At 41.7% G+C, this 230686-nt stretch carries 214 protein-coding genes and 7 pseudogenes (2 of these 221 only partly in view); 78 read left to right on the top strand and 143 right to left on the bottom strand.

Annotation, left to right across the window (positions count from 1 at the left end):
- From FSB73_RS14365 to FSB73_RS25120, 4 genes are all read right to left on the bottom strand, one after another.
- A protein-coding gene (locus FSB73_RS14365; protein ID WP_146783576.1) for a DUF4957 domain-containing protein crosses the window boundary here: on the bottom strand, positions 1–1242 show its 5' portion. Its footprint begins 369 nt before the window's first position; the window shows 1242 of its 1611 coding nt (coding positions 1–1242); the start codon lies at positions 1240–1242; the stop codon falls past the left edge of the window.
- Positions 1243–1344: 102 nt separating this feature from the next.
- Positions 1345–3375 (bottom strand): RagB/SusD family nutrient uptake outer membrane protein, encoded by a 2031-nt coding sequence (locus FSB73_RS14360; protein WP_146783573.1) that lies wholly within the window; start codon positions 3373–3375, stop codon positions 1345–1347.
- A 100-nt stretch (positions 3376–3475) separates the two neighbouring features.
- Positions 3476–5254: a SusC/RagA family TonB-linked outer membrane protein gene (locus tag FSB73_RS25125; protein WP_225974026.1), complete on the bottom strand. Its 1779-nt coding sequence runs from the start codon at positions 5252–5254 to the stop codon at positions 3476–3478.
- Positions 5188–6714: a TonB-dependent receptor plug domain-containing protein gene (locus FSB73_RS25120; RefSeq protein WP_225974025.1), complete on the bottom strand. Its 1527-nt coding sequence runs from the start codon at positions 6712–6714 to the stop codon at positions 5188–5190. Before FSB73_RS25120 ends, FSB73_RS25125 begins: the two co-directional genes overlap by 67 nt.
- A 1402-nt stretch (positions 6715–8116) precedes the next feature.
- Here FSB73_RS25120 and FSB73_RS14350 point away from each other — a divergent pair.
- Positions 8117–9328, top strand: a complete 1212-nt coding sequence (locus FSB73_RS14350) for an ISAzo13 family transposase (protein ID WP_146779650.1) — start codon at positions 8117–8119, stop codon at positions 9326–9328.
- On the opposite strand, the gene FSB73_RS14345 is transcribed toward FSB73_RS14350, so the two are convergent.
- The 3 genes from FSB73_RS14345 to FSB73_RS14340 all read right to left on the bottom strand — a co-directional run bounded on the left by FSB73_RS14345 (position 9273) and on the right by FSB73_RS14340 (position 12806).
- Positions 9273–10790, bottom strand: a complete 1518-nt coding sequence (locus FSB73_RS14345) for a glycoside hydrolase family 28 protein (protein ID WP_146783570.1) — start codon at positions 10788–10790, stop codon at positions 9273–9275. The genes FSB73_RS14350 and FSB73_RS14345 overlap by 56 nt on opposite strands.
- A gap of 424 nt (positions 10791–11214) precedes the next feature.
- Complete coding sequence (locus FSB73_RS25115) at positions 11215–11418, bottom strand: hypothetical protein (protein WP_225974024.1); 204 nt, start codon at positions 11416–11418, stop codon at positions 11215–11217.
- Entirely contained in the window at positions 11415–12806 is a 1392-nt protein-coding gene (locus FSB73_RS14340; RefSeq protein ID WP_225974023.1) for an arylsulfatase, read from the bottom strand. The genes FSB73_RS25115 and FSB73_RS14340 overlap by 4 nt, the downstream gene beginning before the upstream one ends.
- A 375-nt stretch (positions 12807–13181) precedes the next feature.
- Here FSB73_RS14340 and FSB73_RS27980 point away from each other — a divergent pair, with 375 nt between their 5' ends.
- Entirely contained in the window at positions 13182–13679 is a 498-nt protein-coding gene (locus tag FSB73_RS27980; protein ID WP_225974022.1) for a GTPase, read from the top strand.
- Positions 13680–13798: 119 nt separating this feature from the next.
- Positions 13799–14284: a DUF933 domain-containing protein gene (locus tag FSB73_RS27975; RefSeq protein WP_225974021.1), complete on the top strand. Its 486-nt coding sequence runs from the start codon at positions 13799–13801 to the stop codon at positions 14282–14284.
- Positions 14285–15508: 1224 nt separating this feature from the next.
- Here the strand turns inward: FSB73_RS27975 and FSB73_RS14330 are convergent.
- The 3 genes from FSB73_RS14330 to FSB73_RS14320 all read right to left on the bottom strand — a co-directional run bounded on the left by FSB73_RS14330 (position 15509) and on the right by FSB73_RS14320 (position 17542).
- A complete protein-coding gene (locus tag FSB73_RS14330) occupies positions 15509–15718 on the bottom strand; it encodes a Fic family protein (RefSeq protein ID WP_146783567.1) in 210 nt (69 codons plus the stop codon).
- 8 nt (positions 15719–15726) lie between these two features.
- The gene (locus FSB73_RS14325; protein WP_225974020.1) at positions 15727–16542 is read right to left on the bottom strand and encodes an ATP-binding protein; all 816 of its coding nucleotides are present in this window, start codon (positions 16540–16542) and stop codon (positions 15727–15729) included.
- Between the two features lie 367 nt (positions 16543–16909).
- Positions 16910–17542, bottom strand: coding sequence for a porin family protein (locus FSB73_RS14320; RefSeq protein WP_146783564.1), 633 nt, complete (start codon positions 17540–17542; stop codon positions 16910–16912).
- A 379-nt stretch (positions 17543–17921) separates the two neighbouring features.
- On the opposite strand from FSB73_RS14320, the gene gcvP reads away from it, so the two are divergent.
- Complete coding sequence (gene gcvP / locus FSB73_RS14315; protein WP_146783562.1) at positions 17922–20792, top strand: aminomethyl-transferring glycine dehydrogenase; 2871 nt, start codon at positions 17922–17924, stop codon at positions 20790–20792.
- Between the two features lie 79 nt (positions 20793–20871).
- The gene (gene cmk / locus FSB73_RS14310) at positions 20872–21579 is read left to right on the top strand and encodes a (d)CMP kinase (protein ID WP_146783559.1); all 708 of its coding nucleotides are present in this window, start codon (positions 20872–20874) and stop codon (positions 21577–21579) included.
- Between the two features lie 210 nt (positions 21580–21789).
- On the opposite strand, the gene FSB73_RS14305 is transcribed toward cmk, so the two are convergent.
- The 8 genes from FSB73_RS14305 to FSB73_RS14270 form a co-directional block, all read right to left on the bottom strand.
- Complete coding sequence (locus FSB73_RS14305) at positions 21790–22563, bottom strand: 3-keto-disaccharide hydrolase (protein ID WP_146783556.1); 774 nt, start codon at positions 22561–22563, stop codon at positions 21790–21792.
- Positions 22564–22838: 275 nt separating this feature from the next.
- Positions 22839–24494 carry a UxaA family hydrolase gene (locus tag FSB73_RS14300; RefSeq protein ID WP_146783553.1) on the bottom strand — a complete coding sequence of 552 codons (1656 nt, stop codon included), beginning with the start codon at positions 24492–24494 and terminating at the stop codon, positions 22839–22841.
- A 48-nt stretch (positions 24495–24542) separates the two neighbouring features.
- Complete coding sequence (locus tag FSB73_RS14295; protein ID WP_146783550.1) at positions 24543–25331, bottom strand: L-fucose dehydrogenase; 789 nt, start codon at positions 25329–25331, stop codon at positions 24543–24545.
- A 28-nt stretch (positions 25332–25359) separates the two neighbouring features.
- Positions 25360–26205: an amidohydrolase family protein gene (locus FSB73_RS14290; protein ID WP_146783547.1), complete on the bottom strand. Its 846-nt coding sequence runs from the start codon at positions 26203–26205 to the stop codon at positions 25360–25362.
- Positions 26192–27052 (bottom strand): fumarylacetoacetate hydrolase family protein, encoded by an 861-nt coding sequence (locus FSB73_RS14285; RefSeq protein WP_146783544.1) that lies wholly within the window; start codon positions 27050–27052, stop codon positions 26192–26194. Before FSB73_RS14285 ends, FSB73_RS14290 begins: the two co-directional genes overlap by 14 nt.
- A gap of 44 nt (positions 27053–27096) precedes the next feature.
- A complete protein-coding gene (locus tag FSB73_RS14280; RefSeq protein WP_146783541.1) occupies positions 27097–27864 on the bottom strand; it encodes an SDR family NAD(P)-dependent oxidoreductase in 768 nt (255 codons plus the stop codon).
- 51 nt (positions 27865–27915) lie between these two features.
- A complete protein-coding gene (locus tag FSB73_RS14275) occupies positions 27916–28251 on the bottom strand; it encodes an L-rhamnose mutarotase (RefSeq protein WP_146783538.1) in 336 nt (111 codons plus the stop codon).
- A 146-nt stretch (positions 28252–28397) separates the two neighbouring features.
- On the bottom strand, positions 28398–29639 hold the full coding sequence (locus FSB73_RS14270; RefSeq protein WP_146783535.1) for a sugar MFS transporter: 1242 nt from the start codon (positions 29637–29639) through the stop codon (positions 28398–28400).
- 252 nt (positions 29640–29891) lie between these two features.
- Here FSB73_RS14270 and FSB73_RS14265 point away from each other — a divergent pair, with 252 nt between their 5' ends.
- Complete coding sequence (locus tag FSB73_RS14265; RefSeq protein WP_146783532.1) at positions 29892–30491, top strand: bifunctional nuclease family protein; 600 nt, start codon at positions 29892–29894, stop codon at positions 30489–30491.
- A gap of 31 nt (positions 30492–30522) precedes the next feature.
- Positions 30523–31494: a 4-(cytidine 5'-diphospho)-2-C-methyl-D-erythritol kinase gene (gene ispE / locus FSB73_RS14260; RefSeq protein ID WP_146783529.1), complete on the top strand. Its 972-nt coding sequence runs from the start codon at positions 30523–30525 to the stop codon at positions 31492–31494.
- Positions 31495–31617: 123 nt separating this feature from the next.
- Here the strand turns inward: ispE and FSB73_RS14255 are convergent, their stop codons facing one another.
- Positions 31618–32103, bottom strand: coding sequence for a cytidine deaminase (locus FSB73_RS14255; protein ID WP_158639560.1), 486 nt, complete (start codon positions 32101–32103; stop codon positions 31618–31620).
- A 453-nt stretch (positions 32104–32556) separates the two neighbouring features.
- On the opposite strand from FSB73_RS14255, the gene FSB73_RS14250 reads away from it, so the two are divergent.
- Entirely contained in the window at positions 32557–33831 is a 1275-nt protein-coding gene (locus FSB73_RS14250; protein WP_225974019.1) for a type II toxin-antitoxin system HipA family toxin, read from the top strand.
- 17 nt (positions 33832–33848) lie between these two features.
- Here the strand turns inward: FSB73_RS14250 and FSB73_RS14245 are convergent, their stop codons facing one another.
- The 14 genes from FSB73_RS14245 to FSB73_RS14185 form a co-directional block, all read right to left on the bottom strand.
- Positions 33849–34418: an RNA-guided endonuclease InsQ/TnpB family protein gene (locus FSB73_RS14245; RefSeq protein ID WP_262712643.1), complete on the bottom strand. Its 570-nt coding sequence runs from the start codon at positions 34416–34418 to the stop codon at positions 33849–33851.
- Positions 34419–34722: 304 nt separating this feature from the next.
- The gene (locus FSB73_RS14240; RefSeq protein WP_146783521.1) at positions 34723–35346 is read right to left on the bottom strand and encodes a hypothetical protein; all 624 of its coding nucleotides are present in this window, start codon (positions 35344–35346) and stop codon (positions 34723–34725) included.
- 159 nt (positions 35347–35505) lie between these two features.
- Positions 35506–38184, bottom strand: a complete 2679-nt coding sequence (locus tag FSB73_RS14235; RefSeq protein ID WP_225974018.1) for a GH116 family glycosyl hydrolase — start codon at positions 38182–38184, stop codon at positions 35506–35508.
- 25 nt (positions 38185–38209) lie between these two features.
- Positions 38210–38863: a peroxiredoxin family protein gene (locus FSB73_RS14230; RefSeq protein ID WP_146783518.1), complete on the bottom strand. Its 654-nt coding sequence runs from the start codon at positions 38861–38863 to the stop codon at positions 38210–38212.
- A 110-nt stretch (positions 38864–38973) separates the two neighbouring features.
- A complete protein-coding gene (locus FSB73_RS14225) occupies positions 38974–40716 on the bottom strand; it encodes a RagB/SusD family nutrient uptake outer membrane protein (protein WP_158639558.1) in 1743 nt (580 codons plus the stop codon).
- A gap of 32 nt (positions 40717–40748) precedes the next feature.
- A complete protein-coding gene (locus tag FSB73_RS14220) occupies positions 40749–43988 on the bottom strand; it encodes a SusC/RagA family TonB-linked outer membrane protein (RefSeq protein ID WP_146783512.1) in 3240 nt (1079 codons plus the stop codon).
- A gap of 311 nt (positions 43989–44299) precedes the next feature.
- On the bottom strand, positions 44300–45985 hold the full coding sequence (locus FSB73_RS14215; RefSeq protein ID WP_146783509.1) for a ribulokinase: 1686 nt from the start codon (positions 45983–45985) through the stop codon (positions 44300–44302).
- Between the two features lie 45 nt (positions 45986–46030).
- Positions 46031–46477, bottom strand: a complete 447-nt coding sequence (locus FSB73_RS25100) for an MFS transporter (protein WP_225974017.1) — start codon at positions 46475–46477, stop codon at positions 46031–46033.
- A 17-nt stretch (positions 46478–46494) separates the two neighbouring features.
- The gene (locus FSB73_RS14210) at positions 46495–47391 is read right to left on the bottom strand and encodes an MFS transporter (protein WP_225974016.1); all 897 of its coding nucleotides are present in this window, start codon (positions 47389–47391) and stop codon (positions 46495–46497) included.
- A 9-nt stretch (positions 47392–47400) separates the two neighbouring features.
- Positions 47401–49200, bottom strand: coding sequence for an L-fucose isomerase (locus FSB73_RS14205; RefSeq protein ID WP_146783507.1), 1800 nt, complete (start codon positions 49198–49200; stop codon positions 47401–47403).
- A 209-nt stretch (positions 49201–49409) separates the two neighbouring features.
- Positions 49410–50639, bottom strand: coding sequence for a DUF6786 family protein (locus tag FSB73_RS14200; RefSeq protein WP_146783504.1), 1230 nt, complete (start codon positions 50637–50639; stop codon positions 49410–49412).
- A 196-nt stretch (positions 50640–50835) separates the two neighbouring features.
- Entirely contained in the window at positions 50836–51852 is a 1017-nt protein-coding gene (locus tag FSB73_RS14195; RefSeq protein WP_146783501.1) for a LacI family DNA-binding transcriptional regulator, read from the bottom strand.
- A gap of 50 nt (positions 51853–51902) precedes the next feature.
- Positions 51903–53072 (bottom strand): glycoside hydrolase family 172 protein, encoded by a 1170-nt coding sequence (locus FSB73_RS14190; protein ID WP_146783498.1) that lies wholly within the window; start codon positions 53070–53072, stop codon positions 51903–51905.
- A 251-nt stretch (positions 53073–53323) separates the two neighbouring features.
- On the bottom strand, positions 53324–53476 hold the full coding sequence (locus FSB73_RS14185) for an HNH endonuclease (RefSeq protein WP_146783495.1): 153 nt from the start codon (positions 53474–53476) through the stop codon (positions 53324–53326).
- A gap of 150 nt (positions 53477–53626) precedes the next feature.
- Between FSB73_RS14185 and FSB73_RS14180 the strand changes: the two genes are divergently transcribed.
- The 4 genes from FSB73_RS14180 (at position 53627) to FSB73_RS14165 (ending at position 57352) form a co-directional block, all read left to right on the top strand.
- Positions 53627–54088 (top strand): MarR family transcriptional regulator, encoded by a 462-nt coding sequence (locus tag FSB73_RS14180; RefSeq protein WP_146783492.1) that lies wholly within the window; start codon positions 53627–53629, stop codon positions 54086–54088.
- Positions 54089–54125: 37 nt separating this feature from the next.
- Positions 54126–54980 (top strand): universal stress protein, encoded by an 855-nt coding sequence (locus FSB73_RS14175; protein WP_146783489.1) that lies wholly within the window; start codon positions 54126–54128, stop codon positions 54978–54980.
- 115 nt (positions 54981–55095) lie between these two features.
- Positions 55096–56679, top strand: a complete 1584-nt coding sequence (locus FSB73_RS14170; RefSeq protein WP_146783486.1) for a DHA2 family efflux MFS transporter permease subunit — start codon at positions 55096–55098, stop codon at positions 56677–56679.
- A 286-nt stretch (positions 56680–56965) separates the two neighbouring features.
- Entirely contained in the window at positions 56966–57352 is a 387-nt protein-coding gene (locus FSB73_RS14165; RefSeq protein WP_146783483.1) for a VOC family protein, read from the top strand.
- Positions 57353–57562: 210 nt separating this feature from the next.
- Here FSB73_RS14165 and lepB read toward each other — a convergent pair whose 3' ends face one another.
- The 10 genes and pseudogenes from lepB to FSB73_RS14115 all read right to left on the bottom strand — a co-directional run bounded on the left by lepB (position 57563) and on the right by FSB73_RS14115 (position 65969).
- Positions 57563–59077 carry a signal peptidase I gene (gene lepB / locus FSB73_RS14160; RefSeq protein WP_146783480.1) on the bottom strand — a complete coding sequence of 505 codons (1515 nt, stop codon included), beginning with the start codon at positions 59075–59077 and terminating at the stop codon, positions 57563–57565.
- A gap of 149 nt (positions 59078–59226) precedes the next feature.
- Positions 59227–60180, bottom strand: coding sequence for a methionyl-tRNA formyltransferase (gene fmt / locus FSB73_RS14155; RefSeq protein WP_146783477.1), 954 nt, complete (start codon positions 60178–60180; stop codon positions 59227–59229).
- Between the two features lie 230 nt (positions 60181–60410).
- Positions 60411–60845 carry a hypothetical protein gene (locus FSB73_RS14150; RefSeq protein ID WP_146783474.1) on the bottom strand — a complete coding sequence of 145 codons (435 nt, stop codon included), beginning with the start codon at positions 60843–60845 and terminating at the stop codon, positions 60411–60413.
- Between the two features lie 297 nt (positions 60846–61142).
- On the bottom strand, positions 61143–61361 hold the full coding sequence (locus FSB73_RS14145) for a hypothetical protein (protein ID WP_146783471.1): 219 nt from the start codon (positions 61359–61361) through the stop codon (positions 61143–61145).
- 197 nt (positions 61362–61558) lie between these two features.
- Positions 61559–62017 (bottom strand): RNA-guided endonuclease TnpB family protein, encoded by a 459-nt coding sequence (locus FSB73_RS14140; RefSeq protein WP_146783468.1) that lies wholly within the window; start codon positions 62015–62017, stop codon positions 61559–61561.
- Complete coding sequence (locus FSB73_RS23325) at positions 62014–62151, bottom strand: hypothetical protein (RefSeq protein WP_158639557.1); 138 nt, start codon at positions 62149–62151, stop codon at positions 62014–62016. Before FSB73_RS23325 ends, FSB73_RS14140 begins: the two co-directional genes overlap by 4 nt.
- A 297-nt stretch (positions 62152–62448) precedes the next feature.
- On the bottom strand, positions 62449–63015 hold the full coding sequence (locus FSB73_RS14135; protein WP_146783465.1) for a hypothetical protein: 567 nt from the start codon (positions 63013–63015) through the stop codon (positions 62449–62451).
- A 225-nt stretch (positions 63016–63240) separates the two neighbouring features.
- Positions 63241–64101, bottom strand: a pseudogene (locus FSB73_RS25095) (Rpn family recombination-promoting nuclease/putative transposase).
- Positions 64102–64702: 601 nt separating this feature from the next.
- On the bottom strand, positions 64703–65356 hold the full coding sequence (locus tag FSB73_RS14120) for a heme exporter protein CcmB (RefSeq protein WP_146783455.1): 654 nt from the start codon (positions 65354–65356) through the stop codon (positions 64703–64705).
- Positions 65357–65363: 7 nt separating this feature from the next.
- Positions 65364–65969 carry a thymidine kinase gene (locus FSB73_RS14115; RefSeq protein WP_146783452.1) on the bottom strand — a complete coding sequence of 202 codons (606 nt, stop codon included), beginning with the start codon at positions 65967–65969 and terminating at the stop codon, positions 65364–65366.
- A 157-nt stretch (positions 65970–66126) separates the two neighbouring features.
- Here FSB73_RS14115 and FSB73_RS14110 point away from each other — a divergent pair, with 157 nt between their 5' ends.
- Positions 66127–67416 (top strand): hypothetical protein, encoded by a 1290-nt coding sequence (locus tag FSB73_RS14110; protein ID WP_146783449.1) that lies wholly within the window; start codon positions 66127–66129, stop codon positions 67414–67416.
- A gap of 289 nt (positions 67417–67705) precedes the next feature.
- Here the strand turns inward: FSB73_RS14110 and pyk are convergent, their stop codons facing one another.
- Both pyk and pfkA read right to left on the bottom strand, forming a co-directional pair.
- Positions 67706–69205, bottom strand: coding sequence for a pyruvate kinase (pyk, locus tag FSB73_RS14105; protein WP_146783446.1), 1500 nt, complete (start codon positions 69203–69205; stop codon positions 67706–67708).
- A 142-nt stretch (positions 69206–69347) separates the two neighbouring features.
- Positions 69348–70331, bottom strand: coding sequence for a 6-phosphofructokinase (pfkA, locus tag FSB73_RS14100; protein WP_146783443.1), 984 nt, complete (start codon positions 70329–70331; stop codon positions 69348–69350).
- A 471-nt stretch (positions 70332–70802) separates the two neighbouring features.
- On the opposite strand from pfkA, the gene FSB73_RS14095 reads away from it, so the two are divergent.
- The 3 genes from FSB73_RS14095 to FSB73_RS14085 all read left to right on the top strand — a co-directional run bounded on the left by FSB73_RS14095 (position 70803) and on the right by FSB73_RS14085 (position 73154).
- A complete protein-coding gene (locus FSB73_RS14095) occupies positions 70803–71117 on the top strand; it encodes a hypothetical protein (protein ID WP_146783440.1) in 315 nt (104 codons plus the stop codon).
- Positions 71118–71215: 98 nt separating this feature from the next.
- On the top strand, positions 71216–72448 hold the full coding sequence (locus FSB73_RS14090) for a nucleoside recognition domain-containing protein (RefSeq protein ID WP_146783435.1): 1233 nt from the start codon (positions 71216–71218) through the stop codon (positions 72446–72448).
- A gap of 187 nt (positions 72449–72635) precedes the next feature.
- On the top strand, positions 72636–73154 hold the full coding sequence (locus FSB73_RS14085) for a hypothetical protein (RefSeq protein ID WP_146783432.1): 519 nt from the start codon (positions 72636–72638) through the stop codon (positions 73152–73154).
- Positions 73155–73339: 185 nt separating this feature from the next.
- Here FSB73_RS14085 and FSB73_RS14080 read toward each other — a convergent pair whose 3' ends face one another.
- The 12 genes and pseudogenes from FSB73_RS14080 to FSB73_RS14025 form a co-directional block, all read right to left on the bottom strand.
- Positions 73340–73561 carry a hypothetical protein gene (locus FSB73_RS14080; protein WP_146783429.1) on the bottom strand — a complete coding sequence of 74 codons (222 nt, stop codon included), beginning with the start codon at positions 73559–73561 and terminating at the stop codon, positions 73340–73342.
- Positions 73562–73582: 21 nt separating this feature from the next.
- Positions 73583–75262, bottom strand: coding sequence for a sodium:solute symporter family protein (locus FSB73_RS14075; RefSeq protein ID WP_146783426.1), 1680 nt, complete (start codon positions 75260–75262; stop codon positions 73583–73585).
- Between the two features lie 149 nt (positions 75263–75411).
- Positions 75412–76596 carry a galactokinase gene (locus tag FSB73_RS14070; protein WP_146783424.1) on the bottom strand — a complete coding sequence of 395 codons (1185 nt, stop codon included), beginning with the start codon at positions 76594–76596 and terminating at the stop codon, positions 75412–75414.
- 9 nt (positions 76597–76605) lie between these two features.
- Positions 76606–77643, bottom strand: coding sequence for a LacI family DNA-binding transcriptional regulator (locus FSB73_RS14065; RefSeq protein ID WP_146783422.1), 1038 nt, complete (start codon positions 77641–77643; stop codon positions 76606–76608).
- 502 nt (positions 77644–78145) lie between these two features.
- Complete coding sequence (locus FSB73_RS14060) at positions 78146–78592, bottom strand: hypothetical protein (RefSeq protein WP_146783420.1); 447 nt, start codon at positions 78590–78592, stop codon at positions 78146–78148.
- A gap of 23 nt (positions 78593–78615) precedes the next feature.
- On the bottom strand, positions 78616–78930 hold the full coding sequence (locus FSB73_RS14055; RefSeq protein WP_146783418.1) for an iron-sulfur cluster assembly protein: 315 nt from the start codon (positions 78928–78930) through the stop codon (positions 78616–78618).
- 29 nt (positions 78931–78959) lie between these two features.
- Positions 78960–79406: a SufE family protein gene (locus FSB73_RS14050; RefSeq protein ID WP_146783417.1), complete on the bottom strand. Its 447-nt coding sequence runs from the start codon at positions 79404–79406 to the stop codon at positions 78960–78962.
- Between the two features lie 84 nt (positions 79407–79490).
- A pseudogene (locus FSB73_RS14045) lies at positions 79491–80725 on the bottom strand (aminotransferase class V-fold PLP-dependent enzyme).
- 142 nt (positions 80726–80867) lie between these two features.
- Positions 80868–82223: a Fe-S cluster assembly protein SufD gene (sufD, locus tag FSB73_RS14040; protein WP_146783416.1), complete on the bottom strand. Its 1356-nt coding sequence runs from the start codon at positions 82221–82223 to the stop codon at positions 80868–80870.
- Between the two features lie 164 nt (positions 82224–82387).
- Positions 82388–83137: a Fe-S cluster assembly ATPase SufC gene (sufC, locus tag FSB73_RS14035; protein ID WP_146783415.1), complete on the bottom strand. Its 750-nt coding sequence runs from the start codon at positions 83135–83137 to the stop codon at positions 82388–82390.
- Between the two features lie 112 nt (positions 83138–83249).
- Positions 83250–84734 (bottom strand): Fe-S cluster assembly protein SufB, encoded by a 1485-nt coding sequence (gene sufB / locus FSB73_RS14030; protein ID WP_146783412.1) that lies wholly within the window; start codon positions 84732–84734, stop codon positions 83250–83252.
- 68 nt (positions 84735–84802) lie between these two features.
- The gene (locus FSB73_RS14025) at positions 84803–85129 is read right to left on the bottom strand and encodes a HesB/IscA family protein (protein ID WP_146783407.1); all 327 of its coding nucleotides are present in this window, start codon (positions 85127–85129) and stop codon (positions 84803–84805) included.
- 358 nt (positions 85130–85487) lie between these two features.
- Here FSB73_RS14025 and FSB73_RS14020 point away from each other — a divergent pair, with 358 nt between their 5' ends.
- From FSB73_RS14020 to FSB73_RS14010, 3 genes are all read left to right on the top strand, one after another.
- Complete coding sequence (locus tag FSB73_RS14020; protein WP_146783402.1) at positions 85488–86183, top strand: hypothetical protein; 696 nt, start codon at positions 85488–85490, stop codon at positions 86181–86183.
- Between the two features lie 249 nt (positions 86184–86432).
- Complete coding sequence (locus FSB73_RS14015; protein ID WP_146783399.1) at positions 86433–87611, top strand: AIR synthase related protein; 1179 nt, start codon at positions 86433–86435, stop codon at positions 87609–87611.
- A gap of 73 nt (positions 87612–87684) precedes the next feature.
- Positions 87685–88248: a dihydrofolate reductase family protein gene (locus tag FSB73_RS14010; RefSeq protein ID WP_146783396.1), complete on the top strand. Its 564-nt coding sequence runs from the start codon at positions 87685–87687 to the stop codon at positions 88246–88248.
- A gap of 160 nt (positions 88249–88408) precedes the next feature.
- Here FSB73_RS14010 and FSB73_RS14005 read toward each other — a convergent pair whose 3' ends face one another.
- Positions 88409–90874, bottom strand: a complete 2466-nt coding sequence (locus FSB73_RS14005) for a BamA/TamA family outer membrane protein (RefSeq protein ID WP_146783393.1) — start codon at positions 90872–90874, stop codon at positions 88409–88411.
- On the opposite strand from FSB73_RS14005, the pseudogene FSB73_RS27655 reads away from it, so the two are divergent.
- Positions 90852–91043 (top strand): annotated as a pseudogene (locus tag FSB73_RS27655) (TrmH family RNA methyltransferase); the annotation flags it as partial. The gene FSB73_RS14005 and the pseudogene FSB73_RS27655 sit on opposite strands and share 23 nt — an antisense overlap.
- 137 nt (positions 91044–91180) lie before the next feature.
- A complete protein-coding gene (locus FSB73_RS14000; RefSeq protein ID WP_146783390.1) occupies positions 91181–91621 on the top strand; it encodes an RNA methyltransferase in 441 nt (146 codons plus the stop codon).
- Between the two features lie 331 nt (positions 91622–91952).
- Here the strand turns inward: FSB73_RS14000 and FSB73_RS13995 are convergent, their stop codons facing one another.
- The 29 genes from FSB73_RS13995 to FSB73_RS13885 form a co-directional block, all read right to left on the bottom strand.
- Complete coding sequence (locus FSB73_RS13995) at positions 91953–92756, bottom strand: helix-turn-helix domain-containing protein (RefSeq protein ID WP_146783387.1); 804 nt, start codon at positions 92754–92756, stop codon at positions 91953–91955.
- Position 92757: 1 nt separating this feature from the next.
- Positions 92758–93177, bottom strand: a complete 420-nt coding sequence (locus FSB73_RS13990; RefSeq protein ID WP_262712340.1) for a GlcG/HbpS family heme-binding protein — start codon at positions 93175–93177, stop codon at positions 92758–92760.
- A 315-nt stretch (positions 93178–93492) separates the two neighbouring features.
- A complete protein-coding gene (locus FSB73_RS13985; protein ID WP_146783384.1) occupies positions 93493–94284 on the bottom strand; it encodes an SDR family oxidoreductase in 792 nt (263 codons plus the stop codon).
- Positions 94285–95109: 825 nt separating this feature from the next.
- Positions 95110–96174 (bottom strand): phosphotransferase enzyme family protein, encoded by a 1065-nt coding sequence (locus FSB73_RS13980; RefSeq protein ID WP_146783381.1) that lies wholly within the window; start codon positions 96172–96174, stop codon positions 95110–95112.
- 97 nt (positions 96175–96271) lie between these two features.
- On the bottom strand, positions 96272–96556 hold the full coding sequence (locus FSB73_RS25090; RefSeq protein WP_225974015.1) for a hypothetical protein: 285 nt from the start codon (positions 96554–96556) through the stop codon (positions 96272–96274).
- A 43-nt stretch (positions 96557–96599) separates the two neighbouring features.
- Complete coding sequence (locus FSB73_RS25085; protein ID WP_225974014.1) at positions 96600–97262, bottom strand: Gfo/Idh/MocA family oxidoreductase; 663 nt, start codon at positions 97260–97262, stop codon at positions 96600–96602.
- Entirely contained in the window at positions 97259–97627 is a 369-nt protein-coding gene (locus tag FSB73_RS25080) for a twin-arginine translocation signal domain-containing protein (RefSeq protein ID WP_225974013.1), read from the bottom strand. Before FSB73_RS25080 ends, FSB73_RS25085 begins: the two co-directional genes overlap by 4 nt.
- 498 nt (positions 97628–98125) lie before the next feature.
- A complete protein-coding gene (locus tag FSB73_RS13970) occupies positions 98126–98431 on the bottom strand; it encodes a hypothetical protein (RefSeq protein ID WP_146783378.1) in 306 nt (101 codons plus the stop codon).
- A gap of 220 nt (positions 98432–98651) precedes the next feature.
- Entirely contained in the window at positions 98652–98957 is a 306-nt protein-coding gene (locus FSB73_RS13965) for a hypothetical protein (protein WP_146783375.1), read from the bottom strand.
- The gene (locus tag FSB73_RS13960) at positions 98954–99412 is read right to left on the bottom strand and encodes a hypothetical protein (protein WP_146783371.1); all 459 of its coding nucleotides are present in this window, start codon (positions 99410–99412) and stop codon (positions 98954–98956) included. Before FSB73_RS13960 ends, FSB73_RS13965 begins: the two co-directional genes overlap by 4 nt.
- Before the next feature lie 69 nt (positions 99413–99481).
- Entirely contained in the window at positions 99482–99634 is a 153-nt protein-coding gene (locus FSB73_RS25075; protein ID WP_262712339.1) for an RNA polymerase sigma factor, read from the bottom strand.
- Positions 99635–99674: 40 nt separating this feature from the next.
- Positions 99675–99884 carry a sigma factor gene (locus FSB73_RS25070; protein ID WP_262712338.1) on the bottom strand — a complete coding sequence of 70 codons (210 nt, stop codon included), beginning with the start codon at positions 99882–99884 and terminating at the stop codon, positions 99675–99677.
- 218 nt (positions 99885–100102) lie between these two features.
- On the bottom strand, positions 100103–101071 hold the full coding sequence (locus FSB73_RS13950; RefSeq protein ID WP_146783366.1) for a transketolase family protein: 969 nt from the start codon (positions 101069–101071) through the stop codon (positions 100103–100105).
- 68 nt (positions 101072–101139) lie between these two features.
- Positions 101140–101265, bottom strand: a complete 126-nt coding sequence (locus tag FSB73_RS26770; RefSeq protein ID WP_262712337.1) for a hypothetical protein — start codon at positions 101263–101265, stop codon at positions 101140–101142.
- A 106-nt stretch (positions 101266–101371) separates the two neighbouring features.
- Positions 101372–102199 (bottom strand): UDP-glucose 4-epimerase GalE, encoded by an 828-nt coding sequence (gene galE, locus FSB73_RS13945; RefSeq protein ID WP_225974012.1) that lies wholly within the window; start codon positions 102197–102199, stop codon positions 101372–101374.
- A 298-nt stretch (positions 102200–102497) separates the two neighbouring features.
- Complete coding sequence (locus FSB73_RS13940) at positions 102498–103832, bottom strand: Gfo/Idh/MocA family protein (protein ID WP_146783363.1); 1335 nt, start codon at positions 103830–103832, stop codon at positions 102498–102500.
- Positions 103833–103896: 64 nt separating this feature from the next.
- The gene (locus FSB73_RS13935; protein WP_146783360.1) at positions 103897–105237 is read right to left on the bottom strand and encodes a Gfo/Idh/MocA family protein; all 1341 of its coding nucleotides are present in this window, start codon (positions 105235–105237) and stop codon (positions 103897–103899) included.
- Positions 105238–105242: 5 nt separating this feature from the next.
- Positions 105243–106610, bottom strand: coding sequence for a 3-keto-disaccharide hydrolase (locus FSB73_RS13930; protein ID WP_146783357.1), 1368 nt, complete (start codon positions 106608–106610; stop codon positions 105243–105245).
- Between the two features lie 680 nt (positions 106611–107290).
- A complete protein-coding gene (locus FSB73_RS26765; RefSeq protein WP_262712336.1) occupies positions 107291–107428 on the bottom strand; it encodes a glycoside hydrolase family 30 beta sandwich domain-containing protein in 138 nt (45 codons plus the stop codon).
- On the bottom strand, positions 107425–109050 hold the full coding sequence (locus tag FSB73_RS13925; protein ID WP_225974011.1) for a glycoside hydrolase family 30 protein: 1626 nt from the start codon (positions 109048–109050) through the stop codon (positions 107425–107427). The genes FSB73_RS26765 and FSB73_RS13925 overlap by 4 nt, the downstream gene beginning before the upstream one ends.
- Positions 109051–109207: 157 nt before the next feature.
- Positions 109208–110287 carry a glycoside hydrolase family 16 protein gene (locus FSB73_RS13920; protein ID WP_146783354.1) on the bottom strand — a complete coding sequence of 360 codons (1080 nt, stop codon included), beginning with the start codon at positions 110285–110287 and terminating at the stop codon, positions 109208–109210.
- Positions 110288–110462: 175 nt separating this feature from the next.
- A complete protein-coding gene (locus tag FSB73_RS13915; RefSeq protein ID WP_146783351.1) occupies positions 110463–111521 on the bottom strand; it encodes a hypothetical protein in 1059 nt (352 codons plus the stop codon).
- A gap of 80 nt (positions 111522–111601) precedes the next feature.
- Entirely contained in the window at positions 111602–113107 is a 1506-nt protein-coding gene (locus FSB73_RS13910) for a RagB/SusD family nutrient uptake outer membrane protein (protein ID WP_225974010.1), read from the bottom strand.
- Between the two features lie 37 nt (positions 113108–113144).
- Positions 113145–116324, bottom strand: coding sequence for a SusC/RagA family TonB-linked outer membrane protein (locus FSB73_RS13905; RefSeq protein ID WP_146783348.1), 3180 nt, complete (start codon positions 116322–116324; stop codon positions 113145–113147).
- Positions 116325–117038: 714 nt separating this feature from the next.
- Complete coding sequence (gene bglX / locus FSB73_RS13900; RefSeq protein WP_262712335.1) at positions 117039–118721, bottom strand: beta-glucosidase BglX; 1683 nt, start codon at positions 118719–118721, stop codon at positions 117039–117041.
- Complete coding sequence (locus FSB73_RS26760) at positions 118649–119389, bottom strand: glycoside hydrolase family 3 N-terminal domain-containing protein (protein ID WP_262712334.1); 741 nt, start codon at positions 119387–119389, stop codon at positions 118649–118651. The genes bglX and FSB73_RS26760 overlap by 73 nt, the downstream gene beginning before the upstream one ends.
- Before the next feature lie 1313 nt (positions 119390–120702).
- Complete coding sequence (locus FSB73_RS13895; RefSeq protein WP_146783345.1) at positions 120703–121746, bottom strand: inorganic phosphate transporter; 1044 nt, start codon at positions 121744–121746, stop codon at positions 120703–120705.
- 37 nt (positions 121747–121783) lie between these two features.
- Complete coding sequence (locus FSB73_RS13890) at positions 121784–122401, bottom strand: DUF47 domain-containing protein (RefSeq protein ID WP_225974009.1); 618 nt, start codon at positions 122399–122401, stop codon at positions 121784–121786.
- A gap of 412 nt (positions 122402–122813) precedes the next feature.
- Positions 122814–123431 (bottom strand): L-threonylcarbamoyladenylate synthase, encoded by a 618-nt coding sequence (locus FSB73_RS13885; protein ID WP_146783338.1) that lies wholly within the window; start codon positions 123429–123431, stop codon positions 122814–122816.
- A 62-nt stretch (positions 123432–123493) separates the two neighbouring features.
- On the opposite strand from FSB73_RS13885, the gene FSB73_RS13880 reads away from it, so the two are divergent.
- The 3 genes from FSB73_RS13880 (at position 123494) to FSB73_RS13870 (ending at position 125464) form a co-directional block, all read left to right on the top strand.
- The gene (locus tag FSB73_RS13880) at positions 123494–124300 is read left to right on the top strand and encodes a 2,3,4,5-tetrahydropyridine-2,6-dicarboxylate N-succinyltransferase (protein ID WP_146783335.1); all 807 of its coding nucleotides are present in this window, start codon (positions 123494–123496) and stop codon (positions 124298–124300) included.
- A 10-nt stretch (positions 124301–124310) separates the two neighbouring features.
- The gene (panD, locus tag FSB73_RS13875; RefSeq protein WP_146783332.1) at positions 124311–124661 is read left to right on the top strand and encodes an aspartate 1-decarboxylase; all 351 of its coding nucleotides are present in this window, start codon (positions 124311–124313) and stop codon (positions 124659–124661) included.
- A gap of 305 nt (positions 124662–124966) precedes the next feature.
- Positions 124967–125464 carry an adenylyltransferase/cytidyltransferase family protein gene (locus FSB73_RS13870; RefSeq protein ID WP_146783329.1) on the top strand — a complete coding sequence of 166 codons (498 nt, stop codon included), beginning with the start codon at positions 124967–124969 and terminating at the stop codon, positions 125462–125464.
- 75 nt (positions 125465–125539) lie between these two features.
- Here FSB73_RS13870 and FSB73_RS13865 read toward each other — a convergent pair whose 3' ends face one another.
- Positions 125540–126010, bottom strand: coding sequence for an SMI1/KNR4 family protein (locus tag FSB73_RS13865; protein ID WP_146783326.1), 471 nt, complete (start codon positions 126008–126010; stop codon positions 125540–125542).
- A 377-nt stretch (positions 126011–126387) separates the two neighbouring features.
- Between FSB73_RS13865 and ppk1 the strand changes: the two genes are divergently transcribed.
- The 3 genes from ppk1 to FSB73_RS25060 all read left to right on the top strand — a co-directional run bounded on the left by ppk1 (position 126388) and on the right by FSB73_RS25060 (position 129769).
- Complete coding sequence (gene ppk1, locus FSB73_RS13860) at positions 126388–128769, top strand: polyphosphate kinase 1 (RefSeq protein ID WP_146783323.1); 2382 nt, start codon at positions 126388–126390, stop codon at positions 128767–128769.
- 122 nt (positions 128770–128891) lie between these two features.
- Positions 128892–129560 (top strand): Ppx/GppA phosphatase family protein, encoded by a 669-nt coding sequence (locus tag FSB73_RS13855; RefSeq protein ID WP_225974008.1) that lies wholly within the window; start codon positions 128892–128894, stop codon positions 129558–129560.
- Positions 129561–129586: 26 nt separating this feature from the next.
- Positions 129587–129769, top strand: coding sequence for a hypothetical protein (locus tag FSB73_RS25060; protein WP_225974007.1), 183 nt, complete (start codon positions 129587–129589; stop codon positions 129767–129769).
- Between the two features lie 78 nt (positions 129770–129847).
- Here FSB73_RS25060 and FSB73_RS13850 read toward each other — a convergent pair whose 3' ends face one another.
- The 3 genes from FSB73_RS13850 to serA all read right to left on the bottom strand — a co-directional run bounded on the left by FSB73_RS13850 (position 129848) and on the right by serA (position 132520).
- The gene (locus FSB73_RS13850; protein ID WP_146783320.1) at positions 129848–130933 is read right to left on the bottom strand and encodes an NAD(P)/FAD-dependent oxidoreductase; all 1086 of its coding nucleotides are present in this window, start codon (positions 130931–130933) and stop codon (positions 129848–129850) included.
- Positions 130934–131288: 355 nt separating this feature from the next.
- On the bottom strand, positions 131289–131540 hold the full coding sequence (locus FSB73_RS27970; protein WP_225974006.1) for a phosphoglycerate dehydrogenase: 252 nt from the start codon (positions 131538–131540) through the stop codon (positions 131289–131291).
- Positions 131541–131569: 29 nt separating this feature from the next.
- A complete protein-coding gene (gene serA / locus FSB73_RS13845; protein WP_225974005.1) occupies positions 131570–132520 on the bottom strand; it encodes a phosphoglycerate dehydrogenase in 951 nt (316 codons plus the stop codon).
- A gap of 492 nt (positions 132521–133012) precedes the next feature.
- On the opposite strand from serA, the gene pckA reads away from it, so the two are divergent.
- Both pckA and FSB73_RS27650 read left to right on the top strand, forming a co-directional pair.
- Positions 133013–134629, top strand: coding sequence for a phosphoenolpyruvate carboxykinase (ATP) (pckA, locus tag FSB73_RS13840; RefSeq protein ID WP_146783317.1), 1617 nt, complete (start codon positions 133013–133015; stop codon positions 134627–134629).
- Between the two features lie 747 nt (positions 134630–135376).
- Positions 135377–135999, top strand: a pseudogene (locus FSB73_RS27650) (CPBP family intramembrane glutamic endopeptidase).
- A gap of 359 nt (positions 136000–136358) precedes the next feature.
- Here FSB73_RS27650 and FSB73_RS13830 read toward each other — a convergent pair.
- From FSB73_RS13830 to FSB73_RS13820, 3 genes are all read right to left on the bottom strand, one after another.
- A complete protein-coding gene (locus FSB73_RS13830) occupies positions 136359–136667 on the bottom strand; it encodes a photosynthetic reaction center cytochrome c subunit family protein (protein WP_146783314.1) in 309 nt (102 codons plus the stop codon).
- A 29-nt stretch (positions 136668–136696) separates the two neighbouring features.
- The gene (locus tag FSB73_RS13825; RefSeq protein ID WP_146783311.1) at positions 136697–136882 is read right to left on the bottom strand and encodes a hypothetical protein; all 186 of its coding nucleotides are present in this window, start codon (positions 136880–136882) and stop codon (positions 136697–136699) included.
- A gap of 477 nt (positions 136883–137359) precedes the next feature.
- Positions 137360–137665 carry a YtxH domain-containing protein gene (locus FSB73_RS13820; RefSeq protein WP_146783308.1) on the bottom strand — a complete coding sequence of 102 codons (306 nt, stop codon included), beginning with the start codon at positions 137663–137665 and terminating at the stop codon, positions 137360–137362.
- A gap of 284 nt (positions 137666–137949) precedes the next feature.
- On the opposite strand from FSB73_RS13820, the gene FSB73_RS13815 reads away from it, so the two are divergent.
- The 5 genes from FSB73_RS13815 to FSB73_RS13800 all read left to right on the top strand — a co-directional run bounded on the left by FSB73_RS13815 (position 137950) and on the right by FSB73_RS13800 (position 142952).
- On the top strand, positions 137950–138879 hold the full coding sequence (locus tag FSB73_RS13815) for a sigma-54-dependent transcriptional regulator (RefSeq protein WP_225974004.1): 930 nt from the start codon (positions 137950–137952) through the stop codon (positions 138877–138879).
- On the top strand, positions 138876–139109 hold the full coding sequence (locus FSB73_RS25050; protein WP_225974003.1) for a hypothetical protein: 234 nt from the start codon (positions 138876–138878) through the stop codon (positions 139107–139109). Before FSB73_RS13815 ends, FSB73_RS25050 begins: the two co-directional genes overlap by 4 nt.
- Before the next feature lie 134 nt (positions 139110–139243).
- Positions 139244–140197 carry a tRNA (adenosine(37)-N6)-dimethylallyltransferase MiaA gene (miaA, locus tag FSB73_RS13810; RefSeq protein ID WP_146783305.1) on the top strand — a complete coding sequence of 318 codons (954 nt, stop codon included), beginning with the start codon at positions 139244–139246 and terminating at the stop codon, positions 140195–140197.
- Positions 140198–140201: 4 nt separating this feature from the next.
- Positions 140202–141455 (top strand): 3-deoxy-D-manno-octulosonic acid transferase, encoded by a 1254-nt coding sequence (locus FSB73_RS13805; protein ID WP_146783302.1) that lies wholly within the window; start codon positions 140202–140204, stop codon positions 141453–141455.
- Positions 141456–141470: 15 nt separating this feature from the next.
- Complete coding sequence (locus tag FSB73_RS13800) at positions 141471–142952, top strand: APC family permease (RefSeq protein WP_146783299.1); 1482 nt, start codon at positions 141471–141473, stop codon at positions 142950–142952.
- 172 nt (positions 142953–143124) lie between these two features.
- On the opposite strand, the gene FSB73_RS13795 is transcribed toward FSB73_RS13800, so the two are convergent.
- The 4 genes from FSB73_RS13795 to FSB73_RS13780 form a co-directional block, all read right to left on the bottom strand.
- On the bottom strand, positions 143125–143676 hold the full coding sequence (locus FSB73_RS13795) for an AAA family ATPase (protein WP_146783297.1): 552 nt from the start codon (positions 143674–143676) through the stop codon (positions 143125–143127).
- Positions 143677–143698: 22 nt separating this feature from the next.
- Positions 143699–144280 carry an NUDIX hydrolase gene (locus FSB73_RS13790; protein ID WP_146783295.1) on the bottom strand — a complete coding sequence of 194 codons (582 nt, stop codon included), beginning with the start codon at positions 144278–144280 and terminating at the stop codon, positions 143699–143701.
- A gap of 64 nt (positions 144281–144344) precedes the next feature.
- The gene (locus tag FSB73_RS13785) at positions 144345–144917 is read right to left on the bottom strand and encodes a YfiT family bacillithiol transferase (RefSeq protein WP_146783292.1); all 573 of its coding nucleotides are present in this window, start codon (positions 144915–144917) and stop codon (positions 144345–144347) included.
- 139 nt (positions 144918–145056) lie between these two features.
- Entirely contained in the window at positions 145057–145818 is a 762-nt protein-coding gene (locus tag FSB73_RS13780; RefSeq protein WP_146783289.1) for an ABC transporter ATP-binding protein, read from the bottom strand.
- 306 nt (positions 145819–146124) lie between these two features.
- On the opposite strand from FSB73_RS13780, the gene FSB73_RS13775 reads away from it, so the two are divergent.
- Positions 146125–147387 (top strand): aspartate kinase, encoded by a 1263-nt coding sequence (locus FSB73_RS13775; protein WP_146783286.1) that lies wholly within the window; start codon positions 146125–146127, stop codon positions 147385–147387.
- A gap of 113 nt (positions 147388–147500) precedes the next feature.
- Entirely contained in the window at positions 147501–147860 is a 360-nt protein-coding gene (locus tag FSB73_RS13770) for a DUF4870 domain-containing protein (protein WP_146783283.1), read from the top strand.
- Between the two features lie 143 nt (positions 147861–148003).
- Here the strand turns inward: FSB73_RS13770 and FSB73_RS13765 are convergent, their stop codons facing one another.
- Positions 148004–148795: a hypothetical protein gene (locus FSB73_RS13765; RefSeq protein WP_146783280.1), complete on the bottom strand. Its 792-nt coding sequence runs from the start codon at positions 148793–148795 to the stop codon at positions 148004–148006.
- 459 nt (positions 148796–149254) lie between these two features.
- Between FSB73_RS13765 and proS the strand changes: the two genes are divergently transcribed.
- From proS to FSB73_RS13735, 7 genes are all read left to right on the top strand, one after another.
- Positions 149255–150733 carry a proline--tRNA ligase gene (proS, locus tag FSB73_RS13760; RefSeq protein WP_146783277.1) on the top strand — a complete coding sequence of 493 codons (1479 nt, stop codon included), beginning with the start codon at positions 149255–149257 and terminating at the stop codon, positions 150731–150733.
- A gap of 210 nt (positions 150734–150943) precedes the next feature.
- Positions 150944–151786 carry a hypothetical protein gene (locus FSB73_RS13755; protein ID WP_225974002.1) on the top strand — a complete coding sequence of 281 codons (843 nt, stop codon included), beginning with the start codon at positions 150944–150946 and terminating at the stop codon, positions 151784–151786.
- Between the two features lie 257 nt (positions 151787–152043).
- Positions 152044–152727: an MFS transporter gene (locus FSB73_RS25045; protein ID WP_225974001.1), complete on the top strand. Its 684-nt coding sequence runs from the start codon at positions 152044–152046 to the stop codon at positions 152725–152727.
- On the top strand, positions 152676–153299 hold the full coding sequence (locus FSB73_RS25040; RefSeq protein ID WP_225974000.1) for an MFS transporter: 624 nt from the start codon (positions 152676–152678) through the stop codon (positions 153297–153299). The genes FSB73_RS25045 and FSB73_RS25040 overlap by 52 nt, the downstream gene beginning before the upstream one ends.
- Positions 153300–153450: 151 nt before the next feature.
- A complete protein-coding gene (locus FSB73_RS13745) occupies positions 153451–154719 on the top strand; it encodes a CinA family nicotinamide mononucleotide deamidase-related protein (RefSeq protein ID WP_146783274.1) in 1269 nt (422 codons plus the stop codon).
- 69 nt (positions 154720–154788) lie between these two features.
- A complete protein-coding gene (locus FSB73_RS13740; RefSeq protein ID WP_146783271.1) occupies positions 154789–156189 on the top strand; it encodes a dihydrolipoamide acetyltransferase family protein in 1401 nt (466 codons plus the stop codon).
- 107 nt (positions 156190–156296) lie between these two features.
- Positions 156297–156971, top strand: a complete 675-nt coding sequence (locus tag FSB73_RS13735; protein ID WP_146783268.1) for a DUF922 domain-containing protein — start codon at positions 156297–156299, stop codon at positions 156969–156971.
- Here FSB73_RS13735 and FSB73_RS13730 read toward each other — a convergent pair.
- From FSB73_RS13730 to pyrF, 5 genes are all read right to left on the bottom strand, one after another.
- Positions 156958–157722: a type 1 glutamine amidotransferase gene (locus tag FSB73_RS13730; protein WP_146783266.1), complete on the bottom strand. Its 765-nt coding sequence runs from the start codon at positions 157720–157722 to the stop codon at positions 156958–156960. The genes FSB73_RS13735 and FSB73_RS13730 overlap by 14 nt on opposite strands.
- 76 nt (positions 157723–157798) lie before the next feature.
- Positions 157799–158395, bottom strand: a complete 597-nt coding sequence (locus FSB73_RS13725) for a hypothetical protein (RefSeq protein WP_146783262.1) — start codon at positions 158393–158395, stop codon at positions 157799–157801.
- Between the two features lie 205 nt (positions 158396–158600).
- Complete coding sequence (locus tag FSB73_RS13720) at positions 158601–161201, bottom strand: S9 family peptidase (RefSeq protein WP_146783259.1); 2601 nt, start codon at positions 161199–161201, stop codon at positions 158601–158603.
- Between the two features lie 244 nt (positions 161202–161445).
- Positions 161446–161991, bottom strand: a complete 546-nt coding sequence (locus tag FSB73_RS13715; protein ID WP_146783256.1) for a hypothetical protein — start codon at positions 161989–161991, stop codon at positions 161446–161448.
- Positions 161992–162202: 211 nt separating this feature from the next.
- Positions 162203–163021, bottom strand: a complete 819-nt coding sequence (pyrF, locus tag FSB73_RS13710) for an orotidine-5'-phosphate decarboxylase (protein ID WP_146783252.1) — start codon at positions 163019–163021, stop codon at positions 162203–162205.
- A gap of 205 nt (positions 163022–163226) precedes the next feature.
- On the opposite strand from pyrF, the gene FSB73_RS13705 reads away from it, so the two are divergent.
- Both FSB73_RS13705 and FSB73_RS13700 read left to right on the top strand, forming a co-directional pair.
- Complete coding sequence (locus FSB73_RS13705) at positions 163227–164504, top strand: Lnb N-terminal periplasmic domain-containing protein (RefSeq protein WP_146783249.1); 1278 nt, start codon at positions 163227–163229, stop codon at positions 164502–164504.
- 135 nt (positions 164505–164639) lie between these two features.
- Positions 164640–165530, top strand: coding sequence for an alpha/beta fold hydrolase (locus FSB73_RS13700; RefSeq protein WP_146783246.1), 891 nt, complete (start codon positions 164640–164642; stop codon positions 165528–165530).
- Between the two features lie 151 nt (positions 165531–165681).
- On the opposite strand, the gene FSB73_RS27645 is transcribed toward FSB73_RS13700, so the two are convergent.
- The 8 genes and pseudogenes from FSB73_RS27645 to FSB73_RS13665 all read right to left on the bottom strand — a co-directional run bounded on the left by FSB73_RS27645 (position 165682) and on the right by FSB73_RS13665 (position 170643).
- The gene (locus tag FSB73_RS27645; protein WP_394344851.1) at positions 165682–166149 is read right to left on the bottom strand and encodes a PQQ-dependent sugar dehydrogenase; all 468 of its coding nucleotides are present in this window, start codon (positions 166147–166149) and stop codon (positions 165682–165684) included.
- Between the two features lie 116 nt (positions 166150–166265).
- A pseudogene (locus FSB73_RS27640) lies at positions 166266–166889 on the bottom strand (PQQ-dependent sugar dehydrogenase); the annotation flags it as partial.
- Positions 166890–167066: 177 nt separating this feature from the next.
- Positions 167067–167630 carry a DUF1572 family protein gene (locus FSB73_RS13690; RefSeq protein ID WP_146783242.1) on the bottom strand — a complete coding sequence of 188 codons (564 nt, stop codon included), beginning with the start codon at positions 167628–167630 and terminating at the stop codon, positions 167067–167069.
- A 281-nt stretch (positions 167631–167911) separates the two neighbouring features.
- Entirely contained in the window at positions 167912–168097 is a 186-nt protein-coding gene (locus FSB73_RS13685) for a hypothetical protein (RefSeq protein ID WP_146783239.1), read from the bottom strand.
- A 108-nt stretch (positions 168098–168205) separates the two neighbouring features.
- Positions 168206–168388 carry a hypothetical protein gene (locus tag FSB73_RS13680; RefSeq protein ID WP_146783236.1) on the bottom strand — a complete coding sequence of 61 codons (183 nt, stop codon included), beginning with the start codon at positions 168386–168388 and terminating at the stop codon, positions 168206–168208.
- Between the two features lie 160 nt (positions 168389–168548).
- Entirely contained in the window at positions 168549–168860 is a 312-nt protein-coding gene (locus FSB73_RS13675) for an EthD family reductase (protein ID WP_146783233.1), read from the bottom strand.
- A 121-nt stretch (positions 168861–168981) separates the two neighbouring features.
- Positions 168982–169686 (bottom strand): SDR family oxidoreductase, encoded by a 705-nt coding sequence (locus FSB73_RS13670; protein WP_146783230.1) that lies wholly within the window; start codon positions 169684–169686, stop codon positions 168982–168984.
- Between the two features lie 186 nt (positions 169687–169872).
- Positions 169873–170643, bottom strand: coding sequence for a class I SAM-dependent methyltransferase (locus FSB73_RS13665; RefSeq protein ID WP_158639555.1), 771 nt, complete (start codon positions 170641–170643; stop codon positions 169873–169875).
- Between the two features lie 62 nt (positions 170644–170705).
- Here FSB73_RS13665 and FSB73_RS13660 point away from each other — a divergent pair, with 62 nt between their 5' ends.
- The 4 genes from FSB73_RS13660 (at position 170706) to gmk (ending at position 174416) form a co-directional block, all read left to right on the top strand.
- Positions 170706–171500 carry an AraC family transcriptional regulator gene (locus FSB73_RS13660; protein ID WP_146783222.1) on the top strand — a complete coding sequence of 265 codons (795 nt, stop codon included), beginning with the start codon at positions 170706–170708 and terminating at the stop codon, positions 171498–171500.
- Between the two features lie 264 nt (positions 171501–171764).
- Entirely contained in the window at positions 171765–173081 is a 1317-nt protein-coding gene (gene murA, locus FSB73_RS13655) for a UDP-N-acetylglucosamine 1-carboxyvinyltransferase (RefSeq protein WP_146783219.1), read from the top strand.
- Between the two features lie 56 nt (positions 173082–173137).
- Positions 173138–173758, top strand: coding sequence for a nitroreductase family protein (locus FSB73_RS13650; protein ID WP_146783216.1), 621 nt, complete (start codon positions 173138–173140; stop codon positions 173756–173758).
- Between the two features lie 40 nt (positions 173759–173798).
- Complete coding sequence (gmk, locus tag FSB73_RS13645) at positions 173799–174416, top strand: guanylate kinase (protein WP_146783213.1); 618 nt, start codon at positions 173799–173801, stop codon at positions 174414–174416.
- A 238-nt stretch (positions 174417–174654) separates the two neighbouring features.
- Here gmk and FSB73_RS13640 read toward each other — a convergent pair whose 3' ends face one another.
- The 9 genes from FSB73_RS13640 to pth form a co-directional block, all read right to left on the bottom strand.
- On the bottom strand, positions 174655–174945 hold the full coding sequence (locus FSB73_RS13640; RefSeq protein WP_146783210.1) for a hypothetical protein: 291 nt from the start codon (positions 174943–174945) through the stop codon (positions 174655–174657).
- A gap of 164 nt (positions 174946–175109) precedes the next feature.
- Positions 175110–175262, bottom strand: coding sequence for a hypothetical protein (locus FSB73_RS23320; protein WP_158639554.1), 153 nt, complete (start codon positions 175260–175262; stop codon positions 175110–175112).
- Between the two features lie 109 nt (positions 175263–175371).
- Positions 175372–175602: a hypothetical protein gene (locus FSB73_RS13635; protein ID WP_146783207.1), complete on the bottom strand. Its 231-nt coding sequence runs from the start codon at positions 175600–175602 to the stop codon at positions 175372–175374.
- 109 nt (positions 175603–175711) lie between these two features.
- Entirely contained in the window at positions 175712–175930 is a 219-nt protein-coding gene (locus tag FSB73_RS13630; protein WP_146783204.1) for a hypothetical protein, read from the bottom strand.
- Between the two features lie 108 nt (positions 175931–176038).
- Positions 176039–176548 (bottom strand): PD-(D/E)XK nuclease family transposase, encoded by a 510-nt coding sequence (locus tag FSB73_RS26755; RefSeq protein ID WP_146783201.1) that lies wholly within the window; start codon positions 176546–176548, stop codon positions 176039–176041.
- 17 nt (positions 176549–176565) lie between these two features.
- Positions 176566–177039: a PD-(D/E)XK nuclease family transposase gene (locus FSB73_RS26750; RefSeq protein WP_146783197.1), complete on the bottom strand. Its 474-nt coding sequence runs from the start codon at positions 177037–177039 to the stop codon at positions 176566–176568.
- Between the two features lie 575 nt (positions 177040–177614).
- Positions 177615–179375 (bottom strand): FUSC family protein, encoded by a 1761-nt coding sequence (locus tag FSB73_RS25030; RefSeq protein WP_146783194.1) that lies wholly within the window; start codon positions 179373–179375, stop codon positions 177615–177617.
- 8 nt (positions 179376–179383) lie between these two features.
- Positions 179384–179881 (bottom strand): FUSC family membrane protein, encoded by a 498-nt coding sequence (locus FSB73_RS27635; protein ID WP_146783191.1) that lies wholly within the window; start codon positions 179879–179881, stop codon positions 179384–179386.
- Positions 179882–179893: 12 nt separating this feature from the next.
- Positions 179894–180481, bottom strand: coding sequence for an aminoacyl-tRNA hydrolase (pth, locus tag FSB73_RS13605; protein ID WP_146783188.1), 588 nt, complete (start codon positions 180479–180481; stop codon positions 179894–179896).
- A 549-nt stretch (positions 180482–181030) separates the two neighbouring features.
- On the opposite strand from pth, the gene FSB73_RS13600 reads away from it, so the two are divergent.
- The 4 genes from FSB73_RS13600 to FSB73_RS13585 all read left to right on the top strand — a co-directional run bounded on the left by FSB73_RS13600 (position 181031) and on the right by FSB73_RS13585 (position 183769).
- On the top strand, positions 181031–181312 hold the full coding sequence (locus tag FSB73_RS13600) for a metallophosphoesterase (protein WP_146783185.1): 282 nt from the start codon (positions 181031–181033) through the stop codon (positions 181310–181312).
- 23 nt (positions 181313–181335) lie between these two features.
- Entirely contained in the window at positions 181336–181824 is a 489-nt protein-coding gene (locus tag FSB73_RS13595; RefSeq protein ID WP_146783183.1) for a hypothetical protein, read from the top strand.
- A gap of 286 nt (positions 181825–182110) precedes the next feature.
- The gene (ypfJ, locus tag FSB73_RS13590) at positions 182111–182983 is read left to right on the top strand and encodes a KPN_02809 family neutral zinc metallopeptidase (protein WP_146783181.1); all 873 of its coding nucleotides are present in this window, start codon (positions 182111–182113) and stop codon (positions 182981–182983) included.
- Between the two features lie 60 nt (positions 182984–183043).
- Positions 183044–183769, top strand: a complete 726-nt coding sequence (locus FSB73_RS13585; protein ID WP_146783178.1) for a ThuA domain-containing protein — start codon at positions 183044–183046, stop codon at positions 183767–183769.
- A gap of 232 nt (positions 183770–184001) precedes the next feature.
- On the opposite strand, the gene FSB73_RS13580 is transcribed toward FSB73_RS13585, so the two are convergent.
- A complete protein-coding gene (locus FSB73_RS13580) occupies positions 184002–184769 on the bottom strand; it encodes an SDR family NAD(P)-dependent oxidoreductase (RefSeq protein WP_146783175.1) in 768 nt (255 codons plus the stop codon).
- Positions 184770–185030: 261 nt separating this feature from the next.
- Here FSB73_RS13580 and FSB73_RS26745 point away from each other — a divergent pair.
- The 6 genes and pseudogenes from FSB73_RS26745 to FSB73_RS13555 form a co-directional block, all read left to right on the top strand.
- Positions 185031–185848 (top strand): annotated as a pseudogene (locus FSB73_RS26745) (ABC transporter transmembrane domain-containing protein); the annotation flags it as partial.
- A 24-nt stretch (positions 185849–185872) separates the two neighbouring features.
- Positions 185873–186784 (top strand): ABC transporter ATP-binding protein, encoded by a 912-nt coding sequence (locus FSB73_RS25015; protein ID WP_394344850.1) that lies wholly within the window; start codon positions 185873–185875, stop codon positions 186782–186784.
- A 158-nt stretch (positions 186785–186942) separates the two neighbouring features.
- Positions 186943–187143: a hypothetical protein gene (locus FSB73_RS13570; RefSeq protein WP_146783172.1), complete on the top strand. Its 201-nt coding sequence runs from the start codon at positions 186943–186945 to the stop codon at positions 187141–187143.
- Positions 187137–187445, top strand: coding sequence for a peroxiredoxin family protein (locus tag FSB73_RS13565; protein ID WP_158639552.1), 309 nt, complete (start codon positions 187137–187139; stop codon positions 187443–187445). Before FSB73_RS13570 ends, FSB73_RS13565 begins: the two co-directional genes overlap by 7 nt.
- 209 nt (positions 187446–187654) lie before the next feature.
- The gene (locus FSB73_RS13560; protein ID WP_146783166.1) at positions 187655–188599 is read left to right on the top strand and encodes a gliding motility protein GldB-related protein; all 945 of its coding nucleotides are present in this window, start codon (positions 187655–187657) and stop codon (positions 188597–188599) included.
- Between the two features lie 146 nt (positions 188600–188745).
- A complete protein-coding gene (locus tag FSB73_RS13555; protein WP_146783164.1) occupies positions 188746–189054 on the top strand; it encodes a hypothetical protein in 309 nt (102 codons plus the stop codon).
- A 110-nt stretch (positions 189055–189164) separates the two neighbouring features.
- On the opposite strand, the gene FSB73_RS13550 is transcribed toward FSB73_RS13555, so the two are convergent.
- Entirely contained in the window at positions 189165–189509 is a 345-nt protein-coding gene (locus FSB73_RS13550; RefSeq protein ID WP_146783161.1) for a DMT family protein, read from the bottom strand.
- A gap of 51 nt (positions 189510–189560) precedes the next feature.
- Positions 189561–190340 (bottom strand): bifunctional demethylmenaquinone methyltransferase/2-methoxy-6-polyprenyl-1,4-benzoquinol methylase UbiE, encoded by a 780-nt coding sequence (gene ubiE / locus FSB73_RS13545; RefSeq protein WP_225973999.1) that lies wholly within the window; start codon positions 190338–190340, stop codon positions 189561–189563.
- 163 nt (positions 190341–190503) lie between these two features.
- On the opposite strand from ubiE, the gene FSB73_RS13540 reads away from it, so the two are divergent.
- The 5 genes from FSB73_RS13540 to FSB73_RS13520 all read left to right on the top strand — a co-directional run bounded on the left by FSB73_RS13540 (position 190504) and on the right by FSB73_RS13520 (position 194620).
- Complete coding sequence (locus tag FSB73_RS13540; protein WP_146783158.1) at positions 190504–191505, top strand: AAA family ATPase; 1002 nt, start codon at positions 190504–190506, stop codon at positions 191503–191505.
- Between the two features lie 147 nt (positions 191506–191652).
- Positions 191653–192597: a DUF58 domain-containing protein gene (locus FSB73_RS13535; protein ID WP_225973998.1), complete on the top strand. Its 945-nt coding sequence runs from the start codon at positions 191653–191655 to the stop codon at positions 192595–192597.
- 27 nt (positions 192598–192624) lie between these two features.
- Positions 192625–193434, top strand: a complete 810-nt coding sequence (locus tag FSB73_RS13530) for a hypothetical protein (RefSeq protein ID WP_146783155.1) — start codon at positions 192625–192627, stop codon at positions 193432–193434.
- Positions 193435–193454: 20 nt separating this feature from the next.
- Positions 193455–193625, top strand: a complete 171-nt coding sequence (locus FSB73_RS23315) for a hypothetical protein (RefSeq protein ID WP_158639551.1) — start codon at positions 193455–193457, stop codon at positions 193623–193625.
- Positions 193622–194620 (top strand): vWA domain-containing protein, encoded by a 999-nt coding sequence (locus tag FSB73_RS13520; protein WP_146783149.1) that lies wholly within the window; start codon positions 193622–193624, stop codon positions 194618–194620. The genes FSB73_RS23315 and FSB73_RS13520 overlap by 4 nt, the downstream gene beginning before the upstream one ends.
- A 360-nt stretch (positions 194621–194980) precedes the next feature.
- Here the strand turns inward: FSB73_RS13520 and nhaA are convergent, their stop codons facing one another.
- From nhaA to FSB73_RS13495, 5 genes are all read right to left on the bottom strand, one after another.
- Positions 194981–196258: a Na+/H+ antiporter NhaA gene (gene nhaA, locus FSB73_RS13515; RefSeq protein ID WP_146783146.1), complete on the bottom strand. Its 1278-nt coding sequence runs from the start codon at positions 196256–196258 to the stop codon at positions 194981–194983.
- A 175-nt stretch (positions 196259–196433) separates the two neighbouring features.
- Positions 196434–198731, bottom strand: coding sequence for an OstA-like protein (locus tag FSB73_RS13510; protein ID WP_146783143.1), 2298 nt, complete (start codon positions 198729–198731; stop codon positions 196434–196436).
- A 3-nt stretch (positions 198732–198734) separates the two neighbouring features.
- Entirely contained in the window at positions 198735–199754 is a 1020-nt protein-coding gene (locus FSB73_RS13505; protein WP_146783139.1) for an MlaD family protein, read from the bottom strand.
- A 399-nt stretch (positions 199755–200153) separates the two neighbouring features.
- On the bottom strand, positions 200154–200396 hold the full coding sequence (locus FSB73_RS13500; RefSeq protein ID WP_262712641.1) for an N-acetylmuramoyl-L-alanine amidase family protein: 243 nt from the start codon (positions 200394–200396) through the stop codon (positions 200154–200156).
- Complete coding sequence (locus tag FSB73_RS13495) at positions 200396–200980, bottom strand: N-acetylmuramoyl-L-alanine amidase family protein (protein WP_158639550.1); 585 nt, start codon at positions 200978–200980, stop codon at positions 200396–200398. The genes FSB73_RS13500 and FSB73_RS13495 overlap by 1 nt, the downstream gene beginning before the upstream one ends.
- A gap of 340 nt (positions 200981–201320) precedes the next feature.
- Between FSB73_RS13495 and FSB73_RS13490 the strand changes: the two genes are divergently transcribed.
- The 3 genes from FSB73_RS13490 to FSB73_RS13480 all read left to right on the top strand — a co-directional run bounded on the left by FSB73_RS13490 (position 201321) and on the right by FSB73_RS13480 (position 204790).
- Positions 201321–202214 (top strand): hypothetical protein, encoded by an 894-nt coding sequence (locus FSB73_RS13490; protein WP_146783130.1) that lies wholly within the window; start codon positions 201321–201323, stop codon positions 202212–202214.
- Positions 202139–204217, top strand: coding sequence for a putative LPS assembly protein LptD (locus FSB73_RS13485; protein WP_158639549.1), 2079 nt, complete (start codon positions 202139–202141; stop codon positions 204215–204217). Before FSB73_RS13490 ends, FSB73_RS13485 begins: the two co-directional genes overlap by 76 nt.
- Before the next feature lie 168 nt (positions 204218–204385).
- Positions 204386–204790: an RrF2 family transcriptional regulator gene (locus tag FSB73_RS13480; RefSeq protein WP_146783124.1), complete on the top strand. Its 405-nt coding sequence runs from the start codon at positions 204386–204388 to the stop codon at positions 204788–204790.
- A gap of 418 nt (positions 204791–205208) precedes the next feature.
- Here FSB73_RS13480 and infC read toward each other — a convergent pair whose 3' ends face one another.
- From infC to FSB73_RS13465, 3 genes are all read right to left on the bottom strand, one after another.
- Positions 205209–205874 carry a translation initiation factor IF-3 gene (gene infC, locus FSB73_RS13475; RefSeq protein WP_146783121.1) on the bottom strand — a complete coding sequence of 222 codons (666 nt, stop codon included), beginning with the start codon at positions 205872–205874 and terminating at the stop codon, positions 205209–205211.
- 186 nt (positions 205875–206060) lie between these two features.
- Positions 206061–207482, bottom strand: a complete 1422-nt coding sequence (gene dacB, locus FSB73_RS13470; RefSeq protein ID WP_146783117.1) for a D-alanyl-D-alanine carboxypeptidase/D-alanyl-D-alanine endopeptidase — start codon at positions 207480–207482, stop codon at positions 206061–206063.
- 267 nt (positions 207483–207749) lie between these two features.
- Positions 207750–208205, bottom strand: a complete 456-nt coding sequence (locus FSB73_RS13465) for a DoxX family membrane protein (protein WP_146783114.1) — start codon at positions 208203–208205, stop codon at positions 207750–207752.
- Between the two features lie 175 nt (positions 208206–208380).
- On the opposite strand from FSB73_RS13465, the gene FSB73_RS13460 reads away from it, so the two are divergent.
- The gene (locus FSB73_RS13460; protein WP_146783111.1) at positions 208381–208752 is read left to right on the top strand and encodes a hypothetical protein; all 372 of its coding nucleotides are present in this window, start codon (positions 208381–208383) and stop codon (positions 208750–208752) included.
- Between the two features lie 111 nt (positions 208753–208863).
- Positions 208864–209585 (top strand): annotated as a pseudogene (locus FSB73_RS27630) (MBL fold metallo-hydrolase).
- A gap of 39 nt (positions 209586–209624) precedes the next feature.
- Here the strand turns inward: FSB73_RS27630 and FSB73_RS13450 are convergent.
- Positions 209625–212786: a triple tyrosine motif-containing protein gene (locus FSB73_RS13450; protein ID WP_158639548.1), complete on the bottom strand. Its 3162-nt coding sequence runs from the start codon at positions 212784–212786 to the stop codon at positions 209625–209627.
- Positions 212787–213069: 283 nt separating this feature from the next.
- Between FSB73_RS13450 and FSB73_RS13445 the strand changes: the two genes are divergently transcribed.
- The 6 genes from FSB73_RS13445 to FSB73_RS13425 all read left to right on the top strand — a co-directional run bounded on the left by FSB73_RS13445 (position 213070) and on the right by FSB73_RS13425 (position 220438).
- Complete coding sequence (locus FSB73_RS13445; RefSeq protein ID WP_225973997.1) at positions 213070–214614, top strand: glycoside hydrolase family 30 protein; 1545 nt, start codon at positions 213070–213072, stop codon at positions 214612–214614.
- Between the two features lie 111 nt (positions 214615–214725).
- Positions 214726–215922 (top strand): glycoside hydrolase family 30 protein, encoded by a 1197-nt coding sequence (locus tag FSB73_RS13440; RefSeq protein ID WP_225973996.1) that lies wholly within the window; start codon positions 214726–214728, stop codon positions 215920–215922.
- A gap of 113 nt (positions 215923–216035) precedes the next feature.
- Positions 216036–216179 (top strand): glycoside hydrolase family 30 beta sandwich domain-containing protein, encoded by a 144-nt coding sequence (locus FSB73_RS25010; protein ID WP_262712329.1) that lies wholly within the window; start codon positions 216036–216038, stop codon positions 216177–216179.
- A 45-nt stretch (positions 216180–216224) separates the two neighbouring features.
- Positions 216225–217784: a glycerophosphodiester phosphodiesterase family protein gene (locus tag FSB73_RS13435; protein WP_146783106.1), complete on the top strand. Its 1560-nt coding sequence runs from the start codon at positions 216225–216227 to the stop codon at positions 217782–217784.
- A 75-nt stretch (positions 217785–217859) separates the two neighbouring features.
- A complete protein-coding gene (locus FSB73_RS13430; RefSeq protein WP_146783103.1) occupies positions 217860–219755 on the top strand; it encodes a cellulase family glycosylhydrolase in 1896 nt (631 codons plus the stop codon).
- A gap of 221 nt (positions 219756–219976) precedes the next feature.
- A complete protein-coding gene (locus FSB73_RS13425) occupies positions 219977–220438 on the top strand; it encodes a universal stress protein (protein ID WP_146783100.1) in 462 nt (153 codons plus the stop codon).
- Here FSB73_RS13425 and FSB73_RS13420 read toward each other — a convergent pair.
- The 10 genes from FSB73_RS13420 to dcd all read right to left on the bottom strand — a co-directional run bounded on the left by FSB73_RS13420 (position 220417) and on the right by dcd (position 228244).
- The gene (locus FSB73_RS13420) at positions 220417–220692 is read right to left on the bottom strand and encodes a hypothetical protein (RefSeq protein ID WP_146783098.1); all 276 of its coding nucleotides are present in this window, start codon (positions 220690–220692) and stop codon (positions 220417–220419) included. The two genes, FSB73_RS13425 and FSB73_RS13420, sit on opposite strands and share 22 nt — an antisense overlap.
- A gap of 400 nt (positions 220693–221092) precedes the next feature.
- Positions 221093–221578, bottom strand: coding sequence for an ankyrin repeat domain-containing protein (locus FSB73_RS13415; RefSeq protein ID WP_146783095.1), 486 nt, complete (start codon positions 221576–221578; stop codon positions 221093–221095).
- Positions 221559–221771: a GH-E family nuclease gene (locus FSB73_RS13410; protein WP_146783092.1), complete on the bottom strand. Its 213-nt coding sequence runs from the start codon at positions 221769–221771 to the stop codon at positions 221559–221561. Before FSB73_RS13410 ends, FSB73_RS13415 begins: the two co-directional genes overlap by 20 nt.
- A 47-nt stretch (positions 221772–221818) precedes the next feature.
- On the bottom strand, positions 221819–222244 hold the full coding sequence (locus tag FSB73_RS13405; protein ID WP_146783089.1) for a hypothetical protein: 426 nt from the start codon (positions 222242–222244) through the stop codon (positions 221819–221821).
- 7 nt (positions 222245–222251) lie between these two features.
- A complete protein-coding gene (locus tag FSB73_RS13400; RefSeq protein WP_146783086.1) occupies positions 222252–222722 on the bottom strand; it encodes a hypothetical protein in 471 nt (156 codons plus the stop codon).
- A 137-nt stretch (positions 222723–222859) separates the two neighbouring features.
- Positions 222860–223483: a hypothetical protein gene (locus FSB73_RS13395; protein ID WP_146783083.1), complete on the bottom strand. Its 624-nt coding sequence runs from the start codon at positions 223481–223483 to the stop codon at positions 222860–222862.
- Between the two features lie 71 nt (positions 223484–223554).
- Positions 223555–223749 carry a hypothetical protein gene (locus FSB73_RS13390; protein ID WP_146783080.1) on the bottom strand — a complete coding sequence of 65 codons (195 nt, stop codon included), beginning with the start codon at positions 223747–223749 and terminating at the stop codon, positions 223555–223557.
- Between the two features lie 211 nt (positions 223750–223960).
- Positions 223961–224194: a 4a-hydroxytetrahydrobiopterin dehydratase gene (locus FSB73_RS13385; RefSeq protein WP_146783077.1), complete on the bottom strand. Its 234-nt coding sequence runs from the start codon at positions 224192–224194 to the stop codon at positions 223961–223963.
- 413 nt (positions 224195–224607) lie between these two features.
- The gene (locus tag FSB73_RS13380) at positions 224608–227415 is read right to left on the bottom strand and encodes an outer membrane beta-barrel protein (protein ID WP_146783074.1); all 2808 of its coding nucleotides are present in this window, start codon (positions 227413–227415) and stop codon (positions 224608–224610) included.
- A gap of 292 nt (positions 227416–227707) precedes the next feature.
- A complete protein-coding gene (gene dcd, locus FSB73_RS13375; RefSeq protein ID WP_146783071.1) occupies positions 227708–228244 on the bottom strand; it encodes a dCTP deaminase in 537 nt (178 codons plus the stop codon).
- 75 nt (positions 228245–228319) lie between these two features.
- On the opposite strand from dcd, the gene FSB73_RS13370 reads away from it, so the two are divergent.
- The 3 genes from FSB73_RS13370 to FSB73_RS13360 all read left to right on the top strand — a co-directional run.
- On the top strand, positions 228320–228946 hold the full coding sequence (locus FSB73_RS13370; RefSeq protein WP_146783068.1) for a 4'-phosphopantetheinyl transferase family protein: 627 nt from the start codon (positions 228320–228322) through the stop codon (positions 228944–228946).
- A 381-nt stretch (positions 228947–229327) separates the two neighbouring features.
- Positions 229328–230284, top strand: a complete 957-nt coding sequence (locus FSB73_RS13365) for a UDP-3-O-(3-hydroxymyristoyl)glucosamine N-acyltransferase (RefSeq protein ID WP_146783065.1) — start codon at positions 229328–229330, stop codon at positions 230282–230284.
- A gap of 215 nt (positions 230285–230499) precedes the next feature.
- A protein-coding gene (locus FSB73_RS13360; protein WP_158639547.1) for a VanZ family protein crosses the window boundary here: on the top strand, positions 230500–230686 show its 5' portion. It continues 233 nt past the right edge of the window; only the first 187 of its 420 coding nucleotides appear in the window; the start codon lies at positions 230500–230502; its stop codon lies off the right edge, out of view.

Below are 230686 nucleotides of genomic sequence, written 5' to 3'. Positions count from 1 at the left end.
ACGTACATCCATCAGTTGGGCGCCCATATCAATTAAGGTATTATTTGTAACTTTAATAGAATCAAGTGTTACCTTGTTACCCCCTACATTGATCACGCCATAGCCTCCTGTATTTTGCACAAGACTGTTTTCCAGCGATATCTGCCCTAGTTTAATCACCTTATTTTGCACCCGGACAACACCCCTGTAATTTTCAATATCACAGTTAGAAAATCCGTACCGCTCAATCTGTGTATTATCATCTCCCTGATTAATCAGATAATCGCCTGTTCCACCAATAAGCCGCACCTTTTCAAATATCAAGTCCTCAAATACTTTACCTTCCAATGCCACTCCGCTCAAATTTAAGGTGGATGCCATGGCATTTGCACCAAAGACCTCCTTTTCACCGGTAAAACTCAGACTGGTAAGTCCGGTCGGCACTTTAACCGATCCAATATCATAGCTAAGTCCTCCTTTAAATAATAAGGTTACAATCGGATTGCCTTTAACCACTTGATCGGCCAAAAGTGCATTAATATCATCACCGGGGCTAACGGGCACTATAACTGCATCCTTTAAACCGGTCGTATGCAAATTTTCTGTCCCTCTAAGCACCTCATTATTAAAAATATCGATTTTATAAGCAGTGCCGGGGTTCAGGCCCGTGACAACAGCCGTTCCTTTGGTTTTGTCATCATCTGTTAGTGGCACCTTTTTAATCTCGGACAGCGTAATCGGATCACTGACAGTGATATGGGTCACTCTATCCGTAGGCGTCCAGAATAGTTGAATTTGATTGGTAGACTGTTCAGACCTGTCAAATAGTTGTTCGGCAGGCGTCATAAAATAAAGCATCGAATATTTAGATTCATTTCCCGCAGAATCCACACATTTCATTCTGACAGAATAGCCCGAAGTACCATCCAAATCCTCAAACAAAGTATGATAAGCTGTTCTTGTCGGTGTGGGTGAAACGGAAAACGGCGTTAAGGTATCCGATAATATTTCCACAGTACGCACAATATCCTTAAATTCAAGACTGTCTTTACTAAACTCAAAGACATACTTATCCGCACCAATAGACCTGGTATAATTAATGGTCACAGCGGTTGCTGCTGTTGACTGTACTTCAAAAACCAAGGGTTTAAATAAACGATCATGTGAAGGATCAACCGGCCAGCGGTTTACCTTTTTTTGGCAACTTGTTACAAAAGCTGCCACTATGATCAATGCCAATAACTTTAATAATATATTTTTCATTTGTAAATATTTATTTTGGGGAACCCATCAAAAATTAAAACGCTATTTTGGCCCGAAATCATTACTTGACTAATTCGGTTTGCCTGTATTTATTACAACCAATTAATAGCCATAGCTACTCTGAATCGCTCCTTTTGACTCATACATATCCTCGTAATAAACCGCATATGGATACCTGTAATAAATAGCACCATTCCCCATTTGATAAGTTGCTAATGAAGCCTGGATCTCAGAACCGTTTTTCAGGGTGCCGAGAAAGGCGGAATAATCATAGGAAGGATATAAACCTGTAGCTGCTGTAAGTACCCGGATCGGATCCATAATATAGCTATCGGTAGGCTTGGGATTTTTTTCTGGCTTCATGGTGGTCTGTGGGAACCATTTTACCGGATTCCAGGGCGCCCCTGGATCCGCAGGTAATTCCTTATAATAATTAGGCGACTCTGGATCAATGTACTGGCCATCTGGTTTAAATTTATAATAGACTGTTTTGGGAAAATCCGACGGCTGGTAAGTCTTATCAAAGATTTTAACAGCTTTAGTACCGTCAAACATCAAACAAAGCGCCTTTTTCATTTCCTCAATTTTATCATAAGCCAGGCCCCATCGGATCAAATCTTGCTTACGAATGGATTCACAACCAAATTCCCAGGCTCTTTCATTGACGATGGCTTTAAAAAAGTCGGGGTCATATTTTGTTATCTCAGGTGATCCTGCGCCAAATGCTCTTGCACGAACCATTTCAAGCGCCTGTCGGCCAGTCAAACCATCTGCATTTGCGTTGGCGACATCGGGGCCTTTTAGGGCATTCATTGCTTCAGCATACATGAGTAAAACATCAGAATACCGCATCAATATCCAATTAATCCCCGTAGCAATTCTTGAGTTCGCCGTCTTTTGCAGTGCCTGAAATCCAGGGGTTGTCCAGTAAATACGCCATTTGGCAAAGGGTAAGTTCAAAGGATCGGAGCCCATGGCCTCTTTATTATCCGTAGTGTAATTAAACCAGGAAAGCGTCGCATCTCTTCTGGTATCTGCCTTGTCGAAGGAATAAAAATAATAGGCAGTAGAAGTCACATAGGTCCCACCAAATCCTCTGGTTCCATATTTGGTATTGCCTGCTACAACATATCCCATCAAAGAGCCAATGTCGCCATTATCCCCCATACCAAATGCAACCTCAAATAAGTTTTCGTTGGTCGGGTTGGGAAGTTGACCACATACGCTTTTCCAGATATCAATATAGCTGGGATCTAGCTTGTGTGGGTTCTCAGGCGAGGCAATCATTTTCGCACAAATATCAGCCGCGATCTGGTAGTAATCTTTCCAATTGGTGGGTCGGCCTACATAAAAATTACCTTGTTCAGGAATATCTGCATTATGCTCCGCTTTTGATTCTGGAAATAAATTGCCATCTCGTAAAGACCATCCACCAGCAAATAAACTGACTTTGGCTAAAAGCCCCATAGCAAAGCCTTTTGTGACTCTTTCGGCAGAATTATAGTCCGCATTAGCACCTAGCCATGGCAATAGGTCAACCGCCTGTTGCAGATCTTTGACGATATAATGGTAAATCGTATCAATATTGGTACGGCCCAGATATACATTGGATAAATCTGACTTGGAGGCTTCCATTTTAAAAGGAACCGCACCCCAGTAACGCACCAGGTTAAAATAGGCTAATGCACGCATAACAAGTGCTTCACCCAATAAAGGTTTCATTTTGGCAGCCTGGGTTTCTAAAATCGGAGAATTTCTTATGCCGTCAACTGCCGCTGTGGAAATTTCTGCAAAGTCATAAAGTCCTGACCAGCGTGTTGTAGAATTATACTGACTACCATAGAAATTACCTGCTCCAGCATCCGAACTTGTGGAATTATACCCTGTCTCAGAAAATCCACGGTTACATTCAATATCAGAAACGCCCTGCCAGTTGACGGACAGTTTCTGGCCATATATATAAGTATCGGTCATCTTCCCATATAATCCCATTACAGCAGCCTTGGCCATGGAAGGAGAATTAAAAACCGTTTCCGGACTTAATGAAGAAGGCGATGAGGTTTCCAGGAACTTTTTACAGGAAAATAGCCCAAAAAACGAAAACGCAGCAATTATGAAAAATATCTGTTTCATCTTTATTAATTTTTCGATCATTAAATTATTAAACCTGATTCCTTTTAATTACAAGTAGAGGCTGGTAATAAATCAGGTAATCTATGAAGCTTTTGTTGTTTTAAAATTTAACATTCAGACCAAAAATGATCTTTCTTGATTTTGGATATGCCGAATAATCTACGCCTTGGGTTAAGGGGTTGTTTCTGGTGCTCACCTCAGGGTCCTGTCCGGTGTAATGTGTCCATACGAAAATATTATATCCGGCTACGTAAACTCTTAGATTTTCCATCAAAAACCTTTTAGAAATTCGTTGTGGCAACGTATACCCTAATGTAACATTGCTCAACCTGAGAAAAGATCCGTCTTCAATAGCCCAATCAGATATGATAGACGAATTGGTCATCATGGGACTCCAGATACGCGCATTTTTATTTAATTCTCTGAAAAGTTCCGGATTGGCGTCATTACCAAACATAATATTGGCGCCAGTAGTGGGGTCAATCGTCGTAAACCTGTTTTTAAGACTCATTAAACTACTGATATTCTGGTATCTTTTAGAAAGTGCATAGGTTGTGTAGTCAATGCGGTCTGCATTATAAATATCATTGCCATAAGACCAGTTAAACATGGCAGTCAAATCAAAGCTCTTGTAACTGGCATTAAAAGAAAACCCGCCTGTGTGTTTGGGCTGTGCATGACCGATGACTGTTCTGTCATCATCCGCATTGATAAAATTATCACCATCTGCAGAGGGGTGCAGCTTTTTAAATTTCATGTGACCCGGGCCAAAATAATTCCCTGAACGGTCTAATATCTTTGATGCGTCCGCAACACCCGGTTTAATTACCCACTTTTTTAAGGCCTCAGAATAATCAAAGTCATCAAAGGTGTAAAATCCGTCACTTACGTAGCCATACATCAAACCAACTGGCTGGCCGACAATAGCCCTGTAATCATCTGAACCGATATTTACGCCCCAGCCAGAGGAGACAATCATTTCATCTGCACCATTCAATTCAAGTACTTTGTTCCTGTTGAAGGCGATATTAAAAGCGGCGGACAAATTAAAATCTTTGGTATTTACCAAATTGCCATTCAAGCTAAGTTCCAACCCACGATTACGCGTGCTGCCTATATTTTGATATTGAGTCACATAACCAGAGCTGGAGGGCAGCGCTACATTTAAAATCAGATTTCTGGTGGTATTGTTATACAGGTCCATGGTGAAAGTCAATTTATTATCCAAAAAGGCAAGGTCCAGTCCCAAATTAGCAGAAGTCGTACTTTCCCATGTCAGGTTTTCATTTTTCAAGGTACTGGAAGTTCTAAGTGCGCTTTGCGCATTATCGTCAAAGTAAATTAATCGATTTGCCTGTGAGATAAAGCTATACTGCTGCCTCCAATAGGAACCCACTCTTGCATTACCCACATCTCCATAGCTCAAACGCACTTTTGCATCAGAGAGCCAATTTTTGGTTGCATGCATAAAACTTTCATCCGACAAACGCCATGCGCCGGCTACTCCAGGGAAAAAGCCCCACTGATGGCCGGGGGCAAACACATTTTTCCCATCCGCGCGGCCAATCAAAGTCAAAATATACTTGTCATTGTAGATATAATTTATACGGCTAAAAAAAGAGGACAATCTGGAAGGCTCTCCTATCGTCGTATAAGTTGGATCGGGCGTTCCATAATTCCACATGGCCAGTACATCATCTGCCGTAAAGTCAATGGGAAAGAATTTAGAGCTCAAAGCCGTCTCATTTGTTTGTTTGCTGCTTAATTCCTGACCAACAATGGCGGTGATTCTGTGTTTACCTCCATTTAGATTCAATTGATAATCGAGTACATTACTGACAGACCACATATATCCTTTTGAATCGTTTCTTCTAGCCACAGGTTGCCCACCATTGGCACTGGACTCTCCTGTTTATTTAAAAAGATATTGTCCGTATAGTCTTTCACAAAGGCATAGGAGCCTTTGGAAGTGAATTTTAGATTTTTGGCTATTTTCCAGGTGATTCCTGCATTAAATGTAGAATTAAAACGGTTTTGATAACGGTATTCATTAACGATATTATAAATTGGGTCATTTAAAGCGCTCAGGGCCTCGGCCGAAGTAGCATCTTCATCAGAGCCCAAACCACCAGTGCCGGGAGCGGTCAGACTTCTAACAGGTGCGTATTTAACGGCGTCACGTAACTTTTTGCCGCTGGAGACACTTGGTCCGGTAATCACCGTATTATACATTCTGGTATTAAAATCAAAGGTTAAACTGGGGCTGATAATTTTTCTGAGTTTACCACTAAAATAATCTCGTTTATAGGTGGAGTTCAGCATAATAAAATCTTCCTGATCATGCGTATAATTAAGGTTGTAAGTCAAAGACTTATCCCCTCCGCTTAAACCAACATTATAGCTTTGCTGAACACCCGTATGATCAAACAAACTATCTTGCCAGTTAATGCCCGGTTTAGATTTATAGATATCTATATCATCCCATTTCCCATAAGAGCCAAAGAAACCTGCATTTGGGCTCATGCTGGGATCGAGCTCTCTTTGATAGTAAACAAATTCATAGGGAGACAATACATCGGTCAAACGATATACATGACTCAGGGCTGTATAATTATTAAAAGTGATGTTCGATTTACCTGCGGAGCCTGATTTAGTCGTAATTAATATAACCCCGTTGGCTCCTTGTGCGCCGTAAATGGCTGTGGAGGCAGCATCTTTCAATACATCAATGGTCTTTATATCCTGAGGGGCAATATCATTAATATTCGGCACCTGGAAGCCGTCCACAATATACAAGGGAGAATTGTCCTGAGTAATAGAGCCTCCACCACGGACACGGACATTAATGGCAGCATCTGGAGAACCTTCTGTTACCGTCACATTCACCCCGGCAAGGCGCCCCTGGATTGCCTGTAACGCCGAAGTCGCGGGTAAATCTTTAAGTTCTTCCTCACTTATTGAAACAACAGAACCGGTAAGATCTTTTCGTTGAACCGTCCCATAACCTACCACAACAACGTCATTTAAGGAATTCTGATCCTCTTTTAAGGTTACGCGCATAGAATCTTGCCCATCTATAATTGGACGATTTTCAACGATATACCCCGTCATGGAAAAAGTAATCGTTTTAGGCTTTTGGGATTTGGAAAATTTAAGTACAAAACCACCCAGAGCATCTGTGGCGGCCCCGCTCAATTTAATGCCTTTCGCATCTTTAGCGATAACGGATACACCATGTAAAGGGATTCCCGTTTCGCTGGTAACCAATCCCGTGATCTTTTGCGAAAATAAGTGCACAGAGATCCAGCTGAAGGCTAATAATAAAAGCATTCTTTTCATACATGCAGATTTAAAAATTGTATATTTAAAAATAAACTACTGAACATTTGTAACAGAACTGATTTAGACATAAGGGGGCACCCCACAAAAAATCAAACTTTTTTGTAGCCAAATAAAGGCATTATGAATACCAATAGATATTTGAATCAATATGCTCGCATGAACCTTAATGAAAAGGAACAATGCCCATGATTACGCGCACTAAAATTGATAATCAATATAAGTTCTCTAAGCCCTCCTTTTAGTGCGTAACCTTGATTTACTACCCATAAAACAACAGGCAGCATTCAGGACTTTGGAATTAAAAAAATATTTATAATGGTAAATAATACGGTTCATCGCTTAGAAATATATTTAAGATATAAATAGATTGGGTCATTTTAGGGTATATTACCCTTTTGCTGACAAATTTTCTCCATGTAGTCTTCCTTTCCACTTTATTAATCAAAAGAAAAGAGCAATCCGGCTCCTGTAATTGCTGCATAGACACATTGTAAAACTGATTACTGTAATGCAGCCAGGGTATTGTTATTACAAAAAGCAAAGTATCTTTTTCCTTGTGATTCGTGTGTGGCACTATTTTCCCTGAGCCACATCCTAAAACCTTATGCAGATTCCCATTGCTTATTATATGATTCAAATGGAACAACTTCAAATTCACCATAGTTCTTACAAATGCCGGATTGTTCCGCCAATTTGCAAGTAGCCTAACACTAACACTTGCTTGTGCAATCGATAAACCAAAAAGGCAAAGAAAAAATAGAAGGCTATTTATATAATTCATTTTTGGAAAATTGATGTAAGTCAGATTAAATGTGCCAGTTAAATTTTTTGTATATTCTCTAACGAAGATATCATTCTTATGTTAAAAAAAAGCAATCATCCGCAAATAAAATTACGCAATCGATGCCAGTATCGATTGCTAAACATAAAAAATACAATATATCCCCCACGATGGGTTATTTAAAATAATTTCAATTTAGCTATTTAGCTAATTACCTGTTTACGAAGAATTTAAACACAATAAAACTCCAATTTATTGTTGAATAACAAAAAATAAAATCACTAATTAAAGCTTGTTTATCAGACAGAAACGGCTTCTATTCAATAACATAGTATGTAAAAGCTCCATTTATTTTTTGCCCCTATTGGATTTAACTTCTACTAAATTCAAGAGTAATTAAAATAAAAAAAGCCAAGCATTAAACGACCTAATCCATCCTGAAGGCGGCGATAAGTCGTAATAGCACTTGGCTAAACAAAAAATATTATACATTCATAGCAATGCTTAAACACAGCTATCATTAAAAAATTACAGTTGCACGCCATTTAGGACGTGTAAATAAATAAAGGTTACTTTTAATTAGAATAATTGTAGTATATTTGAATAAATTTCAAATATATGCTTAAGGACAAGATCTCGAAAATGCTCCCACATCTGAATGAGAAACAGAAACGGATCTATTTGGCTCTTGAAGCAGAAGATTTAGGTCATGGTGGTGTAAAGAAAGTTTCTGAAGCCTCTTCTGTTTCGAGAAAAACGATAATAAATGGCAAAAAAGAAATTGCAGAATCTGAGGCTAATATTGAAGATGAAGTTAATCAAGAGTCCGAAGTCGATATATTCCGGATTAGAAAACCAGGCGGTGGTCGCAAAAGTCTTAATGAAATCGATCCGGGACTATTTAGTGCACTTGAAACTATGTTAGAACCTGTAACAAGAGGTCATCCAGAAAGTGTTTTAAAGTGGACTTGCTTAAGTACTCGTAGTTTATCAGAAGCACTGAAAAAAAAGGGATACTCTGTTAGTCATACAAAGGTGGGAGAAATGCTAAAAGAAGCTGGATTTAGCCTTCAGGCAAACTCAAAGACACTTGAAGGTGGAAATCATCCAGATCGCAATGAACAATTTATGTACATAAATACAAAAACGGAGAAGTATATAAAAAGTGGATGCCCTGCAATATCAGTAGATACAAAGAAAAAGGAACTGGTAGGGGAATACAAGAATGGAGGCAAAGAGCTAAGGCCAAAAAAGAATCCTCGACCAGTCAAAGTACATGATTTCGGTAATACAAAGGCTGCCCCATATGGTATTTATGATATAGGTAATAACCAGGGATTTGTAAATGTTGGAACATCTTGTGACACGTCAGAATTCGCTGTATTTAGCATAGAACAGTGGTGGAAAAAGATGGGGAAAAAGCAGTTTCCAAACGCTACAAAAATCCTTATAACAGCAGATGGAGGTGGGTCAAATAGTCATAGGAACAAGCTTTGGAAAACTGAGCTTCAACGCCTAGCAAATAAAATAAAGCTGGAAATAACTGTTTGCCATTTCCCTCCTGGAACAAGCAAATGGAACAAAATCGAGCATAAATTATTTTGCCACATATCCATGAACTGGAAAGGAAGACCATTGGAGGATTATGAAACAGTAGTTCAGCTAATTAGTGCAGTCAAAACAAAAGGTGGATTAAAAGTCAAAGCAATTTTAGATCTTAATGAATATGAAAAGGGAATAACAATCTCAGATGAAGAGCTTAATAAAGTAAAAATTAAACGTCACCGTTTCCACCCTGAGTGGAACTATACCATTTCGCCAAATAAGTAACCTTTATTATTTTACAGCTCCTTATATTAACTTCATGGAAGCTAATATTTGCGGTATCCACCGCTTCATATAATTTATTCGCCTGTATATTTATGTGGTCAAAATAAATATGATTAACAGGCGATTCTGGCAGCCCGGTAATAGAAATACCCTGCTTTGCACTAGTGCAATAGACATGACTAATGTAAAAGTATTCAAACTTTGGTGTTGTTCTGGTAATAGGAGCCGCCACATGCGCCCCTTTATTTTGCTCATAGTAGCTATTAAATACGATAGCCGGCCCTTGGATATCATTCATAAATACACTGTCAATAAAGATATGATGCACCAGGCCCCCACGATCTCTGCCACTTTTAACCCGAATACCTGCATCAGTACCGATAAAACTGCAGTTTTTGACATAGATATTTTCCATACCGCCACCTTCATTACTGCCAATAACAAATCCACCATGGCCGCGGTATACTTTTGAGTCTGCTATAATGACATTTTTCAGGGTTGCTCCTTTGCCGCTGTCCTTCTTGGAGAAATTTGATTTCATACAAATACCGTCATCGCCGGCAGTGACTGTGCATTTATAGACAACGACCCTTTTACTATCCCCTATATCCATGCCATCACCATTCTGGGCATACCATTCATTATTGATTTTTACATCCCGAATAACCAAATCTGTGCATCTTTTAGGCACCAATGCAAATTTAGGCGCATTCATAAAAGTAGGTCCATCAATCAAGACACGCTGACAGTCACTCAGCAAGACCATATAAGGGCGCAGAAAATCTCTGGCAGGCAAATAATCGGCCTCAGTAGCGAGTTTTCCTTTATGCCTTATATCCTTTAAGTATTTCTCTCCATTTAAAGCTTCCTTACTAGGCCACCACATATTACCATCGTTACTGACAGCCCCACCTTTTTTTAATAATGCAGTCCATTGCGCGGCCGTTGTTTTTACCTTTTTTACAGGTCGCCAGCAATCACCATTACCATTGATAATACCTGTTCCGGTAATAGCAATATCGTGCAATTTCTGACCATAAACCGGAGACATAACCGTATAGCTTCCAGGTTTACCAATCAAGGGGAATTTACTATGATCTTTTGTGAATAACAAAATAGCCCCTTCCCTTAGATGTAGATTGATATTACTTTTGAGCTCAATAGGTGCGGTCAGCCATATGCCGGCAGGGATAATAACTGTTCCCCCACCTTTAGTAGCGCATAGATCAATTGTACTTTGAATCGCCATTGTATTTAAAAAAGAGCCATCGCCAATTGCTCCATGAGCCGTTATACTATCTTTAAAATCAGGTATCTTGGGCAGTTCAGGAACGCCCATTTTAAAGGGCGCTCCCTGTACATAGTTTTCAATTTCCTGCTGGATATGTTTTTGAGCACGCGCGCTCAAAAACATAATTGACAGTAGGATTATCCAGGTATATTTTGAAACAGATAAACGCATAACTAATGATTATTTAAAATTTATATTATCTCCAACGAGGGTCTCCAGCCGTCTTTCGGCCCGAAAATCCTTCATCCTTAATGGTGAAATCACCGGCCTCATTTGGGAGTGGAAAATCAAAAAGGCCATGGTGCGGTGTTGTAAATCGACATTGTTCTGCCTTGAATGCTGAATTTCCTTAAATGAGGCTTTGGTCTCATACTTATTGTGCATGAACAGTTATAAGATAGGAATATGTTGCCATTTCAACATATTATATTACTTCTAGCGAGGGTTGCTAATGATACTAAGGCTGCAATTGGAAAATATTCAATAACGCCCTTTACAGACTTTAATATGACCAAAGATATACATCCAGCAACCTGCCTACCAAATTTTCAAGCGGATTTGCGACCCCATGAATTATTGCCAACTCATTGCCCTGTCAATGCTTTTCACCGGCAAATGGAAATAACGCAGAAGGCGTATGCGCCTTGTCCATAATTATTTCCATCTGCTTTACAATAGCAGGATTTTTATCTGCCAGATCTATTGTCTCTGCCGGATCTTGTTTAATATTATAGAGCAAAAGCTTGCCATTGGGATTTTGATCCACATTTAGTCTAATAGCCTTCCAGTCTCCCTTCACGACAGCTTGTTTACCACCTTGTTCGTGCAACTCAAAATACAGGTAATCATGCTTTTTTGTTTTCCTTTCCCAAGCAGATCCGGCACAAAAGAGATTCCGTCAATATGATCTGGAATAGACTTCTTTTCCCCTGCAAGCGAGACAAAAGTGGGTAGTAAGTCCCAGAAGGCAAAGACACCATCTGATACGCTGCCTGGCTTAATCTTGCCCGGCCAGCTCACCGCAAAAGGTTCTCTGATACCTCCTTCGTATAAATCCCTTTTTACACCTCTAAATGGGCCATTGCTGTTAAAAAATGCAGGATCGGCGCCACCTTCAATATGCGGCCCATTGTCGCTGGTAAAAATGATAATGGTGTTTTTATCCAGGCCGCGGGCTTTAAGTCTTTGCATAATTTGTCCTAAATACAAATCCAGTCGGGTGACCATGGCAGCAAATGCTGCATGTGGATATTGTTGAGACGCATACCCATGATCTACCGCCTTTGGGCCATAATCACGCCCTTTGTACTGTGTTTCCGGAAATTTCCCTTTATAAGAGGCAAAAATGGAATCATCCGGAACAATTAATTCCGCATGAGGCAATATATAGGGTAAAAACATAAAAAAGGGAGTCTTATCAGATTGCTGATCTATATAATCCAGTGCTTTTTGTTGAATCAAATCTGGCGCATATACCGCTTGTCTGGTAAAATCTGCATTTTGGGTAAGCAGGACTTTTTGATCATCATCCCAGAGGTGATCCGGATAATATCTATGGGCAAGTGATTGGCTGTTATAACCATAAAAGTGGTCGAATCCCTGTTTCAGCGGGTCTCCGGTACTTCCTATATAACCCAGCCCCCATTTTCCAAAGGCGGCTGTATGATATCCTGCTGATTTCAAAAGCGCTGCGAGTCCTTTGCCAGTGATTGGTAAAGGCTCTTGCCCTTCAGGCGGCACCGATTTATTACCACGAATATAGGTATGGCCAGTGTGTTGCCCTGTAAGTAGTGTAGATCTGGAAGGTGCACAAATGCTGGTACCGGCATAGAAATGGGTATATACGCGACCTTCTGCAGCCAACCTATCCATATAGGGCGTTCTAATTTTGGTTTGTCCGTTAAAGCCAACATCCCCATAACCTAAATCATCTGCCAGCAAAAAAACAATGTTAGGGCGTCCTCCCGTTTGTTTGACGATGTCCTTATTGTCCTTTTTAATAGTGCCCATGGTATTTAAAGGCTGCGCTTGGATGCAAAGTGGTAACATGAATACAAGGGTGAGGTAAATGACCAAAACCTTAACGCCCCTACTACAACGACCTGCAAAAAAACTTTCCTGTAAACGCCTTATCAACTTGGTTGGGTCAGCACCATGAATCAATTGATCCCCTTTTTGCTTGCTCATTTTAAATCCATTATGTGATTTATAGTAATATATATGTCGGTTCTCTAATCCTCCATACAACAATTTAAAGGTAATTGATTCAAATTGCACCTCCCCTGAAACGTGCTTTTAGGATAACTGAGTATAATAATTTAGAAAAGATTCAAAAAATAAACCGAGCCATATTGGTGCTCAAAATAAACAAATGCTACTATCTGGTTAAATAAATGCAGTCTCCATGAAGTGCTAAAATTTCTGGGCATTAAAGCACTTTTTCATATTGTTTGTTAACTGTTTTCGGTAGATTGCCTTTGATATCACTTCCAAACCTCACTTTATTTTCAGTTTTTCCTCATCCAAAATTAACGTACTTTTGCACCCACAAAATAAAAGAACATGGCTTTACAGGCAGGAATTGTAGGACTTCCCAATGTTGGAAAATCCACCCTTTTTAATGCACTAAGCAGTGCCAAAGCACAGGCTGCAAATTTCCCATTTTGTACCATTGAGCCCAATGTAGGGGTCATTACCGTACCGGATACGCGCCTGACAACGCTTGAATCACTGGTGAAGCCCCAGCGCGTGGTTCCTACTACGGTAGAGATCGTAGATATTGCGGGATTGGTAAAGGGAGCCAGCAAGGGGGAAGGGCTGGGAAACCAGTTTCTGGGCAATATCCGGGCAACTGATGCCATTATTCATGTCGTACGCTGTTTTGACAATGACAATGTCATCCATGTGGATGGCAGTGTAAATCCGGTCAGGGATAAAGAAATTATTGATATTGAGCTCCAGTTCAAAGACCTGGAAACCATTGAAAAAAGATTAGCCGCTCAGAAAAACAGGCAAAATCTGGTGGAGATAAGGATGCCCAGCGTGGAGTTGAGATCTTAAAAGAACTCAAAGCCCACCTCGAATCCGGCCAAAATGCCCGCAGTTTTGATATTTCTAAGGAAGAAAAGACGAAGTTTTTAGATGAACTCTGCTTACTCACCATAAAACCTGTTTTATATGTGTGTAATGTCGACGAAGGATCCGTCATCTCTGGAAATGCACATACCGAGGCCTTATTAAACGCTGTTAAAGACGAAAAAGCCGAGGTAATTTTCATCAGTGCCGCCATCGAAAGCGATATTGCGGTGATGGAAAGCTATGAAGACCGTCAGATGTTTTTAGAAGATATGGGACTGACAGAAAGTGGCGTTGCTCGTCTGATCCAATCCACTTATAAATTACTGAATCTGGCTACTTATTTTACCGCCGGCGTTCAGGAAGTAAGAGCCTGGACCATCACCAAAGGGTTTATCGCACCACAGGCAGCCGGTGTGATCCATTCTGATTTTGAAAAAGGATTTATCCGAGCAGAAGTTATTAAATATGAGGATTTTGTAAAATATAAATCCGAGGCCGCTTGCAGGGAAAATGGCAAACTGTCCGTTCAGGGAAAAACCTATGTTGTGGAAGATGGCGATATCATGCATTTCCTCTTTAACGTATAGGTTATTTATTTTTGATTTGGCAGGGCACAAACCAATCCTGGCAATGCATACAAAAGCCTGAAGTTCAATTGCGGCACTTCGGGCTTTTGTATGCGTTGCCAATAAGTTATTAATACAATATCCTCATTTTCCAATACAGTATATTCAACTATAATGATTATCACTATATTACAATGAAACTGGTGTAAATTTATATCCATTTAACTTAGTACTGTCACTTACATAACTAGTCTCTGTTAGAAAAATCTGTGATACTGATTCCGCTTGAGTTTCAGTAAATTTATCAGCTCTGGTTAATCGCTGTGAACATGGGCCACCCCGTTTCAGTCATGTGGACCATTTTTTATCATCGTATATGGGCCAGTCTTTAGGTCTTTTTGAAAGCAAAAATTAGGCGCTTTTCGACCAGCTCTTCATTATTTTTGAAATCAATTTCCTTCATTATGGGCCAGTTTGTATTATTTCATTATGGGCCGGAAAATATTAAATTGATAAGAATAATGGGCCAAAATCACATTAATACACACTTACTGTGGGTCACTTTCTTATTGTCTCCAAACTAGATATAAGTCTATGCGGCGCGGCAAGTTAGCCGGAGCGTAGCGGATGAGCTTGCCGCGCCGCATAGACTCATAAAGGCATTTGTTCACATAGGGCTTTGTATTGAGATTTAGGTCAAATAAATAGAACATAGGAACGCTACATTCTTTTATAAATATGAATGGCGTCCTAAAAAAAAGAAAAAGCGCATCGTCTAAAAACAGATAGTTATGCCATTGAAAAGGATGTTGATTCCCAATGGACCTTGGCCTACTTTGTGACAGTTGTCGTAAGATATTTGATTTAGTAGAATCCCTTAAGGGAGAGGTTTCCAATTTAAAGGGCTGGCGTAAACTAAAGTCAAATTATAGAAAGTTGAAAGCGCAGTACCGGTCTACCATGTTCCAGGTTATATAAAGGCAGGATAGTTGAGAAGAAGAAAGCCTCTGTAGAGACACTACGTAGAGGACTACATTAAGATGGGAAATGAATTGATCGTAAAAACCAATGATATCCTTAAAAATAATACTTATTTAGCACACAAAACTAAATTTAATCACAAGTATTTGCGACCATATAGCCAATTATACTAGCAATAAGTTTCCCAATCTTGACATCAAGCTGCTCCATAAACAGCAATCAAGATTAATTCCAAATACTGACATTTTCTTCTGACATCATTTTTTAATGACTATTCTTAGATTTTACCTTTAAACCAATCGGACTTAATTTATATTTTGCGTTTTTGCTATATTTATTTTCATTTTTAACTAATACCACAAGACCAGCATCAATTGCGGGCATTAAGTATTTTTCACGAAAATGCTTCCTATCTGAAAGATCCAGTAAATCCTGTAGTTCCTGCCTATTGTGTTCTCCACTAAAAATAGCCAATAGCAGCTTTACTTGTGGGGTAACCTGGGGGTATCCTGGGGGGTATCCTGGGGGGTACCCGCCTCTGAAACAGGCAAGGATATTCTTGTAAAATTATCCATAAAATAAAAACACTTTTTACCGTAACTTTTAACAATTCTTGGAACGCCAGACCCAAGTTGCTCTACCAGTTCCAAATCCCTAAAAACGCGCATTAATTCTCGATTCCTTGGAATGGAAATTCCAGCAAAAAAATCTCTTTCAGATAAACTTTCCGGCAATGTTCCAGCAGATGTAATTTCAATTCGATCAGCAAAAATTTCAAATTTAGGTGGGACTTCAATAGTAAACAAATTATGAATTATGGAATTTATTATTGCTTCCCTCAGTGCTACCGGTTCCCAGAGACGCCTATCAATACGTTCCTTAGATGTAATTCGTGTAGTTGTTCGATTTTCTAATTCAATTTTATCCAAAACACTTTTAGTTGCCTTAACCAACGAGCAATAACCATATTCATTATTCTCAATTAAATCGACACGGTCTAATCCGCTATATTTTGCGACCTTAATGGAAATATTATTTTCATCTGAAAGTAAATAACCGGCATAATTGTATTCACCATCCTCAGTAATTAGGTCTAATGATCTCATGAACTGGCTATTCAATGATTTACCACGTGCATCATAGTATATTCGCAATTGTTCAAAGGTAAGATCTTGCCTGTGAGACCGCATTTTACCAATTGAATTTCGTGTCCGACTAGCAAATAGCTTTTCAATCATGGCTAAAGGCATCGGCTCTGCTGCAGTGCCTAAACGGATATAACAACTTTTATGCGTCATTCCATATTTCTTTTTATAATATGGCTTCTCACTTCCACTTGCAACCGTCAGTAATTCAGGAAGGCTATTACCTCTTTCTCAATGTCTACATCGGCATTAATTTCTCTTTTGTATTCTACACGACTTGTTTCGCTCATTATTAGATTATTTAGATAACGGAATCAAATAAACAAGTTATTTCTTAGGCGAAGATCAAAAAATAATTATAATTAATAGAATTCTTTGTAAATTGAGTAAACAGGCTAAGTAATCTCGTTAAATTTCATATAGATCACAAAGATAATAAAAACAAATATTGCCAACCAATTTAATGCATCAAAATTCTCATTTGCCAATACAGAATTTCTCATAATTTCCCTCAAGGTATTTAAAATTTATAGCCTACTCCTAGTTTAAGCGCACTTATTTTTAGATTTGCCCCATCCAGCCCATCAGCCGTTTTTGTCACTGATCCAAATAGCGGGTTGTATCGCAGGTCTACAAATAATCCTTTGTGAATATAATAGGTACCTCCGGCAGCCAGCCCCATCTGAAAAGTCTCAAAATCTGTCATATGCTTCTTTTCTGTCACGACGCCATTGGTCTCTAATGTTCCTTTGCCACTGAGATTAAAATTCAGGGTGGGTCCAAAATTTAAACTTAATCTTGGCACAACAAAAAACTTTGCGAGTAAGGGCACATTTATCTGATTTAAAGAAAGTTTTGCCATTGAAGTGGTATTTTCTGGGTCATTATACCTAAAATTAACCCGGCTATATAAAGCCTCCACCTGGATTTTAAACTGATTGGAAGGGTCACTTGGCGATATTTCCATTAAACCACCACCCCAAAAACCTATACGACTGTCCCCTGTAGTCGTTTCACTATTGTAATCGATTTTGGAATAATTCAGGCTTGCGCCTGCTTTAATCCCAAATCTGACACTCGTCTGTGCTTTCACAGCGGGCAACATAAAAAAGAGCCCACAAGCGATTAATCCTGCAATAAATAACTTCTTCATATATTAAAATTTAAAATGTTTAAATTAGCCTCCTTGCTGATAATCCTAAAAAATCTCCATTATATAGAAAACTTTCGATTCATTATTTTCAGACCAAAGCGCCGATTGACCATGAAGGCAAAATAAATGCATTTGCCGATTGGAAGGCGATGCCTTCGGTCAAATTACCGTTAAAAGCAGTGGTTATAAAACCTGTTTTAATACCATTTCATTTGCACACCATTAACAATTGACTGATTTGAATCCAAAAGAAAATGAAGTCGGGCTACCCCAAGATCTGCACAACTTATCAACCGTTTGCGAAAGTCCTCGTTCCCCGCTTTTTTTATTTGTAGACAATGTTATCTTTGCACATCTTTAAAAGTCATAATAACTAACAATGAATTTATTTGACCAACAGTCTACAGAATTTATCAGGCGCCATATCGGCCCGAGTGAAACAGAGACTCAACAAATGCTTGCGACAATCGGAGAAACTTCTACCCAGTCCCTGGTAGAGAAAACCATTCCAAAAAGCATCCACCTACAAGCAGAACTGGATTTACCAGCTAGCATTTCTGAGCAGGAGTACCTGCAGGATATCTGGATGACCGCCTCAAAAAATAAAGTCTACCGCACTTATATTGGCCAGGGCTATTATAATACAATCACGCCTTCTGTGATTCTTAGAAATGTATTTGAGAATCCAGGATGGTATACCTCCTACACACCTTATCAGGCAGAAATCTCACAGGGAAGACTGGAAAGTCTACTGAATTTCCAGACAGTGGTCAGTGACCTGACCGGCCTGGAACTGGCCGGAGCTTCTTTACTGGATGAAGCGACGGCCGCCGCAGAGGCCATGGCCATGTTATTCCATCACGCCAATCCTCGCAGGGCAGAAAAACCTAAGTTTTTTGTGGATAATGCTATTTTCAGGCAAACCAAAGATGTGCTGGAAACCAGGGCGCTTCCCATCGGAATAGAAATCATATTTGGGGATTATAATAATGCCCTTATAGATGAGACCTATTTTGGTGCACTGGTTCAATACCCTAACAGTTATGGCACCATTGAGGATTATAAAGATTTTATCCAGCAAGTACATAGCCAGGGTGGCTATATTGTCATGGCAACTGATCTGCTGGCCTTAACACTACTTACTTCGCCCGGAGAGCTCGGCGCAGATGTTGCGGTAGGTTCTGCTCAGCGTTTTGGCGTACCCCTTGGCTTTGGTGGACCACACGCCGCCTTTTTTGCCACCAAGGATGCTTTCAAAAGAGGCATTCCGGGTCGTATTATCGGCGTCAGTGTAGATGCTCAGGGTGGTCATGCATTACGCATGGCGCTGCAGACCAGAGAGCAGCATATCAAAAGAGAAAAAGCAACTTCCAATATCTGTACTGCCCAGGCACTGCTGGCTAATATGGCTGCGATGTATGCCGTTTACCACGGACCTAAAGGCCTTACAGAAATAGCGACTAGAATTAATATCATAGCCCAGGCCATTGAAGAAGAACTTACTGTACTTGGATTTGAGCAGTTGAACGATACTTATTTTGATACCTTGCGGGTTAAAGCAGACAGGCAGCTGATCGAACCCCTGGCCCTGCAAAATCAAATCAATTTTCAGTATTATGAGGATGGCACCGTAGGCATCTCCATAGATGAAACCACGACGCAAAAAGACGCCCTGGATATTGTCTTTGTATTTGCCGCTGCAAAAGGCTCAGATGAGGCGACTATCGGATTTGACAGTGAACAGACTCAGGCCGGCAAAATACCAGCCTCCCTAAAACGCACTTCTGCCTTCCTTACCCACCCTGTTTTCAACAGCCATCATAGTGAAACTCAAATGATGCGCTATATAAAGAAGCTGGAAAAAAGAGACTTGGCATTAAACACCAGTATGATCTCACTGGGTAGCTGCACCATGAAACTAAATGCAGCCACGGAAATGATTCCACTCAGCTGGCCCGAATTTGCCAGCATTCATCCATTTGTACCAAAGGATCAGGCGGCTGGTTACCAACAGGTGATTGATGAACTCAGTAATTATCTTTGTGAAATTACTCAATTTGATGGCTGCAGCCTGCAGCCCAATAGTGGCGCTCAAGGGGAATTTGCTGGTTTGAATACCATTATGGAATACCACAGAGCAGCCGGTCAACCGCACAGAAATATTGTGCTTATTCCGATCTCTGCACATGGCACCAACCCGGCATCTGCTGTCATGGCGGGCATGAAAGTGGTCGTTGTCAAAAGTGATGACAGAGGCCTTGTGGACGTGGAAGACCTTCGCAGTAAGGCGGAGCAATACAAAGACGCGCTGGGCGCTCTGATGATCACCTACCCTTCTACCTACGGAATTTTTGAGGAAAGCATCCGGGAAATCTGCCAGATTATACATGATAACGGCGGCCAGGTGTATATGGATGGTGCCAATATGAACGCACAGGTAGGTTTTACTGCCCCTGGGTATATCGGCGCTGATGTCTGTCACCTGAATTTACACAAGACCTTTGCCATTCCTCATGGTGGCGGCGGCCCAGGTGTAGGTCCTATTTGTGCCAAAAAGCATTTATTACCCTTTTTGCCAGGTCATTTTACATTAGAAAAGGCCGGACCAGTGAGTGCAGCTGCTTATGGCAGTGCTTCTATCCTGCTGATTAGCTATGCTTATATCAGAATGCTTGGTGCAGCAGGGGTTAAAAAATCAACGGAATATGCTATTTTGAACGCTAATTACATGAAAGTCAGGCTAGCTGAATTCTACCCGATTTTATATGCAGGTAAAAATGGCACCTGTGCCCATGAGTTTATTGTGGATTTGCGGCCTTTTAAGGCAGCGGCAGGTATTGAGGCAGAGGATGTCGCCAAACGACTGATGGATTATGGATTCCACGCCCCTACGATGAGCTTCCCTGTACCGGGGACCATTATGATCGAACCCACTGAAAGTGAAGATAAAGGCGAACTGGACAGATTCTGCGATGCAATGATCAGTATATATAAAGAGATTGATGCCGTTCAAAACGGCGTCGCAGATAAAACAGATAATGTACTGAAAAATGCGCCCCATACACAACGGGTGATCTGTGACGACAATTGGGAACATGCTTATTCTCGTCAGACGGCCGCCTTTCCATTGGCCTATATCAGAGAAAACAAATTCTGGCCTGCAGTAGCCCGTATTAACAATACCTATGGCGACCGCAACCTGATTTGTACCTGCGAGCCTATAGAGAGTTATATGGAGGACTCACAATAGTAATCTCCTGTTAATAAGTTAATTAGGTAAAAGGCTTCCCTTTATTTGCGTAAGCCTTTTTCTTTTATACATTTGTCTCATGAAAAAGATCATCATCACAATAGACGGCTATTCATCCTGTGGCAAAAGTACCCTGGCTAAACAACTGGCTAAACGATTGGATTACATCTTTATAGACAGTGGAGCCATGTACCGGGCCATTACTTTATATTTTTTGGATAATAAAGTAGATATTCAGGATCCTACAACCATTGAATCAGCACTTGCAAAAATTCAGCTGGAATTTAAAAATAATAACCACACGGGCCAATCTGATATCTGGCTGAATGGAGAAAATGTAGAAAAGGCCATCCGGACCATGAAAATCTCTAACCATGTCAGTGAAGTGGCAGCCCTTGAAGCAGTGCGTCATTATGCGGTCTCCCAGCAACAGGCGATGGGCGAAAAAAAAGGCATTGTCATGGATGGCAGGGATATAGGTACTACCGTATTCCCAAAAGCCGAATTAAAAATATTTATGACGGCCAGCATTGAAGTCAGGACGCATCGCCGTTACGATGAACTAAAACCTAAGTTTCCCGATATCTCCCTGGAAGAAGTCAAAGAAAATCTATTAAAAAGAGATTTAATTGATTCCACCCGTAAAATCAGTCCACTCAGGCAGGCAAAAGATGCGATTACACTGGATAATTCCAAACTATCCATGCCACAGCAACTAGATATTGCCGCCGGCTGGGCAGCAGAAATCCTAAAAGGTCAATTAGCAACTGTGGATAAATCGGCCTAGTTGCAGTAAAAATACCTCTTTGGCCCTTACCTGCAATTTCTTTGCAGTGTACCTGCAAAGCGCCATATATATAATAGAAAAAGGAGGTGAGCCAATTAATTAATTGGCTCACCTCCCTTTTCTATTTTAACCAATTCCTTATTATGCGGTTATTATCCCCGTCTTTGACGATCAGGTATTAGCATTCGCGTGTTACATTCGCCTTTACGCTTAGAGTTTGCGCACCCAGATATTACGAAAACTAATAGGTTTGCTGCCATCTCCATGTGCCTGTAATTTAATAGGGCTAGGACCGTGAGCAGCGCCTTTGTAAGTTGGTTGACCGATATACAAGGTGGGACCCTTTAAGATAAAATTATTCTGCACCAAGACGCCATTGAAAAAGGCTGTCACACGGGCAGGAGACTTAAGTGTGCTGTCCGCATTAAACCTTGGGGCCGTCCAGATCACATCATAAGTCTGCCACTCGCCGGGCATGCGGGCCGGATTTACCAAAGGAGCATGTTGTTTATAAATGGAACCTGCCTGTCCATTGGTATAGGTCTTATTTTTATAAGAATCAAGAATCTGCAGTTCATAACCAGCATCACCCGAACCAATAGAGGCTAAAAACAAACCACTGTTACCGCGGGCCTGACCTTCTCCTTCCATATCGGCAGGAATACGCCACTCAAGATGTAATTGATAATCCTCGAACTTTTCCTTGGTCTGTATATTCCCCGCTTTTTTATTAACGGTTAATATACCGTTGGCCACATCCCACTGAGCTGGTGTTCCGGGGTTATTTACGGACTCCCAATGACTCAGGTTCTGACCATTGAATAGTATAATCGCATCAGAGGGAGCTTGTTGATTAGTCGCCCCAGGTGTTACGACTGCCGGAACTGGTGTGTAGAATTCTGTATCTTCCGGTTTTTGCGCCATAGCGTTAAATGAGCTTGCCAGTAGCATACCGGCGGCGAATACATAAACTGTCTTATTCATAGTTTTTGTTTGATAATCACAATAATGGATTTCAAATGTATGAAAAACCGACAAATAAAATGAGCCGTTGGCATTTTGTTTAACAATCAACCACTGCTATTGGCCTTAAAGGTCCGCCCTTATTTGAACCGCTGCCATCTACTAAAGGCAGCAGCATCGTTATTTTATTTAATTGATTATTAATAGCTTAAGTAATATGACCTCAATTCTTATCCCCTTAAAGGCTTTTATCCATTACCCTTCCACAGAATATTACGGACACCTTCGACTGGTGATTAAAGCGATACGCCGCGTTTCCAGGGTATAAAATCATATTGGCGATTTCTTTCTGCAGCGATTATCTGACGCCCGCTGGCCACCTCTATGACATAATCCAATATACGGGCGCCCGCCTGCTCTATGGTCTCCGTTCCCTCTATGATGGAGCCAGTATTGATGTCAATAATATCCGGCATTTTTTCCGCCAGCGGTGTATTGGTCGCTAGTTTAACAACCGGGGCAATCGGATTGCCCGTGGGTGTGCCCAGTCCCGTGGTAAATAACACGATATTAGCCCCTGCACCTACTTCCGCCGTACAGGATTCCACATCGCTACCAGGTGTACAGAGCAGATTTAACCCAGGCTTTATTTGTTTCTCTGGATAATCCAATACGGCCGTAACCGGGGAAGTGCCGCCTTTTTTAGCTGCACCGGCGGATTTAATGGCATCCGTAATCAGTCCGTCTCTGATATTACCTGGTGAAGGATTCATATCAAAACCCGAACCGACGGCCACAGCGCGGTCATTATAAGCTTTCATTAAATGTGAGAAGCGCGCTGCTGTCGCTTCATCAACACAGCGGTCGCTTAGATTTTGCTCCACGCCGCAGAGTTCAGGAAATTCAGAAAGTATTACTGAACCTCCAAGTGATACCAATAGATCGGAGGTATAGCCGATGGCAGGATTGGCCGAGATACCGGAAAATCCATCACTTGCGCCGCATTCCAGCCCAATGCATAATTTACTCAGCGGTGCCGGTTTTCGCTGCATTTGATTAGCCTGCATGAGCCCGGCAAAGGTCTGTTTGAGTGCCTGACTTAAAAAGGTCTCAGTTACACCGATCTTTTGCTGTTCCAATATATAAAGTGGTTTATCAAAATCAGCTGCCCGTTTTTTGATTTCTGCTTTTAATATACTGGCCTGTGCATGTTGACAGCCCAGACTTAATACTGTGGCTCCCGCCACATTGGGGTGCGTTATATAGCCAGCCAGCAGGCCACATAATGCATCAGAGTCTTCTCTGGTACTGCCACAGCCACCGGTGTGACTTAAAAACCGGATACCATCCACGTTTTTAAATAACCTTTCCTTTTTGGGTGCTGCTACCTCTGTTGCCAGATCAGCTGTCAGGATATCTTCGATACTTTTACCACTTTTATATAAATCAATCAGTTGTCCTGACTGAATATCGACCGTTTCTGTTTTACCGTAGCCCAGATCTTCTACCAGGGCTTTTTCCAGTTTGCCCAGATTTTTATTTTCACAGAATACTAAAGGAATCACCAACCAGTAATTAGCAGTTCCAACGCTGCCATCGGATCTGTGATAGCCCATAAAATGTCTATCTTTAAAGGCACTTGTATCCGGCTTGTGCCAATCCAAATGGCGCTCACCAATGACAAAGTCACTGGCAGCATGGCTTAAATTTCCCAGGTTTATGGCCTCTCCGGTAGCAATGGGTTGTTTTGCCTTGCCGACAAGCACCCCATACATGTAAACCTTTCCCCCCGTTTCAATATCCTCAATCACAAATTTATGCTTTGCTTTTACGGCGTCTCTTAGTGTGTACACTTTATCGCCAAAACTCACTGTTTCGTCCTTTTGCAGGTCTTGCAGCGCCACCAGTACATTATCTCTTGGATGTACCTGCAGAACTTTTTTCTTATTCACCTTGTATGTTTTATTTATAATAATGGTTACTCAACCCAAAAGCCATCCTTAGGCATTGGCCAGGGCTCTGTCTAAATGGACATAGCCACCGTCTATATGTAAGAGTTGACCGGTTGTATGGGATGATTTTTCAGACAGTAAGAATGCCGTGGTATTGGCAATTTCTTGGGTCGTTGTCATCCGGTTGCCCAACGGAATCCTGGATGTAATATCCGCTAGTTTAGCCTCGGGATCCGGCAGCGTTTTAATCCACTCCGAATACTGCGGCGTCCAACACTCAGCCACCACAATAGCGTTTACACGAATCTGGTATTTAAGCAGTTCCACTGCCCATTCTCTGGTCAATGCATTTCTGGCTCCATTGGCTGCTGCATACCCGGAGGTATTGCCTTGGCCAACTTCTGCCGTCTTGGAAGAAATATTGACAATGCTGCCCTTGGAGGCAATCAGTGCCGGCAGGCCGTGATGGACTAATAAGTAGTAGTGAACAACATTCTTATGCATGGAGGCAATAAAGCCTTCATAGCTGCCATTTTCAAGACCTACTCCATCATTATGACCCGCATTATTGACAATGCCGTCAATGCGGCCATAAGCCTCTAGTACTGCATCAATTACTTTTTTGCTATTTTCTGGCACATTAAGCTCCGCCTCAATAGCGGTTCCTTTGCCACCGGCAGCCAGTATCTCAGAGAGTTTTTTCTGATTGTCTGCCGCTTTTCTGCCAACGATAACCACCTGGGCACCCTCAGCTGCCAATACATCTGCTATTGCGGCACCGATGCCTTTGGCACCTCCTGTCACGATTATTACCTTATCTTGCAAACCTAAGTCCATAATATCTTACGCTTCTAGTTGTGTAAATTTAAATTCCGTAAAACCTCGCACAGTTTCCCCCAAATATGGCCTTTTTATCCTGGTCACTGAGCGGTTCAAAATAATCTGTCAATACTTCCAGCCATTTATCATAGGAAGTTGCCACCAGGCAGACCGGCCAGTCACTGCCAAACATCAGTCGATCAGCGCCAAATGCGTCCAGCACTGTATCCAGCGCTGGCTTAAGATCTTCTATTTTCCAATGGTGCCAGTTAGCCTCTGTTACCAGGCCTGAGACTTTGCAATAAACATTTGGAAACTTGGCCAGTTGACGGATCTGCATCTGCCAGGTTTTTATCTCCCCTGTTTTAAGATCCGGCTTGCCTATATGATCCAGGACTAATTTAGCGCTATTGTCACCGGCTGATAACTTTTCTACCAAACCTAGGATATTTGCCAGCTGACTATGATAAACCAACAGATCATAGGTAAAGCCTTTGGAATGGATATATTGTACACCTTTTTCAAAAAGGCCATCCGCCAAAAAAGAATGAACATCCGCCTCGCCCTGCAAAATGTGCCGAAAGCCTTTTAAAACCGTATGATCTTTAAACCCATCCAGGGTTCTTGCCAGCTCAGGGCCCTTTAGATCCACCCATCCGACAACTCCTTTGATAAAATCATATTGACCAGCCAGCTGTAATAGAAAATCGGTTTCTGCCAGGGATTGATCTGCCTGTACGGCGATACAACCCGCTATATTATTTTGCTTTAATATAGGGGCTAGATCCGCCGGCAGAAAATCCCGCTGGATCTTTACCATATCTCCTGTAATCCAGCTATCTCTAATCGGATCATACTGCCAGAAGTGTTGATGGGCATCAATTCTTTGCATATGCCACTGCAGTTTGCTTTGAACGACCTAACCCTTCTATACCCAATTCTACCACATCTCCTGGTTTCAGATACCAGGGTTCAGGTTTCATACCCAGGCCTACTCCTGCAGGCGTACCGGTAGAGATAACATCTCCTGGCAGCAAGGTCATAAACTGACTCAGATAGCTCACCAGATACTGTACATTGAAAATAAAATCTGAGGTAGAAGAATCCTGCAGTCGCTTTCCATTTACGTCTAACCATAAATGCAGGTTATTGGGATCTGAGATTTCATCTTTGGTCGCCAGATAGGGTCCGAGTGGTGCAAAGCTGTCGCAGCCCTTTCCTTTTACCCACTGACCACCTCTTTCAATCTGAAATTCTCTTTCACTATAATCATTTAAAAGTGCGTAACCAGCTACATAATCCAATGCCTCGCCTTGCTCCACATAACTGGCTTTCTTACCAATCACCACGGCCAGTTCCACTTCCCAGTCTGTTTTTACTGAATTTTTAGGGATTACCACCTGATCATATGGCCCACAAAGAGCTGTGGTCGCTTTGAAAAACACAATAGGTTCTTTGGGGATCTGAGCGCCCGTCTCAGCAGCGTGCTTGGCGTAATTTAGGCCGATACAGATGATTTTTGAGGGCCTGGCCACCGCACTGCCCCATCTTTGATCCTCGGCTACTTCAGGTAGATTACCTTCATTTTTCATTACGTAATCTGCCAGTTTTTCCAGCCCGCCGGATGCAAAGAATGCTTCATCATAATCTTTCACAACATCTGAGGTATCAAAACGTTTTTCTCCAATTAAGACACCTGGCTTTTCCTGCCCCACTGCACCAAATCTTATTAACTTCATGATATGTTTATTTTTCTTTTTGCTGGTATATGTATATATTATTTTTAATTATTGATCCTGATAAAGCCCCCATCAATAGGATAATCACAGCCGGTAATAAAGCCGGCCTCATCACTGCATAGATATAAAATCAGATCCGCAATTTCCCTAGGACTAGCCATCCGGCCAATGGGCTGTGTGGCGGAGAGTTTTTCAAACATTTCCTGTTCCTTACCCGGATAATTTTTCGCCAAAAAACCGTCCACAAAAGGGGTGTGCACCCTGGCTGGAGAAATACAATTACAACGGATGCCTGCTTTTACATAATCCTTGGCCACAGATAATGTCATGGCAAGCACAGCACCCTTACTCATGGAATAGGCAAACCTATCTGGAATGCCTACGCTGGAAGCGATGGAGGCCAGATTCAGGATCACTCCTTTTTTTGCCGCTTCCATCCGGCTAATAGCTGCCTGCATAGAGTTATAAACACCTTTTACATTTACCTGATAGATCCGGTCAAAGTCTGCCTCAGGCGTACTATCTAATTTACCAATATGAGACACCCCGGCACTATTAACCAGAATATCAATGGTCTCGGGCTTTGCATAAGCTGCTTTAACAGCCTCTTGGTCAGTAACATTTACCAGTAAGACCGTTGCCTGGCCTCCTTTATCTTTGATTTGCTGCTCGGTTTGTCTTGCCCCTGTTTCATTTAAATCGACGATCCACACATGTGCACCCGCCTCAGCAAAGCTGAGGGCGGTGGCTTGCCCGATTCCACTTCCAGCACCGGTTATCAGTGCATTTTTACCCGTTAAACTAAATTTCATTATATGATGCTTTTAAAATTAACACGTACACTTTTTTATATTATTAAACTATCAGGCCTCCAGAGAAAAAATCTCTTCCATCAGAATCCATTTTTCACCTGGCGCTGCCCCTGGTAAGGCCTGTTGATATTTCCACATCAATTCCTCCCACTCAATCACCTTAGGGTTGCTATCATCTGCAGCCGCTTTTTTTTCAAAACTAAAGTCTTCACCGACCGTCATTTGCATAAAAAGCCGGTTGCCGGTTCTATAGATTTTCATATGCTGGATCCCACTATCTTTAATGCTGGCTACAATCTCCGGCCAGATATTTTTATGATAAGCTTCGTATTCTTTAATCAGCACCGGATCATTTTTCAGATCCAGCGCCAGGGCATATGTTTTCATATATTATTATATTACTATATTACTGTGTTGTTATACATTTTATGTTCCTAATCCTATTAACCATCCTTTCTCTTCTTCAGCTCACCTTCCTCTTTTATTTGTTCCATTTACCGTTCATATCTTCCTATTGTTTAATAAGCACAAAATTAATGCTTATTAAAATCCACTTTAACACCAGATCCTTGCCCCAGCATAGCCTTAGGCAGTCCAATCTGATAGCCTCTCCAGCCATACCAGGCTACAATCAGAAAACAACCCATGGGTATGGCGTAAGAAACGGCCGTTGAAAATTTATCAGCCAGTACGCCCATGGCGGCAGGAACGATAGCGCCTCCAACAATGGACATAATCATAAAGGACGCTGCTTTTTTTGTATGAGACCCCAGCCCTTTAATACCAAGTGCAAATATGGTCGGAAACATAATAGACTCAAATAAGAATATAATCATAAGCGCGACCACTGAGACCCATTGTAGATGCAATAATACAACTGCGCACAGCACAAAATTAACAATTGCGTACACGGCCAACAAAACCTGCGGTTGAATGAAGCGCATCAGACCAGTACCAATAAAACGTCCTGCTGCAAATAAGAACAGGGCTACAGCCAGCAATTTAGAAGCCAGGGCATTATCTATGGTCAGGCCACTTTCTGTACAATAATTAATAAATAAGGCCGCTACCCCTACCTGAGCAGCGATATAAAAAAATTGCGCGATCACACCGAATATAAAGTGCGGATGGGCGCCTAAAGGCTTTTTATCCTGATCTGCGGTCAAATGCTCCTGCTCCGCCTCTTTGATTTCAGGCAGTTTTGTCCTGATAAACAAAAACGCGATACCCAGCACAACGACGCCTATAATCAGGTAGACACTTTTAACAGAGTCCAAATTATCGCTATTGCCATGGGAGAAAAAAAGCTGACTGGCCAGTAAAGGACCGAAAAAAGAGCCCAATCCATTAAAACACTGGCTAAGGTTTAGCCGGTTGGCCGACTTTGCCGGGTCGCCCAAAACCGTTACATAGGGATTGGCCGTGGTTTCCAGGCAACCACAACCGGCCGCCAGAATAAAGAGGGCCAATAAAAAGTAATTAAAATTAAAGGACTCAGCTGCCGGATAAAACAAAAAGGCCCCAATGGCAAAAAGTAACAGGCCAAAAATAATCCCCTTTTTATAATCAAACTTATTTACAAAGACGCCAATCAGCCCGATTAAAAAATAAGCGCCAAAATAAGCCGCCTGCAATAAGGTGCTTCTGGTCTTGGTAACATTTAATGTTTCCTGGAAATGCTTATTAAGCACATCCAGCAGGCCATAAGTGAAGCCCCAGATGAAAAACAGGGAAGTAACCAATGCAAACGCAAACAGATACTTATTTTTTGACATATTACAATTTTAAGTAAGTTAGGATTTAAGTCCGATTTTAATATCCAAAGTAATTATAATAATTCAGTAATATAGTGTCATTTATTGGCCAATTCATGTAATATCTTAACATCGGAGAGCCCACAATGCCCTAAATTGATGTAATAATAACAGCAGTATAAAACCGCTGCAGTATTTTGTGTGCTATTTTGAAAGGATTCCGGCCTGTTTTTTTTAATTTTGTCCTTCAACTCGAAAAACGGGGTTAGTAGCATGAAGAAGATTGAATTAGAAATAATTGCATTATCACATAGTATGTCAGGTACTCAGTCCTATGCAGTGGTACTCGGTGAGGTAAATGGCTTGCGCAAGCTACCCATCGTGATCGGCGGGTTTGAGGCACAGGCAATTGCTGTAGCACTGGAAAGAATGAAGCCCACGCGCCCACTGACCCATGATCTGATTAAAAACATCACATCGGCATTCAATATAGAGCTTTTAGAGGTGATCATCAATGATTTACAGGAAGGCGTCTTCTACGCCACCTTAGTTTGTATGAATGATCACCAGACAGCTGAGATTGATAGTCGCACCAGTGATGCCATTGCCCTGGCAGTGCGTTACGGTTGCCCGATTTATACTTTTGAACATATTTTGGACAATGCCTCCATGGAAATGAATACTTCTACTATCAGTAGTAGTTCAGAGCCTTTTCATTCAGGGAGTGCTGCGGAGCCCACCAGTACAGAAAATGATCTGTCTCACTTAAGCATCATCGAATTGCAGAAAATGCTGGATCAGGTACTGGAGTCAGAGGACTATATTAAAGCTGCTGCCATCCGCGATGAGATTAATCGACGCAAAAGTAAATAATCGTCATTCCTTAACTTAAGTCTGTAATGGCATGATTATATCTCCTGGTGCAAAATTAAACCTGGGACTATCTATAACCGGGAAAAGAAAGGATGGTTATCACGACCTTGTAACGCTTTTCTATCCCATTCGTTTCTCTGACAGTCTGGAGATCATCCGGACGGCTGACAGCCAACAGACTGCTAGCCCGGATAAAGACGCTTTGCGGTGGCAAGATAAAACAGCACCGGAAATGTATAAATTGCCTGTGCAGACCTATGGCCAAGATGGCCATAAGGGCAATCCACTAATTACCTATAGTACTTCTGGCCTACCTGTCAAAGGCGATCTTAAAGATAATCTCTGTATTCGGGCCTACGCGTTGCTTAAAGCAGACTTTCCTGAACTCCCAAGCGTTGCCATGCATCTGCACAAAAGCGTTCCTTTAGGGGCGGGTCTTGGCGGAGGCAGCGCAGATGGCGCTGCCATGCTAAATGCTTTAAATGAGTTGGCAGGTCTTCATCTCTCAGAGACGACCTTAATGCGCTACGCCGCAAAACTAGGCAGTGACTGTCCGGTTTTTATTAAAAACGAACCGCAGATTGCCACCGGCCGTGGTGAAATACTCACACCTGCACCCGCTGAATTAACCAGTGTGCTCAAAGGTTACACCCTGGTACTGGTTTGTCCCATGATCCATGTACCCACCGCTGCCACTTTTAGTCGTATTAAACCGAAGGCTGGAGCAACCCCCCAAAATTTAACGGAGTGTTTACTGGAAGGGCCGCAATTTTGGCGAGGTAGGCTTATCAATGATTTTGAAGTCTCTGTATTTAGCCAATTTCCACAAATTAAAAAGATTAAAGAAGACCTTTATCAGATGGGCGCTTCCTATGCTAGTATGACGGGGTCCGGAAGCGCGGTATTTGCATTTTTTAATGAAGAGCACGCACTATCAGAAAAATTGCCAGAACAATGCCGGCAGCACTTTAATGGGTATCTTGTGAACAGTTGGCTTTGCTAGTAACTTATATAAGCAATAAAGTGCATCACAGGGGTTCCAATGACCGTTATTTACTTCCCTATCCTATACAAACTCTATTTTGTCCTTTTGACCAGCAATACGTATAAGAAGGTTCGGTTAATATCACCTTTGCAGATCCTCAGAAGAAAACTGGAACGGCAAAAGCAACCCACTGTCTTTTACCCGTATTACGGCCCCTTGCTGGCCTGACATTAACAGCAAAATAGGTTTACCAAAGCGAAGTTGTTGTTCTTGCAGTGCCTGGCGGCACATCCCACAAGGTGCAATAGGTACCATATCCGTACCGTTGGGGTTATAATAACTGATGGCTATTTTTTTCACCGCTACACCTGGATGAACGGAGGAAATGGTAGAAAGCAATACCCGCTCCGCACAGATACCGACTGGATAGCTCGCATTTTCCTGATTGGTACTTTCCACGATCGTCCCATTTTCCAGTAAACCTACGGCGGATACCCCAAAATTGGAATAAGGGACATAAGCGTGATGTGCCCGTGCTCTGGCGCGCTCCATTAAGGCACTTTCCTCGGGTATTAAATCAGCAATTGAATCAAATTGGTCATAGGAGAATTGATATTGTTTTTCCATAAATTTAATTTTTAAGGAGATAAGTCCGCATTTTGCCATTCTTTATTCAGGCAAAGTAAATTCAATTTACGCCTAACCTCCTATTTACCAGTCAAATTACGGTTTTTTAAGGAAACAATTGGCAATCTTTAGATATAAGAGCAATTTTTTAACCTTAAACGACTTGCTAAATCTGGTATACAGAATATGTTGCTTTCTTGATAAATAGCCACAATCCAGGCGCAAAAGCAATATTGCCATCTGGAAGAGTGATTACCTACCAGGAATCATATTGAGAGGCAGCATTTTTTTATTGTGTCAGCCCAATACTGCCCCCGATGCAAAATGAAATGTTTGAAATATATACTACCTTTGTCCCGTCATGTGAAAGCACTTCAAAAGCTATTCATTTATTTTTTTTATTTTAAATGCATCTAAACCATCAATAAGGTTATCTGCAAAGATTAAATTGTCATGATGAAAACTTCTTTATCTGTTAAATACGACACTGGTAGCATTGGTAGCATTGGTAATCTTTTGTGGAACACCAAAAACAAACAAGATGCCTTTACCTATAATCCTTTATTTGTGGAGCAGCAGATAGACCTGGCTCCCATTCAAATGTCTATCCAGGCCCCTAGAACCCAGCAACAGCTTCCATGGCCCGCCCATGACGACAAGCTATATAGAAGTCTACCGCCAATGATAGCCGATGCACTACCTGATTATTATGGGCATGCGCTTTACAAGGCTTGGCTCAACGCCAATAAAATTTATAAAAGCAAGCATTGCCCGCTTGATTTATTAGCCTTTATTGGTAATAGCGCGATAGGTGCACTGGAATTTGAACCAGATGACGGTCTTACAGAGAAGAAAGTGTCTAAGCCAGCTATGACCATTGATTTGCCAGCACTCTCACTATTCAGCCAAAAAGTTCTGAGGGAAAAAATAGTACCCTCCATAAATAAAGACAATGCACATTACTGGCAACAAATCATGGCCACCAGCATATTTGCTGGTGGCAGGCAGCCAAAGGCCATTATAGGTATCGGGGAAAAAATCGGGCAGATCTTGTCAGCAAACGGAAGTCTTCCTGAAGGCTATCAGCCTTATCTTTTAAAATTTGAACAGGACCAAAATTACCCTGCCACAAAACTTGAATATATTTATTATAAAATAGCCAGGCTTGCCGGTATAAGCATCATGGATTCCAGGCTTTTAACTATTGAAAACAGCACCCATTTTCTGACCAAAAGATTTGACAGGAACGGCATGGAAAAGATCCATACACAAACCCTTGCGGCCATGGCCCCACATGTCAAATCCTACGAAGGCATATTTGAAGTGATGCATCAACTTAAACTGCCAGCGTCAGATTTTAAGCAACAATACCTCAGAATGGTCTTTAACGTCGTCATGCGCAATGTAGATGATCATAATAAAAACTTTTCTTTTTGTATGGATAAAACACATAACTGGCAGTTGTCGCCAGCCTACGACCAGGTTTTTAGTCTAAACCTTTCAGCGCCGCATTATACAAACAGGCACAGTTTAACTGTGTGTGGCAAAAACGAACACATCACAAAAAATGACTTAGAAAAAGTCGCCCTCCAAAATAACATCCAGCATTACAAAACATTAATCGACCAGGTCATTGATGCTGCCAGTCACTTTGCTGCATATGCCAAAGAACTGGGCCTACCTGAGGATTTGATCCGTGCCATCCAAAGTCAACATACCCTCGCCTAGAAGGCGAGGACTTGTCACTACTGTCGGATAAATCCGACAACGCGACCATGGGCTGATTGACTGCAGCCTAATTCGGCGATGTTTAATGCTGCATTCTTGTCCGCATGGTCACCGTGACCACAGCTGCAGCACACAAATTCGCTTTGAGTTTTCCGGTTTGCCTTTTCAATATGTCCACATTTATGACATCTTTGGGAAGTATAGGCTGGCGGTACCAAAAATACAGGTACTCCGGCCAGCTTAGCCTTATAGATGATAAATTGGCGTAATTGATGAAATGCCCAACCAGAAAACCTGGAACGTTGGCTCTTGCGAACCCTTTGCCGTCTGCGAATACCTGTTAGATCCTCTAACGCTATTGCAGATCCGGTGCGTTTGGCCTCGTCCACTATTCTTTTACTTATTTTGTGATTTTCGTCTCTTTTAAAACGCTTCTCTTTGCCAGAGTTTTTTTTCAATTTTCGTTTTGCAGAACGGGTCTTCTTTTTTTGAAGACCAGTTCTTTTGGCCTGGTTTTTTTTATGTACCTTTTCAGTCTGCTGGCCATCAAAAGACTCGCCAGTAGATAATGTCGCAAGCTGATTGATGCCTAAATTATTCTGAATTCGGAATAATTTAGGTTATGCCGAATTATTTGTTATTCCGAATTACTTTCATAATAAATTGTATTTCAATTAGTATTCAAGGAATATTTATGAATAACTTTTCCTGTTTTTTTCTTTTATAGCTTCTTAATCAACCTTTGTCATTTTCTTATTTTTACTTTGGAATATCAATAAGAACATCCTATTCTGCTAGCTCCCAGAGGCTATTGCCAAGTTATTTCTTTATTGTAGCGACTCTCCAGCCCATAATCCATTTCATCAAATATGTGCCATTAATAAAAAAAAGTTATTCCGAAAAACGAAATGCTAAAAAACTGTTTATCAGTGATGTAGTTATGTAATTCAGAATAACAAATAATTCGGCATAACCCAAATCAACGCCAATCACATTTTCGTGATCTATTAATTCCGGTTCCGGGATATCACAACTGACATTTAAAAAAAAGTGACCATTACGAAAAAACAAATCTGATTCTCCCTTTTGAAATGCCAACAATTTACGGGCATTATCTCCAACCTCGAATTTCATTATTTGCCTTCCCTCAAGCGTAAGAATGCTTAAACTATCACTCGTGAGATCAAAGCTGATCATACGGCAGTCAAATGCTACCGCTCCTTTTAATCTGAAGGTTCTTTGGGAATCGATTGGACCTGTAGCCTTTTTGGCTTTAACCTTGTATGCATCTGCAACCTTACCAATAGCCCGGATGGTCATTTGGGATTTAAGTCCAAAATCCTCCCGTATAGCGTAGTAAGTTAGCTTATGCAACCTTATTCTATTAAAACACTGGTTATCAAAAGCCACCGCTGATATTTGGTTGCAGGCAAGGTTCATTGCCGTTAATGTTTCCATTAACAGAGCAAATTGCTCCCGATCCGGAACTAACTTTATTTGTGCTACAACTACCATATCTTTGACAAAGATAGATAATTATTTTAGTATACACAAATATTTAGTACAAAAAACTACAATTATCTTTCAAGTCAATTCTTGAGCTTAAGCCTCCGCCTGAAGGCGGTGGTTTCAACCCAAGAAAAGAGACAATGAATTTATTCAGCTTTAAACGCTTTAGGACATCTTTTCGCCATTGACGATGATTGAATTTACGGGAATTTTACCATAAGCCACCTTGAGGGAAGCCTGGGTGCCTTTGAATGTGACAGTTCCAAATCCAGTATTTGTCGCCAGAAAACAGGTAAAATCGCCAATTTGTGACTGAATATGCAGTGTTCGGTCAACCGCGTCATATCTAAGACCAGTGAGCCCTTGTATCAAACCATAGCTAGAAAGAGCCCTTCCATAAAAATGTCCGCATTCATATTCATTGAAAGGATTGCGTATCCGGCCATCATAACGCCCCCTTGCGCATTTGATTATGTCCAGTCCTTCTTTCACCTTACCCATCCCCATCAGATGGCTGGCTACCTGGTATTCAATCCCTGTCCAGACTTCATCACTATATACAAAGGGAAGTGATAACTTACCGCCTTTAGGCCAGCTGCAAAGCAGCAGGCCACCGTCACCATCCAGGGCAAAACCGGGTCTTTGCGGATTGGCATGCTGCCAGAGATCGGACTTAAGGTTATATTTATGGACAGCCAATAAATGACTCTGCACTTTTGAAGGATCCACAAAGTCTTCCAGGCCGCACATTTTGCCGATCCAGGCACCCAGGATACCATCACTTAGACAGCCATTCCCATATTGATATTTGGGGCCTTCTTTTTGCAATAATGCAGTTGCCTCCGCTGAATAAGCTCCTCCGAAAGACTGCACGTTGGTCGGATCTTTGGCCTGCAGGTTTTTATATTCAATTTTCTGGATAAAATATTCTTTATTGAACAGTTGATTTTCTAGAAATGCCGTTCCTTTCTTTAAAAGCTCCTGATATTTATCGGTGCTTTCTTTCAGGTAAGTAACCATTTCAATAAAAGCCTTTAGGGCGCCCAGATAAAAACTGGTTAACATACCATCCGGCCCCCAGAACTCAATATCATACGTGTTATGGTGTGGTTCTTCAATAACACCTTTCCCTTTTGGATCCCAGGTAGTTATGCAGTAATCCAAACTTGTTTTTACTTTTGGGAAAATAGCTTTTAACCAGGCTGCATCGCCTAAAATATGCCAATCTCTATATACTTTCATGATGCCCCCCAGTTGACCGTCAGCCGCCGCATGAAAACTATGGGTAGTGGGACTGATCGGCAAGTTAGCTCTAAATGTCTGATGCCCACGACTATCCTGATTTTCATGAAATTCAGTTTGTCTGAGCGATCTTTCCAAAGCCGGGAAAAGGTGCGCCGTGGCCTGGGCATAATTCCAGACATGCGTACAAGAGCCATGACAGCTCCCAAAATCATCCCCGGACCCTTCCCAGCACCAAAGTCTGCCGTCATATTGCCTTAAAACGGTGGGCGATTTAAGAATAGATAAATTGGCAGTAACAGCCTCTATTACCGCTGAGGGTAGTGTGCTGGCATAGAATGTCTTATTGAACACATTTGTTTTGGCACGCAACTCCTCATAGTGGGTGATCCAATAATCGGCTACTTCTTCTATATCCCCAAATCTGGCGCTATACCAAGGCCTGTAAAATCCAGTATCATTTTTCTTTCCAGTACTAATATCGCTGGCAGGTTCACTTTTACTGGCTGTTTTTAGCTCTTCTCCCTTAAGCTGCTCTCCCATTGTCAAATTGGAATAAGGACTATACCAATTTAAATGGATCTGTAGTTTTTTTTCCTGACCCGGTGCTAATGTAAATGGAATATACAGGGAGGCGCCAGCAGCAGATTTATCTACAGGATCCACCTGTCTTATTTTTCCCTGACTGATGGTATCCCAGGTAATGGTTAACGGATCAAACCAATTGCCTCTGAACCAGCAATGATCTATTTTTACTGCCGGATCACTAGTATAGATAGCAAGATCATTTTCAAGAAAAGCTTTCTTTTTCACCGCCTCCTGCCTTAAAATAAAACCGCCTTTCATGGGGGTGATTTTATTGACAGCCGCAGCATCTGTTGCCAAAAAGTTTTTGGCATTAAAGGAAAATACAGATTTTAAGGTCGCTTTGCTTTTACTTCGTATCTTATAGGTCAGGGTGCCGCAAGGCAATCCGGAGTTATCCTGATCACCTGGAATAAACGGACTCCAGCCTTCCACTATAACGTCTATGGGAAAATCCTGATCTTTTAAATGCACTTCACCAAATGGAAAACTGCTTTCAAAGCTAGCCTCCCTGAATCTAGGAAGTCCAAAGATACGCCCCACATCTCCTAGTCCTGAATCCCTGGGACCAAATATTTTCCAGTTGGGAACTGGCCCTTCCAGCACTTTTGCGGTTACTTTATCTTGGCTACCCTCCTGAATGGCAATAGCGGCAAACACTCCCGGTTCATTAAACATTTCCGGGTGATTGCGGATACTAAAATGCGAAAGTGCCCCATAGCCTTCCAGACAAAACATTCCTGCGCCGAGTCCCCCAATAGGAAAGGCGATATGTTGTAAGTGCTCCTTGTTAAAGATAGTCTTACCTGTTATTCTATTGAATAAGGGCTTTATATCCTGGTTTTGTTTAGGATTGGAACCAGCCTTTAAATTTAAAGGTAGCAAAGCTGCACCAATACTACTAAGGGTGACCTGCTTTAAAAATTCCCGTCTTTTATTTGTAGATTGCTTTAGACCTCTGCCCATTAATGGTTGCTGCTCAGGACTAATTTTATGATAATCATGCTTGTTTTTCATTGCTTAGTTTTAAAGTCTTTAAAATTTACAGCAGTGCAGCCATTGCCTCTGGTGCCAGTTTCGGATTAATAATACGCTGTAACTCACCCTTATTATTAAAACAGGCAACAATCGGAAAATGCTCAATCTGGTAATATTTCTGGACAATAAACGTGTACCCTTCAGAGCCGATCCTGACATTTGGATGCCGGGAAACCTGGTACTTTTCATCAAATGCCTTTACCTTTTTTATGTCTTCAAAAGTGATCATAACAATTTGCTTGTCCATGAGTGATGGCAACCTTTTGACCAGTGCCGCCGTAAATGCCTGACACTCGGGACAGTCCGGCTGAAAATAAACCAAAATAAGCGGGCAGTCCTTTTTCAGGTCCTTGTAGGTATATCCTTTGCCATCCACCAGCCGAATTTTAAAAGGAGGTATCTGTTTTTTATAAGGGCTGATATCAATGGTGTCTGCCACCTTATCCTGTTTAACGGTAGCCTGACTAGCAACCGAATCGCTTTTATTCGCAAAATTCTTTTGCTCAATAGTATCTTTTTGATCAATACCCCGGTCTGCTTCACTTTGACAACTACTCCCCATAAGAATGAGCCAACCCATTAAAATCCACCAGAACGATTTGGAACAAATACCTGTTTTATCCTTTATTCTTTTAAAATTGAAGCGAATGCGATTCATAACAAAAATAGTTTTCTGTTAAAAATAGGTTTTAATAGCGCCGCCGGATACTTTTAGCTGAATATTCAATAAAATATCAAACCGGCGGCAGCTACTAAGGTAAACCAAAATCAGTACCCGACATTTTGCTTGTATAATCCGTAAGAATAGTTCATCTGCGGTTGTGGAATGGGCATATATTCATCTCGTCCTTTCTTAAATTTGCCATCTTTCATCCAGGATCTGGCACGAGGAACTTCTTTAGCAAAATAGCTATTCATTACCGAATCAGCTATACCCCAGCGCACAATATCATACCAGCGCTCTCCCTCCATGGCAAATTCCAGCCGGTCTTCCCAAACCAGCGCCTTCCAGGCAAAATCCTCAGTCCAGTGGCAGTTGACGCCATCCTTATAAGGCGCAATATCATAAGGCAAGGTTGGTTTGCCGTTCGCAAATTTAAGCCTGCCTGTACTGCCAGCCGCACGTGTACGAATCTGGTTGATAATGGGTAAGGCTTCCTGATATCTACCTAGCTTAATCAGTGCCTCAGCTTTTAATAGTAAGACCCTGTCATAACGTATGGCTGTCTCATTTTTGGAATTCCACATCCAAAACAAATTTACCAGTACCGGACTGCCTGCCTCCACATTTTCTTTTAGAGAACTAAAATAACCATAAATAACAGGATCTCTGGAAGCGCTACTGTCAAAAATAAGATCCTGTTGATATTTCCAGGGAAGTCCAGGAATGGCCACCGTATGGCCAATTCTTGGATCCCACTCATTACTATTAAAATAAGTATCCTTATTTTTAATATCCGCATCATTATAATCATCAAATAGAGGTATGCCATCCTTATCCACCCTAAAGGCATTCACCATATTGTAAGATGGTTTATGGAAATCACAACAACTAAAATATGGAGGCCACCAGGGTGCATTTAACGGGGTGCCCCCGTTTAGATTACCATTAGGGGTGCCGTCATCATGGGTATATTGCCATTCCCAAATGGATTCTGGTGATTTATTATCCATGGTATACTCAAAATTATCCGCAAAATCTTCGTTGAGATGATATTTACCAGAATTAATGATCCCGTTTAGTAAATCCAGCGCTTGTTGCAATCTGGTTTTATTAATGCTTTTCACTTGATTGTTTTCATCTTCCTCATAGGCCATCCACATCAGTACAGTGGCCATTTCTGCCTGAGCGGCATATTTGGTAGGCCTTCCAGGATCAGTCTGTACTTCTGGTAAACCTTCAGCAGCTTTGGCAAAGTCATTATAAATGTCATTCCAGATATACAAATCACTTTTAGCCGTGTCAGGATGATTGGGGATCTTTGGGATAGAATCCACTGGTACACTTTCATCATAATATGGTATCCAGCGAAACCATTTTTTTAACTGCAGATACATCACTGCTCTTAGGAACTGCATCTCGGCAATACGGGTATTTTTTAACGGGTAACTGGAAGCGTCCAGTTTGTTCAAGGCAGTGAGTGCCGCATTACAACGCGATACACCTTCATATTGCCCAAACCATATCCCATCATTATTGCCAACACTTGGCGTCACTAAAGAAAACACTTCCATCTGATACCAGGGTGTCTGATCGGAAAGCCCCCCGCCGCCTTTGTAGGAATCATCCGATTTAATGTCCGCCAACCAGGGACTCATTTTTTGATTGATGATTGCTTCATGAGCCACCCATGCATAAGCCGCGATAACCAATCCATCAACGTTACCTGGTGTTTCCACATCTTCCGGCGTAACGGCTCCTTGCTGCTTAACATCCAGAAATTTGTGACAACCTGAAAAGGTCACTATTAGCAGCAATCCATATATTCCATTTATTATTATCTGTTTCATAATCATTCGATTTTAAAATTCTGATAGCTTTATTAAAAGGATACATCCAGGCCAAATTTGAAGGATCTCGGAATGACATAGGGATTGCTATAATCATTACCGGTAAAATTCTCCGGATCAGGGCCGGTAAAACGATTGTCTCCCCAGCTTTTTTTGATACTCACCAGATTCAAGGCTACGACAAAAAAGTGCAGCTTTTCTATGCCAATAGAAGAAGTAATGGCGGCAGGCAGGGTATATCCCAGCTGTATATTGCGCAGTTTGAGATAACTGCCCGACTCCATAAAATAGGTAGAGGTTCTCAGTTCATCATTGGCATTGGTCAGTGACAAAGCGGGAATGGTAGAAGTTGGATTAGCCGTAGACCACGCGTCCAGTATTCTGGTGGGATGGTTAAAGCCGCTTTGTACCCATACATTCCAAAAATCACTGTAAGTCTTCCAGCCATCTGAAACAGTTCCCCCAGCTACACCTTGCCAGAACATGGAAAAATCAAGATTTTTATAACTGGCATTAAAGCCTAAACCAAATTCTACTTTAGGATCCCAGCTGCCAATCCAGGTACGGTCATAATCATAATCAATCTTACCATCCGGCACGCCCTCAGGTCCAGACAGGTCCTTATATCTGATTCGTCCCAGCCCTTTGCCAGGCTGATCGGCAGACTCGTCTACCTGCTGCTGCGTGGTAAATAAGCCATCTGCAATAAAACCGTAATAGGAATGGAATGGATGACCGATAATATCATCGCCTTTCAGGGCACTGCCGCCATAGGTATATAAAACTGTATTGGGCACACTGACGATTTCATTGTGGTTGTGACTGATATTGGCCGTAATAGAATACCTGAATTTTTTAACCGGATCGCTATTATAGGTCAACTGCAGTTCATAACCTTTATCCACCATACTGGCACCATTATACCATTCATTGGCGCCTTCTCCGAGTACACCGGGATAGGGTGGGTTATACAACATCCCGTCTGTAAAGCGGTGATAGTAATCAAAGGATCCAAAGAGTCTTTGATTAAAAAGACCAAAATCAAGTCCAATATCTGTTTGCCGGTCAGATTCCCATTTTAAATCCGGGTTACCAGTCTGTACCTTGCGGAAACCGGAAGGCAGACTTCCCGTTTCCAATCCGCCGATTCCATAGGAGGTCCCATTATAATCAGCCACAAAATAGGTCTTACTGGCATTCGAAGATATAGAAGAGGTGTTGCCGTTCATGCCCCAGCTGCCCCGCAGTTTTAAATCAGATATGGACTTGAACTTTTTCATGAAAGCTTCCTGACTGATGCGCCATCCTGCGGAGAAAGCCGGGAAAAGACCGTATTTATGGTTTTCGCCAAATTTGGAGGAACCATCATCTCTCAGTGTACCTGACAATAAGTAGCGATTATCGTAGGCATAGTTGAATTTTCCAAAATATGACAGAAAATTATAACGGTCTCCACCACCCGATACAGCCATATTGCCGGTAGCTGTACCTAAATAGGCATAATCGTAATTTTCAAAGGCCAGTCCCTGCCTGTTACCAGTCATGTTCTCTGTCTGATATTTAGTAGCCTCCGTTCCAGCCAGTACATCTAAAGAATGTTTACCTGTTTGTAATTGGTAATCCAGCGTATTGGTATAGCTGAGGGTCGCGGCCTGCCAATACCATTGATCGACATTATTGATTGGCTGAAATTTACCTCCACCCTCAGTAAAAGTAAATTGAATGGTTCGATGATAGCCTTCGGTATAGATCAACCCCACTTGTGAGCGGTAATGAAAATGCTTTAGAAAATTTACATCTGCATATATATTGCCATACAGTTTATTGTATTTATTGGCATTGTCTTTATTTAAGTTTAGCTCTCTGACCGGGTTCCAGTAATCATCCATACCCAGGTTAACGGCAGAACCACCCCATCCCCCATCCGTGGTATGAACCGGCACAATGGGTGGCTCAACCAGTGCATTGTGCATCTGGTTTTGATCCACCATCCGCATATGAGAGGCTTCCATATTTTCGCCGATCGTTAAATGATGGTTGAGTAAATTAAAACTAGTATTCAACCGGGCGGTAAAGCGTTTATAACCAGTATACTTTTGAGTACCTTCATTCTCATTGTAATTGATGGAGAAAAGCGTCCTGGAGTTCTCAGTACCACTGGATACAGTGACCTGATGGTCTTGCTGCAGCCCTAACTGAGAGATTTCATCCAGCCAATTGGTACTCGCCGCAATCATCGTTGAGTCATCATTTAAATATTTACGTGGGGTAATTTTATCCAGTATCGGGATACCCTGATCATTTTTGTGCCAGTCATAGCTATAAATCTGGGTCGCATCCCCAGGATCCTGGCCATCATTAACGGCAGCTTGCCAAAGCGCCTGTCCATATTGCATGGTATTCATCATCGGCACTTTGTTTGCAAACTGAGAAAAACCCATGGCACCATTATAAGTAACTTTGGCTTTCCCCAAGTGCCCTTTTTTAGTTTCAATGAGAATTACACCTGCTCCACCCTGTGCGCCATATATACTGGCAGAAGCTGCATCTTTTAAGATCTGCATAGAAGCAATATTATTGGGGTTGATATCCCTGAGATTTATATTGCCACTAGGGACGCCGTCAATCACAATTAAAGGCGAGGCGCCGTTAATGGAGGTTAAACCTCTGATCTGGATGCCTGTATTGCCAACAGGGCTGCCATCAGTGGTGATATGCAAGCCAGGCACAACTCCTTGAAGGGCTTGCATAATATTGGTGACCCCATGATTTTTAGAAAGATCCTTTTCAGAGACCACACTGATAGCGCCTGTTAGATCTGCTTTTTTCTGTTTCATATACCCCGTCACAACAATCAGATCCAGATCACCATTGCTTGGTTTTAAGGATAGGTCAATCTGATGACGACCTTCAACTGCTACCGTATCTTTAATAAACCCTACCGCAGAAATAATCAAACTACCTTTACCATCAGGTAACGTCAACTGATAATGTCCCCGGTCATCTGTAACAGTTCCTTTGTTGGAATTCAGGATCTGAACAGATACCCCTTCGATAGACTTTCCGTGGTCATCTGTAATCAATCCCCGAACTAAAAATGCGTCCGGTTGCTTTTGACGCTGCAAATAGGTAAAACCGCTTGCCTGGACCTTCAACGTACCTAAAAGCAGTAACAGTAAAAATAAAATAATAGGTAAGCGAAGACATCCGCTGGCAAGCCTGTTAGCCGGCCACCTCTGTCTTAATTCAATGCTAGAAAATTTTTGATTCATTTTAAATGCATTAAAATGTGAATAAATAAATGCTCGTGTAGTGAAAACTGATTTAAATAAAGATGCTTAAACTGCATCTGATCTCGTATGATTGTGTCTATATTTAAATGATTTAATTGTTCCGCTATTTGCTGGTGGAAATTTTCTGACTGCCAAGGATTAAATCGCCTCACCGTTTAACCCATCTTTACACCTCCTTAACCACAACACCGCAACCCCTGCTAAGCAAATACGATTCTTTCATAAAACCTCCTCTGACATCAGCTGTTCATATTAACTTAAACGATTAAGCATTTAAAAAAACAAAACCATTAATGAAGACTCACCGCTAATTCCTTTGCTGCCTCCTGTTCTATAAAATAACCCAACTGCTTATACCGCTGATAACGCTCTTCTATTACATTTCTCCACTTTGCATCCGTGTTGGGCAGATAGGTCGTCAATAAACCTTGTCCCATCTGCTGCATGGCGACCTCAATATTGTCATACCATCCAGCCTGTGTTGCGGCAAACATAGCTGCCCCTAAGGCACAACATTGATTGGCCCGATTACATTTAATCGGTCGGTTCAAAATGTCCGCCATCCGCTGCATAACAAAGGAAGATTTATGGGCAATGCCGCCCAACCCAATAATGCCTTTAACGGGGATACCGCTGTCCACAAACCTTTCCACAATGGCCCGACTACCAAAACAGGTGGCCTCTACAAGTGAGGCGAATACCATCACCGGGTCCGTAGCCAGTTCCAGACCTGTAATCGCTGCTTTAAGTAAAGGTTGTACATCCGGACTGCGCCTGCCATTAAACCAGTCCGTACTGAGTGGCAATTGCCGCCACTCATCCAGGTTTAAACTGGCCGCCTTTTCAGACAATATATTGAGTAAACTTTCCGGCGTAGCATCATTAGAAATACCCAACCAACCCAACGGCGCCAGCAAAAACTTACTGAACCAATTATACACATCCCCAAAAGCAGACTGACCAGCTTCCATGCCAATCATACCTGGTATGATAGAATCCGGCACCTGACCACAGATGCCAATAATTTGCTTTTTTTGAAATTCCGCTGCAGGTACCACCAACATATCACAAGTAGATGTGCCCATCACTTTACTTAGAAAATAAGGCTCGATCTGGCCGCCTACGGCGCCCATATGGGCATCCAATGCCCCTATTCCAATTCTTACGTCACCAGGCAACCCTAATTTTTCTGCCCAGTCTGAGCTGATCGTACCTGCTGACTTAACACTGTCATATACCACACTACTCATTCTGCTGTTACAATCACTTAATAATGGGTCCACCCCTTTTAAAAAACTTTCCGGCGGAAAGCCGTTCCATTTTTCAGACCAAAGTCCCTTATGTCCGGCTGCGCATATATTCCTTTTTAAAGTCTTTACATCCTTACCGCCGGTCAGCAAAAAAGGCATCCAGTCTGCATGTTCCACAAAAGCGTAACAGGCCTTAGCGGCGTCACTGCCTGATCTTAATAAATGCAGCCATTTGCTCCACAACCACTCCGGCGAATAAAAGCCACCCACACCTTCCAGATAAATCCCGTTTATGGCACCAAGACTGGCATTATAACAGTTGATATCCTCAGCTTCTTTGATCGAACTATGGTCTTTCCATAAATAGAACATGGCATCTGGATCCTCTTTAAAACCTGCCAATAAGGCAAGCGGCATACCTGATTTATCTACCGGTGCAGGTGTAGACCCGGTAGTGGCTATCGATAAAGCACCTATACCAGAGACAACGTCTGCATCCATTCCCTGCAAAACCTTGTTGACAACAACAATCAAGCTTTCTATGTAATCCAGTGGATGTTGCCTAAATACCTTATTTTGAGCATCACAATAAAGTCCTTTTTGCCACCTGGGATAGAGGCAATCCGCCTCGGCCATAATTTTACCACTGTCTGCATTTACCAGTAAGCACCTGACAGCGTCTGTCCCAAAATCTACACCCAAACAATATTTTTGTGTCGTATTCATTATTTTCAACTTTCTTTCGTTTTTCGTTATTATAGCGGCGCATAATTAATGATGCGCATTCAGCGTTATTCTGGCTACATCCCCCTTAAAATGCCTATTGAACCGCGTCATGGTCAGTAGGGCAAAAACAGCAATAAATAAAAAACAGACCAGCGGGACGACAAAGGCCACGTGCATACCAAAATGATCGCCAATCGCCCCCATTATCGGCGGACAAAATGCCCCACCTGCCACTGCCATTACCAGAAAGGAGGCAGCTTTTTTGGTAAGCGGTCCCAGGCCACGTAAACCAATAGCAAAAATGGTCGGGAACATAATGGACATAAAAAAATAAGTGGAAAAAAGCGCGATCACACTCATCCAGCCTAAATGCATCACTACTAAGGCCACAAGCAATGTATTCACCAAACCATAGATGGCTAGTAAGGTTCTGGGTGAAAAGAATTTCATCAAATAAGCGCCTACCAATCGACCTATCCAAAAAGAGCCCATGCCACCCAGCGCCAGAATTAAAGAAGCAGCTTGTTCTGCATTTTGGGCATAAATACCTTACCAAATACCCCCAGATGCTCCATCATGGCGGCAACACTTTGTTTTAACCCGGTAATCGCATCAGTTGTATAATTGATAAAAAAAGAATTAACGCCTGTCTGCGCAGCAACATATAAAATCTGGGCAATCACAGCCAGCACAAACATGGGATGTTTTAAAAGGGCGGAGGCAGGGGCGTTATCAGCGATCTGCCTCGATTCAGGATCATTTTTTTCCTGGATCACCGGAAGTTTGGTAAATACAAAAACAAGAATTAAAACCGTCACAATACAGCCCACCATCATATATGGAGGGATTAAAGAATCAAAAGTACCAGCATTGCCTTTTTGCTCAGCACCAAAGATCAAAAGCCCACCCATTAAAGGCCCCAGAATCCAACCCAGTCCATTAAAAGACTGGGCAATATTGATTCTTCTGGCAGCACCGGAGACAGGCCCCATGACTGTCGTAAAAGGATTGGCAGCTGTTTCCAGGCAGGCCAGGCCACAGGCCAAAATAAATAATGCCAGTAAAAAGGGAATAAAGGCTGCCAGCTTAGCCGCCGGATAAAACAAAAAGGCGCCCAAGGCAAAAAGCGATAATCCCAGGATAATTCCTTTTTTATAACCGTGACGCTTCATAAAGATACCAGCTGGATAAGCCATCACTAAATAGCCGATATACAAAGAGAATTGCACAAAGCCTGACTCGGCCTTCGATACATGTAAGGTATCTTGAAAATGCTTATCCAACACATCCAGGAGGCCATGGGCAAATCCCCATAGCAAAAATAGCACGGTGATGAGGATAAAAGGCCTTAGATAATTTTTGCCTCCTTCTCCTTTAAAAAGCGGTACGCTGCTACGATGATTCATAATGAATGATTAATGGGTTTTATATAGCGGTCCAAATTGTCTGCAGGCTCTGTAATCAGCTCCTTCAGGATCAGCTCCAAAACTGCTCCAGGTCGAGGGACGCATGATTTTTTCGGGGGCCACATTGTGCATGTTTACCGGGATTCTAAGCATCGCTGCCAGGGCGATGAGTTCATGGCCAATGTGGCCACTGCAAATTGCACCATGATTGGCACCCCAGGCCGCCATAACACTATAAACATCCCTAAAAGGCCCTCTGGCGTTTTTGTCAGTTCTCGGTACAAACCAGGTGGTAGGCCAGGTTTTATCAGTACGGTTATCAAGTGTGGTATGCACTTGATCCGGCAAGCTCACCGTCTCGCCTTCTGCAATCTGCAATACAGGTCCAAGGCCCGCTACCAGATTTAACCTACACATAGTAACAGCCATCTCGCCTCTGGTCACAAATTTAGAAGAAAAGCCACCACCTCGAAAATAATCCGTGTTGGCCGGATACCAGGTAGTCGCCTCCAGGCAAGCCTCTTTTTCCGCCTCTGAAATCTCCCAAAATGGTTTCATGACAGGGACAGCGTTTTTTTCTTGCTGACCGGTACCGTCCAGTGTTGCAGAGCCAGAATTGATCAGATGAATAAATCCACCCGATGCCACTCCTTCTGGTCTCCAGCCAGTAACACGCTCCACACTGTCCGCACTCCAATAAGTTCTCACATCAGCAAAGATCTGCGCCGTATGCGTTAGTAGATTACCGAGCAACATGCTGATACCATTTAGACTGTCATTCTCGGTGGCCACCGTTAAAGGAGCCCTTATGCCATTCCAGTCAAAAGAAGAGTTAAGTATTGCTTCAGCAAAGTCCCCATTGGGTAAAAAGTCCGTCCACTGCCGCTGCCCCTGGAATCCGGATACAATCGCATTATGTCCGCCCGCTTCTTCGCCGTATCCAATTGTTTTTAGGTGATCATTGCCTTGCATCAGATCGCGGATAATCATCGTCATCTTAATCACAAAATCCCAGTCCTGATCCAACTTTTCCCGGGTAAAGCGTTTTTCTACCCTGTTATAATCCTCGCCTTCCTTACAATATTTAGTCACCCAGGCTTTTGCCTTACCAAATTCATTCTTATCAAAGATTCCCTTTTCAATGCGCCTTAATACTTCGCTGGAATCCACAAATTCAGTGCGCATGCCAAAATACTCCTGCAACAGCTGTGCATTCACCATGGAGCCCGCAATGCCCATACAAACAGATCCGATGGCCAAATAGGCCCTCCCGCGCATCAGCGCTACGGCCAGCCCTGCCCTGGCAAAAGTCAATAATTTTTCACTGACATCCTGTGGAATCCTTTCATCACCCATATCCTGTACATCGTGTCCATAAATGCCAAAAGCAGGCAGTCCAAATTGATTGTGAGCCGCCAGGGTGGCAGCCAGATAAACAGCGCCTGGACGCTCCGTGCCATTAAAACCCCAGATAGCCTTAGGCATAGTGGGATGCATATCCATGGTTTCACTACCATAACACCAGCATGGTGTAACTGACAGGGACACACCGACATTTTCCAGCTCAAATTTCCTTCTGCAGTTATCCGCTTCTTTGACCCCGCCTATGGTACTGTCAGCAATCACAACCCGCACCGCAGAACCGTCTGGGGAATGCAACTGCTGCGCAAATAATTTGGCCACACTACGAGCCATCTGCATAGTGGTATCTTCCAAGGATTCCCTTATGCCACCAAGCCTTCCATCAATAATTGGTCTAATGCCAATGGCTGGATAAAATATTTCTTGTTCTTTCGTTTTTGTTTGCATGTGCTTTTGTATTTATTGAAAAGTTTTAAATATTTTCGAATTAATAAGCGTCCATTCAGGGCATGACTTATCCGTTAGGTTCCAAAAGTCATTTTTTTGAACCTTGCAAATCAACTTTTTAAATGATCGATTTGTGAATGAATAAGTTGTTTAATGGCGTCCCAACTGCCAACACTTATCCGATGTTATGTATGTAACCAAAGAGTGCCTTACTGAAAGGCACCTTCAATCTCTGACAGGGAAACCCCCAGCATTTTTTCTGCGATTATATTTAATTCATTTACAGATCCAGTAAAATGGTAAACAGATTGCCTATGCATCAGCGAAGCGCCTGGCGCCAGGAAGGCCGCCGCAGAAACGCTTTCCATTTCATAAAAAGGTCCCATCTGGCTTCCATCTTCCAAGGGGCCGTCATTATATGCATTGACCGCATCCCCGATAAAAGGAGGTTTATTGGTATTCCACTCCTGATTCAGGTATTTAGCCGCTGGATCCAGATCAAAATGAAGTAAGGTAAGAACCTTTGTATCTGCGGCGTAACTTCCGATCCAATCCTTGGCCTTAACAGGGCTTACACCCAATTTACCCCTGCTTTTGCCATCTGCTTTCAGGTAAAGCACATGATCATTGTGTTTTAACCTGTCAGGAGCAATCTGGCCAAAATAATCTGTCGTAGCGACCTCCTTAAACTGCTGCTCTGGTGTTGATTTAAATGGAACAACGATCACCGTTTTTTCCGATGGCGTAAACATATCTAAAATCCAGATGCAAGGCATACCTGTGTTTTTATCCCAGGCCTGGTTACCGGTATTGGTTAATTTATTTTCTGTTATATAGCCCACTGCTTTAACATCAGTCAGATTCCTTTTAAAATCGAGTCCTGTTTGTTGTTGCATTTCCGCTGCAGACAAAACACGAATGGTTCTGTCAATGGATAAAGAAAGTTTTGTCCCGCTGTAATTTAGCAGATTCATTTGTTTTGTCAGCATTGCAGAACTTGCATCTGCCTTTTCTAAGTGCCAGGGCGCCGTATCATAGTCTGCAGGGGTTTTCCAATGATCAAAATCCATTTTAGTGCCAGGTGCAAAAAATAAGGAAAACTTTCCCCCTTCCGGACCTAACCAAAACCTGTTTTCTCCACCATAGGCATTCATATGAGGATCCACAGCCCCAGAGAAAGCTTTATAATTGACCCAGCCAAAACTACGGCCAGATAACCCTTCAGCTGTAGAAGTAAAAACCTTCGCCTGATATTTTGGCGAAACAATCACCTGTGCTGCTGGATTGCCTGGTAAAGTCAGCACTAGTAATCCACTGTCTTTGTCCTTCAAAAAACGGAGGTCTTTGCCAAAGTTATTTGAAAGACTATCTGTGTGAACTGTATCGCTACTATTATTGTCACTACTAGACGCATGGCCATTGTTATTTTTACACGACATACATAAGATGGTTAATGTGAAAAGAGAAATTGACAATGCCTGTCGGCAATTTTTTTTTATGGAATACATTTCTTTGTTTGTTTAAAAATAAAAAAATAGAAAACTTCGAAAATTTATTACATAATTCCATTTTATATTCAATTTATGGCAATTGATATTTGCTTAAACCTTTAAGCTTTTTAAGCCACAAATAAGATTAACTATCTCTAATAACCAATTTGGCTTCAACGATCACCGATTCAAATATTCTTTCATACGGGAGCTGTTGCAACTTTTTAACCAAGAGACTTACCGCTTCCGCTCCTAATTGATGCAGGCACTGTGAAACATAGCTTAATGGTGCATAGAAAAAATCAAAGGCATCACTTTGGTCAAAAGAAACAATGGCTAGTTCATCCGGTACTTTAATGCCCAGTCTATTAATAATTTTAAGCCCCAGTACTGCCAGGCTGTTGGTAACAAAAAATATAGCATCCACCTTATGCTTGCCGTTAAAAAGTTTCAACAGTTGCCTTTCTACATCTGTTTCAATGTCCTGATAAGACGCTTCACAGATCAGCGCCTTATTGGCCTTTAATCCATGTTTCTTTAGTGCCTGTTGGTACCCCTTGGTGCGATCCGTAATATGTGCCAGGGTAGTCTTATAGGTCAATACTGCTATATTTTTTCTACCCTTACTAATTAAATGGCTCACCGCTTCCTGGGCGATCTCAGCATTATTGATCCGAACAATATCCGCTGGCAGCCCAGGAAAATAACGATCAATAAGTACCACAGGTTTCCCCGTATTTTGCAAGGCCAGTATCTGATCCTCCGTATGCTCTGCAGGCGCAATGATAAATCCATCTACTTGCCGATTTAGAAATACACTACTCAGACTTTGTGATTTCTGGGCATTTTCGTCACTGCTGCCAAAAAAGACAACATATCCTTGCTTTCTGGCCTCATCCTCGATCAAGCGGGCAATCATGGAGAAAAACGGATTAGAGATATCTGCTACAATAAGTCCTATTGTTTTTGTCTGGCCGCTTTTTAAACTTTTAGCCACTAAATTTGGCTGATAGTTCATCTCTATAGCGGCCTTCCGGATTTTTTTCACCATTTCCGGGCCCACCCGAAACTGTTTTTCCTTATGATTGATCACATAGGAAACCAGCGCAGTGGAAACACCCAGGTGCTCGGCTATATCTTTAAGGGAAGTCTTTCTATTCATGAATGTAAATCAATGCTTTATCAGCCAAATGTAAGGATTATTTGTTTATTTTAATTGACTTCCAGCGCATCCTTATCCGGAAATTTTGGAAATGGCTGATGCGGCTGGGTCTGATACCAGAATACGGTGGTCGCAATATCATCCTGCAAAGGCAGATACCGCCCTTCACTGCGCCAACCCAGATCCTGAATGGTAACTTTCAGATCCTTCTCAAAGCGGATCGGATCCGTTATATGCCATCTGTACATCCCAAATCGCTGTGATACCTCATAATGCCCATCACCTCTTAACACCTGACACAGGCCCGCATAAGGCGTACAGTATTCCGTATAGTCTACCTTTTCCACACCGGCATCATTTTTCTTGTGCGTATCAAAATCATAAGAACCACAAAAATAATCTTCTGTACCAGTTCCGCAGATGGTGGGATACTGCGTATCCCCATCCATATAAAACTTAATTTCTCCTTCACCCCACCAGCCATTATTATGTACACCGATGGCCATATAAGTACCTACATACTGACCTCTCCCTTTTACATTATCCAGCAAAACATATTCTTTTTTATACGGTTGTGGGTTCACCCTGCGGAACTGCGCATGAAAATAGGCGGCATCATCCGGCACTTTGGTTTCTATATAGTCTACCTGATAATAAAGGGTCATTGGATGTTCATCAATATTTTCCATGGTTATACGACAATGTTTTCTAAAAGGCATAGGCCAGTAACAATTAAACGCACTGCCAGGATTAACGCAAACCGCCATGGATACTAGAGGAGAATATTTACCCCAGCCCATACAGAAAAAATCGCCCACGGGTGCTTCTACTGAAGGGGTATCTTCACCATCCCAATAAAAGCGAAGAATAGAATTGCGCCAGTTACCCGTTGGAGTCATCCAGATATGCTGTATAGACCCTGACCCATCAATATCCGCAATGGTAAAAGTGGTATGAGGTTTAATAACGACACTTGGGCTTATTTTCCAACCTTTACCCAGATCACGCGCCGCATTTTTACCTGTTCCTTCAGTAGCCATCCCTCCTTTACCTTTTTCACCGGTAAAGTTTTCCGGGCTTATAGACCTGGATTTGGCATCTGAAAGTTGGTAGAGGTTACTAATGGTTCCATTGATACCGTTATAGGCATTTTGCGCCTTCAGGGAAGATCCCATCAAAAGCGTTAAAACAAAAAATACAGCAAATCTCAATTTAATCATAATTAGCGCATTTAGAGTGACTGAGTTGTAAATTGTATCCAGATAAACAATGCAAATCCCCGTTTAAGTAGCAAAGAAGGTTGCGATAAAATAGTTTACTTAAACGTTTAAGCTGCAATTTATATTTTAAGATTCAAACTGCCAAATATTTTTTAAATAAAACCAAACAACTCGTTAAGAACAAACAGAAATTCAATTAAATAGCCCGTATTTTTTCTTTTTAAAAAAACAATCATCCGCTAAATTTATAGTTAATAAAACCAGGGGGAAAATAAAACATTTACATTGGACAAATCATCTACACCGCCTTTTGAAACCGGAATCAAATGTTCTATGGTAAAATGAGCACCATGCAAACCGGAGAATTTCAGTTCACCATAAATACATTTATGTTCAATGTTCATTTTTGGGTCAGCATACTATAAATATTGCTAAAATAGCTAAAGAAAACTTGGGTAATATTAGTTTGAATTCAAACTAATATTCGTAACTTTATACTATATACAGTCAACGGGTTTAGGGTTATCAATATCCATTGGCGAAAAAGACCTATTATGAAAAAGGCAAAAAATCAAAAAGCTGCATTAGCCCTTGAGCTGGCGCGCGCCCAAAATGAGATGCGCAGCAAAATGCGACAAGTGATTCAGACCAAGATCAGTGCCCTGGACCCAGACCTTTCTTTTGAACTTTTAGAAGTCATCGGGCTGCTCTGGCGCAGTGACGGCATCAATCAACAAGAAATCAGCGATCGACTCAGTAAAGATAAATCCAGTGTCACTTATCTGATCAATGCCCTGGTCAAAAGAGCGCTGGTCAAAAGAATAGAACATGAAAAAGACCGGCGTCATAAGCTGATCTTTTTAACGGATAAGGGCAAGCAGATCCGTAAGGTTATTTATCCGCTGGTACTGGAATCTTATGCTGATGCCTGTGGCGATATAGATCTGGAAATATTAAAACAAAATACGGTCATGATCCGGGAAATGACCAAGAATCTGGACGCTTTTGGTGACTAAGACTGTATCAACACTTACGAAAATAAAAAATACATATATGAAAACCATATTAGTTCCCGTTGACTTTTCTAATGCTTCTCAAGGCGCTGTAAATTATGCAGTCCATTGGGCAGGGCGTTATGGCTATGAACAGATTATACTATTCAAGGTGCATTATGAGTCATTTATGGATTATATATCGACGCTCGGCATCGGCTACAGTTTTATGGGCAAGGAGGCCAGTGCCAATTATAGGAAAGCCTCCAAAAAGCTCTTAAAGCGACTTGAAAAATCAGCGCATGCAAGCCTTCCTCAAGATTCAAAAATCATCATCCGAACGGCTACAAGCGACCTGCCCCTGACAAGAGCAATTATGGAAATCCTATCCCAACAACCAGGCATTGAATTAATCGCACTTGGCAGCGATCATACCCGCTCAAGTGAACCCGGATTTATTACCTCAAGTATCATTAAAATTGCCAGGATTTCCCCTGTTAAGGTGCTGATTATACCGGAAGGATATCTTTATACACCCATTGAGAAAATCCTTGTTCCTTGCGACTTAAAACATATGATGCATTTAAGCAAACTGGAAAAATACAGTGCCATGTTAGGCTCCCATAGTGAACTGACCATATTGAATATTTATACAGACACTAATGAGCAGCAGGAGGCGCTTATTGAGCAGTGGAAAGAAAAATTGGAAGGAATTTTTAAAGGTCACCACTTGGAACTCTATCATGCGCTGGATAAGGATTCCTTGCATGGTGCACTCGCCTTTGTAAAGAGCCATCCGACAGATTTAATAGTCGCTCTGCCTGGGACACACAGTTTTCTATATTACCTGGCTAGTAAAAGTCTTTCAGAGGGCATTTACAAAAACACCAACCAGGCGGTGCTCCTGCTCAAATAAAAGCAGGGATTTAAAATGGTCCTATTTGCGAACAAACCAGGCGATGCATACAACTGGGAAGCAAATAGGAGTGACAAACTGATTTAGGCCTGTCCAGCACAACAGTTTTAAAATTATGGAAGCACAAGATTCTCTGGTCGTATATGGCATGAAACGGGTGATTATCACCATCACGGCAGTCGTATGTGCCTTATTGCAGATTGTGGACATGACAATCGTGAATATTGCCTTGCCAGATATGCAGGGCAGCATGGGCGCCTCTCTTTCAGAAATCACCTGGGTCATTACCGCTTATGCCATTTCCAATGTAATTGTGATGCCCATGACCAGCTGGCTGAGTCAGCAATTTGGACGTCGCAATTATTTTTCTGCTTCAATTATCCTTTTTACTGTTTGTTCCTGGCTCTGTGGGAATGCCTCCGGCATCACGGAGCTCATCATATTCAGGTTTTTACAGGGAATTGGCGGAGGTGCCTTACTGGTTACTGCACAGACAATTATTACGGAAAGCTATCCAATTGAAAAAAGAGCCACTGCCCAGACCATTTATGTGCTAGGCGTTATCGTGGGTCCAACGCTTGGGCCACCACTGGGCGGTTATATTGTCGATAATTTTTCCTGGCCATTTATATTTTATATCAATATCCCCATAGGCATCATCGCCACCATTCTCACCTTACAATTTGTCAAGAGCCCCAAATATGCAGACAAAAGAAAATCCAGGGATGTCGACTGGCTGGGGATTATGTTACTTATTCTTTCCGTTGGCTTTTTACAATTTATTTTGGAAAAAGGACAGGAAGAGGATTGGTTCAATAGTACACTGATCACCACTTCAGCCGTTATCTCCTTTTTTGCTTTTTACTTTTTTATCTGGCGGGAGACTGTTTATAAATATCCCATCGTCAATCTCAGGGTACTACGTAATAAAGAACTGTCTATTGGCAGTATATTATCCTTTGTTTTAGGCTTCGGGCTTTATGGCTCAACGTTTATAATACCGCTGTATACACAAACAATTATGGGCTGGACCGCCTTTCAGGCGGGTATGCTTATGATCCCCAGTACTGTTTTTACCGCCATTATGATGCCCTTTGTGGGCAAACTGATGGAAAAGGGATTTCCTTTTGGTATTATGATTTCCACAGGCATGGTAATTTTCTTTATTTATAGTGTCATGGCTTATAAAGTGCTGACGCCTGACACAGGCAGTGATGCCTTTTTCTGGATTCTGGTAATCAGAGGGATCGGGCTGGGCTTACTTTCCATACCAGTCACCACGCTTGCCTTATCTACCTTAAAAGGGGTACAAATTGGCGAAGGAGCTGCGATTTCAGGGATGCTTCGACAACTGGGAGGCTCTTTTGGGGTGGCCATTATTTCTACCTATATCACCCGGGAAATCGCCGCCTACAGAAATGACCTGGCCAGTAACCTGACTGCTGCCAGTCAGTTTACACAACAGCGACTTTCTTTGCTTTCTCACGGTTTCCAGGCCAAAGGAATGACGCCTGACGTTGCCAGAAATTCCGCGCTAAAACTTATGGATCAGATTCTGACCGGGCAGGCCACAATTCGCTCCTACATGGATGTCTTTTTCTGGATAGGAATGATGTTTTTAGTCTGCGTCCCCTTTGTATTAGTCCTGGTACGCAATTCCAAAACCAAAGTTGATATTTCTGCTATGATGCATGAGTAACCCCTTATAACATGCAGCCATTCTAACCAGGTTGGGATCAGTATGAGCACAGGGCAGATATTTAATTCGGGTAAACGCAACTCCTCTTCCACCCACTCGTTCGCAATTTTCAGGCTTTAGAAGACAGCCGCTACTTTCCCTTCATCCTCGTATTCCGCTTTCTTTCTCACTTCGTCCAGCTTCTTGGGGAAAAAATAAAAGGGCTAAACTGACTGCCATAGGGTTGTCAGTTGGCTGATGCAATTTTGCCATATCTTATTTAGTCATCAACTTAAATTTTTCGACAATGCAATTATTTTCTATTCGCCTTATTGCGCGTGACATTAAGCAAATGGTGCAGTTCTATGAACAAATAACAGGGATTTCCGCTATCTGGCATACACCTGAATTTGCCGAGCTCCATACCCCGGTCGCCACGCTGGCCATTGGTAGTACGAACACCTTGAGTCTTTTCGGGGGTAATTCCTTTCTCCGGGCCGCACAAAACAAAACGGCTATTATTGAATTTAAGGTTACAGATGTAGATGATACTTTTATGCAGCTTTCAAAGACCATGCAACTCGATATCCTGCAACCGCCTACCACCATGCCCTGGGGCAACAGATCACTGTTGCTTCGAGATCCCGAAGGCAATAGCGTCAATCTCTTTACCCCACCACCCAAGGTGTCGTAAACCAATTTGGCAGCAATTTGGCAGCAATTATTTATTCGCTGGTTGAATACCCATAGAAAAAGCAAAAGTCATAGTTGGTAAATGCTAATTTACCGACTATGACTTTTGCTTAGCGCATTGGCTTTACGCCTTTGCTACATGCCTTTATATTGTATATTGACTGATCCTGAATTTTAATGCAACACCCCTCAACGATTTTCTATGTATGGGTTATTTAATGGATCTAAAGATACGATTCCACCTGGGTCCGTGCTGCCAGCTGAACCAAATCAGCGATGCCCTACCTACAATGGCAGTTTCTGGAACAAATCCCCAATACCGGCTATCCTGGCTGCGATGGCGGTTATCCCCCATCATCCAGTAATAATTATACCCAAAGGTATATTGATTGGTCTTTTTACCGTCAATAATAAAGGTATCTCCATGCTCTTCCAGACTATGATGTTCATAGGTATGGATTATCCTACGATAAATGGCAATATTTTTAGCGGTTAAAGTAACGGTTGCGCCTTTTTTGGGTACCCATAAAGGGCCAAAATTATCGGGCGTCCAACTGCTGTCGCTATTATCATAATAAGGGAATAATTCTCTGTTGGTTTGTACATCATAGCGTACATTCACCACATTGGGTAGCTTCTTTATCTTCTCGATATCTGCAGCACGTACATCGAATTGATAAAGGTTAGGCCCTTTTTGAATCATTTCGGGCTGATCCCCTTCATTGACAGGCTGTAATTTAACATGTAAGTCATTTTGGAGATAGTCGTCGGAAAAAGAATTACCATTGGTTGTCACCAGGTATTCCATTTGGGAAGTAGGCGGAATAAAAGCTTTCTTCCCATTAATATATAGTTCCGTATTGATAATCTGTAGCGTATCACCCGCTACCGCCGTACATCTTTTGATATAGTTATCTGTCTTATCAATAGGATGAACCAGAATCTGATGATCAGCCATAAGCCTTGCCCTATCTCCATGGTAAACATCTCTTAATACCTGATAATAAGGTAAGGCAGAACCGTAATTGGGTTCATTAATAATCGTATCTCCAGCCGGGAAATTAAACACGACGACATCATTTCTTTTCACCGTCGTTAAAGCAGGTAAGCGCATATAAGGCCAATGAACCGCTTTTGTGTAAGAAGGCGTGGTGGTAGAGAAAGGCATAAAATTATGCACAAAAGGAAAACTAATAGGCGTCTCAGGTATACGAGCACCATAGCTCATCTTATTGACAAAGAGGAAATCATTGATTAGCAAGGTCTTTTCCATACTGCCAGTCGGGATGACATAAGCCTCAAAAATAAAAGTACGGATAATGGTGGCGGCCACTGTAGCAAATACCAAGGCATCGATCCATTCTCTGACCACGGTCTTTTTATAGCGTTTGACCCCTTCAGCACCGATATAACGGACTTTGTCAGAGAACCCCACATAAGGCAGGAAAATAAAAGGAACGACCGCCGTTAGTGCATGATCAATCAAACTAAAGCGCCCAAACTGCATCACAAAAATGATGGTAATCCAGATCGTGATAAACTGTCCTGCAAAAGGTAAAAGCTGTAACCAGAACCAGACTTTGCTGATCCCACATAGCTCACAGATAATCCAGGTATTATAAAAGGGAATAAAGGCCTTCCAGGGAGCTACCCCGGCCTTTTTAAACATTCCATACACGCCAATTGGCCATCCGACCAAATATAAAATCACGTATAGCCAACCCATACTTTCTTGAATTTTAACGTTAGTTCTCGCAAATGTAAGGGTTTTCCATGTGGAACACTCCGCTAACCGGTAAAAGGTTCTTAAAATTTATACAAGCGGTTTTATGGGATTTTCTGAGTTCATGCACCTATAATAATTTCCTCAAAGCGCTATTTTTCAAAATGATACCCTCTTAAAAAGGCTTCCGTAGTCATTTTCTTTTTACCTGCCAGTTGCAATGCATCCAAAACAATATAGCCATCCGGGCAACTGAATTTAATATAATGCTTGCCATCGGTTAGCAGTTTTCCTGGCGCTAATGGCGTTTGGTTATTGCCCACAGAGGCCGGTTCTATGTGTGCCTGGTAGATTTTAAGGACCTTACCATCCAGCTCCGTAAATGCCGCAGGAAAAGGTGATAGTCCTCTGATCAGATTAAAGACCTCCTTAACCGGCCTCGTAAAATCTATCCTACAGGTCTCTTTAAAGATCTTAGGTGCTGGTTTTAAGACCTCAGCCTGAGGTTGTGGCCGCTCCTGCAAAGTTCCTGCTACCAGACCTTGAACTGTTTTGAGTACCAAACCCGCCCCTGCTTCCATCATCCGGTCATGTAGCGATCCGGCATCTTCACTTGGTCCAATGGGCATTTCCAGCTGTAACAAAATATTACCTGTATCAATAGCATGCTGCAATTTAAAGGTAGTTAACCCCGAAACAGCTTCTCCACCAATCACCGCCCAATTAATCGGTGCCGCGCCCCTATATTGGGGCAGTAAGGAAGAATGCAGATTAATGGTCCCCAATTCAGGCATATTCCAGACGATTTCCGGGAGCATCCTAAAAGCCACAACAATTTGTAAATCAGCATTTAAAGCCCGTAAAGCCTCTAAAAACTCAGGATCCCTAAGTTTTTCAGGTTGTAATACCGGCAAGTTGACAGATTCTGCATATTGCTTTACAGCACTCTTTTGCAATTGCATGCCTCTACCTGCTGGTTTATCAGGTCCGGTAACGACACCAACGACATTTAAACCTTCCGTTACCAGCTTTTTTAAAGTAGGAACGGCAAATTCCGGGGTACCCATAAATACGATTCTGATATCATTTAACGCTTTTTCTGGCATTGTCTTAGTCTTTTACGCTTTATTTATTCAAAGTCATTACTGTCCCATAGTGTAGATAGTATTGGCAGTTGGTTCTTTAAAATCAATTGGGTTTCAAATGTCTGCCTTTTGACTAGCAGCCATTTGAAACCCATAAAATTAAATATAATATATTTTTCAACTGTAAAGAATCTGGTAATTCTGTCAGCATTTACAAATTAATCTGTAAACGATCAAACTCATCCGCATTGTTACATACCTGGCATCAAAGAAGACGTGGCCCAAGGAATCATGGCCAAAATGATCACCAGTGCAATCAGGTACAACACGGCTGATTTGCGGTGTTTTTTAAGATCCGAAACATTTTTTTTGGCCACCCCTTTACCAATCGTAATTAATACAATCGCAATGATCATGGCTATTGGATGCTCCACAAATTTGAACCTTAATGCGTCATTACTCATAATCATAGATCTGTCCGCCAGCGAACTCAGATCCATGGCCAGCATGACTAGTCCCACGACTAAAGTCAGGTGTGCACAAATCATCAACCAAAGTCCTAATTTCTTATGGATATTGGCAAATGGCTTATTTGTATCCGCAAAATTCTTGATGATATTAACCACCAGTAAAATTAAGATCAGCCAACGCAGTAGGTTGTGCAGATCCAGTAATCCTTTCAGCATTTTCTTCCCTTATTTGTTTAGAGCGAAATTACTCAATTATTTCCATATCAAGCTGCTTTGTCCTGCAATTCAGCAGGTAATTATTAATGTGCTTATTTTTTTGATAGTATGATGGTCGCATGGGCCGTTTTTCCAGCCAGATCCAGATACAGGCAATCACATTAGAACAATTCAGTACATTATTACCCATAAAATAATCAGACACTGGACCACATCTACAATAATACCATGCGACTGATCTTTGAATTTAACCTAAAAATCATATAACTTAAATAATAATTCCACTGCTGTCCTATACTATTTCTTTGCTTTGGCTAAGCGCTCCTTTATTGAAATTACATAGGACTGCTCAAGATTGAAAACTTCAGCGATTTTAGTTGGAGATAATACACCCTTTAAGAGTAAAATTTTGATCATGTCCTCTTGCCCTTCTTTGAACGCAGTCATTCTAATGGCATAACCATCTCTCAATTGCTTGAGTCTGCGCTCATTTTTTTGACGTTGTGCTGCTATCATATATGTTGCTTCTGGGATTTTAAAGTCTTATTTGCAATTTTTTGTAGATCTCTAATCAATACTTCACCTTATGGTTCTTGAATACAAATGGCTTCATTTTTTATGTACCTGAACTGGCAAGCATAGGTAATCATATAGCTTTATTCCAAGCCTCTCTTCCTTTTAAATGTTACTAAATCGAGTCAACATACCCTCGCCTAGAAGGCGAGGGCTTGCCACTGTCGGATAAATCCGACAATGCGACCATGGGCTGATTGACTGCAGCCTAATTCGGCGATGTTTAATGCTGCATTCTTGTCCGCATGGTCACCGTGACCACAGCTGCAGCACACAAATTCGCTTTGAGTTTTCCGGTTTGCCTTTTCAATATGTCCACATTTATGACATCTTTGGGAAGTATAGGCTGGTGGTACCAAAAATACAGGTACTCCGGCCAGCTTAGCCTTATAGATGATAAATTGGCGTAATTGATGAAATGCCCAACCAGAAAACCTGGAACGCCTGCTCTTGCGAACCCTTTGCCGTCTGCGAATACCTGTTAGATCTTCTAACGCTATTGGAGATCCGGTGCGTTTGGCCTCGTCCACTATTCTTTTACTTATAATGTGGTTTTCATTTCTTTTAAACCTTTTCTCTTTTCCAGAGTTTTTTTTCAATTTTCTTTTTGCTGAACGGGTCTTCTTCTTTTGAAGACCAGTTCTTTTGGCTTGGTTTTTTTATGTACCTTTTCAGTCTGCTGGCCATCAAAAGACTCGCCAGTAGATAAGGTCGCGAGCTGATTGATCCCCAAATTATTCTAAATTCGGAATAATTTTGGTTATGCCGAATTATTTGTTATTCCGAATTACTTTCATAATAAATTGTATTTCAATCAGTATTCAAGGAATATTTATGAATAACTTTTCCTGTTTTTTTCTTTTATAGCTTCTTAATCAACCTTTGTCATTTTCTTATTTTTACTTTGGAATATCAATAAGAACATCCTGTTTTACTAGCTCCCAGAGGCTATTGCCAAGTTATTTCCTTATTGTAGCGGCTCTCCAGTCCATAATCCATTTCATCAAATATGTGCCATTAATAAAAAAAGTTATTCCGAAAAATGAAATGCTAAAGAATTGTTTATCAGTAGTGTAATTATGTAATTCAGAATAACAAATAATTCGGCATAACCCAAATCAACGCCGATCACATTTTCATGATCTATTAATTCCGGTTCTGGGATATCACAACTGACATTTAAAAAAAAGTGACCGTTGCGAAAAAACAAATCTGATTCTCCCTTTTGAAATGCCAACAAATTACGGGCATTATCTCCAACCTCGAATTTCATTACTTGCCTTCCTTCGAGCGTAAGTATGCTTAGGCTATCACTGCTGAGGTCAAAGCTGACCATACGACAGTCAAATGCTACAGCCCCTTTTAATCTGAAAGTTCTTTGGGTATCGATTGGACCTGTAGCCTTTTGGGCTTTAACCTTGTATGCATCTGCAACCTTACCAATAGCCCGGATAGTCATTTGGGATTTAAGTCCAAAATCCTCCCGTATAGCGTAGTAAGTTAGCTTATGCAACCTTGTTCTATTAAAACACTGGTTATCAAAAACCACCGCTGAAATTTGGTTGCAGGCAAGGTTCATTGCCGTTAATGTTTCCATTAACAGATCAAATTGCTCCCGATCCGGAACTAACTTTATTTGTGCTACAACTACCATATCTTTGACAAAGATAGATAATTATTTTAGTATACACAAATATTTAGCATAAAAAACTACAATTACTTTACAAGCCAATTCTTGAGCTTAAGCCTCCGCCTGAAGGCGGTGGTTTCAACCCAAGAAAAGAGACAATGACTTAAAATAATAATCCCCTACTGTCCTATATTATCTCTTTTCTTCAGCTATGCTTTCCTTTATTGAAAGTATATAAGACTCCTCCAAATTGAAATTTTCAGCAATTTCGGTCGGGGATAATAGTCCTTTTAAAAGTAAAATTTTGACCATTTCCACCTGCTTTTTTTCTTCCCCTTCCTTGAACGCGGTCGTTCTATTGGCATAATCGTTTCTCAGTTGTTTGAGACTACGCTCATATTCTTGACGTTGTGCTGCTGTCATATTTGCTACTTCTGCAATTTCTAAAATTTTATGAAATTGCCCTTCATTTAAAAATTCTGGCAATTGCTCAAAATTATGCAAATTTTTGAAAGTATATAACCACTTACCTTAATTTGTCAATTCGTCCAAGGAACTTGTTAGCGATGCCTTTTCAAATTTGGGCAACTCGAGATAAATATACGTTAATTTATTGAATAATACAGTTTTATCTTCTATGTCACATATCTGACCAATCGTTTTAAATTTTCCAGGCTTGCTATGTGGGAGTTCAAAATCTAATAGGCCAATAAAAATAATCGTTTTTTGCTCAAAATCCCACTCAGTCATGGCTTGCTTCCCTTTAGGGGCGTTTTCCTGGATTCTGGCACTGGTATAAAAAATAGATCTGTCAATAAAAAACTCCTGTTTTATTCGTTGAATCTCTATAATAAACTCTCTATTTTGGTCGTCCTGACAAAGTAAATCAAAAATTGCTGTTCTGTGGTATTTAGATTTACCGTTGGCCTCTTTATCCAGATAGGTCACCTTTTTAATATTCAATTGTCCATTCAATACATCATTCAAAAAAGCGACGGCCAGTTCCTCAACTTTAAAGATCGATTTGAGGCCGAAATCCGTCAACAAATTCATGTATTTAGTTTTTATTGCCCTTCTGAGTCGTCTCGAGTTTACTGCCAATTCAATAATTTTTCTCATTTTGTAACTTTTTATTTTTTTACTTTTTGATTTTAGCACAGGGAAGCCATTACCATACGGATTCGTAGGATCAGAATATTGCCTTCATTGAAATTTAGTTTCTATTTATGCTGCAATCATTCAAACATTTATTCACTTCAGTAATTAGGGAATTCACCATAATCAATATGACCTGTATATGGTTTTGTCCAGCGTTTTGTCCAGAAAATCCAATATTAAGATTTTATGAATAACAATTTCCTTACCTTACTTTAAATAATTGTTCTGAATAGCGCATTCACCGCTGGTGGTCAATCGTCACCTTTGCGGTAATTTTTAACTTGTTTTACAAAAAAATGAAAGTGTGTCTTATTTTTCATGTGGCAAATGTAGGGGCAGGGTCATATAGGGCCCCAAGTTTTTTGAACAACCTTAATTGTTATCAGCGAATGAATCTAGAAAAGATAGGATTGGTGCTCGCCAAATCTTGCTTTTTTGACAAGTAGGCATGTTAAAAACCTTCAAAATTGCCTAAATGTATCCTCGAGGTTGCTGGCTAGTCCTTCCATAGAAACGGGAATAAGATCAATGCCAAAACGATAATCAATACATCAAAAGCCAGTAATAACCCTACAAAAGGCAGCAGTCCCGTAAATAAAGCTGGAGAAAAGGCAATTTTGGAGACCTTACCCAGTAGCAATAGTTGTGGCACGATGATAGGGAATCCCATTACAGCCATCAGTGCTGCCTGCTGCTGTGCCTTGGCGGCGATAGCCGCTAAAAAAGTAAAGGTAAAACTCAGCCCCAGCCCCCCTAACATCGCAAGTCCGATAAACTGAGCCATATTATAGACGGGATTGCCGAGCAACACAGCAAATAGACCCACACTTAGCAAAGTCATGACCATCATCAAGAGCCCGTTAAAAACTATTTTAGAGAGCACAAAATCCCGGGCGCCGGCAATGGAATAAAAATACAACATCCTACCTTTAGATTCCTGGAGAAAACTTTTAGCGACTGCATTGACGGCCACAAAAAGCTGGACGACCCAGAACATCGCATTCCATACCTGCTCTTCTGGTTGTCCCATGGTAATGTAGATCACAAATATGGTCGAAGCTACATATAAAAAGATGCCATATAAGGTATACTGCTGGCGAAGTTCCAGCAGCAAGTCTTTTTTGATTAATGAAATTACATAACGATTCAAAGCTGCTTTATTTTTTATCCGTTGTGTTTAAATTATTTTGTGCTTGCACTCCTTCCAGATAGCATTTGCGGCAACGAGGTTCATATTGCTGTTTTTCTCCCAGTAAAACCTGCGCACTGCCGCCAGCCGTTCTATAAGAGATGCTGGCGATATTACCACATTTCACACAAATGGCATGCAGTTTTGTAATATAATCTGCAATGGCTAGTAACTGGGGCATGGGACCAAAAGGCTTCCCTTTAAAATCCATATCCAGGCCAGCCACGATAACGCGAACGCCTTTGGCCGCCAATAATTCGCAGACATGGACGATTTCCGGATCAAAAAACTGCGCTTCATCAAGACCAATCACATCCGCATCCTGTGCCAGCAACAAAATATGCTGGGCACTGTCAACGGGCGTACTTTGTATGGTGTTTTCATCATGGCTCACAACATCTGTCTCACTATACCGGGTGTCGATCGCAGGCTTAAAGACTTCTGCCTTTAAATGAGCGATTTGAACACGCTTCAACCGGCGGATCAGCTCTTCGGTCTTGCCGCTGAACATAGATCCGCAGATAACTTCTATCCACCCTCTTCTCTCTCCTGTTAAACTTGGCTCTATAAACATGATAAAGACACCCTATTGGACTATTTATCTATATATTAACATTTTACTATATAATTAAATGTAAATGAATAGCCCGTTGAGTAAATTCCTTTGTAACTTTAAAACTCAGATTAAAGTTCAAAATTATTATATATTCAGGAAACCCTCTGCATAGATTATGGAAAAACCGGAAATAAATCTGGAAAGTGTACATAGACTCATTGATTCATTACAATCTCAGGCAAAAGATGGCAATGTTCAAGACATGTTGTCTGCTACCCAGAGACTACTGGCAGAGTTACAGCAAATACATCTCAACAACGGCCATGCGGCCCCAAGGCATGCAAGCGTCAGTGTGGTAATGCCCTTTGCTGGTAAGCCAGTAGAGCGGCATGTAGCATTGGCGGCACCTACTGCCCCGCTAAGTGCCCCCCTGGCAGAGGGCGACGCGCTGCTCCAGCCCCCCACAATCCTGACCGAGGCGGTTCCTGCCGCTGCAACTGATAGTCATAGCTTTGGAAAGGTGGAACCAATAGCATCCAGTATACCTGTTCCCCCCAGAGACATCACCATTGAAGCGGCAAAACAAGCACCTGTAACACAAAATACCCCGGAACCGGCATCTACCACACATACGGAACCTATCCAAAAGGAATTATTCACCTTACAGCCTGAAAATGAAGACCTTTCATTTACACCGCTGCAAGCAGCTGAATACCCGACCAGTGTCCCGGAGGACAGCCCGCAAATCCAACAAGCTATTCAACAGGAGCAGCAAGACCACGGTGAACCAACTGTAAAGCAAGCTTCCGTTGAAGCTGCTCAGGCGAATGCCGCTAATGTTCAGCCTCCTTTAACCCAGGCCCCTGATTTTACGGCTAATGGGCAAAGTGAAAATCCGGCTGAGCAAGAAAGCCCCGTCCCTGCCTCAAATAATACACAAGAAAATATAACGGCAGCCGAGCCAGATCCTGAAAATTCTGCTGATGAGGTGCAGGCAGACAAAAGAAGACATCTGGCATTTATACATGAGAATTTCAGTACCTGGGCAGATTATGGCATGCCAGGCGGAGTTGAAGCACCAACACTTGTTCAAAACCAGCCGCTAACTAAAGAAATAGACAATAGTTACAATAGCAGTTATCAACAGCAGCATTATCAAGAATTGAATGAGCAACTGAGCCAGCCTGAGGAAGAGTGGGCGCATAAAATGCAAAGCACCCCTATTGAAAATTTAGCCAGTGCCATAGGGATCAATGACAGATATCTTTTCATCAGTGAACTGTTCAGGGGAGATGAATCCATGTACGAGCGCAGTATTATAACGCTCAATAAATTCAATAGCTTTCCGGAAGCGCATGCGTGGTCAGAAAGGGAGCTTAGATTAAAACTCGGCTGGGATACGCAAAACCCCATCACGAAGCAGTTTGAGCAACTTATTGAAAGAAGGTTCATGTCTCGCAGTTAATTGAGCTTTTTGGACATGAAGACACGCTACCGCGCGGCGTTCCAATTCCTTAAAATGGCAATATGAAGCCTGATAGGCATCAGTCACTTGAAAAATAGACATAACATTACCTCGAATTACCTCGATAAATAAAGGATTAAATCACGCAATTTATTTTCCAGATACAGATCGAGATTCAATAAATAAAAAAGCAGCCTGAACAATTATTACATTGAATTCAGGCTGCTTTATTTATTTTCTGCGCTATGTGTGATCCATCTGCCTAACGGCAGATAAGTCAAGTTGTTGATTAATCCGTAACCTTAGTAATTTTCAAAATATTGGTTGGCAGATGTTTTTCAACTGGTGTACTACCTGTATTTACGACAATATCTTCTGCTTTGATAAAACGACGTTCTCTAAGGATGTTAATCTGGTCATTGATGATCTCATCCAAAGATTCTTCCTCATCATAGAAAAAGGCTCTAACACCCCAGCTGAGGCTTAGCTGGTTAACCAGTTGCTGTTCTTTTGTGAAGATATATAACGGTGTTTTAGGACGGTAACTGGAGATTCTAAAGCCGGTATACCCGCTTTGCGTCATACCTACCAAAGCAGAGGCACTTACTTCGGAAGCAATCTTACAGGCATTATAACAGATGGCATCACTTAACATGGTCGGAGAATGGGCAATCACCTTAAGGTCTTCCTCTCTGTCATAATAATAATCCGTGCGTTCTACTTCCATAATGATTTTGCGCATGGTTTCCACCACAAGTACCGGATGATTCCCCATAGCCGTTTCACCACTTAACATAACAGCATCCGTACCTTCCAGAACCGCATTGGCAACATCGGTAATTTCACTTCTGTTGGGTTTGGTCCTATCCATCATGGATTCCATCATTTGTGTAGCAACAATGACCGGCTTAGATCTATGAATACATTTGCGGATGATCTCTCTTTGCGCCATCGGAACCTTTTCCACCGGCAATTCCACACCCAGATCACCACGGGCGACCATTACCCCGTCTGATTCATTGACGATATTGCGCAAATCATCCATAGCAGAAGGCATTTCAATTTTAGCCATCACCTTGATTTTGCTATTTTGTTCTTTCACCCTTCTTTTCAAATCAACGATATCCTCTGCCTTGCGGACAAAAGACAGTGCTACCCAATCGAGTTGTTTGGCGATAATAAAATCCAGATCCTCAATATCTTTTGGAGTCATAGCCGGTAATGAGATTTCTGTATCTGGCAGATTTACACCTTTATTGGGTAATAAATTGCCACCATAAGTCACTCTAACCTTCACATCCCCTGATTTTTGGTCCACCTCAGTGACGACCACCTCCAGTTTACCATCATCGATTAAAATTTTCTCTCCCACACTTACATCGTTATGCAGATTGGGATAAGAAACATATATTTTCTCCTTGGTTCCAATAACCTTCTCTGTTGAAGTAAAGGTCAGAATATCCCCTGGTTCAATCGCCAGTTTATTGTTTTCGATTTGCCCTACGCGCAGTTTAGGTCCCTGCAAGTCACCCAGTATGGCAACATTATAAGGCTCTTTTTCATTGATTTTGCGGATGCTTTCGATGATCTCGGCCTTATTTTCATGACTTCCATGAGAAAAGTTTAAGCGAAAAACATTTACCCCGGCTTTAACAAGTGCCAGTAATTGTTCATATTTTTCACATGCCGGTCCTACAGTGGCTACAATCTTGGTTCTATGAACATTGTGCAGAATACCCGCTTCGGCATCCATTTCTTTATGTAAATATTTCTCTACGTTTTTAGACATTTTCTCCATTTGTTTTTTGTCATTAAAAAATATTGTTGCCATCCATTGCCAATGCCGACTAGCCTGTCTGGGCTACATGGATGCAAGCAGAAAAGCGCTGTCAGATTTTAATGATTCATTCAGCGCTTTACTCTTCTTTTCTTTAGCTGGCCAGTATCTTTACAATACGTAACCAATTCTCATCGATCGAATCCTTTTCACGGATGGCCACTTCCAGCGGCGTATATACGATCTCATTATTAATGATACCGACCATCACATTGGATTTACCTGCAATCAGGGCTTCCACTGCATGGTAGCCCATTCGGCTGGCAACCAGCCGATCAATACAGGTAGGCGACCCGCCACGTTGAATATGCCCCAGAATGGACACCTTAGTATCAAAATTAGGGAGTCGTTCCCGGACGATCTTAGCGACTTCATTTGCGCCGCCAAAAGCGTCCCCTTCTGCAACGACAATGATATTGACCAGTTTTTTTCGTTTTTCTTTTTCCGAGAGAGAAGCAATTACATCCTCAATATTGGTCGCAGCTTCGGGAATCAAAATGGTTTCTGCACCGGTAGCAATTCCACTGTGAAGGGCAATATAACCGGCATGGCGTCCCATTACCTCTACTATAAACAAACGGTCATGGGCATCTGCGGTATCGCGGATTTTATCAATTGCCTGCACTGCTGTGTTACAGGCTGTGTCAAAGCCAATTGTAAAATCTGTACCATACAAATCCTTATCGATGGTGCCAGGTAGTCCAATAACAGGTAATCCAAATTCATTTTGCAGTTTCATGGCCCCCGTAAAACTGCCATCTCCGCCAATAACCACCAGTCCGTCAATGCCTCGTTTCTTTAAATTGGCATATGCCTGCGCCCGGCCCTCTTCTGTATAAAACTCTCTGCAACGTGCTGATTTTAAAATAGTTCCCCCTCTTTGAATGATATTTGCAACTGTTTTGGAGCCCATGGGAAAGATATCATCCTCCATCATCCCACTATAGCCACGCATAATACCATAAACTTCCAGTCCCAAATACACTCCGGTACGTACAACTGCCCGGATGGTGGCATTCATTCCGGGTGCATCTCCTCCGGAAGTCAGAATCGCTATTTTACTTACTTTTTTAGACATTTTAAAAAATTGTAATATATGGTAACGTTTGCGCTAATTTTCCAACAAGGAGCGAAAGTACAAAATTGAATATAATTTTCCGAAATCCTAACTTTATATTTTTTTGCCTAACACTCATTAGCAAAGCGTTTCAGCGGATTTGTACCAGGGTCCATTACACACTCGCTTCTTAGATGGCAGACCGCCTGCCATTATTTTGATTGCCGGTCTATCACAATATTTAAATAAGAGCAAAAGGTACGAATAATTACTGGATTATGCTTTTTGCTCATAGGCGTTAATCTTCTAATAACAAGTGCAGGTACAAAATCCAACTACAATTTTCATCAGACAAATTTGGTCACTTAAGTACTTTTGTCCACAGTTCTAAATATCTTTGAACAGATTTGCAAAAAACCATGTTTATAACTGATTATCCAGTAACACGGCATAAATGCAACCACGGGCGACCAATCAGGCAAATTTTGTTGATTGCAAGCTCACCCTATTGTTAACCAGTTTAAATTAACCAATAATCTATTCATGGCCTCCTTGGATCCAAACAAGCCTGAGTCACCGCAAGATATTAAACAGCAATTTGAAAAGGTGACCAATAGTAATACTTATTGCTGGATTGTACTCATTGCCTGTTTGACGGGTATTGCACTGGCTTTTTACAAGCATTATGGTGTTCCTTATACAGATAAGTTCTTTTTGCTGATTGCCATCCTTGCAATCGGCGTTATAATTAATGTAAACCAACTGCGCAAAAATTATTTGAAAAAAAAGCAAGGCCCTGGCAAATAACTCGTTGAAATTCTACTTCGGAAATATCTTTGTTGTTATTGTGTTCAGCTAAGAATCCCCTATTTTTACAAGATCATTATCACTAACCGGTAACATACATGGCTTTAAATGTCGTCTGGATCGCCTTTTTTGTTATTGCATTTGTCATTGCTCTGATTAAATTCTTTTTTCTGGGTGATGTGGAGATCTTTAAGACCTTGACAGATGGCATTTTTGATAGTGCAACGACTTCTGTCACACAGGTAGCCTTTCCCCTGGCCGGCACTATGGTATTTTTCCTGGGACTGATGAAGATCGCTGAGAAAGCCGGTGCAATTGCAAAGCTGGCCCGGATCCTGAATCCTTTTATGCGCCGTCTATTCCCGGAAGTACCACAAAATCATCCCGCAATGGGAGAAATGGTCATGAACTTCTCTGCCAATATGCTGGGACTGGATAATGCAGCTACACCTTTTGGCCTAAAGGCCATGGAAAGCCTGCAGGAGTTAAATCCTAAAAAAGAAGTCGCCAGCAATGCCCAGATTATGTTTTTGGTGCTACATACTAGCGGGCTGACGCTGATTCCCCTGTCTATTATTGCCTATAGACTAGCTGCCGGTTCGCACGAAGCGGCCAGTATATTTATACCCTGCGTGCTGGGAACGGTCTTTACAACGCTTATGGCCATTCTTATAACCGGCCTGAAACAAAAAATTAAATGGGATTTTGTGCTAGTGGGTTGGTTGATAGGTATTTTTGCCCTGATTGTGGGTCTTTTAATTGGTGTTGGCACGATGAGCACGGCCGGCAAAGAAGTTTTTAGCAAAATCGCAGGCAGTCTGGTACTGCTACTGGTCATTATTCTCATTATTATTGCGGGTGCTTATAAAAAGGTGTCCGTTTTTGATACTTTTATTGAAGGCGCCAAGGATGGCTGGGTAATCGTTGTAAAAATTATTCCCTATCTGGTCGGTATGCTGGTGGCCATCAGAGTATTCAGGGACTGCGGCGCACTTGGTTATCTGACAGATGGCATCGGATATATCATTCATGCCATGGGCTTTAATACAGATTTTGTTCCTTCCCTACCGGTGGCCATTATGAAGCCTTTTAGCGGCAGTGGCGCCCGGGGGCTAATGATTGATACCATGCAGACCTTTGGTCCGGACAGTTTTGTCGGTAAACTGGCCTGTACCTTTAACGGCTCTGCGGATACCACGTTTTATATTATTGCCTTATATTTTGGCAGTGTGGGTATTAAAAAGGTCAGATATGCGGTATGGGTGGGACTGGCAGCAGATATTTTAGGCGTAATAGGCGCCATTGCGATTGGGTATATATTTTTTCACTAACGATTAATCTTTTGCTAATTAATAACATCCAAAGAATAATCGACAGATGGCTTAGTAATCCAGACAATCAAGATTTTAGGCATGATTAATGCCTTAAAATTCTAGGCCGTTCTGGGAATAAAACCAGGCCCAATAATTATTAACGTATTTTTTTAAACAAGTACATTAACCATTAAATAACACATTTATGAAAAGGACTTTATTTTCCATAGCGGCCATATTATGTGCCAGCCTGGTATTCGTTAGCTGTAGTAAAAATGATGACACACCTTATGTGGATGCACAGGCATTGACAACGGTATTTGAAGTACACAATTCCGATTGGAAGGCAACTACAGATGGCATTGGTTACACTGTTAAATATGATGAACCAGAAATAACTGCCTCTATTAATGATAAAGGTGCTGTCTGGATATATTACTCATTTGATGATGGTAATACCTTTGAATTAGCCCCTAGTTTAAGCAGATCTGATGCAAGTGGCAATATTTTTGATTTCTTAGCAGAATCAGGTATTGATAATGTTGGTGGCTTTGTCACTTTAACCGCTTTAAGTTATGCCAACAATACCAACAAAGGACCAAATTACAGTGGCCCTAATCTGGTAGTCAAGGTAGTCTCCATCCCAAGTTCTTTATATAATGCACATAAAAACGTTAATAAAGAAGATTATAACGAAGTGAAAAGGGTTTTCAAACTGCAGTAACCAAGTAATTAGCCGGGACAGCAAACCCCCTTCGTTCGCTATTGCAGCAAAATATAGAGGAAATAAAAAGGGTCCGCCGCGGCGGACCCTTTTTATTAATATACTATACTAAATTTACATCAAATGTTCTTGTACTCATTTTGGACAATGTCTATTTCTCCATAATGAAAACAAGACCCTTAAGATCACTCAACCTTTGAGGCAGCTGCTTTTGCTGCTTTAGCTTTTTTCTTGCCATTTCTGGAGAGTAAATACATGACCCCACCAAATATAAGGAAAGTAATTCCGGTAATCAGGTTGATTTCATGGCCATTTTCGGTGGTAAATGAAGCGATCAAGAGCAGTACGCTTATGATCATAAAGAACCAACCGATAACGGAGCGCAGATCCATACTGTTATTTTCCATAATTCATCAGATTTAATCAGTTTAATAGAAGATGATATTAAAAGCAATGGTGACAATAACCACTAGTGACCCTACAATAACAGGGTTTTTATACCATACGTAATGTCCTGTTTTTTGTCTTTCTGTGAGTGAATATACCAGACCAACTAGTTCAGACTCTTTGCGTCTTTGTGTAAACAGGCTGATTAGCCAGGTCACTAAAAAGCAAACGATAAAGGCAACCGAGGCAATATTAAAGTTCTGCCCCATGGAAGAACCATATTCATATAGCGGTTGACTTCCCAGTAAATGAGAGAGCCAGCCACCTTTTCCTTCTGCCACTGTCAATCCATGGGTCGCCGCGGCGGCCAGCGTGCCACTGATCAGCCCATAGAAAGCACCATTGGCAGTTGCTTTTTTCCAGAACATGCCTAAAAAGAAAGTTGCAAATAAAGGCGCATTGATAAAGCCAAAAACCAATTGTAAAAAGTCCATGATATTATCAAAGCTCCTGGCCAGATAGGCGGTGGCAACGGAGGCAGCAATACCAAAGACCGTAACTGCTTTCCCTACATTCAGATAATGTTGATCGGATGCTCCCTTCTTGATATAAGACTGATAAATATCAAAGGTAAACACCGTATTAAAGGCAGTGACATTGCCTGCCATTCCACTCATAAATGAAGCGATCAAGGCCGTCAGCCCTACACCTAATAAACCATTGGGATAAAAATGTTGTAATAAGGAAGGGAGCGTCATATTATAATCATACCCACCTCCTTTTGCCAGTGGAATTGTATAGCTGGGGTCGGTTTTCATCAGCACCAGCGCAATGATTCCTGGCAAAATCACAATGATCGGCATAAAGATCTTGGGGATGGAAGCATAGATGGGTGTCATCTGTGCATCATTGATATTTTTAGTAACCATGGCTCTTTGTACCACCAAAAAGTCCGTACACCAATAGCCAAATGCCAATACAAAGCCTAACCCAAAGACCAGACTTCCCCAGTTGGTCCCCAGCGGATTGGTAGAAGCGCTACCCATACCCTTCCAGACATGGAGTAAGTTCGTGCCCTCCAGGTTGTGTTTTATGCCTTCCCAGCCCCCTACATGGTGCAGGCCTAAATAAACCAGCGGCGCTATACCCAATACAATCAGGAAGAATTGCAGTACTTCATTATAGACCGCGGAGGTAAGTCCCCCTAAATAGGTATAGGCTAAAACGATAATAGAAGCAACAACAATGGAAGAGCTAAAACTCCAACCTAGCATCGCCTCTAGTAATATAGCAAGTGCATACAAAGAAATACCAGAGGAAAAAATGGTCATGATCGCAAAGGTGATGGCATTAAAGCCCCTTGTCTTTTCATCATAACGCAAGGCCAGATACTCCGGGACACTTCTGGCCTTACTGCCGTAATAAAAGGGCATCATAAATATCCCCAAAAATACCATGGCAATGGCGGCCCCCAACCAATAGAAGTGGGTGGTGAAAAGACCATATTTGGCGCCTGAGGCAGCCATTCCTAACACTTCCTGCGCACCTAAATTGGCCGAAATAAAGGCCAGTGATGCCACCCACATTGGAATAGAGCGACCACTCATCAGAAAGTCGTTGGATGTTTTCATTTTTCGCTTCAACACATAACCAATGCCAAGCACAAAAATAAAATAGGTAAAAATGACCAAACCATCGATCAGATTCAGATGTAACTTCATTTTTTTAGTTTGGGGTGCCACGATCTATACTCAATTTTATTGTAGCATAAAAACTTTTGATTTAATGCGTAGCACCTGCTTTTAGATTTTGATTGATAAAGAGTGAATGTTTTTACTTTAATTATTATAAAGCTGTATACAAATTCATTTTACGAATGGACAACAGCTCCCTCTGTTTCGTGGACAATGCCAACGCCTGCTTCTGTCTGTGCTACATATACCTTTGGTTTTTTGCCGGTATGTGCTTCATATTTAGCACTGACTTCACTGATCAGATCTTGAATGGCTTCTTTTTTTACCAGATTTATCGTACAACCGCCAAAACCGCCACCCATCATCCGGGCACCTAATACGCCTGGCTGGTCCTTAACGCAGTCTATCAGAAAGTCCAGTTCAGGACAACTGACCTCATAATTTTTGCTCAGTCCTGTATGCGTCTCATACATTTTCTGACCAAAAGCAGCGACATCTCCCCTTTTCAGGTCTTCACAGCCTTCCAGCAGTCGTCTGTTTTCCTGCACCACATAACGGCATCTACGGTATACCACCGGATCCTGGTCTTTGACCAGCTCATCAAGCATATCCTGAGTGGCATCTCTAAGTGTTTTTACCTGTGGGTATTTTTCCCTGATCAGCTTTACGCCTTGTTCACACTGCTGTCTACGTGTATTATATTCGGAGGAGGCCAGTGAATGGCTGACGCAGCTATCAAACAGCACGATGTCAATACCCTCCATTTCTATTGGATTATACGTATAATCCAGTGAGCGGCAATCCAGTTGTATCACAAAGTTCTTTTTGCCCATCATGGAAGCGAACTGATCCATGATTCCACATTTAACACCGACAAATTCATTTTCGGCTGCCTGTGCCATTTTTACCATCTGGACCCTTTCCAGCCCAAGCGCAAAGAGTTCATTTAATCCGAATGCCACACCACATTCCAGTGCTGCAGAGGAAGAAAGTCCCGCTCCCAGCGGTATATCTCCTGAAAACACCAGATTAAAGCCGCCCACCTTAAGACCTGCTTTTTGCAGTTGCTGCACAACGCCCAAAATGTACAGTGTCCAATGCTGATCATTTTGCTCAAGCACCTGCACCCTTCCGGTGAAAGATTCATCCAGATCAATGGAGACCAGATGAATCTGATCATCTTGTCTTTTGGACAGCCCTATGTAAATGGCCTTATTGATGGCCGCGGGCAAAACAAACCCGTCATTATAATCGGTATGTTCGCCTATCAAATTGACTCTTCCAGGCGCCCTGATAATGAGTGGTTTTTCCTGGAACGTTTGTTCAAATTTTTGTTTTATTTTGTTGATAATGAGATGCATTTGTTTGACTTATATGCTTTGATAATTGGATAATTTTTGAGAGGATTCCCTCGTGCAAAGCACGGGGTTTAAGATGATGCTCTTGCAGGCTGGTTGGCCTTTTTTGGCATCGATAATGGAGAGTAAAAGGCTCATGGCCTCTTTACCCATCATAATGGTTTGCTGATCCACAGAGGACAGACTAGGTGTTATATGTTCGGCAAATAATTCATTGGCGAACCCGAATACGCCAAATGCTTCCGGTACAGATATTTTTCTGCTTTTGAGCTCCTTCATGGCACCCAAAGCAGAGTAATCCTCTACTGCAAAGACGGCATCTGGACTTTCTTTTTGTTTTAAGAAATAAGCGATGGCCTCTTTACCGGCCTCAATGGAGACATCTCCATCAAAAATCCATTGCTTTTTAAAAGGGAGCTTATGTTTTTTGAGCGCCGCTTTGTACCCGTTAAAACGGTCACTGAATGCCTTGATATGTTGTTGTCCACCAATATGGGCGATCTTTTGATACCCTTGCGCTATTAAATGTTCTGTAGCCAGAAAAGCACCATTAAAGTCATCAATGACAACGGAGGAGATATTTAAACCTTCTTTTGCCCGGTCAAAAAAGACCAGCGGCATACCAATATCTCTGGCTGCTGTAAAATGACCATAATCCCTGGTTTCTTTGGCAATGGAAACTAATACACCATCCACATGAGCAGATAAAAGCGCCTCCAGTCCCTCCATTTCTGATTTATATCCTTCGTTGGTCTGGAATAGCAAGATCCTATAGCCATTTTCATTGGCTACACTTTCTATTCCATGGACAACGGAACCAAAAAAGTTAATATCTGCGCTGGGTATCAGCACCCCAATGGTGTAAGACTTCCCTAACCGAAGGGAGGAAGCAATCTGATTTCTTTTGTAGTGCAGTTTATCAGCCAGGGCGTGCACCTTCTTTTTCATGGCATCACTGATGGCCGGATGGTTATTTAACGCACGCGATACTGTGCCCGGGGTTGTCCCCAGGGTTTCTGCCAAATCGGTAATTGTTATTTTTTTATTCACCTATGCAAACGTTTACGTTGGCTAAGATAAAGGAGAATTATTAAATAAATTAAGAAATTACCGTAAAATATTTATTTTTCTATTAAAAACAGCCTAAAATCCCCAATTATTAGAGGGAAAGACTGGAGAAAAATACAAAAATTGTTAATTTACCCTAGAAATGGATGGATTTAATAATATAAAAGCCATCCCATAAGTACAACCATAAATATAATATTCATAAATAACACAATATGTTATTTATGCAAAAACGAGCACCTCCCGCTCACTGCAAAGCAGGACTTTACAATAATGGCCCGCAGTTTTTTTTTGCATCCTCTTGAATGGCCAATAACTTTTCCTTGCTGACTATGCTATTTTTATCAGATCGCAACTGCTTCAAAAAGTTACTTGCATCTTTACCCCCTAGAACAGGAGAGGCTTTGATGGGCCTTTGGACATAACAAAAGATGGAGACTAAAAACTAGATTTTTACTTTATTGACTGGTCTTGATGCCCTTTTTTATTTATACCGTGGCTTTCGGGTCTTGGGCTTTTTTTCATAATTACGCAGTTCTTCCATGGCTTCTTCCGCCGGCGCATGCACAATAGATTTAGCAGCCTGGAAAAGCACAAAATAGCCTATAATGCAAAAAAGCAGTTCCTTCCAGGTGATCCAATAGCCCCACCAACTGTAAACTGCGCCTTTTGTGGGATCGGCATTTTCATAAATCACCTCCACTTTATCTCCCTCATTAAAAGACCGGAATAAATAACCGGCCGGTACGCTGTAACCAGTCTGGCCATTTAGTGTAAACAGCGCAAAAGGTTTTTGTTTATGTGTGCTACTATCCAACCTAAAATGAATAACAGCCGGCGTTTTCAGACCGTCAAAAAAGTCCGGTCGGCGGCTAAATGGGACGTATAACCCAAATACAACGATAAATATGAAAAAAAGCGCCTTATTCAAGTGCGTTCAGGTTAATAGGTGAATTACATAAATCCCAGTTCCAGTTTTGCCTCATCGCTCATCATGTCCTTATCCCAGGCCGGGTCAAAGGTCAGTTGAATATGGGCTTCTTTTACGCCCTGGATATCCTGCACCTTTTGCTGCACTTCATTGACGATATCGCCTGCAACCGGGCAATTGGGCGCCGTAAGGGTCATGGTGATAAAGACCACGTTATCTTCTTTCACTTCTATTTTATAGACCAGGCCGAGTTCCATGATATTGCAAGGAATTTCCGGGTCATATACGGTGCGAAGTGTATCTTCTATCAGGTCTCTAAGGGTAATTTCGTTTGACATAACCGTTCTTTTTTTTCAGTTGATGATTATTAATGCTGCAAGGTGTTAAAGGCAATCGCATAATGCTTGATCTGCTTTAACATGGAGAGTAATCCATTGGATCTGGTGGGTGACAGATGGCTTTTAAGTCCGATATCATCCACAAAATGCAAATCGCTGGCAATGATTTCCTTGGGACTATGTCCAGATAGGACCCGTACAACCAGGGCCACCAAACCTTTTGTGATCAATGCATCGCTGTCCGCCGAAAAGAAGAGCTTACCTTCTTTAAAATCGGCATGCAGCCAGACTTGTGACTGACAACCTTTGATCAGGTTCTCTGGTACCTTGTACTGTTGATCAATCTCAGGCAGTTCTTTGCCCATCTGAATGATCATTTCATATTTATCCATCCAGTCGGTTAGGAATTCAAATTCATCTATAATCTCCTGTTGCGACTGCTCTATTGTTTTATGTACTGTATTTTCTGTTCCCATTTGTAACGACTGTCCTATTTTTTTATTCCTGCTTTGTATTTGAACTTTCTACTTGTTTTCAAAAAACGCTGCCTGTATTTAAATTTATAATAAGATTTTGGCTGCCCGCTCGAGTCCGCCTACCAAGGCGTCAATCTCTGCCTCAGTATTGTAAAATGCGAAGGAAGCCCTTGTTGTACCGGGTATTCCAAAAATATCCATGACTGGCTGACAACAGTGATGACCTGTTCTGACCGCAATACCTTGTTTGTCCAGTAATTCTCCTGTATCAAAAGGATGCGCCGTGCCGAGCAAAAAGGAAATAACTCCGGCTCTTTGTTTCGCCTGTCCGACGATACGCAGATTGGGGATCTTTTGCAAGGCTTCCATGGCATAATCCATCAGGGCTGCTTCTGTCGCCTGGATTCGCTCAATGCCGATGGCGTTTACATATTTAAGTGCAGCTGCAAGACCAATCGCCCCTGCAATATCTGGTGTACCTGCCTCAAACTTAAAAGGCAACTCATTATAAACCGTTTTTTCCAACGTAACGGTCTTTATCATGTCGCCACCGCCCTGATAGGGAGGTAACTTATCCAGCCACTGCTGTTTGCCATACAGAATACCAATACCGGTAGGGCCATAGATCTTGTGACCGGAGAAAACCATAAAGTCTACATCCAGCTCTCTGACTGATACATTCATGTGTTGTACCGCTTGTGCCCCGTCCAGTAAAACAGGAATATTTTTTCATGTGCGGCAGCGATGATTTTTTTTACCGGATTGATCGTTGCCAGTGAATTAGATACGTAAGTCAAGGCCAGGATCCGGACGCTGTCATCTAAGAGGCTATCTAGTTTATCCAGTTCCAGTTCACCATAGGTGTTAAATGGAATAACTTTCAGTGTGGCTCCTTTTTCTTCACAGATCATCTGCCAGGGAACAATATTAGAGTGGTGTTCCATAGCGGTAATCACTACGCTGTCTCCCGGTTTAAGCATCGCTTTGCCAAAACAACTGGCTACAAGGTTAATCCCGTCTGTTGTTCCTTTGGTAAAAATCACTTCTTTATCCTCACCGGCATCGATATAATCAGCAACTGTTTTTCTGGCTGCTTCATAAGCATCGGTAGCCACCTGACTTAAATGATGCACCCCTCTATGGACATTGGAATTATACTGTTTATAATAGGTATCAAGCGTTTCCAGTACCTGATTGGGTTTTTGCGTCGTGGCAGCATTATCCAGATATACCAGAGGATGGCCATAAACTTTTTGCGCCAGCAGTGGAAAATCACGGCGAAGTTCTTTTATTTCTAAGGAGGTTAATATCGTAGACATCTATCTTACTTATTCAAATAATGGATAAAATTGCGCAGTACAAAGGTAACATAAAATTACCTGCCTGCCTGTTACAAAAGAGCCGGGAAGACCATGCTCCCCGGCTCCTTCGTATAAACGGCCTTTCCTAAAAGAAAGGCGATTAAATTACGGCCTGAGCCTGAGCGATCGTTTTTTCAATCAACTGCTCAATATGATTACGTAAAGCCTCGTTTTCAATCTTGCTGGTCACATCAAATGCAAAAGCAGTGATCATCAGGCTGTGTGCCGTATCGGCACCAATACCGCGAGAGCGCAGATAAAACAGTGCTTCTTCATCAAACTGCCCAACGGTGCTGCCATGACTGCATTTAACATCATCCGCATAGATTTCTAATTGCGGCTTAGAATTGATCGTTCCATTCGGAGTGAACAGCAGGTTGTTATTCTGCTGGAAGGCATTGGTTTTCTGAGCCGGACGGTGTACATAAATTTTTCCGTTAAATACGCCTTTACCTCCGTCCAGGATAACGCCTTTATAGAGCTGGTTGCTCATACAGTTCGGATGACGATGATCTACCAGGGAGTGATTATCCACTACATGCTTATTTTCTACCATATACAACCCATACAAATGGGTTTCAGTACTTGGGCCATCCAGGATCACATTTAAGTTGTTACGTACCAGGTCTGCATGTGGCAGGGTTAAAGTATAGTTATCATAACGGCTATCTCTTAACTGCTCCACCTGCGTGTGCATAATCCAGCGTTCCTGTGCTTCTCCTACCTGAAAATGTGCATGTTTAAAATGCGCATTTTCCTGTACCTGAATCTCAGTTACCCCATTGACAAATAATAACTTATCGGACATTAACACGCTTGATTCAAGAACTTCTGCCAAGGCGCCTCGTCTGACTTTAATGATATTTCTGGGCTGTAAAAACAGATTCTCCTGATCGCTATATACATGAATGATTTGCAGGGGTTTATCCAGCTGGAAATCATTATTTAATTCCATGTAAAAACCATCACTGAAGCAAGCGGTATTAATTGCTGCAAAAGGATACTTTTCTATAGGTAGCGTGCTGTTTAATGCTGCTGCAAACGCTTCGGTTCCCTTTACCTCTGAAACAGGACGGATTAACCAGCCTTCCTGATAATCAGGTAACTGGCTAAAGCTAAAATCAATCTGGCCATTTACCAGCACCAGCCGGTAGGCATCCAGACCTTTTACCGTAGCCCTGACAATGGCCTTTTCAATGACATCACTTCCTGGCATGCCGCTAGGTTGCATCTGGTAGCTATCTTTCAAAAAAGGCACCAGATTGGTAAAACGCCACTCTTCATTTTTGATTGTAGGAATCCCTGCACACTGGAAGGCACCCAGGGCCGCTTCTCTTTTCTGAAGAAGTGCTTCGGGTTCATTCCCCTGATTTTTTGAATACGTCAATTCAAATTCTTTAATCAGACTATCTTTTAAAGATAAAGAATTGGAATTTTCGACTACTTGTTGAGACATACAATTTGAGTTATTATAGCGTAACAGGTATTCGTAATGAATAGCCTTTTCTTAAAATGGGTTCCTATTACCGCCCCTGTTACTAAACACCGGTATTCTGTACTTTTTGTGTGCAGTATAAGTATAACTGCTTTAAAACTCAGAATCCGGCTGACATATAAAAATTACTTATTTTCTTCCTTGATCCAGTCATATCCTTTTTCTTCCAGTTCCAGGGCCAGATCCTTACCGCCTGATTTTACGATGCGGCCATTATATAGCACATGCACAAAATCAGGAACGATGTATTCCAGCAAACGCTGGTAGTGCGTAATGAGAATAAACGCATTGTCTTTTGAACGAAGCTTGTTCACTCCATTTGATACGATACGCAGGGCATCAATATCCAGTCCGGAGTCGGTTTCATCCAAAATAGCCAGTTTAGGTTCCAGCATGGCTAGTTGCAGGATCTCATTGCGTTTTTTCTCTCCACCGGAGAACCCTTCATTTAGGGAACGATTGACCAGTTTGGCATCAAATTCCACTAGTTTTTGTTTCTCCTTGGTGAGCTGCAAAAAGCGCTTGGCATCCAAAGGCGCTTTGCCATGATAAGAACGAATTTCATTAAGGGCCGTTTTCAAAAAGTTGATATTAGAAACGCCCGGGATTTCTACCGGGTATTGAAAGGCCAAAAACAGACCTTCACGCGCTCTGTCTTCAGGAGCCAGATCCAACAGGTCCTTGCCATCCATAGTGACGGTACCTTCAGTAACTTCGTAGTTTTCACGACCTGCAAGTACAGAGGCCAGCGAACTCTTTCCTGAACCGTTGGGTCCCATAATGGCGTGTACCTCACCGGCACCGACTTCCAGGTTAATCCCTTTTAATATTTGTTTATCTTCTACTGATGCGTATAAATTTTTAATGCTTAACATTAGATGATTCTACTGTGTTTAATGATTCTTTGAAATTATAATAAAGTGCTGGCTGTATTGAGTGCTATATCTATCTGTCTGCTACAGATTTTTATCCTGATCAGCATCATCATTAACCGACACTGCCTTCCAGGGTCAGACTCAAAAGTTTTTGTGCCTCAACCGCGAACTCCATGGGTAATTGATTGAGTACTTCCCTTGCGTATCCATTGACAATAAGTGCCACCGCCTGTTCCGTATCAATGCCACGTTGATTCAGGTAGAAGATCTGGTCCTCGCCGATTTTAGAGGTAGTGGCCTCGTGTTCGATGGTAGCCGTATTGTTCTTGGATTCAATATAAGGGAAAGTATGTGCACCGCAGAGATCACCGATAAGTAAGGAGTCGCACTGCGTAAAATTACGGGCATTATCTGCTTTTGAACCAACCTGTACCAATCCCCGATAACTATTCTGACCAAAACCGGCAGAAATCCCCTTAGAGATAATACGGCTCCGTGTATTTTTACCCAGATGATAGATTTTGGTTCCGGTATCGGCAATTTGTTTGTTTTTGGTCACCGCAACAGAGTAAAATTCTCCGACAGAATTATCGCCCTGCAAAATCACACTGGGATACTTCCAGGTGATGGCAGAACCTGTTTCCACCTGTGTCCAGGAGATTTTAGAGTTCTTTCCCCTGCAGGCACCTCTTTTGGTGACAAAATTATAAATACCTCCTTTGCCGTCTTTATCACCGGGGAACCAGTTTTGTACGGTGGAGTATTTAATTTCTGCATTATCCATGGCAATCAGTTCAACGATTGCTGCATGGAGCTGATTTTCATCTCTTTTTGGTGCGGTACACCCTTCCAGATAGCTGACATAAGCGCCTTCATCTGCGACAATCAAGGTTCTTTCAAACTGTCCGGTGTTTTCAGTATTAATCCTGAAATAAGTGGACAGTTCCATAGGGCACCGAACGCCTTTTGGTATATAGACAAAAGAGCCATCTGAAAATGCAGCCGTATTCAGCGAAGCAAATTTATTATCAGAATAAGGAACCACCGTACCCAAATATTTACGGACCAGTTCGGGATGTTCCTGCACGGCTTCACTAATGGAGCAAAAAATGATGCCCAATTTTGCTAGTTCGGCCTTAAATGTGGTGGCTACGGAGACGCTATCAAAAACGGCATCTACTGCGACCTGTGGTTTTTCGCCTTCCAACTCTTCCACACCTGCCAGGATTTTTTGCTCATTGAGCGGAATACCCAGCTTGGCAAAAGTGGCCAGCAGTTCAGGGTCCACCTCATCCATACTACCTAGTTTCTTTTTGTTTTTAGGTGCTGCATAGTAAGATATATCCTGAAAATTGATAGCGGGCATTTCAAAATTCTGCCAGTCAGGCATCGCCTGACGTTCAAAAGTATGTAGTCCCTTCAGGCGCCATTCAAGCAACCACTCGGGTTCATTTTTTTTCTGGGAAATAAAACGAATAACATCCTCATTTAAACCAGCAGGCAAAATATCCATCTCAATATCGGTGGAAAAACCAAATTCATATTCCTGGTTGGATATCTGTTCTAATATATCCTCGTCCTTTTCTTTATTTGCCATCTCGAAAATAAAATTTAAATAGTTTGATACACTTAACGCAGTCGTTATACAGTACTTATCCTGCGAAACTAAACTGCGAAACTTTCCCCGCAACTGCAGGTTCTGGTAGCGTTCGGATTATTGAAAAACAACCCTTTGCCATTCAGGCCACCGGAATAATCCAATTCAGTTCCGAATAGATAAAGCAGGCTTTTTCTATCCACCAGAACGGTCACGCCCTTATCCTCAAATACTTGGTCATCCGGTCTCTTTTCACTGTCAAACTCCAATTGATATTCCAGACCGGAACAACCACCACCACGTACACCTACACGGACATATTTGCCTTTATTATCAGGCTGTTCGCCCTGCAATTTATCAATATAGGCTTTTGCTGCATCTGAAACGGTAATCATTGTTCCTCCTTTTTTGAGCGGGTCTTTTCAGATTCCTGCCTGTTCTTTGTTTCGATGTGCAAAGTTACAAAGAGAAATTGATTATTCGAGTAAATGAATGTATTAATTTGGTAAAGTTTGGGGGGATTATAAATCAGATAAAAAGGTCTTTTATTCTATTTATTTAACAATATATTATCAATATTTACCCTTCCATTACAATTGCGTATATTTAATTATATATTTATTTATTTTGACAAAATTTAACTGATTTTCAATATTTTCTATCATTATCACATTTTTAACAAAGCAGCTTTTAGTTCGGCATGGTATCTGAACAAGTAGGTTTGGATTATTAACCTATAAAAAACACTTAGTTATGAAATTCAATCATCTTAGTATGGCGGCGGCTGCATTGCTGCTGGCCACTGCAACCTACGCACAGGACACGATTCCAGGCAAAGACACCTTACCCGCACAGGACACCATTACCCTTCCAAAGGACACAGTTAGTGTTCCTCCGACAGATTCAATGCAGGCAACTGCCATGGTTCTATTTGCTGACACCACAGACCCTGGCAAAGACACGACTACTATACCGGAGGATACTACTAAATCTGCCCTTGCAATGCTTCGTACAAGTGCTGTTAGCTTCTACCAGGATACCACAACAGATCCTAAGGATACCACCACAATTCCAACGGATACGACCAGCAAAGATACCAGCTCCAGCAGCCTGGCCCTGGCTTTGGTACAACCTTATCAGGGTTTAAATGCCGCCTTTTATCAGGATACAACAACGGATCCCAAAAAAGACACGACTACGCAGCCCACAAAGGATACCAGTAGTACATCTTTGGCATTAGCAGTTTATAACCAGCAGGATTTCAACGTATTACAGGATACAACTACCTTACCCAAAAGGGATACGACGGATAAACCCGCCAAGGACTCCGTACCGACAACAGATTCTACCACCACTTCCGTAGCCGTTATCAGTACGCCAGTTAGTGGGACTTCAGTAGCTAATCCGGTAGCGGCGCTGCTTCCTGCAAAAAATGAATCATTGACCTAAGGCCGATGACCTATAGTAAACCTAAAGTAAAGTGATTTAAGTAATTTAAAGAAGTTTGCTTTCAATGGGGGGATAGCTTCAATATATTTCAATTCTGTAAATATATTGACTGTCTCCCTTCTTTTTGGCATTTACACGACGTCCTATACAGAATTGGCTTTTTATAAATAACCACAGTCATCAGTAATCTTGTAAAAAGTCCTTGCTTAAACTTCCAAGTCAGCACAAATACGATTACTTTTGCAGCCTATGAGTCTTTATACCCAGCGCGGCGTATCTGCCCAGAAAGAAGAAGTACACCAGGCCATCCAGGATTTGGATCAAGGCCTGTTTCCCAATGCTTTTTGCAAAATGTATCCCGATTACCTTGGTGGTGATGACCAGTATATCAATATTATGCATGCGGATGGCGCAGGCACTAAGAGTATCCTGGCTTACCTGTATTGGAAGGAAACCGGAGATCTGAGCGTCTGGGAAGGCATTTCCAAAGATGCCGTCGCGATGAATCTGGATGACCTGCTTTGTGTGGGTATTTATGATAATATCTTGTTTTCTTCTACCATCGACCGTAATAAGACGCTGATTCCAGGAGAAGTGCTCCAACACATCATCAAAGGCAATCAAGCCTTTTTTGATCAATTAAGGCAGTATGGTGTTAATATTCACTATTTAGGCGGTGAAACCGCTGATGTAGGGGATGTGGCCAGAACAATTGCCGTCAATGGTACCATGAGTGCCCGCTTGCCTAAATCAAAAGTGATCAGTAATGATAAAATCGCGGCAGGTCAGGTGATTGTAGGTTTTGGTTCTTCCGGTAAAGCTGTCTATGAAGATAGTTATAATAGCGGACTGGGCAGTAACGGACTGACCAGTGCCCGCCATGATGTGCTTAGTAAATATTACGCAGACAAATATCCGGAAACTTTTGAGCCTGCCCTTCCTAGTGAAGTAGTTTATATCGGCAATCAAAAGGTGACAGATCTGATTCAAATAGAAGGCTTTGGTGAGATCGCAGCCGGTAAACTCTTGCTCTCCCCTACCAGAACCTATGCGCCGCTAATGAAAAGACTATTGGAAAGTCATTTTGAGGATATCGCAGGTGCGATCCACTGCAGTGGTGGCGGACAAACCAAATGCATGAAGTATTTGCCTTGTAACCTTAAAATTGTCAAAGACAATCTCTTTAAGGTACCCCCTATTTTTGAATTAATCCGCCAGAACTCTGGAGCTGATGACCGGGAAATGTACCAGGTCTTCAATATGGGCCACCGCCTTGAAATCTTTACCAGTGAAACTGCGGCGGCTGCCATGATCCAGATCGCAGCTGATTTGGGAATTGAAGCCAAAATTGTAGGACACACAGAAGCGGCAGATCGTAAGAGCCTTCATTTAAAAGCACCCTCTGGCTGGGTGACTTATGATTATTAGTCCTATGGTGGTAGGCTCCCCAGACCTATTTGCTAATGCAGGCCAATATTTTTAAATAAGTAATTTGACTTAGATGAAAAAAGTCGTCTTAAATCTGTCTGTCACCCTGGATGGATTTATTGAAGGACCTAACAAAGAGACCGATTGGTGTATCATGGATAGGGAGATGGATTTTGGTGCTTTTTTGGACAGTGTAGATACCATTTTCTATGGCAGGGTAAGTTATGAGGCCTGGGGAAATTTTCAGCCAGATAGCACAGCAAGTACAGAGGACAAAGCACTTTGGAGAACTATTCACGCCAAGAACAAATATGTATTTTCGCAAAAGGACAAACCTAGCGAAAAAGATATTTTCATCACATCAGACATCGCCAAAAAAGTAGCCGCCATCAAACAGGGCGACGGAAAAGATATCTGGCTATATGGCGGAGCTGGACTTACAAATACTTTTATTCAGCTGGGCCTGATAGATGTATATAAAATATCTGTCCATCCGGTCATACTTGGTCAGGGAATGCCGCTTTTTGAGAATCTTCACAACAGGATCTCCCTTAAACTAACGGATACGCGCGTTTTTCACTCTGGGGTGGTTGAACTGACTTATGAACCACTAAATGAACCACTAAATCAGACTTAGGTCATCCGGTGTTTGAGTTAGCGCCTACAGCAACCATCACTTGGCTGCGTTAAATAAATTTAGATACAGAGATAGAGGTAGAGAATAGCGTGCAGTACCCCATTAAGTATATACCCCTCCTGGCGTTCCAATAAGCTATAATTAGCCCTAAACCACCCGATTAGAATGGCAAACCAATGCCGAGTTGGATACCATAGTTATTACGCACCAAGGGTTTATGGGTGATGGGGTTATTGGCCATCTGGTCTTCAAATTCATGATTGCGCCAGGTAAAATGTTTGATACTCATCCAGCCATCATTGGAAATCCTGGCAGGATCCTTAAGTTTTAAGCCAAAATCTACCCGGATAACCACAAAATTGAAGTCCATTCTAAGACCGGTGCCCATGGCAATGGCTATATCTTTACCCAACCGGCCAATGCTAAATTCTGCATCAGGCAGGCTTTCTTCCTTTCTGATATTCCAGATATTACCAATATCTGTAAAGACGGCGCCATTGAATTTAACCCCGCCAATAGAAAATAAAGGATATCTGTATTCCAGATTCAGTTCCAGTTGCATATCGCCATATCGGTCTCTGAAAGTACTTGAGGTATCACTTTGCAGGCTGGAGCCTAACCCTAACTGCCTTAACCCCCAGGCACGCATGCTGTTAGGACCACCGGCAATAAATTGCTTATAAAATGGCAACTCCCGGCCAAACTTATCTGCATTACCGCTATAATTAATCCCTACACCCGCAAATCCTCTTAGGGCCAATTGTGTCTTATCAAAGTCAAAATGCTTGATATATTCTCCTTCTACCCTAAAATAACGGTAAATTTCATCTTTTAAAGCTGGAATCAGACCAAATAAGGTACCGGACTCTTCTATGCCAAACCTGAAATAATTGTTTCCAGGGAACCTTTTATTGGGATAGGTAATATTATAATTGAGCTGTTGGCTGAGAACAGTACCCGTATTAAAGGCATTTTTCAGATAAGGATTGTATTTCATGGCCTGGGTCAGGCCTTCCATTACATCGAGTGAATAAAGCTCAAAATTGATGGGTCGGTACTGCCAGGAGGCGTTACCCTTTTTCCATTCGTATCCCCAGTTGGTCACAAAGGACCTGAATTGAAAATAATCTTTCCGGTCTGTATAGCTGCCATTGACAGAAACGACCGTTCGGATGGCATCCAGATTGCGGCTGCGGATATGCCAGGGCGTGATAAATCTTGGGAAGGAATAGGAATGCGAACCGGCAATCTGCAAGGTTTGCAGTAACCGGTTAGAATAGCTGCTGGATTTGGTCAGATTCAGTTCTACCCCTGTTCTTAAATTGGTCAGGGACTGAATGGCTCTTTTCCAGACATTTCTATTGCGGTGTGTCATGTTGAGCGCCAGTCCAAACATATTGGAGGAAGACACAAAATCACCTGTATTCCAGGAACCTTCCAGATCTACGGTTACATTTTGTTTGATGGCCGGCACCATGAAAAAGTTCATATCCACAGAATCTCCATGAAGGTAATTACGGTAATCCACCTGTTGCCAGGCACCAATGGCACTTAGATTATTGATCGTCTTATAAAAACCTGTATCACTGTAATAATCACCTTGCCGCATATAAAGGTGATTCAACATGGGTCTTGGAACAAACTTACCTTCTTTGTCATAAATAGAGATATGCCCCGTGCGCGTCTGATAAACGTGTGGAAACTGGCTTAATTGGTGTAAAAGTGAATCAGGAATTTCTGTACCGCCTGTTTCTGGAAAAAAATTAATATGCCCCACTCTGTAACGGATAAAATCATTAGTTCTGGAGCGCACAAGTGTGGTATCCTCTGGCGGTCGTTCTTTAATGAGCACCACGGCAGAAGGATTTTCTTTATTTCTGGCCGCAGCCTGGGCCATTTTAATGGCCTGTTCAAAAGGATCCAGGGTAAGTTTTAACAGGGCAGCATCCGTTGTATCGGTTTCTGCGATCAAATTGTTTCTGGAAATCCTGTAATAACCCAGGTTCCGGTAGTTTTTCACCAATCGGTCGAGTTCATCCGCTATATTTTGCTTGGTAAACTTTGTTTTATGTGGAACAATTGCCGTGGCGCCTCTTTTTTCCAGAGCAATCCGTTCAAGCGCCGTATCTTCCAAAGCATAACCTAAAGAATCGATGATCATGGCCTTATTAGGGTCAACATATATTGTGACCGTTACCCGTTTTTGGCCAGGTGCTGTCGTGCTATCCACCTGGACGCTGTCTTTGAAGCTGGCCTGATAATACCCCTCTGAGTTCATATAACTGTCCATAAACTGGATGGACTTACTGATACTGGCTGTATCAAATACTGGCGGTGAGACAATTTTATAGGCCACAAAATATTTTTGCACTTTGGGACTTCTTAGACTGTCCACCCAGAACTCCGCTAAATTAGTCTTAAGCAGTTTGGCCTCTTCTTTACTAATATTATCGCTTTTTAATTCTATTTTTGAATCGTAGACAAAAGGCTGCCCAACGGGCGGATTTTTTACCGTAACACAGGCACTCATCCCCATGATCAGCGCAGCCAACCAAAGTTGGATGGTCCGTTTGTAATGAGATGTAGGCTTAATTTGCATAAAGATGATCAGTAAAAATGAACTCAAATATATTCAAAGTTTATACCACAAAAAAACCAGGGACAAAGAAAAGCTATTTATTGTAGAAGGCCCTAAGATGGTGGCAGAACTTTTAACGAGTGGTTTTAAGACCAAAAAAGTCTGGACAACCAATGAAAACTGGCAGAAAAACTATCCTGATGCCCCTATTGAAATGATTACTGCCGAAGAGTTGCAAAGGGCCAGTCATCTGAAAACAGCCCATGAAATAATAGCCTTGGCCCAGATGGCCCAAAAAGAAGTGGCTGGAAAGGTAAATACCCCCACGCCCCCTCCCCTGTTGGCAAACTTACGTTGGCACTGGATGGGATCCGGGATCCGGGCAATATGGGCACCCTTATTCGGATTGCCGACTGGTTCGGTGTTGATCAGCTCATTGTCTCTGAAGATTCTGCGGACATTTTTAATCCAAAAGTCGTCCAGGCAACCATGGGCAGTATTTTCAGGACAAACGTGTACTATAAAGACCTTACCCGTTATTTGGCGGAAAGTAAAGTGCCGGTATATGGTGCACTGCTCAATGGGATGCCGTTAGGCAGCTTCCCCATTCCGGTCCCCATGACGGAAGGCATCATTTTAATAGGCAATGAATCCATAGGTATCAGTCCAGCGCTATTGCCTTTTATCACGCAGGCTGTCAAAATACCCCAGTTTGGTCAGGCGGAATCCCTAAATGCAGCTGTGGCAGCTGCTGTTTTGCTGGGACATTTAAAAATACCGTCCTACAGGCAATAGTCGAAAACCCTTATAAGCTATTGTAGTACAAACCTTTAAAACAATATAGCACTTTATAACACTATTTTCGTCACTCCCTATTTAGCTTTCTATTGCATTATGAAGCTGACTGCCTCCCCAATAAATCGGCTGCCTAGAAACGGCACATTATTGCGGCTGTATTCTTTTGCTTATTATTGCCATGCGTAATTTAATGACAATATTACCTCATAAGAAAATAGACGCGATTCAAAATCTACAACAATAGCCATTGCAATACTTTTAGGCTGTACTGGGCAAGCATAAGCCATCGGATTTATAGATTAAACTTAATATAAATAATGCCTTTAGGCTATATTTCACTAGAGGTAATTCCAAACTTTTGTTTGAAAGAATAGTAAAAATGCGATAGGTTTTCAAAACCCAAATCAAGATAAAAATCCGAAGGTCTTTCCTGGTTTTGCCTGATACGATACATCGCCTCTTCTAGACGTCTATCTTTCAACCATTGTTTAGGGGTGGCATGGAATTGCTTTGCAAAATCACGTTTAAAACCAGAAACGCTTCTACCTGCCAGTCTCGCAAATACCTCTACAGACACGTTAAACATATAATTTTGATTCATAAATTCCATCAAATCTATTTTATATGGCTCAGAAAAATCAAATAACACATTTTTCATATCAGGGTCGCTTTGGAGTATTAATTCAATCGCTTCCCTTATTTTCAAGTCTGCCAGTTTGGGCGTCGCCTTCTTGGTCTTGTTGATATATGGACTTAATGAAAGAAAATAAGCATTCAGGAATTTATCCGTTTTAAAAAACAATTTATTTTCGGTCTTCTTTGCATCCTCTAAAACAACTTTATTTTCGAATGCATACCGTCGCAGTGTATCAGTATCCAAAGTAATAGACAGAAATTGATATTTACCCGTTTTTGAAGGATATTTTATTGTGCGGATCAGCTGGTTTCTTTTTACCAGTACGACAGAATTTTCACGAATAACCGAGTTTCCATCTGCATAAAATGCATGCGTTTCGCCTGATAACTGAAAGCCCAGAAAATGATCGGGAATAAACTGTTCATCGCCTCTATATTTCTCAAATGAACATGAATATACCAATTTATCAAATATAATTTCACTCCTTTCTGCCATACTACAAATATATAACAAAATCAAGCAAGTGATTGAGCTCCTGCTTTCGCAATTTCCCTATCTTGATGCACAGCTCCACCCGAAGCGCCAACTGCACCAATGATATTCCCTCAGCATCCTTAATTACAGCGCCACCTGGCAAGGTCAAAAGTCCACCATTTGACATGAGCATGCCATAACCTTGCACGTCGGCACCTGCAATAATCTCACCCATGACCTCACTGTCCACTCCAAACATCACGGCTGTTTTAGCCTTCCTTATAGCAAAATCAATAACGCCATACACACTGTCCAACCTTGCAAATGCAATAAGATGTCCTCCATTGTCTACCACTGCAATACTTACTGGAATATTGAATGCGTTGGCCTTTTCTATAGAAGCATTTAAGGCTTTTGATGCTTCTAGATAGGTTAATTTCATGTTGCTTTATTTATTGTCATGTCAAAATACAATCAGTTTTCAGCCGAAGGCCTGTCCCCTTATCCATCGGATAATCCAATAGCAATGCGACCATAGGCTGTTTTTAAATCTAAGCAACTTCCTTTCAATCAAAAATTCATTGCATAAATAGGAGCCATATATTAAATAGCAGCAGGATATTTTAGTAATAATACTATTTAATGTCATTTAAAATTATACTCGAAGCTTTCACTAAAAAGGCAGAAGCTTCAAAGCCAAAAAAAAGGACAATGAAAGCCAAGCAAGGATTTTAGGCTATATTTTGCCAAAAATAACTCAACTTTTTACTGTCCAGGCTTCTGCTTGTAATTGTTTCACCAAGTCTTCCGTTTCCTTTGGATGAACATTTCTGAAATTAGAATTTTCATCTAAAGCAACAGATACTATTGTATCTGCCATTGATTGAGGATCTAACTGGTTCTTTAGGGATTCAATAGCATCATTAAAAACTGCTGGGGGCGTAAAATTATCTTTCGGATCATACCAACGGAAAATAGAATCAATTCCACGATCATTAAATCCCGTTCCAAAAACACCTGGATTACACGTAGCAATTTTGATATTAAACGCAGCCAATTCAGTTTTCAATCCTTCTGCTATGGCTTCCATTGCATGTTTTGTAGAACAATATGCAGCCACATAAGGCACCGTCCAAAGACCGCCCATGGAGGTAGTGAAGACAATTTTTGCCGCTCTTTTCTGTCCGATCCATTTTTTAATAAACTTTTGCGATAACTGTAGACCTCCGAAAACATTAACATCAAACATGTTTCGGATTAAATCCAGCGGTTGTTCCGCAATTGGACCTCCTTCCATTACGCCGGCATTACTGATCAGAATATCGATATCGTATTTACCAACGATATAATCAATATCCCTGGAATTTGTAACATCCAGTTTGTCCGCGATAAGTTCAACTCCCAGATTTTTTGCTTCGCGGATCAAATCACTCATCTGTGGATAGACTTCTGCAGTAGCGATCACTTTGTAGCCCTTTTTTGCCAAATCAAATGCAGCTATTTTTCCAAAACCACTCGCCGCTCCTGTAATTAAAATTGTCTTGCTCATTTTTGTAGATTTATAAATACAATAGCAAAATTGAGCTAATTACAACCATTTTATATTGCTGAAAAGTCCAAATATTTATTGCTGAAAAGTCCACCTGATCCATTCAATTTTAATATATTATTTTTTATTAATACAACCACACTCTTTCACTGTCTGTCACAACATGCTTTCAGCAAGATTATTCATCTTTAAATTTTATGCAACGACTTTTATTTTGAAAATAGATGACTGCTTTACGTGGCATCCATAACTCCACATAACTAATTAAATTAATACAATGAGTAGCATGGAACCCAATAAAAGCACGGAAATATACAGAAGGTTATTATGCCTCCCAGGCAGGCTCTGGTTGATTTGAATGTATGGCGCAAGTGCCCTCAACCCAAATATCTTAAAAAAGATGTATTATGATGCATCACAATATAAGGATACACTTTCACAAAAGGAAAATCCATATTACAAACAGTAATTTTTTTAAAAAAGTTTTAAAAATCTGGGCTTAGGCAGATTGCTTGTAAGGTGGATTAAGTCTAATAAACCTCATTATATGTTTAGCAAGTTGTTCCAGCAAAGATAATAGCTTCGTAATGATCTCTTAATACCAGCATTGGATTGGATATAGAATTACTTGTCAGCAGCCGCTTTTAAAGATACACGGACAATTATTATTGAGTTCAACCCTAAAAAAGGCCCGCACCTGGATTATATTATAACCGGCACGGACCTCCGCTCTCATTAAACAAAAAAACTTCAAATTATATACAGAAATCAGGATCAATGCTTCATAAACCTTACATCCGCACATCCTGATCATTTTATTACCTTTTATGCACTATAAACCTTTGTTTTGCTTCTGTTATGTCCCTCTACATAGACAATCAGTTGTTCCAGTAGTTTAAACTGATTGGCAGCGCGATCCAGGTTCTGCTCTGGGTAACTGATCTGATAATAAATGTCTTCATTCAAAAAATCCGTTAAAAACCTGAGTGCTTGCATATAAACGATCAATTTACCCGTCATATCGATCTGCTGCGTCTCCTCCGCACTCAGATAAGCATGCATGGACTCCAGATAACCTTCCCGAATGGCCTCATAGAAATCTCCCCTGATAACCAGTTCATTAATGGCCGCATGGTTTTCCGGATAATTGGGCACCATGGAGCGTATCATATCACCGATATCAGAGATGAATAGCCCAGGTTGGGTCGTATCCAAATCTATAGGGCTATAGATTTTATTATCAGCATTTTGAAAGAGGATATTGGCAATCTTACAGTCGTGATGCAATATATGCAACGGAAATAATTTAGGGCTAGACTGGACTTTTGCAAAAAAGTCCACAAGTGGTTCATGCTGCCGGGCTTTTTGGATGAGTTCCAATGCTGCGTTTCTCCGCTTTTCTGAGGCGCCATGCAGCGCATCCTTAAATTGGATGAAACGTAGTCCAAGATCATGAAATCCAGGCAATACTGTCTGGATGCTTAAAGGATCCAGATTGTCCAGGTTCGCTGAGAATTCTCCAAAACAAGAGGCTACCAGATAAGCCTGATCTGGCGTGGAAGAAACAACCGGACTATACGTATCCAAAATGTATTCAAAACAACGCCATACATGAGAAGGACCTTTAAATAACAACCCGCCATCATGGGTTTTTAAGATACCGGGCAGTTTATAACTGTCCTGGTCCAGAAAATGCCGCTGAATCTTCAAATAGTTTCGTTGCAGCTTATCCGGATCATCAAATACCTTGGTATTGATACTTTGCAATAAAAAAACCTGCCCATCCGGAAATGTTGTTTTATAGGTGTGATTAATGAGTCCAGTAGAGAGTTTTTCCATCTCTAATGGTTCAGGAAAGTTAAAAGCCTCTTTAACCGATGATTCTATCATTGGGGTCTTAATTCGTGAATTTTAAAAGTCCGATGCGCGCGCCTATGATGCGCACATCGGATTAATATTATTATATTTATTGTCCATCAGGGCATTATCAATAACTGTCATCTAAAGCAAAATCCTGCTTACGCAACATCCAGTTACCACTTGTAAAATCCGGGAACTCTACTGTTGCATTGCCCAGCTCAATGGATCTTTCACTTAGCGGGGTAATTGCACTCCAGGCGGCCGCATCATAGACATCCATTGGCGTTGGCGCTGCTCTTTTGATGGCTTCCACAAAAGCATGGATGACAAAAAAGTCCATACCGCCATGACCAGCTCCTTTGGAGTCTTCACCGTATTTTTTCCACAGCGGATGATCGTATTTTTCAGCCATTCATCTGCTTTATCCCAGCTGTCATAATTTGGGGATACGCCATTTACGTAAATGGTATTACTGACATCCATCCAGAGCCCTCAGTTCCCTGTACCCTGAATCCCAATGAATAAGGACGCGCAACAAAGGTATCATGTTCTAGTAAAATAGTCTCGCCATTGGCACATTTTATATTGGTGGTGATCATATCTCCACATTTGAAACGCACTTTTGTACCAGTGCCTCTTTCTCCATTCTTATCCACTGTGTACTTATGAAGTCCCCTGGCCTTGGAATCAAAACTGGAAAGGGTCAAAAAGCGATTGCCTCTATTAATATCAATCATCATGGCGCAGGGTCCGATACCGTGTGTCGGATAAAGATCCCCATTACGATGTACAGAATGTGCTGTGCGCCACTGCGCTTCGGAAAAAGCTTTTTCCCCAAATATATAATCTGTACCGTTTTTTTCTTTTGTAAATAAAACAGAGCGCAGGTTATGCTGATACCCGCCTTGCAAGTGCACAATTTCTCCAAATACATTTTGGCGAACCATATTCATTACTGCCATTACATCGCGACGGTAACAAACATTCTCCAGCATCATAACATGGGCTCCGGCGGCCTCTGCTGCGCGAACGACCTTCCAGTGATCCTCCAGCGTAATCCCTAAAATCACTTCTGTAGCGACGTATTTAATCCCCGCAGCAATACTGTCTAGGATCATCGGTGCATGCCACTCCCAAGGGTAGCGATAATCACACCATCCAGATTTTTGATATCAAATACCTTTTTATAAGCGGTTTTATCACCCAATATGATTTGAGGCATCGGCCGGCCGGCTTTTTTAATGATATTTTTAGCCCGGTCCATCATTTGTGGGTTAATATCTGACATGGCCACGATTTCCACATCATCCCGATTGCAAGCGAGTGCGACATGGCTTTCCCCTCTTAGTCCGACGCCTATAAAGGCCAGTCTTACTTTTTCATTCGCTTTTTTAGGACGGGCAAATAAATGGCCCGGTAAGATAGCAGCACCTGCCGAAGTAACAGCCACCGCCTTCACAAAGTCTCTTCTGGTTGTGTTCATGCTTTAAATTTTGCTCGTTAATAAAGTGAAAGTTAAAGATGGGCATTTTTTGGAACAAATGAACACACAATCGTTTGCCCAAGTTTTAGTTATATTGCTGTGGGCACGATGATTAGGGGCAAAAAAAACAGCCATACGTAGAAACGAGCGGCTGTTGCTAACCTATGAAAAACACCTAAAAGTTGAAGTACATGGTTTGATATATATAACCAGTACTTAAAATATTGTATTATTATTTTCTAATTATAGGGTACCAATTAAAATACTGTATGTATTACTGGCCAGTCGGTTATTGGTGACTTCTACGCCGATAAAATTGTATATAATTATCTATCAATACCTTATAATCTTATTTATCTAAATTTAAATTTCGATTTATAATTTCGTTTATTGCTTTTGCCTGTTGTTTTGTGTTCCCGCGTTGTTTTGTTATTGGAATCTGCTGCACCTTCACCTTGAACTTAACCTGGTTCATAATAAGTATACAAGATTCCACATTTATTTCTTGCCTTTTTCAGCAGGCACCTGCTTTCTGTTTTTTAGTTCTTCCTTCAACATTTTTCGATAGGACTTCTCCGCTTTAAATACGTTTTCGGCCCTTTCATGCGAATGTAGTATACGAACAAAATCGTCCCGATACTTATCCTTTAATGCTGATGCCTTTTCATCAAATGCCGGTCGGTTGCCGATGTTTGAATGCCAGGCCTTTTTTATTTTTAAAAAATAACTGTTATAAACAGGCCAAAACTCTTTAGATTCTGATGCAGTTAAATTCAGTTGTCGGGTAAAAAAAGCTATTTTCACCTTTTCAACTTTGTCGCCGTTTCGGGATCCGTTAGTCTGTGCAAGGCAAATATAACTATGAAAAAACAAAATCCCTAAAAAAAATATAATTTTTTCATTCCTCATCCAATTTTCATACCTCAAAAAATCAAAAAATTTAAGATATAAATGATAATATATTATAAATTACCTCAATACGTAGCCGGTGTTCGTTCTAAATAATTCTCCAATTCCTCATTTGTCATACTACTGATGGCTTTTGGGTCTCTTTAGCCGCCTGTTCACTCAAGGAATCTTTATGCGTTGGATCCGGGGTGCTTAAATAACCCATAATCTCTTCATCTGACAGTTCAGAGAGTCCAGCAGCATTAAAACTATCGTTATCTGCGGAATTGATCTTTGAAGCAAATTGGTTATTGCTGACCGGCATGACCGAATGCTGGTGGTGATTGGTAAAATACCTTTCTCCACTAAAAAGTACTACGACAATTGCGGCAGCGGCCACGGCAGTACGCCAAATGCGTTTTCTGGCCGTAAGCGGAATCACTTTTGTGCCAGAATTATCAGTGGTTTATTTGAAGTAGTTATATCTGCTTTAGTTTCCGCTAGCTTTTGTGTTATTTGTAGTGGCTGAAGGCTGGAAAAATACCCAGCCGGAACCGTATAAACATTTTTGTTTCCGATTTCCAGTAAGAAAGGTGCAACTGATTCCAATTCTTTTTGAACCGATAACTGTTGAAAATCAGGCTGCTGATGAGACGGTGCTGTCTTTTCTGATGCATGAATCCGGCTGAGTATTTGATCTGCCAGTCCAGTAAAATAATCTTTGGGAACCTGGTAACCCATATTCCCAGAGAAATTTTCTAGTCTGATCTTTGCCATAATTTCATCAGCCAACCCTTCAAAATAGAACAGCGGCACTTGATAGAGCCGTTCCATCTTGTTTATGGTATCCAGTAAAGGCGTTCCATCCGGGCCAGTATATCTCAAATTCTTTTCCATTTTAATATTAACTTATCATTCGACAAGCCAAATAGACTTTCGTTTAATCGTTATTTCTGATAAATTCTTCTATTTTTTAGCCGCATGGTGGTAACTGGCCTTTAAAGCCCCCTCACTGGTATCCAGCACCCGGCTCATTTGCTCATAGGGCATTTCATCATAATAACGCAAATTAAACACAAGTCTTTGCTTTTCTGGTAGTTGCCCAATGGCCAACTGCAATTTCCATTCCAGTTTTTGGCATCAAAGCCATCATCTGCCTTTATTTTATTAGAAAGTCCGCTTTCAACGTCATCAAAGCTAACGGAGCTTTTTCTTTTTGCTGCTCCAAAAAGGTAAGGGATTCATTGGTGGCAATACGGTATAACCAAGTATAAAGCTGGCTATCCTCCCTAAATCCATCAAGCGCCTTCCAAACTTTGATAAATACATTTTGCAAAACATCATTGGCATCTTCATGGCTGACAACCATCCTTCTGATATGCCAATAGAGTTTCTCCTGATACTTTTTAATAATATCAGTAAATGCTTTTTCCCGGTTTTTCCTCCCTGAAAAGTCTTAAAAGCTCGCCGTCGTCTAAAATCATAGATAATTTCTACTAATGTCCAATAAATACAAACTGCGGTAAAAATAGGAAAACCTGCTTTAATCCAAGCAGGTTCCTTATTTTTCCTTTAAGCGGTAAAGACTTAGGCTTTTTTGCGGGCTACCGCCTTTTCAGCGGCTGCTACAATAAAGCGTGGCGTCAAACCGTACTTATCCAGCAGATCGATGGGTTTGCCACTCTCACCAAAGGTATCTTTTGTTCCAATAAACTCAATTGGAACTGGAAAATGCTGTCCGGCGACATGGGCGACGGATTCTCCGAGGCCACCCCAGATATTGTGCTCCTCACAGGTTACTGCGCATCCTGTTTTTTGTATTGAGCGGATAACGGCTTCCTGATCTAAAGGCTTAATCGTATGTAAATTAATTACTTCTGCACTGATTCCCTTTTCCTTTAAAGCGCGGGCTGCTTCAATTGCATACCAAACCAAATGGCCACAGGCAAACAGAGAAACATCCGTTCCCTCTGCCATCAACTGTGCTTTGCCGATTACAAAGTCACTGCCGTCTTCGGTTGTAAAATTAGCCCATTTAGGTCGGTGGAAACGTAAATAAACAGGACCGTTATGGCTGGCAATAGCCTTGGTGGCAGCCTTGGTCTGGTTATAATCGCAAGGGTTAATGACGGTCATACCAGGCAGCATTTTCATCATTCCGATGTCTTCTAAGATCTGATGGGTCGCACCATCCTCGCCCAGTGTTAACCCGGCATGACTGGCACAAATTTTAACATTTTTGCCGCTATAAGCGATGCTTTGACGGATCTGATCGTAAACACGGCCCGTACTAAAGTTTGCAAATGTGGTGGTATATGGAATTTTGCCGCCTATCGTCAAACCAGCTGCAGTTCCCATCATATTGGCTTCTGCAATGCCCATTTCATAATAACGGTCAGAAAAATCTTTGATAAATGGGCCTAATTTGAAGGATCCGGCCAGATCTGCTGTCAATACGACAACATCTTTATTCTCTTTAGCGATCTCATAGATGCCATCCCCAAAACCCGCACGGGTTTCTTTTTCGTTTTGAAGCTTGATATCCTCTAAATGCATAGTTCTTTTTTAATAATTTTGTTTAAAATGAGATAAGCTGCAAGATAAACAAATACATTGATTTTATTTTAATTTAATACAGATTTCTCCTGATTGGTATAGCGGCCATCTACAGACATTTTCTTTTCCCAGGCCCAGGCCGTACGCATCATTTCATCCAGATCATAACGGATTTGCCAATCAAGGCTTTCCACCGCATACTGATTATTGGCATAAATAGCCACGATATCCCCGGACGATTGGGTCCGATTACATAATTGAGCTTTTCACCACTTACTTTTTCAAAGGCCTTAATGGCCTCTAAAACGGTAACACCATTGCCGGTTCCCAGATTAAAGACGTCGCAGCGCGACTTATTTTATTTTCCAGTAAATAATTCAGCGCCAGTGTATGTGCATGGGCAATATCCGAAACATGGATAAAATCACGCAGACAACTGCCATCTCGGGTATCATAATCTGCCCCGAATACGGTCATCTGTGGCAATTTACCAATAGCTGTCTGCGTAATGGCAGGCACCAGGTTTTGCGGCCTTCCCAAAGGAATTTCTCCGATCTCATTAGAAGGATGTGCACCTACCGGGTTAAAATAACGCAGTAAAATGGTCTTCGTTTCATGGACTTTGGCAAAATCCCGGATAATCTTCTCTCCCATCTGTTTAGTGGCTCCATAAGGCGATTCAGCCTCTTTAATCGGGGAGGCTTCGGTCACCGGCATACTATCCGGACTACCATAGACCGTACAAGAGGAAGAAAAGACAAATTGACCTATATTAAACTCTTCCACGCATTTCAGGACATTGATTAGGGATTCCAGGTTATTTTCATAATATTCCAGCGGTTTGTCGACAGACTCTCCTACTGCCTTATAGGCGGCAAAATGGATCACCCCTTCTATTTCAGGATTCTCTTGAAAAACGGCTCTGGCATCCTGCCAGTTTTTAAGGTCTACTTTATAATTTTTCAGCTTTTGGCCGGTAATTTTTTCAATGCCATCCAAAAGTAAGGTGGTCGATTTAGAGTTATCATCAATAGAAATTACCTCAAAATCATTTTCCATAAGATCTACAACAGTGTGCGCGCCAATATATCCGCATCCTCCTGTAACCAGGATTTTCTTCTTTGCCATATACCAGAGTTTTTTTATTGAGCCGTAAAAATAGCCCAGATTTTACAATTAATCGTTCGCTTCCAGCAGCACTCTACGCAATCGATTTAGTTGGAAGGGTATTTTTGTCCCTTATTAACTCGTGTAATCGCTGATCTAAGGATCACCCAGTAAATTCTCCCTTTCCAAAAAAGGCGTTTGTCTTTCTTCCTACGGAAGAAGGACAAACGCCTTTTTTTATTTATTCAATTTTATTTTTTTGCTATCTGCACTTTACTTTTTGGCGTTTAGCACAAACAGCTGATTTTAAGTTGGTTGACTATGCTTTAGGAAAAGCAATGCCATTGTGATAGGGGGATTTAAGGTATTGATTACTCTCTTTATCCGTAAATTTCAAGGCCTTGTCATCCCAATGGATAGTTTTGCCGACGCGTTGGGCAATATTGCCCATACAACAGTTCATGGCTACCTGGCAACCGTCTTCTATCGGCGTTTTGAGATCTGTTAATTTTCTGGATTTAATGACCTCCACAAAATTTTTGGTATGCAGATCCAATCCGTTGTCCACCGATTTTTGCTTTGGCACGGCTTCCATCAGTAATCCAGAACTTTTCCTTTCCGGGATGACCTCCCAGCCACCTCTATCCAACACCAGGGTGCCTTTATTACCAATAAAGGCTACACCATGGCCTCTGCCATATGGACCACCACCAATGCCCATGGCCTGTTCCCATACCATATTAAAATCACCAAAATCATATAAAGCGCTCATGGTATCCGGCCACTGCTCGGCATCGTTTGGATAGCCGGTTTTACCACCGATAGCAGAAATAGCCTTGGGAAAGCGGTGACTGGCTTTCATGCCCAGCATCGCATAATCAATCATATGTACGCCCCAATCGGTCATCAGGCCGCCGGCATAATCATAAAACCACCTGAAGCTAAAATGAAAGCGGTTGATATTAAAAGGCCTTTTGGGTGCAGGGCCTAACCACTGATCATAATGTACGCCTGGTGGCACGGGACTGTCAGGCTGGACTGGCACTTCATCTTTCCATCCGATATAAGCCCAGGTCTTGACCAGTCTTACTTTGCCCAGCTTGCCGGAATGAACAAAATCTACAGCGTCCTGAAAATGCTTTTGACTGCGTTGCCATTGGCCTACCTGTACGACATTATGGTATTTTTGTTGTGCGGCTACCATGGCCCGGCATTCTTCTATGGAATGCCCGGTTGGCTTTTCACAATAAATATCTTTACCAGCACTGGCGGCATCCACCATCATTTTAGCATGCCAGTGGTCGGGTGTGCCAATGATCACGGCATCAATATCCTTATCCTCCAGCACTTTCCTATAATCGGTTAATGTGCTCACTTTATGGCCGTCTTTTGCCAATTCTGCCGATCTTTTTGCCAGCACCCGTTCATCAACGTCTACGATATGGCTGACGTTCACCTCTGGATTTTTTAAAATGGACCGCAAGTCCGAAAATCCCATACCATTGACACCAATGGCGGCAACCCGGATTTTATCCGAAGCCGCAATTTTTTTTCTAGCAGCCATTAAATCCAGTGGCAACATCGATGCGATCCCCGCACCGGCTGCGATAATTGAGCCATTTTTTATAAAGGCTCTTCTGCTTTTATCTGTCATATTACTTTAATCAATTTTTGGGTTTTAATTATAAGCGCAGCATGCAGGGCTTTTGACTTTAAATTTACACCTTTGGCTGCCAGCCACTGGCATATTGACGGCCCCAGAGCTTTTGCACTTCTGCATCCTCAACCCTGCCGGTTTTGGGATCTACCGCGAACCCTTTGGCCGCGCGATAGGCCATATTGGTATAATGCACCATAGCCATAGAGATGCTGGCATCCGCAATAGGTGCATGTAATTTATCTTTCCCACGGATGGTATTTAAAAAATTGATCATATGGGCTGTTGTGGTGTCTCCGCCACCACCCAGTGCATTGCCCGCTTCATGGCTCGCACTGTCAAAATTTTTAACCAGTTTACCTGTGCGGTCCATTAGTTTGTATTTGTTTCTGTCGACATAAACCGTTCCTTCAGAGCCAAATATAATGGTGCCTCTGTCTGAACCGTAGGTGTTATACCCATTTCTGCTCTTACCATCCCACTGAATAATTTTATTTTCGGGGAACCTGAAAGTTGATAACATGGTATCATACATCTCCCAGCCATCACTTAGAAAATGTCTTTTAGCACCTTCCACCTCGGCATACTCAGGATAATCCACCCCAAGTGCCCAACGGGCAACATCTAGTTCATGGGTGGCATTGTTACCCGCCTCAGCTGTTCCGTAATTCCAACCATACCAATGCCAGTTATAATCCCAGGTATTATCGGTATAATCTCTTCTGACAGCGGGCCCTTGCCAGAGTTCCCAATCTAGCCCTGTAGGCACGGCCGCCTTGGTCTGATTAGGGACTTTCCCTCTGGAATTGGAATAGAAGGCCACGGCTTTATAAGCCGTGCCTATCACGCCCTTGTGAATCTGACCGATAATATCTATGGTGTGATTGGAGGAGCGCTGTTGATTGCCCATTTGCACTACCTTATTTAATTTTTTAGCGGTAGCCACCAACCATTCATTTTCCTGCATATCATGGCTGCAGGGCTTCTCCACATAAACATTTTTACCTGCCTGCATGGCCAGTATCGATCCGGGCGTGTGCCAGTGATCCGGGGTCGCATTGACCAGCACGTCTACATTTTTATCATCCAGTACCTTTCTGATATCATTTTCCAGGGTCGGTTTACCCGTTATATGCTTAGATATTTCTTTTAAACATCTTTCCCTTTGGTGTTGCATCACATCACAGAGGTACATAACCTGTACATTGGCTTCTTTTCTGCCCATGGGTTCATAATAGGCACCGACTCTTCTGCCCAGTCCAGCCAGTGCAACATTAATACGGTCATTGGCTCCAATGATTCTATTATAACTACTGGCAGACATACTCATAACGGATTTCCCCAGCATAAGTCCCGCACTGCTTAACAAAGTCTTTGATATAAAATCTCTTCTTGTTGTCATAATGGTTAGTTTAACGCTTTGATTTTGACATTTCTGAAATACACTTTATTGCCATGATCCTGTAGCAGGATATAGCCTCTTTTGGCCAGGCCAAAATTTGGCCATACCTTATACTTGCTCTCTTTGACCAGGCGTTCAAAATCCTTACTGCCTCTTTCATATTCCAGTACTTTTACGCCGTTGAGCCAATGTTCTACATGGTTATTTTTGCTGACAATATAAGCCGTATTCCACTCACCAATTGGTGTAATGGGCTTTTTAGGATCCGCTTGAATCATATCATACAGGGAGCAAACGGTTCTGCTGCCTGGTTGCGCTCCCAGTTTGGCATCTGGATGGTTGGCATCATCGAGTATCTGGTATTCCAGACCAATGGCAGAACCTGCGCCTTTATTTAACTCGGGATCCACATAGTATTTGATACCACTGTTTGCGCCTTTAGTCAGTTTAAAATCCACTTTTAGTTCAAAATCACCGTATTGATCATCGGTAATGATATCTCCGCCATCGGCAGATTCTTTTCCATCAGCCGCATTGACAATAAGCACGCCATTATCGATGGTCCATCCTTTGTTGGGAAAATGATCTAGTTTAGCACCTCTCCAACCATTGGTTGTTTTACCGTCCCATAGTAATTTCCAGCCGTTTTTGGCTTCCTCTGGGGTTAATGTATTTTTTGTATAGGTTGGTTTTGCCGTAGAAGCTGTGCTGTATTTAGCCACATCTTTGGTGATGATCCGAACATTCTTCCACATAATCTGTTTGCCAGCGGAATCTTTATCGCCGATCTGATGCACTTGCAGGGCAATAAAACCGTCATGGGATTTATCATCAATCAGATTGGCAGCTGCCACGCCGTTGATCCAGGTTTTGATGGTATCACCAATAGCCTCGATGCGGTAGTGATTCCAGTCATTTTGTTTAAACGCATGTCCGGCAGTGGGGTTGTCTGTTAATGGCACCAGCCAGCCGCGTTGAGCCTCTTCATAAATACCGGCACTCCAGGCCCGGTCTGAAGGATCAATCTCTATCTGATAGCCATGTACGCGGCCATTTTGATAAACGGGTGTGCTATGACTTCTGATCTGGATACCTGAGTTCATGGAAGGATCGACCTTATAATCCAACTCCATGATAAAATCACCATAATCTTTATCCGTACATATAAAAGAATTCGGCGTATGATGGACAGTCGTGCCCACAATCATCCCGTCTTTTACCTGAAAGTCGGCCTTGCCGCCTTTTTGGGTCCAGCCAGACAGGTCTTTCCCGTTAAACAATGGCTCCCAGGGTGCGTTTGCCTGGTCCTTATTACCGCCGGCAGAACAACCTACGGCTGTCATGAGTGCTAAGCCCACTAAAATCGATTTCATATTCCGTTTTTAAATTTATAGTCGTGAAAAAAAATCAAACGCTTAAATAATGCCCAAGTATTCTGGCGTCAACAAAAGATAAAACAAGTTCCCTTCTGAAACTACCCCATCAACCTTACGCACATTTGTTATAAAAATCCAGGTATTTTTCCGCATTACCTGCTTAACCCGCACATTGTATTTTCCCTTTCCCCCTGCAGATCAAATTCGCCCTTTTATAACTACTGTTACTATACTACTACTTTAAATTATAATAATTCCACTGGCGCTCCCCATTTTAAACTAAGCGACTCCCCTCATTAAGACCAATAAAACAGTCGTCTCTATAATCCTTCCACACAAGGTCAACAAGGTCAATAAATAGTGTCGAAATAAAGGTAATTGAAATTTTCTATTAAAACGCCACAAATTCTATCAGAAATTAAGCATTTTGTCTCATTGCTTGACGATTTTGATAGAAAAATCGTCAAAAATATGCATAAACAGGTTATACATTGGATAACATAGGAGATATCAGGCAATACCAAATATTGGTTTGTCTACTTAAATCGAGGTTCAAGCAAAATAGAAAAGGCCAGACAACGAGTGATTATTGTCTGGCCTTATCCAAGCTTCTTTTATTTTGTTTCTATTTATCTACGCATGCTTACTTTTCCTTTTTCTGTTCTTTGCGCTATTTTTTATTGCCAGACAAAGGTGGCTACTGCACCGGCAGGCAATGTAGGTGTTACGGTTTTCCCATTGGCCGCTATATTAAAAGTCATCGCTACGGGTGCTGTATTTAAGACAATCAACACCTTTTTACCTTCTGGGGTCAAAAAGCCACGTTCAATAAATTGGTTGCAGTACTCGAACCAATGCGCACTGATCCAGGTCGTACAAACTTGGCTGCATGGGCGATAATATAATAACTCTGGTTTCTCTTAGATACAGCACCACCACTAATCGTAACGGCACCCAGACAATCCGAGCATCCGCCGTTTAGGTGCGGTTGGTTATTTGGATCGGAGGCGAGATTCCATTCTAATACATTCTTGCTCCAGTTTTTAGTAGCTCCAATAATCAGGTTCTGCACATGCCACTGAAGATCCGAGCCAAAATTACCGCTGGCGGCGGTATATTGTTCCGTGAAATACAAATTCTTTTCCGGGAACTGATCATGAACCTCAGACATCTTACCGATATCTCCTGCATATAGATGAAAGGCGGCACCATCTACCAGTTTATAGGTATCTGGATCACTTAAAATATCAGTGGCGTATTCAGGATGATCCAGGTTATGGTCATACACAATAATTTTGGTGGTAAGGCCACTTGCCTGAAAGGCAGGTGCCAGATAATTTTTGATAAAGTCATTTTCTGAGGGAGCGTCCATCAGCATAGAAGGATTATTATAGGAATTTAACGGCTCGTTTTGTGGGGTAACAGCGTCAATTGTAATCCCTTCTTTTGCCATTGCCTGGATATACTTTACAAAGTAATTGGCATAACTCTGATAATATGCCGGCAGCAAAGTTCCAGGGGTGGCTCCGCCACCATAAAGGCTATTGTTGGATTTCATCCAGGCCGGTGCGCTCCAGGGAGTGGCAATGATTTTTATGTCTGGGTTGATGGCCAATATTTTTTGTAATACAGGAATCAAATCTGTTTTTTCCTTGTCAATACTGAAATCTTTCAACTCAGTATCTCCTGGCGTGTCATCATAAGTAAAAGCGGTAGCGCTTAAATCGGAAGCACCTATGCTTAGGCGCAGATAACTGACACCTATATCTGAGCCATCAGTAGCAAACAACTCTTTTAATAAGTTCTCTTTAGCGGTGGATGTCAACCCGTTAATAAGGGTGGCGCTTCCGCCAGTCATGGTAAAACCAAAACCATCAATGGATTGATATTTTTGATTCGCATCCACACTGATGGTACCATATCCATTAGTAGCCGTCCCAAAATTCAAGGCGATATTTTGCTGCTCAAAAAGGGTGCTTTTATCGGGCGTCGTCAGCCAATAAGCAACATCCGCGTGCATTAAACCGCAATACACCTGCACTGAAAAAGAAGTGTCTTTATGTACGCTGCCATTATAAGCAATTACCTGTACCGGATAGGAGGTGGTGGTATTGGGATGACTGGTAAAAGCATAACTTACTTTGCCGCCACTGGGATTATTGATTGTAAAAGTTTTATTACTTTCTGTAGGTAGGATTACCTGATAGGTAGTCGCATTTTGGGCGGCCACTTCAATATTTACGCTGCCACTGCCATCGCCATTCGGCATGGCGCCGCTAGCGCCCACTACCTCTACAGCTACCGTTAAGTTTGCAGGTGTTTTTACACTACTGGCCGGCGCGTCCTTTTTGGAGCAGGCCAGCGCACAAACCACCAAAAAAAACAGGCACAAGTATAAGTAACCTGTTTTAATTTTATTCGCTTTTGCTAAGTACATCTTTGTTATATTTTTCAGCCCGGCTGTAACAACCTTGCTGACTCATTTGAATCCCACTAAAACCGAGTTCCTGTTCATTACAGAACAAACGACATCAGCCAATAAGGGAGCCCGAATAAAACAGGCTTTAAATGGATATTTCAACCCTACGCCAAGCCTAATTATATACCCTTACATAATCTACATACATGGTAGAACCTGACCCCAAATTAATGGTTGTTCCGCCCATATTACCGCCAACAGCTACATTGAAAATAAAGAAGAATTTCTGGTTAAATGGCAGGCTACTGTCATTAGCATGGCTGTAGAGCAGCGTCCCGTCATAATAAAAGGCGATATGATCGGCGCGCCAATCCATGGCATATTCATGAAACCCTGTTGTAGCACCCGTAACGACACGGGACTGCATGGCATCACTTCCCCAATGCAAAGAAGACAAAATGTTTTCAAAGCCAGTTACCGTACCTTCTTCCATCAAATCTATTTCTCCGCAGGCAGGCCAATTAACAGTCGTAATATTGCTGCCTAGTAACCAAAGTGCTGGCCAGGTGCCGTCATCGCCTGGGATCTTTGCCCGGATAACCACCTTACCATATTTAAATTCATATTTACCTTGGGTATTGATTCTGGCAGAAGTGTAATCCCAGCCACTGTTATTGTAGTTAGGGGACTTAAGTGCCGTAATCTCCAGGTTGCCATCTTTCACCCGAATATTGGCGTCGTCCTGGGTATAATATTCCTGTTCATTATTGACACCCAGATTGCCGGTTTCATAATTCCAGGTTTTGGTATCGAGCGTTGTGTTATCAAATTCATCTGACCATATGAGCACGGTACCCGGTTCTACGGCCGCTTTAACATACACGGTCGCATAGATTGTCGTATCTACTTTGACCGTATTGCAATAAGCGGAGATCTTGATAGGATATTTAGTGGTAGCTCCTGGCTGGGAGCTGAATATCCCAATGACACTGCCACTATTTCCGTTCACAGAAAATGACTCATTTTCTGTGGTCAGGCTTACAACAAAGGAGGTTACATTTTTACCAGAAAGGTTGATGGTCACCTTACCGCTACCATCTCCTCCTGGCTCAGCAGTTGTAGCCCCGGCGATCTGGACACTATAAGAAAGATCCGTAGGCCTAGCCGGCGCCTGATAATCACTGCCCTTGCTGCAACCCAGTAGCAAAGCAAAAACAGGCACGAAAAAAAACAGGACTGAATATTTGCGTTTCATGTAATTTGTTTTAAAAAGGACTTTCCAACCAGTATATTATTCAGGCAAGGTAATAAGTATTAACCGCCTTGTTTTCTGGTTGGAAAGCCACTTAAGTTTTAAAGGGCTAGCCTTTGGGTTTGACAAATGTTACGACAAGTGAATATACAAGCGTCATGACACTGTTCCCCTTTATTTAACGATCTGATCTCATCATAAAGGTAAATACATTTCCATCAGCGTCATAATGAACGCCGATGGCCAACATATCATAATGCTTACCTGATGCATCAACCTGATCTGTTTTCATCTCTAATACATCATAGGTAACAGCGTTAGCTGTTGGTGTCACCTCCTCAGCATTATTGATCTTATCTTGCAGACCAAAGTGCCCCCCTTTGCCAGTAATCGTAATGGTACCCTGTTTCAATTCTCCGGCAGGTGCAGCTGCGATTGTATAACCAAAAGTACCACTGCCCCAAGGTTTCAGTGCCGGCACCGCGTCATATAAAGTGGTAGAAGAAACCGTTGCCTGGGTCGTATTCCATGGAGTTGGTAAGGCTTTGGTCCAACCGGAACCACCATTATCCAGGTAGACAGTATTATGATCATCATAGACCATCTTTCCAACCTTTGCAAAATTAAACGTGTAGGTATCGTCAAAATATCCATCACGACCGGAGCCGTCTGTAGCTATTTCTCCCGGACCAAAGGCCCACCAGGCGCCGGCACCACCGTTTATCTGCCCTAAACAATTATCATAAGTGTCCCAAACAATTACCGTACTGACTACCCGGTCAGCCTTCCAGGTTCTGCTGGTTTTTCCAAGTGCAGCTCCTGTCAATATACCTAAAAGTGTCGTAGGCCCTACTGCATAGACATTATCCTTGTCAACGGTGACTGCTTGCTGAATTGTGTCTGACAAACCACCCGGACCGCCTGCAGCCATTTTAACCGTATAAGTACCAGCGAAAGTAAGTGCCAGCCGCACAGTATCTCCAGTAAACGTCCCAACAGAATTGCCCGCATCATCCAAAACAGTCCAATAAGCGGTCATTGACTGGGTGCTTGTATTAATTAACTCTACATTAGACGCACTAGCCTCGCTGGGCGTTAATGCCGCAGATGTAAAACTTGGCGTTGGAACGATGGCCTCCAAAGATCCTGTATCTTCTTTGGAGCAGGCGCTGAATAATAAACAACCTGCAATAAGTGCCCAGCCAAGCTGTCCGGTAGATTTTATTATATTTCTCATAAAAAAAGTTTTTTAAAATAATGTTTATAGGTTCTATCAGTACCCGGGATTTTGAATAAGCTTGGTATTGGTCAGCTCATTTAGAGGGATTGGTAATATTTCATTTTTACCAACTTTAAAATTCTTGGAATAACCCTTTTCCATATGATTGAGGACTTTGTCTGCGTCCCCCAACGAACCAGATCAAAGAAACGGTGACCTTCAGTAGCCAGTTCAAGTTGCCGCTCATTTTTAATGGCATCCATGGTTACAGGCACGGAACCCAGACCTACTCTTTTTCTTACCGCATCTAGCAATGCCTGAGCACGGCTCTTATCCCCACTACCCTGTACGAGTGCTTCCGCTTCCATTAAATACGTATCGGCCAGGCGAATCTCAATATAATCTACTCCATAGTTTAAATAAGGATCTCCTCCTGTGCCTTTCCACTCTTGTAAGGGTGCAAATTTAGCCACATTGTAACCAGAGTAAGGAAAACCAACTGAAAAATCAGTGGCAGAATAAGCACAAAGTCCTGCATTGGCCATGCTGTCTATATTATAAATAGTATACGGATATCTGGGATCGTATTTACCGTTTTTAACCATCGCATCATACAAATCATATGAGATTGGTGTAAAGCCCCAACCTGTGACTATCGTAGGCGCCGGTGCACTTTTAAAGGTGTAATTTCTGGGGCCACACATAACGGCATACATATTACCGGTGGCGGTTCCTCCGCTCCAGTCGCCGTAATTTTGGGTCTGGGTATGCTGTATTTCAAAAATAGATTCTGCATTGAATTTCTGGGTAAAAATATCCCCGTAATTATCCAATAGGTGATATCCATACTGACTGGTTCCACCAGGTGTGCCGTTCACTTTTGCCAATTCTGTAGCTGCCTGTGTGTATTTCTTGTCATACAAATAAACTTTGCCCAGTAAGGCAGTTGCTGCACCTTGTGTAGCCCGACCGTTTTCAGAAGCAGGCACCTTAGCCGGCAAATCAGGGATCGCTTCACTTAAATCTTTCTCAATTTGTGCATAAACTGAATCCTTTGAAGATTGCCCGGTCGCATAGATTTCATCTAAGGTCATTTGGCTAGTAATTAAAGGCACATGACCAAACCAGCGCACCAAATGAAAATAATAATAGGCCCGTAAAAACTTCGCTTCTCCAGTATAACGTTTCAGGGTAGCGTCATCAAGTCCGGCACCGTCTAATTTGGACAAGATCAGATTACTTGCCTCCACGCCCTGAAAGTTGACCGTCCAAAGCGCACTGGGCATCTGAGCCGGCGTTAATAAATCCATATCATTCATGGCCGTCCAGGTAACCTGGTCATTGGTGCTGGCACCTCCTGAATAACATTCATCAGAGGCCGCATTGGCCAGGCCTTCCTGAGAACAATAGCTACCCGTATAGGTCACCTGACTGGGAGCATAGGCGGCTACGAGGCCTGCATAAGCCTCGGCCGGCGTGGAATAATAATTACTTTCTAAGCTTTCTCCTATAGGTTTCGGACTCAAAAATGACTTGGAACAAGAAGCCATCATGAACATCCCTGTCAGAAGTAAGAAGCTATTTACTATTTTATTTCGTTTCATAATACAATATTTTTAATGGAATTACCTGCATTTATTTTTAGAGTCCGATGTTCAAACCAACAATAAAGGTCTTCGCCTGCGGATAGAGCCCCTTATCCACCCCACCACTGATTTCTGGGTCATAACCAGTATATTTAGTCAATGTGAATAAGTTGCTGGCACTGGCATAAATCCTGAAAGTTTGTGCTTTTAATTTTCCCAAAACAGATTTTGGCAACGTGTAACCTAATTGCAGTGTCTTCAATCTAAAATAAGCGCCGCTCTGTAAATAAAAACTTGATGGGTTAGAGAAATTATGATTAGCATCCTTATCCGTTATACGTGGATAGTCGCTGGAAGGATTCAAGGTCGTCCAGGCATTCAAAGCATCTGCCTGATAGTTGGCACCACCCTTATAGCCATCGACCCCCACATCTCTGCGGCGATAAGCCTGGAATATCTGATTGCCCCAAACACCTTGTCCGAATGCCAGTAAATCCCAGTTATTCCAGGAAAGATTCACGTTAAAGCCATAGATCCAATGTGGATTAGGATCACCCAGGAAGGTTCTGTCTCCCTGTCCAATCACGCCCTTACCCGCGTCATCTGGATTGTCTGGATTTTTCCACCATTTTAAATCACCGGGCTTGGCATCTGGTTGAAATAACTGAAAATCACCTGCAGCATCCATATAACCGTAGGAATTAATCTCTGCCTGAGACTTGAAGGTACCCAGCTCTTTAAAACCATAGAAGGCATCTAGTGGATGTCCAACTGCTGTACGAGTCAAGCCGTACAGACTAGCCTGCCAGCTGGCAGTCCTAGTGAGGTAATCTACACCATTACCCAGAAAAGTGACCTGGTTTTTATTATAGGAAATATTACCGTTGAGTCTAAGGTGAACATCCTGGCCGAATGATTTATTCCAGCCTAATTCCAGTTCCACCCCTTTATTGCTCATATCGCCCACATTAGCCCAGGGCTCGCCCAAATATCCGGCAAAACCTGGAATCTGCACTTGCTGCAACATGCCATTCGTTTTTTTGTTATAATAATCGAAAGTAACATTAAAGCTATGGGCTAGTATCATATCAAAGCCCAGGTCCAACTGACTGGTCTGTTCCCACTTTAAAGCAGGATTGGAGGGCGCAGAGGGGCTATATCCCACCACCAAACCATTGTCGCCAAAAACGGCATTTCTCAGACCGCCACTATTTACAACGGATTCAAATTGAAATGGATTCAAAGACATCTCATTACCAGTTTCTCCATAAGAGAAGCGGAATTTTAAATTATCAATGGGCGTGTTTTTTGGGAAGAAGTCCTCTTTTGTTGCGACCCAACCTACTTGCACCGAAGGAAAAGTTGCCCAACGGTTATCGGCACCAAATTTTGAGGAGGCATCTCTGCGAATAATTCCCATCAAAAGGTATTTTTCTGCATAGTTATAGCTTACACGACCAAAAAAGGATTCCAGTGTATAGATCTGGTTTTCATAACCTCCGCCAACGGTGGAATCATTTGGTAGACTCCAATTAAAAGATGCATCCTGATAATTAGTTACCGGTTCACCGTAATGGGTGGCATTTACACCTTGTGCGATCTGTTTGGTCGCACTCATGCCTAACATTACTTCAAAATTATGTAAACCAACCTGTTTGCCATAAGAAGCGGTATTGTCCCAGTTCCAGGTCAAATTATGCTCCGCATCCCGGTAATGAGCATTCTGTGTATGACTCTCCGGTGTATGATCATTAGTGGTATTCATATAATAAAAAGAGCTGAAAGACTCTGATCCCCAAAAACCACCCTTCGCATTAAAGGCCGACCTTAAATTCAAACCTTCAATGGGGTTGATATTAATATAAGCGCTACCCACAAAATTATTGGACCAACCGTAATTGCCTTTTTGAGTTTGTATAAAAGAAAACGGATTGGTCATTTCCTGTTGTACACGAGGAGAAATGGAATAATAGTCTCCATTGGCTGCTTTAGCCAGGTAAGGAATCTTACTGGTTGGATAAGTACCTGGATTGCCGGCAACAAAATCCGCATCTACAGTAACCGGTGTCAAAGGATCCAGATTCAAAGCGTCACTTAATGGCCCCCCATATTCAGAATTGGTATTCAGACCTGTGTTATTTTTTTGGTTGGTGAAGCTGAAATTTTCACCAACTTTCACATATTTTCCCAGTTGAAAACTAGTATTAGTGGTTAGTGAAAATTGCTTGTTAAACGCAATAGAAGGCGCTATCAAACCTTGCTGACCTCTATAGCCGGCGGATAAATAATAAGTGGACTTTTCTGAACCGCCACTTAAACTCAGGCTGTGATTTTGATAAATGGCATTATCGCTGAATATCTCATCTTGCCAATTAGTACCCGTACCATAAATACTGGGTGAGGCATAAGGCAACGCTTCACCATCATTAATGGCCGCTTCATTACGCAACTCAGCATACTGCGTCGCATTGGCCATTTTTACTTTGGTGATGGGTTTTTGCCAGCCATATTGTCCGCTATAACTGATCTGCATAGCAGAATTCAGGCGACCTTTTTTGGTGGTAATGATAATTACACCGTTGGAAGCTCTGGAACCATAAACTGCGGCCGAGGCTGCATCTTTCAAAACTTCCATAGAAGCAATGTCATTGGGATCCAAATAATCAATACCACCATTACCAGTCTGTACAACACCGTCAATTACGTACAAAGGCGTGTTATTATTAATGGTCGTTATCCCACGAATAATTACAGAGGGTGCAGAGCCTGGTGCGCCGTTGCTCTGGATAACAGAAACGCCGGCCGCCTGGCCACGTAAGGCGTCATCCAGGCGTCCGATTTGCTTATTGGCGATATCTTTGGAGGATACCTGTGCAATGGCGCCAGTCACCAGACTTTTTTTCTGCGTACCATAACCAATAACAACGACATCGTTTAAATCACTGGTTTCCGCGGTGAGCACAATACTTAGTGCCTGCTGGCCATTTACTGTCACTTCCTTGGAAGTATAACCAGTATAGGAAACAAAAAGTACATCTCCCTGATTGGCCTCTATGGAAAAATTACCGTTTTCATCCGTTAATATGCCTCTTGTGGTGCCTTTTATCTGCACAGAGACACCTGCTAAGGCCTTTCCAGAACTATCTGTCACCTGGCCGGTTACCTGCTGTTGCTGGTAAGGCGAGGTTGTAATAATCGGTCCTGCTTTTGCGTTGGAGACCCAAAGGGTACACATAACGAGTGCGAGTGCTGCAGGAAAACTTAAGAACTTTTTTTCAGCTTGCTCATATACTTAAATTTTTTGGTTTTGTTTATTCACTGGATGGTATACGATGTGTTTTTTGAGCCACAAAGGATTTGACCAGCGCCTAGGTTTTTGATTTGGGTTTTACATTTCATAAAAACAATTGGCTTACTTTGGTTGTAGATTCCATCAACCGACAAATGGCGGTCTTTCCATATATGATGACCATTTATAATTTTTTTAAGTTATTCATCTTATTATAATATTAAATGATATAATTATTGACAGGATAGATGATTCTCTTTTAACTGAATAATGGTAAACGAATTTTAGTTTGTTAAAAATCAAGAACAAAGTTTTGCACTTTTAGGTGGCAAAAAAAATAAACGCCCCCTACAACACTACTACAAAACAAAATACTTTTATTGATAACCAATCAGTTAACACACAATGATTCACAAAAGCCAAAATTTCTCTTCATTTTCTTAATAAATCCTGAATTTTATTTAACAGTCGATTGAATACAGCCAAATGAATGTAGCGTTAAACCAAATTGTATTTATATCGCTTAATGGGGAGACCATAAAAAAACACCAAAAAACAAACCTCTTACATTTGAAATATTCCTAATACAACACGCTTAATTTTTATTAAACCACTTCCTCCGATCTGCTTTCTCTTTACGAAATCCTAATCAATAGACTGTTAATCCTTTTTATAATGTATGACCGCTGCCTGTGTATCCCTTGAATTAGTGCCGATTCTTAAAATAAATTCACCGGGATCCCAATCATAATTTAAATTGTAATCGTAGTATTTTAAAAGCTCGGGGGTAATGATAAAACTGACGTCCTTACTTTCACCAGGCTTTAAGGTTACTTTTTTAAACCCTTTCAGATCCTGAACACTTCTGGTGACGCGAGCTACCGGATCCGTTATATATAACTGAACTGTTTCTGTTCCTTTGTATTTACCGGTATTAGTTACTTTTACCGTTGCCGTAATATGCTGGCTCGCTGATGCTACCTTGTCAGAGACCCTGACAGGCCCATAGCGAAAAGTGGTATAACTTAATCCATAACCAAAAGGATAAAGCGGTAAATTAGATCCGTCCAGATAGTCAGACTTATATTTTGAAGCACTGGAGGTGTCATTAAAAGGCCTGCCTGTCCGTTTATGGTTATAATAAATAGGCACCTGACCTACGGATTTAGGGAAACTCATGGAGAGCTTACCAGAAGGATTGACTTTTCCAAAAATTACATCCGCTACAGCGTTCCCCGCTTCAGTGCCCGGGAACCACACGTCTAATAAAGCCGAGGCATTTTCGTTGGCCCAGTTCAGCGTCAAAGGACGCCCATTGAATAAGACAATGACCAGAGGTTTGCCCGTTGCTTTTAATGCTTGCAGGAGTTTTTGTTGACTCTTTGGAATATTAATATGCATTCTACTGGCGGCCTCGCCGCTCATATCAGCAGCTTCACCCACAACGGCCAGGATTACATCGGCATTATTTGCCGCCCTTACTGCATCCTGAATCATTTTTGTAGCACTGCGCTTATCTGTGCTGATTTCTTTTTTAAATACATTGACCCGGTGTTTTAACAATGGGTCATCTGTGATATTGGCACCTTTTTCATAAATGATATTGGCCTTCCCCTGAGTCGCTTCTTTAATCCCTTCCAGTACCGTAATACAATCTTCAGGATTGCCGGCAATATTCCAGGCACCCACCATATTCACTTTGCTGTCCGCAAGGGGGCCGATAACCGCAATGGTACCTTTAGCAGTCAATGGAAGCGTCTGATCATTTTTCAGCAATACAAAAGTGCTGGACGCTGCCTGGCGTGCCAATGCCTTATGAGCGGGCGACAGTTCCTCTGTCTTCGCCCGCTGTGCATCTATATATAAATAAGGGTTTTGAAAGAGTCCAAGTTTATATTTTGCCATCAGGATTCTTTCACAGGCCTGATTAATGGTAGCTTCACTTACTTTGCCTTGTTCTACGGACTTTTGGATGGTCTCTATATACAGATCTCCTACCATTTCCATATCAGTGCCGGCATTAAGCGCTAAGGCAGCCACTTCGGATGGGGTTCCCAGGCCATGGGTAGAAAGTTCAGCAACTGAGCCATAATCACTGGTCACAAAACCATTAAATCCCCATTTTTTCCTTAATAGTGTTGTCAAAAGCCAACTGTTAGCGGTAGATGGTAACCCGTTGATGTCATTAAAGGAAGTCATAACACTTCCAGCTCCGGCATCAATGGCCGCTTTATAAGGTGGCAGATAGTATTCAAACATTTGCTGCGGGCTCATATCAACACTATTATATTCCCTGCCGGCCACCGCAGCCCCGTATAAAGCAAAGTGTTTGACACAGGCCATAACCGTATTATTTTTAGCCAGGTCGTTACCCATACCCTGGTACCCTCCACCATGGCCCTGGCCACCTGGCTACCTAAAAAAGGGTCTTCCCCGGCTCCTTCCACTACCCGACCCCAACGAGGATCCCGGGTAATATCTACCATCGGCGAATAGATCCAGTTTACACCGTCTGCTGCCGCCTCCGTGGCGGCCACCCGTGCTACTTTTTTCAAAAGTGAAGTGTCCCAAGTACTGGACAGCGCCAAGGGAACAGGGAACACCGTTTTATGTCCATGAATCACATCTAAGCCAAAAATGAGCGGAATATGTAATCTGGAGGAATCCACAGCCGTTTTTTGAACGGCTTTTATTTGGGCGGGATCCCATATCCCGAATATACCGCCCATCTGACCCGATTTAATTTTGGCAGCAATATCATGACTCATAATAGTTCCGGTTACGGCCCCACCCGACATGACGGATAAGTTAAGTTGTCCGATTTTCTCTTTTAGCGTCATTTTTTGCATTAATTGATGCACAAAATGTGCACCTGCCGTATCAAGGGTTTTTGCCTGAATTGGGTTGGGCAAAACCAAAAATAACGAGCTGACGGTAGCCATGCATAATAAGGCAAATGGCTTTTTCCCTAAAAGGAGGGCTTTACTTAAATGGATCGGAAAATAACGCATATAGATAAAAACAATATTTTGTTTAATGGAATAAAAAATTATTAAAATGATAACGGAACTAAATGAACCTAATCTTTATGTTAAAAACATTTAGGTAAAGTTTGCATTCTTTGGAGCCGTCGCCAAAATAATTGCCACTACAATACCACTACACAAATAAATAGTTTTATTGATAATCAACGTATTAATACCAAACTAAATTTTTATTCTAAAATTTTTAATGATTTTTCAGCATTTTTCTGAAATATTAATACATAGATAAGGAAGCATAACGACTGTGAAAAAAAACAAAAATAACACTGGACCCGACAGCTGAATTTTGTACGCTGCTGCAATAATTTTTTGCGGTAATTGAGAAAGGACAGCTTATTAATTAACTGTAGATAGGCACAGAATTAGCCATAACATACCTTTAAATGGCGGGAAGATTTTCATTTTAGCGAGGGCAAAATTTTGAATTTACGAAATCTAGATTTTGTTATTGCTGGGCACAGATTTAGAATGCTGAATGTAGACTTTAATTTTGCGCAACAAAAACTTTAAATAATTTTCAGTAAATCTATTAAATACTTATAAATCAAACGACTAAATACAAATCTGCTCTGAATTGGCAAACCTGCAGCTTTAATTTTGATGAATGCAGGCTTTAATTTTGCGCAACAAAAACTTTAAATAATTTTCAGTAATTTTATTAAATACTTATAAATCAAACGACTAAACACAAATCTGCTCTGAATTGGCAAACCTGCAGCTATAATTTTGATGAATGCAGACTTTAATTTTGCGCAACAAAAACTTTAAATAATTTTCAGTAATTTTATTAAATACTTATAAATCAAACGACTAAACACAAATCTGCTCTGAATTAGCAAGCCTACAGCTTTAATTTTGCTGAATGCAGACTTTAATTTTGCGCAACAAAAACTTTAAATAATTTTCAGTAATTTTATTAAATACTTATAAATCAAATGTCTAAACACAAATCTGCTCTGAATTGGCAAACCTGCAGCTTTAATTTTGATGAATGCAGGCTTTAATTTTGCGCAACAAAAACTTTTAATAAATTTCAATAAATCTATTAAATATCTATAAATCAAACGACTACGCACAAATTTGCCTTGTATCGGTAAACCTGCCCTTTCTAATGGCAACTAAAAAAGTAATTAGGTATGGGTGTCTTTGAGTCGTCCTGACCTTCTTTAATTGAATGATTACCAGGGACAAAGCTTACATAGCACACATAAACTTAAGCGGAAATGTGTTGTTTAGGATGTAAAATTGTAAGATTCAATCCAAAAATGGGTACCCTTCCTTTAAGCTGGTAGATGAAACAAATGCCTTAAGACCCAATAAACAATAGCTGCCATAAGGGCACTGACAGGGATGGTAAGTATCCATGCCCAGACCAGGTTCACGGTAACGCCCCAACGGACTGCAGAAAGCCTTTTGGTAGCACCTACCCCCATAATAGCACCAGATACCGTGTGGGTGGTGCTGACTGGGATACCCATGGCTTCGGTCAGAATCAAGGTAGATGCAGCCGCAGATTCCGCTGCAACACCTTCAATAGGCGTTACCTTGGTGATTCTTGAGCCCATGGTTTTAACAATTTTCCAGCCACCACTCATTGTCCCTAGGCCAATGGCGGTATAACAGGCAAATGGAATCCAGTTATTGTGCAGCATGGTCTCCAGGATCGGGGCATTTTCAGCCAGTGGGGCTCCACCGTTTCTTTCCAAGAGCAGGGCTACGGTAATCAATCCCATTACTTTTTGAGCATCATTACCTCCATGCCCCAGACTGAAAGCAGCAGAAGAAACCAATTGCAACCTTTTAAACCATTTTTCGGCTTTGTAGGGCGGAGATTTTCGGGCAATCCAGTTAATAATGACCGTTATTACAAAGGCCAGGAACATCCCGATAATGGGAGACAAAAAGATAAACAAAACTGTTTTGCCCAGATTGACCATTTCAATGACTTCAAAGTGTCCTACTTTGGCAAGTGCTGCACCGATAAAACCACCTATAAGTGTATGGGAGGAGCTGGATGGAATTCCAAACCACCAAGTAATCAAGTTCCAGACGATGGCAGCGACGATTCCTGCCAGAATAATCGTCATGGTAATATATTCCGGATGAATGGTCTTGGCAACCGTATTGGCAACTTTATGCTCCTTAAAAACAAAATAAGCAACAAAATTCCAGAGTGCGGCCCACAAAACCGCCTGAAAAGGAGTTAATACTTTGGTAGAAACAATCGTTGCAATTGAATTGGCGGCATCATGGAACCCATTGATATAATCAAATATCAGGGCCAGGACAATGACAACAATTAATAATGCGGAAAATCCGAACATAGCCTGTTATTTATGTTTAGGTGTTTGGGTAATAGACTTAAGAGTACTTAATAATAATGGATTCTACTGTATTGGCAGCATCTTCCATTTTATCGACTACTTTTTCCATTACCTGAAACACTTCCCTTTTCTTGATCAGACTTTTAAAATCTTCTTCTACCTGGAAGAGTTTTTCAATACTCAGATCATATATATCATCGGCCTGATTCTCTATACTATTGATACGGATCAAAGATTCGGTCATTTTTCTCAGGTGTTTCATATCCCTGAGGCAATTGACTGCTACCTGAATTTCTTTGGTCCCCAGCTCAATGAGTTCAGCCATTTTCTGGATGCTGGTTTCATTGGGGTTAACATTGTAAAAGTGAATTTTTTTGGCGGAGGCATAAATGCAATCGGCAACATCATCAAGGGACATGGCCAGGGCGTGAACATCTTCTCTGTCGAAGGGTGTAATGAAGTTCCTACCAAGCTCAGTAAAGAGCTGATGGGTGGCTTCATCGTTTTTGTGTTCCAGATCTTCCAGCCTGGAAACGACCACAGCCCGTTTATCTCGATCAGACTCATCTACCATCCGTTTGAGCTCTCTTCCCATAGTGGTCAGGGTCTCGGCCACACTTTCAAACAGATCATAGAAGATCCTATTCTTCGGCATAAAAATTTTCCCAAAGTTGTTTAGTCCCATAACTGATCATTATTTTGTGCAAAAGTAACCCGCTAAGCTGTTTTAAGTACCCTATGTTCCGTAAGTTAATACAAAATTAATATAGAGGTCATGTAAATTTGCAAATTATTGTTTTTAAAATATCTATACAATAAATAATTTATTCATATTAGGCCTTGCGTCATTCAAGCGCCAGATCAAGGCCTGAACTTCTTAGCTTTAACTACCATCACTTGATTCTGTAAAGGGTCGCAAATCTTCCAACCAGCTGTTTAAAAATAGGTGCTCATTTTCCGATCAACGCCCGTTTTGGGGCCTGTTTACTGCATTTATTATATATATCCCTAGTTAATAATGTTCAACATGGTTCAACAATAATAATATTAACTTCCCAAGGATAAAGTCATGCCCGGATAATTTCTATCGGACTTTTTTCAGGATTTTTAGCATCATTTTCATTTTGCGAGAGCCATTCAGGATGCCACTTAATAATGGTAGAAGGGGCAGCCCTCTGCATATCTTGCTGCCGATGTCTGACCACATAATCAACTCCTTTAATCACTAATGGATCAATTTCAGCAAATAAAGTTGGTGTAGGCTGACCGCTAAGATTAGCCGAAGTGCTGATCAGGGGCTTGCCTGATTGTCGTAAAACCTGCTGACAAAAACCGTCCTTACAGATCCTGATGGCCACCGAACCATCATCTGCCATTACGGTAGGTGCCAGGCCATGAGCACCTGGATAAATAACTGTGGTGGGTTTGCTAAATTGATCTAAATAGGTCATAATACGGCTATCTATATTTTTAACATACTGGGCTAATTGGCGCTCATCTGCCACCAATATGACAAAACTCTTGTTGACAGGTCGATTTTTTAGATGCATAATTCGCTGGGCAGCAGCCTCATTAGTCGCATCAGCCCCTAGTCCCCAGACGGTATCTGTAGGATACAGGAATATACCATCCCCCTTTAGGCAGTTCAGGCACTGCTCAAGGTCAATTGCAAAGTCTTTTACCATTATGCTAAATTAATCCAAGTGAAACATTAATTTTGCAAAATCCATTAAAAATTAAAATTATAATGAAAGAACTTATTGAAGCCGCCTGGCAAGACAGGTCCCTTCTGGAAAATCCAAAATACGTGGACTGCGTTAAAAGCGTTATCGAAGAAGTAGACAAGGGTAGACTGCGCACAGCCGCCCCCGTGGATAATGGCTGGCAGGTAAACGAGTGGGTTAAACAGGCCATTTTATTATATTTTGGTATCCAGAAAATGCAGACCTGGGACTTGGCGCCTTTTGAGTTTTATGATAAAATGTTATTGAAAAAGGATTATGCTTCCCTGGGCGTACGGGCAGTTCCACATGCTGTGGCCCGTTACGGCGCTTTTTTGGGTAAAAATGTAGTCCTCATGCCGAGCTATGTTAATATTGGCGCCTATGTAGACGAAGGCACGATGGTGGATACCTGGGCCACAGTGGGCAGCTGTGCACAGATTGGCAAAGGCGTTCATTTAAGTGGTGGCGTCGGTGTCGGCGGTGTACTGGAACCCTTGCAAGCTTCTCCAGTTATCATCGAGGACGGATGCTTTATCGGCAGTCGAAGCATCATAGTAGAAGGGGTTATCGTAGAAAAAGAAGCCGTTTTGGGCGCTAATGTAGTACTCACCAAATCTACCAAGATTATTGATGTCAGCGGAGATAAGCCCGTTGAAACAAAAGGCCGGGTACCGGCCAGAAGCGTGGTTATCCCAGGTAGCTATCCTAAGCAGTTTGCTGCGGGCACTTACAATGTAAATTGTGCGTTGATTATTGGCCAAAGAAAAGCCAGCACAGATCTTAAAACTAGTCTCAATGACGCACTGCGTGATTTTAACGTAGCCGTCTAAATAAATAAGTATGTTAGTTGAGGTATTAAAATCCAAAGTCCACCGGGCAGTATTAACAGAGGCCAACCTGAATTACGTAGGTAGTCTGACCCTGGACGAGGCGCTGATGGAAGCAGCAGGGATGATTGAAGGAGAAAAGGTACAGATCGTTAATGTAAATAACGGTGAGCGTATAGAGACTTATCTGATTAAAGGCAAAAGAAATAGTGGTACCGTCTGCCTGAATGGTCCTGCTGCCAGAAAAGGGGCCGTAGGTGATATTATTATTATTATTTCTTATGCGCTGATGGATTTTGAAGAGGCAAAGCAATTCCAGCCCCAGGTGGTTTTTCCAAAAGAAGGCACCAATAGACTGCCATAATGCGAATAAGCTAATTTTACCGGAAAATGACCTTATCTGGTAAGGATACTTTGATCAGTAAGTGGTCCATCACATTTTATTGATCGCTTATCCTAAAATCAATCTCTAGCAACACACCCTGCTGAATACTTTAATAATTGAAGGTATTCAGCAGGGTGTGTTTTATAAAATATAGGGCCAACTTCTGTATATGCATTTGATTTGTAATTACTTTATTTCATGTTATAACACTAAACAAAGATTATCCCCGATAAAAAGAGTGACTTTGACGATTTTATGGTATATTACCCTTCTAAACAGATTACATGAAAATTACAGATTTTGCAAAAGGTAAGGTTTATACATTAGCAGATTTACAAAGAGTGGTTGGCGGATGGCGACTAAAAAACAAAAAGGTAGCTTTTACCAATGGCTGTTTTGATATATTGCATGCAGGTCATTTGGTCTCCCTTAGTGAAGCGGCCAAACATGGTGATTGTTTAGTGGTTGCCATTAATTCCGATAAGAGTATTCAGGAGATTAAGGGCCCTGGCAGGCCTATTAATAATGAAGCAGACCGAGCATTATTATTAGCCTCAATGGCCATTGTAGATGCGGTGGTCATTTTTGATGAGCCCACACCGCTTACCACTATAAAAACCTTATTACCAGATGTCCTTGTCAAAGGCGGTGACTATAGTATCGACCAGATCGTTGGAGCCAGTGAGGTTCAGACAAATGGCGGCGAAGTAATTATTAACCCGATTCTGGAAGGATATTCCTCTTCTGCCACGCTGGAAAAATTAAGAAGTACTGGTAAGTAATAGCAATAAGCAGTAGAGCAGCCCGTTTTACCAATAAGGTTGCAAAGGCTGCCAAACCCTGACAGTCTGTTTTCTTTAGTAATACAGGGATTCACTATCCTCCAGGTATAAATCTATAAATTGGGTAAAGGAGTCTGCAATCAGGTTGTAATCGCCTCCGCAAATAACATATACTTCATTTTTGGGGGAAGCCTCGGGATATAACCGGATGCCATAGGCGTATAGATGATTGCTGAAGTTTGCAAATACATACACCTGCTGATGATTTTTTAGTGTATGTACAATGCGACTATAATCGGTCAGCCCTTCCCAATTTTCATAAGCCGCTTGTACAGGTTTAAATTCCCGAAGGCTATAAAACTGAAACATGTGGCTATCGTAGCAATCCCAGGTTCCATTAAGTTGCTTAAAATATTCTCTCATATCTGCCGGCAAAATCAATTGATTACGCTGTTCAAAAACATCCAGCGTAACATCACTTGCGACATCTATTAAAGAAATCCCATCAAAAGCCCATATATGTTTCACCTGTCCTAGCTTCCCCATCAGTTATCCTCTTTTAAACCACGTTTTAGTTGCCTTATCACCATGACCTATATGCTTCAATGCAATAAAATATCAAATATTTCCTCCACCAAACATCATCCGTTGGCTATACCAATTATTATTACACTTCTTCATCTCTTCATCACTTTGCTGTTCTTTGACTATATCTTACTATATCTTGACGGTCAGTAGTGAGAAGCTTCAGTAAATCAGGTGCCACTTTGGCGATTCCCTGGACATGTAAAAACCAAGGTTACAATTATTTAACGCAAGGTTCCCTTTCATTTCCCGGGCATTGCTTAACTTTAAAGGTAAAACATTTTTTAAATACCGAATCAGGATATTTTCCTGACTTTTTTGATATAGCCAAACATCCCATGAAACCCATTGAAAATATTCCGCGCGACATCAGCTGGCTTAGTTTTAATGAACGCGTGCTACAGGAGGCCAGTGATCCAACGGTTCCATTGCCGGAGCGTATCAAATTTTTGGCTATTCATTCCAGCAACCTGGAGGAGTTCTTCCGGGTCCGGGTAGCTGCGTTAAAACGCATGGTCCTGCTCAAGGGAAAGAAAGCGAATTTCTACTTTGAACAGCAACCAGAAGCCATCCTGGAAAGGATTCAGACAATCGTGATGGGTCAGCAAAGAGCATTTAATGCCATATGGCAGGGCATCGTGCTGGAAATGGCCGAAAATAAAATCTACCTTAAAGACAGCCATGATTTATCTGCCCGTCAAAAAATCTTTGTCAGAAATTATTTTGACCAGGAAGTGGCCTCAAGCGTCATTCCGCTATTAATTGAGGACTTGCCTGCCCTGCCCTACCTTAGAGACAAAAGCCTCTATTTAGGGGTAGTGATGCACAAAAAACATGACCCGGCCGATCATAAGCTGGCATTGATTGAGATTCCTTCAGATATCCATGGACGTTTTTTAAAACTACCTTCCAGAGCCTCCGAACTCCATATTATATTGTTGGAAGATGTTATTCGCTTCAATCTACCTTATATTTTCTCCTTTTTTGATTATGATCAGTATGAAGCCTATATTTTCAGTGTGACCAAAGATGCCGAATTCGATATCGATAATGACCTGTCCAGTACATTAGTGCAAAAAATAAAAAAAGGACTCAAAAACAGACGTAAAGGTAAAGCGGTGCGCTTTACCTATGATAAACATATGCACAGTGGCCTGTTGCAGTTTTTAACACAAAATCTGCATCTGAGCCAAAAAGACAATATCCTACCGGGCGAAAAAATTCATAATTTCAAAGATTTTACAGAGCTTCCGGGATTATTCCCGATTCAAACCACCAGAGACCAACCGCCTTTTATTCACCCGGATGTACTGGGCAAATCAAGGGTGTCCGATGTGGTACTAAAAAAGGATTTATTACTGAGCCTGCCCTATCACAGTTATGTGACTGTAATCGATCTACTCAGGGAAGCAGCCATGGATCCAGATGTTTTGAGCATACAGATTACGGCATACCGGTTGGCGACCAACTCAAAAATCATTAATGCCCTCATTAATGCGGTCCGTAATGGAAAGGAAGTAACTGTTATGATAGAACTTAGAGCCCGATTTAATGAACAGGCCAATCTAGAATGGAAGGAAAGACTGGAAGAAGAAGGCGTCAAGACCCTTATTGGCCTGCCCGACAAAAAAGTCCATGCCAAGCTATGCCTGATCAAAAAACGGGTCCATAAAAAAGTGATTAGCTATGGCTTTATCGCAACGGGTAATTTAAATGAAAAAACAGCCAGAATATACGGAGACTTTTATCTATTAACTGCCAATGTGGCTATTATGGCTGACATTGGCAAGATCTTTAAATTTTTAGCGCTCCCGGATGATAAAAATGAGGCCAGCCTGCAAAAATGCAAAGAGCTAATTGTTGCTCCTACGGGGATGAGAGAACATTTTATGGCCCGTATCGATGATGAGATTAAGGCTGCCAAGGCAGGGAAAAAGTCTGGTATTATCTTAAAATTAAACTCGCTGAGCGATGACCTGTTGATACAGCGTTTGTATGAAGCTGCACAAGCAGGCGTTCCCGTGCAGATGATCATTCGTAGTATTAGCTGCGCCAATACCCATTATAAGAAGTTTAAAAAGGATATGTTTGCCATCAGTATTGTGGATGAATATCTGGAGCATGCCCGGGTCATGATCTTCCATCATGGAGGTAAACATACCACTTATATCTCATCTGCTGACTGGATGGTTAGAAATTTACAACACCGACTAGAGGTAGCTGTTAAAATCCATGATCCACAAATCAAAAAAACACTTCGTGATATCTTAGAGATACAGTTAAGCGACAATGTAAAAGCAAGAATATTGGATGGCTCCCTTGAAAATAAGTATATTCATAGAAGCAAAAAAGAAAAAGAAATTCGATCGCAAATGGCGATCTATGAATATTTGCAGGGAAAGCAAGAGGTTTTAGCGAAAGGCGGTATAGAAGCATCCTCCCAAAGGTCAAAAACGAAGACGCGGCCACAAAAAATAGTCGCCGCAAAAAAGGCATCTCGACCAGCGCCGCCAGCTATTGAAAACGATATAACGGACGCAAAAAAGACAGGAACGGTTAAAAACGCTGCGGACGGTCGTCAAGTAGTTAAAGCAGATAAAAAGGCAAAAAGCGTTGCAGCTAAACAACCGGTAACTAAAAAAATACAAAAGCCGGCAGTTCCTAATCCAGAAAAAGGCAAATTGAATAACGACCCAAAAATAAAAAACCGGACAGCTTAACAGCGATCCACCACAAAAAAGTAGCTTAACAACGGCCATAATGGTTAAATTTGTATTAGCTTTATTTAGAGCAAGGGATTAGTCCTCATTGCCTATTAAATTTTTAACGAAAAGATGCGCGTATGGTTTTAGCAGCTATTGATATCGGAAGTAATGCCTCCAGGCTACTAATTGCCGACATAAATGGCAAAGGCAAATCACTGCAGTTCAATAAAATGAACCTTGTTCGTGTGCCTTTAAGACTTGGTATGGATGTATTCAGACTGTCCAGCATTGGGCCAAAAAGGGAAGCCATGCTGATCAATACAATGCAGGCATACCGCCATCTGATGGATGCATACGGGGTGGAACAATTCAGGGCATGTGCCACCAGCGCCATGCGGGATGCCAAAAATAGCAAAGAAATTATTGAGGATGTCAAGAAAAAAACAGGCATCCCTATTGAAATTATTACCGGTGAACAGGAAGCCTCCCTGGTTTTTAAAAATCATATTGCAGAAGCACTCAGCAGAGAACATGCCTACCTCTATATCGACGTTGGGGGGGGCAGTACGGAGCTTAATTTTTATGTAAAGGGCAAACAGGTCTTTAAAAAATCTGTCAATTTAGGAACCATCAGACTGCTGGAAGAGCAATGGACGACAGAAAACTGGGCGCAACTTAAAGCCTTGGTACAAGAAAAATTCAATGTGACCTTCCGATTACAGCCATTGGTTCAGGTGGTAATATCAATAAGGTCTTTTCACTCAGTAAGACCAAAGAAGGCAAGCCTTTGTCGCTGCGTACTTTAAAAAACTATTACAGAAAATTTGAGCCAATGTCCATCTCAGAGCGGATGCAACAATTTAAAATCAGAGAAGACCGTGCTGATGTGATTGTGCCTGCCTTGAAGATTTATATCCAGATTATGCGCTGGACTGGTGCCCAGGAAATCTTTGTTCCCAAGATCGGGGTAGCCGATGGACTGATCAGAGAACTCTATGCCAGATTGCAAAAATAAACCAGTATTCTTATCAGTAGCGCAACATACAAAACCTGAATTTCTATGAGCCAGCTTTAACGACTTCACTGCTTTAAATTAGTGCCTGGTTGTTTCCAGGGCTACTTCCAGATCAAAGGGTTTGCCCTCCATAATATAATCTCGCCAGGCCCTGGCCAGATAAGGCGCCAAAGAACAACCTTTGGTTCCCAGTCCGTTTAGCAGTCCCAACCTTGGATAATCTTTGTGGACACCTGCAAATGGCCTACGATTGACACTGGCAGGACGTATCGCTGCCAAGTGGTCGGTGATTTGATAAGGCAATAAAAGCTCTGCGTCCAAAAAAGCGGTGACCGCCTCTTTAAAGTTCACAGAAGGTTGATCATCCTTATAGTCCCACTGATAGGAAGAGCCCACCCAAAACAGATTTTCGTCTGTCTGATTATCTCCCCAGGGCACTAGGCTATAGCGCAATTTATAAATCTGTTCCCTGGGGAGCCCAGGAACAGATATAATCAGTGCCTCCCCTTTGTTGTATCTAAAGGCCACCTGTTCAAAATAAGGATTCTGGCCACTCGTTATACCTTCAGCGGCGATCACCCATTTTGAAGACAAGGAAATTCCTTCTTTTTGATAGACAAATGACGATTGGCTACTATCAGGCAGTTGTAAAGCGTTCCAGTCAAAATGAGCAGAGATTAGTTTATTATTTTCAATTAGATAAGCCCGATAAGCCGTAAATAAGTTTTGTAAATCAATTAGTATTGCCGGGCTTATCCCGTGCAGGCCGTCCCGCATTTTAAAAAATGTATGGTAATCTTCTTCATTAGGAACAGATTTTAAATAAGTACTACCCTGCTGCAGCCTTTTATTAAACGCTTCCTGCATTTGTATACTCCCATGCACAGCCAGTATATCCAGGGGTTTAGCTACTGTCGCAATACCGAGTAGACTACTGATGCGTTGATAACAACTGGTTGCCAGAGGTAACAGCGCTGCTATTTTCCAGGTCTCTACTACCCGCCGGCCAGTAACCGGGTTAATCACCCCGCTGGCGACCCTACTGGCACCAGCTAATCCTGTAGCATCTACCACCATTACAGATAGCCCCGCTTCCATTAGCTCAAAACTAAGTAATGTTCCCGCAATGCCTTGTCCAACGATTATTACATCGACTGCTTTCATGGGGTAAAATTAGTATGATCTAGTGGAACAGCCATCAACTACTTTTACAAAGCCACAGTAGCGGGACCGTACATGGCCGCTTGCCGCTGATATAGGAAAAGCTAAGCAAGATTATTTGCAAAATTAAATAAGGCAGTATTCGTGGATTGTTCCTTTTATCCCTGAAGGAAAGAAAGAAAGAAAGAAGGCTAAAAATCCTGCAGGAAATATGATTTAAGCGATCTAACGCAACATCCATCATTAAAAACAAAAAGTCCGGCTGCAAAAAAACAACCGGACTAGCCTATAAAAATTAGAATAAGGTAGCTAACTGCACAGCTCTTTTAAAGCTCTAAAACAACAGTTAACTGATGCATTAATATACCGTACGCACCTTAATGGTTCCTTTAACGCCCTTGAGTAATTCAACGGCTTTTGCGGACAGTTTTTTATCCAGATCCAATACGACATAACCGATCGTATCGTTGGTGCTTAGGTACTGACCCAGGATATTGATTTTATTTTTAGACAATAAAGTATTGATTTCACTAAGCACCCCAGGCTTATTGGCATGGATATGTAAAATGCGGTGTGCATTGGGATGCGCTTGTAAAGCAATGGATGGCACCGTGATACATTGATTGGTGACCCCGTTTTCTAAATAATCAAAGAGTTTTTTGCTGACATCCTCTCCAATATTGGCTTGCGCTTCCTCAGTAGAGCCGCCGATATGGGGGTTAACAGCACATTGCTCAGGCCTCTAAGCGGCGTTTCAAAAGCATCACCGATTTTTTTAGGTTCAACAGGGAAAACATCAATTGCGGCACCGGAAAGATGGCCACTATTTAAGTGTTTAACCAGTGCATCAATTTCTACGCAATGTCCTCTTGCAAAGTTGATCAGGATGGAACCGTCTTTAAAGGATTTTAATAATTTTTCATTAACAATCTCCTTGGTTTCAGGGGTTTCGGGAACATGTAAAGAGATTATATCAGATTTGCTGACCAGATCTTTCATGGATTTAGTAGCGGCAGCATTACCCAGTGGCAATTTAGTCGCAACATCATAAAATAATACCTTCATCCCCAAAGCTTCCGCTAAAATGCTAAGCTGTGTTCCGATGCTGCCATAGCCAATGATACCCATGGTCTTGCCGCGCAGTTCATAGCTCTCTTTAGAATCTTTCAGCCAGATCCCATCATGTGCCGCCTTGTTTTTATCCAGGATCTTGCGAATGAGTAAAATGGAAGTGGCAATCACCAATTCTGCTACACTTCTGGTGTTACTGTAAGGTGCATTAAAAACGGCAATACCCGCTTTTTTAGCTGTTTCCAGGTCTACTTGATTGGTACCGATACAAAAACAGCCAATCGCCTGTAATTTAGTCGCTGCCTTTATAACATTTGCAGTAATTTTAGTTTTCGAGCGAACACCAATTAAATGAACATCTTTTATCGCCTTGATGAGTTCTTCTTCATTCATGGCTCCGGTCATTTTTTTTACATTCGTATAACCTGCAGCCCTAAAACGCTCAACGGCTTTGTCACTGATATTCTCCAAAAAGAGAATATTGATCTTTTCTTTTGGATAACTGGTTTGCTCTTTCATGCAATTTTCATTTGTTTAATGAGTATTTGAAAATAATGCAAATTTTACATAGCATACGCATTTTTTTTGCATAGAATCTAAACAATTCCGATAAAAAATACGGCTTGTATTATTTAACAATTGCGAATTTAATTGAATCTAAACTAATGCGTGTTAATGGTTAATAGCGAGTTTATCTTCAACAGCATTGAAGTGATATTCTGGTGCCCTTGCTTTTTATTGGATAATTAACTACCCACAACACATTATCTAACAATAATATACGTCATGCTAGGCCTAATATAATACTCTATAAATTTAATGGGGTTTTAAGCACAAAATGTCTGACAATTTTTTTGAATTTTTTTTTTTGGGGAACTAAGTTATAAAATCATGCATCCATGTTCTAACAGTGAAAAATATTAATAGAAATCCTTTGTACTCAAGAATTTCTTACTACCTTGCACATACTAACAAATGTACGTTTATAAAATAAAAGATTTGAATCCAGTTATGCAACCTTTATCCGAAAGGGCTACAGCTAAACCCGCTAAACAGCCATATACCTTTAATGCAAAAAAAATTTATTACAACCTTTCACCTGAACAACTTGAAGAGCAGACTTTGGCATTGGGCCAGGGTAAATTAAGCAAGGAAGGCGCCCTTGCCGTTCAGACAGGCAAATTTACCGGCAGGTCCCCAAAAGACAAATTTATTGTAGAAGATGCCATCACCTCCACTTCGGTGGATTGGGGCGCTGTGAATATCCCCATTAGTACCGCCGTATTTAACCATCTGTACGAAAAGGTAATCCATTATCTTGCAGATAAGGAAATTTGGATCCGGGAAGTAAGCGCATGCGCTTACCCCGAGTACAATCTTCGCATTCAGGTCATCAATGAGACGCCATGGGCCAATCTATTCTGTCACAATCTCTTTATTGACCAGGCTATTACCACTGATCCCCACGAGCAGTCCATTCAGGCAAAATGGCAGATTATTCAGGCACCTGGATTTATGGCCGATCCCAAAAACGACGGGACCAGGTCAGAGAACTTTACCATCGTTAATTTCACCAAAAGAGTCATATTAATCGGTGGCACTGCCTATACAGGAGAAATTAAAAAAGGAATTTTTAGTGTATTGAACTTTTTGCTCCCTCACGACCATAAGGTTTTATCGATGCATTGTTCGGCCAATGAAGGCCCAAAAGGGGATGTGGCCTTATTTTTTGGACTCAGTGGCACAGGGAAAACGACGCTCAGTGCGAGCCACGACAGGGCGCTTATCGGGGATGATGAACACGGTTGGGCGGAAAATGCCATTTTCAACTTCGAGGGCGGCTGTTATGCCAAATGCATACACCTAAGTCCGGAAAAAGAACCGGAAATTGCAGCAGCCATCCGCAAAGGTACCTTACTTGAAAATGTGTGCTTTTATCCAGAAGAAAACCGCGTCAATTATGATGACGCATCTATTACAGAAAATACAAGAGCGGCTTATCCGATCAATTATATCAGTAATGCCAAGCATCCTTCATTTGGCAATTTACCTAAAAACATTTTCTTTCTGACCTGTGATGCATTTGGGGTACTTCCCCCTATTGCCAAGCTCTCCAGGGGACAGGCAATGTATCATTTTGTCAGCGGTTACACGGCAAAAGTAGCAGGCACAGAAGTCGGGATTAATGAGCCACAGACGGTTTTCTCCGCCTGCTTCGGGCATGTTTTTCTGCCGCTGCATCCTACAGAGTATGCTGAATTACTCGGACGCAATCTACAGGAACACCCTGAAATTAATGTATGGCTGATCAATACTGGTTGGAGTGGCGGCGCCTACGGTACCGGCAAAAGGCTTGATCTTAAATACACCAGGGCGATGGTAAATGCGGCCATTAATAATGAATTGGAAGGGGTCCCTTATGTTGAACACGAGGTCTTTGGTGTTATGAAACCTCAAAAATGTCCAGGTGTACCCGATGTCGTGCTAAACCCTAGAGAAGCCTGGGCCGATAAAGCTGCCTATGACTTGCAGGCGCGCAAGCTCGCCGGATTATTTATTGAAAACTTTAAAAAATACGCTGATAAAGCCAGCGCATCCACCAAGGCTGGCGGCCCCAGGATCATTTAACAGCTTATTTAACAGTTTACCTTCATAGACATATAATCAAGCCGCATCTGCAACTCAGATGCGGCTTGTAATAATCAAAGGCGTGGAAATGATTTGGATCATTTGACCAGTCAAATCATACACGCTTTTGCAGTGCTTTCTTAAATTAATTTTTAGTTACGCCAGGTTATACATTACAGGCATAAGGCAATTTGAAAGCAGGGTTCTTTTCCCTAAATTTTCATAATTGCCTTTTTTTATAAAAGCAATGAAGAGCCGTTTAACGTAGGATGCATCCTGGTTCCCTCCCACTTATGGCCCCGATCCCTTTGTTCAATCAGTAACAGCAAATGACCTTAAAAATACAGCCTATATTTTCCCCTTATTTATTATTAGAGGTATATTTGTAACGATCTATCTTTCATTAACGTACAAAGATTTACCTGTTATAATGCATTGATACCGCTTGTATATAAAAACATAAAGTTAGTATGCACAGGGAGAAGAACACACATTATAAAACCAGCGGTTAATTTTCTCGATGAAAAGCACTTTTAGATGAAATTTAAATTCAAACATGTACTTCCGTTACTTTTGCCATATTTTGTTTTATATATTATAGGGGGCCTTTATCAATACCTGTCAACTTTCTACCATATCCATCGCATACAATACATGATTTTCTAAAAATCTTCCTTTTCTTATACTGCCAATAATCATATTGATCATCATAAGAAAACACTTTTTTCCTATTTACCTAAAGCTAAAATGGCAATCAAAACAACAGGGGATGTCCTGTTTTATGAAGGAGCATTCATTATGATGGTAATGCTGGCAATTACTTTAGGTTTATGCTATTATGCAAATGGGTTTCAAATCGTAGCACTTGAACAAAGATTTATCGGACTAAATCCTATCATATTACACCTTATACTCATTGGAATAATAAGCAATTTATTTGTTTGCATTACGGAAGAACTCTTATTCAGAGGGTTTATAATTACGTATCTGAACCAGTTTTCAATAAGCTATTGGAAGGTCATATTCATTGCCGCATTTATTTTTCAGCGGGTCATATTTATTCAGACCCGATCCATTATATAATTGCTTTTTTGGGTGGAGTCACCTTAGGCTTTGCTTATTACAAGACCCAGTCACTATATTACTGTATGGGTATCCACTTTATGTATAATCTGTATAATTACCTATTTACATCCGCTATAAACGAAAAACCAAACACCCTAATTCGGCCCTTTATTATAAAATATGAAGCTTCAATTTTAAGCGTGGATAAGATTGACCTATTTATTTGTATGACCTTTATTGGGCTATTTTTATACCTCTGGTATAAATTGGGGCACAGAGAAGGGCTGGACAGATTCGCAGATTGAACCCGGCTATTACCTAATTTTTTTCAGGGAGCCAGTAAAGATTTTGCATCGTTCAAAAATAACGAACTCCTATCCAAATCTCACTCAATTTACAATGCCAGGCCAGGATATATACCTTTATTGTTTTAGATCGTATTGCAGCAAGATTGGTCTTGCTATTTATTTCCACCGCACTATCAGAAAACTTGTGGATCCTCTAAGCAAAATAGCTTTTTGTTAATCACAGAAGTCATAGGATAAACCTTTGTCCAGCTCAAAGGCAATGATATGTACCCAAAGAAAAATAACAGTTTGCAGCTCAGTCAAATTTGACTGAGCTGCAAACTGTTATTTTTCTATCATTAACGATGACGCTACCTTTATCCTTCCTTTTGATTTGCTCCTGGAGGTGGTGGTGGCACATTAGGATGGCCGTCTTTACTTCCTGGCATATGGCCGGGTCCCATCTTTTTAAAATGATCTGGCCCCATATCTTTAATGGAACTTACCGGATGTTTGTTGCCTCTGTGACAGGTCACACAGGTAATGACCTGAATGGTATCCGGACGACTTGAATTACGGAAATTAAAATAATCCTTGTTGATCGCTGCGGTCATTTGCATCATGTGACGGGCAAAATCTTTATGCCTTAGCTCATCACTGGCAAAATCAAGCTTTGTGGAATCCAGTTTGCTCTTCGCGTGACAGAATCCACATTTTACCCCAGGGCCTTATTAAACCCGTGCATGATCCCCATCAGGCTATCTCTGGTTATATCCTGGGGCAGGACTTTAAAATTGTGTTTGGGTTGTGTAAATGAAAAAGACATTAACACCCCAATGAACAGGGCTCCTATAATAACAAGAACACCGCCTTTGTTTTTATTGGCTTTAATTTTCAACATATCATTTCGAATTTGAATAGCAATTACAACAAGTCCATATCAACCTATTGTTCCGTAAATATAAATCACTCAAAATTACTTTCAAAATAAAATTAATCAGCCGGAGGCAGTTCTTAACAGACAGGCGACCTTTAAATGAATGCTACTGCTGTGCCTTAAATGCCAAAAACCAAAAAGAGCATTTCTAAAATTAACTTTACAGTTCAATTAGAAATGCTCATTTTATATGTTGGTGTTCGTGAAGCGAAGGGTTATAATTCCGGTTTTATGTATAAGGAACCAAGCATAGGCTTGATTAAACATGTTTGCATGCTACAAGGCTTATTTTGGGTACTGTTATCTCTAAAGGAATTATAATTGATCAAAAATCAAGTCAAAGGCCTTTTAGTTACTCGATGTAATGATTTTACCTTTTAATCTTCACCGACTGGCCATTTTTTTTAAAAAACAGCTCGACTACTTCGGGCAGGAGGTGTTTTAAGCTTCTGCCACTTCTTCTGAAACCTGATCTGCGGAACGCTTTACTTTTTTAATCAACTTAAGCACGCGCTCACGTACATCATCGCTAACACCGGCCACTTCTGATTTAAAGACTTCCTGCAGGTCGTCAAGTTCCTCTAAGGATTTCTCCGTCCATTTGTTGAATTTATTCTTTAAATCTCTGGTGGAATCGGCTAACTGCTTGCGGGTTTCTTCGCCTGACTGCGGTGCCAGCATCAGGCCTACAACAGCTCCTGCGACAATACCGGAAATCGTTCCCACCAAAATATGTTTTGCACTCATAATGAATAGTTTTAAATGTGATAAATAAGGATTAATCAATAAGATTCAACAACCTTGCCAAGATCATCAAACTCAATGTTAAGATAAGACAATCAAGCGACTATACCAATTAATTCTTCTTTTATCCTGAAAAAGACCCATTAGCTCAATCCCAGGACTGAACAAATTTCCCCGATTTTTTATATAAAGCGTATGGTAATTAGGTTTAGGCAAAAAAAACTATATTCGCAGATAAATTGTAACCCTTAAAAAACAAGCAATATTAGCGCTTAAGTTGATACATTATGGCAAAAATATTAGTGATTGATGACGAGAAAGCCATCAGAAAGACCCTTCATGAGATTCTGACCTTTGAAGGTTATAAGGTAGATGAGGCCATTGATGGTGAAGACGGCTGGAAACATTTCTCAGAAAATAACTACGATGTTGTATTATGTGATATAAAAATGCCCAAGCTCGATGGTATGGAATTTCTGACAAGGGCTATGGAGCTAAATCAAGATACCCCTATTATTATGATCAGTGGCCACGGCAATATTGAATCTGCCGTAGAAGCGGTCAAAAAAGGCGCCTTTGACTTTATCTCTAAACCGCCAGATCTGAACCGTCTGTTGATTACCATTAGAAACGCTACGGACAAAAATGTACTGAGCAAAGAAACGAAGACGCTCAAAAAAAGGGTGGCCAAAGTCCAGGAGATGATCGGACAGTCCGAAGAAATGAATAAGATCAAGGCCACCATAGACAAAGTGGCAGAAACGGACGCCCGGGTACTGATAACCGGCGAGAATGGTGTGGGTAAAGAATTGGTTGCCAGGTGGATTCATGCCAAAAGCAACCGGGCAAACAAACCTTTGGTGGAGGTCAATTGTGCAGCTATCCCGCAAGAACTAATTGAAAGTGAACTATTTGGACACGAGAAAGGCTCCTTTACCTCCGCTGTAAAGCAACATATTGGAAAATTTGAACAAGCCAATGGCGGCACCCTCTTTTTGGATGAAGTCGGCGACATGAGCCTCAGTTCACAGGCTAAGGTGCTACGCGCATTGCAGGAAGGCAAGATTCAGCGCGTAGGTGGGGAAAAGGAAATCAGTGTGGATGTGCGCGTTATTGCCGCCACCAACAAGGACTTACTCAAAGAAGTAGAGGAAAAGAATTTCCGGTTGGATTTATATCACCGGCTTGGTGTAATTCTGATCCATACCCCTCCTTGAATAATCGTCGTGAAGATATCCCGTTGTTGGTCGAAAAATTTCTGGAAGACATCGCCCAGGATTATGGACAGCCCGTTAAAAAAATCGACAAAGATGCCCTTAAGGCCTTGCAGGATCATAACTGGCGAGGCAATATCAGGGAACTCAGAAACGTCGTAGAACGACTGATTATCCTTGCTGGCGAAAAGATCAAACTGGAGGATATCCATAATTATGTAATTTCTAAATAACGAATAGCAAGCCTATAACCTGATGGGTACTTGAAATTACTTTATCAAACCCACTCAAGTTCTAAAGTTGCCAATTATCATTAAATCTGCCGGATGTTCGCCATCCACCTGATATAAACATGAAGATGGTGCCTATGCAAACATCCGAATTAACTATACCCGATCATTCTTTCACGCGGCCTTTTCAACGGACGCTGGTCGTCCTTGCCGGCCCTACGGCGTCCGGCAAGACAGCACTGGGCATCTGGCTGGCTAAGGCCTTTAATACGGAGATCCTTTCGGCTGATTCCAGACAATGTTTTAAGGAGTTAAATATTGGAGTAGCCCGGCCTGACGAAGAAGAACTAGCTCAGGTGCCACATCATTTTATTGCCTCTCATAGCATTTATGACAAGGTTAATGCCGGCGTCTTTGCAAATTACGGACTTGAACTGCTGGACCGGTTATTTAAGAAGCATCGGATTGTCTTTATGGTGGGTGGCACAGGTTTATATATTAAGGCACTCACGGAAGGGATCGATCAGATGCCTGCTACCCCAGATCATATTCGGGAGGCAATCACGCAGCAGTATCAGCTGCAAGGACTTGCATGGCTGCAGCGAGCCGTTCAACAGGAAGATCCCATATTTTGGCAACAGGCCGAAAAAATGAACCCGCAAAGACTAATGCGTGGCCTTGAATTTATCAGGACCACCGGTAACTCTATTACTGCGTTTCGTAAAAACGAAAAGCAACCCAGGGATTTTCAGGTATTAAATATAGCGCTGGATTTACCCAGGGAGCAGCTCTATGAGCGCATTAATCAAAGAGTGGATGTCATGATTGCTCAGGGCCTTGAAAATGAAGTGCGTGATCTGTATCCGCTACGCCATTTAAACGCCCTGCAAACGGTTGGCTATAAGGAATGGTACGACTATTTTGAAGGTCGAACTTCTCTGTCAGCGGTTAGCGCACTTATTCAGCAAAATACCCGCCACTACGCCAAAAGGCAAATCACTTGGTTTAAAAAACAACAAGATTTTAGATGGTTTTGTCCTTCAGATAAAGAAAATATCCTAACTTGTATTCAATCTCATATTAATACTTAATTGCATGGGTCTTATTCTGTATAGAATATTTTTATTTTTATATGCTACGGGCGTAGAAATCGCTTCGGTTTTTAATAAAAAGGCACGGCTATGGTATCATGGCAGAAAAAAGATCTTTAAGAAGTTAAATAAGGCTTTTAAAGGCAATGATGCACCGGTTATCTGGTTTCACTGCGCTTCACTGGGGGAATTTGAACAAGGCAGACCATTACTGGAATCATTAAAAACTGAACATCCGGATCATAAAATCCTGCTTAGTTTCTTCTCCCCTTCTGGTTATGAGATCCATAAAAACTATTCGGGGGCCGACTGGGTCTTCTATATGCCCCTTGACAGTCATTACCATGCCAGAAAGTGGTTAAAAATCACCAAACCCAAACTGGTCGTTTTTGTTAAATATGAGTTCTGGTATTTCTACCTCAAGGCGATCCATGAAAGGAAAATTCCCCTTTTATTGGTTTCTGCCTTATTTAGAAAGCAACAACCTTTTTTTAAGTGGTATGGTAACCTGCTGCATACAAAAATGCTCGGTTTTTACAGCCATATCTTTGTCCAGGATGAAAACTCAGTTACGCTTTTAAAACAGATCCATATCCAGAATGTAACGCTTACAGGCGATACCCGGGTAGACCGGGTCTTATCTGTAAGGGATCACTGGACACCTGTAGCGGGCATTGATAGATTCTGTGCTGATCATGCGGTGATTGTGGCGGGCAGCACCTGGCCGGAGGACGACAATGAATTACGTCACTTTGTCATCGCTCACCCGGAAATCCGCTTTATCATTGCCCCTCATGAGATTGATCCAGACCGCCTGGAAGGTTGTCTGGAACTATACCCTGGCAGTATGCTTTACAGTGATTATCTCAAAAACCCGGAGCAGTTTGACAAGGTGCATATCCTGATTATTGACAATATCGGCAAGCTCAAGCGTTTATATCATTATGCCACTATCTGTTTTGTAGGGGGCGGTTTTGGAAAGGACGGTATCCACAATACGCTGGAAGCTGCCGTTTATGGCAAACCGGTGGTATTTGGGCCGGTCTATGAGCATTTTAAAGAAACGGTGGAAATGGAAAAAGTCGGGGCCGCATTTGCGGTGGACAATGTGTTGGAACTGGAGGAAACCTTTAATGAGCTATTGCAGGATCGGGAGTACTACCACAAGGCCTGTCAGGCAGCCACAGATTTTATGCAGCAAAGTGCGGGCGCAACAAGTAAGATTCTTTCTTTTATTGATAAAAACCTTATTTATTAATTTCCAAAGCGTACCATGAGTAACCAAAAACCCGGTTTTAAACATTCTTTGAACCTGATGGATGCGACCATGATCGTCGCAGGCTCCATGATCGGATCCGGTATTTTTATTGTCTCTTCTGATATCACGCGCCATGTGGGAAGTGCCGGCTGGATGATTCTGGTATGGGTAATCACCGGTATCATGACTATTCTTGCCGCGGTCAGTTATGGGGAACTCAGTTCTATGTTTCCAAAGGCAGGCGGTCAATATGTTTATCTCAAGCAGGCCTATAATCCCCTGGTAGGATTTTTATATGGCTGGAGCTTTTTCTCTGTCATTCAAACGGGCACTATCGCGGCGGTAGGCGTGGCTTTTAGCAAGTTTACTGCTTATTTGTTTCCCCAGGTCGGGGAAAATGTCATCTTGATGCACCTGGGCGCCTTCCAGATCAGTGCCGCTCAATTACTTTCAATTGCGATTGTTATATTCCTGACCGTGCTGAATACCAAAGGGATCCGCAATGGCAAGATTATTCAGACCTTTTTCACCATCGTGAAGATTTTGTCGCTGGCCGGTCTGATCCTTTTTGGCTTTATGGCTTTCAAATCCGATGTATGGACAGCCAACTGGCATAACGCAATGGATCTGCATATGCTGAATGCAGATGGTAGTTTCAGTGATTATACCATTATGGCCGCATTTGGCGCAGTAGCGGCCGCCATGGTAGGTTCTGTCTTTAGTAGTGTCGCCTGGGAAAATGTAACTTTTATTGCCGGAGAGATTAAAAACCCTAAAAGAAATGTCGGGCTCAGTCTTTTTTTGGGTACCCTTTTAGTGACGTTACTGTATCTGGCGGTCAACTTAGTTTATCTGGCCGTACTTCCACTACATGATATTGCCTATGCCACCAATGACAGAGTGGCCGTTGCGGCCTCTTTGGAAGCCTTCGGTCCTGCAGGAACGTTGATTATGGCTATCATGATTATGATCTCTACATTTGGCTGCAATAATGGGCTTATTTTGGCGGGAGCCAGGGTTTATTATACCATGGCCAAAGACGGGCTTTTCTTCCAAAAAGCCGGCCGTCTGAATAAAAATGAAGTGCCGGAATACGGACTTTGGATTCAATGCGTGGTAGCGAGCCTGCTTTGTCTGAGCGGAAAATATGGCGATTTGCTAAATATGGTTTCCTTTGTTGTCGTTTTATTTTATATGCTGACCATTATTGGTATTTTTAGATTACGCAAAAAAATGCCGGACGTCGAAAGACCTTATAAGGCGCCCTTATATCCCGTGCTGCCTGCATTATACGTTTTGATCAGCGCCGCTTTCTGTATCCTACTTATTTTCTATACAAGAGATTATGTCATTGGTGGGCTGATTATCGTAGCAGTAGGATTCCCACTATATTATATGGCAAAAAGAAACAATGGTCTTAAGCAAATAAGGCAAAGCAAATCCGAAGATGAAAAGGATGATAATGGCACAGACGAAGGGTCTTCCCCGCAAAATTAAGCGGTCAAAATAAGTAGTTAAAATTTACAGCTAAACCCATAATTAGGTTCAAAAAAGCCGGCAGAATGCAAGTAGGTTAATACCAATTGTATCCTGCCGGCTTTTTATGGGTTTGCTATTTCCAATTTAGGATTGTTTTGCTGCTTTCTGCTCTTCCCTTTGAACCCCTGGGCTATGAACCGAACTTTCTTTCTATGGCTGTTAAGCTACGATGCAAGCGCAGTGCATCCTTTCCCTGGACTAAGGTAAATGGCGTCGCCTGATGCACTAACAGATCCTGATAATGGTTAAAAAGGTTTTGGCGCATAAGTGGATCCGGGTATTCCCTTAATGGATCCGGCGTCCAGGGCAAATCAATATCGCATAACAGATAATAATCGTACTGTCTGCAAGCGATTTGATTAAGCATCCAGTGAGGACATCTGTTATAGGCAAATTCGCTCCAGACTTTCATGACATACATATCTGTGTCAATAAATAAAAACCGGTCCTTGTTTTGTTTTGCCCTGGAAAAACAGCTGTCTTCGAGTGCTATCTGCCCTTTGGCAATGCAAAGCAAGTCCTTTTCTTCATAATGCCCATCCCTGCCTTGTTCTTGCAAATACTGCCGGGCATATTCCGGACACCAGCAGGTATTATAATGCGCTGCCAATGCCTGGCAGAGGCTGGACTTACCCGTGCTCTCCGGTCCAATGACAACAATCTTAATGGGTTGGGACTGCATACAATAAATAATGTAATAGTGATCAGGGGGTGAGCGTAAGTTTGCCTAAATAGCGTAGTGCATACAAGATGGTGGAGATATGCATGGCCTGATTAATTCTTTTTTCTTCTACTAAAGTGATAAGCTCCTCAAAGCTAATTTCCAGAACATCAATCTGTTCATTTTCATCCAGATCCTGCTCTTTGATCCTGCGACCACCCGTTGCGACAAACATGTGCATCAGATTACTATTGGTGGAAGGATTGGCACTGATCTTCCCTAAATAATGGGCGGATTCAAAGGCATAGCCCGTTTCTTCCAGTAGTTCTCTTCTGATAGCATCCTCGAAGTTTTCATCTGTCTTATCTACACAGCCGCCTGGAAGTTCAATGCCGACTTCTCCCAGTGCATGCCGATACTGACGCACCATTAAAACCTTACCATCAGCGGTAACAGCCAGCGCTGTGACCCACTCGGGAAATTCAAATACGTAGTAAGGATCGATAATTTTACCATCTGTTCTTTCGCATGTATCCTTTCGGACAGTGAACCAATCTTCTTTGAACAGATAGTCTGAATCCAGGGTCTTCCATTTTAAACTGTCTGTATTTTCTTGCGCTTCCATTGTTTATTTTTCTTTATTTTTTCCGTTTAAGATTCTTGGATTTATGTCCCTTTAAATTTCATTATTATTGCCAGCCCATCCTGGTTTTCAGCTCCATTACATGAGCCAGGTGGTGGCGGCCATGCCAGCTATACATGCCCAGGTGTGTATAAATGCTAATCGCTTCCCCTGAGCCGGGATAGATCATTTCCCTTTGCCAATCTTCATCTTGAAGGGATTCATAAATTTTTACCCAACGCAGATGCAGGCTATGCAGTAGGGTCAGTGATATATTAATCGGTAACCCCTTTGTATCCTCCAGGTTGGCCCATAAATGTTCTTCATAAGATTTGATAACTGGTTTATCTTCAGTCAGTGCCATTTTAAAGCGGATATACCCATTCATGTGGCTATCGGCCACATGATGTACCACCTGTTGAATGGTCCAGCCTCCAGGTCTGTATGGCGTGTGTAAGGCAGGCGCATCCAGGCTTTGCACAGCGATTTCCAACAAGGCAGGCAGCGACTGCAAATCCGAAATCCATTTTATTTTCTGGGCTTCACTATATGGTGCAGGATTATAATGCCCTATAGGATAGCGCAACTGTTCCAGGGAAGGTTGATTTTGTAATTCGGGGGTGGTATTTGATGTAGACATAGGGTATATATTTAGGTTTTAGCTTAGCAAATTGTATGCATTTATAAAAGAGCTGGGTGTTTCTTTCCAGGGCTGAGACTAAAATTACAACGGGTCACTTATTCAAGCACTTCTTATCTTATCTTATCTCTTTTCTCCATCAAATATCTCTGAGTGTTTTACCCGTCAGATGCAAAAATACATCCTCCAGATTGGCCATTTTCACCTGTTTAGGTCTTTCAAACCCGGTAGCCACTAAATCATCAATCATCTGATCGGGCGTATCCAGTGAAATAATATTGCCTGCATCAACAATGGCAATCCGGTCACATAAAAATTCTGCTTCGTCCATATAATGCGTTGTCAATATGACCGTCGTTCCTCTACTTTTAATTTCTCTGATCAAATCCCAGAGGTTACGTCTGGCCTGCGGATCCAGCCCCGTAGTGGGTTCATCCAAAAAGATAATCTTGGGTTTATTGATCAAGGTAGTGGCAATAGAAAAGCGCTGTTTTTGACCGCCGCTAAGCTGCTTGAACTTATTTTTAGCCTTATCTCTTAGTTGTACTGTATCCAGGAGTTCGAGTGGATCTACCTTTTGATTGTAAAGACCAGCAAACATTTGTACCAGTTCATACAGATTTAGCCCTGGATAATAACCTGCAGCCTGCAACTGGACACCAATAATTTTTTTTATCTCTGCCGCCTGCCGGTCCAGATCCATCCCATCCACGAACACCTTACCACTGGTTTTTGGCCTTAATGTCTCAATAATCTCCAGGGTGGTAGATTTGCCGGCGCCATTGGGTCCCAGTAACCCAAAGATTTCTCCTTCCATTACGTCAAAAGAAATACCCTTGACCGCCTTGAAACTGCCATAGTTTTTTACCAAATCCTGCACTGAAATAATCGGTTCTGCCATGGCTGCAAATTAATTGATAATTTTGGATCGAAGCGCCAATTTAAGCAATTTAACAAGGCAGGCCCATTAAAACAAAACGACTCACCAAATTAGTACATGTAGATAAAAACCATAATGTTTATGAAAAAGCGTTGACCCAGTGCTAGTGATCGCTTTTTTCAATGCGTCATTGCTGGGCAATTTAACGCTTGCTGAAGAGGCAAATCAGCCATAGACTCGTCTAATCTGCTCAAATTGTCCAAATAGTCGCCATCAACCTGTATTTTTGCGGCTAACTTATTATTATCACAATATACAATATAGATCATGCGGGTATTTAAGTTTGGTGGTGCCAGTGTGCAGGACGTGGACCATGTAAAACATGTAGGGAAAATCCTGGAACAGTATAAAGGTGAAAAAAACCTTATTATTATCTCTGCCATCGGTAAAACAACCAATGCACTGGAAACAGTTGCTGAAGCTTTTTTTGCCGGCAGAAAGGAAGATGCCCTGCGGCTATTTGGAGATATTCGCAAACAACATTTAACGCTTGCCAAATACCTGTTGGTGCTGGAGTTTAATCCCTGTATCGCGCAACTGGCAGATTTTTTTACAGAGGTAGAATGGTTGTTGCACGACAAACCAGTTCGGGAATTCAGCTATTATTACGACCAGATTGTAAGTGTTGGAGAACTAATGAGTACTTGTATTATCAGTTATTACCTCAAAGAATACAAAATAAACAATGAATGGCTGGATGTAAGAGATGTACTGCGCACAGACAATCATTTTCAGGAAGGCGTCGTAGACTGGGATTTTACCCAAAAGGCTGTCCAGTCGCAGTTATTACCGCTTTTTGAAAAGACAGACATTGTCATTACCCAAGGCTTTATAGGCTCTACAGACCAATGTGAGAATACAACCCTGGGTCGGGAAGGCAGTGATTTTAGTGCGGCTATTTTTGCCAGTATTCTTGAGGCGGACAACTTAACCATCTGGAAGGATGTGGAAGGTATTATGAATGCGGATCCAAGGCGCTTCCCGGAGGCGGTGTATATTCCGCAGTTAAGTTACCAGGAGGTTATTGAAATGGCTTATTATGGCGCCCAGGTGATCCATCCAAAAACCATTAAACCCCTGCAAAATAAAAATATCCCGCTCCATGTTAAATGCTTTTTGGATACGGGACTGCCCGGCACTTTAATTAACCAACATCCTGCCAAGGATTTACCGCCCATCCTGATTGATAAGCAGCACCAGGCACTGATTCATTTAAGGACGCTGGACTTCTCTTTTATCGAAGAAAAGCCCATGAGTCGGCTGTATAAGATTTTCCGGGAGCTCAAAATAAAACCCAACCTGATCCAGACCGGCGCCATTAGCTTGCAGGTGGCCGTAGATGATCAGACGGATAAAATTGAGCGGTTTGCCATCAAAGCCAGTGAATGGTTTGATGTGCAGTTGCAAAAAGACTTAAATCTTTTTACCATCCGCCATTATAATGAAGGCGTGATCTCCAAATATCTCTTAGGTAAAGAGCAGGTATTGTATCAGCAAAATGAATCGAATTTGCAGGTTTTGTATAAATAAGCAGTAGAGCCAGTATTGGAGGACCACTTAACTCCCCTAAAACCGGTATTTTTTGGTATAAAAGTGCTGAAAGTCCATAAAAATGTTAACTTTAGTTCAACAAAATCCGACTTATGCAAAATAATTCAATCTTAGGACAGGATACAACTCCTCCTACCCCTCCCACCCAAGATGAAAAAACCCTGGGCTTACTTGCCCACGTGATTACTTTCATCAGTACCTTTTTAGGCCCGTTGATCATTTATCTTGTCAAAAAAGATGAATCCTCTTTTGTATCAGAACATGCAAAAGAGTCCCTGAATTTTCAGATTACCATGGCGATAATCAGCCTTATCCTGATTATTTCTTTGATCGGTATACTCCTAATCTGGGTTGTGGGTATTATTGATGTCGTTTTAGTGATCGTGGCCACGATAAGAGCCTCAGAAGGCAAGCTCTATCGTTATCCATTTGCCCTCAGATTAATCAAATAATCTCTGTCAGCAGGTAATTTGAAAATGGATTAATAATAAAAGTGCCCGTTACCACTTTAGTGGTAACGGGCACTTTTATTATTAATCTTTAAACTCAATTCTTACCTGCTTATAAATGGCTTCCTACCTGTACCCCCAGCGCATTATCTGCTCCTGCCGGTACTTCTGGTAGCACCGCCACCACCACTACCACCGCTGCTTCTAGCGGGTGGAGAATAACTTCTGGTAGGTGGAGAATAACTTCTGGTAGGTGCAGAACTCCTGGCAGGTGGCGTATAGCTCCTTGTTGGAGGCGTATAGCTTCTGGTAGGCGCTGTCCTACGAATCGTATTATTACTTCTTGATTGTGAATAGTCTCTGGTGGCAGGTGCATATCTGCTTCTCGTACTGCTACTTGCATCACGAATCGTTGGCTGATAAGAACGTACGCCTCTTGTGTTGCTCACATTCATATCTCTTGAGGAAGCCCAGCGATTGGCCACGGTCGTCCTGGCAAAGGTTTTACCATCTCTGGTAACCAAATTGGAATGTCTGGTCGCTCTACGTACAACGTAAGGGGAATATCCCCAGCCGCCGCCATAATAACCGCCCCAGCCATAGGCAGGGTAACCCCAGTAACCGCCATAATATCCGGGCCAGCCAAAGGCGCCGCCCCAACCGGTGTATATACTACCCCAGCCATAATATCCGCCCCAGCCATAGCCGATGCCGATGCCCCAACCCCAAGGAGAATAGGAACCCCAACCCCAGGGTGAGCCCCAGCCCCAACCACTATAAAGACCTAAGCCCCAGAAGGGATTGCCTGCATAGAAATTGGCACCAAAATAGGCCGGATTATAGACATATCCATTATCATAGGCCCCACTGTTAAAATCAATCTTTGGTTCTTCACCAGCGGAGGTATCTGCATCCCAACTTTCATCATAGCCATCCATATCGTCTCCTTGATAATATGGATCGTTATACTGCTGCTGATCGTTGTACTGGGCCGAATTGTTTCTGGCGTAGCTATCTTCGGGCCTGGCCTGATAGACAACCGTGCAACTCCCCAGAAGCAGCGACAGAATACCAACGGTTAATAATTTATTTTCATCCTTACTTATTTTAAATGCTTGCAGACGGCTCTTGGTATAGCAGCCTGTTTACTTTCCTAGACTTTAATAACGTAAATATCAGCCTTTTTGCTACATGAACTGTTTAAATTTAAGCTATTTTTGTCAAATTTAAAACTTTAAATCTTAGGTTGTTAAATTAACTGCGAAGTTAGTACTTTTGCAACCTATTTTATTAGACTTTTTATCAGTGGCAATAGTTAATCTTTAAAGCCTAATAAATAGTTAAATAAGGCCTGATATAAAGGCACTCTAGCGCAATATATTACAGAATAAATTAACATGAGTAAAGAAATAACATCCCGCAGTGAGGATTATTCAAAGTGGTACAACGATCTGGTAATTAAAGGTGAGCTTGCTGATTATAGCGCCGTACGCGGTTGTATGGTCATCAAACCTTACGGCTTTGCGCTTTGGGAGAATATGCGCGATGTATTGGATAATATGTTTAAACAAACAGGGCATGTGAATGCTTATTTTCCCCTGTTTGTCCCTAAAAGCCTTTTTGAGGCGGAAGAAAAGAATGCAGAAGGCTTTGCCAAAGAATGTGCGGTGGTTACGCATTACAGGTTAAAAGCCGATCCTGAACATAAAGGAAAATTAATCGTTGACCCTGAGGCCAAACTAGAGGAAGAGTTAGTGGTTCGCCCCACTTCTGAGGCCATTATCTGGAGCACTTATAAAACCTGGATCCAATCCTATAGAGACCTGCCCTTGCTAATCAATCAATGGGCCAATGTCGTTCGTTGGGAAATGCGTACCCGGTTATTTTTACGCACCGCTGAATTCTTGTGGCAGGAAGGTCATACCGCGCATGCCACCCGTGAGGAGGCCGTAGAGGAAGCCGTTAAAATGCTGCATGTTTATGGTGATTTTGTTGAACAATATATGGCTGTTCCTGTAATCAGAGGCGTTAAAAGTGAAAGTGAACGTTTTGCGGGTGCCGTTGATACGTATTGTATTGAAGCACTCATGCAGGACGGGAAAGCCCTGCAGGCCGGCACTTCTCATTTCTTAGGTCAGAACTTTGCCAAAGCCTTTGATGTTAAATTCAGTGACAAACAAAATAAGCTGGATTATGTCTGGGCCACCAGTTGGGGGGTTTCAACCCGGCTGATCGGCGGGCTGGTCATGGCCCACAGCGACGATGAAGGCTTGATTTTACCACCTAAAATCGCACCCATCCAATTGGTTATTGTCCCTATCTGCAAAGGAGAAGAACAAAAAGCCAAAATCGATGCCGTTATTGTACCACTAATGGATAGGTTAAAGGCTAAAGGTGTTCGTGTTAAATATGATGATTCTGATAATCAGCGGCCGGGCTGGAAGTTTGCAGAATACGAGAAAAAGGGCGTACCATTAAGAATGGCTATTGGTTTGCGGGACCTGGAAAATGGTCAGGCCGAGCTGGCACGCAGAGACACCAGAGAAAAATCGACTTATTCGCTGGAAGGTTTCGACGATAAAGTGGTTGAACTATTAGCAGACATTCAAGTAAGTATCTTTAATAAAGCTAAAGCCTTCCAACAGGAAAATATCACCAAGGTGGATACCTGGGAAGATTTTGTCCGTTTACTTGATGAAAAACCTGGATTTTTATCTGCTCATTGGGACGGCACTGCTGATACAGAAGAAAAAATAAAGGAACTGACTAAAGCCACCATCCGTTGCATTCCTTTGGATAATCCTCAGGAGGAAGGCAAATGCATCCTTACCGGCAAGCCCAGTACGCAAAGGGTATTATTTGCCAGGGCGTATTAATACAATAATCGACTTTTATTTTATAGGTGCATCTACCGGCACTTCTTTAGCTGAAATTTACCGCGAACAGCCGCTGCATGCAATCTTTAAAGTTAGCAGCGGCTGTTTTTTTTTACTACCGGCATCTGCCAATTGATAAATTTGAACAAGTCCCCCTCAGTTCCTACAGTCAAATCGCGCTTTTGCCCCAAAATCAATTATTTTTGTGCCATGAAATATCAAGTTGGTGATGAAATCCTGGTACTGCAAACAAATGAAGAAGGCCGTGTCCTGGAAATTTTAGATGATCAGATGGTCATTGTAGAAGTCCGGGGAGTGAAGTTTCCTATATATATTGATCAGATTGATTTTCCGTATTTTAAAAGATTTACCCAAAAGCCCAAGGAGCCTGCACCGAAAAAAGAGAAGGTGTTTATAGATCAGCTTCCGGTGGAAAAGAAAAGTCAGACCAATCATATCAAGGCGGAAAACGGCGTGTGGCTCACGCTTTTACCCAAATATTCCCTGGATGAGTTCGGTGATGATATAGTGGATTATTTTAAGATTTACCTGGTGAATCAAACCGGTGACAGTCTGCAGTATTACTATCAATACGAAAAAAATGGTCGGGTCGATTTTGAGTTAAAATCAGAGGTATTGGCCCACAAGGATGTCTATATCCACGATATGGATTTTTCTGACCTGAACGACTATCCGCATTTTTCAATTGAATTCTCCTTATTAAAAAAAGACGACAAAAAAGCCGAGTATTTTGAAAGTCAATTAAAATTAAAGCCCAAACAGGTTTTTAATAAGGTAGAAGAAATCAAAGACAAAAATGAACCCACGATTTCTTATATGCTGCTGGAAAAATATCCAGCCCGGGAAAAGCAGCTAAAGCAAGCTGATAATATGGATCTCAGCTCGCTAAGCAAAATTGGTTACAAAGTCATCCCTGCCAAAAAATTCAAGGAAACTTTGCCGCCAGTACGCAGTGTTGTTGACCTGCATATTGACAAAATCACGGATAACCCAAAGGGCTCTCTCACTATGAGATGCTCCAGCTGCAATTAAAGGAGTTTGAAAAATGGTACGATATTGCCGTGATCAACCGGCAACCCAACCTGATTATCATTCACGGGGTGGGAAAAGGCAAATTAAAAGAAGAGATTCACCAACTGCTAAAAAGCCGGGGGAGGTAAAAAGCTTTGTCAACCAATTTGACCACCGTTTTGGTTTTGGAGCCACGGAGATTTTCTTTCAATATTAAAAGGCAGGGGGTGTTAATTTTTATGGGTTTTGGTGTAAATTGTGGCACAAATTAACCTTTTATGGCAGCGACCTTGCTTCACAACAAAACCAATAAAAATATAATTTTACTCGTGCTGGTAGCCTCCCTGGGCTATTTTGTCGATATCTATGATTTGCTTATTTTCTCTATTGTCCGGATCCAGAGTCTAAAGGATATCGGGGTCCTGGAAAGAGAAATGCGGCAGATGGGGGAATATATCCTCAATATGCAAATGGCCGGGCTGCTAATTGGTGGTATCATCTGGGGAGTTATGGGTGATCGCTATGGCCGGATTAAAGTCTTATTTGGTTCAATTTTACTATATTCGATTGCCAATATTTGCAATGGGTTTGTTCACGATGTCAATACCTATGCTTTTGTTCGTTTTATTGCAGGCATCGGGCTGGCAGGTGAACTGGGTGCTGGCATAACGCTGGTCGCAGAAACCATGCCCAAAGAAAAGCGAGGTTATGGCACCATGATGGTAGCCGTTGTTGGGCTATTCGGGGCAGTGGCCGCCAAACAGGTGTCCCATTATTTTGCCTGGCGGGCTGCTTATTTTGTCGGGGGTGGACTGGGCATTGTACTGCTGTTTTTAAGGCTGGGTATTTTTGAATCCGGTATGTTTGAGCAGGCTGCCAAAAACGCTCAGGTAAAAAAGGCAGCCTTAGTATGCTACTGGGCAATAAAGAGCGGCTTGTTAAATATATCCATTGTATCCTGATCGGATTGCCGCTTTGGTTTGTTGTTGGCATTCTGCTCACTCAAGCCCCGGAAATCGGCCGGCATCTGCAGGCAAAAGGTGTTTTGGATGCAGGCTCCGGTATTATGTTTGCATATATTGGCATTTCCTTCGGGGATCTGGTCGCTGGTTTACTCTCCCAGTTATTAAAGTCCAGAAAAAAGGTCATATTAATCTTTTGTCTGTTTACCTTGGGTAGCTGTACTTATTACCTGAACTATAAGGGCATCACCCCTACCCAGTTTAATTACCTGGCTTTTGTTATTGGTCTGGGCGTTGGCTATTGGGCCAACTTTGTCACCATCGCCGCAGAACAGTTTGGCACCAATTTAAGAGCTACAGTTACGACTACCGTACCCAATTTTGTCAGAGGAGCGCTCATACCGATTACCTTACTTTTTGAGTTTTTTGTAAAACGCTTTTCCCTGATTCCTGCAGCTTATATTATGTTGTTTTTACTGGTAGCCATTGCTTTATTTTCACTCGGCCGGTTGAAAGAGTCCTTCCATAAGGACCTGGATTATATGGAAGAAGATGCGCCTGTGACCGTATAAATGCTATAGGATACTCAAATTCAAGTGTTTATATATTTACCTATGGAGCAACTTTCTTGTTAAAGCTTGCTGGGCAAATGCTTAAATCTTCCCTACTTTGGAAAGATAAACCCCATTTTTTAGTAAATTGCACCCAACTAATAAGGCAAGTATGCAGCGTATAACCGCTACTATTCTAACGATTGGTGATGAATTGCTAATTGGCCAGGTAATCGACACAAATGGTGCCTGGCTCGGCCAGGCACTCAATAATATTGGCGTTTGGGTTGCCAGACGTGTCACTGTGAGCGACAAATGGGAAGCTATCTGGCAAGCACTGGATCAGGCGTCTCAGGACTCCGATGTAATCCTGATTACCGGAGGGTTGGGACCAACAAAAGATGATTTGACTAAACCGCTTCTTAATGAATATTTTGGTGGCAAATTAGTCCTCCATGAGCCTTCTTTAAAAATTATAGAAGGTATATTTTCCCGCTCCAATCGGCAGATGCTGGATGTTAATATCAAACAGGCTGAAGTCCCTGATGTGTGTACCGTTATGTTGAATCCACGTGGAACAGCCCCTGGAATGCAGTTTGAAAAGAATGGCAAGCTCTATTTCAGTATGCCCGGTGTCCCTTTTGAGATGAAAGGCCTTACGGAAAATTATGTTTTAAAGGCAATTCAGGATAAATTTGAACTGGGGCAAGTCCTGCACCGAACGATGACCACCATTGGTCTAGGGGAATCCTTTGTTGCTGAACGCCTTAGCACCTTGGAAAACGCACTGCCAGATCGGATCAAATTAGCTTATTTGCCCGGGCACCAGGCGGTACGCTTAAGGCTTACAGAAACGCTCCAACCGGGTCAAAAGGCTGCGATTGACGACTATTTTCTGCAGATGAAGGAAAGCTTAAGCGATATACTCGTCACAGATCAAGATATCAGTTTTGCTGAACTGATCGCCGATTTACTTCTTAAATATGGCAAAACTGTTACGACAGCAGAAAGTTGCACCGGCGGTTACTTGGCCGCTCAATTAACCGCTATTAGCGGTGCTTCTGCCTATATACATGGCAGTGTAGTCAGCTATGATAACCGGATCAAGGAAAACCTGCTGCGCGTTCCTAAACAGATTTTAGACGCGTATGGGGCGGTTAGCGAACAGGTGGTTGAACATATGGCAAGTAACGTAAGAAAGCTCATGCAGGCTGATTACAGTATCGCTGTTTCGGGCATTCTGGGCCCCACCGGAGGCACGCAGTTAAAACCCGTAGGGACTGTCTGGATAGCCGCGGCTAGTGAGGCGCAGGTGGTCACCAAACTTTGTCATTTTCGTTATGACCGGCTGCATAACCGGGAGGCCACCTCTTTGCAGGCTTTCAATTTACTGCGCAAGCTGATTGAAGCCGAAAATCAAACACCTGAATTTCCAGGTTAGTAAACTTAATTGTACATTTCCAGGCCCAAAATACCTGTTCAGCAGGGATCCTGGCATAAAAACTTATTTATGGCGTTAATAGAACTGAAAATGCCGGCACTCGGCGAAGGAATTATAGAAGCGACTGTCCTAAAATGGCTTAAAAACCCGGGCGAAACAGTAGAAGAGGAAGAAATGGTCCTTGAAATCGCCACCGATAAGGTAGACAGCGAAGTTCCTTCCACGGTAAGTGGTATCCTGAAGGAAGTCTTTTTTCAGGAAAATGAAGTAGCGCCTGTTGGCGCAACCATTGCAACAATTGAAACTTCCACTGAATCAGGGCTTAACGGGGCAAATACTACGCAAAATGAAGCCGTAGGCGGAACATCTGCAGCAGCGCAAAGCAAAGAAGCGCCAGCTACAAATCCAACTACAACTACTCAATCATCTTCAAATGAAGGGCTTGAAGTGCCTTATGTGCCAACCGCCACCCCTGTCAGCACACAGGACATGAATAATCAACAAGGCAGCATTAATTATAATGGTAATGGCAATAATGGTTTTTATTCCCCACTGGTAATGAGCATCGCCGCCAAAGAAGGGATTGATCCCACTGAGCTGGCCCGTATTGAAGGCACCGGCAATGAAGGTCGACTGACCAAAAAGGATTTACTGGACTATCTGTCCTCAAGGAATAATGGACAGTCCAGCGCAAGAGCCATCAGCTCGCCCAACAACCAGCCATCCGAGACAGGTGCCGGTGCGTCCATTCAATTTTCCGGCGAGACTGAAATCATCCAGATGGATCGGATGCGTAAGTTGATTGCCAAGCATATGAAAGACTCGCAAAACACAAGTGCTACTGTGACCAGTTTTGCAGAGGTGGATGTAACCAATATGGTGAAGTGGCGTGAAAAAGTAAAAAAGGATTTTGAAGTCCGTGAAAAGACCAAGATCACCTTTACACCTTTATTTATAGATTGTGTGGCACGCACTATCAAGCGATTTCCGTTTATTAACAGCTCTGTTGAGGGAGATCAAATTATTTTAAAGAAAAGTATTAATATTGGGATGGCCACAGCACTTCCCAGTGGTAATCTGATTGTTCCGGTCATTAAAAATGCCGATCATCTAAACTTAGTTGGGCTCAGTAAAGCGGTCAATGATCTGGCTAACAGGGCCCGTAATAATCAATTAAAACCAACGGATACCCAGGAAGGTACTTTTACCTTAACCAATGTGGGCACTTTTGGCTCGCTGGGGGGCACGCCTGTTATCAATCAACCACAGGTAGCCATTCTGGCCATTGGTACCATAAAGAAAAGACCGGTTGTGATTGAAACTGCGATGGGTGATACCATCGGTATCCGCCATATCATGATCCTGTCACTTAGCTATGATCACCGGATTATTGATGGTGCGATGGGCTCCATGTTCCTGGATGGAGTGGTCAAGGAAATTGAAAATTGGGATCCTAATAAGAAATATTAACTTAATTTATTATAATTATTTATATATAAGGTGCTAATTGGCCTTCAAAAATCATGTTGAAACATTATTTGTAGGTAACTTGCCAGTTGAAATCGAGTCAAATAATTATGGCAAGAAGATTACAAGCGGCAAATTATATAACAAGACACCTCGCATTATGGATAACAGGGTTAATACTAACCCTGTTCCAGTTTAATCGTGCCCAGGCGCAGTTTACTGATTCTTTAAGGGATGTAAGTTGGAGTCAGGGAAAATTAACCTTTAATAATTTCAGGGTGGTCCGACCTGCCAGAAAAAAGCGGGCGCTATCAGTGGGCGCGGTCACTTCCAGTCAGCCTGGCGTAGAGGTAAGTGTCAGTAATCTGGATCTGCAAAGGGTGCTTAAAATAACGATGACCAACCGGTTCAGCTATAACAAATCATGGATATCTGCAGATGCTCTGCAGGACAGTGGCCTGTTGCAGCATGAACAGGGCCATTTTGATATTAATGAGATTTACACACGCAAGACCTTCCAACAATTAAAACGAATTAAATTTTCCAATAATTTTCAGGCAGAAATCGCGGCGGTCATGACCATTATGGATCAGGAACGTTCCAAGGTCCAACAGAGCTATGAACGCCAGACCTTGCATGGTTTACTTCACGAAAATCAAACAAAATGGAACGCCCGGATTGAAAATACTTTAAGCAGCCTCCCTCCCTATGAAGGCCAGCGGATCAGCCAGACCTTACCACCAATAGATAATGAAGCTAAGGACAAGGACCTTAGATATCAATAGTTCCCAAAAGCCACCTATTGAGCAGCATGGTTAACAACTGGTTGCAGTTTTCTATATGGTGACTACTCGCGCTAATGGCCACCGCTGATTGTACATACGGTAAATCTGCCCTTAAGTCGCCCTCCGAGCTCAGTTCTTCCCTACCCTTTTCCAGCATGAATGCCAGGCTTTCTTTGGTAACTTCCAAATGGAACTGCAGACCAATAACCTGGTCTGCCAGCACAAAAGCCTGATTCGTATTTGCGGTAGATTTCAGCAGATTTACGCAACCAGCGGGCAAATCAAACTGATCCCCGTGCCAGTGAAAAACAACCGGTTTTGTTTCAAATAAAGAAGTCACCCAGTGTGCAGGTCCGTCTGCCATATCCGGTAGTGGCAGTGTATTTTGAACGCCAAACCAACCAATTTCTTTATAGGGAGCTGGATGCACCCTGGCCCCCAGGCAATCTGCGATTAACTGCGCTCCCAGGCAAATACCCAGCATTTTTACACCGGCCGCAATGCAGGCATGGATAAAGGCTTTTTCTTCTTTCAGCCATATATAGGTTAATTCATCATAGATACCCATGGGGCCTCCCATTACGATTAACAGATCTATATCAGCAGGATCAGGCAAGGTATACGGCGGCCCGTAAAACCGGGTGGCCGTTACAGTAAAACCCTGCGCTACAAGCCAGGTTTCAATAAAACCGAGCCCTTCAAAATCCACATGCTGTAAGTAATGTGCTTTTTTAGCAGTTGTTTTACTCATTTTATTTTATAGATGCTTGACCTGGATATTTTTTTGATTAAGGAACTTTCCCCAGAAAAAATAATGCACAGCTGATTTATTGGGCTGCAGCCAAATAATCTTTGGCAATCGCTGTGGCCATAGATTGCAACAGATATTTGGCTTCGGATTGTGGTAATATATCGGTCGCTAAAATGGTAAAATCACTTTCCAGATGATTGTTATTGACTTTGTTTTTCATCTGCCAGGCCACAACAGCGGATTCCATAAAAGCCGCCAGGTCTTCTGGGGAAATCTGGGCATAATTGGCCCAATAATGTGTTCCTTCTACATTCACAGGTGGAAAAACAAAACCTGTAATCACTTCTTTGCCGTTTTCCATCTTAAAGCCGATGACCACTTGTTCGGAAGGAATGAATGCCGGAAGGGTAGAAATTACCTGGATGGCAAAATACCCTTGCTTTCTGACAAAAGAAAAGGACACCACGCCCGTTGTACCGTCATTTTGTTTCCCAGCGAGAATGACCATATTATTACGCTCTGAGCCTATGGACTCAATTACCCGAAGGCCGTCATTATCATCGTTTAGAACGATGGTATCAAAAAACTTTTTGCGGCCGGGCCGAATATCTCCAGTTTCAGCACTGTGCGTAAATTTTTCAACGGCATTTTGTAACAGTTCACGTGGTTCCATAATGATTAGGTATAGGTATTTAATTGTGATGTCTATTGAAGTAAAAATACAATTAAAATGCCAATAATCTTTCCGGCCGTCTTAGATTTGGGCGGGATTTAACGCTCACTAAAAAGGAGGTCAACTGACCTCCTTTTTAGTGATTTTGGTATTATTTTACCTTAAGTATTTGACCGAGCGCCGTTTTATTTTTAAAAATGACCGCCTAATCATCACTAAGCGCCTTATCCTGATTGGCCTGCACCATATCAACCTGGGCAGCGTGGGTAAAATCGCCGATCAGCCACTGGCTATAATAATCTGCCAGTCGCCAGAAAAAATATTCTTCCATATCCCCGTAAGCATGGCGCTGTCCGGGTAGTACGACTAGATCAAAGCGTTTATTGGCTTTAATCAGTGCATTAACAACTCGGATAGTATTGGCCGGATGAACATTATCATCCACATCTCCTGTTGTAAGCAGTAAATGGCCTTTTAGATGAGATGCTATTTCTGGGTTCGTCGCAATTTTAAACACAAAGCTGGTATCCCCCTTAGCGTTAATTTTCTCCGTAATGCCATGGTGCTTCTCACTCCACCAGTTGTTATAAATCCGGTTGTCGTGATTGCCCGAAGATGACACGCCTACTTTAAAAAAGTCCGGGTAAGTAAACATGGCAGCCGCTGTCATAAAACCACCACCGGAATGTCCGTAAATGCCGACTTTATTAATGTCAATATAATTGAACCGGTCTGCAATTTGCTCGGCTGCTGCCTTTTTATCGGCAAGTCCATAGTCTCTGAGGTTGCCGTATCCGTAATTATGATACCATTTTGATCTCAGCGGGCTACCGCCTCTGTTACCAACGGTCAAAACGATAAGGCCAATTTGTGCCAAACGATCTGTCCGGTCAGAAAGCCGGGTAAAAGCCGTCTGCACGGCTTCTGTCTGGGGGCCGGGATAGACGTATTCAACGAGTGGATACTTTTTAGTGCTATCAAAATCAAAAGGCTTATACATGACGCCGTACAGATCTGTAATTCCATCAGCTGCCTTTACTTTAACGATCTCAGGAAATTTATATCCGGCAGCAAATAACTGTGAGAGATCTGCAGAATCCAGCTCCATTACTTTTTTACCCTGATTATTCACCAGCACTGCGCTGGGTACGGTATTTACCCTGGAATAATTATCCACAAAATACTTTTTAGAATCGCTCATACTGATATCATGGTCAAAATTACCCTTGTCCAGTAATTGCAATCCTGTGCCGTCAAAATTTATACGGTACAGGTGCATATAATAAGGATTCTCGCCGGTTTCTTTGGCATTCGCGGTAAAATACAGTACCCTGTTCGCCTCATCTATTTTTTCGATACTGTTGCAATGAAAACCTCCGGGCGTAATCTGATTTTTCAAATTACCCTGACCGTCATAGAGGTAAAATTGCGCCCATCCACTTCGCTCACTCCATTCAATCAGCTCTTTACCGCCATTAATCACACCGACATTTTGTGCTTCCTGTGAGGTATTCATCCGCTCCTGTATAATAGAGGTTGCGCTGCCTGCCACTGCATCGACCTTTAATACGTCGATTTTTTTCATATCCCGGCTTTGCCGGGTAACATAAAAATGAGTAGCATCCCCTGACCAGATAAGCGGCACATAGGGTTTATCTCTGTCAGCGGACTGATAGGGCTTGCCTTGGATGCCCAGCGTCTGATCCTTATAAGCATGGGCATCAATCTCCCTTTGTGTCTTTGTGTTCACATCAAAAACAAGCAGATGATAAATGGACAGGGCCGTATCTCCCGGCATGGAATAAGCGTAGGTTTCAAGGGTCGGGCGGGGTTCTTTGATATTATGTACGACCCATAGTTTGCTTACTTTGCGGTCATCCTCTCTGGTCATGGCAAAATACTTAGAATCAGGCGACCAGAGTAAATAAGGCCTGGACCGCTTGTCTTTGTCCTTTTCCATCTCCACATTATCGGTGCCGATATTGCTGGCATTACGCCCATAAGTATAATACAGTTCTCCATCTTTTGTGATGGGATGCTCTACAATGGTACTATCCTTATCATTGATGAGCGCTTTTTCAAAATTTTCTCTGTCCATCCAGTAGAGATTGTAATGCTTGACAAAGACAATGGTTTTACCATCGGGAGAGATATTGGCCCAGCGCAAGGTTTCTTTCCTTCTTTTGTAGTCTTTTAATTCAGTTAGCTGATCCTGACCAATATCATAGCGAAAATAATAGACTTTTTTATGGGTTTTCTGGTCCTTGGTGTTATCCCTATTGCCTTTATTTCTTGTCTTGCTTGAGTCTTTAATGTTGCTGCTATCCTGATCCAAAACGTCTTTTTTAGATTTAATCTGGAAGCGGATGGCATTTTCATTTTCTAAGAACTCTACGCTGTCAATGGGGAAATGCTGCGCCGTAAAAGGTTCCTCAACGATCTCACTGACTTTAGCTATGACCTTTTTTTCATCAAATAAGGGTCTTTTGGTGGCCTGGGCGGCGTCTACCAAATACCATTTTTTGCCTTGGCTGGTTTCAAACTGGTACCAAAACCGATCCCCCTTTTGCAGCCAGTGCGGACTGACCCTGGTAGAGAAAATCATGCGTCTTTGTCTCTCGGGAGAGAACTTGGCAGCCAATGCATAATTGGCTTTTGCGGGTGACTGCTGCAATTGTGGCTGGGTCGAGTGGCCACCTGATAGTTGTTGCGCTGTGGCTCTATTTATCTGCAGATTAAAACTAAAGCCAAAACATAAGTATAAGCCCAATGCTGTTTTCAAAAATAAACCTATTGTACGGTTCATAAGCTTTAAGGTAAGATGTGTTATGTGTTGTTTGTTGTGAAATTTGTATTGTGTAATGTAATGTAATGTATTGTGTGATGCTTGTCGTTAAACGTCATGAAAAGAGCCCGATATGGAACGTCCGGAAATCTTGTTATTACATATTTTGTCGGATTTTGGAAAGCTTCAAACGATTAATAATAGCGCTTACAGGCTCATTTTAATACTACGATAATGGTCATGGTCATGGTCATTTTCGCCGGCTTTATCGCAGATGAATATAAATCACAGCTGGTCCCTTTACCGTGCCATCGGCCATATTATCCTTACCAATCCTGAGCGTATAAGTCCCGTTTTGCCCGGTTCTATAGTGCAGCTCATGTCCAAAAGGGCCATCCATGGTACCATCCGGCAAGACAATCTGATTGAATCTTAAATTGCGCTGACTACCACTTGCATGCAGGGTAGCCATTAAGGAATCTACGTCCTGCACATTCTGTATGACCAGGTTCGCCCGTTGAAAATCATGATCTAACTGTAAAACAATGGAGTCAGGGATACTGCCTGCCTTTACAGTAGCCTCAATGAGAGAGTCGTTATCTAATTTAGTAATGCCGATGTATTGACGTATAGTCGTCGTAGACTCAGTCTGCCCGCCGCTACTACGCTGCTCCTGGCCATCGTTTTGGCCATTGTTCTGACCTTTGTCCTGGCCACCGCCACAGCTTCCTAATAACCCCATTAAAACAAAGACAGCCGCCATGAGCGTTAATGCATAAGCTCTTTGGCTGCCTGCAATCTTTTTTATCATTTTCTTAATTATTATATTGTTTTAATAAGTGGATGCTTTTACGCCTTCAATAACCGTCCCACTTATTACTTACCCACTTATTACAAATAAAGATTAAATGCTATATAGTTATTAACCAGTTACCTTTTTTAATCATTTCTTTTTTAGAACACTAAATGGCTTACCTCGCGTTTATCATCCTGCGTAAGCTGTATTCATGAGGCTTAGTCCTCTACCCTTGCAGCTTTTCAAATGCGGCCTGCATTTGCCTTTGATAACCCTGCGCTGCCGCCTTGGCCGCAGTTATATAATCTTCCCCATTAGAGGCGTAGATAACCCCTCTGCTGACATTGACCAGTAAACCGCAATTGGTTGTCCATCCTGCCGCGGCTACTTCTTCCACGCTGCCGCCCTGTGCACCTACACCAGGAACGAGTAGAAAATGACCCGGGATTAATTGCCGGATATTTTTAAGGGCGGCCGCCTGGGTGGCCCCTACCACAAACATCAGCTGATCAGGCGAGCCCCAGCTGGCAACGGTGGTCAGCACCTGCTCATAGAGCTTTTTACCACTGGATAGTTCCAGCTGTTCAAAATCAGCTGCCCCTTTATTGGAAGTAAGACCCAGAACGATGGTCGTTTTATCCTGATAGTCCAAAAAGGGCTGAATACTGTCTCTGCCCATATAAGGAGCCACGGTGACCGCATCAAACTGATAGGTCTCAAAAAAAGTCCGGGCATACTGGGCAGCAGTATTGCCTATATCACCTCTTTTGGCATCGGCGATGCTAAAATGGGTTGGAGGAATATGGGCCAGGGTTTGTTCAATGATCTCCCAACCTTGGGCGCCCATTGCTTCGTAAAAAGCAGTATTAATTTTATAGGCTACAGCGCTTTCCAGCGTCGCATCAATCATTGCTTTGTTAAATGCGATAATATCTTTCGGATTGTCTTGTAATCCGGCGGGCAGTTTGGCGGGATCTGTATCCAGTCCGACACATAAAAAGGAGCGTTTTTGATAAATAGAGGCTGTCAGTTGCTGTATATTCATGAATCTTAGTTAAGTCAAGTATAAGAGTTCAAAATAAGAAAGACCACCCTAAAAAAGGACAATCTCCCCGAGAAATTGCATCTTTGTAGCAGCGGATCCTGATTTATTAGATACAAAGACCTGATTTTATACGGGTAACATGCTATCAGGCTTTGGCCTATTAGCGTTCGGTAAAGACAGGTTCGGGCGGTAAAAATATTAAATTATGCAGATCATTTTAAATATTCCAATGCGTTTCAAACGGGTAATAACCCTGGTAGGTCTATTGATGTGCCTGACAGGCACACTCATTTCCCAGCCAGCCAGGGTGCAGCCGGCAGAAGCCGGAGCGCACCAGCAGGCCACCCAACTGACGCTCCAAAATGCTGCTCAAAATGATTCCACATTGCTGGCAGATCCACTCACCGTAAGTCTACTGACCTGCGCCCCGGGCGCAGATCTGTATTCCAGTTTCGGGCATACGGCGATCCGCATCCAAAACAAGCTGCTGCATACGGATTATGTCTTTAATTATGGCACCTTTCAGTTTGACCAGCCTAATTTTTATTTAAAATTCATTAGGGGCAAACTGGAGTTTATGCTGAGTATTGCCACCTTTGAGGAATTCATGTATGAATACAGGGTCACGCAGCGCTCAGTGACGGAGCAGGTACTCAATCTGAATGCCACTGAAAAACAACAAATTCTGGACTTTTTAAAGGACAATTATCAACCTGCAAAAAGATATTATAAGTATGATTTTCTCTATGACAACTGTGCCACCAGAATAAGGGACATATTATTTACCCAGATCAAGGGTACAGCGATCAAGGGCAAGATCGTTGCCGATCATACCAGTTTCAGGGACCTGATTTACCATTACCTGGATAAGGCTGGCCAGCCCTGGAGTAAACTAGGGATCGACATCCTTTTAGGCAGCCGTATTGATATCCCGGTGGATAATCAAACGGCGATGTTCTTGCCGGATTATCTATCGGCGGGGGCAGATGCAGCAACGCTCGCTGCAAAACCTTATGTCACCTCTGAAAAGAAAATCATCGACCTGCCTTCTCCAATAAGTCCCAGCAGTAAATACCTGCCATTAGTCCTGATAGGCGTTGTCTGCCTACTTTTGCTGTGGAGCTATTATTTATTAAGGCGTAAACCGAAAGCGCAGTTGATACTGGATAGTCTATTGCTTTATATTACCGGACTTTTAGGCGTCCTTTTATTGTTTATGTGGTTTGGTACAGATCATCAGGCCTGTAAAGATAATTTTAATTTGCTTTGGGCCATGCCGCTAAACCTGATCGCTGGATTTTTTATCTGGCGTAGGCCGGGCTGGCTGAAAAAATATTTTATCATCATGCTCGTCGTAACGGCCATCCTACTGGCATTCTGGTGGGGGCTGCCACAGCATTTTAATATAGCCCTGCTCCCCTTCTGTATCCTGATGCTGATTCGTTATGGGGCGCTGGCTACCCAAAAAAAGATCGGCCATTAACCGTTAATAGTAACAAACTAGCCCGCGCTAACAGGCAAAAGCCGTAAAATTAATCAGGGGCAGCGCGTGCAACCATGGCAATTCAGGCAGCACTGGCAGTTCAGGCAGAACAGACAGATCAAATAGCAACGTATTATGAAAGAAGCAATAAAAACCATTCATTTTAAAGGAAAAGACATCCGTTATGCTTGTTATTTCCATGATAAAGGGGAGCATATGGAATTAAAGGGCCAGCCTTTGCCAGGTAACACTTTGAAGGTAAGGCTGACGCTGATGCTCATCCACGGCTTTCCAGAGAGCGGGGACATTTTTAAAGCGCAGATAGCGGCTTTATCCACTTTGTACAACCTGATTGTACCAGACCTTCCTGGTTCAGGAGCTTCGCCCTATAATCCCGCCCTTCAAACCACTGCGGATTTTGCCGACAGTATTCAGGCAATCATAATCGAGGAAAAAATAGAAAAGCTAGTAGTAATAGGCCATTCTATGGGAGGCTATATTGCGCTTGCTTTTGGAGAAAAATATCCAGAAAGGCTACTGGGATTAGGTCTGCTGCATAGTACTGCCTATCAGGATAATGAAGCGAAAAAACAAAACAGGTTAAAGGCCATTGAAACGATGCAGCGTTATGGCGGAGCTAACTTTTTAAAATCTATGATCCCGGCTTTATTCAGTGCTAATTATAAAGAGAAGCACGCACAAGTGGTTCAGGATCTTATTAACACGGGCAGCCATTTTGAGACCAGGGCACTACAACAGTATTATCAGATGATGCATGACAGAATCGATAAGACCGACTTATTTTCAAAGTTAACCATTCCTTATTTACTAATTTCTGGCACCGAGGATAAAGCCGCTCCTGCCGGTGATTTAATCCAGCAAGCGACACTTATAGACACTGTTATGGTGGAAATACTTTCTGATGCCGGCCATATGGGATTTATAGAAAAGCCCGAAGAAGTCAGTAAAATCATCCATCAATTTATGCAACTGGTGCAAACCCTGCAGGTAAGCGAAGCGCTATAGATTGCAAAGCAGATTGAACAGTTAAATGCGTACGCGGGTAGCTGTACGCAACAAAAAAAAGCCTGGTTAGGCGTTGACTGAGGTTTTACTCCCTTCAACGCCTAACCAGGCTTTTGAATTATCTTGGCCGTTAAGCCCTATTGTTTTACCATTACTTTTTAGCCACTTTATACAGTCTTCCTTGTTCAGAGATCACATACAAAGCGCCGTTTTTTGCCTGGGTCACCGCTCTGAAGCGTTGTCCCATATCCTGCATTAACCATTCTTCAGCGGCGACCCGGTCACCATCCAGCACGAGCCTTGTCAGGTGGGAGCTGCTTAGACAAGCAATAAATATATTTCCCTTCCATTCTGGGATGGTATCGCTGTTATAGAAAGTCATACCGGACGGGGAAATTACGGGATCCCAATAATAAATGGGCTGTTCCATTCCTTCCTTTTGCTGAATGCCATCCCCTACCTGATCGCCGCTGTATTCTCTGCCATAGGTGATGACTGGCCAGCCGTAGTTTTTACCGGGTCGGATAATATTGAGTTCATCACCGCCTTTGGGTCCGAATTCATCCTCCCAGATCTCTCCTGTGGCCGGATTAATAGCCATCCCTTCAGGGCTGCGCAGACCATATGCGTAGATTTCCGGTAATGCGCCTTTGGTATTTGCAAAAGGCCCCCTGGTACTGGTTTGCCATCTTTGGTCAGATGCAAGACCTTGCCAATGGCCACACTCAAATCCTGCGCCTTGGTACGAATCTCTTTATCGGAGCGTTCACCCGTAGTGACAAAAAGATTGCCGTCTTTATCAAAAACAATTCTGGAGCCATATTGCAGTGTTCCTTTCCAGGCAGGTGCCGCCCGATAAATCACTTGAATGTTTTCTAAATGCGTTTCATCCTGGGACAATTTGCCTTTGGCAATGGCCAGCAGGTTGCCTTTGGCTCCTGGCTCGGCATAATCAAAATAGACCATGCGATTGGTGCTGAAATCCGGATCAACGTTCACATCCAACAAGCCGCCTTGTCCATCTGCATTCACTTTGGGCAAGCCTGTGATTTGTTTATCCAGTTTGCCATCCAGTGTTTCAATGCGCATGGTGCCTAACTTTTCCGTAATTAATAATCTACCATCAGGCAGGTTACAGATTCCCCAGGGAAATTTAAGTGTGCTATCTAGCAAGGTTACCTGAATAGGTGTCTTGGTTTTTGTACCCTTAACCCTGGTCTGACCGACAAAAGCAGGTTTATAATCACTGTTGGGCTTTTTGGTTTCCACCGGAGGGAGACTATCGGCAGTGGAAATGCCCGATTTTTGATCCGTATTTGACTGTGAGTTGCTATGGCAACTCAGCAGCGCTCCACTCATTAGCATACCAATGAGGGCACGCATCGTAATGACGCTAAACTGTTTTTTTTGCATGAGAATATGGTTTTTCAAGGTGAATTTACTTCTTTTGAATTGCATTTTTACCTAAGCATCGCCCTTGTTAACAATATTTTGTAAGTCTACCGAATTGAAAACCGCTATGCAAGTTCGTTTCTATTATTGATGCCGGGACGTATAACCCATGGACTGATTGTAATTTTGGCTCTGATTTTTGCCAATGGTAAGTGGTTGCCAGTCCGCACCGCTCAGCCATTTAGCCACGTACACAATTTGTCCCACATGGCTGCTATAATGCATCAACTGGCGGATAATCCCGTCATAGGCTTTGAGTGATTCTCCCCTAATGGTAATATCCTTTTCCAGATCCTCTGGTTGCAGACTTTTCAAGGTATGGAGCAAGCAAAGCCAACCTCTCTCCCAGTATGCTAAAACTGCCTGCCTGTTATTTTCTACGGGTTCAAACTCCTGATCCCTGTTGCGCCATGACTTCTCCCCATCTTCTGTTAAAAAGTTAGTCCACCTGCTTTCCATATTACCTGCCATATGCTGCATGATAACAGCAACACTATTACTTCCAGTTGCCACTGCAGTAAATAACTGGTCATCACTTAACTGACTAATGGCTTTATCGGCCATTTGTTTATACCCCTCCAGTCTTTTAATCGCTTGATGTAAAAATCCTGCTGAAAATGTATTTTCTTCTATCTTATTTTCTGTCATTACTGATTGGTTTTAGAAATGTGTGTATTTTTTAGTATCAAAGGCCTTAGGGCAGTATTCACTTTTTTTGCAAATATCACGACCTGACACGGCCTACACAAAAGTACAGCCAATCCTGCATTTACGCAATAGATAAAAATGTCCATATGAAGCAAAATAAAGTTGCCACCAATGCGCTGTTCAACACGAAAAAGATATTTAAATAGCCCGTACCGAGGGGCGGCTTTAAAACAACCAGAAAAAGAAAAGAAACGCTGTATTATCCAAGGGTTACGACGGGTTTATAGACAGAAAGTATCCTTCAAGGTAATGTTTAATTGACGCCCTTCCATAAGTGCTTTTTTATCCTTTTGGCCACCGATGGTCAGGCCTATGGCAATGCCTATGGGCATGCCAAAGGCTAACAAAGCTGTGTGACCGTTTGGGGCACCAAGAGCAAGGCCAATAGGTACACCAAACAGCAACATACCTAAAACCAACCATTGATTTCTATAATAATACTTGGGGACGATTTTATGCTTTTTTTCAAGCCATTTAATAATGGCGGCCCTATTTTTAACGAGTAATCTTCTAAGCTAATTGCCGCTTTTTTCCGTGCGGTTTACCTGTTCGATCTCCTTGTTGATAAAACCAACGGTAGCCGCCGGTAAATCTTTACTATTCAATTCACCTATCAATCGTTCAAATTGTACCACCATGCCACGGAGCTTCGTATCGTTTGCGGTATTTTGCTTGATATGCAAAGCTATAATTTTCATCTTCAATAATTTATGCGCTGATTGTCCGTATATTTTATTCAATAAGCAAAATCAGATTTTATCCAACATCTATAATTGGTTACCGCTCCACCAACCCCATAACAAACCTATCTTTATAAAAGGATCGTACCATAAATATATGGAATAAGTTTCAATTGTATTATACAGTTTTTGTATCATAATAATAGATTTGTACATCTTTATTATCCGGAGCTAAGATCTTTCTATCCGCCGCACACGCCTGCCCAATGGCTGACTTAAATGCATTTTGCATGGCTTCCATCGATTCAAAATATAAATTGGCCACCCGAAACGACTTATGTCCAGTAGTGGAATGTATCTGGCCATCATTTATTTCATAATTAATCAGTCCTGGCAATTTTTTTGCCAGCGGAATATGCACCTGGAAATAATGCCTTTCAAAAAAGGCTATATCTTTTGGTGTATGGTAAATCACAGTCATGCGTGCCATAATAATGATTGTTTTTTGGTGATTGAGTAATCAGCAACAAATGGTCTTAATAAAATTTATAGTTTATTTTTAAAGCTAAAATCTATCCAGGTAAGGCATAAAGGTTCATTGCGACAACGACTTAATACAAGCCGCCATCCACGCCCAATATATTCCCAGTGATATAGTCACTTTGCACCACAAATAATATTGCCTGGGCGATATCCTCTGGCCTCGCAACTTTTCCAACTGCGGTTTGAGCGGCAAATGCTTTAAAGGACTCCTCTTTAGCTGCTTTAGGCATAAAATCCCACCATGGCGTATCTACCACACCTGGTGATACCGCATTTACACGCATTGGCTTTAGCTCTTTTGCCAAAATGGGTACCATAACCTCTAAAGCACTATTGATAGAGGCAATCCCTGCTGTGCCAGGCATTCTGGCACTTGCAGTAATGGCCGTGATGAACGTAATACTTCCTTTTGTATTTATATAGGGGAGGGCAGCTTTCAGCGTTTGCAATTGCGCCCAGTATTTCTGCTCAAATCCCATTTTTAAGTCTTGTAGAGACAGGTCATTGAAATTGCCGAGGCCTTTGCTACTGCCAAGGGCGATAACAAGATGATCAAAGCTGCCTTTAGCACTAAAAAAGGCATTTACTGCGTCGTTATTACAACTGTCGACCTTAGCGGCAGATAACCCAGCCTGCTCAGCGGCTTTTAATTTATCCAGGTTTCTACCTGTTATGGTTACCTTAGCGCCTGATTGTTTAAATAACCTCGCTGTTGCCAACCCAATTCCTGAGCTTCCACCTGCAATTATTATATTAGAACCTACGAGTGTCATTTTCTTTATTTTCTTTATTTTCTTTATTTTTTTTACGTTTCGTTTAATTGATATCCTAGGCGTCTTGCCCCTGGGTATTTGAGGGACAGCCCTTATGCAAGCGTAGCGTTCTTGTCATAAGCTGGACACAACTTCAGATTCTGGCATATATCCTCCTAGGTCGTGATAGCAGATGCTCGCGATGCGTCAGGTTTTCGTTTTGGTTGCCATGTAAATATGAACCGGATAATAAAGCTCGTAATGATTATTTATCAGGCTTGCCGATACACCTAAATTATTTTTATAGATATCATCATAAATCAATTGCCGAAATTTCTTTTTGTTTTCGTCCGTCATGTAAGAGGCCGCCAGTTGCGTATTAAGACTTATATTCATCTTATAATCGGCTGTTTTAAAGTCTGTCAGGAGTGGATGGCTGAATAAATGTCTAAATATTTGTGGCGTTAATACACCTGTATGGGATGGATCTCTAAGTTTTTCCATTTGATCATAAGCGCTGCATTTTGAAGCGGGTACTGCGACATCCACTACCATCACAACTCCACCCGGCGCACATACACGCACCATTTGTTCAAATATTTTTTCGTAGGCTAAAAAATGATGAAAACTAAAACGGGTAACAACGATTGAAAACTGATGATCCATAAAAGGTAATGGATCCACATCTGCTAATACCCAATCCATGTTGCTCAATTTATTTTGCGTTTGCAATTGGCGGGCCTGATCCAACATTTCCGGGGTAATATCAATTCCGGTGACATGTTTTGCGTGTTTTGCAAAGGCGCAGCTTACAATCCCTGAGCCACAGGCAAGATCCAGCACCAGATCATTTTGGTGGACACCGGACATTTCAATTAATGTACTTAGGGCTTCCCCATGAGCTTTTACCGCGCTATACCCCACGGCCTGTTTTGCAAATTGTTCCTTTATAATTTGATTGTGTTGTAGCCTTTCCATATTTAGAATTTTGATTGATAAAGCAAAATTACTCACCATTCTTTTTGTATCTTTACGATATTATGACTACAAGTATCGAAAATCGGCCAATTATCGTGGATTTAGGGTTTGATACCGATCCATTAAAACCAATATTGTCTTTTGCGTTGGACGTTTCTCAGACAAAATGTGCTGACAAACACTGTCATCCACGTGCGCAACTGATCTTTTCCAGCAAAGGCACCATGAAAGTAGCTACGCAAAAATCTATTTGGTATGTCGGTCAGCACCAAGCCATTTGGGTCCCCAGTATGCAGGAGCATCAGGTCATTTTTTTAAATAACAATCATATCCGCAATATTTTTGTTTGTCCAAAACGGGCACAAGGACTACCGCAAAACATTTTTGCACTTAGTGTTTCACCTTTTATGAGAGAACTGCTTTTGAAAATTGTCGGGATGGGCAATCATTATGATTTAAACAGCCCTAAAGGCAGGTTGGTAAATGTGCTCCTGGATGAACTGGCGTTGGTGACGCCTACCCCTTGCTGCTTGCCGCTGTCAGATGATTTTCATCTTGAGCCGGTTATTACCGAATTACTAAAACATCCTGGTGATCCTAGCGGTATTGAATATTTTGCTAAAATCGCCTGTACATCCCCCCGGAACTTATCCAGGTTGTTTATAAAGGAATTGGGACTTTCTTTTAGTAACTGGCGTAAGCAATTAAAACTGGTAACCGCCGTTGAATTATTAAATAAAGGCCTTAGCGTCTCAGAAATTTCTTTTGAATTGGGATACAATAGTCCGTCTGCCTTTGTGGAAATGTTCCGTAAGGCTTTTGGTGTACCTCCGGGTAAATACATTGATCAATATTGAATATTAGATCAGGGCCTGATCCTTAGCATTCAATCTCGTAAATCAAATAAAGCCACCGTAAAACAAATTGCCAATCAAGCCAGATACCACAATCTATTCTTTTCTGGTCTTATTAGTAAGGATACATTCCGGGTAATTTTCGGTTTGCTTACGCTTTTTGGTGATTATAACAGACTAGTTGGGGGTATTCGGTCGGAGATTATTAAATTTGCGGTTCATTACGTAGGCATAGATCAATAACACATAGTATAAAATTATCATTATATGGCTTCATTTGAAGTAATCGGCGGTAAAAAATTAAAAGGTAGCATCCAACCACAGGGGGCAAAAAATGAGGCGTTGCAAATCATCTCTGCTGTTTTGTTGACGGATCAGGAGGTGAGAATCGAAAATATACCGGACATATTGGATGTCAATCTTTTAATTGAATTATTAGCCGATATGAATGTCCAGGTCAACCGGATTGATCCCCATACCTGCACCTTCAAAGCCGATAATATAAACACAGATTATTTAAACTCCCCTGCTTTTAGGGAAAAAGGCAGCAAGCTTAGAGGCAGTGTTATGCTGGCAGGTCCCATGCTGGCACGTTTTAAAAAGGCCTATATTGCAAAGCCTGGTGGAGATAAAATCGGTCGCCGGGGTGTGGACACCCATATTTTGGGTTTTCAGAAACTCGGGGCGACTTTTAATTATAACCCAACCACCTCATGTTTGGAATTCACCACCGCTGGACTCAAAGGAACTTATATGATGCTGGATGAGCCCTCCGTTACGGGTACCGCCAATGTTTTGATGGCGTCCGTTATGGCTGAAGGGGTCACCCAAATTTATAATGCGGCCTGTGAGCCTTATATCCAACAACTCTGCCGTATGCTCAACAGCATGGGCGCAGAAATTACCGGCGTTGGCAGCAATCTGCTCACCGTAAAAGGCGTTAAAGAACTCTCAGGTACGACCCACAAAATGCTGCCAGACATGATTGAAATCGGCAGTTTCATTGGTCTGGCAGCCATGACTTCCAGTGAACTCACCATTAAAAATGCCGGCATTGAACATTTAGGCGTTATTCCTGATAAATTCAAAAGACTGGGCATCCAGATGACCTTTAAAGGGGACGATATTTATATTCCAGCGCAGGATCATTATGAGATCTCTACCTATATGGATGGCGGTATCCTGACGATTTATGATAATCCATGGCCCGGATTTACGCCGGACCTGATTAGCATTGTTCTTGTTACAGCTATCCAGGCCAAAGGCAGCGTATTGATACACCAGAAAATGTTTGAAAGCAGGTTATTTTTTACAGATAAGCTCATTGATATGGGGGCGCAGATTATCCTGTGTGATCCGCACCGTGCAACCGTTATTGGCCTTGACAGGAAGCATAAACTGCGGGGTATTACCATGAGCAGCCCCGATATCCGTGCAGGTCAGGCATTGCTTATTGCTGCCTTGAGCGCGGAAGGTAAAAGTACGATTCAAAATATCGAGCAGATTGATCGTGGCTATCAGCAGATTGATAAACGACTTATAGAACTAGGTGCTGACATTCAAAGAATAGATGAGAAAAAATAGGCTATAAGCACAATTAAAAAAAACACAAGTTAAAACACATTAAAAGATTACTTAGTATGTCCGATATAGGTACAAATCAAGCACAAAAAGCGGCCGATGTGACCGTTATAGAAGAAATTATTAAAAACAGAAGAACCGTAAAACCACAAGCCTATAATGGCAAAATTATTGATCCTGCCAGTATAGATCAACTGATCCAGGCTGCCAACTGGGCACCCACACACGGACTGACGGAGCCCTGGCGTTTTATTATATTTGAAGGGGCAGGCATTCAACGTTTTTGCCAGGATCATGCGGAGCTTTATAAAGCTAATACTGAGCCTGACAGGTTTATGCAGGCATCTTATGATAAGCTTAAAAATCAAGGCAATCAGGCTTCTCATATTATCGCTGTATTTTCCAAAAGAGGACCCAAAGCCAATATCACTGAACTGGAAGAAATCTGCGCAACCGCTGCTGCCGTTCAGAATATTTTACTAACAGCAACGGCCATGGGTATCGCAAATTTCTGGAGCACTGGCGGTCAGACCCTTAAACCTGCCATGCAAAAATATTTCCAGTTAAAGGAAGCAGATCAGATGATCGGGTTGATTTATCTGGGTTATACTGATGAGCCTGCTCCTACAGGCAGAAGGATAACCCCACTAGAAGAAAAAGTAATGTGGTACCGTAGATAATCAAGTAATTTTAAACCTTCTAATCGTCTTAAACAATCCAATGGAGTACATCTCTAAAGAAAATACAGCAGATTCACCTGTCAATTCCAGTAATAAAGGCAAAATGATCATTTTAACCGCTCCTTCCGGAGCGGGTAAAAGTTCAATTGCGCAATATCTTTTGCAAAAGCACTCGGACAAACTGGCATTTTCAATATCCGCGACGACACGTGCTCCACGAGGCGCAGAACAAAATGGGGTCGAATATTATTTTTTAAGCGTCGACACCTTTAAGGAAAACATCCAAAAAGAGGCTTTTTTAGAATGGGAAATGGTTTATGAAGGTAAATACTATGGCACCCTTAAAGCAGAGCTTCAAAGAATCTGGGATAGTGGTAAACTCCCTATTATGGATATCGATGTAAAAGGTGCCATCCATGTCAGGAAACAATTTGGGCAGGAGTGCCTTTCTATTTTTATACAACCGCCCTCTGTAGATGCACTTGAACAGCGATTAAAGGCAAGGGGCACTGAAACACCACAAAGCATCCAAACAAGACTAAATAAGGCCAAATACGAATTGTCCTTCCAACCACACTTCGATAAAACCGTTATTAATGAGCACCTGGATGAAGCCTGCAAACAAGCCGAAAAATTAATCCTGGATTTTATCCAATAGATCATCAACAGCAAATAAAAATAAGGCTATAATATACAGCTAAGCAAATAAATGGGAATTAACAAATATCGCCTACCCCTACAGCTACAAAGCTGTAATATCCAAAACTGATAACTAAATTTATCCAGTATATGGTTAGAAAGCAGCAGATGAATTATAGTTTAATTTGCTAATCCCCAATAGAAAATCAGATCAATAAATTTGCATTGGGTTAATATGGACCACCTGAGCACATCTTTTATGACACGGAGACGTTCATATTGCTTTTTATAGCAGCTATCTCAGATGATGGCAATTCCAAAACACAAGCAATTAAATTAAGGTTATAGCTTCCATCCTTAATGAGCCACTCAATGGCCAATTTCTCTCCCTCTTTATTATCTTTATATCCTTCTTTAAATCCTTCTACAAATCCTTCTATAAATCCTATCAATTTAGCGGAATACAATTCCGCCCAATAATTTTCTTCTTGCTTAATCATCGCAGGGCTTTTCTTCATCTTTGTACATTTTTTTCTAAAAACTTTCATTGTTAAAAATTTGAATTTTAATAATAAAATTGGTTTTATTGGCCTGGACGCACTGTGCTAATTTAGCTTCCAAACATCACAACCTTATTCGCATTGCTTATTTCATTTTGGCTTTAATTTCTTCAATCTGATGCAAAGTTAATTTTAAGATTTTTGATATTTGCTCAAGCGAAAAATCCGCGATTTTCAATCAGCAGTTCAGCAATCTCCATATTGCGTTCTTCTCTGCCTTCTTCTCTACCTTGCAGTTTTGCAGAATACAATTCAGCCCAATAATTTTCTTCTTGTTTATTAATCACATGGCATCTCTTCATCATTCATTTGTTTAATTAAACTTCATACCTATTGATCCTTAGCATTCTCAAAATAAAATAAAGTTCAATAAACTACACCCCGCCAATTAAGCCCAAACAATCATTATAACTTTTATGGCATTGCATGCTCCATATTAGCTTTTATTTCTTCAATCTGGCTTAAAGGTATTTTTAAACTCTTTGATATTTCTTCTAACGTAAGTTTATTGCTATCAATCAGCTGTTCAATAATCTCTACTCTACCTTCTTCAATACCTTTTTCAATACCTTTCTGTTCCGCAGAATACAATTCAGCCCAATAATTTTCTTCTTGTTTATTAATCACATGGCATCTCTTCATCATTCACTTGTTTAAATAAACTTCATACCTATTGAACCATAGCATTCTCAAAATAAAATAAAGTTCAATAAACTACACACCGCCAATTAAGCCCAAACAAACATCATAACTTTTATGGCATTGCATGCTCCACATTAGCTTTTATTTCTTCCACCTGGCTTAAAGGTATTTTTAAACTCCTTGATATTTCTTCTAACGTAAGTTTACTGCTATCAATCAGCTGTTCAATAATCTCTACTCTACCTTCTTCTCTACCTTGCAATTTTGCAGAATACAATTCTGCATAAGCTCTTTCTTTTTGTCTATTAATCACATGGCATTTCTTCATCATTCATTTGTTTAATTAAACTTCATACCTATTGAACCATAGCATGCTCAAAATAAAATCAAGTTCAATAAACTACCCCCGCCAATTAAGCCCAAACAATCATCATAACTTTTATGGCATTGCATGCTCCATATTAGCTTTTATTTCTTCAATCTGGCTTAAAGGTATTTTTAAACTCTTTGATATTTCTTCTAACGTAAGTTTATTGCTATCAATCAGCTGTTCAATAATCTCTACTCTACCTTCTTCAATACCTTTTTCAATACCTTTTTCAATACCTTTCTGTTCCGCAGAATACAATTCTGCATAAGCTCTTTCTTTTTGTCTATTCAATGCGTTGTATCTTTTCATCTCTTCTTTATTGAAGTTAGCAATTCGAGCCCTTTCAAAAAGTGGCCTATATTTTTCATTGTCCAGGCTTGCTGGGATTTCAGTCAAACTTCCCATATTCGCCAGTAAAAACAAAAATACGTCTTTTTCTCCTTCTAACTCATCAATTCCTTTGTTAAATTTTGAAAGCTCAACGGTCAAAAGGTTCGTACAAACCAAACTTACTCTTTTTGTACTTCTGCTCACAATTTCATGTAAATCAACACATGGGCCATCTTTTAACTCAGGCATATTAAAATCAGTGATTACTACCCAGTAATTGGCCAATGGTCATACTTATAGTCCTCGCCGGGGCGCATTTGGGTAGAATGATAACGGGAGGTATAACCAAATGCACGCTTCAGCATAAAAACGACATACTGTTGCTGCATTTCCAGATCAAATACACGGCCATGCTTATCATTAAAGCTAAAATCAAAAATAGCTTTACGTTCATCCTTAATGCTGCCCAGCATTTCAGATTCATCAAAATCAATATCCAGCAAGGCTTCAATAAATCCGTCTCCTAATGCCGTGATCATCCTTTTTAAATCCTCCTTTCCTTCTGGCGATCTAAACACTCTTTTAATACCAAAATCCCCTTTCAAACTAACAAATACACCACCTTCGGACAAAGGCCCAGTAAGCTTCTTACGCCTTCCCTTCTTAGAACGTAAAGCCATCTTGCTAATCAACGTATTTTCTCCACTTGGCACACGCAATCCCTCAGGGTTCATTTTCATAATTTACCTTTTTTCAAAATACAATAAAATATAAGGTCGCTAGCAATTGAACAAGCAACACCATTTAAGCAAACTGGTAGGTTTAATTTTTCACACACGCACCCAAAGACAAATCGAAATTCTAAAATTAATATTTTGAAATACCTTTAAAATATCTTTGAAATATAAGTGCAATACAATCAGTAATGGCAGGTTCGTTTCACAAAATTAGAACGTTTTATTTATACAAACAAAATATTTTATTCTTATTTGTCAATTAAATCTTAAAAAATAGATAAAGGACTTTTATAACCTTATAAATTCCACTTTTTTCACATAAACCAAAAACAAACTGTACATCTGAAGCCATATCTTTTAAGTATGACGTAACAACATCGTTCCGTTTTTCGGCCAATAAAAAAAAGGGCTCAGTTAATGAATTTGGTTAAACTGTAGTTCAAATTTATTTTAAGTCAAGCAAGCATTTTCAGAAATAAAAAAGCAGCCAAAAAGCTGCTTTAATCATCAAATTTATAATAAACTGAAATCATTTTTCTTGTCTTGTGCCCACGGCAGTTGCCACTTTAATTGCAAAATCACCCCTTGGCCAGTTCAGCGACAATTTTTTTCTGATCAGCCACTACCCCATTAATCAAATTAAATAGACTATTGATGGTTTTATAATCCGTCAAAAACTTCCTTATGGAAGTATTGTGGGGGCCGTCCTGACTTAGCTGTAATTCCTTTTTACGTTGCTCCAGAAGATCCATTAGCTTTTGGTTGACGGGCAGTTGCCTGAGTACTGCACCTGACCCAATGCTATCTGCTGTTTCCAGGGTCTTCTGTACGGTATCAAAGTTTTGCTGGATTTGACTGTAAACCACCCTGAACTGTTCAGAAATATAGCGTTTATCCTGCCCCTGGGCATAATAAGAAAGCGACGCAATATAAGAACAGAGCATATTGCTGGTGACCACAAACTGATGGTATTCCTGCAACTTGACCTGTTGACGTTTTGGATCAGATAACATTCGCTGAAAATTATCCGATAGATTCGCGAGCGCAATAAATGCATTCTTTCTACACACTTTAAAGTATTCAATATCCAGTTCGCTTCCAATAAAGTAGCCGGCGACGGACAAAAAATAGGCTTTATTGGTTTTGAGCATTTCTGCGGCGTATTGATTTTTTTGTTCATGTTCCCAATTGGGTAAAACAAACAAGGAGGACACATACCCAATGGCGCACCCAATTCCACTATTTAAAATTCTTTGCAACAGCACCTCGGACATGACCTTGGAACTGATAAAATCATAGGAAAGAATCACCATCATAGTGATACCAATCGCATAAATAAAATAATTAATACGAAGCATGGAGCAGGACAGTAAAATTGCAAAACACATGATCACAAAGATGGCGTTCACATCATTTATAAAATAAATCGTCAAAAAGCTAATAATCCCACCTATGATCGTTCCGCCTATTCTATCAATATTTTTCTGTCTTCCAAGGCTGTATGAAGGCTTTAATATGATGATAATGGTCATTAGTACCCAATAACTATGGTGACCTAGATTGAATATTCTGGAGATAATTAGCCCAATGGTCAGTGCCACCGCCACGCGTATGGCGTGTCTGAACTGTCCAGACTTAAAAGAGATATTCTCTACAAAAACTCTATAATCATATTGTTGCTTGGGGATAAAGGGATCAAAATCCCGAATCCGGCGTTTAATCTTGGCATCTGTTGTTCCTTCCTCTAACTGCCCTTGCTCAGATATGTCCTTTTTATTTTTGGTAAAAAGATTCAACCGTTTAATCCTATCGGTTAAATCCTGCAAGCTATACAGGATCTGACGCAACATAATAAAGTCTTCCATGTTCGTGGAATCCATTTGCCGCTCTCTGAGCTGGTAAAAAGCGCTGCGACATTTTTCAAAAGCCTTGTTCAGCTCCCTTTTACTATGATATTGTCTGCCCTGTTGTAATGCCAGACCATTTTGTTCTAATTCATAGGCAAGAATATTTAAATAACGCCCAAATACCTGCAAGATATGTTTGCCATCGAAGGCGTTATGCAATTGAACATAATCTTGTTGGGACAGCAAAATCCTTTCATACAAATCAACGCTATCTATAAAAATCAAGAGCAGGGATCTGCTTTTAACGGTCGATTCCTGTACAATCTGCCTGGTTTTAAATAATACTTCCCGAAGATTCTCCTGTTGTTCTTTTAGGACCACCTGCTTTTTAAGCATCTGATCCATAATCGTTTTATATTCGACCTTTGGCGCATAGTAATTGCTGCGCAGATTTAATAAACTAGCCAGTTCAATCATATGCTCTCCGAGCATTTGCTGAATTAATTTATAAGGCCGCAATCTATAAGAGACAATAAAGAGAAAAAATACAAAATGCCTCCTGCTGTCATATACCAGGCATTAAGCAAAATATCCCCAGCCACAAAATTTCTATCGGAGAAAAAGATAAAACACATTAAGGCACAGGTCCCAATACTAGACATCCTGGCCCCATAAATCCCGCCCAGCGATAAGATAATCGCAAAAAATAAAAGTTCAATAACAGACAGCCAAACATAGTCTCTGGACAATCCAGCAATCACTGAAACCACAAAAAAAGCCACGATGGCAATTATATTGGCATTCAGGCGGTGTTTGAAAGAACCAGGCGCATCCGAAAACCCAACATTAATGACGCCCAAAGGCACAAGTATATATTTGATCAGTACTCCTTCATGAAAGAATACAATGGAAGGAACCAAGACTGCCAGCGTGATTAGTAATCCCGCATACAAATGGTGCCCGGAAACAAACTTGCGAAAAGCTGTTATATTATTCAATGTATTTACTGATTATTTTTTAACCGCCCCAAAACGCTGTTTATTGTAATCATTCATTACCCTGGCAATACCTGCCACTGCAAATTGTTCAATAACTTCCACACATTTATCAATCTTACCGGCGATAACCTCCTTTTCTTCCGGGAACCATTTCCCCAGGACAAAATCCACTTGCATACCCTTAGGAAATTGATTACCAATGCCAAAGCGCAGCTTTGGATACTCCGTCGTATTTAAGATATGCTGAATATCTCTCAGGCCATTATGACCGGCATCACTACCTCCGGCTCTGATGCGGATTTTATCAATTGGCAGCGCCAGATCATCTACAACAGTTAGAGTCCTTTCCAAGGGTATTTTTTCTTTATCCATCCAGTATTTAAACGCCTTGCCGCTTAAATTCATATAGGTAGTTGGCTTTATACAAATAAAGATTTTACCCTTCCATTTCACCTCCGCCACCTCCGCCAATCGGTCTGAGCGGAACTGTCCTTCATGCTTGACTACAAAAGCATCTACTACTTCAAAGCCTGCATTATGACGTGTGCCAGCAAATTCACTGCCCGGATTACCCAGGCCAACAATTAAAAATTTAGACATATTTAATTTACGTTCTATTGACCACTTACTGAATCACAATTTAAGTATCAGTAACAATAATATGCAAAATTAATGCATATTTACGGGTTATGGGAACATGATCTTTACTGCCTAACAATTTTTAAAGATGGCTAGTTTTTTGAAATACATAAAATATCGCTATTTAAGTATGGTTGAGGCAAAAAAATCCAGGCGGGCACCCTATGTAAATTCTTACTATAGTATTACCCGCCTGGTCATTAAATTGTCCAAACCACATATCAGGTTTGTGTTAGGGCGCATTTGCTGCGCTTGTAGCCTAAAGGTAATGCATCTAATACGAATCTACAAAAAAAATTTACGGAAAAGCAAATACCCAAATTGCTGCAAAAAAATGGCAAGTACTTCCTTTACTTCAAAAGTAAAAAATAGACATAATGAGCTTATAATCAACAACAAAAAAATCAATCTGATCATTGAAAACAGCTACTTTTTTGCTTTTGTTTTACCGTGTAAATACGCGATCTTTGTCCTTGAGATTCAACAAATAATCCGTTCAACCCTTTTGCCATGCGAACCTTTGTCATGGGTGATATTCATGGAGCTTTCAAAGCCATGAAACAATGCCTGCAACGCTCAGATTTTGATATAGAAAAAGATTGTTTAATCCAATTAGGAGATATTGTAGATGGTTATGAAGACGTCTTTGAATGCATAGAGACCTTATTATCCATTAAAAATAAGGTACTCATCAAAGGCAATCATGATGACTGGTTCCGTAGTTTTTTGAAACGGATTACCATCCCGCTTTATGGCAATATGGCGGAAAAGGGACCCTGCTCTCCTATTTAAGGCATGCAGGCAAAAAAACAAAGTTGATTGCAAGTGGCAGAGGCTTTAAAAGCGCATTCAATGCGTCAGATATCCCGGCCACACATAAAAAGTTATTTGAATCGCAAAAGCTGTATTTTGTGGATGAACAGCACAGATGCTTTTTACATGCAGGTTTTGACCGCCATTTACCCTTTACACTTCAAAAGGAAACAACCTATTATTGGGATCGGGAATTACTGGAGGCCGCCTTGCAAAGGGATGCTTACTATGAAAAAGGCGTTATCCCGGAGGGCTTTTATAACGATGCGCCTTTCAAAGAAATCTTTATAGGCCATACCCCAACCACACACATTGGCGATCAAACAGATAAACCCCTGCAGGTGTTAAATATTACCGATCTGGATACGGGTGCAGGTCACCAGGGCCGCCTGACCATTATGGAATTACCAGAGACCGCTGCGGACTTTGCGGCAAATCGTTACTGGCAATCAGATCCGCTGACGCAATTATATGCGAACAGTAACCGTTGAAGACTTAGTTGCTGAGAAGTAGCCTAAGGACAAAGAGGCTATAAAACTGCCTGGTAATTATTTATAGTGCTATTTATCAACATTTTAAGTATCAATACAAAGGTTAGACTTTTGTATTTCCGCACCTTCTCAGCATTATTTTTTTTTAATTGATTTTCACGTTGTCCATAAGATATAAAAATCTTACTGTATATTTAGGATAGGATTTTATTAACAGTTGACGGATATGGCACATTATTCGATTATTATTGCGTTTTTAAAAAACACCATTTAAAACCTTGAACACATGAAATGGATCAATCCTGATGATAGTACGGATGGCGTAGAAGTAAGAAAAGGTGGCGGCGCCAGACGGGTAGGCAAAATTGGAGGGCTCGGCGCCGTAGTTGTCGTTATCATCTCCCTTATTTTGGGCAAAAACCCTTTGGAAATGCTCGGATTTGTCAATAATGTCCTGCCGGAACAGGCAACCACACAGACTACTGGTACGGTCACCAATACCCACGCCAATAATGATTCTACTTTTACAGTCAGGGTCTATAACAGTTGTAATACCGTCTGGAGCGGTATTATGCGGGATAAATTCAATAAATCTTATAGCAAGCCGAGACTCGTCATGTTTGAAGGCAGCGTACAGACCGCCTGCGGCGGTGCAAGCGCTGCTTCCGGCCCTTTTTACTGTCCTGGAGACAGAATGGTCTATATAGATCTGGGGTTCTTCCAGGAACTCTCCCAACGATTTAATGCGCCGGGCGACCTGGCCAAAGCCTACGTCATTGCCCATGAGATGGGGCATCATATACAAAATCTGCTAGGCATGACAGATCAGGTGGATGCCGCCAGAGCCAGGCTCAGTGAAGCTGCTTATAATAAACTCTCCGTTAAACTAGAATTACAAGCCGACTTTTACGCAGGCCTCTGGGCACACTATGCAGAGCAGGAAAACATTATTCAATTAGATCAAGGAGATATTGAATCAGCCCTTGGAGCGGCTGGGGCAGTCGGGGACGACCGGCTGCAAAAGGAGGCTACGGGCACAATTAATCCCGATACTTTTACCCATGGTACCTCTGCCCAACGTATTTATTGGTTTAAGAAAGGCTACACAACCGGCGATTTTAGTCAGGGCGATACCTTTAATGATCCAAGCCTGAACTAATAAACTTTTTTCCATCGGTGCATCCAGCTACATTTCTCCTACATCATTCAATCAAAATAAATGTATCCACTAAAATTCAAAAAAGTATTCAAAGTAAGGACACTCCTGTGTTGTGCATCTGCACTCATTTTGGTCACTGGTACACTAAATGCGCAAAAGCGTCACCGGCCACTTAAAAAGATCCTCGTGTTTTCTAAAACTGCAGGATTCCGGCATGCTTCCATCAGTGCAGGCAAAACCATGTTTCTGACTAAAAGCGCAGCTGCCGGCTACCAGGCAGACACCACGGAAGACGGCGCTGTATTTACGCAAAAAGGCCTAAAACCCTATAAGGCTGTCGTATTTTTAAATACAACAGGTGATGTACTGGATAGCGCCGAACAACTGGCTTTTAAAGACTTTATCCATAAAGGCGGCGGTTATATAGGTATCCATGCAGCCACCGACACGGAGTATGACTGGCCTTGGTATAACAAATTGTCAGGGGCTTATTTTGACAGCCATCCCCATCCTCAGTCTCCCACTTTCCATGTGCTGGACAAAAAATTTTTAGCCACCAGGCATTTACCCGATTCACTGGTCCAAAAGGAAGAAATCTATAATTTCAAATCGGTTCAACCAGGGTTACATTACCTGATCAGCGTAGACGAATCTACTTATCAAGGTGGAAACATGGGCAAATTTCATCCCATCAGCTGGTACCATAATTTTGAAGGGGCAGAGCCTTTTATATTGAGTGGGGCCATTTTCCAGAGACCTATGCTTCGGCTAGTTTTCAGCAGTTAATCTATAAGGCACTCGATTGGGCAACCGCAAAAATAAGCATTAACGGGGATTGGTAAAGGCTTTTGTGGCCTACAATCAAAAGCAGCGCTGGCTTTATTGACATAAATCAAACAATAGGGCCAGCGCTGCTTTTGGTATAAGGTATTAGCTATCGAGGTCAATCTTCCTCTTTTGCCCAGTTCTTTTGCTTTTCTTTATATATGGTCTGACTTCTTGGTGCTTTTTTGAGCTGCTATACCTCTTTATGTGTAAAAAAGGCATTGGCCTGGGCGGTACAGGTAACTACCAGGTCATTGATGCAAACATGCTCAGGTAAATTAGCCACATAAAAAGCAATATCTGCAATATCTTTGGCCTCTAATGCATGATAACCTTCATAGACCTTATCGCTCTCAGCCTGATCTCCTTTAAAACGAACTATTGAAAACTCCGTTTGTGCTGCACCGGGGTGTATAGCAGTTACTTTAATCTTTTTGGACAATAGATCAATTCGCTGCGCCTTGGAGATGGCCTCTACCGCACTTTTGGTAGCGCAATAGACATTGCCCATTGGATATACATCTTTGGCAGCCGTAGACCCGATATTGATAATATGCCCCTTACCTCTTTTTTCAAAATAAGGCAATACACCTCTGGATACATAGAGCAAGCCTTTAATATTGGTATCAATCATGGTTTCCCAATCATCCATATCTGCCTGATCAAAAGTATCTCTGCCAAGTGCCAGTCCTGCATTATTGACCAGCACATCAATTGCCTGCCAATCTTCCGGTAAGGCCTCCAGCTGTGCCTTAACTGATTGTCGGTCTCTTACATCAAAGGTAAGCGGCAGTACCCTGATTCCGTATGCTGCTTCCATCTCACTTGCCAGCGCTTCGAGTCTCCTTTGTCTTCTGCCAGTAATAATAACATCCCAGCCACTAGCCGCAAACTGCAAGGCTATCGCCTTGCCAAAACCAGCGGTGGCTCCGGTAACTAAAATTATTTTTGAATTTGTCATTTTTCACTCATTTTTATTTCGTTAATCGTTTTCAAGCACTCAACTACAACTATTTCCCTAAATTTAAAATGGAAAGGTAGCAAAATCTATCAAATCATTAACCAAAATAGCTCCAGGCGCTACACAGATTGCGCAGGCAGGCCTTAAGTGCATGGCTGCTTTCTGATATACCAAAGCCGAATTTATTGCAGATTTTTCGCACATTTTAAAAATTACACCTTTGTGGTGCACAGCCATTAAAAAGATTGCTTAAATTGGCTTATGGAAACACTCTGGAAGTACCTTAAACCGCATAAAAACCTGATCATAGTTGCCCTTCTACTCGCTACAGCGGCGCAGCTACTAAGCCTGATTGATCCTGTAATATTTGGGAAAATTATCGATGATTATGCCACCCATCCAGTCGTACATACAGAAAAAGAACTCATCCGGGGTGTTCTCTTTTGGTTAGTCATTGCTGTAGCGGTCGCCTTACTTTCCAGGCTGACCAAGGCCTTCCAGGACTATGTAATCCGACTAGCCACTGCCAGGTTTGGAGAGAAAATTTTCAATGATGGACTAAAACAGACGCTTAGACTGAACTTCCAGGAGTTCGAGGAAAACCGAAGTGGAGAGACATTATCCATTTTGCAGAAGGTAAAAACAGATACAGAACGCTTTGTTACTTCTTTTATCAATATATTGTTTTCTTCTGTCGTCGGTATTGGCTTTTTAATCTGGTACTCTATTACCAAAAACTGGATGCTGATTCCTGTATTTTTAATTGGCATTGTCCTATTAGGTTCCCTAACGGGTCTGCTTTCAAAAAAATAAAAACCATTCAACGCTCTATTAATAAAGAGACCTATGCGATGTCAGGCATTATCACAGAAAGTCTCAGAAATATAGAGCTGGTTCGCTCTTTAGGACTTACCTTTCCAGAGATTCGCAGGCTAAAAGGTTTAACCTCCTCCATCTTTGACCTGGAAATGGAAAAGGTCAAAAAGGTGCGCACGCTTTCATTTTTGCAGGGCACCACCCTGAATGTACTTAAACAGTCCATTTTATTTATCCTGCTCTGGCTGATTTTCAGAAAAGTACTGACCACCGGGGAATTAATTGCTATGCAATTTATTTCTACAACCATATTTGGTCCCTTACAGGATCTGGGCAATATTATTCTGCAATACAGGGAAGTAGACGCATCTATTAGGAGTTTTGACCGTTTAATGCTAAAACCAGTAGAGACCAGACCGCCTAGCCCCGAAGATCTGGGTGCACTAGATTCATTAAGGTTCGATCAGGTGGCCTTTAGACACAAAACCGCTGATTATAACAGTATAGATCATTTATCGTTTGAGGTCAAAACCGGCCAGACCATTGCCTTTGTCGGCCCTTCCGGCTCTGGAAAATCCACGCTGGTCAAACTGCTGGTAGGACTCTACCGGCCACTGTCTGGAGATATCCTTTTTAATGAAATCAAAGCCGACAAAATCCGTTATAATCAACTAAGACGTCAGATTGGCTTCGTTACGCAGGATACCCAACTGTTTGCAGGTACCATTCAGGCCAACTTACAATTTGTAAAATCAGATGCGACAGAAGCAGAAATGTTGGATGCCATGGAAAAAGCAGCCGCGACACACTTGTTAGCCAAGTCGCCACAAGGGCTTAAAACCATTTTAGGGGAAAATGGCATGAAATTATCAGGGGGAGAAAAACAACGGCTGTCCATTGCCAGAGCACTACTGAGAAAGCCGAGGCTATTAATTTTTGACGAAGCCACCTCGGCCTTGGATTCCATCACCGAACAAAGCATTACAGAAACAATTAAAGATATTTCTTTGGACAAACAGCAAATTACCATCTTAATTGCACACAGACTCTCCACCATCATGCATGCGGATGTCATTTATGTACTGGAAAAGGGCAAATTTGCCGAAATTGGTAGCCACAGTGAACTCTTAGACCAAAAGGGGCTGTATTACGCCATGTGGCGCCAACAGGTTGGAGAAAGAAATACAGCATTTTCCTAACAATCATCCAGGGATTAAACCTTAATTTTACCCACGGATCAAATATAAGCCAGTCCGAGACCTATTTTATGGGTAAATAAGCTGTCTGGCATGATCAGTAAAGGGGTTTTAAAGTGGACATTTAAATTTTAGTTTTTGATTATTTATAAATTATAACCGTGATTACGATGAACTATAAAGTGATAATTTCTGCATTCCTGGCTATTTTTTTAGTAACCAGCTTCCACGCAAAAGCCCAAAATGGCTATGACAGCCTGCCTCCCTACCAAAAAGACTCCTCTTTGCCTAATTTTCTGTTATTAAGGCAAGACAGCAGCTGGTTGAGTGTGGCCCAGACCCCAAAAAAACGGCTGTGGTGATCACCTTTTTTAATCCTGATTGCGAACATTGCCAGCATGAGGCAACACGACTGGCAAAATCCATGGACAAATTGAAAAAAATTGATTTTATCTGGGCAACCTATGCGGCTTCCTTTGAGGAGATTAATGCATTCGCCAAAAAATATCACCTGGACAATCTGCCCAATGTTCATTTTGTGAAAGATGTAAATTATTCTATCCCTAGTTTTTACCACCTGGAAATGACCCCTACATGGCAGCCTATAACAAAAAAAGACAACTTGTCAAGACTTTTGCGACCGGTGCCAGCCCTGAGGAGCTGATCCAGCTATTAGAATAATAGTGCTTATTTCTCTAAAATAAGCACCCCTATTCTGATACATACAGCACATGAATTGTTTGCGCATCTTATGTGCTGTATGTATTTATACTTGGATGCTGTGATTATGAATGAATAAATAAATGAATAAAAAAATATCGTCCAAAATCTTAAATAATATTAGGCCGATTGCCTATCTGAAAAATCAACTTCATGAAGAAGACACTTCTTTTTATTACTGTATTGCTTGGTCTGGCCTTCACTGGTTTTGCCCAAAGCACCAATAAAATATTCACTTCAGATATAGACAATTTTTGGAACGCCTTTGACCATATTCAAACCACGAAAGATTATTCAAAAAAACTACAATTTATCCGTACATTGTATATCGATAAAGGCACCAAAGGTTTGAAAGCATTCATGGCGGCCAGGGATTATAACGACACGCTTTATGTCAATCTAATTAACAGGCTGCCCAAATTTTGGCACTCCATCCGGCCAAATACATTACGCATAAAAAATAAAACCAGTGAATTAAAGGATGCCATTAAAAATCTAAAACGGCTATACCCGGAACTTAAAGATGCAGAAATGTATTTTACGATAGGAGGATTGCGTTCAGGAGGAACTGTAATGAATCAAATGGTTCTTGTCGGAGCTGAAATCGCCACAGGCGATTCAACGATTGATATGTCAGAATTCAAAAGCAATTGGTTAAAAAACGTATTCGCCAATCAATCCATTGACAATATTGTCTTCTTGAATATCCATGAGTATATCCATACCCAGCAAATAGGAGAAGGGGCAACTTTATTAAGTAAAAGTATCCATGAGGGTGCCTGTGACTTTATAGCAGAAATGGCCACCCAAAAGCCCATTAAAACCAGCTACCAAACATATGGCCAGGCACACAATAATGAAATAAAAGCCTTGTTTAAAAAGCAAATGCATTCAAATAATTATTCTGATTGGCTTTATAATGGTTCTCATGCAAAAACTTGTGCCGATTTAGGTTACTATGTCGGTTACCAGATATGCAAATCGTATTTTGATCATGCAAAAAATAAACGTAAAGCCATTCAAGAAATAATTTGTTTGGATTATGATAATGCCCAAGCAATAGACTCCTTTCTTATTCAATCCCAATATTTCAATTAACCACCTTAATCGTCAACAGCTGATCTTTGTACTGGCTGTTTTACTTCCAGACGGATTTTGAATAAAAAATTGAAAATCTGGTTGCATGATCTTTACCAGTCCGACAATCAAAATAAAATTGGTGAGCAGAATTTACGGATGAAGGTATGGAAATGGCGAATATCAATCAAGTTTATAATCAATATAGGGATAAATACGGCATTCCTTTACCAGAAGAGATTATAGGAATTCGCAAAAAATACTGGTCAGCGAACAGTGAAATGTCGGCTATTTTGGGGTTTGGAGCCAACGAATACAGAAATTACGAGGCAGGTGAAATACCAAGCATCTCCAAAGGGCGGTTAATCCAATTGGCAAAATCTCCCATCGAATTAAAAAAACTTCTGCTCCTTTCCAAAAACACAATTGGTGAATCCTCTATTAAAAAAGCCAACTCAAGGATTGAGCAGGTGTAAAACACATAAGTCAGGGAAGGTCAAATAGTCAAAAACAATCCGGTAAATCTCAATAATCAAAATAATTTAAGTAGGGTAGCCTCCTTTTACAATAGACCTTACATTTCCATTTACTTCTTGAAGGCAAAATAAACGGCTGCCAAAATACATAAAAAACTAACAATATATTTCCAGTGAAAAGGCTCTTTAAGATAGAATATCGCAAAAAAGGTAAAAACCACCAGGGTCACGACTTCCTGGATTATTTTTAACTGAAAGGCGCCTATCCCCCACTCTTTTCCAAAATGGTTCGCAGGTACAGTTAAACAATATTCAAAAAAAGCAATCGACCAACTAATCAGAATGATCTTCCAGACGGGTAAATTAGCCGCCCCTGGTTTTAGATGCCAATACCAGGCTGTGGTCATAAAAATATTTGAAAAGACCAGTAATAAGATAACCCAGACCGTTTTCATGATAAATGACTATTTGATGAAAAGATGCCAATTGCAGTTGGCATAGGTTAATTATTTGCGCCCTTCATAGATACAACATATGCCTAGTGTCAAGGCTTTAAATAGCGTATCTTTAAAATGGACACCGTTCAAAATCCGAATAAAGTCATTTCTTTCCGGGAATGCCCTGGCTGATTTATTCAGATAGCTATAGGCTTCTTTATTTTTAGAAAACAAATTGCCCATGGCCGGTGTAACAACATTCATATAAAAATTATATAAACCTTTAAATAAGGCGTTATGTGGCCTGGAAAATTCCAGGACAATTAATTTCCCGCCCGGTTTTAAAACCCGGTGCATTTCTGAAAGGCCTTTTTCCAAATCCTGGAAATTTCTGACACCAAATGCCACTGTAATCGCATCAAAGCTATCCGCTTCAAAAGGAAGTGTTGCACTGTCGGCCTGTCTGAGTGAAATATGACCTGAAAGCCCCGCTTTGGCGATCTTCTCCCTGCCTATTTGCAACATGCCCTGAGAGATGTCAATGCCAATTATATTATCCGGTTGTAGCATATTATAGGTCATAATCGCCACATCACCCGTTCCGGTGGCTACATCCAGGATTTGCTTGGGTTGACCTTTGGCCAACCGCTTAATGGCTTTTTTGCGCCAATGCTGATCGATCCCCAGGCTCAAAAAGCGATTTAAAAAGTCATATTTGGGTGCAATGTCATCAAACATATGCTCCACCTGATGCTTTTTATCTTGTCCGCTGCCTTCAAATGGCAGGATCTCGTCATGTGCGTACTTTGTCATAAAGGCAAAGATAATGGCTTTTTGCGGTGTTTTCATGCAAGCATCTGTGCATAATTCGAGGTTTTTCCCCCATAAAATGCCAAAATTCTGCCAGATAGACAAGCCCTTTATATCCCTTTCATAAATCTTTTTTTTTAAAATATAATTAACCAATCAAAGCGTTATACTTCGTACATTCACGCTCTAATTTTCTCCAAAAATGAGTTTAGAAGAAGAAATTTTACAGGTAAACGAACAAGTAGAGCAGAAATCCTCTTTTATTGAAAGCATAAAAAAAGAATTATCTGAAAAAATAGTCGGTCAAACCTATATGATTGACCGGCTGCTAATTGGTCTGCTGTCCAATGGACATGTACTGTTGGAAGGCGTTCCTGGTCTAGCTAAGACCTTGACCATCAAATCACTGGCCTCAGCCGTACAGGGCCAGTTCAGTCGGATCCAGTTTACACCGGACTTGCTGCCAGCTGATGTTATCGGTACCATGATCTACCACCAGCAAAAAGCAGAGTTTGTGGTGCGCAAAGGGCCTGTATTTGCAAATTTCATTCTAGCAGATGAAATCAACCGGGCTCCAGCTAAAGTGCAGAGTGCCTTACTGGAGGCCATGCAAGAAAAACAAGTCACCATCAGCGACGCATCTTATAAACTGCCCGAGCCCTTTTTAGTATTGGCAACTCAGAACCCTTTAGAGCAGGAAGGCACCTATATGCTGCCGGAAGCCCAGGTGGATCGTTTTATGTTAAAGGTGGTCGTGGGTTACCCGACCAAGCAGGAAGAACTGCAGATCATTCGCCAGGAAGCATCCAGACAAAATAGCAGCAGAGGCATTCAGCCGATCATTACCCTGGAAGCCATCAAAGAAGCAAGGGAGCTTGTAAGCAAGATCTACATGGATGAAAAAATTGAGAAATATATTCTGGACATTGTCTTTGCCACCCGTTATCCGGAGCAATACGGTCTGGACAAGCTCAGACCTTTTATTAGTTATGGAGGTTCTCCCAGAGCGAGTATCAATTTAGCACTGGCTGGTAAGGCACATGCCTTTATGCAAGGTCGTGGCTATGTCATCCCAGAAGATATCAAAGCCATTTGCAAGGACGTAATGCGCCACAGAATCGGCATTACCTATGAAGCGGAAGCTGAGAATACCAGTTCAGAAAATATCATTGATGAGATTTTGAAAACCGTCCAGGTGCCATAGTCGACGTATGCGGCAACCTAATGGCCTGCAAACAATAACAATGAGACTTTACTGCATTAGACAAGCAGTTGAGCATTGAGCAAAGCCTGGGATTTTAGACAAGTGAGGTTCTCTTTGAATAATGCAAACAATTAATTCGTTATTTACGTGTTCTCTTTTAGGAAAAATAAATACAAGTCTTCACAACATAATAATATCAATACTCCTTTAAGTACAGAGGAAGGGGATAATGATGCCAGTATTTCCAGCAGGGTTCGGGAGCTGGAAATCAAAAGCAAAAGGCTGACCAATCATTTATTTTCCGGTGAATATCACTCTGCTTTTAAGGGCAGAGGCATGGCCTTTAAAGAGGTTCGCGAATACCAGGCGGGCGATGATATTCGCTTTATTGAATGGAATGTTTCTGCCAGAATGGGCCATGCTTACAGTAAATTATTTGAAGAAGAAAGAGAACTGAGCGTATACCTGCTAATTGATACGAGTGCCAGCAATTTATTTGGCACCAATAAACAAACCAAAAGAGATCTGATTACAGAAATATCGGCTGCAATCGCCTTTTCTGCTGTCAGCAATAATGATAAAATCAGCACCATTCTTTTCAGTGACCGGATAGAAAAATATGTTCCAGCCCGTAAAGGCAGACAACATGTACTCAGAATTGTAAGGGAACTATTGGGATTTACACCGGTTTCGGGTAAAACTGATTTGGAAAAAGCACTTAGGTTTTTAACCAGCACGGCCAAGCACAAATCAATCGTCTTTATTCTCAGCGATTTTGTAGCTGATCATTATGAGCAGGCCTTAGGTGTGGCAGCAAAAAAACATGATGTTATCGGCATACAGGTATTTGATCGTATGGACATGCAACTGCCCCGCATTGGACTAGTAGAAATTAGCGATCCTGAGACTGGCGACAACTTTTTATTTGACAGTAATGACAAATATGCCAGGCTGCGTTATAGCAAACAATTCGACGAAATCACTTCGCAGGCCAGAAGGCAATTCAAAAAAGTAGGGGCCGATCTTCTGCAAATTGAAACCGGCCAGGATTTTGTCGCGATTCTGCAACAATTTTTCATCAAAAGAAAATAAAGTTTCAATTATATTTTTAAGGCAAGCATGCAACAAGATACGGTCATTCACAAACAAATTTTTTCTGGTGCGCCCAGATACTTTAAGTGCCTTTTATGGATAGCGCTTTTATTTGTGTTGACCTTTGGGGGGCTTGGCCAGCGGTTATTCGCCCAACAAGCCGTAGTCACCTTAGATCGGGACCAGATTTTGCTAGGCGAACAGGTCACTTTACAACTCAAAGTAGAAAATCTGACTGATCAGGCACAAAGCCTTAAATCCTGGTTTAAAGTATCGGATACGGCCGGTCATATCATTGTTGTTAAAGCGGCGAAAATGGACACAATCTCTGTAGACGGGCAAACAACTCTCATGCAGAAACTAACCATTACCTCCTTTGATTCTGGTAGTTGGCAAATCCCGGTCATTGAACCAGTCGTTAGTGATATTAACCACCAGGAGTATACCTTATCAACCCACCCGGTGACGTTACAGGTACTCCCGGTAGATGTCAGTAAACTCAAAGATTATCACCCTTTAAAAGAAATCCTGGCGGTCAATTATAAAGATTATACCTGGCTTTATATTATAGGTGGAGTACTTATTTTGGCAGTCATCTTGTTTTTTGTCCTGCGACTACTCAAAAGGCGGAAAGCTAAACCCAAGTCTAATAAACCTGTTGTCAAGGGCCCCCACTGCAATGGGCCATGGGGCAAATTGATCAATTGGAAAAAGAAGGACTCGTGGAAGCTGGCAAATTTAAAGAATTCTACACCCGGCTATTGGATATTTGCCGCGCCTACTTTGATGAGCGGCTTTCTACCCATGCCTTCCAGGCAACATCCAAGGAACTGGTAGATAGCCTCCAGTCTTATCTGGTGCGTCATCAGGAACGCAGTGATCTGGAATCTTTTGCGAACCTGAGTAATTACGTAAAATTTGCTGAGCATAGCCCGGAAGTGGATAAAACAAAGCAAGCGGTGCACACTGCCCGTCAGACATTAAATAGTATCGAAAAACAAATACTGGAAACGCAAAAAGTAAAATGATCGTCAACTGGCTCCAACAAACAGATTTTGCCTACCCGTGGTTACTATGCCTGCTGGTACTATTACCGGTACTGGCCTATTTGCATTATCGAAAGCAGACGCAGAAATCCGCGCCGCTGGCCTTATCCACGACCAGAGAGATCAAAAAATCAGGCACCTGGAAGACAAGACTGATCCATATTCCATTTTGGCTTAGGATACTGGCATTGGGCGCACTTATTATCGCTATGGCACGTCCCAGAAATAGTTTTACGGAAACGACCACAGATGGCCAGGGTATCGATATGGTACTTTGCTTTGACATCAGTGGTTCGATGACGGAAAGAGATTTTATTCCTAACCGGTTGGAAGCGGCTAAAAGAGTTGCAGAAGACTTTGTCAGAACCAGGGAAGGCGACCGGATTGGCGTTGTTATTTTCAGTAATATCAGCTTTACGCTAACCCCCGTTACAACGGATTATAATATGGTCCTGCAGCAGATCAGCCAGATCAACAGCGGTTATCTGGAAGAAGAAGGAACGGCTATTGGTAGCGGTCTGGCGACCAGCATTGACCGCCTGCGATATAGTAAAGCAAAAAGTAAAGTCATTATCCTGCTGACCGATGGAATGGATTTTGGCGGTAAAATTTCCCCGGATATTGCCACCGCCATGGCCAAAACTTATGGCATTAAGGTTTATACCATAGGCATAGGTAGCAATAAAACGGTGGACGACAATGACCCGTTGGGGCAACAAGGAACACGTCAACTGGACTTTAATCCAACACTACTTAAAAATATTGCCCGCCAGACCGGCGGTCAGTATTTTCAGGCAGGCGACAACAAAACCCTGGCTAAAGTATATGAGAGTATCGGTAAACTGGAAAAATCAGATGTAAAAATCACCACGTACAACCGTTATGAGGAAAAATACCTACCCTTTGTTTTAGCAGCATTGCTTTTTTTGTTACTGGAGCTGGTTCTCAGATTAAGTGTATTGCGTAAATTTCCGTAAACAGAATAATCAACCTGCTCTAATAAACGACCCCGTAAGACAATGGCTGCTGCGTTAACGCATGCAATATGTATAAGGTTAAATTTCATCAATCTTTGTTCGCTGTTCGCGAACAGCGAACAGCGCTATCGCATTTTCCCATTACATTCACCTTAACTTTTAAAAGGCATGTGCTCATTAAGCATTAAAGATTCTGGTCAGCAAGATGCTCTTCAAAGTCGAGGGCTTGCTACTTGCATCGGATAATTTATGAGCGGTGGAACTAAGTGTCGATTGCCTATAGTTTCATGGACCTACGTAATTTTTGGCTTCAGCAAGACGCTACCTACCTTGCAATTAAGCAATACAGGCATATGCTATTTAATCAACGTGAAGTGCATGCGTATTTTGTTTGCCTGAACGGTACAACCAGACATAGCCAGTCACCATGGCAAGTATAGAAGCCACCAGAATCGCCAATTTAGCATCAGTCTGCAGGGCAACCTCTTGATAGGCAAGCGCTGTAACAAATATGGACATTGTAAAGCCAATGCCTGCCAAAATACCGATACCGATAAACTGACTCCAGCTCGCCCCTTTAGGTAACTTAAACCACCCCGCCCGGATAACCATAAAACAAACCAGGCTTATGCCAAGGGGTTTGCCAATAAATAGCCCCAGTAGTATACCCCACGACACACTTGAATGAATCACGCTACCTAATGTAGCCGGCAGAAAAATGCAGGTATTCGCCAGCGCAAACAAAGGGATTATAATAAAATTCACCGGGACATGTACCTTTTTCTCGTACGTAGATAGCTGATCCACTGGTATCATAAAGGCAAATAAAATGCCTGCAATGGTGGGATGAATCCCACTTTGCAGTACACTATACCAAAGTAACAAAGCAACCAGCACCCGTAGGATATGTTGGATTGCTTTAAAATACCCTGGCTTATTTTTAAGTTTATTTATTCCCCATAGTAAAACAAGACAGCCAGCGGCCGTTAAAAGCCAACCTCCGGCAATCTCTCCTCCATAAAAAAGGGCTATGATCAAGATGGCGCATAAATCATCAATAATTGCCAGGGCCGTTAAAAAGATTTTGAGCGAATAAGGTACTCTGGAACCCAGGAGTGCCGCCACACCTAAGGAAAAAGCAATATCAGTTGCGGTTGGGATCCCCCAGCCATGTTCAAATCCGGTCCCACGGTTGAGCAATAAAAAAATAATCGCCGGAAAGGCGACACCACTGATAGCCGCAATCATGGGCAGCCCTGCCTTTTTGGGGGTAGATAACTCGCCTTTGACCAGTTCTCTTTTGATTTCCATGCCTGCCAGAAAGAAAAATACCGCCATGAGTAGGTCATTGATCAGCTCAATTGGGGTATGCGGTAAATGCACGTCGTGTAAATGGTGTAGTTTAGTGAGCAGCGTAATATCCTGATGCCAAAAACCACTATAGGCCATGCCCAGCTCACTGCCTCCCGGCCAGTTACAAACAATAAGAGAGATGGCCGTACAAAGCAGCAGCAGTATCCCCACGCTCCTGCTGTCATGGATAAATGCTTTGAGGCCATATTTTAATTTAGTACGCAAAGCGTTGGCTGACCTTGATTTTGCCGTTGTTCTTGCTTCTTTTTTAGGGGATTGTGCCATGAAATCTTATATATAAAGCTTTGCAGTAAACGGATAAAATATTGTCCGCACCCTGCTTATCAGTCCAGGGAAGTTTTATTAATACCTGATCAAATATAATACTTTTGGTGATTTATTCGCCTGTGCTGTTTATCCAAGCAGCATAAACTATTAAGTAGTGGCTGGCTGGCAGGGATTAATGTGCCAGCAGATCGTACTTCGATTTGGGCCTTTTGTCTTCCAGCCATTCAAAACCTTTGAGTCGGATCTTTTCATGGTCGACCTCACCCATAGGATATACCCTGCCCACCACATCAGTTTTGCCTACTATCCGCTCCAGTTCTTTATTGACAAAATAAAAGTTCAGCACTCTGGAGTCCTGTTGTGTGACCCCTATATATTTATTTTTATCATCCAGACTGTAGAAAATACCGTGCGCATTTCCCTGGGCTGAAAGACTATCCATCTGTCCATCTGTGAACCAAGCCTCCAGTTTTCTTCCCGCCATCTGGTTAAAGAATTTACTGGTATTTTTCTGGTGTAGGGAATCTGCCTGGCTAATCATAATGGCATTGTCTGCCACCCGGATATACTTCGGTTTATTATTGGCCGTCTGTATTAAAATCGTATCCCCACTTACCTGAGAAATCTGGTGATTGGAGGTAGTCCATACCGTTGGCTGCTTAAAGAGTTCAATTAAAGAATCTCTGCCGGAATAATATAGACTGTCTCCGATGCCTTGCAGGGAATCACTATAAATCCGTACATTATAATAGGCTTCCAGAAAACGATTCTTTTTATTTTCGGGAGGTAATGAATCTTTACTGCCACTTGTTTTACCTACAGAGAAATCCAGACCTGGCTTACCGCCGCCCGCAGAATCAACCACTGGCTGGGGTTTTGATGCCTTAATACTATCGATAATGGAAGGTTGGGTTTTCCCCTTATTCACATCACCTTTTTTCTTAAAAATATTGAAGATGGACTTTTTCTCCTGCTTTTTTTGGACGGGTTGCTGCTTTTGCTGTTTAGGCCGGGTGGTATCAGCATTAATAACCGGCTTGGCATCATTTTCATCTCTGGCATCTTTCTTACTTTTAAAGAAATCAAACAAGCCTTTATGTTCTGACTTTTCAGCATTTTGCTTTGCAGTACTGTCTGGAGCCGGCACCTGATTATTAGCGGGCTTTGTCGAGTCGCTGTCCCAGACAAAAACTTTGCCTACCTTATGAAACCCAGGTGCTTTAGGCTGAGTGGTGGTATCGGCAGCCGTATGCGCTTTTTCTATTTCATTATCACTCGTCTGTGGCGTTATAACGCTTGTACTATCCGCAACTACACCGCTACTGTCCGTATTTAGTGATTGCCCGTCTGCCAGTGCATGATCTGTCAAATATCTTGACGGGGTTAATTTACCCGTGGAATCCTTTTTACCCGCTGTGTTTGATTGCCCATCGCTTTGCGTACTGTCTGACAGAACCGATAAGCTGTCATCTTTACTGTACCTGGCAGAATACAAGGTATCCGCAGCGATAAACAAAGAATCCGCCTCTTGTTTGATAATGGCTATAGGATTAACGGTCGCCAGAAATGAGGCATTTTCTCTGCTGGATTTTAAATCATTACAAAGGACAACCATCCCCTGGGCAGTATCTTTAAAGACCACGGTGCCTCTGGCTTCAGCAAAGCCGCTGCTGTCATCGGCTGCCACCTCGTCGGCAACCAGTACAGAACTACTGTCAATAATGGTGGGTCTCTTACCTAAATAGGCGGTCTTGTGTAACAAATCATAATACCCGTCTGTTGTCTGTACGCTTTTATATGGACCTTGTTTGATCAGCGTAGGGACGGTAAAGGTCGCTACCCGTGTTACTGTATTATACAGAAGTGTATCGGTGGTCATGGTATAATCCGGATCTACCAGTTTTACATCCTGATTAAACTGCGCATCTTTTGTATCACCATAATACGTGCCGGACCGACTGGTTAGCACTGTCTTGCCATTGACCAGTTTTCCTTGTTGACTATAAACGGCAATCCTTGTATTCATATCATAATCCAAGGCTGAAGTGGTGAGCACACCGTTGCCATCGGTCAGTTTTACATTATTTTTCAGAAAGGCCGTTCTTTCTGCGCCCTTATAGCGCATAAAATCCGAGTAGATTTGTATTGAATCATTATCATTTATATGAACATGCCCAAAAGCCTCTGTTATTTGTGTGGCAGGGTTTGCCGCCACACTATCGCAATAAAATAAAGTATTGGATTGCCTGACTGCCACATGACCGCTGGCAAACCTGATCATAACACTATCGGAAAACTTTTTAAATCCTGTTCGGTCGGCATGGATAATTTGGATGAGGTTCTGACGGGCTGAATCGCCGCCACCACCAGGCTGCACTTGTGCCTGTAGTGTTGTACCCCAAACCATGGCTACCAGAAGTGCCAGCAGACTGAGTCTATACCTTATTTTTTTTTGCGCTAGTATCTTCATTTATTATTTCCGGAAGTCTGTATTAATCTGCGTACTATCCTGCGGCAGTGGCTTCTCTAAATAATTACCTTTATCCTTTCTGCCAAATACAGAAATATTTACATATCGTTTCGGATGTACCCTGAGATCATCCAAAAGGGTTTGTAAGCTCTTTGCCGTACGGTTAAAATTATTATATAATTCTCTGTCGTTCAACAAAGCGCCCAAAGAACCGTCCGTTGAATTAGCCTTTTTCAGGATGTCAGACAATTGCTGCATGGACCCGTTCAGTTTATTTAAGGTGGTGGATAAATCCACCTGTGCAAACTTGCTGGAAGCCACCGTCAGATTGGTCATTACAGAATCAAACTTTGCATTGTTGTCTGCCAGATTTCTGGTAAAACTATTAATATTTTTAATAGATCCAGCAAACGCTCCTGTCTGCAAATCTAATGCCTTATTTAAAAGTTCGGTGGTCTGCGTAAGGTTTTTTGTAACCACACTTAAATTGGCCACAATCTGCTGAACATTTTCTCTTGATCCTGAGTCCATTACCTGATTGATATTTTGCATCACAGTATCAATGTGTTGCAAAGTATTTTTGGCTGTTTCAGCAAGGGGACGGATCTGACTACCGACCTGTCCTAGAAAACCAGGCGTCATGACTGTCAATAAGGTATCACCTGAACGCATCATTTGTTTGGAATCTCCGAGGGTAATTTCCAGACTAGAAGCCCCCAGCGGGTTACTTGAAATATTGGCAGTGGAGTTATTAGGAATATCGTATTGCTGATTTAATTTGACTTCAACATCGATCTCTTTCAGGTCTTTTGTGGCCGATATCTTGGACACATTCCCCGCCTGGAAGCCGTTAATTGTCACAACGTTGGATGCCACTAACCCGTTGGACTGCGGAAACTTAGCATAAAGATAGTTGCCTGATTTAAACAAGCTTTTCCCTTTTAAAAAATTAAATCCCAAAAACAGCAGCACAATGGCAATAATGGTCAATGCACCTATTTTTGTTTCATTAGATATTTTCATACCTGTTTTTTTATATTATTTATCGGTCTTTAAGCGCTAGCCCCCACGCTGCTGCTTACAACGGCAATTGTGTACTACTTCAGTAATCAATGCTTGTTTTAGATTAACCAGTTGCCTTCTAAGCGAATTGTGTCCAAAAGGTTGTCATCCACTTGCGTACAAAGATAAATAGATTAAACTTTGAAACTTAAATTGTTACGTTTAAAAATAGCCAATAATTCCAATCAGGCGGCCTAAGTAACAGCAATTCGGCTCAAAATCAGCTTTTATACAGCTTTTATGAAGCAAATTGCTCTTTTTTGGCTCACTTTCCCAAACCTTTTGTCCACTAGCGCAAAAAGTTAACCAAGATTGTTGCTAATGACAGATAGACCGGATATTTTTTTCTTTTTTAATTATTTAATGGACATGACCTGCATCCAGCAGTGTTTTATATTTAATAATGGCCTGTAATAAATCAGAGGCAATCTGCTGTTGTCCACCCTGGCTATTCATATAATCTTCCTCACTCCTATCCGTGATAAAGCCAATTTCTGTCAGTATACTCGGCATAGCCGTTGCGTGTAAGACCCAGATACCTACTTCATTACGTTGTTTGACGCCTCTGCTAAACCTACCTTGTTTAACATATTGTTCTTCAATCAGATTGGCCAGTAAAAGGCTTCTGGAAAAATACTTTTTGTTCTAAGTGTAGCCAGGATTTTTTCTTCCGTGGAGCTGAACATGGGTACGGTGCTATCCCCTTTTTCCCCATATAACTCATCGGGATTATTACTTTGGACAAAATCCTGCTTCGAATCATTTTTATTGACGGCCCAAACATAGGTCTCTGTCCCATGAGCGGTACTAGGCACTTTATAATAGCTGTAACGAGGCACCCTTCTTGTGTGTTTGCGTCTTTTGCTGCCTTTGCCTGTATAATAAACCTTGGTCCGGTAACCGATCGTTTTTCTGTGGGTAGTGGAAGGTGCGTCATTGGCGTGGATACAGACAAACAAATCACCGTGATTCTCGTTGGCAAATTTAGCCCGCCAACGATTGGCCTCAGGCGCACTTGTCAGATGTCCCGGCAAGTTGCGGTCTGTACGCGTCATGATCACTTTGACACCTGGCAGGGAATCCCTTAATTTCTGCACCAGTTTTTGCGCAACGGCCAGGATAATATCAGATTCATTACTATAATGCCCTTTGGCACCTGGATCAGGCAACCCATGACCTGGATCCACAATTATGGTTCTGAGTGTGGACTGTTGTGCCTGAATATACCCAATGGAGCCAAGTAATATAATTACGACACCTATAATCCCCTTAAAATCCCTTTCATTTATATAAAAATTTAACGCCCTAACGTTTTATTTGCAATAATAACGGGATATTTTTTGAATCCCATGATTTTTAAACACAAAATATGTTATAATTGCGAGGGCCTGGTTTTTCAATTATAACTTAGTTGCTACTTTTGTGTTCCTTATAACTTGTAAAATATTCAGTTTCTCGCTATTTTGTTATGGTGCATAACGACTTTTGGGTTATTATTGCACTGTCATTCAACAGGCACTTTTTGGTATGAATCTTAGCTATCCCGTAAAAATAAAATACTTCCTCAGGGCCTGTATGGCCTTGCTATTTTTATTGATGTGGATAACAAATACCACGGCCAAAACACCGAACCCTGCAAATCCTTCTATCACTGGGAAGACTTCTCTTCCTTATTTATTGACAGGGGAATGGGCCGCTGTGCAAAACCCTGCATCCATACAGTTGCAAATAGAAAAGCTCCGCCGATTTGCAAATAATTACGTAATCTCTAATGTTAAGCCACTATTTGCCACTGGTGTTATGGATAGATCTGTCAGTGGTACGCGCTTTAATTGGTGGTTACTTGCAGATGGGCAAAATCTTGGCTACTTAGATACTATTCCCGTAAACTCTATTCCAGCCAGTTTTGCAGATTCCATTAAACCCAGAACCCCAAAGGACGCCTTTACCTTCAGTAAAGTCCCTCCAAAAGATTTATCCTATCTCTCACAGGATTCTATTCCGAATGTCTTCGATTATAAGGCAACGGACTCTTCCGTATTATATGTTAAGCAAAATACTTTTGCCCTCCATAAGGATGCCAATGTAAAAAACCCTGAATATGAGATATCAGCCGATGACATCAATTACAACAAAAACACGGATATCATCCGGGCCTTTGGCAACAAAGATACGTCAGATAACATTTATGGCAAACCCACCATTACCCAACAAGGTAGTAAATCCATTATGGATAGCCTTAAATTTAATGTCAAGACCAAAAAGGGCATTCTTAAAAATACCTACTATAATGAAGGGGAGATATTCGTAAAGGCGGATATCGTCAAAAAATTGATAGTAATTCCTTGTTTGCGAAGGATGCGCGTTTTACGACCTGTAACCTGGATCCGCCCCACTTTGACTTTCATGCCTTTAAAATGAAGATGATTACAGGAAAGCTGGCCGTATCCGGCCCAGCCATCCCTGAATTCGAGGGCGTTCCGATGCCCATTGTCATTCCTTTTGGGATCTACCCACTCACCAGGGGCCGGCACTCAGGCTTTTTACCACCCACATTTGAGCAGAACAGTGGTTATGGACTGGGATTTAACGGGTTAGGTTATTATAAGGTGATTAATGACTATTGGGACGTTACCACCAGGGCCAATATATACAGTTATGGTGGCTATATGATCAGCGTAAACCCTAATTATTACAAGCGGTATAAATACAGAGGCTCCCTGAATCTTCAGTACCAGTTTACAAAAATTCTAAATACATCAGGTATCTCCCGGGATGAATACACTAAGAGTACCACCGTCCATATCGGATGGAGTCACTCCATGGACAGTAAGGCCAGGCCTGGCGTCAGCTTTTCTGCCAATGTCAATGCAGGTAGTACAAAATACAACAGTTATCTGACCAATAACCTGCAAAACATCCAAAACCAGATGAGCTCCTCCATTACCTGGGCCAAAACCTGGGATGAAGGGAAGTATAATTTATCTCTGGCAGCCAACCATAACCAGAATAACAATACCCATCTGATCAATGTGCAATTACCGACCGCCAACTTTTCTATGGCAACGGTCAATCCATTTCAGAAAAAAGAGCAGGTCGGCAAACCTAAATGGTATGAGAATCTGGGCATTTCTTATAATGGAACCCTGATGAATCAGTTTTCTTTTTATGATACCGCCTTCTCAGCCAGTCAGTTAAAAGATACCATGCTTTGGGGAGCCCAGCACCAGATTCCTATCACACTTACCCTGCCAGCTTTAGGTCCACTTTTGTTTACGCCCTCCATTTCTTATTCCCAGAACTGGTACAGTCGCAAAATGGATCGACACTGGAACGAGGATAGCCTGGTGATAGATACCACCATCTCCAGAGGGTTCTTCGCCGCACAACAGATGTCCTTTGGTATATCTATGAATACCAGGATATTTGGAACGGTCAATTTTAAGAAAGGCAAGATCAAAGCCATCCGGCATGAGATCCGCCCGACCATCAGCCTGAGTTATCAGCCGGATATGAATGGTCAGAATTATCAAACCCTACAGACGGATACTTCTACCAGAAGGATGCGGGTCTCCAAATTTGAAGGTAATATCGTCGGCGCCTTTGGCGAGGGCAGCTTTGGGGGGATTAATTTTGGCTTGGATAATATCCTGCAGATGAAAAAAGTCAACGATAAGGACACGACCGGTGACCCGGAGAATGCCACCAAAAAAGTGAATTTGATTGATGGGCTGAGTATCAACACGTCCTACAATATGATTGCCGACACTTTAAAATGGTCGCCCGTCAGTATTTCTATGCGAACAGCGCTGTTTGATAATAAAATGAATGTGAATGCCAGTATGACCATTGACCAGTATGAATATGACCGAGGCGTCCGTGTCAACAAACTACTTTGGAAGGAAGGGAAGATTGGCAGTATTACCAGCGGTAATATTTCCATGTCCACTTCTTTTTCCAGTAAAAAGGCAGATAACCGTTCTGATCAGCAGCGCATTGAGCCAGATCCCAATATGCCCTACGACCAACAGCAAAGACAGCTGCAATATGTAAGAGATAATCCGGCCGAATTTGTGGATTTTAATATTCCCTGGAACCTGCAAGCCTCTTTTGCCCTTGGGTTTTACCGTACCCTGGCCCCAGATTATAATAGCTATATCCATCAGGTTACCTCCAGTTTGAACCTGAATGGCGATTTTAGCCTGACGCCTAAATGGAAGGCAGGGGGCAGTATATATTTTGACGTAGGTTCCCAAGAGGTGCGCATGCTGAGCCTTTTTCTGACCCGGGAAATGCATTGCTGGCAAATGTCCATTAATGTATCCCCTATTGGCCGGTTCAAATCCTTCAGCATTATCTTAAATCCAAAATCCGGCATCCTTAGAGATCTGAAAATCAACCGCTCAAGATCCTTCTATAATTAGTCTTTTCAGGCAACTGACAGCCGGCTTTGCGTAAAATAAGCGATATTAATAGTACTGAACTGCATATAAACCCCTAAAAAATAGGGTTTTTCTATAATTTGATTTACTTTTAAATGGGTAAATTTGCAGCTTGCATTTACCAAAGTATTCGAAGGAAAAAATTAAGTTATGTTATCAAAGAAAACACAATATGCATTTAAGGCCCTGATGTATCTGTCACAACAGGCAAAGGAAGGCCCGGTACTGATTGCTGAAATTTCCCGTAAAAAGAAAATCCCGCTTAAATTTTTGGAAAATATCCTTTTAGAAATGAAAAAGGAAGGTATTTTGGATAGCAAAAAGGGGAAAGGTGGCGGCTATTTTCTGGCCAAAAAGCCCGAGGATATTGTACTGGCAGAAGTTATGCGACTCATTGAAGGGCCAATTTCCCTGCTGCCCTGTGTCAGTCTGCATTTTTATAAAAAATGCGAGAACTGCAATGAGGATAGTTGCGGACTCCGGGATGTTTTGATTCAGGTACGGGATGCCAATCTGGCCATTTTGGAACATAGAACGGTAGCGGATCTGACTTGAGCAAAGTCATTAGCGTAGTCATTGCAGCGCGCACCTATTGGCCTGACTTTCAGTATACCCTAAAAACGCGCGCATTATAATGGGAAAGTCCATCAAAAGCAATAAAAGAAAATGCGTCAGCGCTCTTTATATGAGTTGCTGACGCATTTTCTTTTATTTAAACAATACGTAACTTGCTTTTCTTCTTCTGCTGCTGCTTCTACTATTATCTGATATTTGAATCCAATCCAAATATCAGCGACCAATCTAACTCAGTAAGATCAGTAAGAGAGCGAGAGACGGCTTGCCTGCTTGTTGGCATGGTCTGGCTATCCATTATTTAAGACTGGGTCAAAATCACCTATAATAAATAGAAGTCCATTGTAGAGCAAAGAAAATAATGGCAGTAAAGGTCTTGAATGCCTTTTATTCACCATCCCTACTCGCCTTCTTTATTTGCCGGCTGTGGCTGTGCCTTTGGTGCAGCGGGCTGCTTAGGTTTCTCCCCTTTCTTTTCCTTTTCCTTCTCTTTATTACTGGAATCCTTCTTTTTGGTCACTTTGGGTGCAAACATTGCCAGCATCCTACGGCCTTCCATTTTAGGCATGCTTTCCAGGGAACCGACCTCAGCCAGGCGTTCAGCAAATTTAAGCAGTAACAATTCGCCGCGATCCTTAAACATAATCGCACGGCCTTTGAACTGTACATAGGCTTTTACCTTGTTACCTTCCTGCAGGAAACGTTCCGCATGTTTGGCCTTGAAATCAAAATCATGATCATCGGTATTGGCCGTAAAGCGGATTTCTTTCAGCTCACTCTGTTTAGAGTTGGCTTTCATCTCCTTTTCCTTACGCTTTTTCTCATAGAGGAACTTTTTGTATTCTACCACCCGGCAAACTGGTGGGTTTGCATTGGGGGAGATTTCTACAAGGTCCAATTCCAGGTTAGCAGCAATCTTACGGGCTTCCTCAATAGGATAAACACCTACTTCGACATTATCTCCTACCAGACGAACTTCGGGAACCCTGATGCGCTCATTGATGCGATGTTCCGGTTCTGCTTGTCTTTGGAAACGCCGATTATTTTTTCTGTGTACTAATGCCATTCACAATTTTTTGGTGAATTAATGTATAAAACGGGGGATCTTTAGCTTTCTTTAATGCGGTCAGACCCATCCAACTTAAAAATTACTGCAAATATTGTACAATAGTTCCAAACCACAAAAAAACGCTACTATCTTCTTTGAAATCCAGCCGCTTTGTCAGGTTGGTTTTTACTGAACTTCCCCTACTTATTTAAGAACGTTCAATATTCGGTACATTTTGGGGAGTAAACTGTACTGACTTCCGTAGTAATTATTAATAATAATGGAGAAAACATAGGTTTTGCCAGAGGATGACTTCTGATAGCCGGCATAAGCCTTACAGGCATGTATAGTGCCGCTTTTCATTTTTGTATTATTATAGGTGGGCAGGGCTTCATAGAAATCTGCAAACCAGGGCTGCTTTTGGGCATAGAGCAATGCTTTTACCTCTGCATAGGCCGATACATAGTTCTGCGGGGAAAGTCCGCTGCCATCCATCATAGCCAGTTCACTTTTGCTGATGCCGTTTGCCTGCCAGAATTTGCGAATTTCTTCGACGCCTACCTGCGTGCTGCCTTCCTTTTTATCTTGATAACCAATGGCTTTAGCAAATGCCTCTCCATATAGATTTACACTTTTACGCAAAAAGTGATGGACAATTCTACTCAGTACAGGTGAAGTGTACGTATCGATCACTTTATCCATTTCTGGTACGCTGCCCCCTTTTATCACCAAATTACCCCCTGTTTTTACGCTACCGGTAATATAGATCTGATTTTCTTTCAGCCAGCGCTGGATGTCTACACCCAGCTGTAATGGCGGATTGGGCATTGAGCCTGTCGCCATCCTGGTGGTCCCAGCAGGCACTCTGCCATCAATGAGGGCTACCGGGCTATAGGGCGCCGTAAAAATCCGGCTCAAATCGGAGGAGCCGGCAGGGCCGGCCACCATTTTATTGATGAGTTGGACATCCGGCATTTCAGGGTCTACTTTAGTGATACTGACAGCACCGCCCGGATGGCCACCCCGGTAGGTGATATTTACCTGGTTTTCTTTCCAGTTTACGCCCCAGTCCCCTGCACCGTAATAATTACCTATATCATTCCAGGGCCAGCCACCAGGTACCGGATTAAAGCTATAAGCGGTCTCGTCAATTAAAATATTACCATCCACCGCCCTAATGCCAGCTGACTTTAAGCTGGCCAGTATCTTCGTTTTTACATCCTCCGGTTTATAGCCTGGATAACGCCAGCTGCCTAGCGTAGGATCTCCATAGCCTTTTATAATTAAATCTCCTTTTAAAACACCGCTGGCTACCTGTCCTTTATAGCCCAGCACTGTTTTAAACCTAAAATCCTTGCCTAATTTTTCAAAGGCCGCAATGGCCGTGAAAATTTTCTGGCTGGAGGCGGGCGACAAGCCTCTGTGGCCACTATATTCATAGACCAGATCGCCGGATCCTGCATCCACTACATAAAAACTCAGGGAGGCATTTTTCATCTGCACATCTTCCAGTAGCCTTTGGGTCTGGCTGGCGAGTTTTGAATGAATTGTTTGCCCTTGGGCTGTATTGCTAAGTGTTGATAAGGAGGTTAATAAGGAGAGAATGGTCAGATAAAATAGGCGCATAGATCTTTACTTTTCTAAAATATTTATGGTTTACCAGCAATTTTTTGCCGGATCAATTAAAAACACAAAAAAATGAGCCACTCCTTTGACTACAAGAAGCACTGCTGCTATTATTTATTTAAATTCAATGAAAGCAAACTTCACTTCTTTAAATAGCTGGTGACTAGGTTACAAATATCGGGCAAATTACCTAAATATTGTTTTTAAGGTAGTTGGTTTGTGTACGCCTCAAAAAACACTTACTAATCGGCCATTTTTTTTATTCGCTTACTTTCTTTTTGATCTGGACAAATAGGCGTCCACACTAAGGCTATTTACCTGTGCCGCTGGTTTTGAAAGTACGACCGCTAACAAAAAACAGGTACCAGCGCCAGACCAGACACTATAATCAAAAGGGGCCTTTATGCCAAGGGCAAAGGTCATAGCCAAGGCGAATAAACAAAGCAAGCAGCCGGATAGTATAGCTGCCTTTTTTGTCCAAAGTCCAAGCAGGAGTAAAAGCCCCAGGACTGTCTCCAGTATAGTAGCGATCATTGCTAAAACAGTACTTGTTTTTTGACCGGCAAAATAGAGCAGCTGCTGCGTATAGTTTGCAAAGTTACCAAAGCTCCCCCAAGCAACGTTTGGGGAGCCGGGCGCGCCCCACAGACCGAACCGGTCTGCTACCGCAGACAAAAAGCCCAGCGCTACTGCCAGACGGGCAAAAAGAACGATTAATTTCATGGACCTGGACGATTGATGTATTCAAATGTACATCCCTGGAGGAGAAAATCCATTAAACCAGTTTAAGAAATAACCGGTTTTCCTGTTCTCAGGTTACTTATCGCAACAAATTGCATAAAAAATCCAGCAATATGCCGTAAATTGCTGCTGTAATGCAGCGTTAAAAACCTTACACATGAAAAAGTTCCTGACGATCTTCATCACTATTCTGATCCTGTCCACAGGTCTTTTTGTTTATTTTAAATATTATTATGTCTTTGCTACCGGTGTAAAATCCGGCGTGCTCAATTATGCTGTCTATAAGGGCAATTTATTTAAAACCTATGAAGGTAAACTCATCCAGCAAGGCTTTGGTGCGCAAAAGAGTGGCAGCTTTCAGAGTTATGAGTTTGCTTTTTCAGTGGATGACAGTGCTGTCTTTCATCAATTAGAAAGAAACAGTGGTAAGGTCTTTGATCTCCATTATAGAGAATATCATGGCAGACTGCCTTGGCGCGGACACTCTGTTTATATCGTTGACAGTATTCTGGCCATGCGGGATCAGTGAGTATTATAAAATTAAATATCAAAATTGGAAACAAATAAGCCTAATCAAGGGCAAGAACAGTCTTTATTGGAGATAACATTTTTAGGTACCGGGACCAGCAGCGGTGTGCCCATGATCGCTTGTCACTGTGAGGTCTGTAGTTCTAAAGACAGTAAAGATAAAAGACTGCGCAGCAGTATTCTTATCCGATTTCAGGATAAAACCATTGTCATTGATACCACGCCGGATTTTCGCTCTCAGATGCTGCGTGCGCAAAATGACCGGCTGGATGCCGTATTATTTACACACGCACACAAGGATCATATCGCAGGCCTGGATGACATCAGGGCCTATAATTATTTCCAGCAAAAGCCAATGCAGGTCTTTGCCACCAAGGCTACCCAAAAGAATTGATCCGCGAATTTTATTATGCATTTGCCGAGTTCAAATATCCGGGTATCCCACAAATTGTCTTAAACAATATAGAATCGGACCCTTTTGAAGTGGAGGGTATCCGGGTAACGCCTATCCGGGTATGGCATCACAAACTCGAAGTAGTGGGCTTCAGAATTGGCGACTTTACTTATATTACGGATGCCAATAAAATCGATGCGCCTGAACTTGAATTAATTAAAGGCAGTAAGGTACTGGTTTTAAATGCGCTCAGAAAGGAAAAACATATCTCCCATTTTACGCTCAGTGAAGCGTTGGCACTCATTGAAAGTTTAGAAATTCCAGAAGCGTATCTTACTCATGTCAGTCATCAGATGGGCTTACATGCAGAGATATCCAAACAGTTGCCCCCGCATGTGCACCTGGCCTATGACGGCCTGGTGCTGAACATTCCTGTTTAATAAAGACCAGCAAAGGGCGTGCGGGTCCTGCCCTGGCCTTTAAACATCCAGATCCAATTGGTGGTCACCACTTCCTTGGCCTCTTTCACCGATCGGCTCTCCACTGGCCTGTGTCAAAAAATCATACAGACTCGTCTGTGCGCTGGGAATACCAAGTTTTTTGCGCAGCCGATATCTGGCAACCTCCACGCCTTTTAATGAGATATTTAATAGCTGGGCCATTTCTTTGGAGGATAAATTCATTTTGATATAGGCACAGATTTTCAAATCAGCCGAGGTAAGTTCAGGATAGGCTGCCTTCATATTGGCCAGAAAATTATTGTGCACTTCATCAAAGTGGATGGCAAACTGTTCCCAGTCAGCGTCCTGTTTTTCTGCTTCCGTGAGCATTTTAACCAGTTTGGCAAAATCAGCATGGCGTTGATTATCCGGCAGTTTCTTAATAGCGCCCGTCAGCTCTTCTTTTAGTTTTGAGAGGAGTTTACCTCTTTTAAACAAATGCATGGTCGTGGAAGCCAGTTCCTGATTCTTAAAGGCAACTTCCGCCTCCAGTTTTTCTTTCTGGAGCTGGATGATCTCCCGTTCGCTGTGTTCAATTTCTAATTGATGTAAATACCGCAGTTTTTGTTCCTCTTTTTCAAATTTTACGCGCTGGGCCTCAAATTTTTTAAGTAACAGATGCCTTCCATAAATCAGGGCTGCAAAAAACAGCAAGGTATAAACCAGAAAAGCAAGTGTGGTCTGATACCAATGCGGCAGGATGACTATTTGATAATGCATCACCTTTGAATCCATACCAAAACGATCTCTTGCCTTGACCATAAAAGTATAGCTTCCATAAGGCAAATTGGTATAATCTTTCTCCTTTTTAGCTGACCATGCGCTCCAGCCATTATCAAATCCAACCAATTGAAAACTATATTCAAACTCTCTTGGTGGCCGATAAGAAGTGGCTGTAAAGGCAAAGTGAAATGAATTATACCTGGCGGGCAGCCGTCTGATCATGTCTTCAGGTTGATTTTTAACGACCTGATCATCCATTGAAAAATACCCGTTAAACAAAGTAGAATCCTTATGTGAGGCAATGGCCGTGACTTTGGTCAGTAATAATTGTACCATGGCTTGCCCCGCCTGGTATTTATCGATATTGATATGGATTAGGCCATCATTGGAGCCGACAAAAATATTTTTATCATTGACAGGCAGAATAAATTCAAATCCAGAAATCAACTTGCCTGTCACTTCTGGAAAATACCGGATTCCTTTTCCAGGAAGTACAACCCCCAGCTTTTTATGACTCACAAACCAGATCCGACCTCGCGCATCCTGCTTAACCAGTCGAATGGACATATGGCTAAAAACCTTTGCGTAAGTCGTGTCGGGGAAAAAACGATCTCTTTCTGTGTCATATTTATACAAACCGTCATCGGTACAAAATACAATATCGTCCCCTAAGGTGTAAACATAATTATTTAATGTACCGGGCAATCCATCTTTTTGCGTGTAAAGTCTGACTGAAACGACCTTTTTCATATCAGGCGTCATCTGCAATCCGTAAACGCCTCTATATGGGTGAGAGGCAAAAATGATATGATGCGTCGTATCCATAGCCATAAACCTGAGGGATTCAAAGGGGCTTCCAGGGACACGACCTGCATCTACAATCCGGCCCATGGAATCTTTCAATAATTCCATACCGGCATAATTGCCTGTGATCCAGGGACCGCTCTTCTTGCTAGCTCCGGGCACTGCCTGAAAAAGCCAGACGCCTTCTTGTTTATAAACAGGCCTGACCTGATCCCCATCCGCCTGAAACAATCCTTCATTATGACCCATTAACAGGTGATCACCTGTGCTATAAAGTCCCCAGACTTGTCCTGAACTCCCTCCCACTTTTGTAAAATGCCCCCTGCTAAAACTTAAATCACTGGAGATGGGCAAACTAAGTGGTGCCTTATATAACCCGTCGGAGGTGCCGATAACCAATTGATCTTTATATATGAGGGCAGTATAACAAGCGGATGGGGTGTTATATACGGGACTGATTGTTTGGATAAAAGAATTATAATCCACCAGATCAATGCCTTTGTCCAACCCTAACCATAGATTTTGTTCCTGATCCACAAACAAACTGAGTACATTGTTGTTTTGCAGCCGGGAATCGCTATTAAAATGCCTGGTCACAGTGGCAATTGGATAGTGCTGGTTAATATTTAAGGTTGTTATGTCACTAGCGCTGTAGGGTTTATCACGCGGTTCTTTATTCGTATTATTAATATTTTCAGCTGTCAAATGGATAATATATACACCTGCTGAGGTGGTTCCAAAGGCAAAATCCTGCTCGCTACCTTTAATGCTCGTGGCTGCATAGATGTGCGCTGCTGCAATCGCGGGTGGTAAAGCAATGGGTTTTAAATTTGTTCCCTGCAAATAATAAATACCATGCTTTAGGGTCGTAATCAGATAACCACCTGATGGTGCTGGCAGGATAGCGGTAATTACTTGATTATTAAATGCAGTTGGCACAAGTACTTTCCACTTTCCCTGTCGATACATCAATAAGCCCTGTTTTCTGTCCTGGGCAATGACCCCTTGACCTACGCAGGCCATATAAATCCATTCACTGGGTGCGGGATAAACCACTGATTTTCTTTTTTCCAGCGCCGTATCGATGGCTATAATTCGGTCTGTACATCTAAAATAAACCCTTCCACCGGTAATCCCGGCATTCCAGACATCGGCAAAACTCTGTTGACTTTTGGGCAAATAATCTTTCAAAGAATGGTAGGCCAACATGCCGTCTGCACCCGGAAAATAATAACCAATCTCATCTTGACCTCCCGTAAAGACACGTCCCCTATTACCAATCACCAAGGACCTGACCAGCGTTTTATTAGGCAAAGGAAATAAATGCCAGTCATTACCATTATAAGTTAGCAACCCCTCCGTATTGGCAAAATAAATTACGCCCAGACTATCTTGGGTGATCATCCAGTTTTGTACACCGGCCTCAAAATCTTTTTCTGTAAAATGTACCACGCCTGGAAGTCCGATGGTGGCAGAATTGGTTTGTTGCCCATTAACAGCCATTACGAATAGGCATGGCAATAAAAGTAATAGTCCAAAGCGCAGACGAGGAACCTGTCTTATAAACCGGATTATTTGTCTTTTTAAACCTTTATTAATTATTGGGGGATTCACCGGTTAAAATTGAGGATTTTGCTTTAAAAATGTTTAAAAATTCTAAAGCATTCCGCTAGTTGGGTAGTAACTAATTGATTTTCAATAAAAGCATTTTTTTATGTAGAGGTAATGTAGGGGTGTATTGTTTGGAAGCAGGGGTTAAAAACGCAAACTTTACCTAAAAATTTTTAACAACTCTCTTTTTAATTATATAAACATTTAAAAGCCTTTAAGATATTTTAAAAAATAACCAGATCCATTTATTGGATATTTTAAAGGATTAAAAATCATTTTCACATTTATGCAAGCGTCCCAAAAAATGCAATTTTCACATCGAAGTATTAACCTGATAGCCGGCGCAGCCAGTACGGTCATGACTCTCCTACTCATGGCCGGCTGCCAGCCTGGCAATCCCGGACAAAACTTTTCAAAAAACAGTGGGAGGGCTCAGGGAGATTCTCTGACAACCATTACCTATCATCAAAAGCAGGCCCCACTGCAGTATACGACAGCCAAAAATACAGCCCTTAGGATTACGCCCACAGATACCTTAAGGTGGGAAGCGAAAGACCAGCCCCTTGAAACCGATATTTGTGTTTTTTTGGATCCCAGTCATCAGTTTCAGCAAATCATCGGATTTGGCGGGGCACTGACGGACGCTTCCGCGGAAACCCTGGCTAAACTTCCAGAAAATCTGCAGGATAGTGTAATTAATGCTTATTATGATCCGAATGAGGGGATTGGTTACAATTTTGGTCGAACGAATATTGGCAGTTGCGATTTTTCCAGTGCCAGTTATATGTATGTTGCAGAAAACGATACCACACTTTCCTCATTTAGTGTAGCGCATGACCAAAAGTTCAAAATACCACTCATCAAACGGGCCATGGCCAAGGTGGGCAAAGATTTCAATCTTTTTGCCAGCCCCTGGACACCACCTGCCTGGATGAAAGACAATCATAATATCCTGCATGGCGGGCATTTATTGACCAAATATTACGGATTGTGGGCCGATTATTTAATCAAGTTCATCCAGGCCTATCATAAGGAAGGCATTGACCTTTGGGGTATTTCTGTTCAAAATGAGCCTATGGCCAACCAAACCTGGGAATCCTGCATTTATACCGCTGAGCAGGAAAGGGATTTTATAAAAAACGGCCTTGGACCTGCACTACATAAAAATGGGTATCAGGATATAAAACTAATTGCCTGGGATCATAACAGAGATCTGTTGCCGCAAAGAGCCAGTGTATTATTAAATGACCCCGAGGCAGCAAAGTATATCTGGGGACTTGGACTGCACTGGTATGAAACCTGGTCGGGCACAAAACCTTTGTATGAAAACGTTCAAAAAGTGCAGGCCGCCTTTCCAAATACCCATTTACTGTTTACGGAAGGCTGTCAGGAAAAGTTTGATTATAGTAAAATTAATGACTGGGCGCTCGGAGAAAGATATGCAGATAATATACTGCATGATCTAAATAACGGTATAACTGCTTATTGTGACTGGAATATTTTACTGGATCAAACCGGAGGTCCCAATCACGTTGGCAATTTCTGCTTCGCTCCCATAATTGCCAATATCCCGCAAAAAGAACTGCATTTCACAAACGCCTTCTGGTATATAGGTCAGTTCTCTAAATTTATCCATAAAGGCGCCAGAAGAATTAGCAGCACCACCAACCGCTCTGACCTGCAGGTGAGCTCATTTATTAATCCTGATGGCACACTGGCCTCAGTGGTATTTAACCAAACAGACAAAGATATTAGCTTTCATTTTTGGTTAAATGGCCAGTGGGCAGCAGCGAAAGCCAGGGCACATAGCCTGAGCACTGTATTACTGTAGGTGATCAAAAAAAAATGGGTGGTTTGTTTGAAGGTTGAAATTAAAAACAGCCACCCTTTTCAACACTTAAGCTAAACCCCTCTTTTCTAAACCGAGCCAACTTTTAAATTTATGCAACGAAAAAAAATCTTTGGGCGGGCGTTATTAATGCTTGTAGCGATGCTTATGTTTTCATCGCTGACAGCTTTTGGCAAAAACCGTCTTGCTGATTGCGTCAGCAAGACGGGCGTAACTGCGGATTCATTGCAGCCATACCTGACAACCATGGATCAAACGAGTTTACTCGCAAAACAGCCTAAAATTGCTTTTAGGGATCCCTCAACAAACAGTTCCCTGGATCAGATAAACATAGATACAGCCACTAAGTATCAGACCATAGACGGGTTTGGTTTCTGCCTGACAGATGGCAGCGCAAGCCTGATTGAGGCCATGGCACCCTCAGACAGGAAAGCTTTATTGGAAGAACTATTTGGACTTAAGGGAGACGCCATTGGCATTAGCTACCTTAGAATCTCTATTGGCGCTTCAGATCTTAGTGACAGCGCTTATAGTTACGATGATAGACCAGCTGGAAAGACGGATAAAAATTTATCCCATTTTTCAATTGCTAAAGCAAAAATCCATTTGGTCCCCCTGTTAAAACAAATCCTTGCCATCAATGCTTCGATTAAGATATTAGGGTCTCCCTGGTCCGCACCTAGTTGGATGAAAACAAATGATAGCTCCAAGGGCGGTAGTCTACTACCAGAATATTTTGAAAGTTATGCCCGGTATTTTGTGCGGTATATTAAAGCCATGCAAAAAGAAGGGATTAGGATCGATGCGATTACCCCGCAAAATGAACCTTTAAATCCTAAAAATAATCCCAGCATGTATATGACAGCTGAAGATCAACGGGATTTTATTAAAAATAATCTGGGGCCCGCTTTTAAAAAGGCTCGACTTACTACTAAAATTCAGATCTATGATCACAATGCAGACAGGCCGGACTACCCTTTAACGATATTAAAGGATCCGGCGGCAGCAGCTTATGTGGACGGGTCTGCTTTTCATTTGTATAATGGAAAGATTACGGCCTTATCAGCCGTACATAATAGCTTCCCGCAAAAAAACATTTATTTCACAGAACAATACACCCCCGATAACGGTTCATTTGCCGGGGATATGCGTTGGCACATTAGCCAACTGATTATTGGTGCCACCAGAAACTGGAGTCGCAATGTGTTGGAATGGAATCTGGCCATTGACCCTAATTTGGGTCCCCATACCCCGGAGGCTGCACAACGTGTCTGGGTGCGCTCACCATAGAGCGTACATTAATTAGCAGGAACCCATCCTATTATATTATTGCGCACGCCTCGAGGTTTGTGCCTGCCGGCTCTTTAAGGATTGGTTCCAACGAAATCCAAGGTGTTCCAAATGTGGCTTTCCTTACGCCTGCCGGCCAAAAAGTTTGTATCCTTGTCAATACCACGGATCAAAAGCGCAGTTTTAATCTTTCTTTTAATGGAAAAGTGGCGCCCATTTCACTCAGTAGTGGTGCAGTGGCGACACTAGTTTGGTAATTGCAAAGCGATCTTATAATTTAGTGTAAACTAAAGCTATCAAGCATGAAACAAAAAGCACTCCTACCCCGGCTCCTGTCCATTAGCCTACTGCTACTTGCAGTCGCTGTTCAGATTGCCCCCTTGCAGGCAAGCGGGCAATCTGCAGTTGACAATACTCGGGGCATTTACACCCATGTAGTGGCCCATAGAGGCGCCTGGAAAAAAACAGGACTACCGGAAAACTCCATCGCCTCACTTCAAAAAGCCATCAGTCTTGGTTGTATGGGCAGTGAATTTGATGTGCAACGCACAATCGATGATTCCCTGGTAGTAAATCACGATCCGACTTTCAATGGATTGACCATTGAAAAAAGTACGTACCAACAGTTAATGGGAACGCCCCTTAAAAATGGCGAGCACCTGCCTACGCTCAGGCAATATTTAAGTGCTGCGCTCATTAATGGTAGTCACACTACCCCCGTTTTGGAAATCAAGCCTTCAGTTGTGAGTAAGGCCAGGGCCATCCAAACGACAAAGGCTATATTAGGCATGGTCAGCCAGTTCAAAGCTATCCAGAAAATTATTTTTATCAGCTTTGATTATGAAGTGTTAAGGGAGATTCACAGGCAGTATCCCAACGCCATTACGCAGTACCTGAATGGCGATAAATCGCCGGCTACCTTAAAAGCAGACGGCATCAGTGGTGCAGATTATCACTACAGCGTTTTTCAAAAACATCCGGATTGGATCAGGGAGGCAAAAGACAAATCAATTATGCTCAATGCCTGGACGGTAGACGACACATTGACCATAGATTGGTTATTGGCCAATGAATTTGATGCCATTACCACAAATAAACCTGAGCTAGTGGCTGCCAGAGCGGCCAGACATGCAAAAATCTATGGTCACAAAAAATTGGTCTTCTCTGATGAGTTCAATCAAGGTGGTGCACCTGACAGAAATTTCTGGAAATACGACACAGGTAGCCATGGATGGGGCAATCATGAACTTGAAAATTATACAGACGGCGATCGTAATAATGTCTTTATAAAATCCGGACTCTTGCATATTGTCGCGCAAAAAGATGCGAATCAGCCCAAAGGCTATAGCAGTGTGCGTATGGTGCAGAAAAAGGGCTTTTTGTTTGGCAGGCTGGAAGTCCGGGCAAAGCTTCCCCCCGGACGCGGCCTGTGGCCTGCCATTTGGTTATTGCCTGACCGGTTTAGCTATGGTGGATGGCCTGCCAGCGGGGAGATTGACCTGATGGAAAATGTGGGATACAATCCGGATTCTGTATTTTTTACCATCCACACTGAGAAGTACAACCATGTAAAAGGAACGCAAAAATCAAAAGGTATTTTTGATTCAACACTTTATTCACGCTTCCACACATATGCCCTGGAATGGACCCCTGAAAAAATCACATTTTTCCTGGATGACCATAAGGTTTTCAGCTTTGCCAATGAACATGGAGTGCCTGGTTACAAAAGCTGGCCTTATGATAATCCATTCCACTTGATTTTAAATATTGCGGTCGGTGGAGACTGGGGCGGAAAGCATGGTATAGATAATAATGTATTCCCGGCCACCATGCTGGTGGATTACGTAAGGGTTTACCAATAACACAAATATGCATTTATAGATTTATAGATATCTCCTTTTGGATAATAAATTAAAATAATAAGCAAATCTCCTACTATGACTTATTTTGATACGGATTCACATGCGCCTAATTATAGCGCTGTTGTGCGGCTTTTAAACCCATTAAGAAGCCTGTACAAATCTTTACTAAAGACAACCTTGTTATTACTAGCGCCGGTGACCCTTACCTTTTCTTTCGCCACTAAATCTGAAGCCCAGTTTTTAAAAGTAGCCGGGACACAAATTACGGATGGGACTAATACCAATTTTATTATAAGAGGTGTTGGATTGGGCGGCTATATGTTGCAGGAAGGTTATATGTTTCATGTTGGTTTTTTGGGTACGCAAACAAAGATTAGAGAGAAAATTCAGGATATAGTCGGTGCTGCTAATACGGAAAAGTTTTATAAAGACTGGCATCATAAGTTTATCCAAAAGGCAGATATAGATTCTATGGCTGCCTGGGGTTTTAACGCTATCCGGTTGCCCATGCATTACAATCTCTTTACACTACCCATTCAAAAGGAACCAGTAGCTGGTCAAAATACCTGGCTACCTGAGGGATTTACATTGGTGGATTCATTACTTTCCTGGTGTACTCAGGCGCATATCTATCTGATACTCGATTTACATGCTGCCCCAGGTGGACAAGGAGGTGATTTGCCTATCAGTGACCGCGACCCTCAATTGCCTTCTCTTTGGCAATCAAAAGCCAATCAGGACAAAACAGTGGCACTCTGGGAAAAATTAGCCGAACGTTATAAAGACGCGCCTTATATTGGCGGTTATGACCTGCTCAATGAGACCAACTGGGGTTTTACGGACAGTACTGATACCAGGGGCACTCGAGAACAAAAAAACCAGCCTTTATGGGATCTGCTGAAAAGAATTACGCTGGCCATCCGGCGTCTTGATAAGCGTCATATGGTGATACTGGAAGGCAATGGATTTGCCAACAATTATCACGGATTGGATAGTTTGTGGGATAACAATATCGTGCTTAGTTTCCATAAATATGGTAATTTTAATACCCAAAAGTCTATCCAGTATTTTTTAGACCTCAGAGAAAAACTGCATGCCCCCATCTGGCTGGGCGAATCTGGAGAAAACTCCAACAACTGGTACACCCATTGCATTAGACTTATGGAAGACAATCAGATTGGCTGGAGTTGGTGGCCCTGGAAAAAAATGGGACTAAATAATCCGCTGGAGATCAAAACACCTAAAAATTACCAGGCTTTTATTAGATACAGCGCCGGCAAAGGACCTAAACCCGACTCAGCTACTGGTAAAGAAATTTTAAGTGAATGGCTCAAAAACATTCAGATTGGTCATAATATTATCCATAGAGATGTAATCTATTCTATGTTCCAAAGTGTACAACATCCGGCGACTGCTCCTTTTGCCCCCTACGCACTGGGAAAACGTCCCTGTTATATACTCGCAGCGGATTATGATTTAGGTGGCAATGGATACGGGTATCTGGATAAAGATACAGCACGTTATCAATATACACCAGGCGTACACACAGATGGCAATAAAGGGCATCAGTACCGTAATGACGGCGTAGATATTCGGATTGATTCCACAACTGGCAAACCATATGTATTTTCCATCCAAGACGGCGAATGGCTGTCTTATAGCCTGCAAATTGCCGATGCAGGAAAGTATAGGTTGCAACTGGATTATGCAATAGGACAAACAAAAGAAAACGCTGATACAACGGCACATATTGATATTCTACAGGGAACAACCAAAGTGGGTCAATTAGACCTCGATCTCGGTCTCGGAACTCAACAGGAACCTGGTAGCCCCCAAAACAAGCATTTTACCATTAGCAAACCTATAAATATCGGCTTAGGAGCCAGTTCAAATGCAGGGCCAATAAGGTTAAAATTTAATCATTCAGGGCTGCTATTAAGAGGGATAATTATCAAAGAAATGGGGCAATAGGGCAATTTTATTGGTAGCTAAAATGCGCAAATATCGATGCTGAATGAAGCAAAAATGAGTTATGTTGCTGCAAATTAAGTAAGACAATAGTCCAGCTCAATTTGCAGCAATTTTTTTTGGCAGAATTTGGAGCAGAATTTGCAGTAAATTTTCTTAGGAAATGGGGACCTAGTCCTAATCAGCCTTGCGTCCACCTAATATTCACCTTAAATTGCACGGATATGCCTATGGTCTTTAAAAAGATGTTGATTGCAGTGGATGGCAGTCCATGTTCAGAAAACGCAGCTAAACATGGTCTGGAACTCGCAACCACGTTACAGATACCCGTTGCCTTATTTTCTGTCATTGACAGAAGTCAGGAAATCATCCCAACGGATTTGGAAGTAAAGCCTATTCAAACAGGTACATTTTTGGAGGAGCAAGCTAGAAAAAATATCCGGCACATAATGGAGAAGTTTGTTCCCAGAACGATGGAAGGACAGGTGCAGGAAATACTCACCGAAGGGCTACCCAGAGAAGAAATTCTGCGTAAATTAAAGGACTGGCAGGCGGAGATCCTGGTTGTCGGTACGCATGGCAGAAAAGGTCTTGCTCATTTGCTTTTGGGAAGTACCGCAGAATACCTGGTGCGTCATGCTAAAATCCCGGTGTTGGTCATTCCTTATGATGGGCCTGATGTATAACATGCTGATTGATACAAAACATTTACACCTCCGGTGATATTAGACTGCTTAGTCTGGATGATCCGGCCCTTATTATCATAAATCTGGCAGGTAGTAATATATGCGGTGGCAATACTATCCAAAATCCTGGTCTTGGTCCAGGTAACCAGACCTTTGGTACTGACTTGAGTACTGCTGGCCATAATCTGACTCGGAGTAATAGCATGGGGATGCGTAGATGTACTGGCAATCTGCAGGTAACTATGAAAGCGCAAAGTCTTTTACATTTACCAGTCTCATAGCAAAACTGTAAGTGTAATTTTGCAGGTCAAAGACTTTAGATTTTGGCTCGCATCTCGAATTACTGCACATTCCTTATAAATCCGATATCCTGGCTCAGAGCTATATTTTATATTAAACGACATTGGTTTGAAATAGTTAACCCTTTCAAGTTGTCTGAAATAAATATATCCTTAATTGGACCTTTCCAAACAAACTGCAGTTGAATCATCCAAATTCATATACGGTACATGGGGGAAGTAGATGGTGAGTCGTTTGTATTGCCTATCATTATTATTTGATTCCAAATAGAGTGTAATATAAAATTTCAGAAATAGTTTATTGTTATAAATCATATTGATCAAGGATAAGTAGTAAAGTACTCCTTACTCGATTTTAAAAGAACTGTTTAATATTGTAATTAGCTATCGTATTTGCCAATTCCAAAGGACTTATTCCCGAATCATTTCTATTGTTAACATCTGCTCCATAAACAAGCAATAATTTAATCATTTCACCCTTTCCCTTGGATTCGAATACAGCTCGCCATAATGGTGTATTTCCATAACAATCTTTAATTTCAATTTCAGCCCCATGCTCGAGTAGCAATGCAGCTGTGTTAATAAGATAATTTTGAGCTGCATAATGTAATGGAGACCACCCTTTATTATCCTTGATGTCAAGGATAGGATTACTCTTTAATAATTGCGCGACCATTTCAACTGATTTACTAAGTACAGCATAAAAAATTGCGCTTCGTTTGTCTCCATCTTGGTAATCAATTGTCTCTCCGTTCTGCCAATTATCAATATAGTTCAAATCATTGCCCAATATTGCTTTAATAGTTTGATCTGATAATTTTTTATTTTCTTTTTTCTTCATATTTATGGCCTTCTATTTCGTTTCTATCTTCTAATTGATATAAATCAGAATTGTTTTCTTCCTCGATAACCTGCTGTCGCGTGCTTCCCTTTTTTTTGTGCATCACCTTCCTTACATTCCATTCTTCACCAGGTTTATGACCAATGTCTGTTTCATCTTCATTCAAAACTTTACCTGTATTTGGATCAACCATTTGTTCTTTATTAGTTCTTGCTATTTCTTGGCTGATCCTTTTTGGTTTTATTTTTGTATTCTTTCTTCCCCTGAAATTGTGGTTGTTGCCGCACCTGGAGTAAGTGCAATTCTTTTTTTTACATCCTTGGATTCAAGGCCTTCTAATTCAATTGCGTTTATTATCTTATTTTCACTAAAGGCATAAGTGCTATTATACGTATATTTATCAGCCAACGGATCAACCTGCCAAAATCTACCAATTTGGGGGATCACCCATACGGTATTTGAACTCATACATATCCACGCCCAAAAACTCATTGAGCTCCTGCTTCTGAATGTGTTCTTGTAATTATGCAGAGTGCCTGCGGCGATTAATCCTATCCCGTTTTGCTGCAACCCAAATGGATAATAACTATTCACCTCCATTATCGGACTAGCTACATTATAATCTTCCGTAATCACCATACGGGGATTACCCAGCTGATCCCTCAAGAAATAATTATACCCAGCGCTGTCTATTGGCATCTGGTCTTGCCCTGCCTTCCCCTGTTGAAAAGAACTGTAACGTATCCTTGGTATAAACCGCATTGCCAACATATAGGGTTGTGGTCACTTTAGCAGGCAATGTTGTGGAGTCCACAACCCGTTTCCTTAGTTTACTGCCCGATGCATCATAGCTATAGTAGATGCTGCCCTTACCACTGATCCTGATAACGTCAGGTAAATTTAAATAGTTATACCCTATTAATGAAATCTTTTTATTGGCATCACTGCTCATATTACCATTTCCGTCATAGGTATACTCCAGCGCCAGGTTAGACCCATCCTGAAAATCCCCCAGCTGATCCTGACTGTCTGAAGGAACATTACCTGTTACTTTGATCAGCTTATTACTATTTGACTGATAACTATAGGCTAACTGATCGATTATAGCCGAATTGCCACTGTTTTTAAGCCCATACTGGTTCATGGTCTTAATATTACCATTCTGATCATAGCTCAGGTTGCTGACGCTGTAATTAACTTGCTGGTTGCTGAAGGCAGTCCCCTATACTGCCCGAAACTCACATCAAATAAAATAATAGTCCTAATGTAGAAATTTGGAAGTTATTTGCGTTGAAGTCGTTCGAAATACACTCCTTTTCCGTCCTTTGAATCCCAGAACTGATCATCTTCTATATCGATATTCAATTTCTTCAAATAACTTAATAGAACAGGCTTGTTAATCCGCTTAGGCTTAATTCGATTTTCATAATTGGTTGTATCTTCAAATGGCTGCACTTCCCCAACGGCATAATAAACCCACCTATGTGTTTCTTTAATGGCATAAACTACCCTTTCAGTCTCTTTATTGTTCGAATAATCACGATAAGTCAGATAGAATGCAGGTAAATCATCCTTGCTGTATTTAATGTTGGTGAATGAAACAGAGATTGCAGATAGGGAATTTCTTTCACACAAGCGGTATATCAAACTGGAATATCCATCTATTAAATTTGCAATAAAAGCAGTTTTATTGGGTAGATTTTTTGGTTCCCATATTAAATACTTCCTTACCCCATTGTATTCTGGTTCTCCAATGTATATTTTGTCTGGATCAATCCTGCGGATTGATATTCTATATTCCTGGACGGGGCCATCATTTGATATCTTATCAATCATTTTTTGGCAAGCCTGAACATCTTTGTCAATGACCGTTAGCGTTAAATACGTAAACTTATCTAAAATCATAATTTATTGCATTATTTTTAATATTTTTTCCAAAATTGTCGTACGAATAACAGAATTGGGGTCGTTCTTCCTTATTGTTTTTCGTATTTCTGACTATTGGATTTTTTATGATCAAATTCTTCATTGTGATGAACGCCATCCTTGTAGTTATATTGAATATTGGGCCTAATTTTCCCCACTTTATTGCCGTTCTTATCTACCTGCTGTTGATTTTTTCGGAATTCTGTTGCATCTCCATTGTTCAACTTCTCAACTCTTTTATCCAAAGCGTCATTGTGATTTTTTGAGCCATGCTGAGGAGACTTTCCCCCAACTATTGATTTTGTCGATTGGTCTGGGTAATAACTATTGTTACCCTTAAAAATGGCGAACCTATGGGAATCCTTATATCTTTAACCTGATCGGGATTGTTATAAGCCCAGATAAAAGCAGCAGTTGATGTTCCAAATATTAAGCCAATAGGGCCCGTAATAAACATTAAGCCACCAGCTTATCAATAGCTTTAGCCAGTGCTCTATCCTTATCTGTGACAATATCGCCGGCGTCATGAGTACTTAATTTGATATCCACTGTATTCCAGGTATTTGACCAATTTGGGTGATGATTTAGTTTCTCCGCGATTAGCGCCACCCGAGTCATAAATGCAAATGCTTCACTAAAATCCTTAAAGGTGAATATTCTACATAATTGATTGTTTTTTTCTTCCCACATAATATTTTTTTTAAAGATGCTGGCGAGTGTAATTACCGCCTTTTATAATCTGGCGCAATATACATGCCACGGCCAAATAAACGGCAATTTTCAATAAATCACGCAGGTGTAAAATTAATTTTTTCGAGGATTAACCAAGGATTTTGCAGCCAATGTGCCTGCAAAAGCTGTTTTATAACGGATTTGGATTCAAATTGCACTACCCTTTGACTACAATTTAAAAACGGGCAGGCTAAGCAGTCCATTAATTTAACTGCCGCCAACCCGTTATTTTATATAATCCCCTGTTTTTTTTAGTACTTATATGTGCCCTTAGTGAAGGTTGTGGAAACTTTTACACTAATTATCCATTTTACAGAGCTAAATCGGACCTAAAATCCGACTTGTATTTTGTGTGCTACTTCACCAAAGGGTTAAAATCCCCCTCTTCCACCGCCGCCGCCACGACCGCCACCGAAACCACCTCTACCGCCGCCAAAATCACCTCTTGGAGGACGATTTCCACCGGGTCCCTGACGCATACGCTTACCACCGAATTTACGCAGGTTATAGGTAAAGGTTAGCATAAAATAACGTTTCAAGACGTTACTTTGGGACCAACCGATAATATTATCTGTTCTGGTAAAATTAATGCCTTTGTTCTGATTTAATATATCGTTAACGGAGAGTTTCAACTCACCGGCCTGATCTTTAAAAAGGTGTTTTGTGATCCCTGCATTCCAAATAGGGATGGATGTATTTTGCCCCGCAGGCAATCCTGCATAAAATCTATAATTAAAGTCAGAGCCGATTTCCCAGCCGGATTTAGAATACCAGGTTCCGTCAAACCCAATAGACTGGGAGTAATAGTTACCGTCTTGATTATTACTAACGGTATAACTGGCAAAGTTGTAGGTCGGATCCGTTGAGAAATCAATATCAACATCTTCACTCAGGTTTGTGGTCCAGCCGATACGTTGACTAAGTGTCGTTGTATAGGTATAACTATGCACATCATTAATTAAACTGGCTTTACGCTGATTGGATATGCGTGTAGACAAGTTAAGATTAGATTTTGGTGTATTGATCGGGAATCCCCAGTTCAGATAACCGCTGACATTATAAAACCCATTCATATTGATCGGTACGGTAGAATCTCCGCCATTCGATAGTCTATAAATGGCATTAACAATATTGTGTTGGGTGATATCAGCACTGATGGTGGCAAAGAAGGTCTTGTTGTTTTCCCTGTCAAAATTAGTATAGCGTAACATAAAGTTATGCCCAAATTCCTGTTTCAGATCAGGATTACCGCTGGTGATATGCAACTGATTGGAGTTATCTACAACTGGTTGTAACTGGGTTACACTTGGTTGGCTGGTACGTCCACGGTAATTAAAACGCAACCTCCTCGTATTAGAGAATTTATAAGATAGAGAGGCGGTTGGATACATATTGACATAATCCTGGGACAGGTGAATATCTTTGGAGATATTATCGCTCTTCAAATGCCCCAGTTGTACGCCTGTACCGGCGCTGAAGTTTAAGCTACCATTATTATACATATAGCTCAGCGTTGCCCTATTGGACTGATAAGTGTTCTCATATAAGTTCGTCAGATCCTGATTCGCTTCGGTAAATCCACCGGTTGTACTGTCATAATTATAAGTCTTTCGATCAGAATTGGTTTTACTATAGGAGTTGCCGATCTCTAATTGCAACATCTGGAATTTTGCAATAGGTTCTGTATAAGAGAGGGTTGTATTGATCGATTTGTTTTCATTCACAGAAGAATACCGTTGATTGGTCAAGCTATCTCTATCATTCTCATAGGTATAGATATCCGCAAAATTAGTCCCTTCGTTTTCATTACGATTGGCAGAGAGATCAACATCCAGAGAGATCGTACGGCCTTTCTTTTTAAAGGCGTGGCTATAAGTAGTTCCCACAGACGCATCATAGCTATTGGAGGTGCTGGTATTTCTGGAGTTAGAACGGCTGATATTGGAGGTATCACCGTCAATCAACTGCGCAATCTGACTGGAAGATGTGCTATTGCTGTTCCCTCTACGAATATTAATATTAGGACGGATTCTTAATCTGTTACTAGAATCAAAGTTCGTTTCCAGATTCAGGTTAAACCGGTGATTCTGATTATCTGTAATTCCCAGGCTATTTCTGTTGGTTAACTGGGAAGTATCCTCGCTAAACAAGTTCTGATTAAATGATTTGCTGTCTTTTTCCTGATGGATTTTATTATAAAAATAACTACCTGAAAATTCTGTTTTCTTAGAAAATTGATCTCTGTAATTAATACCGGCTGAAAGGGTTTTATTCAGACCATTATTATCACCACCGTCTCCCCTGGTAAACATCTGTTGATTGACATTATTAAAATTACCTAAGAAACCGATCCTTTTATCCCCATCCATACGAAACAGGCGAGCATTGATATTATAAAGCCCGTTTTTAAATTCGGCGTCATCATTACCGATTCCGGCGGAAGAACGGCCAAAAGAACCTTTTCTTTTATCCTTCTTGGTGACGATATTAATGGTTTTAATCGTATTTCCATCATCAAAACCACTAAATTCTGCCTGATCACTTTTGCCATCAAATACCTGAATTTTATCTACAACATCTTTTGGCAGATTCTGCGTAGCCAGTTTCGGATCATTGCCGAAAAATCTTTTCCCATCTACGAAAACCCTGGAGACGGCTTCTCCCTGGCTCTGAATAGAACCATCCTTACTCACTTCCACACCAGGCAGTTTCTTTAAGAGATCCTCTACGGTTGCATTGGGTTTGGTCCCAAATGCATCCGCATTAAACTCGGTAGTATCTCCTTTTAAGGTAACTGGCACAATGGCCGTTACCACAACCGTACCTAGTTCATTGAGTGTCTGTTGTAAGGTGATCTCTCCAACATTTAGATCCGGATTTTGCTTACTGAGCGATACGTACCGATCCACGACATCATATCCCTGAAAGGATATGCGCATAATGTAGGTTGTCAGATCAAGATTGCTAAAGCTAAAGCGTCCGGTACTATCGGACAGGGTTCTTTTGATACTGGCTGTATCGGCCGCCTTTAATAAGGAAATCGTCGCCCTATTGACATTGTTGGAGATCGTGTCTACGATCTGACCGGATATTTTCCCATTGCCAGAACCCGACTGAGCATTCGCTTGGCCTATTAACAGAAATCCGGCGATAATACTTACGACAATTCTGAAACGCATAATATTTTTGAGCTATATTTTAAATAAAATTCGACTTGAGCAGTTCACTTAAGTTTAAGCAAAGGTCTATCTCTGAGGGCTAAAACAAGCCTCTTTCGGTAGAAACATGGAAAGATTAGGTTAAATTAAGTTAACCCCTCACATAAACAAGGTGTTTTGGTCAAAAATAAAGCATTCTCGAGTAGGTAGCAGCCAAATACAAGCCGCAAATTAAATGTGCAACGCAGTAAACTAACAATCGCTATTCAGTGTATCAGAAAATATCCAAAAAGGGCTAAGCTGACCGTACAGGTTAAAAGGAATTCTTCCACATCATACTCTCAACCGGCTTATTAGGCTGGCCACTGTATTTTGCATTTTTCTTCTGGTTGTATTTAATCTCAATCTCTCCTTCGACCGGAAAATAAATTAATTGACCGATTGGCATAAACTTATAAACCCTGACAGGCTGTTTGCAGGAGATTTCAAGGGTCCAGTTACCACAAAACCCTACATCGCCCTTCCCTGCTGTTGCATGAATATCAATACCTAACCGACCAGTAGAGGATTTCCCTTCTAAAAACGGCACGTGTTCATGTGTTTCAGTATATTCCTGGGTCACTCCAAGGTAAAATCTATCGGGTTGCAGCAAAAAGCCTTCCTCAGGAATCTCAAAAAATTCGATTTCATTATGCCTTTTGGCATCGAGTTCCAGGTCTTTGTACATTGCCAGTGTGCTGCCTAAATGTACATCATAACTATTACTGCCCAGTTGTTCACGTACAAAAGGTAATATCTTGATTGTCCCTTTGTCCATTTCTTCTAAAATCCTTTTATCCGATAATATCATGAATGCCTTGTGGTTTAAGATTATATTTGCAAATATATAGCTTATCCAACATTTTTAAAGAAACCCGCAGTTTATATGCCTTTGTTTTATCACGACACCCCCGCAGAAGATATCCGGTTAGCCATTTGGCAGATAACAGAACAGGAAGATTTCTTCCTGGCCAAAGTACCTTTAAGCAAAGTCATCCAACATCCCCATAAAAGAAAACAACACCTGGCTGGCAGGTACCTGCTTGCCTTTTTGGCGCCCGATTTCCCGATTGGTGAAATTGCGATAGCCGATAGTAAAAAGCCGTATCTAAGAGATGATAAATACCACTTTTCCATCTCTCACTGCGGCGATTACGCCGCAGCGATTCTCAGCAAAACAAAAAGAGTAGGTATTGACATTGAAATCTTTGATTCAAAAATCCTGCGTATTCAACATAAGTTTTTAAGTAATAAGGAGCTGGATTTTATAAGGCAGGAAAAGCAAAATCCATTATCTCTGTATACCACCTTATGGTGCGCCAAGGAAGCGATCTACAAATGGTTCAGTTTTGGACGTGTTAATTTTAAAGAAAACATCCAATTATCCCCTTTTTTATTAAAAAACGATGGATGTTTTAATGGTCGTTTTGTAAAAGAAAATACGGATGCTGCTTTACTGGTAAGATATAAACTATTCCAGAAGATAAGTATGACGTGGGTTTCAGAGGAATAAAAAATATCCCGCACGAGGCGGGATATAGATAAAAATGTGTTAGTAAGCACGAAAAAATAATTTCCGTACACAATATTAAAACTACTTTTGGCTAATGCAAAATAATTTCCCTATTTTTTTATGCACAATTGTCTTTTGAATTGTGCATTACTTCCAAATCCTGATCAGATTTTCCTTTTTTTGACGATCCATTTTTCACATTTTGTCAGTGCATTTATTTAAATCTTCGACCCGACAGCACTGGATTTTTTATGTCTTAGATGTACCTTAGTCTGGTCAGTCTAAATCAGACCAAGAAATAACAAACTTATTGGCAATAAATTAGCCAGCTATCGTAATTTTGGCCTCAAATAATTAAAACCACTTAATCCTGATTCGACCATGGAGTTTCCACAACCTGTAAGCGCAAAATGGATCGCTGAATTAATCAACGCCGAGCTGAACGGTGACGCAGATTTAAAAGCCAGCGGTATAAATGAATTACACAAAGTCAAAACAGGGGACATTGTTTTTGTTGACCATCCCAAATATTATGACAATTGCCTCAGTAGCCTCGCTAGCCATATAATTATTAATGACAAAACAGTTAAAAAACCTGAAGGTAAAGTCCTGCTTTATACTGCAGAACCTTTTGAAGCCTATCTGAAAATCGTGCAACACTTCAGACCATTTACTGCCGCTGCCGCAATGATTGATCCCAGTGCAGTCATCGGCGTTAATACCATTATCAGCCCAGGTGTATTCATTGGTAAAAATGTGATTATTGGCGACGATTGCCTGATCTATCCCAACACGACAATCAGTGATTATACACAAATTGGCAACCGTGTTGTCATCCAATCTGGTACTGTTATCGGCAGCGATGCTTTTTATTATAACACCCGTAAAACTGAGCCAACCTGGTATCGTAAAATGCAAAGCTGCGGTCAGGTGATCATCGAAGATGACGTAGAAATTGGTGCAAATTGTACGATCGACCGAGGAGTTACAGATGCTACCCGGATCGGTCAGGGAACCAAAATTGACAATCTGGTGCATATTGGCCATGATACTGAAGTTGGTCGTAACTGTTTATTTGCTGCCCAGGTGGGTATTGCCGGGGCTACTAAAATAGAGGACGGGGTTACGCTTTGGGGCCAGGTGGGCGTGAGTAAAACCCTGACCATCGGCCAAAATGCAACTGTGCTGGCACAAAGTGGTGTACCTTCTTCTTTAAAAGGTGGCAAGACCTATTTTGGTTATCCAGCCGAAGAGGCCGGGTACAAAAGAAGAGAGTTGGTATGGGTAAAACGCATCCCTGAGCTCTGGAAAAAGGTATTTCAGGAAGAAAATAAATGATGAGGTATAAGACTTACAAACAGAGCAGTGTTATATGCAGCCGATAATTTTGGCCTGATTTTAGTCTGAACTACTTAAGTTATACAATTTAAAAATGGATTTTCCGGGTTCAAAGCTGCTCTTCTAGGATCAAATCGCAGTACTTTTTATTGCGTTTACCCTTTTCATCAGAAACTAGCAGTTGGAAATGATTGAATGAATAAAACAAATTGATTTTGAGTCAACAACCGACCCTTTTAAAGCGACCCAGTCTGATTGAGTTTATCCCTTTTATTATCTGGCTGCTCATCATATTTATCTTACTGACTTTGCCTGGTAAGGATTTTGCCAAGGTGGATATGCGCATTCCATTTGAGGATAAGATTGTCCATATGGGGCTGTTTGGTGGTGTCGTATTTTTCT

Source organism: Arachidicoccus ginsenosidivorans (assembly GCF_007971385.1).
Classification (GTDB): domain Bacteria; phylum Bacteroidota; class Bacteroidia; order Chitinophagales; family Chitinophagaceae; genus Arachidicoccus; species Arachidicoccus ginsenosidivorans.
This window is presented reverse-complemented; position numbering and strand designations above follow the sequence as displayed.

Coding starts and splice junctions, on each gene's coding strand:
- FSB73_RS13465 (WP_146783114.1), bottom strand. CDS start 208,205: ATGAAATTAATCGTTCTTTTTGCCCGTCTGGCAGTAGCGCTGGGCTTT.
- FSB73_RS14280 (WP_146783541.1), bottom strand. CDS start 27,864: ATGAAATTTAGTTTAACGGGTAAAAATGCACTGATAACCGGTGCTGGA.
- FSB73_RS13795 (WP_146783297.1), bottom strand. CDS start 143,676: ATGCAGTCCCAACCCATTAAGATTGTTGTCATTGGACCGGAGAGCACG.
- FSB73_RS14025 (WP_146783407.1), bottom strand. CDS start 85,129: ATGATTACCGTTTCAGATGCAGCAAAAGCCTATATTGATAAATTGCAG.
- FSB73_RS14085 (WP_146783432.1), top strand. CDS start 72,636: ATGAAAAGGACTTTATTTTCCATAGCGGCCATATTATGTGCCAGCCTG.
- FSB73_RS14170 (WP_146783486.1), top strand. CDS start 55,096: ATGGAAGCACAAGATTCTCTGGTCGTATATGGCATGAAACGGGTGATT.
- FSB73_RS13790 (WP_146783295.1), bottom strand. CDS start 144,280: ATGGAAGCGCAAGAAAATACAGACAGTTTAAAATGGAAGACCCTGGAT.
- nhaA (WP_146783146.1), bottom strand. CDS start 196,258: ATGGCACAATCCCCTAAAAAAGAAGCAAGAACAACGGCAAAATCAAGG.
- FSB73_RS14360 (WP_146783573.1), bottom strand. CDS start 3,375: ATGAAACAGATATTTTTCATAATTGCTGCGTTTTCGTTTTTTGGGCTA.
- FSB73_RS13650 (WP_146783216.1), top strand. CDS start 173,138: ATGTCCGATATAGGTACAAATCAAGCACAAAAAGCGGCCGATGTGACC.
- FSB73_RS13580 (WP_146783175.1), bottom strand. CDS start 184,769: ATGACAAATTCAAAAATAATTTTAGTTACCGGAGCCACCGCTGGTTTT.
- FSB73_RS14070 (WP_146783424.1), bottom strand. CDS start 76,596: ATGCATCTCATTATCAACAAAATAAAACAAAAATTTGAACAAACGTTC.
- FSB73_RS14240 (WP_146783521.1), bottom strand. CDS start 35,346: ATGGTAGTTGTAGCACAAATAAAGTTAGTTCCGGATCGGGAGCAATTT.
- FSB73_RS26760 (WP_262712334.1), bottom strand. CDS start 119,389: ATGCGTTATTTTCCGATCCATTTAAGTAAAGCCCTCCTTTTAGGGAAA.
- FSB73_RS25080 (WP_225974013.1), bottom strand. CDS start 97,627: ATGAACACAACCAGAAGAGACTTTGTGAAGGCGGTGGCTGTTACTTCG.
- FSB73_RS13410 (WP_146783092.1), bottom strand. CDS start 221,771: ATGGTTGATCCAAATACAGGTAAAGTTTTGAATGAAGATGAAACAGAC.
- FSB73_RS13490 (WP_146783130.1), top strand. CDS start 201,321: ATGAATCTTAGCTATCCCGTAAAAATAAAATACTTCCTCAGGGCCTGT.
- FSB73_RS13530 (WP_146783155.1), top strand. CDS start 192,625: ATGCAACAAGATACGGTCATTCACAAACAAATTTTTTCTGGTGCGCCC.
- FSB73_RS13715 (WP_146783256.1), bottom strand. CDS start 161,991: ATGATAAAAAAGATTGCAGGCAGCCAAAGAGCTTATGCATTAACGCTC.
- FSB73_RS13425 (WP_146783100.1), top strand. CDS start 219,977: ATGCCTATGGTCTTTAAAAAGATGTTGATTGCAGTGGATGGCAGTCCA.
- FSB73_RS25030 (WP_146783194.1), bottom strand. CDS start 179,375: ATGCTCGGAGAGCATATGATTGAACTGGCTAGTTTATTAAATCTGCGC.
- FSB73_RS14295 (WP_146783550.1), bottom strand. CDS start 25,331: ATGGACTTAGGTTTGCAAGATAAGGTAATAATCGTGACAGGAGGTGCC.
- FSB73_RS14270 (WP_146783535.1), bottom strand. CDS start 29,639: ATGTCAAAAAATAAGTATCTGTTTGCGTTTGCATTGGTTACTTCCCTG.
- proS (WP_146783277.1), top strand. CDS start 149,255: ATGAGTAAAGAAATAACATCCCGCAGTGAGGATTATTCAAAGTGGTAC.
- FSB73_RS13815 (WP_225974004.1), top strand. CDS start 137,950: ATGGCAAAAATATTAGTGATTGATGACGAGAAAGCCATCAGAAAGACC.
- FSB73_RS13555 (WP_146783164.1), top strand. CDS start 188,746: ATGGAAATGGCGAATATCAATCAAGTTTATAATCAATATAGGGATAAA.
- FSB73_RS13755 (WP_225974002.1), top strand. CDS start 150,944: ATGAAATATCAAGTTGGTGATGAAATCCTGGTACTGCAAACAAATGAA.
- sufD (WP_146783416.1), bottom strand. CDS start 82,223: ATGTCTCAACAAGTAGTCGAAAATTCCAATTCTTTATCTTTAAAAGAT.
- FSB73_RS13855 (WP_225974008.1), top strand. CDS start 128,892: ATGGTTTTAGCAGCTATTGATATCGGAAGTAATGCCTCCAGGCTACTA.
- FSB73_RS14055 (WP_146783418.1), bottom strand. CDS start 78,930: ATGTCAAACGAAATTACCCTTAGAGACCTGATAGAAGATACACTTCGC.
- FSB73_RS13435 (WP_146783106.1), top strand. CDS start 216,225: ATGAAACAAAAAGCACTCCTACCCCGGCTCCTGTCCATTAGCCTACTG.
- FSB73_RS13395 (WP_146783083.1), bottom strand. CDS start 223,483: ATGATTTTAGATAAGTTTACGTATTTAACGCTAACGGTCATTGACAAA.
- galE (WP_225974012.1), bottom strand. CDS start 102,199: ATGGCAAAGAAGAAAATCCTGGTTACAGGAGGATGCGGATATATTGGC.
- FSB73_RS13400 (WP_146783086.1), bottom strand. CDS start 222,722: ATGAACCAGTATGGGCTTAAAAACAGTGGCAATTCGGCTATAATCGAT.
- FSB73_RS13770 (WP_146783283.1), top strand. CDS start 147,501: ATGCAAAATAATTCAATCTTAGGACAGGATACAACTCCTCCTACCCCT.
- FSB73_RS13925 (WP_225974011.1), bottom strand. CDS start 109,050: ATGTACTTAGCAAAAGCGAATAAAATTAAAACAGGTTACTTATACTTG.
- FSB73_RS14115 (WP_146783452.1), bottom strand. CDS start 65,969: ATGTTTATAGAGCCAAGTTTAACAGGAGAGAGAAGAGGGTGGATAGAA.
- FSB73_RS13775 (WP_146783286.1), top strand. CDS start 146,125: ATGCGGGTATTTAAGTTTGGTGGTGCCAGTGTGCAGGACGTGGACCAT.
- FSB73_RS13960 (WP_146783371.1), bottom strand. CDS start 99,412: ATGGAAAAGAATTTGAGATATACTGGCCCGGATGGAACGCCTTTACTG.
- FSB73_RS14050 (WP_146783417.1), bottom strand. CDS start 79,406: ATGGGAACAGAAAATACAGTACATAAAACAATAGAGCAGTCGCAACAG.
- FSB73_RS14290 (WP_146783547.1), bottom strand. CDS start 26,205: ATGCAAAGAATTGATGCCCATCAACACTTCTGGCAGTATGATCCGATT.
- dcd (WP_146783071.1), bottom strand. CDS start 228,244: ATGATATTATCGGATAAAAGGATTTTAGAAGAAATGGACAAAGGGACA.
- FSB73_RS13890 (WP_225974009.1), bottom strand. CDS start 122,401: ATGCCGAAGAATAGGATCTTCTATGATCTGTTTGAAAGTGTGGCCGAG.
- FSB73_RS14265 (WP_146783532.1), top strand. CDS start 29,892: ATGAAGAAGATTGAATTAGAAATAATTGCATTATCACATAGTATGTCA.
- FSB73_RS13930 (WP_146783357.1), bottom strand. CDS start 106,610: ATGAAATCGATTTTAGTGGGCTTAGCACTCATGACAGCCGTAGGTTGT.
- sufB (WP_146783412.1), bottom strand. CDS start 84,734: ATGGCAAATAAAGAAAAGGACGAGGATATATTAGAACAGATATCCAAC.
- pth (WP_146783188.1), bottom strand. CDS start 180,481: ATGTCTAAATTTTTAATTGTTGGCCTGGGTAATCCGGGCAGTGAATTT.
- FSB73_RS13480 (WP_146783124.1), top strand. CDS start 204,386: ATGTTATCAAAGAAAACACAATATGCATTTAAGGCCCTGATGTATCTG.
- FSB73_RS25070 (WP_262712338.1), bottom strand. CDS start 99,884: ATGGTTGTCAGCCATGAAGATGCCAATGATGTTTTGCAAAATGTATTT.
- FSB73_RS14145 (WP_146783471.1), bottom strand. CDS start 61,361: ATGATAGCAGCACAACGTCAAAAAAATGAGCGCAGACTCAAGCAATTG.
- FSB73_RS14195 (WP_146783501.1), bottom strand. CDS start 51,852: ATGAATAGAAAGACTTCCCTTAAAGATATAGCCGAGCACCTGGGTGTT.
- FSB73_RS13385 (WP_146783077.1), bottom strand. CDS start 224,194: ATGTGGGAAGAAAAAAACAATCAATTATGTAGAATATTCACCTTTAAG.
- FSB73_RS13430 (WP_146783103.1), top strand. CDS start 217,860: ATGACTTATTTTGATACGGATTCACATGCGCCTAATTATAGCGCTGTT.
- FSB73_RS13415 (WP_146783095.1), bottom strand. CDS start 221,578: ATGAAGAAAAAAGAAAATAAAAAATTATCAGATCAAACTATTAAAGCA.
- fmt (WP_146783477.1), bottom strand. CDS start 60,180: ATGCCAGAAAAAGCGTTAAATGATATCAGAATCGTATTTATGGGTACC.
- FSB73_RS13910 (WP_225974010.1), bottom strand. CDS start 113,107: ATGAAACGAAATAAAATAGTAAATAGCTTCTTACTTCTGACAGGGATG.
- FSB73_RS14135 (WP_146783465.1), bottom strand. CDS start 63,015: ATGGAAACATTAACGGCAATGAACCTTGCCTGCAACCAAATTTCAGCG.
- FSB73_RS13550 (WP_146783161.1), bottom strand. CDS start 189,509: ATGAAAACGGTCTGGGTTATCTTATTACTGGTCTTTTCAAATATTTTT.
- FSB73_RS25060 (WP_225974007.1), top strand. CDS start 129,587: ATGTCCATCTCAGAGCGGATGCAACAATTTAAAATCAGAGAAGACCGT.
- FSB73_RS13730 (WP_146783266.1), bottom strand. CDS start 157,722: ATGAGTAAAACAACTGCTAAAAAAGCACATTACTTACAGCATGTGGAT.
- FSB73_RS14235 (WP_225974018.1), bottom strand. CDS start 38,184: ATGAAAAACAAGCATGATTATCATAAAATTAGTCCTGAGCAGCAACCA.
- FSB73_RS14225 (WP_158639558.1), bottom strand. CDS start 40,716: ATGAAACAGATAATAATAAATGGAATATATGGATTGCTGCTAATAGTG.
- sufC (WP_146783415.1), bottom strand. CDS start 83,137: ATGTTAAGCATTAAAAATTTATACGCATCAGTAGAAGATAAACAAATA.
- FSB73_RS13785 (WP_146783292.1), bottom strand. CDS start 144,917: ATGTCTACATCAAATACCACCCCCGAATTACAAAATCAACCTTCCCTG.
- FSB73_RS25100 (WP_225974017.1), bottom strand. CDS start 46,477: ATGGGCTCTTTTTGGATAGGTCGATTGGTAGGCGCTTATTTGATGAAA.
- FSB73_RS25045 (WP_225974001.1), top strand. CDS start 152,044: ATGGCAGCGACCTTGCTTCACAACAAAACCAATAAAAATATAATTTTA.
- FSB73_RS13865 (WP_146783326.1), bottom strand. CDS start 126,010: ATGGGGAAGCTAGGACAGGTGAAACATATATGGGCTTTTGATGGGATT.
- panD (WP_146783332.1), top strand. CDS start 124,311: ATGTTAGTTGAGGTATTAAAATCCAAAGTCCACCGGGCAGTATTAACA.
- FSB73_RS14150 (WP_146783474.1), bottom strand. CDS start 60,845: ATGCTGAAAGGATTACTGGATCTGCACAACCTACTGCGTTGGCTGATC.
- FSB73_RS13765 (WP_146783280.1), bottom strand. CDS start 148,795: ATGGATGGCTATGATGAAAGTTGGGATGCAGATACCTCCGCTGGTGAA.
- FSB73_RS13560 (WP_146783166.1), top strand. CDS start 187,655: ATGAAGAAGACACTTCTTTTTATTACTGTATTGCTTGGTCTGGCCTTC.
- serA (WP_225974005.1), bottom strand. CDS start 132,520: ATGAAAGAGCAAACCAGTTATCCAAAAGAAAAGATCAATATTCTCTTT.
- FSB73_RS14180 (WP_146783492.1), top strand. CDS start 53,627: ATGAAAAAGGCAAAAAATCAAAAAGCTGCATTAGCCCTTGAGCTGGCG.
- FSB73_RS13735 (WP_146783268.1), top strand. CDS start 156,297: ATGGCAAGAAGATTACAAGCGGCAAATTATATAACAAGACACCTCGCA.
- FSB73_RS13365 (WP_146783065.1), top strand. CDS start 229,328: ATGGAGTTTCCACAACCTGTAAGCGCAAAATGGATCGCTGAATTAATC.
- FSB73_RS13660 (WP_146783222.1), top strand. CDS start 170,706: ATGACTACAAGTATCGAAAATCGGCCAATTATCGTGGATTTAGGGTTT.
- FSB73_RS13885 (WP_146783338.1), bottom strand. CDS start 123,431: ATGGTAAAAGACTTTGCAATTGACCTTGAGCAGTGCCTGAACTGCCTA.
- FSB73_RS13505 (WP_146783139.1), bottom strand. CDS start 199,754: ATGAAAATATCTAATGAAACAAAAATAGGTGCATTGACCATTATTGCC.
- FSB73_RS13740 (WP_146783271.1), top strand. CDS start 154,789: ATGGCGTTAATAGAACTGAAAATGCCGGCACTCGGCGAAGGAATTATA.
- FSB73_RS13920 (WP_146783354.1), bottom strand. CDS start 110,287: ATGAAACGCAAATATTCAGTCCTGTTTTTTTTCGTGCCTGTTTTTGCT.
- FSB73_RS14275 (WP_146783538.1), bottom strand. CDS start 28,251: ATGAAAACATATGCCCTGGCGCTGGATCTGAAAAATGATCCGGTGCTG.
- FSB73_RS13745 (WP_146783274.1), top strand. CDS start 153,451: ATGCAGCGTATAACCGCTACTATTCTAACGATTGGTGATGAATTGCTA.
- FSB73_RS14305 (WP_146783556.1), bottom strand. CDS start 22,563: ATGAATAAGACAGTTTATGTATTCGCCGCCGGTATGCTACTGGCAAGC.
- FSB73_RS13800 (WP_146783299.1), top strand. CDS start 141,471: ATGAGTAACCAAAAACCCGGTTTTAAACATTCTTTGAACCTGATGGAT.
- gcvP (WP_146783562.1), top strand. CDS start 17,922: ATGAATTTATTTGACCAACAGTCTACAGAATTTATCAGGCGCCATATC.
- FSB73_RS14080 (WP_146783429.1), bottom strand. CDS start 73,561: ATGGAAAATAACAGTATGGATCTGCGCTCCGTTATCGGTTGGTTCTTT.
- FSB73_RS13370 (WP_146783068.1), top strand. CDS start 228,320: ATGCCTTTGTTTTATCACGACACCCCCGCAGAAGATATCCGGTTAGCC.
- FSB73_RS14285 (WP_146783544.1), bottom strand. CDS start 27,052: ATGAAGTTAATAAGATTTGGTGCAGTGGGGCAGGAAAAGCCAGGTGTC.
- FSB73_RS13950 (WP_146783366.1), bottom strand. CDS start 101,071: ATGCATTTAGAGGATATCAAGCTTCAAAACGAAAAAGAAACCCGTGCG.
- FSB73_RS14175 (WP_146783489.1), top strand. CDS start 54,126: ATGAAAACCATATTAGTTCCCGTTGACTTTTCTAATGCTTCTCAAGGC.
- FSB73_RS25090 (WP_225974015.1), bottom strand. CDS start 96,556: ATGGCTGAAAAATACGATCATCCGCTGTGGAAAAAATACGGTGAAGAC.
- FSB73_RS13675 (WP_146783233.1), bottom strand. CDS start 168,860: ATGGCACGCATGACTGTGATTTACCATACACCAAAAGATATAGCCTTT.
- ypfJ (WP_146783181.1), top strand. CDS start 182,111: ATGAAATGGATCAATCCTGATGATAGTACGGATGGCGTAGAAGTAAGA.
- FSB73_RS14250 (WP_225974019.1), top strand. CDS start 32,557: ATGATGAAAACTTCTTTATCTGTTAAATACGACACTGGTAGCATTGGT.
- FSB73_RS26755 (WP_146783201.1), bottom strand. CDS start 176,548: ATGCCTGAGTTAAAAGATGGCCCATGTGTTGATTTACATGAAATTGTG.
- FSB73_RS13915 (WP_146783351.1), bottom strand. CDS start 111,521: ATGAGAAATATAATAAAATCTACCGGACAGCTTGGCTGGGCACTTATT.
- dacB (WP_146783117.1), bottom strand. CDS start 207,482: ATGCGCCTATTTTATCTGACCATTCTCTCCTTATTAACCTCCTTATCA.
- FSB73_RS13935 (WP_146783360.1), bottom strand. CDS start 105,237: ATGACAACAAGAAGAGATTTTATATCAAAGACTTTGTTAAGCAGTGCG.
- FSB73_RS14230 (WP_146783518.1), bottom strand. CDS start 38,863: ATGAATCGCATTCGCTTCAATTTTAAAAGAATAAAGGATAAAACAGGT.
- infC (WP_146783121.1), bottom strand. CDS start 205,874: ATGGCATTAGTACACAGAAAAAATAATCGGCGTTTCCAAAGACAAGCA.
- FSB73_RS13825 (WP_146783311.1), bottom strand. CDS start 136,882: ATGTTGAAAATTAAAGCCAATAAAAACAAAGGCGGTGTTCTTGTTATT.
- FSB73_RS14255 (WP_158639560.1), bottom strand. CDS start 32,103: ATGGAAAAACAATATCAATTCTCCTATGACCAATTTGATTCAATTGCT.
- FSB73_RS13705 (WP_146783249.1), top strand. CDS start 163,227: ATGCAGATCATTTTAAATATTCCAATGCGTTTCAAACGGGTAATAACC.
- FSB73_RS13720 (WP_146783259.1), bottom strand. CDS start 161,201: ATGAACCGTACAATAGGTTTATTTTTGAAAACAGCATTGGGCTTATAC.
- murA (WP_146783219.1), top strand. CDS start 171,765: ATGGCTTCATTTGAAGTAATCGGCGGTAAAAAATTAAAAGGTAGCATC.
- FSB73_RS13510 (WP_146783143.1), bottom strand. CDS start 198,731: ATGAAGATACTAGCGCAAAAAAAAATAAGGTATAGACTCAGTCTGCTG.
- FSB73_RS14110 (WP_146783449.1), top strand. CDS start 66,127: ATGGAAAAACCGGAAATAAATCTGGAAAGTGTACATAGACTCATTGAT.
- FSB73_RS13445 (WP_225973997.1), top strand. CDS start 213,070: ATGCAAGCGTCCCAAAAAATGCAATTTTCACATCGAAGTATTAACCTG.
- FSB73_RS13990 (WP_262712340.1), bottom strand. CDS start 93,177: ATGAAATTAACCTATCTAGAAGCATCAAAAGCCTTAAATGCTTCTATA.
- ppk1 (WP_146783323.1), top strand. CDS start 126,388: ATGAAACCCATTGAAAATATTCCGCGCGACATCAGCTGGCTTAGTTTT.
- gmk (WP_146783213.1), top strand. CDS start 173,799: ATGGAGTACATCTCTAAAGAAAATACAGCAGATTCACCTGTCAATTCC.
- FSB73_RS14320 (WP_146783564.1), bottom strand. CDS start 17,542: ATGAAGAAGTTATTTATTGCAGGATTAATCGCTTGTGGGCTCTTTTTT.
- FSB73_RS14350 (WP_146779650.1), top strand. CDS start 8,117: ATGCTTAAGGACAAGATCTCGAAAATGCTCCCACATCTGAATGAGAAA.
- FSB73_RS14185 (WP_146783495.1), bottom strand. CDS start 53,476: ATGAACATTGAACATAAATGTATTTATGGTGAACTGAAATTCTCCGGT.
- pyk (WP_146783446.1), bottom strand. CDS start 69,205: ATGTCTAAAAACGTAGAGAAATATTTACATAAAGAAATGGATGCCGAA.
- FSB73_RS14165 (WP_146783483.1), top strand. CDS start 56,966: ATGCAATTATTTTCTATTCGCCTTATTGCGCGTGACATTAAGCAAATG.
- FSB73_RS23320 (WP_158639554.1), bottom strand. CDS start 175,262: ATGATGAAGAGATGCCATGTGATTAATAAACAAGAAGAAAATTATTGG.
- FSB73_RS13725 (WP_146783262.1), bottom strand. CDS start 158,395: ATGGAACCACGTGAACTGTTACAAAATGCCGTTGAAAAATTTACGCAC.
- miaA (WP_146783305.1), top strand. CDS start 139,244: ATGCAAACATCCGAATTAACTATACCCGATCATTCTTTCACGCGGCCT.
- pfkA (WP_146783443.1), bottom strand. CDS start 70,331: ATGTCTAAAAAAGTAAGTAAAATAGCGATTCTGACTTCCGGAGGAGAT.
- FSB73_RS14345 (WP_146783570.1), bottom strand. CDS start 10,790: ATGCGTTTATCTGTTTCAAAATATACCTGGATAATCCTACTGTCAATT.
- FSB73_RS13850 (WP_146783320.1), bottom strand. CDS start 130,933: ATGAAAGCAGTCGATGTAATAATCGTTGGACAAGGCATTGCGGGAACA.
- FSB73_RS13780 (WP_146783289.1), bottom strand. CDS start 145,818: ATGGCAGAACCGATTATTTCAGTGCAGGATTTGGTAAAAAACTATGGC.
- FSB73_RS25085 (WP_225974014.1), bottom strand. CDS start 97,262: ATGATCCTAGACAGTATTGCTGCGGGGATTAAATACGTCGCTACAGAA.
- FSB73_RS13665 (WP_158639555.1), bottom strand. CDS start 170,643: ATGGAAAGGCTACAACACAATCAAATTATAAAGGAACAATTTGCAAAA.
- FSB73_RS25040 (WP_225974000.1), top strand. CDS start 152,676: ATGCTACTGGGCAATAAAGAGCGGCTTGTTAAATATATCCATTGTATC.
- FSB73_RS13670 (WP_146783230.1), bottom strand. CDS start 169,686: ATGACACTCGTAGGTTCTAATATAATAATTGCAGGTGGAAGCTCAGGA.
- pyrF (WP_146783252.1), bottom strand. CDS start 163,021: ATGAATATACAGCAACTGACAGCCTCTATTTATCAAAAACGCTCCTTT.
- FSB73_RS14090 (WP_146783435.1), top strand. CDS start 71,216: ATGGCTTTAAATGTCGTCTGGATCGCCTTTTTTGTTATTGCATTTGTC.
- FSB73_RS14190 (WP_146783498.1), bottom strand. CDS start 53,072: ATGATTAAATTGAGATTTGCTGTATTTTTTGTTTTAACGCTTTTGATG.
- FSB73_RS13585 (WP_146783178.1), top strand. CDS start 183,044: ATGTATCCACTAAAATTCAAAAAAGTATTCAAAGTAAGGACACTCCTG.
- FSB73_RS13640 (WP_146783210.1), bottom strand. CDS start 174,945: ATGAAAGTTTTTAGAAAAAAATGTACAAAGATGAAGAAAAGCCCTGCG.
- FSB73_RS13630 (WP_146783204.1), bottom strand. CDS start 175,930: ATGATGAAGAAATGCCATGTGATTAATAGACAAAAAGAAAGAGCTTAT.
- FSB73_RS14200 (WP_146783504.1), bottom strand. CDS start 50,639: ATGTCGTGTAAAAATAACAATGGCCATGCGTCTAGTAGTGACAATAAT.
- FSB73_RS13380 (WP_146783074.1), bottom strand. CDS start 227,415: ATGCGTTTCAGAATTGTCGTAAGTATTATCGCCGGATTTCTGTTAATA.
- FSB73_RS13895 (WP_146783345.1), bottom strand. CDS start 121,746: ATGTTCGGATTTTCCGCATTATTAATTGTTGTCATTGTCCTGGCCCTG.
- FSB73_RS13440 (WP_225973996.1), top strand. CDS start 214,726: ATGCAACGAAAAAAAATCTTTGGGCGGGCGTTATTAATGCTTGTAGCG.
- pckA (WP_146783317.1), top strand. CDS start 133,013: ATGCAACCTTTATCCGAAAGGGCTACAGCTAAACCCGCTAAACAGCCA.
- FSB73_RS13880 (WP_146783335.1), top strand. CDS start 123,494: ATGAAAGAACTTATTGAAGCCGCCTGGCAAGACAGGTCCCTTCTGGAA.
- FSB73_RS13540 (WP_146783158.1), top strand. CDS start 190,504: ATGAGTTTAGAAGAAGAAATTTTACAGGTAAACGAACAAGTAGAGCAG.
- FSB73_RS13690 (WP_146783242.1), bottom strand. CDS start 167,630: ATGACAGAAAATAAGATAGAAGAAAATACATTTTCAGCAGGATTTTTA.
- FSB73_RS14210 (WP_225974016.1), bottom strand. CDS start 47,391: ATGAATCATCGTAGCAGCGTACCGCTTTTTAAAGGAGAAGGAGGCAAA.
- FSB73_RS14325 (WP_225974020.1), bottom strand. CDS start 16,542: ATGACGCATAAAAGTTGTTATATCCGTTTAGGCACTGCAGCAGAGCCG.
- FSB73_RS25015 (WP_394344850.1), top strand. CDS start 185,873: ATGCAATTTATTTCTACAACCATATTTGGTCCCTTACAGGATCTGGGC.
- FSB73_RS13805 (WP_146783302.1), top strand. CDS start 140,202: ATGGGTCTTATTCTGTATAGAATATTTTTATTTTTATATGCTACGGGC.
- FSB73_RS13600 (WP_146783185.1), top strand. CDS start 181,031: ATGCGAACCTTTGTCATGGGTGATATTCATGGAGCTTTCAAAGCCATG.
- FSB73_RS13870 (WP_146783329.1), top strand. CDS start 124,967: ATGAAAATTACAGATTTTGCAAAAGGTAAGGTTTATACATTAGCAGAT.
- FSB73_RS14015 (WP_146783399.1), top strand. CDS start 86,433: ATGAGTCTTTATACCCAGCGCGGCGTATCTGCCCAGAAAGAAGAAGTA.
- FSB73_RS26750 (WP_146783197.1), bottom strand. CDS start 177,039: ATGAAAATGAACCCTGAGGGATTGCGTGTGCCAAGTGGAGAAAATACG.
- FSB73_RS13985 (WP_146783384.1), bottom strand. CDS start 94,284: ATGAGCAAGACAATTTTAATTACAGGAGCGGCGAGTGGTTTTGGAAAA.
- FSB73_RS14220 (WP_146783512.1), bottom strand. CDS start 43,988: ATGAATCAAAAATTTTCTAGCATTGAATTAAGACAGAGGTGGCCGGCT.
- FSB73_RS27980 (WP_225974022.1), top strand. CDS start 13,182: ATGGCTTTACAGGCAGGAATTGTAGGACTTCCCAATGTTGGAAAATCC.
- FSB73_RS13820 (WP_146783308.1), bottom strand. CDS start 137,665: ATGAGTGCAAAACATATTTTGGTGGGAACGATTTCCGGTATTGTCGCA.
- FSB73_RS13940 (WP_146783363.1), bottom strand. CDS start 103,832: ATGACAGATAAAAGCAGAAGAGCCTTTATAAAAAATGGCTCAATTATC.
- FSB73_RS13635 (WP_146783207.1), bottom strand. CDS start 175,602: ATGATGAAGAGATGCCATGTGATTAATAAACAAGAAGAAAATTATTGG.
- FSB73_RS13520 (WP_146783149.1), top strand. CDS start 193,622: ATGATCGTCAACTGGCTCCAACAAACAGATTTTGCCTACCCGTGGTTA.
- FSB73_RS14010 (WP_146783396.1), top strand. CDS start 87,685: ATGAAAAAAGTCGTCTTAAATCTGTCTGTCACCCTGGATGGATTTATT.
- ispE (WP_146783529.1), top strand. CDS start 30,523: ATGATTATATCTCCTGGTGCAAAATTAAACCTGGGACTATCTATAACC.
- lepB (WP_146783480.1), bottom strand. CDS start 59,077: ATGGGTTGGCTATACGTGATTTTATATTTGGTCGGATGGCCAATTGGC.
- FSB73_RS14075 (WP_146783426.1), bottom strand. CDS start 75,262: ATGAAGTTACATCTGAATCTGATCGATGGTTTGGTCATTTTTACCTAT.
- cmk (WP_146783559.1), top strand. CDS start 20,872: ATGAAAAAGATCATCATCACAATAGACGGCTATTCATCCTGTGGCAAA.
- FSB73_RS14215 (WP_146783509.1), bottom strand. CDS start 45,985: ATGAATACGACACAAAAATATTGTTTGGGTGTAGATTTTGGGACAGAC.
- FSB73_RS14340 (WP_225974023.1), bottom strand. CDS start 12,806: ATGAGCAAGCAAAAAGGGGATCAATTGATTCATGGTGCTGACCCAACC.
- FSB73_RS13460 (WP_146783111.1), top strand. CDS start 208,381: ATGAAAAAGTTCCTGACGATCTTCATCACTATTCTGATCCTGTCCACA.
- FSB73_RS14020 (WP_146783402.1), top strand. CDS start 85,488: ATGAAATTCAATCATCTTAGTATGGCGGCGGCTGCATTGCTGCTGGCC.
- ubiE (WP_225973999.1), bottom strand. CDS start 190,340: ATGAAAACACCGCAAAAAGCCATTATCTTTGCCTTTATGACAAAGTAC.
- bglX (WP_262712335.1), bottom strand. CDS start 118,721: ATGGCCTGTGTCAAACACTTTGCTTTATACGGGGCTGCGGTGGCCGGC.
- FSB73_RS13995 (WP_146783387.1), bottom strand. CDS start 92,756: ATGGCAGAAAGGAGTGAAATTATATTTGATAAATTGGTATATTCATGT.
- FSB73_RS13685 (WP_146783239.1), bottom strand. CDS start 168,097: ATGTTGCTGTTTGGTGTACCTATTGGCCTTGCTCTTGGTGCCCCAAAC.
- FSB73_RS13980 (WP_146783381.1), bottom strand. CDS start 96,174: ATGATAGAATCATCGGTTAAAGAGGCTTTTAACTTTCCTGAACCATTA.
- FSB73_RS14205 (WP_146783507.1), bottom strand. CDS start 49,200: ATGCAAACAAAAACGAAAGAACAAGAAATATTTTATCCAGCCATTGGC.
- FSB73_RS13680 (WP_146783236.1), bottom strand. CDS start 168,388: ATGAAAATTATAGCTTTGCATATCAAGCAAAATACCGCAAACGATACG.
- FSB73_RS25120 (WP_225974025.1), bottom strand. CDS start 6,714: ATGAAAAGAATGCTTTTATTATTAGCCTTCAGCTGGATCTCTGTGCAC.
- FSB73_RS13905 (WP_146783348.1), bottom strand. CDS start 116,324: ATGTGTACCCTTTGGGTCTCCAACGCAAAAGCAGGACCGATTATTACA.
- FSB73_RS13700 (WP_146783246.1), top strand. CDS start 164,640: ATGAAAGAAGCAATAAAAACCATTCATTTTAAAGGAAAAGACATCCGT.